At 41.7% G+C, this 230,686-nt stretch carries 223 protein-coding genes, 1 pseudogene and 4 riboswitches (2 of these 228 only partly in view); of the genes and pseudogenes, 66 read left to right on the top strand and 158 right to left on the bottom strand.

Annotated elements, in window-relative coordinates:
* The 3 genes in view from AMR95_RS12975 to AMR95_RS12965 are tightly spaced (at most 21 nt apart) and all read right to left on the bottom strand, a layout consistent with a single transcriptional unit that may run on beyond the window.
* Nucleotides 1-599 carry the 5' portion of a DegT/DnrJ/EryC1/StrS family aminotransferase gene (locus tag AMR95_RS12975; protein WP_058838497.1) on the bottom strand. It extends 580 nt beyond the left edge of the window, so 599 of the gene's 1,179 nt are visible here — the first part of the coding sequence; the start codon lies at nt 597-599; its stop codon lies off the left edge, out of view.
* Nucleotides 600-620: 21 nt separating this feature from the next.
* Complete coding sequence (locus AMR95_RS12970) at nt 621-2,033, bottom strand: capsular polysaccharide export protein, LipB/KpsS family (RefSeq protein ID WP_058838496.1); 1,413 nt, start codon at nt 2,031-2,033, stop codon at nt 621-623.
* Between the two features lie 6 nt (nt 2,034-2,039).
* Complete coding sequence (locus tag AMR95_RS12965; RefSeq protein ID WP_058838495.1) at nt 2,040-2,810, bottom strand: glycosyltransferase family 2 protein; 771 nt, start codon at nt 2,808-2,810, stop codon at nt 2,040-2,042.
* Between the two features lie 184 nt (nt 2,811-2,994).
* Between AMR95_RS12965 and AMR95_RS12960 the strand changes: the two genes are divergently transcribed.
* From AMR95_RS12960 to AMR95_RS12950, 3 genes are all read left to right on the top strand, one after another.
* Nucleotides 2,995-3,660, top strand: a complete 666-nt coding sequence (locus tag AMR95_RS12960; RefSeq protein ID WP_231746892.1) for a YIP1 family protein — start codon at nt 2,995-2,997, stop codon at nt 3,658-3,660.
* Nucleotides 3,661-3,853: 193 nt separating this feature from the next.
* The gene (gene gerQ, locus AMR95_RS12955) at nt 3,854-4,396 is read left to right on the top strand and encodes a spore coat protein GerQ (protein ID WP_034660388.1); all 543 of its coding nucleotides are present in this window, start codon (nt 3,854-3,856) and stop codon (nt 4,394-4,396) included.
* Nucleotides 4,397-4,525: 129 nt separating this feature from the next.
* Nucleotides 4,526-5,143, top strand: a complete 618-nt coding sequence (locus AMR95_RS12950) for a cupin domain-containing protein (protein ID WP_039182316.1) — start codon at nt 4,526-4,528, stop codon at nt 5,141-5,143.
* A gap of 41 nt (nt 5,144-5,184) precedes the next feature.
* Here AMR95_RS12950 and AMR95_RS12945 read toward each other — a convergent pair whose 3' ends face one another.
* The 3 genes from AMR95_RS12945 to AMR95_RS12935 form a co-directional block, all read right to left on the bottom strand.
* A complete protein-coding gene (locus AMR95_RS12945; protein ID WP_058838493.1) occupies nt 5,185-5,556 on the bottom strand; it encodes a DUF423 domain-containing protein in 372 nt (123 codons plus the stop codon).
* 70 nt (nt 5,557-5,626) lie between these two features.
* Nucleotides 5,627-6,934: a purine/pyrimidine permease gene (locus AMR95_RS12940; RefSeq protein ID WP_041087711.1), complete on the bottom strand. Its 1,308-nt coding sequence runs from the start codon at nt 6,932-6,934 to the stop codon at nt 5,627-5,629.
* A gap of 33 nt (nt 6,935-6,967) precedes the next feature.
* The gene (locus AMR95_RS12935) at nt 6,968-7,300 is read right to left on the bottom strand and encodes a YwdI family protein (RefSeq protein WP_058838492.1); all 333 of its coding nucleotides are present in this window, start codon (nt 7,298-7,300) and stop codon (nt 6,968-6,970) included.
* A 170-nt stretch (nt 7,301-7,470) separates the two neighbouring features.
* Here AMR95_RS12935 and AMR95_RS12930 point away from each other — a divergent pair, with 170 nt between their 5' ends.
* A complete protein-coding gene (locus tag AMR95_RS12930; protein WP_058838491.1) occupies nt 7,471-8,829 on the top strand; it encodes an aldehyde dehydrogenase in 1,359 nt (452 codons plus the stop codon).
* Nucleotides 8,830-8,862: 33 nt separating this feature from the next.
* Here the strand turns inward: AMR95_RS12930 and AMR95_RS12925 are convergent, their stop codons facing one another.
* Together AMR95_RS12925 and AMR95_RS12920 are read right to left on the bottom strand one after the other, a co-directional pair.
* Nucleotides 8,863-9,543 carry a uracil-DNA glycosylase gene (locus AMR95_RS12925; protein WP_039182328.1) on the bottom strand — a complete coding sequence of 227 codons (681 nt, stop codon included), beginning with the start codon at nt 9,541-9,543 and terminating at the stop codon, nt 8,863-8,865.
* A complete protein-coding gene (locus AMR95_RS12920; RefSeq protein WP_041087706.1) occupies nt 9,540-10,367 on the bottom strand; it encodes a glycosyltransferase family 2 protein in 828 nt (275 codons plus the stop codon). Before AMR95_RS12920 ends, AMR95_RS12925 begins: the two co-directional genes overlap by 4 nt.
* A 128-nt stretch (nt 10,368-10,495) precedes the next feature.
* Between AMR95_RS12920 and AMR95_RS12915 the strand changes: the two genes are divergently transcribed.
* On the top strand, nt 10,496-10,810 hold the full coding sequence (locus AMR95_RS12915; RefSeq protein ID WP_058838490.1) for a general stress protein: 315 nt from the start codon (nt 10,496-10,498) through the stop codon (nt 10,808-10,810).
* 125 nt (nt 10,811-10,935) lie between these two features.
* Complete coding sequence (locus tag AMR95_RS12910; protein ID WP_024426411.1) at nt 10,936-11,745, top strand: bifunctional hydroxymethylpyrimidine kinase/phosphomethylpyrimidine kinase; 810 nt, start codon at nt 10,936-10,938, stop codon at nt 11,743-11,745.
* Between the two features lie 45 nt (nt 11,746-11,790).
* Here AMR95_RS12910 and AMR95_RS12905 read toward each other — a convergent pair whose 3' ends face one another.
* From AMR95_RS12905 to AMR95_RS12870, 8 genes are all read right to left on the bottom strand, one after another.
* Nucleotides 11,791-12,864, bottom strand: coding sequence for a chitobiase/beta-hexosaminidase C-terminal domain-containing protein (locus AMR95_RS12905; protein ID WP_058838489.1), 1,074 nt, complete (start codon nt 12,862-12,864; stop codon nt 11,791-11,793).
* 154 nt (nt 12,865-13,018) lie between these two features.
* Nucleotides 13,019-13,273, bottom strand: coding sequence for a hypothetical protein (locus AMR95_RS12900; RefSeq protein ID WP_024423823.1), 255 nt, complete (start codon nt 13,271-13,273; stop codon nt 13,019-13,021).
* Nucleotides 13,274-13,490: 217 nt separating this feature from the next.
* Nucleotides 13,491-14,831, bottom strand: coding sequence for an MFS transporter (locus AMR95_RS12895; protein ID WP_058838488.1), 1,341 nt, complete (start codon nt 14,829-14,831; stop codon nt 13,491-13,493).
* 163 nt (nt 14,832-14,994) lie between these two features.
* Nucleotides 14,995-16,083, bottom strand: a complete 1,089-nt coding sequence (locus tag AMR95_RS12890; protein WP_058838487.1) for an amidohydrolase family protein — start codon at nt 16,081-16,083, stop codon at nt 14,995-14,997.
* A 730-nt stretch (nt 16,084-16,813) separates the two neighbouring features.
* Entirely contained in the window at nt 16,814-18,271 is a 1,458-nt protein-coding gene (locus tag AMR95_RS12885; RefSeq protein ID WP_058838486.1) for a sucrose-6-phosphate hydrolase, read from the bottom strand.
* Nucleotides 18,272-18,290: 19 nt separating this feature from the next.
* Nucleotides 18,291-19,679 (bottom strand): sucrose-specific PTS transporter subunit IIBC, encoded by a 1,389-nt coding sequence (locus tag AMR95_RS12880; protein WP_039182351.1) that lies wholly within the window; start codon nt 19,677-19,679, stop codon nt 18,291-18,293.
* A gap of 256 nt (nt 19,680-19,935) precedes the next feature.
* Complete coding sequence (locus AMR95_RS12875) at nt 19,936-20,769, bottom strand: PRD domain-containing protein (protein WP_058838485.1); 834 nt, start codon at nt 20,767-20,769, stop codon at nt 19,936-19,938.
* 52 nt (nt 20,770-20,821) lie between these two features.
* Nucleotides 20,822-21,100: a hypothetical protein gene (locus tag AMR95_RS12870; RefSeq protein ID WP_058838484.1), complete on the bottom strand. Its 279-nt coding sequence runs from the start codon at nt 21,098-21,100 to the stop codon at nt 20,822-20,824.
* A 500-nt stretch (nt 21,101-21,600) separates the two neighbouring features.
* On the opposite strand from AMR95_RS12870, the gene AMR95_RS12865 reads away from it, so the two are divergent.
* Nucleotides 21,601-24,027 (top strand): S8 family peptidase, encoded by a 2,427-nt coding sequence (locus tag AMR95_RS12865; RefSeq protein WP_058838483.1) that lies wholly within the window; start codon nt 21,601-21,603, stop codon nt 24,025-24,027.
* 320 nt (nt 24,028-24,347) lie between these two features.
* On the opposite strand, the gene AMR95_RS12860 is transcribed toward AMR95_RS12865, so the two are convergent.
* From AMR95_RS12860 to AMR95_RS12850, 3 genes are all read right to left on the bottom strand, one after another.
* The gene (locus AMR95_RS12860; RefSeq protein ID WP_058838482.1) at nt 24,348-25,352 is read right to left on the bottom strand and encodes an LLM class flavin-dependent oxidoreductase; all 1,005 of its coding nucleotides are present in this window, start codon (nt 25,350-25,352) and stop codon (nt 24,348-24,350) included.
* Nucleotides 25,353-25,404: 52 nt separating this feature from the next.
* Nucleotides 25,405-26,154 (bottom strand): oxygen-insensitive NADPH nitroreductase, encoded by a 750-nt coding sequence (gene nfsA / locus AMR95_RS12855; protein WP_058838481.1) that lies wholly within the window; start codon nt 26,152-26,154, stop codon nt 25,405-25,407.
* 111 nt (nt 26,155-26,265) lie between these two features.
* Complete coding sequence (locus AMR95_RS12850) at nt 26,266-27,477, bottom strand: FtsW/RodA/SpoVE family cell cycle protein (RefSeq protein ID WP_058838480.1); 1,212 nt, start codon at nt 27,475-27,477, stop codon at nt 26,266-26,268.
* Between the two features lie 475 nt (nt 27,478-27,952).
* Between AMR95_RS12850 and AMR95_RS12845 the strand changes: the two genes are divergently transcribed.
* Nucleotides 27,953-28,216: a spore morphogenesis/germination protein YwcE gene (locus AMR95_RS12845; protein ID WP_008345491.1), complete on the top strand. Its 264-nt coding sequence runs from the start codon at nt 27,953-27,955 to the stop codon at nt 28,214-28,216.
* A gap of 77 nt (nt 28,217-28,293) precedes the next feature.
* On the opposite strand, the gene qoxD is transcribed toward AMR95_RS12845, so the two are convergent.
* The 8 genes from qoxD to AMR95_RS12805 form a co-directional block, all read right to left on the bottom strand.
* Nucleotides 28,294-28,674 carry a cytochrome aa3 quinol oxidase subunit IV gene (qoxD, locus tag AMR95_RS12840; protein ID WP_007497818.1) on the bottom strand — a complete coding sequence of 127 codons (381 nt, stop codon included), beginning with the start codon at nt 28,672-28,674 and terminating at the stop codon, nt 28,294-28,296.
* Between the two features lies 1 nt (nt 28,675).
* Complete coding sequence (gene qoxC, locus AMR95_RS12835; RefSeq protein WP_039182371.1) at nt 28,676-29,293, bottom strand: cytochrome aa3 quinol oxidase subunit III; 618 nt, start codon at nt 29,291-29,293, stop codon at nt 28,676-28,678.
* On the bottom strand, nt 29,293-31,251 hold the full coding sequence (qoxB, locus tag AMR95_RS12830) for a cytochrome aa3 quinol oxidase subunit I (RefSeq protein WP_007497822.1): 1,959 nt from the start codon (nt 31,249-31,251) through the stop codon (nt 29,293-29,295). Before qoxB ends, qoxC begins: the two co-directional genes overlap by 1 nt.
* A gap of 27 nt (nt 31,252-31,278) precedes the next feature.
* Complete coding sequence (qoxA, locus tag AMR95_RS12825; RefSeq protein WP_099663814.1) at nt 31,279-32,235, bottom strand: cytochrome aa3 quinol oxidase subunit II; 957 nt, start codon at nt 32,233-32,235, stop codon at nt 31,279-31,281.
* A gap of 517 nt (nt 32,236-32,752) precedes the next feature.
* Nucleotides 32,753-33,835: a M24 family metallopeptidase gene (locus AMR95_RS12820; RefSeq protein ID WP_058838479.1), complete on the bottom strand. Its 1,083-nt coding sequence runs from the start codon at nt 33,833-33,835 to the stop codon at nt 32,753-32,755.
* 12 nt (nt 33,836-33,847) lie between these two features.
* Complete coding sequence (gene galT / locus AMR95_RS12815; RefSeq protein WP_058838478.1) at nt 33,848-35,359, bottom strand: UDP-glucose--hexose-1-phosphate uridylyltransferase; 1,512 nt, start codon at nt 35,357-35,359, stop codon at nt 33,848-33,850.
* Between the two features lie 35 nt (nt 35,360-35,394).
* The gene (gene galE / locus AMR95_RS12810) at nt 35,395-36,387 is read right to left on the bottom strand and encodes a UDP-glucose 4-epimerase GalE (RefSeq protein WP_058838477.1); all 993 of its coding nucleotides are present in this window, start codon (nt 36,385-36,387) and stop codon (nt 35,395-35,397) included.
* A complete protein-coding gene (locus AMR95_RS12805) occupies nt 36,387-37,568 on the bottom strand; it encodes a galactokinase (protein WP_058838599.1) in 1,182 nt (393 codons plus the stop codon). The genes galE and AMR95_RS12805 overlap by 1 nt, the downstream gene beginning before the upstream one ends.
* 181 nt (nt 37,569-37,749) lie before the next feature.
* On the opposite strand from AMR95_RS12805, the gene AMR95_RS12800 reads away from it, so the two are divergent.
* The gene (locus AMR95_RS12800; RefSeq protein WP_039182386.1) at nt 37,750-38,595 is read left to right on the top strand and encodes an AraC family transcriptional regulator; all 846 of its coding nucleotides are present in this window, start codon (nt 37,750-37,752) and stop codon (nt 38,593-38,595) included.
* Nucleotides 38,596-38,629: 34 nt separating this feature from the next.
* Here AMR95_RS12800 and AMR95_RS12795 read toward each other — a convergent pair whose 3' ends face one another.
* Nucleotides 38,630-38,887, bottom strand: a complete 258-nt coding sequence (locus tag AMR95_RS12795) for a hypothetical protein (protein ID WP_039182389.1) — start codon at nt 38,885-38,887, stop codon at nt 38,630-38,632.
* 27 nt (nt 38,888-38,914) lie between these two features.
* A complete protein-coding gene (locus AMR95_RS12790; protein WP_039182392.1) occupies nt 38,915-39,346 on the bottom strand; it encodes a GtrA family protein in 432 nt (143 codons plus the stop codon).
* A 407-nt stretch (nt 39,347-39,753) separates the two neighbouring features.
* Between AMR95_RS12790 and AMR95_RS12785 the strand changes: the two genes are divergently transcribed.
* The 6 genes from AMR95_RS12785 (at nt 39,754) to AMR95_RS12760 (ending at nt 44,164) form a co-directional block, all read left to right on the top strand.
* Entirely contained in the window at nt 39,754-39,894 is a 141-nt protein-coding gene (locus tag AMR95_RS12785) for an anti-repressor SinI family protein (protein ID WP_008345506.1), read from the top strand.
* Between the two features lie 300 nt (nt 39,895-40,194).
* Entirely contained in the window at nt 40,195-40,884 is a 690-nt protein-coding gene (locus AMR95_RS12780; RefSeq protein WP_058838476.1) for a class I SAM-dependent methyltransferase, read from the top strand.
* Nucleotides 40,877-41,545: a glycosyltransferase family protein gene (locus tag AMR95_RS12775; protein ID WP_058838475.1), complete on the top strand. Its 669-nt coding sequence runs from the start codon at nt 40,877-40,879 to the stop codon at nt 41,543-41,545. Before AMR95_RS12780 ends, AMR95_RS12775 begins: the two co-directional genes overlap by 8 nt.
* Before the next feature lie 107 nt (nt 41,546-41,652).
* On the top strand, nt 41,653-41,967 hold the full coding sequence (locus AMR95_RS12770) for a DUF485 domain-containing protein (RefSeq protein ID WP_024423845.1): 315 nt from the start codon (nt 41,653-41,655) through the stop codon (nt 41,965-41,967).
* Nucleotides 41,964-43,505: a solute symporter family protein gene (locus tag AMR95_RS12765; protein WP_024423846.1), complete on the top strand. Its 1,542-nt coding sequence runs from the start codon at nt 41,964-41,966 to the stop codon at nt 43,503-43,505. Before AMR95_RS12770 ends, AMR95_RS12765 begins: the two co-directional genes overlap by 4 nt.
* A 320-nt stretch (nt 43,506-43,825) precedes the next feature.
* Nucleotides 43,826-44,164, top strand: coding sequence for a DUF4288 domain-containing protein (locus AMR95_RS12760; RefSeq protein WP_058838474.1), 339 nt, complete (start codon nt 43,826-43,828; stop codon nt 44,162-44,164).
* 25 nt (nt 44,165-44,189) lie between these two features.
* Here AMR95_RS12760 and AMR95_RS12755 read toward each other — a convergent pair whose 3' ends face one another.
* From AMR95_RS12755 to cidR, 4 genes are all read right to left on the bottom strand, one after another.
* A complete protein-coding gene (locus tag AMR95_RS12755; protein WP_039182402.1) occupies nt 44,190-44,564 on the bottom strand; it encodes a nuclear transport factor 2 family protein in 375 nt (124 codons plus the stop codon).
* A 133-nt stretch (nt 44,565-44,697) separates the two neighbouring features.
* Nucleotides 44,698-45,366 (bottom strand): thiamine phosphate synthase, encoded by a 669-nt coding sequence (gene thiE / locus AMR95_RS12750; protein ID WP_058838473.1) that lies wholly within the window; start codon nt 45,364-45,366, stop codon nt 44,698-44,700.
* Nucleotides 45,353-46,177 (bottom strand): hydroxyethylthiazole kinase, encoded by an 825-nt coding sequence (thiM, locus tag AMR95_RS12745; RefSeq protein ID WP_058838472.1) that lies wholly within the window; start codon nt 46,175-46,177, stop codon nt 45,353-45,355. Before thiM ends, thiE begins: the two co-directional genes overlap by 14 nt.
* A gap of 17 nt (nt 46,178-46,194) precedes the next feature.
* Nucleotides 46,195-47,082 carry a cidABC operon transcriptional activator CidR gene (cidR, locus tag AMR95_RS12740; protein ID WP_039182411.1) on the bottom strand — a complete coding sequence of 296 codons (888 nt, stop codon included), beginning with the start codon at nt 47,080-47,082 and terminating at the stop codon, nt 46,195-46,197.
* 164 nt (nt 47,083-47,246) lie between these two features.
* Between cidR and AMR95_RS12735 the strand changes: the two genes are divergently transcribed.
* On the top strand, nt 47,247-47,630 hold the full coding sequence (locus AMR95_RS12735) for a CidA/LrgA family holin-like protein (protein WP_080967207.1): 384 nt from the start codon (nt 47,247-47,249) through the stop codon (nt 47,628-47,630).
* Nucleotides 47,624-48,304, top strand: coding sequence for a CidB/LrgB family autolysis modulator (locus tag AMR95_RS12730; protein ID WP_039182414.1), 681 nt, complete (start codon nt 47,624-47,626; stop codon nt 48,302-48,304). Before AMR95_RS12735 ends, AMR95_RS12730 begins: the two co-directional genes overlap by 7 nt.
* A 34-nt stretch (nt 48,305-48,338) precedes the next feature.
* On the opposite strand, the gene AMR95_RS12725 is transcribed toward AMR95_RS12730, so the two are convergent.
* Nucleotides 48,339-49,520: a class I SAM-dependent rRNA methyltransferase gene (locus tag AMR95_RS12725; RefSeq protein ID WP_058838471.1), complete on the bottom strand. Its 1,182-nt coding sequence runs from the start codon at nt 49,518-49,520 to the stop codon at nt 48,339-48,341.
* A 118-nt stretch (nt 49,521-49,638) separates the two neighbouring features.
* Here AMR95_RS12725 and AMR95_RS12720 point away from each other — a divergent pair, with 118 nt between their 5' ends.
* Nucleotides 49,639-50,022 (top strand): VOC family protein, encoded by a 384-nt coding sequence (locus AMR95_RS12720; protein WP_058838470.1) that lies wholly within the window; start codon nt 49,639-49,641, stop codon nt 50,020-50,022.
* 87 nt (nt 50,023-50,109) lie between these two features.
* On the opposite strand, the gene AMR95_RS12715 is transcribed toward AMR95_RS12720, so the two are convergent.
* From AMR95_RS12715 to AMR95_RS12705, 3 genes are all read right to left on the bottom strand, one after another.
* Nucleotides 50,110-50,838 (bottom strand): amino acid ABC transporter ATP-binding protein, encoded by a 729-nt coding sequence (locus tag AMR95_RS12715; RefSeq protein WP_039182423.1) that lies wholly within the window; start codon nt 50,836-50,838, stop codon nt 50,110-50,112.
* A complete protein-coding gene (locus AMR95_RS12710) occupies nt 50,835-51,479 on the bottom strand; it encodes an amino acid ABC transporter permease (protein WP_024423856.1) in 645 nt (214 codons plus the stop codon). The genes AMR95_RS12715 and AMR95_RS12710 overlap by 4 nt, the downstream gene beginning before the upstream one ends.
* Before the next feature lie 70 nt (nt 51,480-51,549).
* Nucleotides 51,550-52,314 (bottom strand): transporter substrate-binding domain-containing protein, encoded by a 765-nt coding sequence (locus tag AMR95_RS12705; protein ID WP_024423857.1) that lies wholly within the window; start codon nt 52,312-52,314, stop codon nt 51,550-51,552.
* A 518-nt stretch (nt 52,315-52,832) separates the two neighbouring features.
* On the opposite strand from AMR95_RS12705, the gene AMR95_RS12700 reads away from it, so the two are divergent.
* Both AMR95_RS12700 and AMR95_RS19255 read left to right on the top strand, forming a co-directional pair.
* Nucleotides 52,833-53,918 (top strand): Rap family tetratricopeptide repeat protein, encoded by a 1,086-nt coding sequence (locus AMR95_RS12700; protein WP_058838469.1) that lies wholly within the window; start codon nt 52,833-52,835, stop codon nt 53,916-53,918.
* A gap of 19 nt (nt 53,919-53,937) precedes the next feature.
* Entirely contained in the window at nt 53,938-54,078 is a 141-nt protein-coding gene (locus AMR95_RS19255; RefSeq protein ID WP_180272453.1) for a hypothetical protein, read from the top strand.
* A gap of 44 nt (nt 54,079-54,122) precedes the next feature.
* On the opposite strand, the gene AMR95_RS12695 is transcribed toward AMR95_RS19255, so the two are convergent.
* From AMR95_RS12695 to AMR95_RS12675, 5 genes are all read right to left on the bottom strand, one after another.
* A complete protein-coding gene (locus AMR95_RS12695; RefSeq protein WP_039182427.1) occupies nt 54,123-54,755 on the bottom strand; it encodes a GTP pyrophosphokinase in 633 nt (210 codons plus the stop codon).
* 93 nt (nt 54,756-54,848) lie between these two features.
* The gene (locus AMR95_RS12690) at nt 54,849-55,862 is read right to left on the bottom strand and encodes an ABC transporter permease (RefSeq protein ID WP_058838468.1); all 1,014 of its coding nucleotides are present in this window, start codon (nt 55,860-55,862) and stop codon (nt 54,849-54,851) included.
* Nucleotides 55,859-57,355 carry a sugar ABC transporter ATP-binding protein gene (locus AMR95_RS12685; protein ID WP_058838467.1) on the bottom strand — a complete coding sequence of 499 codons (1,497 nt, stop codon included), beginning with the start codon at nt 57,353-57,355 and terminating at the stop codon, nt 55,859-55,861. Before AMR95_RS12685 ends, AMR95_RS12690 begins: the two co-directional genes overlap by 4 nt.
* A 69-nt stretch (nt 57,356-57,424) precedes the next feature.
* Nucleotides 57,425-58,543 carry a sugar ABC transporter substrate-binding protein gene (locus AMR95_RS12680; protein WP_041087658.1) on the bottom strand — a complete coding sequence of 373 codons (1,119 nt, stop codon included), beginning with the start codon at nt 58,541-58,543 and terminating at the stop codon, nt 57,425-57,427.
* Between the two features lie 170 nt (nt 58,544-58,713).
* A riboswitch (SAM riboswitch) is annotated at nt 58,714-58,823 on the bottom strand.
* A gap of 97 nt (nt 58,824-58,920) precedes the next feature.
* On the bottom strand, nt 58,921-60,348 hold the full coding sequence (locus tag AMR95_RS12675) for a DUF1565 domain-containing protein (RefSeq protein WP_058838466.1): 1,428 nt from the start codon (nt 60,346-60,348) through the stop codon (nt 58,921-58,923).
* A gap of 368 nt (nt 60,349-60,716) precedes the next feature.
* Here AMR95_RS12675 and AMR95_RS12670 point away from each other — a divergent pair, with 368 nt between their 5' ends.
* Together AMR95_RS12670 and AMR95_RS12665 are read left to right on the top strand one after the other, a co-directional pair.
* Nucleotides 60,717-61,808, top strand: coding sequence for a branched-chain amino acid aminotransferase (locus AMR95_RS12670; protein ID WP_039182437.1), 1,092 nt, complete (start codon nt 60,717-60,719; stop codon nt 61,806-61,808).
* A 95-nt stretch (nt 61,809-61,903) separates the two neighbouring features.
* Nucleotides 61,904-62,098, top strand: a complete 195-nt coding sequence (locus AMR95_RS12665) for a hypothetical protein (protein WP_058838465.1) — start codon at nt 61,904-61,906, stop codon at nt 62,096-62,098.
* Between the two features lie 19 nt (nt 62,099-62,117).
* Here the strand turns inward: AMR95_RS12665 and AMR95_RS12660 are convergent, their stop codons facing one another.
* The 13 genes from AMR95_RS12660 to sigY all read right to left on the bottom strand — a co-directional run bounded on the left by AMR95_RS12660 (nt 62,118) and on the right by sigY (nt 73,411).
* Entirely contained in the window at nt 62,118-62,516 is a 399-nt protein-coding gene (locus AMR95_RS12660; RefSeq protein ID WP_058838464.1) for a hypothetical protein, read from the bottom strand.
* Between the two features lie 122 nt (nt 62,517-62,638).
* Entirely contained in the window at nt 62,639-63,967 is a 1,329-nt protein-coding gene (locus AMR95_RS12655) for a 6-phospho-beta-glucosidase (RefSeq protein ID WP_058838463.1), read from the bottom strand.
* Complete coding sequence (locus AMR95_RS12650) at nt 63,964-64,290, bottom strand: PTS lactose/cellobiose transporter subunit IIA (protein ID WP_039182451.1); 327 nt, start codon at nt 64,288-64,290, stop codon at nt 63,964-63,966. The genes AMR95_RS12655 and AMR95_RS12650 overlap by 4 nt, the downstream gene beginning before the upstream one ends.
* A 26-nt stretch (nt 64,291-64,316) precedes the next feature.
* On the bottom strand, nt 64,317-65,666 hold the full coding sequence (gene celB / locus AMR95_RS12645) for a PTS cellobiose transporter subunit IIC (protein ID WP_024423868.1): 1,350 nt from the start codon (nt 65,664-65,666) through the stop codon (nt 64,317-64,319).
* Nucleotides 65,667-65,680: 14 nt separating this feature from the next.
* The gene (locus AMR95_RS12640; RefSeq protein ID WP_003214824.1) at nt 65,681-65,986 is read right to left on the bottom strand and encodes a PTS sugar transporter subunit IIB; all 306 of its coding nucleotides are present in this window, start codon (nt 65,984-65,986) and stop codon (nt 65,681-65,683) included.
* Nucleotides 65,987-66,108: 122 nt separating this feature from the next.
* The gene (locus AMR95_RS12635; RefSeq protein WP_058838462.1) at nt 66,109-68,052 is read right to left on the bottom strand and encodes a BglG family transcription antiterminator; all 1,944 of its coding nucleotides are present in this window, start codon (nt 68,050-68,052) and stop codon (nt 66,109-66,111) included.
* Nucleotides 68,053-68,289: 237 nt separating this feature from the next.
* Nucleotides 68,290-68,904 (bottom strand): class F sortase, encoded by a 615-nt coding sequence (locus AMR95_RS12630; RefSeq protein ID WP_058838461.1) that lies wholly within the window; start codon nt 68,902-68,904, stop codon nt 68,290-68,292.
* Between the two features lie 59 nt (nt 68,905-68,963).
* Nucleotides 68,964-70,358, bottom strand: a complete 1,395-nt coding sequence (locus AMR95_RS12625; RefSeq protein WP_058838460.1) for a hypothetical protein — start codon at nt 70,356-70,358, stop codon at nt 68,964-68,966.
* Nucleotides 70,359-70,482: 124 nt separating this feature from the next.
* Nucleotides 70,483-70,596, bottom strand: a complete 114-nt coding sequence (locus AMR95_RS19415) for a hypothetical protein (RefSeq protein WP_223250414.1) — start codon at nt 70,594-70,596, stop codon at nt 70,483-70,485.
* A gap of 82 nt (nt 70,597-70,678) precedes the next feature.
* Nucleotides 70,679-72,049, bottom strand: a complete 1,371-nt coding sequence (gene gdhA, locus AMR95_RS12620) for an NADP-specific glutamate dehydrogenase (protein WP_039182467.1) — start codon at nt 72,047-72,049, stop codon at nt 70,679-70,681.
* 311 nt (nt 72,050-72,360) lie between these two features.
* Nucleotides 72,361-72,573, bottom strand: coding sequence for a hypothetical protein (locus tag AMR95_RS12615; RefSeq protein WP_039182469.1), 213 nt, complete (start codon nt 72,571-72,573; stop codon nt 72,361-72,363).
* Nucleotides 72,570-72,881, bottom strand: coding sequence for a YxlC family protein (locus AMR95_RS12610; RefSeq protein WP_058838459.1), 312 nt, complete (start codon nt 72,879-72,881; stop codon nt 72,570-72,572). The genes AMR95_RS12615 and AMR95_RS12610 overlap by 4 nt, the downstream gene beginning before the upstream one ends.
* On the bottom strand, nt 72,878-73,411 hold the full coding sequence (sigY, locus tag AMR95_RS12605) for an RNA polymerase sigma factor SigY (RefSeq protein WP_058838458.1): 534 nt from the start codon (nt 73,409-73,411) through the stop codon (nt 72,878-72,880). The genes AMR95_RS12610 and sigY overlap by 4 nt, the downstream gene beginning before the upstream one ends.
* A gap of 479 nt (nt 73,412-73,890) precedes the next feature.
* Between sigY and AMR95_RS12600 the strand changes: the two genes are divergently transcribed.
* On the top strand, nt 73,891-74,901 hold the full coding sequence (locus AMR95_RS12600) for a pectate lyase family protein (protein WP_442854365.1): 1,011 nt from the start codon (nt 73,891-73,893) through the stop codon (nt 74,899-74,901).
* Between the two features lie 53 nt (nt 74,902-74,954).
* Here AMR95_RS12600 and cydC read toward each other — a convergent pair whose 3' ends face one another.
* From cydC to AMR95_RS12525, 15 genes are all read right to left on the bottom strand, one after another.
* Nucleotides 74,955-76,688 carry a thiol reductant ABC exporter subunit CydC gene (gene cydC / locus AMR95_RS12595; protein ID WP_058838456.1) on the bottom strand — a complete coding sequence of 578 codons (1,734 nt, stop codon included), beginning with the start codon at nt 76,686-76,688 and terminating at the stop codon, nt 74,955-74,957.
* Nucleotides 76,678-78,414: a thiol reductant ABC exporter subunit CydD gene (gene cydD / locus AMR95_RS12590; RefSeq protein ID WP_058838455.1), complete on the bottom strand. Its 1,737-nt coding sequence runs from the start codon at nt 78,412-78,414 to the stop codon at nt 76,678-76,680. The genes cydC and cydD overlap by 11 nt, the downstream gene beginning before the upstream one ends.
* Complete coding sequence (cydB, locus tag AMR95_RS12585) at nt 78,414-79,430, bottom strand: cytochrome d ubiquinol oxidase subunit II (RefSeq protein WP_041087628.1); 1,017 nt, start codon at nt 79,428-79,430, stop codon at nt 78,414-78,416. Before cydB ends, cydD begins: the two co-directional genes overlap by 1 nt.
* Nucleotides 79,417-80,832, bottom strand: coding sequence for a cytochrome ubiquinol oxidase subunit I (locus AMR95_RS12580; protein ID WP_058838454.1), 1,416 nt, complete (start codon nt 80,830-80,832; stop codon nt 79,417-79,419). The genes cydB and AMR95_RS12580 overlap by 14 nt, the downstream gene beginning before the upstream one ends.
* 323 nt (nt 80,833-81,155) lie before the next feature.
* Nucleotides 81,156-82,271, bottom strand: a complete 1,116-nt coding sequence (gene isdG / locus AMR95_RS19510) for a heme oxygenase (protein ID WP_269199597.1) — start codon at nt 82,269-82,271, stop codon at nt 81,156-81,158.
* A gap of 7 nt (nt 82,272-82,278) precedes the next feature.
* Nucleotides 82,279-83,292 (bottom strand): FecCD family ABC transporter permease, encoded by a 1,014-nt coding sequence (locus AMR95_RS12570; RefSeq protein WP_058838452.1) that lies wholly within the window; start codon nt 83,290-83,292, stop codon nt 82,279-82,281.
* Nucleotides 83,289-84,227: an ABC transporter substrate-binding protein gene (locus tag AMR95_RS12565; protein WP_058838451.1), complete on the bottom strand. Its 939-nt coding sequence runs from the start codon at nt 84,225-84,227 to the stop codon at nt 83,289-83,291. Before AMR95_RS12565 ends, AMR95_RS12570 begins: the two co-directional genes overlap by 4 nt.
* An 18-nt stretch (nt 84,228-84,245) precedes the next feature.
* The gene (gene srtB, locus AMR95_RS12560; RefSeq protein WP_058838450.1) at nt 84,246-84,995 is read right to left on the bottom strand and encodes a class B sortase; all 750 of its coding nucleotides are present in this window, start codon (nt 84,993-84,995) and stop codon (nt 84,246-84,248) included.
* 26 nt (nt 84,996-85,021) lie between these two features.
* On the bottom strand, nt 85,022-85,792 hold the full coding sequence (locus tag AMR95_RS12555; protein ID WP_041087616.1) for an ABC transporter ATP-binding protein: 771 nt from the start codon (nt 85,790-85,792) through the stop codon (nt 85,022-85,024).
* Complete coding sequence (locus tag AMR95_RS12550; protein WP_058838449.1) at nt 85,779-86,765, bottom strand: FecCD family ABC transporter permease; 987 nt, start codon at nt 86,763-86,765, stop codon at nt 85,779-85,781. Before AMR95_RS12550 ends, AMR95_RS12555 begins: the two co-directional genes overlap by 14 nt.
* 34 nt (nt 86,766-86,799) lie before the next feature.
* A complete protein-coding gene (gene isdE / locus AMR95_RS12545) occupies nt 86,800-87,687 on the bottom strand; it encodes a heme ABC transporter substrate-binding protein IsdE (protein WP_058838448.1) in 888 nt (295 codons plus the stop codon).
* A 76-nt stretch (nt 87,688-87,763) separates the two neighbouring features.
* Nucleotides 87,764-89,620, bottom strand: a complete 1,857-nt coding sequence (locus tag AMR95_RS12540) for an NEAT domain-containing protein (RefSeq protein ID WP_058838447.1) — start codon at nt 89,618-89,620, stop codon at nt 87,764-87,766.
* A gap of 19 nt (nt 89,621-89,639) precedes the next feature.
* Nucleotides 89,640-90,296, bottom strand: coding sequence for a heme uptake protein IsdC (isdC, locus tag AMR95_RS12535; protein WP_058838446.1), 657 nt, complete (start codon nt 90,294-90,296; stop codon nt 89,640-89,642).
* A gap of 20 nt (nt 90,297-90,316) precedes the next feature.
* Nucleotides 90,317-90,775 (bottom strand): NEAT domain-containing protein, encoded by a 459-nt coding sequence (locus AMR95_RS12530; protein ID WP_048237822.1) that lies wholly within the window; start codon nt 90,773-90,775, stop codon nt 90,317-90,319.
* 370 nt (nt 90,776-91,145) lie between these two features.
* A complete protein-coding gene (locus tag AMR95_RS12525) occupies nt 91,146-91,478 on the bottom strand; it encodes a winged helix-turn-helix transcriptional regulator (RefSeq protein ID WP_047202942.1) in 333 nt (110 codons plus the stop codon).
* 177 nt (nt 91,479-91,655) lie between these two features.
* Here AMR95_RS12525 and AMR95_RS12520 point away from each other — a divergent pair, with 177 nt between their 5' ends.
* The 4 genes from AMR95_RS12520 (at nt 91,656) to fosB (ending at nt 94,857) form a co-directional block, all read left to right on the top strand.
* The gene (locus AMR95_RS12520; protein ID WP_047202941.1) at nt 91,656-92,510 is read left to right on the top strand and encodes a VOC family protein; all 855 of its coding nucleotides are present in this window, start codon (nt 91,656-91,658) and stop codon (nt 92,508-92,510) included.
* 16 nt (nt 92,511-92,526) lie between these two features.
* On the top strand, nt 92,527-93,288 hold the full coding sequence (locus AMR95_RS12515; protein WP_058838445.1) for a GTP cyclohydrolase II: 762 nt from the start codon (nt 92,527-92,529) through the stop codon (nt 93,286-93,288).
* On the top strand, nt 93,275-94,366 hold the full coding sequence (gene ribD / locus AMR95_RS12510) for a bifunctional diaminohydroxyphosphoribosylaminopyrimidine deaminase/5-amino-6-(5-phosphoribosylamino)uracil reductase RibD (RefSeq protein ID WP_047202940.1): 1,092 nt from the start codon (nt 93,275-93,277) through the stop codon (nt 94,364-94,366). The genes AMR95_RS12515 and ribD overlap by 14 nt, the downstream gene beginning before the upstream one ends.
* Before the next feature lie 65 nt (nt 94,367-94,431).
* Nucleotides 94,432-94,857 carry a metallothiol transferase FosB gene (fosB, locus tag AMR95_RS12505; protein WP_058838444.1) on the top strand — a complete coding sequence of 142 codons (426 nt, stop codon included), beginning with the start codon at nt 94,432-94,434 and terminating at the stop codon, nt 94,855-94,857.
* A gap of 946 nt (nt 94,858-95,803) precedes the next feature.
* Here the strand turns inward: fosB and AMR95_RS12500 are convergent.
* The 6 genes from AMR95_RS12500 to AMR95_RS12475 all read right to left on the bottom strand — a co-directional run bounded on the left by AMR95_RS12500 (nt 95,804) and on the right by AMR95_RS12475 (nt 102,226).
* Nucleotides 95,804-96,652 (bottom strand): polysaccharide deacetylase family protein, encoded by an 849-nt coding sequence (locus AMR95_RS12500; RefSeq protein ID WP_058838443.1) that lies wholly within the window; start codon nt 96,650-96,652, stop codon nt 95,804-95,806.
* 65 nt (nt 96,653-96,717) lie between these two features.
* Nucleotides 96,718-97,047 carry a PTS lactose/cellobiose transporter subunit IIA gene (locus AMR95_RS12495; RefSeq protein ID WP_024423898.1) on the bottom strand — a complete coding sequence of 110 codons (330 nt, stop codon included), beginning with the start codon at nt 97,045-97,047 and terminating at the stop codon, nt 96,718-96,720.
* 19 nt (nt 97,048-97,066) lie between these two features.
* The gene (locus AMR95_RS12490) at nt 97,067-97,390 is read right to left on the bottom strand and encodes a PTS sugar transporter subunit IIB (RefSeq protein ID WP_058838442.1); all 324 of its coding nucleotides are present in this window, start codon (nt 97,388-97,390) and stop codon (nt 97,067-97,069) included.
* 12 nt (nt 97,391-97,402) lie between these two features.
* Nucleotides 97,403-98,836: a glycoside hydrolase family 1 protein gene (locus tag AMR95_RS12485; protein WP_058838441.1), complete on the bottom strand. Its 1,434-nt coding sequence runs from the start codon at nt 98,834-98,836 to the stop codon at nt 97,403-97,405.
* 31 nt (nt 98,837-98,867) lie between these two features.
* Nucleotides 98,868-100,178, bottom strand: a complete 1,311-nt coding sequence (locus AMR95_RS12480) for a PTS sugar transporter subunit IIC (RefSeq protein ID WP_039182533.1) — start codon at nt 100,176-100,178, stop codon at nt 98,868-98,870.
* 89 nt (nt 100,179-100,267) lie between these two features.
* Nucleotides 100,268-102,226 (bottom strand): BglG family transcription antiterminator, encoded by a 1,959-nt coding sequence (locus AMR95_RS12475; protein ID WP_058838440.1) that lies wholly within the window; start codon nt 102,224-102,226, stop codon nt 100,268-100,270.
* A 136-nt stretch (nt 102,227-102,362) separates the two neighbouring features.
* Here AMR95_RS12475 and AMR95_RS12470 point away from each other — a divergent pair, with 136 nt between their 5' ends.
* Complete coding sequence (locus tag AMR95_RS12470) at nt 102,363-102,578, top strand: hypothetical protein (RefSeq protein WP_231746887.1); 216 nt, start codon at nt 102,363-102,365, stop codon at nt 102,576-102,578.
* 48 nt (nt 102,579-102,626) lie between these two features.
* On the opposite strand, the gene AMR95_RS12465 is transcribed toward AMR95_RS12470, so the two are convergent.
* The 6 genes from AMR95_RS12465 to AMR95_RS12440 form a co-directional block, all read right to left on the bottom strand.
* On the bottom strand, nt 102,627-103,052 hold the full coding sequence (locus AMR95_RS12465) for a YwqH-like family protein (protein ID WP_058838439.1): 426 nt from the start codon (nt 103,050-103,052) through the stop codon (nt 102,627-102,629).
* 287 nt (nt 103,053-103,339) lie between these two features.
* A complete protein-coding gene (locus tag AMR95_RS12460) occupies nt 103,340-103,603 on the bottom strand; it encodes a YwqI/YxiC family protein (RefSeq protein WP_024423905.1) in 264 nt (87 codons plus the stop codon).
* Nucleotides 103,604-103,640: 37 nt separating this feature from the next.
* Nucleotides 103,641-104,066 carry a YwqH-like family protein gene (locus tag AMR95_RS12455; protein WP_041118256.1) on the bottom strand — a complete coding sequence of 142 codons (426 nt, stop codon included), beginning with the start codon at nt 104,064-104,066 and terminating at the stop codon, nt 103,641-103,643.
* A gap of 293 nt (nt 104,067-104,359) precedes the next feature.
* Entirely contained in the window at nt 104,360-105,766 is a 1,407-nt protein-coding gene (nhaC, locus tag AMR95_RS12450; protein ID WP_058838438.1) for a Na+/H+ antiporter NhaC, read from the bottom strand.
* A 144-nt stretch (nt 105,767-105,910) separates the two neighbouring features.
* Complete coding sequence (aspA, locus tag AMR95_RS12445) at nt 105,911-107,332, bottom strand: aspartate ammonia-lyase (protein ID WP_039182553.1); 1,422 nt, start codon at nt 107,330-107,332, stop codon at nt 105,911-105,913.
* A gap of 28 nt (nt 107,333-107,360) precedes the next feature.
* Entirely contained in the window at nt 107,361-108,350 is a 990-nt protein-coding gene (locus AMR95_RS12440) for an asparaginase (protein WP_024427527.1), read from the bottom strand.
* A 205-nt stretch (nt 108,351-108,555) separates the two neighbouring features.
* Here AMR95_RS12440 and AMR95_RS12435 point away from each other — a divergent pair, with 205 nt between their 5' ends.
* On the top strand, nt 108,556-108,903 hold the full coding sequence (locus AMR95_RS12435) for a helix-turn-helix domain-containing protein (protein WP_039182556.1): 348 nt from the start codon (nt 108,556-108,558) through the stop codon (nt 108,901-108,903).
* Nucleotides 108,904-108,957: 54 nt separating this feature from the next.
* Here the strand turns inward: AMR95_RS12435 and AMR95_RS12430 are convergent, their stop codons facing one another.
* The 5 genes from AMR95_RS12430 to AMR95_RS12410 all read right to left on the bottom strand — a co-directional run bounded on the left by AMR95_RS12430 (nt 108,958) and on the right by AMR95_RS12410 (nt 112,366).
* Nucleotides 108,958-109,422, bottom strand: a complete 465-nt coding sequence (locus AMR95_RS12430) for a helix-turn-helix domain-containing protein (protein WP_039182560.1) — start codon at nt 109,420-109,422, stop codon at nt 108,958-108,960.
* Between the two features lie 99 nt (nt 109,423-109,521).
* A complete protein-coding gene (locus AMR95_RS12425; protein WP_058838437.1) occupies nt 109,522-110,049 on the bottom strand; it encodes a YfjD family protein in 528 nt (175 codons plus the stop codon).
* 21 nt (nt 110,050-110,070) lie between these two features.
* On the bottom strand, nt 110,071-110,829 hold the full coding sequence (locus AMR95_RS12420) for a hypothetical protein (protein ID WP_058838436.1): 759 nt from the start codon (nt 110,827-110,829) through the stop codon (nt 110,071-110,073).
* 12 nt (nt 110,830-110,841) lie between these two features.
* Complete coding sequence (locus AMR95_RS12415) at nt 110,842-112,038, bottom strand: DUF6861 domain-containing protein (RefSeq protein WP_058838598.1); 1,197 nt, start codon at nt 112,036-112,038, stop codon at nt 110,842-110,844.
* A gap of 4 nt (nt 112,039-112,042) precedes the next feature.
* Nucleotides 112,043-112,366 (bottom strand): WXG100 family type VII secretion target, encoded by a 324-nt coding sequence (locus tag AMR95_RS12410; RefSeq protein WP_024427532.1) that lies wholly within the window; start codon nt 112,364-112,366, stop codon nt 112,043-112,045.
* Nucleotides 112,367-112,592: 226 nt separating this feature from the next.
* Here AMR95_RS12410 and pepT point away from each other — a divergent pair, with 226 nt between their 5' ends.
* The gene (gene pepT / locus AMR95_RS12405) at nt 112,593-113,825 is read left to right on the top strand and encodes a peptidase T (protein ID WP_039182570.1); all 1,233 of its coding nucleotides are present in this window, start codon (nt 112,593-112,595) and stop codon (nt 113,823-113,825) included.
* Nucleotides 113,826-114,113: 288 nt separating this feature from the next.
* Complete coding sequence (locus AMR95_RS12400; RefSeq protein WP_039182574.1) at nt 114,114-114,293, top strand: hypothetical protein; 180 nt, start codon at nt 114,114-114,116, stop codon at nt 114,291-114,293.
* Nucleotides 114,294-114,380: 87 nt separating this feature from the next.
* Here the strand turns inward: AMR95_RS12400 and AMR95_RS12395 are convergent, their stop codons facing one another.
* On the bottom strand, nt 114,381-115,058 hold the full coding sequence (locus AMR95_RS12395; RefSeq protein ID WP_039182576.1) for a DUF3298 and DUF4163 domain-containing protein: 678 nt from the start codon (nt 115,056-115,058) through the stop codon (nt 114,381-114,383).
* A 161-nt stretch (nt 115,059-115,219) separates the two neighbouring features.
* On the opposite strand from AMR95_RS12395, the gene AMR95_RS12390 reads away from it, so the two are divergent.
* From AMR95_RS12390 to AMR95_RS12370, 5 genes are all read left to right on the top strand, one after another.
* On the top strand, nt 115,220-116,077 hold the full coding sequence (locus AMR95_RS12390; protein ID WP_175297110.1) for a MurR/RpiR family transcriptional regulator: 858 nt from the start codon (nt 115,220-115,222) through the stop codon (nt 116,075-116,077).
* Nucleotides 116,078-116,275: 198 nt separating this feature from the next.
* Nucleotides 116,276-117,169, top strand: a complete 894-nt coding sequence (garR, locus tag AMR95_RS12385) for a 2-hydroxy-3-oxopropionate reductase (protein WP_058838435.1) — start codon at nt 116,276-116,278, stop codon at nt 117,167-117,169.
* 7 nt (nt 117,170-117,176) lie between these two features.
* Complete coding sequence (locus tag AMR95_RS12380) at nt 117,177-118,598, top strand: four-carbon acid sugar kinase family protein (RefSeq protein ID WP_058838597.1); 1,422 nt, start codon at nt 117,177-117,179, stop codon at nt 118,596-118,598.
* A gap of 50 nt (nt 118,599-118,648) precedes the next feature.
* Nucleotides 118,649-119,968, top strand: a complete 1,320-nt coding sequence (locus AMR95_RS12375; protein WP_024423918.1) for a gluconate:H+ symporter — start codon at nt 118,649-118,651, stop codon at nt 119,966-119,968.
* Between the two features lie 82 nt (nt 119,969-120,050).
* A riboswitch (SAM riboswitch) is annotated at nt 120,051-120,163 on the top strand.
* Between the two features lie 88 nt (nt 120,164-120,251).
* Nucleotides 120,252-121,376 (top strand): 5-methyltetrahydropteroyltriglutamate--homocysteine S-methyltransferase, encoded by a 1,125-nt coding sequence (locus AMR95_RS12370; RefSeq protein WP_058838434.1) that lies wholly within the window; start codon nt 120,252-120,254, stop codon nt 121,374-121,376.
* Nucleotides 121,377-121,430: 54 nt separating this feature from the next.
* Here the strand turns inward: AMR95_RS12370 and AMR95_RS12365 are convergent, their stop codons facing one another.
* From AMR95_RS12365 to AMR95_RS12315, 11 genes are all read right to left on the bottom strand, one after another.
* Nucleotides 121,431-122,849 (bottom strand): glycoside hydrolase family 1 protein, encoded by a 1,419-nt coding sequence (locus AMR95_RS12365; protein WP_058838433.1) that lies wholly within the window; start codon nt 122,847-122,849, stop codon nt 121,431-121,433.
* Entirely contained in the window at nt 122,821-124,728 is a 1,908-nt protein-coding gene (locus AMR95_RS12360) for a beta-glucoside-specific PTS transporter subunit IIABC (RefSeq protein ID WP_058838432.1), read from the bottom strand. Before AMR95_RS12360 ends, AMR95_RS12365 begins: the two co-directional genes overlap by 29 nt.
* 327 nt (nt 124,729-125,055) lie before the next feature.
* A complete protein-coding gene (licT, locus tag AMR95_RS12355) occupies nt 125,056-125,889 on the bottom strand; it encodes a BglG family transcription antiterminator LicT (protein WP_024423922.1) in 834 nt (277 codons plus the stop codon).
* 234 nt (nt 125,890-126,123) lie between these two features.
* Nucleotides 126,124-126,939, bottom strand: a complete 816-nt coding sequence (locus AMR95_RS12350) for a YwqG family protein (protein WP_058838431.1) — start codon at nt 126,937-126,939, stop codon at nt 126,124-126,126.
* 169 nt (nt 126,940-127,108) lie between these two features.
* Nucleotides 127,109-127,564 carry a methyl-accepting chemotaxis protein gene (locus tag AMR95_RS19590; RefSeq protein ID WP_257218432.1) on the bottom strand — a complete coding sequence of 152 codons (456 nt, stop codon included), beginning with the start codon at nt 127,562-127,564 and terminating at the stop codon, nt 127,109-127,111.
* 534 nt (nt 127,565-128,098) lie between these two features.
* The gene (locus AMR95_RS12340; protein WP_058838430.1) at nt 128,099-128,833 is read right to left on the bottom strand and encodes an energy-coupling factor transporter transmembrane component T family protein; all 735 of its coding nucleotides are present in this window, start codon (nt 128,831-128,833) and stop codon (nt 128,099-128,101) included.
* A complete protein-coding gene (locus AMR95_RS12335) occupies nt 128,823-130,421 on the bottom strand; it encodes an ABC transporter ATP-binding protein (protein WP_058838429.1) in 1,599 nt (532 codons plus the stop codon). The genes AMR95_RS12340 and AMR95_RS12335 overlap by 11 nt, the downstream gene beginning before the upstream one ends.
* Nucleotides 130,396-130,995: an ECF transporter S component gene (locus AMR95_RS12330; protein ID WP_058838428.1), complete on the bottom strand. Its 600-nt coding sequence runs from the start codon at nt 130,993-130,995 to the stop codon at nt 130,396-130,398. The genes AMR95_RS12335 and AMR95_RS12330 overlap by 26 nt, the downstream gene beginning before the upstream one ends.
* Complete coding sequence (gene tenA / locus AMR95_RS12325) at nt 130,992-131,678, bottom strand: thiaminase II (protein ID WP_058838427.1); 687 nt, start codon at nt 131,676-131,678, stop codon at nt 130,992-130,994. The genes AMR95_RS12330 and tenA overlap by 4 nt, the downstream gene beginning before the upstream one ends.
* Nucleotides 131,679-131,765: 87 nt before the next feature.
* Nucleotides 131,766-131,869: riboswitch (TPP riboswitch) on the bottom strand.
* Nucleotides 131,870-131,925: 56 nt separating this feature from the next.
* On the bottom strand, nt 131,926-133,053 hold the full coding sequence (locus tag AMR95_RS12320; RefSeq protein WP_058838426.1) for a hypothetical protein: 1,128 nt from the start codon (nt 133,051-133,053) through the stop codon (nt 131,926-131,928).
* Between the two features lie 140 nt (nt 133,054-133,193).
* Nucleotides 133,194-133,850, bottom strand: a complete 657-nt coding sequence (locus tag AMR95_RS12315; RefSeq protein ID WP_058838425.1) for a type 1 glutamine amidotransferase domain-containing protein — start codon at nt 133,848-133,850, stop codon at nt 133,194-133,196.
* A 258-nt stretch (nt 133,851-134,108) separates the two neighbouring features.
* Between AMR95_RS12315 and AMR95_RS19250 the strand changes: the two genes are divergently transcribed.
* Nucleotides 134,109-134,273 (top strand): hypothetical protein, encoded by a 165-nt coding sequence (locus AMR95_RS19250; RefSeq protein WP_003214630.1) that lies wholly within the window; start codon nt 134,109-134,111, stop codon nt 134,271-134,273.
* 34 nt (nt 134,274-134,307) lie between these two features.
* On the opposite strand, the gene AMR95_RS12310 is transcribed toward AMR95_RS19250, so the two are convergent.
* The 11 genes and pseudogenes from AMR95_RS12310 to AMR95_RS12260 all read right to left on the bottom strand — a co-directional run bounded on the left by AMR95_RS12310 (nt 134,308) and on the right by AMR95_RS12260 (nt 144,623).
* Nucleotides 134,308-134,679, bottom strand: a complete 372-nt coding sequence (locus AMR95_RS12310; protein WP_034281380.1) for a DUF1304 domain-containing protein — start codon at nt 134,677-134,679, stop codon at nt 134,308-134,310.
* A 5-nt stretch (nt 134,680-134,684) separates the two neighbouring features.
* Complete coding sequence (locus AMR95_RS12305) at nt 134,685-134,939, bottom strand: ORF6C domain-containing protein (protein WP_039182618.1); 255 nt, start codon at nt 134,937-134,939, stop codon at nt 134,685-134,687.
* Between the two features lie 205 nt (nt 134,940-135,144).
* Nucleotides 135,145-137,526, bottom strand: coding sequence for an immune inhibitor A domain-containing protein (locus tag AMR95_RS12300; protein ID WP_058838424.1), 2,382 nt, complete (start codon nt 137,524-137,526; stop codon nt 135,145-135,147).
* A 189-nt stretch (nt 137,527-137,715) separates the two neighbouring features.
* Complete coding sequence (locus AMR95_RS12295) at nt 137,716-138,009, bottom strand: putative quinol monooxygenase (protein WP_058838423.1); 294 nt, start codon at nt 138,007-138,009, stop codon at nt 137,716-137,718.
* 25 nt (nt 138,010-138,034) lie between these two features.
* A complete protein-coding gene (locus AMR95_RS12290) occupies nt 138,035-138,673 on the bottom strand; it encodes a nitroreductase family protein (protein ID WP_039182629.1) in 639 nt (212 codons plus the stop codon).
* Nucleotides 138,674-138,686: 13 nt separating this feature from the next.
* A pseudogene (locus AMR95_RS12285) lies at nt 138,687-139,171 on the bottom strand (MarR family winged helix-turn-helix transcriptional regulator).
* Between the two features lie 140 nt (nt 139,172-139,311).
* Nucleotides 139,312-140,613 (bottom strand): pyrimidine-nucleoside phosphorylase, encoded by a 1,302-nt coding sequence (locus AMR95_RS12280; RefSeq protein WP_039182634.1) that lies wholly within the window; start codon nt 140,611-140,613, stop codon nt 139,312-139,314.
* A 25-nt stretch (nt 140,614-140,638) separates the two neighbouring features.
* Entirely contained in the window at nt 140,639-141,820 is a 1,182-nt protein-coding gene (locus AMR95_RS12275) for a NupC/NupG family nucleoside CNT transporter (protein WP_058838422.1), read from the bottom strand.
* 166 nt (nt 141,821-141,986) lie between these two features.
* Nucleotides 141,987-142,658, bottom strand: a complete 672-nt coding sequence (gene deoC / locus AMR95_RS12270) for a deoxyribose-phosphate aldolase (protein WP_058838421.1) — start codon at nt 142,656-142,658, stop codon at nt 141,987-141,989.
* Between the two features lie 84 nt (nt 142,659-142,742).
* Nucleotides 142,743-143,687: a sugar-binding transcriptional regulator gene (locus tag AMR95_RS12265; RefSeq protein ID WP_058838420.1), complete on the bottom strand. Its 945-nt coding sequence runs from the start codon at nt 143,685-143,687 to the stop codon at nt 142,743-142,745.
* A 60-nt stretch (nt 143,688-143,747) separates the two neighbouring features.
* The gene (locus AMR95_RS12260; RefSeq protein ID WP_058838419.1) at nt 143,748-144,623 is read right to left on the bottom strand and encodes an aldose 1-epimerase family protein; all 876 of its coding nucleotides are present in this window, start codon (nt 144,621-144,623) and stop codon (nt 143,748-143,750) included.
* A gap of 239 nt (nt 144,624-144,862) precedes the next feature.
* Here AMR95_RS12260 and AMR95_RS12255 point away from each other — a divergent pair, with 239 nt between their 5' ends.
* A complete protein-coding gene (locus AMR95_RS12255) occupies nt 144,863-146,686 on the top strand; it encodes an acyltransferase family protein (protein ID WP_058838596.1) in 1,824 nt (607 codons plus the stop codon).
* Between the two features lie 148 nt (nt 146,687-146,834).
* On the opposite strand, the gene AMR95_RS12250 is transcribed toward AMR95_RS12255, so the two are convergent.
* The 3 genes from AMR95_RS12250 to AMR95_RS12240 form a co-directional block, all read right to left on the bottom strand.
* The gene (locus AMR95_RS12250; protein ID WP_058838418.1) at nt 146,835-148,106 is read right to left on the bottom strand and encodes an MFS transporter; all 1,272 of its coding nucleotides are present in this window, start codon (nt 148,104-148,106) and stop codon (nt 146,835-146,837) included.
* A gap of 99 nt (nt 148,107-148,205) precedes the next feature.
* The gene (locus AMR95_RS12245; protein ID WP_058838417.1) at nt 148,206-149,303 is read right to left on the bottom strand and encodes a saccharopine dehydrogenase family protein; all 1,098 of its coding nucleotides are present in this window, start codon (nt 149,301-149,303) and stop codon (nt 148,206-148,208) included.
* Nucleotides 149,300-150,007: a class I SAM-dependent methyltransferase gene (locus tag AMR95_RS12240; protein WP_058838416.1), complete on the bottom strand. Its 708-nt coding sequence runs from the start codon at nt 150,005-150,007 to the stop codon at nt 149,300-149,302. Before AMR95_RS12240 ends, AMR95_RS12245 begins: the two co-directional genes overlap by 4 nt.
* A 129-nt stretch (nt 150,008-150,136) precedes the next feature.
* Between AMR95_RS12240 and AMR95_RS12235 the strand changes: the two genes are divergently transcribed.
* Nucleotides 150,137-151,144: a helix-turn-helix transcriptional regulator gene (locus tag AMR95_RS12235; protein ID WP_058838415.1), complete on the top strand. Its 1,008-nt coding sequence runs from the start codon at nt 150,137-150,139 to the stop codon at nt 151,142-151,144.
* A gap of 35 nt (nt 151,145-151,179) precedes the next feature.
* On the opposite strand, the gene yidA is transcribed toward AMR95_RS12235, so the two are convergent.
* Nucleotides 151,180-151,992, bottom strand: coding sequence for a sugar-phosphatase (gene yidA, locus AMR95_RS12230; RefSeq protein ID WP_058838414.1), 813 nt, complete (start codon nt 151,990-151,992; stop codon nt 151,180-151,182).
* 301 nt (nt 151,993-152,293) lie between these two features.
* Between yidA and AMR95_RS12225 the strand changes: the two genes are divergently transcribed.
* Both AMR95_RS12225 and AMR95_RS12220 read left to right on the top strand, forming a co-directional pair.
* Nucleotides 152,294-152,653: a MerR family transcriptional regulator gene (locus AMR95_RS12225; protein ID WP_039182663.1), complete on the top strand. Its 360-nt coding sequence runs from the start codon at nt 152,294-152,296 to the stop codon at nt 152,651-152,653.
* Nucleotides 152,654-152,783: 130 nt separating this feature from the next.
* Entirely contained in the window at nt 152,784-153,767 is a 984-nt protein-coding gene (locus AMR95_RS12220; protein WP_039182665.1) for a Gfo/Idh/MocA family protein, read from the top strand.
* Between the two features lie 39 nt (nt 153,768-153,806).
* Here the strand turns inward: AMR95_RS12220 and AMR95_RS12215 are convergent, their stop codons facing one another.
* Nucleotides 153,807-155,321: a methyl-accepting chemotaxis protein gene (locus tag AMR95_RS12215; RefSeq protein ID WP_058838413.1), complete on the bottom strand. Its 1,515-nt coding sequence runs from the start codon at nt 155,319-155,321 to the stop codon at nt 153,807-153,809.
* A gap of 316 nt (nt 155,322-155,637) precedes the next feature.
* On the opposite strand from AMR95_RS12215, the gene AMR95_RS12210 reads away from it, so the two are divergent.
* Nucleotides 155,638-156,975 carry an amino acid permease gene (locus tag AMR95_RS12210; RefSeq protein ID WP_024423951.1) on the top strand — a complete coding sequence of 446 codons (1,338 nt, stop codon included), beginning with the start codon at nt 155,638-155,640 and terminating at the stop codon, nt 156,973-156,975.
* Between the two features lie 31 nt (nt 156,976-157,006).
* Here AMR95_RS12210 and AMR95_RS12205 read toward each other — a convergent pair whose 3' ends face one another.
* The 8 genes from AMR95_RS12205 to AMR95_RS12170 all read right to left on the bottom strand — a co-directional run bounded on the left by AMR95_RS12205 (nt 157,007) and on the right by AMR95_RS12170 (nt 164,887).
* Complete coding sequence (locus AMR95_RS12205) at nt 157,007-158,095, bottom strand: hypothetical protein (protein WP_058838412.1); 1,089 nt, start codon at nt 158,093-158,095, stop codon at nt 157,007-157,009.
* A gap of 107 nt (nt 158,096-158,202) precedes the next feature.
* The gene (locus AMR95_RS12200; protein ID WP_039182672.1) at nt 158,203-159,531 is read right to left on the bottom strand and encodes a GntP family permease; all 1,329 of its coding nucleotides are present in this window, start codon (nt 159,529-159,531) and stop codon (nt 158,203-158,205) included.
* 24 nt (nt 159,532-159,555) lie between these two features.
* Nucleotides 159,556-161,100 (bottom strand): gluconokinase, encoded by a 1,545-nt coding sequence (gene gntK / locus AMR95_RS12195; protein WP_058838411.1) that lies wholly within the window; start codon nt 161,098-161,100, stop codon nt 159,556-159,558.
* A 184-nt stretch (nt 161,101-161,284) separates the two neighbouring features.
* Complete coding sequence (locus AMR95_RS12190) at nt 161,285-162,142, bottom strand: MurR/RpiR family transcriptional regulator (protein WP_039182677.1); 858 nt, start codon at nt 162,140-162,142, stop codon at nt 161,285-161,287.
* Between the two features lie 92 nt (nt 162,143-162,234).
* Entirely contained in the window at nt 162,235-163,170 is a 936-nt protein-coding gene (locus AMR95_RS12185; RefSeq protein ID WP_058838410.1) for a nucleoside hydrolase, read from the bottom strand.
* A gap of 97 nt (nt 163,171-163,267) precedes the next feature.
* The gene (locus AMR95_RS12180) at nt 163,268-163,759 is read right to left on the bottom strand and encodes a DUF1433 domain-containing protein (protein ID WP_058838409.1); all 492 of its coding nucleotides are present in this window, start codon (nt 163,757-163,759) and stop codon (nt 163,268-163,270) included.
* 63 nt (nt 163,760-163,822) lie between these two features.
* Nucleotides 163,823-164,305: a DUF1433 domain-containing protein gene (locus tag AMR95_RS12175; protein WP_058838408.1), complete on the bottom strand. Its 483-nt coding sequence runs from the start codon at nt 164,303-164,305 to the stop codon at nt 163,823-163,825.
* 81 nt (nt 164,306-164,386) lie between these two features.
* The gene (locus AMR95_RS12170; protein ID WP_058838407.1) at nt 164,387-164,887 is read right to left on the bottom strand and encodes a DUF1433 domain-containing protein; all 501 of its coding nucleotides are present in this window, start codon (nt 164,885-164,887) and stop codon (nt 164,387-164,389) included.
* Between the two features lie 98 nt (nt 164,888-164,985).
* Between AMR95_RS12170 and AMR95_RS12165 the strand changes: the two genes are divergently transcribed.
* From AMR95_RS12165 to AMR95_RS12155, 3 genes are all read left to right on the top strand, one after another.
* Entirely contained in the window at nt 164,986-166,479 is a 1,494-nt protein-coding gene (locus tag AMR95_RS12165) for a lipase family protein (RefSeq protein ID WP_411801716.1), read from the top strand.
* Nucleotides 166,480-166,491: 12 nt separating this feature from the next.
* On the top strand, nt 166,492-166,902 hold the full coding sequence (locus AMR95_RS12160; protein WP_041087490.1) for a hypothetical protein: 411 nt from the start codon (nt 166,492-166,494) through the stop codon (nt 166,900-166,902).
* Between the two features lie 82 nt (nt 166,903-166,984).
* Complete coding sequence (locus tag AMR95_RS12155; RefSeq protein WP_039182688.1) at nt 166,985-168,661, top strand: hypothetical protein; 1,677 nt, start codon at nt 166,985-166,987, stop codon at nt 168,659-168,661.
* A gap of 15 nt (nt 168,662-168,676) precedes the next feature.
* On the opposite strand, the gene AMR95_RS12150 is transcribed toward AMR95_RS12155, so the two are convergent.
* Nucleotides 168,677-169,576, bottom strand: coding sequence for a LysR family transcriptional regulator (locus AMR95_RS12150; protein WP_041087486.1), 900 nt, complete (start codon nt 169,574-169,576; stop codon nt 168,677-168,679).
* A 172-nt stretch (nt 169,577-169,748) separates the two neighbouring features.
* Between AMR95_RS12150 and AMR95_RS12145 the strand changes: the two genes are divergently transcribed.
* The 7 genes from AMR95_RS12145 to AMR95_RS12115 all read left to right on the top strand — a co-directional run bounded on the left by AMR95_RS12145 (nt 169,749) and on the right by AMR95_RS12115 (nt 179,334).
* A complete protein-coding gene (locus AMR95_RS12145) occupies nt 169,749-170,744 on the top strand; it encodes a LacI family DNA-binding transcriptional regulator (RefSeq protein ID WP_039182692.1) in 996 nt (331 codons plus the stop codon).
* A gap of 172 nt (nt 170,745-170,916) precedes the next feature.
* Entirely contained in the window at nt 170,917-172,182 is a 1,266-nt protein-coding gene (locus AMR95_RS12140; RefSeq protein WP_058838405.1) for an extracellular solute-binding protein, read from the top strand.
* Between the two features lie 146 nt (nt 172,183-172,328).
* Nucleotides 172,329-173,567 carry a carbohydrate ABC transporter permease gene (locus AMR95_RS12135; RefSeq protein ID WP_058838404.1) on the top strand — a complete coding sequence of 413 codons (1,239 nt, stop codon included), beginning with the start codon at nt 172,329-172,331 and terminating at the stop codon, nt 173,565-173,567.
* Nucleotide 173,568: 1 nt separating this feature from the next.
* Complete coding sequence (locus tag AMR95_RS12130; protein WP_041087477.1) at nt 173,569-174,411, top strand: sugar ABC transporter permease; 843 nt, start codon at nt 173,569-173,571, stop codon at nt 174,409-174,411.
* A gap of 11 nt (nt 174,412-174,422) precedes the next feature.
* Nucleotides 174,423-175,631, top strand: coding sequence for a glycoside hydrolase family 53 protein (locus AMR95_RS12125; RefSeq protein ID WP_058838403.1), 1,209 nt, complete (start codon nt 174,423-174,425; stop codon nt 175,629-175,631).
* Between the two features lie 23 nt (nt 175,632-175,654).
* Nucleotides 175,655-177,721, top strand: coding sequence for a beta-galactosidase (locus AMR95_RS12120; protein ID WP_058838402.1), 2,067 nt, complete (start codon nt 175,655-175,657; stop codon nt 177,719-177,721).
* Between the two features lie 284 nt (nt 177,722-178,005).
* A complete protein-coding gene (locus AMR95_RS12115; RefSeq protein WP_058838401.1) occupies nt 178,006-179,334 on the top strand; it encodes a CitMHS family transporter in 1,329 nt (442 codons plus the stop codon).
* Between the two features lie 41 nt (nt 179,335-179,375).
* Here AMR95_RS12115 and AMR95_RS12110 read toward each other — a convergent pair whose 3' ends face one another.
* The 7 genes from AMR95_RS12110 to AMR95_RS12080 form a co-directional block, all read right to left on the bottom strand.
* Complete coding sequence (locus AMR95_RS12110) at nt 179,376-179,804, bottom strand: DUF4064 domain-containing protein (protein WP_039182706.1); 429 nt, start codon at nt 179,802-179,804, stop codon at nt 179,376-179,378.
* A 24-nt stretch (nt 179,805-179,828) separates the two neighbouring features.
* Nucleotides 179,829-180,779 carry an ABC transporter permease subunit gene (locus AMR95_RS12105; protein WP_058838400.1) on the bottom strand — a complete coding sequence of 317 codons (951 nt, stop codon included), beginning with the start codon at nt 180,777-180,779 and terminating at the stop codon, nt 179,829-179,831.
* Nucleotides 180,776-181,705 carry an ABC transporter ATP-binding protein gene (locus AMR95_RS12100; protein ID WP_082672235.1) on the bottom strand — a complete coding sequence of 310 codons (930 nt, stop codon included), beginning with the start codon at nt 181,703-181,705 and terminating at the stop codon, nt 180,776-180,778. Before AMR95_RS12100 ends, AMR95_RS12105 begins: the two co-directional genes overlap by 4 nt.
* A 319-nt stretch (nt 181,706-182,024) precedes the next feature.
* Nucleotides 182,025-182,363 (bottom strand): zinc ribbon domain-containing protein YjdM, encoded by a 339-nt coding sequence (locus tag AMR95_RS12095; RefSeq protein ID WP_024423969.1) that lies wholly within the window; start codon nt 182,361-182,363, stop codon nt 182,025-182,027.
* Between the two features lie 93 nt (nt 182,364-182,456).
* Entirely contained in the window at nt 182,457-183,596 is a 1,140-nt protein-coding gene (locus AMR95_RS12090; RefSeq protein ID WP_058838398.1) for a glycerate kinase, read from the bottom strand.
* A gap of 31 nt (nt 183,597-183,627) precedes the next feature.
* On the bottom strand, nt 183,628-184,899 hold the full coding sequence (locus AMR95_RS12085; RefSeq protein ID WP_058838397.1) for a GntP family permease: 1,272 nt from the start codon (nt 184,897-184,899) through the stop codon (nt 183,628-183,630).
* 118 nt (nt 184,900-185,017) lie between these two features.
* On the bottom strand, nt 185,018-186,130 hold the full coding sequence (locus AMR95_RS12080) for a CdaR family transcriptional regulator (protein ID WP_058838396.1): 1,113 nt from the start codon (nt 186,128-186,130) through the stop codon (nt 185,018-185,020).
* Between the two features lie 159 nt (nt 186,131-186,289).
* Here AMR95_RS12080 and AMR95_RS12075 point away from each other — a divergent pair, with 159 nt between their 5' ends.
* From AMR95_RS12075 to AMR95_RS12060, 4 genes are all read left to right on the top strand, one after another.
* The gene (locus tag AMR95_RS12075; protein ID WP_058838395.1) at nt 186,290-186,940 is read left to right on the top strand and encodes a TetR/AcrR family transcriptional regulator; all 651 of its coding nucleotides are present in this window, start codon (nt 186,290-186,292) and stop codon (nt 186,938-186,940) included.
* Nucleotides 186,941-187,009: 69 nt separating this feature from the next.
* Entirely contained in the window at nt 187,010-188,263 is a 1,254-nt protein-coding gene (locus AMR95_RS12070) for an MFS transporter (RefSeq protein WP_058838394.1), read from the top strand.
* Nucleotides 188,260-190,584, top strand: a complete 2,325-nt coding sequence (locus AMR95_RS12065) for an FtsX-like permease family protein (protein WP_058838393.1) — start codon at nt 188,260-188,262, stop codon at nt 190,582-190,584. Before AMR95_RS12070 ends, AMR95_RS12065 begins: the two co-directional genes overlap by 4 nt.
* Before the next feature lie 16 nt (nt 190,585-190,600).
* Entirely contained in the window at nt 190,601-191,362 is a 762-nt protein-coding gene (locus AMR95_RS12060; RefSeq protein ID WP_058838392.1) for an ABC transporter ATP-binding protein, read from the top strand.
* A gap of 32 nt (nt 191,363-191,394) precedes the next feature.
* On the opposite strand, the gene AMR95_RS12055 is transcribed toward AMR95_RS12060, so the two are convergent.
* On the bottom strand, nt 191,395-191,607 hold the full coding sequence (locus AMR95_RS12055; RefSeq protein WP_058838595.1) for a hypothetical protein: 213 nt from the start codon (nt 191,605-191,607) through the stop codon (nt 191,395-191,397).
* Nucleotides 191,608-192,018: 411 nt separating this feature from the next.
* Between AMR95_RS12055 and AMR95_RS12050 the strand changes: the two genes are divergently transcribed.
* Nucleotides 192,019-193,197: a Rap family tetratricopeptide repeat protein gene (locus AMR95_RS12050; protein ID WP_058838391.1), complete on the top strand. Its 1,179-nt coding sequence runs from the start codon at nt 192,019-192,021 to the stop codon at nt 193,195-193,197.
* Nucleotides 193,198-193,291: 94 nt separating this feature from the next.
* Here the strand turns inward: AMR95_RS12050 and AMR95_RS12045 are convergent, their stop codons facing one another.
* The 5 genes from AMR95_RS12045 to AMR95_RS12025 all read right to left on the bottom strand — a co-directional run bounded on the left by AMR95_RS12045 (nt 193,292) and on the right by AMR95_RS12025 (nt 199,900).
* Nucleotides 193,292-194,140 (bottom strand): PRD domain-containing protein, encoded by an 849-nt coding sequence (locus tag AMR95_RS12045; protein ID WP_058838390.1) that lies wholly within the window; start codon nt 194,138-194,140, stop codon nt 193,292-193,294.
* Nucleotides 194,141-194,170: 30 nt separating this feature from the next.
* Complete coding sequence (locus tag AMR95_RS12040; protein ID WP_058838389.1) at nt 194,171-195,637, bottom strand: glycoside hydrolase family 1 protein; 1,467 nt, start codon at nt 195,635-195,637, stop codon at nt 194,171-194,173.
* A gap of 4 nt (nt 195,638-195,641) precedes the next feature.
* On the bottom strand, nt 195,642-197,501 hold the full coding sequence (locus AMR95_RS12035; protein ID WP_039182734.1) for a beta-glucoside-specific PTS transporter subunit IIABC: 1,860 nt from the start codon (nt 197,499-197,501) through the stop codon (nt 195,642-195,644).
* A gap of 341 nt (nt 197,502-197,842) precedes the next feature.
* Nucleotides 197,843-198,796: a hypothetical protein gene (locus tag AMR95_RS12030; RefSeq protein ID WP_058838388.1), complete on the bottom strand. Its 954-nt coding sequence runs from the start codon at nt 198,794-198,796 to the stop codon at nt 197,843-197,845.
* A 210-nt stretch (nt 198,797-199,006) separates the two neighbouring features.
* Nucleotides 199,007-199,900, bottom strand: coding sequence for a hypothetical protein (locus tag AMR95_RS12025; RefSeq protein ID WP_058838387.1), 894 nt, complete (start codon nt 199,898-199,900; stop codon nt 199,007-199,009).
* 154 nt (nt 199,901-200,054) lie between these two features.
* On the opposite strand from AMR95_RS12025, the gene AMR95_RS12020 reads away from it, so the two are divergent.
* Together AMR95_RS12020 and AMR95_RS12015 are read left to right on the top strand one after the other, a co-directional pair.
* Complete coding sequence (locus AMR95_RS12020) at nt 200,055-200,606, top strand: PadR family transcriptional regulator (protein WP_047203745.1); 552 nt, start codon at nt 200,055-200,057, stop codon at nt 200,604-200,606.
* 4 nt (nt 200,607-200,610) lie between these two features.
* Nucleotides 200,611-201,093: a DUF4188 domain-containing protein gene (locus tag AMR95_RS12015; RefSeq protein WP_058838386.1), complete on the top strand. Its 483-nt coding sequence runs from the start codon at nt 200,611-200,613 to the stop codon at nt 201,091-201,093.
* Between the two features lie 11 nt (nt 201,094-201,104).
* Here AMR95_RS12015 and AMR95_RS12010 read toward each other — a convergent pair whose 3' ends face one another.
* Nucleotides 201,105-201,728: an NUDIX hydrolase gene (locus AMR95_RS12010; protein WP_058838594.1), complete on the bottom strand. Its 624-nt coding sequence runs from the start codon at nt 201,726-201,728 to the stop codon at nt 201,105-201,107.
* Nucleotides 201,729-201,899: 171 nt separating this feature from the next.
* Here AMR95_RS12010 and AMR95_RS12005 point away from each other — a divergent pair, with 171 nt between their 5' ends.
* A complete protein-coding gene (locus AMR95_RS12005; protein WP_003215336.1) occupies nt 201,900-202,106 on the top strand; it encodes a helix-turn-helix transcriptional regulator in 207 nt (68 codons plus the stop codon).
* Nucleotides 202,103-202,783, top strand: coding sequence for a DUF3169 family protein (locus AMR95_RS12000; protein WP_058838385.1), 681 nt, complete (start codon nt 202,103-202,105; stop codon nt 202,781-202,783). Before AMR95_RS12005 ends, AMR95_RS12000 begins: the two co-directional genes overlap by 4 nt.
* Before the next feature lie 47 nt (nt 202,784-202,830).
* Here AMR95_RS12000 and AMR95_RS11995 read toward each other — a convergent pair whose 3' ends face one another.
* On the bottom strand, nt 202,831-204,177 hold the full coding sequence (locus AMR95_RS11995; protein ID WP_058838384.1) for an amino acid permease: 1,347 nt from the start codon (nt 204,175-204,177) through the stop codon (nt 202,831-202,833).
* Nucleotides 204,178-204,340: 163 nt separating this feature from the next.
* A riboswitch (glycine riboswitch) is annotated at nt 204,341-204,420 on the bottom strand.
* Between the two features lie 264 nt (nt 204,421-204,684).
* Between AMR95_RS11995 and AMR95_RS11990 the strand changes: the two genes are divergently transcribed.
* The 3 genes from AMR95_RS11990 (at nt 204,685) to AMR95_RS11980 (ending at nt 208,246) form a co-directional block, all read left to right on the top strand.
* Nucleotides 204,685-205,704 carry a LacI family DNA-binding transcriptional regulator gene (locus tag AMR95_RS11990; protein WP_058838383.1) on the top strand — a complete coding sequence of 340 codons (1,020 nt, stop codon included), beginning with the start codon at nt 204,685-204,687 and terminating at the stop codon, nt 205,702-205,704.
* Nucleotides 205,705-206,143: 439 nt separating this feature from the next.
* Nucleotides 206,144-207,325 (top strand): MFS transporter, encoded by a 1,182-nt coding sequence (locus AMR95_RS11985; RefSeq protein WP_058838382.1) that lies wholly within the window; start codon nt 206,144-206,146, stop codon nt 207,323-207,325.
* 18 nt (nt 207,326-207,343) lie between these two features.
* Nucleotides 207,344-208,246 carry a shikimate dehydrogenase gene (locus AMR95_RS11980; RefSeq protein ID WP_058838381.1) on the top strand — a complete coding sequence of 301 codons (903 nt, stop codon included), beginning with the start codon at nt 207,344-207,346 and terminating at the stop codon, nt 208,244-208,246.
* Between the two features lie 41 nt (nt 208,247-208,287).
* Here the strand turns inward: AMR95_RS11980 and AMR95_RS11975 are convergent, their stop codons facing one another.
* The 9 genes from AMR95_RS11975 to AMR95_RS11935 all read right to left on the bottom strand — a co-directional run bounded on the left by AMR95_RS11975 (nt 208,288) and on the right by AMR95_RS11935 (nt 221,603).
* Complete coding sequence (locus tag AMR95_RS11975) at nt 208,288-209,481, bottom strand: MFS transporter (RefSeq protein WP_058838380.1); 1,194 nt, start codon at nt 209,479-209,481, stop codon at nt 208,288-208,290.
* A gap of 306 nt (nt 209,482-209,787) precedes the next feature.
* Complete coding sequence (locus AMR95_RS11970) at nt 209,788-211,263, bottom strand: glycoside hydrolase family 1 protein (protein WP_058838379.1); 1,476 nt, start codon at nt 211,261-211,263, stop codon at nt 209,788-209,790.
* Between the two features lie 18 nt (nt 211,264-211,281).
* A complete protein-coding gene (gene licT / locus AMR95_RS11965; protein ID WP_058838378.1) occupies nt 211,282-212,124 on the bottom strand; it encodes a BglG family transcription antiterminator LicT in 843 nt (280 codons plus the stop codon).
* A 35-nt stretch (nt 212,125-212,159) separates the two neighbouring features.
* Complete coding sequence (locus AMR95_RS11960) at nt 212,160-214,037, bottom strand: beta-glucoside-specific PTS transporter subunit IIABC (protein ID WP_058838377.1); 1,878 nt, start codon at nt 214,035-214,037, stop codon at nt 212,160-212,162.
* A gap of 554 nt (nt 214,038-214,591) precedes the next feature.
* Complete coding sequence (locus AMR95_RS11955; protein WP_058838376.1) at nt 214,592-214,843, bottom strand: hypothetical protein; 252 nt, start codon at nt 214,841-214,843, stop codon at nt 214,592-214,594.
* A 2-nt stretch (nt 214,844-214,845) separates the two neighbouring features.
* Complete coding sequence (locus tag AMR95_RS11950; RefSeq protein ID WP_058838375.1) at nt 214,846-216,450, bottom strand: ribonuclease YeeF family protein; 1,605 nt, start codon at nt 216,448-216,450, stop codon at nt 214,846-214,848.
* A 202-nt stretch (nt 216,451-216,652) separates the two neighbouring features.
* Nucleotides 216,653-217,888: a TerD family protein gene (locus AMR95_RS11945; protein WP_058838374.1), complete on the bottom strand. Its 1,236-nt coding sequence runs from the start codon at nt 217,886-217,888 to the stop codon at nt 216,653-216,655.
* 367 nt (nt 217,889-218,255) lie between these two features.
* Nucleotides 218,256-219,695: a 6-phospho-beta-glucosidase BglA gene (gene bglA, locus AMR95_RS11940; RefSeq protein WP_156414543.1), complete on the bottom strand. Its 1,440-nt coding sequence runs from the start codon at nt 219,693-219,695 to the stop codon at nt 218,256-218,258.
* A gap of 9 nt (nt 219,696-219,704) precedes the next feature.
* Nucleotides 219,705-221,603: a beta-glucoside-specific PTS transporter subunit IIABC gene (locus AMR95_RS11935; protein ID WP_058838372.1), complete on the bottom strand. Its 1,899-nt coding sequence runs from the start codon at nt 221,601-221,603 to the stop codon at nt 219,705-219,707.
* Nucleotides 221,604-221,758: 155 nt separating this feature from the next.
* Here AMR95_RS11935 and AMR95_RS11930 point away from each other — a divergent pair, with 155 nt between their 5' ends.
* Nucleotides 221,759-222,469 carry a GntR family transcriptional regulator gene (locus AMR95_RS11930; RefSeq protein ID WP_039182781.1) on the top strand — a complete coding sequence of 237 codons (711 nt, stop codon included), beginning with the start codon at nt 221,759-221,761 and terminating at the stop codon, nt 222,467-222,469.
* A gap of 45 nt (nt 222,470-222,514) precedes the next feature.
* Here AMR95_RS11930 and AMR95_RS11925 read toward each other — a convergent pair whose 3' ends face one another.
* Nucleotides 222,515-223,048, bottom strand: a complete 534-nt coding sequence (locus AMR95_RS11925) for an Imm64 family immunity protein (RefSeq protein WP_268501884.1) — start codon at nt 223,046-223,048, stop codon at nt 222,515-222,517.
* Nucleotides 223,049-223,278: 230 nt separating this feature from the next.
* Between AMR95_RS11925 and AMR95_RS11920 the strand changes: the two genes are divergently transcribed.
* Nucleotides 223,279-224,175, top strand: coding sequence for a PhzF family phenazine biosynthesis protein (locus AMR95_RS11920; protein ID WP_058838370.1), 897 nt, complete (start codon nt 223,279-223,281; stop codon nt 224,173-224,175).
* A gap of 40 nt (nt 224,176-224,215) precedes the next feature.
* On the opposite strand, the gene AMR95_RS11915 is transcribed toward AMR95_RS11920, so the two are convergent.
* From AMR95_RS11915 to AMR95_RS11875, 9 genes are all read right to left on the bottom strand, one after another.
* The gene (locus tag AMR95_RS11915) at nt 224,216-225,091 is read right to left on the bottom strand and encodes a LysR family transcriptional regulator (RefSeq protein WP_231746884.1); all 876 of its coding nucleotides are present in this window, start codon (nt 225,089-225,091) and stop codon (nt 224,216-224,218) included.
* An 8-nt stretch (nt 225,092-225,099) separates the two neighbouring features.
* Nucleotides 225,100-225,606, bottom strand: coding sequence for an LURP-one-related/scramblase family protein (locus AMR95_RS11910; RefSeq protein WP_058838369.1), 507 nt, complete (start codon nt 225,604-225,606; stop codon nt 225,100-225,102).
* 105 nt (nt 225,607-225,711) lie between these two features.
* Nucleotides 225,712-226,053 (bottom strand): darcynin family protein, encoded by a 342-nt coding sequence (locus AMR95_RS11905; RefSeq protein WP_039183409.1) that lies wholly within the window; start codon nt 226,051-226,053, stop codon nt 225,712-225,714.
* 70 nt (nt 226,054-226,123) lie between these two features.
* Nucleotides 226,124-226,714: a Crp/Fnr family transcriptional regulator gene (locus AMR95_RS11900; protein WP_024424005.1), complete on the bottom strand. Its 591-nt coding sequence runs from the start codon at nt 226,712-226,714 to the stop codon at nt 226,124-226,126.
* Between the two features lie 148 nt (nt 226,715-226,862).
* Nucleotides 226,863-227,711, bottom strand: coding sequence for an MBL fold metallo-hydrolase (locus AMR95_RS11895; protein ID WP_058838368.1), 849 nt, complete (start codon nt 227,709-227,711; stop codon nt 226,863-226,865).
* Between the two features lie 148 nt (nt 227,712-227,859).
* A complete protein-coding gene (locus tag AMR95_RS11890) occupies nt 227,860-229,290 on the bottom strand; it encodes an Eco57I restriction-modification methylase domain-containing protein (protein ID WP_197412155.1) in 1,431 nt (476 codons plus the stop codon).
* A 20-nt stretch (nt 229,291-229,310) separates the two neighbouring features.
* On the bottom strand, nt 229,311-229,958 hold the full coding sequence (locus tag AMR95_RS11885; RefSeq protein WP_058838366.1) for an HNH endonuclease: 648 nt from the start codon (nt 229,956-229,958) through the stop codon (nt 229,311-229,313).
* Nucleotides 229,942-230,577, bottom strand: coding sequence for a hypothetical protein (locus AMR95_RS11880; protein ID WP_058838365.1), 636 nt, complete (start codon nt 230,575-230,577; stop codon nt 229,942-229,944). The genes AMR95_RS11885 and AMR95_RS11880 overlap by 17 nt, the downstream gene beginning before the upstream one ends.
* A 6-nt stretch (nt 230,578-230,583) precedes the next feature.
* Nucleotides 230,584-230,686, bottom strand: the end of a protein-coding gene (locus AMR95_RS11875) for an ATP-binding protein (RefSeq protein ID WP_058838364.1). 2,024 nt of this gene lie beyond the right edge of the window; 103 of the gene's 2,127 nt are visible here — the last part of the coding sequence; the start codon falls outside the window, past its right edge; it ends in the stop codon at nt 230,584-230,586.

Raw genomic sequence — 230,686 nt, 5'->3', positions numbered from 1 at the left:
TTTGTTGTCAGCATGCCGCCTTCACCAGTCGCTAGGTTTTTCGTTGCATAAAAGCTAAAAGCGGTCGCATCCCCAATCGATCCAACGGGCTGACCATGGTACGTTGTGTAAAGAGCATGGGCAGCATCTTCAAGTACAAATAGATCATACTTTTTGGCAATCGCTAAAATCCGGTCCATATCGCACGATTGACCAGCAAAGTGAACAGGGACAATTGCTTTTGTATGTGGTGTTATGGCCGCTTCTATTTTCTCTGCATCCAGATTGAGTGTTGCTGGATCAATATCGACAAATACAGGCGCTGCTCCCGTATGGATGATTGTATTTGCTGTTGCGCAGAATGTCAGAGGTGTTGTAATCACCTCATCCCCAGAACCAATCCCTCTTGCCTTTAACGCTAAAAATAAAGCAGCCGTACATGAATTGACTGCGATCGCATGTTTTGCACCGGTCAGCTGCTGAAATTCTTCTTCAAACTGTCTTACTTTTGGTCCAGTTGACAGCCAGCCGGACTTTAATGTTCCGATGACTTCATCGATTTCTTCCTGTTCAATGAAAGGCAGAGCATAAGGAAGAAATTGTGCTCTCTTTTTTCCCATATCGCTTGCACACCCCTATCTTCATCTCTGAAAATCCACACCAGTTTTTGTTTTGAGCAGAGAAAGCAGAACATCGGTAGATCGCGCATGCGGATAGTGTTGTTTAATGAACTGAGCTCCTTGCTGCTTTGCCAGCTTCATCTCTTGTTCATCCGACAAAATACGAATGGCTTTCTCAGCTAGTTCTACAGGATTTTCCATATGATAGCTGCCAAGCGACTCGTAATATGGGTATCTTCTGCCTTCTGTCATTTTCCCGATCAGCACACTCTTTTCAAAAAGCATGGCTTCAAGACCAACTGTTGATGTGAGCGTAATCACGATATCCACATATGGCAGCAGGTCATACAGGTCAATTTCTTTTTTAATCAATTTCACATGATTTCCCGCTCGTTCAATAGACACATAGTCGTTTAATCGATTTCGAGCAATTTCCCAAGGATGCGGCTTCATGATCAGCTGAATGTCTTTCCGTTTGGCAATCGTTTTAAGAACATCACCATAGAAGGCTTCAGAAAACGGCTGCGTTGCCACAAGCACGGTCTTTTTAGCCGGACTGAAGTTCAATTTACGAAAAATGAGATCCTGTTGAAGCGGTGTTCGCTCCTTCACCAAATCAAACCTCGGATGACCTGTGATTTCCACCTGTTCCGGCTGACAGCCTTTGTCTACATACCAGTCCTTTTCATACTTTCCAAACACCCCATGGCAAGTCGTGAAAATCGGTAAAAAGGCTTCGTCTCCCATAAGCGCGCCGTGCTGAAGACAGATACTCGTCAGCTGGCGTTTCACTGTTTGCAAAGCGAGTACGCGGCTGTAAGCATCCTCCGTCGTTCCAACAATAACAGCTGCAATCGGCTGCATTTGAAACAACACTTCTATCTGGTCAATGACATCAATAAATTGCACAATATCCTTCCGCAATTTTTCTCTAAAAAAGACATTGCCAAAGACAGGGTGGTGAGCGTAAGGTTTAAGGAGAGCATTTGCTTTTTCAATATATTCAGCGTGGGCTTCTTTATTAACCTCTCCGATTAATTCCGGCTTACTGATAACAGGTAATCCGAAATAATCTGCCTTCTTCCAGCGAGCAAGCACCACCGTTTGGTTTGGATGGAACCGCTTGTAATTTTGTTCAGTAAAACGCAGGTGTTCAAAGTGAAGCAATACCTTTCCATTCGCCGGACGATAACTTATACGCTTGATCTGCTGCTTATGCTGATCAAAAAATGGCTGAATCTCTTCCGGTAATGGACAAGCGGTTGTCAGTTCTTGACCAAATGCTTCATCTTCCATGCGTTCCCTCACTTCAGGACTGATATATTGATAAAAATTGCTGATCAACCCAAGAGGAATTTCCTTGTAGGACAAATCTTTCATCAGATTCACATACTCAAAGTACACCTGCCAATAATGATGAATATAGTGCGACATTTCAGGTCACCTCCCATATTTTTGTTTTAATATACTGCGGAGATCCCAGCAGGTAGACTGCTCGGGAAGTGCATGAATAAAGGCACTTTTCTCTTCTGCTGCCAGCTGATAATGAATCGACTGTTCTGTGATGTAATTTGTATCTAATATTTCTTCAAAGGGATAAAACGGATAAAAATGATTTAATCGAAAAAAGAAGCGGGCATCCCCTATTCGATAAAAATGCGGACTCTCGTCCCAGTAGGACCCAAATTCATCATGAATTTTTGATAAGATGGATGCACGATGCACGACAGAGCAATGATCTATGGCGCAGGGAGCATTCCATTGCACTGTTTGCGCCGGCCGAATCATTTCCTTCACTGGCTCTTTTTTGCTATTTAAATAGATAACTTTAGAACTAGAATAGACAATATCTTTATCTGGATGGGCATCTAGATAATGAGTGAGCTTCTCTAAACGGTCCGGGGCATAGACATTGTCATCAGTGGCATAGGAAATATACTCACCCTTTGCCAGTTCTAATGCTTGATTAATCAGCACGGCATAGCGAGTTTTCGCTGTTCTCTCTTCCAATGTTTTGACACCGCTTTGGATAAAGTGAACGCGGGGATCTTTGCGAAACGGTTCAATAGCAGCAAGGGTTTTTTCGTTTGATCCATCATCCATGATAAAAAGTTCAAAGTCTGACAGCGTCTGCTGCAGGACCGCTTCAATCGATCTGCCGACGTAAGCCGCCTTGTTGTAGCTCGTCATAATGACAGTTACTTTTGTCAAAATTATCACCTCGGTCTCTTTCAAACTATGTTTATCATATGTGTCTCCTCTTAAAGAGACTGTAGAGTGACCTATTTTTTATAAAATTGTATTTTTTTATTGATCTTTCTTTGAAAAACGTGAACTTTTTGGTAATATAAGTAATCATTTATGTGTATTAAAGGAGTAAAGAACATTGGAAGCTATGAAGAATGATCACTCCCAAGAAGAGGAAGTAAAAGGATTTTTTCGATTTTTTAAAATTTTCGTCGCGACAAAAACGATTATTCGCTCATATCGACATTCCAATATACCAATTTGGCTGATGATGCTCCTTGCAAGTATCGCCGGTACGGGCTGGATCTACGAAGGGTATTTTAGCGAGTATATGGGCAATCATATTCCATTCCCTTTTATTCTGTTACAAGGAGCGGGATATGGTATTTTGGCAGGCAATATGATTCTATTTTTCGGTGCCCTCATCATCAAATGGTTAGGGCGTCTCTTTTTCGGCTGTCAAACAGAGTATCGAGATATACTAAAGGCCTGCACACTGACGGTCTTTTTCCCTTCTGCTTTATTTGCACTTACTTGGATTTCCACTGTTGGGATGCTCGGTCCGTATACGTTTGTTAAAATCACACCATATTTAGATCAGCATTATGAAGTATGGTATTATATCGATCTTTTAACTCTTACGGATGTATATGCAAAGACGTGGATATTTGGAATGGCTGTTTTAGGCATTGTCGCTGTGATGAAGCTCAGATTATGGCAAGCCTTCATCATTGTGATCACACCGCTCGCCGCGTTTTTTCTCATCGTGACACTTTTATTTGATGTCCAGCACGCTGTAAACTGGATCATGTAAAAAGGACGAGTACCGATAGAAGGCGAAGGTTTGTCTACACACTGAGGAATTGCGCAGCAGTTCCTTTTTTTCGTTCAATGTACATATTCTCCCCTCCTGTCTCATAGTGTGAAAGAGAGAAAGAATGCTATGGAAACAACAGGCGCCTAAACGCCTTCTGTTTAGAACACCATGAGGAAAGAGGAGGAACGTTATGAAATTGAAAAATCAATTTGGGCAAGGTTCGGGTTTCGAAGGTCAAGATTTCCGCCAGCAACAATATGGAGCAAATCCGTATCCTGCGCAGCAGATGGGTTATTCAGTCCCTCCCCAAACGCAGGGTCAAATGCAAGGACAAATGCAGCAGGGGTTTTCACCAATGCCGTCTACCGGCACTTCACAAGGAGGCCAAGGAACGCAAGGCGGCGGTCAGCCATATCAAATTCCTTCTGGACCGATTTATCAGCAAAATGTCACCGGACAGCTGCCTATTGAGCAGTCCTATATTGAAAATATTTTACGATTGAACCGCGGCAAGGTAGCCACGATTTATATGACGTTTGAGGCGAGTAAAGAATGGAATTCGAAGATTTTTAGAGGCGTCATTGAAGCTGCAGGACGTGACCACATTATCATTAGTGATAACAAAACAGGAACACGATACTTACTATTAACAATCTATCTTGATTACATTACGTTTGATGGAGAAATTCAGTACGACTATCCATATTCAATGTCAACATATTCTCCGAGATAACGACATACATGGCAAAAGCAAGGCTCAGGTGCCCTTGCTTTTTTCTTTTGTCTAGGTTTTTGTCACACCTCTGGGGCGCGGCTCATAAGATGCCTAGTAGTTTTTATCAAAAGCCTAGAGGTGACATCAATGACTGTTGAACTGGATTATACATCACCAAATGTGAAATTTTCATACGATCTGAATCAAAGCCCCCTTGTGAAATACGATCAGCATAACCTGATTAATGTGTTAGGAAAAAAACAATTAAACTCATTGGATCAAGTGTCCCTGCTGGATATATATTTGAGTAAAAGCAAAGTCGTAGAGCCTCATTATCATCAAAATGCCGCAGAGCTTGTTTATTGTATAGCCGGTTCTGCTGCCGTATCGATGCTGAATCCATTTACAAAAAAACTGCACACCTACACCATTACACCTGGACAGGTGGCAAACGTGCCTCAAGGCTGGTGGCACTATGAAGTCGCTCTCCAAGACAGAACTCATTTGTTAGCCATTTTTAACGCATCTACACCTGAAGTGATCCTAGGCTCAGACCTTCTCACCCTCACCCCTTCTCACATCATGGCCCATACTTATTGCATGAACGAAACACAATGGAAGCAGGCGACAAAGCCTGTGAAACCAAGCGTGTTTATCGGACCATTTTGCCACCGGGAGGAGGAGTCTCAAACGCACCCTGTCCCTCCTTCTCATTACGTCCCTTATTATCAAGCACCACCCAATTATACTCCTTACTGGAGTTAAGAAAAAAACCGATGCCCCTATGAGAGCATCGGTTTTTTACCTTATAAATTTTTTGCTGCTGCAATGACAAGCATGATCCAAGAGGCGATAAATGCTACTCCGCCAATTGGGGTAATGGCACCTAGAATCTTCACCTGAGTCAATGCCAGCACATAAAGGCTTCCTGAGAAGAAAAGGATGCCTGCAAGCATCACCCAGCCAGCGGCAGGAACCAAGGAGACACCTGACAGCTTATCTGCAAGAAAAGCGATAACAAATAAGCCAATGGCATGGAACATCTGATATTGAACACCTTTATTCCATATTTCTATATATTTTTCAGGGATTTTCCCTTCTAGACCGTGCGCACCGAAGGCTCCAAGGCCTACAGCAAGCATGGCGTTAATGGCACCTAAAATGAAAAATAGTTTCATTCGTCATTCTCCTTATCTCGTCAATTATGTTTATCATAGCGCGGGTGAAGGGCGACATTCAACTTTCCCTTTACGTTGACACGAGATTGTCGGATTTCTTTTTCTTTCGTAACAAGACCTGATCGACAACAATCGCAATGAGCGTGCCTAGAACAAGACCGTTGCTTAATAATGAAATGAGCACAGGATGCATTCCTTTCAAAGCCCCCTGAGGCACAAACATCGCCCCTACTCCTGCTAAAACGGCAATCCCAAGAACAAAGCGAATCCGCGGAATTTCTTCTTTCTCATATTGATCAAACTCCGACATCGCAATCCCAATCATGGAAGAGAAGACCACAAAGTTTACAGCAAGCCCCACAGGTGATGGCAATGCAGAGAAAAAGCTCATGAGCAGTGGAAACAAACTAATGAGAACAACAAGCAGACTTCCTATGAAAAAAGGCTTTCTCGAAGGAATTTTGGTTGTCTGGATAAATCCTGCTGCCCCCGAAATAGGTACAGGCGCAATCGCACCGATCAGCCCGCTTAGTAAATGACCAAATGCTGCGACAAAACCGGCAGGACGTGCTCTCTTCCGCTCACGCAGTTCACCAAATGCCTTCACTGAGCTTTCCACAATTCGGATACTTGCCAGCATGTTCACAATGAGTAAAATCGTTATAAAAAAGGACGTGACAAGCAATCCACTGTCAAAGACCGGCATACCGAATGGAAACAGCTTCGGAAACTCGATGATTTGCTCTGGAATTCGAACTGGCTTCGCCAATCCGAGTAGAGCGAATAACAGCCATCCGCCTGCAAGTGCGAATAACACAGAAAACTGCCTCAAGTAATGCCATTTTGAGCGGCTGATCATGAAGGTGAGGATAATAATCAAGATCGATAAGCAAAAGACAAGCCCGTCTACTTGATTTCCTCGATACCCGATGCCCATCAGCCCTTTCATGATTGGCTGACTTAGCTGCACAACAAGCAGCAGCAGGTAAATGCCTGTGACGACTGGCGTAAATAAAGACGCGAGCCAATTGATGATTTTAAATAGACTAAAAATAAAAAAGAAAATAGCACTAAAAATTAAAGCCCCTTGTAATGCTTGCAAGGTTTCAGGATACGTCGCAAAGATTGTTCCTGTCATGCCGGCATAAAGGGTATACACACCCCACCAAAGCCCTGCTGGACTTTCATTAATCGGCAGCATATGGCCGCATAAACACTGCACCATCGCCACAAGACCAAGTGAAAAGAAAGTACTTTGAATCAGCTCTGCCGATTGTACTTGGTTCAATTCAAATGCTTGTGCAATCGCAATTGGTACGGCAATAGAAGCTGCGATAAAAAATGCCATCCACTGAATGGCGCCCAAAAATAGTTTCAAACCGATCACCTTCCCTTTGTCGTGACAAGACCATTAAAAATCAAAAATAGAGTCGCCGTTCCCGTCCTTCTCTTTTTGACCCTCATCATTTTGCTGAAATTTCTTCGCGCCACTTGTGCCCATGAGTTTCTCCAGCATGGCTTGATCTGAAGACACAGATGGCGCTGATGGTGTATGTATCGATGGAGGTGGTGAGATGACTGGCGACTGCGGCATTTGCACCTGTGATGGTGCGTCGAGAATGACATCACATAGTGAAGAAATGGCCGCCACTTGACGTTTCACCTCTTCATCATTTCCACTTTGTTTTGCTTTTTGAACCGCTTCCTCCATTTTTTGAAGCAGGCTTGATATATGAATATTCAAGGGTAGACCCTCCAATCTAAAAAAATCTCTTTTCAACATTATTTTACCAAATGAACAAACCAAATGGGTTCATTTTTTCAAAGCAGTGCGCTCACGCCTCTCTTAATTGACCCGTCACCTTTATTCACACATAATAAAAGAAACAAAATCGTCTATGAAAGGATTAAATCATGAACAAGCTCACCGCTCTATTTCAGAAACAAAAAGTCTTTCAGAAGCCGGCAGTTAAAGAACGCATCCGCATTCTTCAAGACTTAAAAGCAGCAATCAAACAGTATGAGAAGGATATTTTACAGGCCTTAGCCCATGATTTACATAAATCCGAACAGGAAGCCTATACAACGGAGATCGGGATGGTGTATGAAGAAATCAATCATACCATCAAGCACCTTCACAAATGGGCGAAGCCAACACGCGCGAAAACACCGCTGACTCATATCGGATCGAAAAGCATGATCATCAAGGAGCCCTATGGAAGTGTGCTCATCATTGCTCCTTGGAACTATCCTTTCCAATTGGCCCTTTCTCCATTAGTCGGCGCGATTTCTGCGGGAAATGCCGTGATTTTAAAACCGTCTGAGCTGACCCCGGCAGTCTCACAAGTGATCAGCACTATCATGAAACGTGTATTTCAAGAAGACCATGCGGCTGTCGTAGAGGGCGGTGTCGATGTCAGTACAGAGCTGCTGAAGCTGCCCTTTGATTATATCTTCTTTACTGGAAGTGTGGCAGTCGGCAAAGTCGTCATGGAAGCCGCCGCAAAGCATTTGACCCCTGTCACACTTGAGCTTGGCGGAAAAAGCCCCTGCATCGTCATGCCTGATGCTGACATCAAGCTAGCAGCGAAGCGGATCACCTTTGGAAAATTCACCAATGCAGGGCAAACCTGCATTGCACCAGACTATTTGCTCGTTCATGAATCCATCAAAGAGGAACTTTTGCTAGAAATGACGGCCTGTATCCGTGACTTTTATGGTGAACATCCCGAAACGCATCCGCACTTCGGAAAAAATGTCAGTCAGCGTCATTTTGACAGGCTTTCACAATTTCTCTCAAATGGAACGATCGTCACAGGTGGACAGCGCAATGAACACGAGCTTAAAATCGCTCCGACCATTTTAGACGACATCACTTGGGAGGATCCCGTCATGCAGGAGGAAATTTTCGGGCCGATCCTGCCTGTCATGACCTTTGATTCTCTGCATGAGGCAGCGCATATGATCAAAGCAAGGCCAAAGCCGCTGGCGCTTTACTTATTTACAACAAATAAAGACACAGAATCGTATATTCTAGAAAACCTCTCATTTGGCGGAGGATGTATCAATGACACGCTTATGCATGTCGCTACACCTTACCTGCCATTCGGAGGCGTCGGCGAAAGCGGCATGGGACGATATCACGGGAAGGAAAGCTTCTTTACTTTTACGCATGAAAAAAGCGTCCTGCGTCAAACGAACCGCTTCGATTTTTCCTTCCGTTATCCAAATGCGAAAAACGGACTCGACTTGGTCCGCAAATTTTTAAAATAAACAGGACGAAGGGGCTCTCCCCTCGTCCTATTTTCATTCAATATCCTTGATACACCAATTGATTTCTTCGAATCCCATTTGCTTTAAATACGTGTTTACCTTTGAAAACGGCCGGCTGCCAAAAAAGCCGTTTCTTGCAGAAAAAGGACTTGGATGAGGTGACTCAATGATGTAATGCTTGTTTTGATCAATGCGTTCTTTCTTATTTTGAGCATGTCTTCCCCATAACACAAAAACGACGGGCTGATCACGTTCATTCAGCACATCAATCACGCGGTCTGTCACACGTTCCCAGCCCTTGCCTTTATGCGAATTCGCCTCTCCCTTCCTCACAGTCAGCACAGTGTTTAAGAGCAGCACACCCTGCTCTGCCCAGCTAACAAGTGAGCCGTGGTTTGGAACAGGGCAGCCAAGATCATCCTTTAGCTCTTGAAAAATATTTCTCAAAGATGGCGGGTGTTTGACGCCCGGCTGAACAGAAAAGCTTAATCCATGTGCCTGCCCTGGGCCATGATAAGGGTCTTGTCCTAAAATCACCACTTTGACCTTTTCATATGACGTCAAATGAAGGGCACGATACACGTCATCTGGTTTTGGAAAAACGGTCTGCGTGCGATATTCTTCCTTCATCCATTCTCGTAATTCCTGATAATATGGCTGTTCAAATTCACTTTTCATCACAGCCCACCAGCTATCATTTAAAAATGGCTTCATTGTGGTTTTCCTCCTTCTACTTGCTGCGCTAGTCTGGAGATCATCGGTTTTCCATCCCACACAATCTCACTCTCTGATTCTCGCTTTTTCATCGCTGGTTCTTCTAATAATATAGCAAAGTTCGCTGTTGGCAGGTCGCCTAAATCATGCTTTTCACTTAAATCATCTAGGTAGTTCTTCCTTGTTTCACCAAGATCACTAGACTGATTTCCACCGCCGTCAAAAAACGCATAGATCACGCTGGCAGCCGGTACTCGTTTGACTCGGGCATGCTGTGATACACGCAAAAAGAAGTCCCAGTCCCAATAATGATGCATCGCTGGATCAAAATAGCCAATCTCATCATGTATAGAGCGTTTGTACATACTGCCGGAAGGAACATATGTAGAAAAGACACGCATATCCTCAATGTCCGCTGTATAAGCAAACAAACGTCTCGACAGTGGGAAGCGGGTCGCGCCTTTTTCTTCAAACGACACAATTTCTGCATCAGAAAAGACAAAATCGGCATCTTCCAACGCCTTGCTCATGCGTTCGATATGACAAGGTGTGAAGTAATCATCGTCGTCACTCAGCATGATGACGTCGCCTGTCAGCTCCCGCACCCCCACATTTCTGGCATTCACATGCTGAACATTCTCATCTAAATGAATCAAACGGATCGGAAGCTCAGGGTAAAGTTCCTGTATGATGTCGACTCGCTCTCCTGCATCATTGACGACGACAATTTCAAAAGGCTGTACGGTTTGTCTTGTAATGGATTCAAGCAGCTCACACAGTGCACTGAGCCGGTTATGTGTCACAATTAATAAGGAAATCTTCATATGCAGCTTACTCCTTTAATAGATTCGTCTTTTTCCATTAAAACATAAATTGGCTTTCTTCTCATGATATAAAAGGCGGTTTGATTTGATGAAAAAATGGGAATTTTTGATGAAAAGGAGTGATGATCATGGAATATATCACGGTTGAGAATAGTAAAGAAGCGAAACAGGCCATCGACCACTTTCATTCATCGGGTTCAACAAAGGACGCTGTATTTGTTTTTGCGTACGACCCAGAACGCTCTGATACCGTAACGGAGTATACAGACGCCAAAAGCATGACTGCGGTCGATCAAGGGATTTTGGATCAAGTCGCCAATGTCATTCGCACCCGGGATGATGAACTGATGGCCAAAATGATGTCAGTTGGCGCCGATCAAAAGTTAGCTTTAACCCTTTTAGACGAACTGAAAAAAGGGAAATTGGTGATTTGTAAAAGGTAAGAAAGAAAGGCGTTCCGAAGAGAGGAACGCTTTTTTATGCCGTTTCATTGTGATAAATGGAAAAGCTGATTATAATAAGGGATAGAACAATAACTGTTACACATCACATTGGAGGTTCAGCAACTATGTCTATGAATAAAGCACTCACCATCGCAGGTTCGGATTCAAGCGGCGGTGCAGGTATCCAAGCAGATTTAAAAACGTTTCAAGAAAAAAACGTCTACGGGATGACAGCTTTAACCGTTGTCGTTGCAATGGACCCTCATAATCATTGGGATCATCAGGTGTTTCCAATTGATACGGCGACGATTCGCGCGCAGCTCTCTACCATTGTTGAAGGCATTGGTGTAGATGCTCTGAAAACAGGTATGCTCCCAACCGTCGACGTGATCGAGCTTGCAGCTGACACCATCAAAACATACGACCTAAAAAATGTCGTCATTGATCCTGTTATGGTTTGTAAGGGTGCGAACGAAGTCCTTTACCCAGAGCACGCGGAAGCATTGCGCGAAAAGCTCACGCCACTGGCAACCGTTATTACACCTAACCTTTTCGAAGCAGGTCAATTAAGCGGAATCGGCGAGATCAAAACGATTGAACAAATGGAAGAAGCAGCAAAACGCATTCACGAACTTGGTGCAAAATATGTGGTCATCACTGGAGGCGGTAAGCTAAGCGAGGACAAAGCCATCGATTTGCTTTATGATGGACAAACCTTCGAACGCCTTGAAACAGATAAAATCGACACAGAATACACACACGGCGCAGGCTGCACATTCTCAGCAGCAGTCACAGCTGAACTAGCGAATGGATCAGACGTGAAAGAAGCCATTTATGCAGCAAAAGAATTCATCACTGCTGCCATCAAAGGCTCTTTCCAGCTAAACGAATACATCGGACCAACAAAGCATTCTGCTCATCGTTTTGACAAATAAAACAGAAAAAAACCGATTCGCCGTTTAGGTGAATCGGTTTTTTGTTTATCGAAAGCTGCGTCTCTGTGCAAACAGCCAATCGGTTAAGCCTGGCGTCTCATAAGCAGGCGTCCATGATGCATGATCATATCCATACTTGCTTGCGTACTCCGTATAAAGCGGATTTCCGCCTGCTTTTTGAATAGCTTGAATTGTATTTCTCGCATAGCTGATAGGGATAATGGAATCATCTTCTGCATGAAATGCCCATATCGGCTTGTGTGCTAAAATTCCTGCCTTGCTTGGATCTGCACCCCCCGCAATAGGAATCATCGCTGCAAACAAACGAGGATATGTGATGTTCAACTGGTACGTGCCAAATCCACCTTGTGATAAACCCGTCGCATAAATCCTTTTCTGATCAATCTGATAAGAAGTTAACACATGCTGAAGGACATCATAAGCTTTGTGTAAATCCGGTGAAAATTGAAACACGTTTGTCAGATCGATTTCATTTTGCAAATTTCTTGTTAATGCAAAGCCTCCATCCACAGCATTTCGCGCCTGAGGGGCTAATACGTACGAAGGATGTTTCTTTTGGACTTCAGGGGAAGCCCATAAAACTGCACCATCATTCGCAAGTAACTGCTTTTGATTGTCTGTTCCCCTCTCACCGCCTCCATGTAAGAACAGGACGAGAGGATAGGCTTTACCCCTCTTACGATTTTTTGGAATATACAGCCGATAAGGCATTCCTTTGTATTCGAAAGATAAAAAAGATGATGCAATGTCCTCTCGTGTGACAAACCGATAATTGTATGTAGACGTGGAAAGGCGGTGGTTTTTCTTGTAAACGCTTACTTTTAAAGTCGTATCTTTTTCGATATGTATGGGCTTTTTGTACAACTGACTTTGAGTTGTCGGCTGGCTGCCATCTGTTGTGTAATAAAGAGAAGCTTTTTGAACGTGAGAATGCAGTGCTACCTCTTGTGAACGATAATATTGACCAGACGGGACTGAAGCAGTTGATGCAGCATACGACGTATGATTTCGGGCAGAAGAAATGGAAGGAAAAAGAAAACTCATAGAAAATAGGACAATCATAAAGGTGATCAGGCATTTCTTGGTTGTATGGTTCATATCGTTCCTCCTGTACATGCTCAGATGAATTTTTATTTATTATTTATCATGACAATAAAAATGTCAACGCTTTCATTTAAATTTCTGAATAATCTGACCGAAACAAAAAAGCATACCCGCAGCCGAGTACACTCTTTTATCCATACTTGAATGCCTATTTTTGCTGATCGGACTCTTTCGCCATTTTTCGAATAAAGGCCTCGATGGATTCAACAAATAAAGCATATTCTTTCATTTGTTTATACGTATCTGACAGCTTCTCTTTCACTTCTTCCTGCTCTAAAGAAGGTTCACCGAGAATAGATTGAACTTGAATGAGCAATTCTTTATATTCTTCACGTTTATCTTCAACATGATCTGCCATTGTCTCCAAGCGTTTTCTAGTCGTCGGCTGCTGTTTTGAATTCAAGTAAACAACCCCTTTTTTGTCCTACCGCATTTGGATAAACGTCAGCCTCAGCTGTATATATTTTAAAATGATACCATAATTCCACCTGTTATCATATATGTAAAACGTCATCAAACCGCTTTAGGCCAACCTTGTATATACACGATATAGACCTTAAGATACAGGCTGATTTCACTAGAAAAAAGCAGACCATTGATCTGCTCAGATTGTAGACAAATTATTTTTCAAGCCGGATTTCCCCTATTTCCTTCTGACTCTTGAAGGCAGTTCTTTTTTGCTCAAATTTCATAGCTAATACTAATATGAAAGCTATTATTAAAATAATACTTAAGAAAATCAAACCGGCTTGCATTTTTCCTGTAGCATCTTTTAACCATCCAACTGCATAAGGGCCAACAAAACCTCCTAGACTTCCAATTGAATTAATGACTGCAATTCCAACAGCTACTGTGGCTGGACTCAATATCATAGTGGGTAATGACCAAAAAGGACCTTTAAAACAATACATGGCTGCCAATGATATGGTGATGAAAATCATTGCAATAAATGGATTGGATACCATTCCTACACTGAGTAACGTTAAACCAGCTACGAGTAACGGTAAAGCTGTGTGCATACGTCTTTCACCAGTGCGATCTGAGCGTCTTGACCAGTAATTCATGACGATTGAAGCAATAATGTAAGGGATTGTAGCAATGAAGCCGATCTGGGTGTTTGATAAATAGCCAGATAATCCTTTAATAATTTGGGGCATCCAATATCCAACGCCCAGTGTACCTGCAGTATATACAAAGTAAATTAAGGCGAGGTACCACAGTTTAGGATCAGTCAAGGCCGTCTTATGACTAGTTGTTTGTTGGCCTTTCTTTTCTCGTAGCTCCTCGTCCTTTCTTAATTCTGAAATCAACCAATTTTTTTCTTCGGCTGTTAGCCACTTTGCTTGTTCTGGCCGGTCTGTTAAGTAGAAATATGTAACAAACCCTAAAATAACAGCAGGGGCGCCTTCGATAATAAACATCCAACGCCATCCAGGCACATTCATCCAATGAATATGATCAATAATTAAAGTAGAAACGGGAGCCCCTATAATATAAGAAACGGCGATTGCTGTCATAAACATCGCAATTGTACTTGCTCTTTCTTTAGCTCGGAACCAATAAGTAAGGTATAGAATAATACCTGGAAATAGACCTGCCTCTGCTATTCCAAGAAGGAATCTAATGATATAGAGCTGGGTAGCATTCTGAGCAAACCCAGTTGCCATAGAAATAATTCCCCAAGTAAAGAGTATCCTAGTAATCCAAACTCTTGCCCCAAATTTTTGCATTAAAATATTACTTGGTACTTCAAAGAGAAAATAACCAATAAAAAAAATACCTGTCACAAGACCAAACATTTTACTTGTTAGTCCTAGTGCTTCATTCATTTCCAATGCAGCATATCCCACATTTGCCCTGTCTAGATAAGAAATAATATAGAGTAAAAATAGTAACGGGATAATTCTTCGTGTCACCTTTCGAATCGTCTTCTTTTCGAAATTCAATTGAGAATTTTCCAATCAAATTCCTCCTTTTAAAAAGAAATTTTGACAACGCTTACATTTATCTAAAAAATAAAGAGATACTCTTACGCTTCTGTAAGATGTCTAAGAGTATCTCCATTTACCCTTCTGTTGTTTCCTCAAGACAGCGAACAAAATGAAATATATCTGTCAAAAATGTTTATTTCCAACTAGAAACGCTCTCAATATCTGGTATACCGTTAAATATTAAGTGTTTCGGTTGATAATTAATGTTACCTAACACGGTTTCTCCATCTACATCAGGAAAAGCAGTCTCAGTAGAAGTAGAATCCAGAACCACAAGGTTATTTGGAGTAAAAGTAAAATCGTCAATTCCTAACAATTTAGGAGCTGTTACCAGAACGGTTCTAAAAGCTTCATCTAGAGACAGTCCACCTACAATCATTTTAGAAATGATGTAGCTCATGTTATAAACAGGGTATTTTCTCCATGACGCGCTTGTTAAATCTGAACTGATCGTATCTGGTTTAATTCCCTCAGCTAAGCATTTATAAAAAACATTCCAATTAAAGTGTTTTCTACCGTGACCGATATCTAATACTATCCCTCTTTCTACTGCATCTAGAAATTCTTTTTTTACCTTCCCGGCAGTATTTAACACGTTTCCATCCCTTCCTTGAAATGGATGAGTGAGAATGTCCCCTTTATTAAAATATTGTGTTACCTCTTCAATATCTAGTTTAGTTTCAGTTAAATGAACCATCATTCGTAAATCAGTTCGATCGGCTGCTTCTCTTGCTAAGCGTAATAAAGACCGGTCAGTCGTTATATCCACCTGACCTAAGCGAATCTTAATTCCTAATAAACGATCATCAGCTAAAGATGCAACTTCAACTATTCGATCCAACGAAATACTTTCTGGCTTGGTTGGGTTAGGGTTGGGATGATTGGTTAGCCCTTCTGGTAAGGCTGATAACCAAGAACGAACTGTTAATGGGCTCTTTTCCCAATAACGATTTGCTTCCTCCCATCCGTCATAGCCAAAAGTACCTGCGTCCCCAACTGTCGTTACTCCTGAGGAGAGATATTGTTTATCTGTCACACCAATCTCCGCTCCAGGTGCCCATAAATGACAATGAAAATCGACTAGTCCTGGTACAATTATGCTAGATTCAGATAAATGAATCTCCCTATCATCCTCATGAGTAACTGTTATTCTTGTAGACTTATTTGGAATGAATCCCTTTTCTGACCAAATAGAACCGCCTTTAAAATTCCATACTCCCATGCAAATACACCCCTTAACTTCATATTGATATAATAGATTCGTTTATTTAATTATTGACAATAGCATCTTCTTTACATGCCTTGATAACATCCAACCACTGTGCTAAATCACTGACCAACATACACTTCTCTTCTTTTTGGATAGTGGAACAATCAACTAAGTGGTTCATTTCCATACACAAACAAATAAGACAGCGCTTTCAAAAATAAAATGAATGACGCAACCCCTATCCCCAAAGGATTATCACGCACCTCAAAAAAATTTTTATGATTTATCCTATGTAATAAAAATTACTATTTTTTATATAAGAGTAATGTTTATTACCAATAATTTAAATGTATGTTATCACTCATGCTTAATAAAGTAAACCTTTTTTATAAAGAACAGCAGATAAAGTAAAACGAACAGTGAAGCAAATGGGAAACGATCGTTTTCCGGAAAATATAATGGAATTGATGGCGAGGGATATATAGACGTTGTGATTACCATTGGTCCAAAAGCAAAAAAACAATGAAAATAAAAATTCCACTTATGACAGTGGAATAAAATGAGGATGCGGTATTGGGGTACCCAATTTTCCGCACCTCGCTTATCTGATAGAGAAATGTATTCTACTTGCACCTTTCTATCAATCGTGCAGACGGCTCTGAATCTCCCTTTTTTATATGACGTGCTGTTTTTGGTTACTTTTAATTTCACATCATATTAATCATCACATGTAGGGTTCGGATCAACGACCTACTTCTTTTTGTAAATGCCATGTCTTCAATGTCAGCTTTGTTTCATTTCTTCCACTGATGGAGATTGATTTATTTCCCGGGGAAGGAAAGTAACGTGCAGTAAAAACTTCTCGGCCTCCGTTTACAAAAATCTCAATCGACGATGCATCAATAAAGATATGCAGGTCGTGTAATTCCTCTATGACCGCTTCACGAACTTCCTTTGATCGATCTTCAAATCGATCCCGTTCTAATGTCAGCTTCCCTTCCTCTTTATCATAGATGATCCGTGCAGCTGCACGGATACAGCATTCAAACCCTTTCTGTGTGTCAATTTGATCAATGAATACCTCTGCGCTAGTAATATCATCTACAGGGATAGAATGAACAGAACGTTTAATATGAAAAACATACTCTTGTTCATTGGTCCGCATGGATTGAAGTTCACTTACTGGTTTTTGAATGAGATGTCCGTCATCATCTAAACGGAGCTCTCTCGGGATCGTGAGGCAGTGTATCCATTGATAAGAAATCGTCGGATGATGCTCTTCTCCTTGATCAGGCACCCCCATCCACCCGATTAAAAGACGTCTGCCTGATTCGTCTAGAAAGGTTTGCTGCGCGTAGAAGTCAAAGCCGCGATCCAGCTCCTCAAACGCTCCATGCGTATATTGATAAGTATGATCATCCAATCTCCCAACAAAATAACCTGATTGATGGGTATTGTGATATTTTAAACCATCCGGCTTGAGCCCTTGCGGTGACACAATCAATACATCCCGGCCGCCTAATTCAAACAGGTCTGGACATTCCCACATATAGCCGAAATTGTCTAAACCATTCTTTCCACTGCCTGCAATCGTGCCTTGAAACGTCCACTTCTCTAATGTATCAGAGGTAAACAAAACAAGGTGTCCTTTCAGGTCTAAGCTTTGTGCACCAAGAACCATGTACCACTGACCATTCCTCTTCCATACCTTTGGATCTCTAAAATGGGCAGTGAAACCTTCCGGCAGCGTTGCCACGACACCTTTTTTCTGAAAGTGAATGCCATCCTCTGAAACAGCTAAACATTGATACGTCTCACGGTTCCCTTGTTCATCCCGAACGTTTCCAGTGTACATCACGTACATCTGCCCATCGTCTATAAATGCACTGCCAGAATAACAGCCGTTTTGATCAAACCAATCACTTGGGGCAAGAGCGGCTTCTTCGTGATGCCAATTCACTAGATCTGTCGACGTATAATGACCCCAGAATTTTGCACCATGTCCCGTTTTGAATGGCTGCCACTGATAAAAAACGTGATAAATTCCTTTCCACTGAATCAGCCCATTCGGATCATTTAAAAGACCGACTGGCGGCATTAAATGAAATTGCTGCCGGTACACATCCTTTTTAACCAAATGCTCATAGTTTCGAATACGTTCTGCTATCTTTTGACGAAGTGCTGCGTCAGTTGTTGTCATGACTGTGACCACCCCTTGATTATTTTTCGACTTCTTTTACTTTAAAAATGATGGTGAGAATAAATGAAACAGCAACAGCGATTAACATACCAATCACATAATTGACCACATTTTGAACACCGAATGGTGCTGCAATCGCAATCATCGGAATGCCTGTTAAACCATAAGCATTGGCGGCTACCTTCGTGAAAACGACAAATGCCCCGCCCAATGCGCCCCCGATCATCGCCGCAATAAATGGTTTACGGTAGCGAAGGTTTACACCGAATATAACAGGCTCGGTAATTCCTAAAAAAGCAGAGAAGGCAGCAGGAAGGGCAATTTCTTTTGTTTTTGCACGCTTGGCTAAGAAAAAGACAGCCAATCCTGCCCCGCCTTGCGCGACATTGGACATTGCCCAAATTGGCAGCAAATAGTTACGTCCAATATCATTCAGCAATCCTGCCTCAATCGCATGGAAGCTATGGTGAACCCCTGTGAGCACAATTAAAGAGTATGCACCGCCGAAAATGAGTCCTGCTAAGAACCCTGCATGGTCATAAATAAACGTCAGCGCATTCGAAATTCCTGTACCAAGCATTCTTCCAAGCGGGCCAACTGCAATAAACGTCACAAATCCAGTTACAATCACCGTCACAAATGGGGTCACAAGTAAATCAATACTGTTCGGAACGACCTTTCTTAAATTCTTCTCAACAAGACACATGATATATACGGTCAATAACACTGGAATAACCGTCCCTTGGTAACCAAGAAGAGCAATATCAACATTGAATAAATGCATATATTCTGGTTTTGCTTCCGTCAAACCCCACGGATTAAGCAGATTCGGGTGAATCATAATTCCCCCAATGACGGCTCCTAAATACGGATTTCCGCCAAACTCTTTCGCTGCACTGACCCCAATTAAAATCGGCAAAATGATAAAGGCTGCACTTGAGAACATATCAAGCATTTGGAAGACCGCAGAGCTTGGGTCAGCCCATTTGAAGGCTTTCATCATTCCTAAGAGACCCATTAATAAACCGCTTGCCACAATTGCTGGAATGATCGGTACAAAAATATTCGATAACGTCTTTGCAAAACGCGCAAGTGGATTCATTTTTTGTTTCACTGCTTCATCATGGCTGACAGGCTTTTGTTTCTCGTCGCCTGTCTCGAGACCAGTCTCACGAGCAAATGGTTCATACACTTTGTTGACAGATCCAGTTCCAAAAATCACCTGAAATTGCCCTGAACTTGAGAAAGCCCCCTTCACTCCTTCAAGTTCTTCAATAGCCTCTTTGTCAATCAAATCCTCATTTTTCACCACCAATCTGAGTCTTGTTGCACAATGTGTGGCACTGATGACATTTTCCTTGCCGCCTAACAGACTTGTTAATTCTTTGGCTGTTTTTTGATAATCCATGATGTCTCCTCCTTTTTTAAAGCAAAAAAGACCTAAAATTCACCAACGAGCAAAGGACATACACGTCCCCTCGTTACGCAAATTTTAGGTCTTGCCTGCCTGACAGTCACAATCCCGCGATATCAAATTTTGATGACGCTTTCATCATAGTATAAGACTGTGACATGCGTCAACCTCTTTTTTCAAATCCAATGACCCATATACACTAATAAGAGTAGTGTGCATAAAAAAAAGCCTGCATGCAGGCACGATCATTTTAAACCAATTCGGCTTCCTGCAGACGCTGGACATGCAGCGTGATGTAGCCGATCTCCGATTCAGGGAGATGAAGTCCATATTCATCTTTTAACAAATCAGCGAGTCCAAGTGCACACTGGTAAGCCGTATCATACTTTGTTTGGATAAAAATCAGCATGTCATCGTCCATGATTTGAAATGCCTCATTCGATTCCAACCTGCCTAATGCATACCTCAAATGTGTCACAAGCCGCTGATAGGAAATACTATCCTCATCAATTGAATGCTGAAAATAGCTTTCAATATGCTCGATCATTTCTTTGATCATCGTTGTATATTTTACGGTCTTTTTCATGGACTCCGTATTCATTTTGGCCGTATGAATATGAAGTGCCACATATCCTGCCTCATCGTCCGGCAGTTCGACCCCAAGCCGCTCCTTTACATAACGAATGGCATACTTTCCAATCTCATATTCCTGCTTATATAAGACTTTGATCTCACCAAGCAATTTATTATATAACACAATGCCTTTTTGAAGGCGTTCAATGGCGAAGGACAAATGATCAGTCAGTGATATGTGGATGTGATCACTGAGCGGCATCATGAGTTTACCTTCTGCATAACTGATGATATGCTCTGCCACTTCAATATGCGCTTCTGGCAATGTGGCAAGAATTTGTTTGAATTTCTCATTTTCTTCACGCACAACAAAGATTTTCTCTATTTTTTGAAGAGGAACGACGTCATTTTTCCCCTTCTGAAAAGCAATTCCGGGACCCATCACAATTTTCTCCTGATCGCCCTCCTTTACAACCACTGCGTTGTTATTCAATATTTTATATATCTTCAAGGGGTATCCTCTCCCAGCAGATAACATTTCTTATGTGGGATTTTACCCTGTTTCACTTTTTCTGTAAAGGTAAGAGCGGACCAGCACGCGCCTCTCGCATCGTCTTCTCTTCAAGCATCATCAGACTTTGAGTCATCCGCTTCTCTGTCCTGCGTTTCTTCTTATGTTCTTCTGCCAGCTTTTCCAGCTCTCTCTCTTTCACTACTTGAAAAAATCCGGCATCCGCCGCGGCCGCCTGAAACCCTTGCTGCTTCATCATCACACTAGGGTTCACAAGCACATTCATCATGAAACCAAACCATACGCTCAACCAGCTTTTTAATTTCTTCACTGAACATCCCTCCGCTTTTCTTAGAATCTAGCAACTCTATCAAAACAACTGCTCCTATCATATCCCGAGAAAAAAGAGAGGTTTGTCACAATCTGGGTGAAAAAACAAACTAGTTTTCAGAAGTTTTGTTGAAAAGTGCAGAAGATCATCATGTGCCTAGATGTTTCATTGAAAATTTTATGCACACGCTATCCCAAAGATAAGCACACCTTATCAACAGGGTTTATCCACATATCAACACCCTCTCACTAGATTTTGTGTATGTAAATTTTTTATTTTCCATATATGTATCTTAATAATCGAGTTATCAACAGACATTTGTGAATAAGTGCGACTTTATAAACAAAATAGTTCTTTGTAACTATGTAAAATAAGACCATTTTAGTAAAGGAATTGTTTTCAACATATTGAATACTTAATAACGGGCAGTGAATCTTTCCTATTTATCCACAAAAAGAAAGGCTATCTCCCTAAAAACACAGCTAGAAAGGGGAAAATTAATGAAAAAGGTCATATCTCGTTCTTCTGTTCTATTGTTCTCCACTATTTTTATTTTATCCACATTCTTTACCGGTCAACAGGCTGCTGCTGCTCCATCTAACAAAAAGGTGGAACTAGAAAAAGCAGAAATCTTCGGTGAAATCAATGTCAACTCGAAAAAACAAACCACTGTCATTGTTGAATTAAAGGAAAAATCCTTAGTTGAAGCTAAGCAAGACGGCGAAGCACAAACAAAAGCCTCCCTCAAAAAATCTCGAACAAAAGTAAAGAACGCAGCACTCAAAGAGGTAGATAAAGCGAGTGTTCGTCAAGAATATGAAAAAGTCTTCTCTGGTTTCTCTATGAAACTTCCTGCAAACGAAATCCCGAAGCTGCTCGCAGTTGATGGAGTAAAAGCTGTTTATCCGGATGTTACATATAAAACCGATGAAGTGAAAAAGGAAAGCATCCAGCTTCCAAACGAAGATGTCTCCCCGCTTATGGATAAGAGCGCTCCATTTATCGGTGCACCAAAAGCATGGGATGCCGGCTATTCTGGAAAAGGGGTCAAAGTCGCAGTCATTGATACTGGAGTAGACTATACCCACCCTGATTTAAAAGGAAACTTCGGTTTATACAAAGGCTATGATTTTGTTGATAATGATTATTCTCCGCAAGAGACACCTAAAGGAGATCCTAGAGGTGAATCCACAGATCACGGCACACACGTCGCAGGAACGATCGCGGCAAATGGACAAATTAAAGGTGTCGCAAAGGATGCCACACTTCTTGCATACCGTGTACTTGGACCAGGTGGATCTGGAACAACTGAGAACGTTCTTGCAGGCATCGACCGGGCGGTTACTGACGGAGCAGATGTCATGAACCTCTCTCTTGGAAACAGTGTCAATAACCCTGATTATGCAACGAGCATCGCTCTCGATTGGGCCATGTCTGAAGACGTTGTCGCTGTTACATCCAATGGAAACAGCGGTCCGAACAACTGGACAGTCGGTTCACCTGGCACATCAAGAGATGCCATTTCTGTCGGAGCAACTCAGCTTCCGTACAGCCTTTACAATGTGAAATTCCCGAACTATTCCACTGCAAAAGTCATGGGCTACTACCAAGAGAGTGATTTAAAAGCGCTTGACCAAAAACAAGTCACACTCGTCCAAGCTGGAATCGGTGACGAAAAGGCCTTTGAAGACATCGATGTTAAAGGAAAGGTGGCCGTGATTGAACGTGGTGCCATTGCTTTTGTGGATAAAGTCGACAATGCAAAAGCAGCTGGTGCAATCGGCGTTGTGATGTATAACAATACCGATGGAGAAATCCCAGTCGATGTACCAGGTCTCGCACTTCCTACAATTAAGCTGTCAAAAGCTGAAGGAACAGCGCTTGTGAAAGCCATTGAGGCTGGAAACAATACAACGGCTTTCTCCATTCAATTTGTCAAAGAACTTAGTGAGCAAGTCGCTGACTTCTCGTCCCGCGGACCTGTTGTGGATACGTGGATGATTAAGCCTGATCTATCAGCACCCGGCGTCAGCATTGTGAGTACGATCCCAACGCATGATCCTTCTCAGCCTTACGGATACGGTTCTAAGCAAGGAACAAGTATGGCATCTCCACATGTGGCAGGAGTTGCAGCGATCATCAAACAAGCAAAACCATCGTACTCAACTGGACAAATCAAAGCATTACTGATGAATACAGCAGAAAAACTGTTTGACGCAAATGGCAGCCCATTCCCTCATAACACACAAGGAACAGGCAGCGTTCGAATCATGGAATCACTTCAAGCGTCTTCTATCGTTTCTGATGCGAGCTATTCTTACGGCACTTTCTTAAAGGAAAAAGGCGTTCAAATCAAAACGAAGAAATTCAAGGTAGAAAACCTTTCAAAAGCACCGAAAACGTATACCATTGATTACAAATTCAATGGCAGCGGCATTAGTACAAACGGAACGAAAAAAATCACCGTCAAAGGGAATTCCACTGGATCCTTTACTTCCGCAGTGCAGGTGAATTACGGAAAAACCAAAAAAGGGACGTACCAAGGCAGCATAACCATTCGCGAAAATGGCAGAAAGGTCACGGAAATCCCTACTTTATTGATTGTGAAAGAGCCAGATTATCCGCGCGTCACTTCTGTTTCCGTAGAGCCTGACAACCGTGCTGGAAGCTATGTCATCAGCAGCTACCTGCCTGGCGGTGCTGAGAACCTTGCATTCCTTGTCTACTCGACAGATGGAGAGTATTTAGGTGAAGCTGGTGTTTATCAACATGTTGATAAAGGAGAGCATCGCGTAAAATGGAATGGTACGATCAATCAAGGCCAGAAGCTTGAAGCTGGTGAGTATACAATGCTTGCGTATGCAAGTTTGAAAGGAAAATCAGATACCGTACAAACGAAGGAACCTTTCGAAATTTACCCTGAATAAATGTGAATCACAAGAAAAGCCTTGTATGAGCGGATAAGCTCATCAAGGCTTTTCGATCATATATGGAGGAAAGAGAAACTCATGTTGATATGGCTATGGATCTTTTCTTTTTTTACTGCTTTTTTTCTGACGATCACCTTGGTTTATTTACTAACTTTTTTACATACGAAGCAGCCTCGTCCTTTTCATCAAGCATGCGAGCTGACTGTTTATGCTTCCTGTATCTACCCGCTCAGCCTGCTGGTGTCAGCCGCCTTCTTCCTCACTCTGATGCTGCTTTTCCCCTTTTACTGGCTGCGTGGACGATAAATATACATACGTTATGCATCAAAGGCTTCTTTTAATAAACGATACGATGTGAGCCGGTCTTGCATGTGATGTGTGATGGTCACAGCAATCAATTCATCTGTCCGATAAGCCTTGGCGAGAGTGGTCAGCTGCTTTTTCACAGATGCTGGTGTTCCAACAACCATCCTTTGACGATTGGCAGCCACTCGTTTTTGTTCATATGGACTGTAAGAATACGCCTGTGCCTCTTCAAATGAAGGAAAACCCTCAAGCTTCAGCCCCTGTTCATTGGCAAGTAAAGATAAATCTAAGCTGACAGCCAGTTTTTCTGCCTGCTCCTCTGTTTCAGCACATAAAACAAAGACTGCCAGACTGACACGCGGCTTATCACCGAATACTGAAGGTTCAAACCGATTGATATATTGCTCTACAGAATCTTCTCCGCCTTCACCATTAATAAAAAGAGCAAACGTGTAGCCTGCACCTGCTTTCGCCGCAAGCCTTGCACTCCCTCCAGAGGAACCGAGCATCCAAACTTCTGGCGCGGTCTCGACCTTCGGAGAAGCAGTCAAATGAGGCAGCGGGTAAAATTCATCCGCTAGATCGTGTAAATACACCTTCAACTCTTCTACTTGCTCAGGATATTGATCACCTAAACGCTTTCGCTCCCCATGATGAAGGGCAATAGATGAAATGGGCATACCACCAGGGGCACGTCCAATCCCAAGATCAATTCTGCCAGGAGCCAGCGCTTCGAGAACCCTGAAGTTCTCTGCTACTTTATAGGCGCTATAGTGGGGAAGCATGACGCCGCCCGAGCCAATGCGTATATGCGACGTAACGGCTGATAAATGGCCGAGAAGCACCTCTGGACTTGATCCTGCAAGCCGATTTGAAAAATGATGCTCTGATACCCAAAAACGGTGATAACCCCACTTTTCCGCCTGCTTCGCCAGTTCAACCGTCTGCTTCAAAGCCTCAGCAGGCGTAGCACCTCCTATCAAAGGAGATTGATCCAGTATACTTAATTTCATCATGCTGCACCTCTTACAGAAATCCCCCTCTCTCAAGCGAAAGGGGATGTCTTATTTATTTTCGATTAAAGCCCTTCTCTTTCACAAATTCTCCAAGGAAGGCACGCTTTGGCTGGCTAAAGCCTCGCAGCATCTGCTCAGACCAAGTATCTTTTCTCTCGCCGTTTGTTCTTGCTTCATAATATGCGGAAATACGATCGTCGTATTCTTTTAAATAACGATCCACATGCGCTTCATCTTGCTGATATGAATTTTCATGATATATGAGTTCAACTGGCAGCCGTTCCTTTTGAGACGACTGATTAGCTGGATGGCCAACAGCCAGACCGAATAACGGCAGCACATAAGATGGTGTTTCAAGCACTTCAGAGACTTCTCTCAGCTGGTTACGCAGTCCCCCAATATAGCAGATTCCAAGTCCCATTGATTCTGCAGCAACACTGACATTTTGTGCAGCCAATGCCGCATCAATGACGCTAATGAGAAAGGCTTCTGTATTCTCAAGCGCCTCCTGATGATTCTTCCCTGCTTTTTTTGCAATATGATCATGGCGTTTCAAGTCTGCACAGAAGACAAAGAAATGCCCATTCTTCTCAACGTAAGGCTGACTCCCAGCCAGTTCAGCAAGCTTGGCCTTCTTCTCCTGATCTGTTACACCAATAATACTATACGCCTGTACGTAGCTTGATGTTGAAGCAGCCTGTGCACTTTTGATCAGTGTCAGCACCTCTTCTTCTGTCAAACGCTCGTCTGTAAACGAACGAATGGATCGATGATTTAATATGGTTTCTATCGTTTTGTTCAACTCGAAGACCTCCTTGACTTCTTCTATCATAAAACAAAGACATAGGGCTTTTCAAAAATTAAAACTCGCAATAAAAAAAGACAGCCTATACTTAGACTGCCCTTACCCGTTTTATTTAAATAAATAACTTTGATATTTCGTCAATTGAACGCTTGCGTTATAGGCGATCCCGAATCCAATGAGAACGGACAAGACAGAGCTTCCTCCAAAGCTGATAAATAAGAGCGGAATCCCTGTTACAGGCATCACGCCTATATTCATTCCAATGTTCTGGAACGTATGGATCACAATCAAGGCTGTATATCCGACGCAGAAGAATGACGCAAATCGGCTATAAGGATGTATTCGGTCAATCAGTACGACAAGCCGGTAGATCAAGAAGAAGTACATGATCACGACAAACGCACAGCCGATAAAGCCAAAGGCTTCACCTATAATGGAGAAAATCATATCCGTTTGTGCTTCTGGGACATAGACCTTTAAGTTTTTAATACCATTTCCAAAAATCTGCCCTGCACCAATGGCCATAATCGCCTGCTCTACTTGATATTTATCAGATCCAGATGCATCCTGCGTCTGTGCTTGGTTGGCTGTCGAAGAACTATCAGGCAGCCAAGCGGTAATCCGGTTGATCTGGTACTGCTGAATGCCTATTGTTTTCGCAAAATCAGGGAATAAGATAATCACGGCTAAAACAGAGGCAACTAAAAGTACAACCACTGAGCCAATGAGAGAGATCAGTTTCCAATTGACCCCTGATAAAAATACCATCACCACAACAATAAACATACAAACAGCCGCAGTCCCTGCATCCTGCAAGAAGATCAGTCCAACTGGTACAGCCGCCACCCCGGCAATTTTTAATAGAAGGAAAATATCATCCTCTAATGTACGCTTTCCTCTAGGTGTAGACTTTCCAATGACAGATGCGAGCATCATAATCAAACCAATTTTCATGAACTCTGAAGGCTGAAATGTCCCTATTCCTGGCAACACAAACCAGCTTTTTGCACCATTTTTGATTGGAGCAAAATCATGACCCCCGATTTGTGCAGGAGCGACTTTAAGAAGAATTAACAGCATAATGCCGCCTATAAATATATATAAGCTCAGTTTCTCTAATTGCTCTAAGTCAAAATAATTAATAGCAACAATACATATAACTCCGACCATATAGTATATGATCTGCCTCGTCCATGCATTAGATCCATACTGCCCAAATTGACCCGCAGCATAAATCGCAATGACACTGATGGCAAAGAAGGCTAAAAATATAAAAATCAAATCTCCTTGATAGTAAGGAGATGTATTCTGCTTGTTCATGAACTAACCACCCTTATTACAAAACATAAAAGCCCTTATTTATATTAGATTGAAATTTTCACAAAATCAACTCACCTTAAATATGACGGAAGATACATCCGAAAGGTTCCATTCAATTTTCAAAAAATGAAATACTTTTCATCCTAACAATAGGAAAAAATTCCTCTATACACTTTTCATTCAACCGATCTCAAGTCCTTTAAAAAGTTTATTTTACAGATTTTAAGGGGAAAATTCAATGACCTATGTGGCGATATGACAAGTAAACATCAGATGAGATAGCTGCACTGAGGAATGAGGAATAAAACCATTTTGTATGGAATAAGGCCCATTTTCCAATTATTACGTTTACTTCAAAGTCAATTGTGGTATAATACCTGTAACAAAATGTTCACAATATCTCCTAAAAACAGACACAATTGCATCCTGACCTCTCATTTGATTTGAACATCAACTTACAAAGGAGTTGGATACGATGGATATGTTCTTTGCGTACCTATGTATTGCAACGGCTACACCCCTGTTTTTATGGCTGGAAAACAGAAAGATTGCATTAGCATCTATTCCACCCATTATGATTATGTGGATTTTCTTCGGTCTTTACATGACAAGCAGTTTATCTCCAGCAGGACATACCTTCATGATCGCATTCTTTGCCATTAACGTGATTTTGGCTCACATTGCAGCGTTCCTCATCTACGGACTTCCATTCATTCGCAAAAGATTCAGCAGCAGATAGATATCGCCCAACTATTGGAAGCGTTATCACCATTATGATAAAAACCACTCACCTTTAAGAGATGAGTGGTTTTTTTATTATTTCTCTGAATGCTCAGACTGCTTTGGTGCAGACGGTGAATAACCGTCTTTACTGTTCTCTCCGTGGCTGTAGTGAGCCGCAAAGATCCAAACAGATCCGATAACGAAGATAATCGCACAGAACAGACCAAACAAAGTATTTCCGACTTGAACAGTTCCGTTCTCGCTCTCTGTCATGTGCATAAACATGAACAGCTGCAAGAATGCTTGAATGAACGCAAAACCAAAGATAATCCATAGTTTTGCGGAACTGCCAATTTCAGCTCCAATGGCAATCCAGAATGCTAAAATTGTCAGCACAATGGATAGAATGAAGCCAACTACGTGTTTCCAAGGGAAGTGTTCGTGCTCTGCTGAGGAATGTGTTTTTCCAGCCATATCACAAAAGCCCCCCTAATCCGATCAAGTAAACAGCTGTGAAGATGAAAATCCATACAACATCAAGGAAATGCCAGTATAGACTTGAGATGAAAATCTTCGCTGCTGTTTGTGGAGTTAATCCACGTTTTTTAATTTGGAACAAGATTCCGGTAATCCAGAAGATACCGATCGATACGTGTAGTCCGTGAGTTCCTAAGAGTACAAAGAATGCAGACCAGTACGCACTTGTATGGATGCTCGCACCCTCATGTACATAATGGAAGAACTCAAAAATCTCAAATCCAACGAAGCCTGCACCTAGAAGCAGTGTGAGAATCGTCCAGATGACAACCCCTTTTGTACTTCCACGGCGCATTTCATGAACGGCAATCCCACATGTAAATGAACTAACCAATAGCAGGAATGTCATGATCAATACAAGTTTCATATCAAACAGCTCAGCTGGTAAAACGCCACCAGCTGTTCTGCCATGTAGAACAAAGTAGGTCGCAAAAAGTGTTGAGAATAACACGATTTCCGCGCCAAGGAATATCCAGAAACCAAGGATGTTTAAACGTCCGGTTTCAGAGCGATATTCAAGCGGTGCATTTGCATAGCTGCTATCATTATGTCCCATTACTTCTGCGCCTCCTTATTCTTTTTCTCTGTTTCGATTACTTCTTCAACAGGAATATAGTAGCCATCGTCATATTCGAATGAACGTAAAATCATCGTTGCGAATACACCGATTAAGCCAATAACGCCAATCCAGTACCATTCAAATACAAGACCGAATGCACCAAGTCCAAAGAATGCAGACATGATCAACGGTCTGCCTGAATTGTGCGGCATGTGAATTTTCTTAAATTCTTTTTCAGGATGAACGTCTACATTGTTTTGCTTCCAATGATGGAATGCATCTGGTGTTGTCACTTCTGGAAGTGCTGCAAAGTTATAATGCGGCGGAATTGCAGAAGATGTCGCCCAGTCAAGTGTACGCCCTTCTCCCCAGCTGTCTCCAGACACTTCACGTTTTGCGTGTCTCCAGCTGTAGTAAATGTTGTAGCAAAGGATGATGAATCCGATACCCATCATAAATGCACCAATTGTTGAAATAAAGTTTAGTGCAGTCCAGCCATCTTCTGGTCCATACGTATAAATACGTCTTGGCATTCCTTGCAGTCCTAAGAAGTACTGCGGGAAGAAACAGATGTTAAATCCGATCATGAATACCCAGAAGAACCATTTGCCGATTCTTTCGTTTAACTTGTAACCAAACATTTTTGGATACCAGAAAACAAGACCAGCAAAACAAGCAAATACAGTACCTGCGATTAATACATAGTGGAAGTGGGATACAAGGAAGTACGTGTTATGGTACTGGTAATCCGCAGCTGCCATCGCAAGCATAACCCCAGTTACACCACCGATTACGAAGTTCGGGATGAAACCAAGTGCCCAAAGCATTGGTGATGTAAAGCTGATACGGCCTCGATACATCGTAAAGAGCCAGTTAAAGATTTTCACACCTGTTGGTACAGAAATCGCCATTGTTGTAATCGAGAAGAATGAGTTAACCGCTGCACTGTTCCCCATTGTAAAGAAGTGGTGAACCCACACAAGGAAACTAAGAACAGAGATTGCCACAATCGAGACAACCATCGCTTTGTAACCAAACAACTGCTTTCTTGAGAACGTCGCAAAAATTTCTGAGAAAATACCGAAAGCCGGCAGGATAACAATATATACCTCAGGATGTCCCCAAATCCAGAATAGGTTCGCCCAAAGCATCGGCATACCGCCTGCTTCGAGTGTAAAGAATGCAGAACCGAATAAACGATCAAATGTCATAAGTGCTAAAGCAACTGTTAGTACAGGGAATGCAAAAACGATGATGACAGACGTAATCAATGTTGTCCATGTAAACATTGGCATACGCATAAGTGTCATACCTTTTGTACGCATTTTTAAGATGGTCACCATGAAGTTAATACCTGTCATAAGTGTACCAATACCTGCAATTTGGAGCCCGAGCAAGTAGTAGTTCTGTCCAGGTCCTGGTGAGAAATCATTTCCGGCGAGCGGCATGTAACTCGTCCAGCCTGCACTTGGTGATCCTCCAATAACGAAGGAAATGTTGAACAGCATTGCTCCGACCATGAATGTCCAGAAGCTAAGGTTGTTCAAATAAGGGAATGCAACGTCACGTGCACCAATTTGAAGAGGAACAACGACGTTGATTAAACCAATTAAAAATGGCATCGCCATGAATAGAATCATGATCGTACCATGCGTTGTAAAGATTTCATTATAGTGGTTTGAATCTAAAAACGTATTATTAGGAAGCGCCAGCTGCGCGCGCATCATCAGTCCGTCTACCCCACCGCGGAAGAACATAATCACAGCAGCAAGGATATACATGATACCAAGCTTTTTATGATCAACTGATGTCAGCCATTCTTTCCAGAGCCATTTCCACTTTTTAAAGTAGGTTAAAACAAACACGATGGCAATGGAGGTAAGAGCGATAGAAATTTGCGCACCAAGAATTAATGGGTCTCCAGTTACAAAAAACTCATCCCATTTTAAATGCATAACGGCCTCCTCCTTTCCTTAGTCAGTTTATTCTGTTTCTAATTTTCTTTTATAGTTCTTCACATTCTCGAAAGGATCTGTCTTGGAATGCGGAGAAACTGCTTGGTAACCTAAACGTTTGCGTGCTTGGAGTGCATATTCAGAATCCTCTCCGTGCTTCGCAAAGGATAAATGTGTTGATGAGAATGTCTGCACATCTGCAGCATCAGGAAGCATCAAGTAGTCATACGTTTTCTTCGTTAACTTCGGTGCTTCTTTCTTTGTTTTATTTACCCATTTATCATAGTCAGACTGCGTCATCGCATTGACTTTGAATTTTTGCTGAGCAAAGCCCTCGCCTGTGAAGTTGGCATTTCTTCCTTGATATGTGCCAACTTGATCAGCTTGAAGGTATTGTTCCATCTCCATTCCAGCCATCGCATACTTCTCCCCGCCTAGCTGAGGAATCCATAGTGATGCCATTGTATCAGCGGAAGTGATTTTGAATAAAACCGGCTGATCTTTTGGAATGTTTAAGTAGTTCACTGTCTCAATATTTTCCTCTGGATAGCTAAAGATCCATTTCCAATCAACAGCTGTCGCATAAACGACAAGAGGATCTTTATGGCTTGTTGCTTGAGGTGCCTCTTCCAAAGAGTAAATTGTTTTTACAGTTGGAACTGAAAGGGCAGCAACGATTAATATTGGGATCACTGTCCAGACAACTTCTAGAAGCGTGTTCCCGTGTAGTTCTGGGTTATAAGAGGCGTTTCCAACGTCCTTACGCTCACGGTATTTAACCAAAATGATAGTAAACATTACAAATACCGCACCAACGATAAAGAGCATAAATCCGATGGATAAAAGGATTAAGTCTTTTTGTTGTGCTGCGACTGGTCCTTTAGGATCTAAAACAGCGATATTGCTGCAACCTCCTAATACAAAAACACTCACGAGCATCGCTAATAAAAGCATAGGTTTAATGGCTCTGAACAAGAAGATCACCATCCTTCCTTAGATAATGTATAAATTGCTGAATAATTGTGAAAAGCCATCTGCCTTCGAAAACTTTTCTTCCCTTTGTAATGCTATCAAAATCTGTTAGAGTTAGCTTCCCTTTTTTCAAAAGTTCATTTATTTTTCAACAGATTTCTTTTAAAATGTCATAAATTCGACATAAATTTATATTATTGCACACACAATAAATTTCTAGGATTTTGAAAAGTTGAGAGTTGAAGGCAAAGGACAAACAATCAAGAACTTTGTCAAATTTAGGTTTACCACAATAAAAAAGTTTGGTCAAATTTCAATTTAACTTAATGAAATTTTATCTAGGTAAACAATTTCAAAATAGGTATCCCCACATTTAACAAAAACCTTACTTATTTTAACGCAAGTTGATAAGAAAAGAAAGTATCGATCCTCTGACTATACGCTGTAAGAATTGGTAATCATGTTGAATATGTGGAATCCCACTTAATGACTTCCAGCAAAAAACCGGCTTAGCGCCGGCATTCTGCAATTATTCATCTCTTACTAAAATATCAGGGCGCCTATAGATGTCCCCTTCATGTTCAACGTCAATGTATGTCCACTTGCCTGTATAGGTTAAAAAGCGGTTCCCCTCTTTCTCTACGACCATCGTATCCTCTGATTTCAATCCAGGCAATGAAGGGTTCCATGTAAACACTTGCTGCAGCTGAATTTCTTCCTTAGATGAAGGAACTGCTATAATTTCTCTAGATACAAAGCCCGTTTTTCCTCCTTGATGAAGCTTTTTCCAGCTATCAGGGAAGCCTTCTTTTTCATACTGAGCGATACCTGCTTTCATCACGTCTCCCAAAGTCTTACCGGGGCGCGTAGCGGCATTCATGACCGTGTCAATTCGTGCCAGCCGCTCTTTGTTCTCTTCAAGCTCCTGTGGAAGCTGACCGAAGTAAACAGACCTTGTGACATTGGCCACGAGTCCATGCCGTTCAGCGCAAAGGACAACAAGCGCATGCTTTTGAAGTTTTTTGTCTGTTGGAATTGGATGACGGTATTGATGAATCCGGTCATCTGTTGCTACAAGCAGCACTTCAATCGTCATTCCCTGCGCGATCGCTTTTTGAGCCGCAAGCGAAGCGATTTCGTACTCCGTCTGTCCTGGAACGATTTCTTTACAGACACTCTCTACAATGACCGCTGTTTCATGACAAAGCGTTTCATACTGGCGGAGCTGTGATGCAGAAAGAATGGATCGAACTTGCGACAAATCCGGCTCAACCGATTCGAATCCATCCATTTGAATGTCTGATCCGATTCGTTTGTCTTTTGTGAGTGTTTGAATGTGTGCCGTATCATCCTCAAACCAATCCATCGTCACCACTTGAAATGGGTGATCGATATACGCCATCTCTTCTTCAATGATCCGCTTTTCTTCCATTTGATTCACAATGAGGACGATGTCGTCTTTTAACACAAGCAGCTTGCACACGCCCTCTGGTGTATTTAACACGATATGATTTCTTCTTCCTCCTGTCAGCCAGGAGAAGTTATTTCGCTTTTGAATTAAGACACCGTCGAGCTGTTTTTCTTCCATTATTGTTCTTACTTGTTCAATCATCTAATCACCTGCCTATATGAGTGTATGAATGAAACGTTTAAAAGCTGTTTTCCCTTGCTTGGTTCTTTTAAACACACCCGCCTGTGAGAGAATTCGAGAAAAAATGATGCCGACTTCTTTTTGTAAAATGGCTTCTGTATTCTCCTCTGTAAAGGTGTTCTCTTCAAGCAGACGCTTTGCCCATGCTTCGTGTTTCGTGATAGTAGGACGGGCTTTGATTTCTTCAAGGGGGTTTGGGGATAACAGCGCTTCTTTTAATTGGCTTAATTCCTCTGCTAATCTACCAGGAAGAACTGCAAGACCCATCACTTCAATTAATCCGATATTCTCTTTTTTAATATGATGGACTTCTTCGTGCGGATGGAAAATTCCGTCCGGGTGCTGCTTGTTTGTACGATTATTACGCAGCACTAGATCTAATTCATAGTCATCTCCATGTCGGCGTGCAATTGGTGTAATGGTATTATGCGGCGTCTCTCCTGTATGAGCTAGCAGCTCCACTTCTTCATCTGAATACATTTTCCACTCGTTTAAGATAAAGTCAGCGGCGTCTGCAAGCGTCTGCCTATCGCTGCTTCGAAGGCGGATCACAGACATCGGCCATTTCACAATCCCGGCCCTCACATTCGGAAAGGCACTCAGAGTAAAAACATCTTCAAGCTTCGCTTTCGCCATCGGAAATTCATGCGCACCGCCCTGAAAATGGTCATGACTTAATATACTGCCCCCGACAATCGGAAGGTCAGCGTTCGATCCGATGAAATAATGCGGGTATATATATATGAAAGAAAGCAATCGTTCAAAGGTCTTTTTGGTGATACTCATCGGCTCATGTTCGCCTTTGAACACAATGCAGTGCTCGTTGTAGTACACATAAGGTGAAAATTGTAGAAACCAAGATTCATCTGTGAGTGTCACAGGAATAATCCGGTGATTCTGTCTCGCTGGATGGTTGATCCGTCCCCCAAACCCAACGTTTTCTTTACAAAGCAGACAAAGAGGATATTGCTTTTGACTAAGTTTTTTGGCTTCAGCGATTGCTTTTGGGTCCTTTTCCGGCTTCGATAGATTAATTGTGATCTCCAGCTCGCCATCATCTGTTGGTGTAAACCACTGCACATTTTTGGCGATTCTGCCAGTATGAATATAGTGTGCGTGCTGCTGCATTTCATAGAACCAGCTTGTAGCCGCCTCTGGCCCTTCATGCTGGCGTTTCTCTTCAAACTTCGCGTAGATGACACTTGGAGGCGCCACCAAGCATCCCATGATTTTCGCATCTAGTAAATCGCGATACGTATCCGTCCCCTCAGGGATATTGCCAGTCTCTACTGCCCAATCCAGTATTGGCATTAAGATGTCTTCAAGTTCCGCATCCCCTGAGACTGTTCTTGCCTCAGCTTCATCCAGCCCAAGCACCTCAAGCAGCCGATTTCTCGTATAATCGATATCTAGTGGTGTAATCAGCTCTTGATTAACTCCGTATTGAATCAGCTGTTCCAGTTTTTCAAAAATATCTACCGCCATTCTCTCTGTCCCCTCTCTTGCCTGCCTGTTACGCGTTATTTACTCTGGTAACCGTCTGGATGCTTCTGAAACCAATCCCACGCACTTTGAATAATGGTGTGAAGGTCAGCATATTGAGGTGTCCACCCTAATTCTTGCAGCGCTTTTTCAGAAGAAGCAATCAGCTTTGCTGGATCTCCCGCGCGTCTGTTAGCCACCTGTGCTGGAATCGCATGCCCCGTGACGTTTCTTACAGCATCTACTACCTGCTTCACGGAGAAACCTGTGCCATTCCCTAAGTTATATGTTGCACTTCCTTTTCCAGCACGCAGACGATCAACTGCTAAGATGTGCGCCTCTACTAAATCCATGACATGAATGTAATCTCTAATACACGTGCCGTCCTCTGTCTCATAATCATCACCGTAAATCATGATCTGATCTCGTTTTCCTAAAGCCACTTGCAGAATGATCGGAATGAGGTGTGTCTCAGGCTGATGATCCTCTCCGACAAGTCCTTCTGTATGAGCACCAGCTACATTAAAGTAGCGAAGCACGACGTATTTCATTCCATATGCCTGCTCAGACCACTTCAGCATTTTTTCAATCGCAAGTTTTGTTTCTCCATAAGGATTGGTTGGGTTCGTCTCATCCGTTTCAACGATCGGCACACGCTTTGGTTCACCATACGCAGCTGCGGTTGAAGAGAAAACGATGTGTTTCACATCAAATTCATTCATCACCTGAAGTAAAGCTGTTGCTCCCCCAACGTTGTTGTCATAGTACTTTAGCGGGTTTGTTACACTCTCACCTACAAGTGAATCTGCGGCAAAGTGCATAACCGCTTCTATTTGATGCGTTTTGAAAACCTGTCTTAAAAAATCTTGATCTCGTAAATCTCCCTCTTCTAAAACAGCTCCCTCCAAAACAGCTTCTTTGTGGCCTGTCTGCAAATTATCTACTACTACTACTTGTTCACCTTTCGCTAAAAGAGCCGCTACAGCATGACTGCCAATGTACCCTGCTCCCCCGCACACTAAAATCGTCATTACACTTCCTCCTTCGTGAGTTCTCTTGCGCCGCCTCCAATTCCAGCTGTGTAAAAAGAGGCTTCAATACCTGTCTTCTCTTGATAAATCGCACCCGTTTCTTCTATAAATGATGCCAGCTGCTCCTCTTTCACAATACTGATCGTGCAACCGCCAAAACCCGCGCCCGTCATACGGGAGCCAATCGTTCCAGGATGGAGCCAAGCGGCTTCTGCCAGAGTATCCAGTTCAAATCCAGTCACTTCATAATCATTCTTTAAAGAGAGATGAGATGCCTTCATAAGCGCACCTATTTCTTCCATTTTATCATCTTTCAGAAATTTGACTGCTTTTATGGTTCGGTCGTTTTCTGTCACCACGTGCCTTGCACGTTTGCGGCATGTTTCATCCTGAATCAAGTGGGCATGCTCGGCAAATTCATCAGCCGTGAGCTCACATAAGTGGACAAGATCGATTTCTTTTCGCAAATCGTTTAAGGCTGATTGACACTCTGACCGGCGTTCATTGTATTTGGAGTCTGCCAGTGTCCGCTTTTTGTTTGTATTGGCAATGACAAGCGCCAGCCCCTCTTGCCGAAACGGACTGTATTCAAAATCAAGGGTATCGCAATTGAGCAAGATGGCGTGATCTTCTTTTCCAAGAGCGATTGAAAACTGATCCATAATGCCGCAATTGACGCCAATAAATTCATTTTCTGCACGCTGCGAAAGGAGGGCAAGACGGGCATTTGAAACGCCGAATGAATGCCATTCATTGATAAAGACAGCGGTGACAAGCTCGATGGAGGCAGAGGAAGACAAGCCTGCACCATTGGGAATATTGCCGCCGTATACTATGTCAAAGCCTTCTTCTATCTTCATTCCTGCTTCGATAAACTGATGGAACACGCCCTTCGGATAATTTGCCCAGCCGTCTGACTCCAAGTAAGCGATTTCAAAAAGGTCGAATTCTTTCACACCATCGCCATCAAAGTTCAAGGAATACATTCTCACGCGGCCATCTGACCGCTTGGCACATGCTGCATATGTACCGAGAGTGAGCGCACAAGGGAATACATGACCTCCATTGTAATCTGTATGTTCACCAATCAGGTTCACTCTTCCCGGGGCAAAAAAATAGCGAAGTTCTTCTTCTCTATCCCCAAATTGCTGGTGAAATGCCGTGCGTAACATATCGATCATATCCATTCCCCTTTTCTCTTCTGATACTCTTATTTTAGTTGCCTGAACTGCGTAAGTTCAATGGTAAAAAAATCGTTAAAAAATACCCTTTTTTTGCTGTGAATGGTACGATGTGATATGAGGTGTACCATGATTCAAAATAGAAAAAGGTTGTTTTTTGCTGTGAAGGAGGTTTTCCAATTTGAAGAAGGAAGCATTTGCATTTCGTTTTCACCATTCTGATGTTACATTGCCGGCACAAATATGGTCTGTTGGCTGGGAGGTTCAATCATCTTCGTTATACAGCTGGAATGGCGTGGAGCGGAAGGATCAGGGCAAGTGCATCTTTCAGCTCACACTGTCTGGACACGGCATGATTGAAATCGGACAGAAGCGGTTCAAAGTCTTGCCAGGGCAGGCCTTTCTTGTGAAAAGCCCAAGTGCCTATCAATATTATTTTCCAGAAGACAGTGAGCATTGGGAATTTCTCTATTTGACGCTTTATGGGGACGCCTGCGATCTTTGCTTTGACCAATTTATAGATCAAGGAAAGCAGGTCATGCGTTTTCATCCTAATTCCAAACCGATCCGCCTGCTGAAGAAAATTTATGATGAAGCCAGTGAAAGACGGATTACCAATCCATTTGAGGGGTCTAGCCTTGCTTATCAATTTGTCATGGAACTGTATTCATATTTGCCAAAGCTTGAGGGACAAATGGAGAAATGGCCTGAGCCCATCGTTCAAGCGGCCTTGTTTGCCAGCCATCATTTTCACGAGGAAATTGGCCCAGACGATATGGCAGCTGCGGCACGTTTATCCAAAAGTCATTTTACGAGGGAATTCAAAAAGGCCACTGGCTTCACACCTATTCACTACTTAACCAATATCCGGTTAGAGAAGGCGGAAACATTACTAAAAACAACGAAATACTCGATTGAAGAAATTGCCATACAGTGCGGCTACCGAAATGCGAATTACTTGAATAAAGTCTTTCGAAAGAAAATTGGCATGTCTCCAAAGCAAATGCGGGAAACAAGCGATGCATAATAAAAAGCAGCCGCTTTATCATTGGCTGCTTCTTTTACGCTTTTGACAGGTCAACATGAATTCTCCCTTGTCTTAAAACAATGGTCATTTGCGTATCAGGGGTCATTAAGTTTTCTAAAATGTCCGTTGCCGTTTGAAGCGCAATGTCCATTCGGTTGATCTTTTCCTTTTCTTGTTCCGAAAACGCTTCAGGATGTGCGGTCATTTCTTTGACTAGCCTCAGCACTTGTTCATGCTGCTTTTCTGTTTGTTGATATATGGCATCATATAAGTCGTCTGACCTGCTGCTCATTTCACATCACCTATCTTTTTTTATGTGTTAAATCGCATCTTCTTTTGTTTTCTTGAAGACGAACCATTTACTGGCGACATAATTGACCACCACAATCACAAAGTTGACGAGAATTTTTGCGACGGTTTCATTGAGCGCCATTTGGCTCACAAATAAAATCATCAGCCCCAGATCTACACCTAGAGACATGAGACGAACACTAAAAAATGAAGAAAGCTCACGCATGAGGCTTTTTGTGTCACGAGCCTTTTGCTTGAAGACATACTTCTTATTGGTGATATAAGCAAAGAGAACAGCAAATACCCATGAAACAACCGTAGCTGTTTTGTAATCCATGGAAAACATCTCAACGAATAAATAGAAGCTGACGATATTGACAATGGTTGTACACACACCCATCACAAGATACATGACAACTTCTCGATACTTTTGAAAAAGGCTATACATGTCTTTCTTCATTCCTTCTTGGTGGTTTCTGTTTCTTTTAGAATACCATCTTAAGAAGAACTTCCCAAACGAACAATATGTACGTCCTGCAAAGATGAAATTTGTTCTACTCGATGGCAAATGTCAATACAATTGGTTTATATGAGTCAAATGTTTTAGGTCTTTTTCATTATTTTAATTTATAATCTTTCAACTGACATAACAATTGTTTATTATTAGAAGTAAGATTTCAATATTTATGGGTTTTTTAGTCATTTTTTTAGGGACGTGGTAGGTGATAGATTTTACAAAATAGGTTAAATGTCATCATTTTTCGACAAAATTTATTTTGTGCTGTTTTCAACCACACGTACAGTTACTAGACGGTTTGTTCAAGTCATTGGTTGCAGTGAATATGTCTTATTGAACTGGAGGATATTATGGATACGCAAGTGAAAAGAAGAGTTGACGAAGAGTGGGTTTATTTGATTCAGGAAGCGAAAAAAATTGGACTAGGCATCGAAGAAATACAAGCTTTTTTAACATCCAACGGTGATCAGAAGATGATAAACAAACCGTAAATCAACGCCGTTATCCTTTGTCTTTCAGACTGCTTTGGCTAAAAGTTCTGACCTGTCAATTGACCTTTTGAAAATCCTTTCATGACGATACGCTACAATAATTGAACACCTCTCCATACCAATCCCTTCACTCAATGGGGTTCTGTCTTTCTATATTAGGAGGACAGTCCACTTCCCGTTCTCTATATGATCCCTTTTTAGTTGCATTCATGAAAATTGTCCTTCTCTCGTTATAAAACCAAGCTGCCCACCCATATATTAACCATGAAAACAACGAGAAAGCAGAAAGGTGGGTAGAGCGTGAGTTCAGATTCCCTTTCGTATTATCACCAAAAAAAGGATCAGTATTATCATGGGGTAAACCCGGTCATCGTCAGTCGTATTCGCGCGGAATGGACGTCTTTATTGGATATCGGATGCGGCACAGGCAAGCTTGGAAAAGTCCTGAAACAAAAGGGCCGAACCATCTATGGCATTGAGTCATTTGAGGACGCAGCAAAAGAGGCTGAGCAAGAGCTGGATCATGTTCTCTGCGGAAATATTGAACAGATGGCTCTCCCTTATGAACATGAACAATTTGACTGCATTATTTTCGGAGATGTCCTCGAGCACTTATTGGACCCTTGGGCCGTTTTAAAAAAGGTGAAACCCTTCCTTAAAAAAGAGGGTGCCATCTTGTCATCTATTCCAAATATCGGCCACATTTCAACGGTTTTAGAATTACTAGCAGGCAGATTTACTTATACAGATGCAGGGTTAATGGATCAAACCCATTTACGCTTCTTCACGCTTCACGAAATACATGCACTCTTTCATTCAGCGGGTTTTCGCATTCGCGAATTCGAGGCTATTCGCGTACAGCATCCTTCCTATGCAGGCGTGTTGAATGACCTACATGAATTACTCATGAAACACGGCATTCGTTCTGATTTTCACGAGGCCGCTACAGCCTATCAATATGTGGTCGAGGCGGTTCCATTTCATGAGTAATCCGACCATCCTGTTTGTTTTATGTGTAAATGATGAATCGATGTTTCAGGCTTGCTTCCGGCAGCTCGCTTCGCTTCCGGCTCCTCATGGATACCATGTGGAGGTCTTACCAATCAGACAGGCATCAAGTATGACCTCTGCCTACAATGAAGCCATCACTCATCCAGCTCAGTTTAAAATTTACCTTCATCAGGATACCTTGATTGTCAAACAGCATATGCTGCTTGAGCTCATCCCCCTTTTTTTACAAAATCCATCACTTGGCATGATTGGCGTGATTGGAGCAGAAAGCGTGCCTGACAATGGAATTTGGTGGGAGAGTGCTGATTGCAGGGGAAAAGTCATTGAATATCGCCACGACACCTATCAGCTGCTTTCGTTTGAAAAAGGCCGTCAGCAGCCCGAAGTGCAAGATTATATCAAAGCTTCGGCTATTGATGGTCTATTCATGGCAACACAATACGATGTAAGATGGCGTGAGGACCTCTTTGACGGCTTTCATTTTTATGATGTCTCGCAGTCCTTCGAATTCACTCAGCAGGGCTATGAAGTTGGAATTGCAAAACAAGAAGAGCCTTGGTGTATTCATAAATGCGGAGATCATTTTGACGCAGAAGCATATGAAAAAGCGAGAGAACAATTTCTTGCAAATTATCGATAGAAAGCACCCTTTTCGGGTGCCTTTTTTATGATATACTGTCATAAACAGCCAGATCGTCTCATATGCATTGGAGTACCTTGTCCCTAATTCGTACAAAGGAGGAAACAATGGCAGACAAAAAAGTTCATTATAAGAAGGTTGCCGCTTCAGAGGATTTTCGAAAACTTCTTGAGGAAAAACGCAGATTTATCGTACCGATGACGATTTTCTTTTTTCTCTTTTACTTTTCACTTCCGGTCGCTACATCCTACTTCACCTTTTTGAACACGCCAGCAATTGGCGCGATCTCATGGGCTTGGTTATTCGCCCTCACACAATTTGTCATGACCTGGGTTTTATGTGGACTTTATGCAAAAAAAGCAGCTAAGTTCGACAATTATGTAAGCGCTTTAAAAACTGAATCAAGAGGTGATGACGAATGAGCATGACCGCGTTTATTTTGTTCGTAGCGATCGTAGGTCTCACATTGGTCATCACATATTTTGCTGCGAAAAAAACAAGCAATGCGAGTGATTTTTACACAGCAGGCGGAGGTTTGACCGGGTTTCAAAACGGCCTTGCCATTGCTGGCGACTATATGTCTGCTGCATCCTTTTTAGGGATTGCTGGAATGATCGCGTTAAACGGATTTGACGGCTTTTTCTATAGCATTGGTTTTCTAGTAGCGTATCTTGTCGTTCTTTACGTTGTGGCTGAACCGCTACGAAATCTAGGGAAATATACGATGGCAGACATGATCGCTGCACGATTTAAGCGCCCTGCCATTCGAGGGGTTGCCGCCTTTAATACCATTACAGTCTCTACTTTTTATATGATTGCACAGCTTGTTGGAGCAGGTGCGTTAATCAAGCTGCTTCTTGGCATTGATTACTGGATCGCAGTGCTGATCGTGGGTGTCCTGATGACCATTTATGTCGTGTTTGGCGGCATGATTGCGACCAGCTGGGTACAGATCACCAAGGCTGTGCTTCTCATGCTTGGGACGCTCATTATTTCTCTGCTTGTGTTTGCAAAGTTTGATTTTAGTCTGCTAAAGATGTTTGAACAGATGAAAACTGCAACCCCGCTTGGTGAATCGTTTCTTCACCCGGGAAATAAATATGATGTGCCTTTAGAAACCTTGTCTCTTAACCTCGCCTTAGTGCTTGGGACAGCAGGTCTGCCGCACATTTTGATTCGTTTTTATACAGTAAAGGATGCGATTTCTGCGCGAAAATCGGTTCTTTCTGCTACTTGGATCATCGGGATTTTTTATTTAATGACGGTTTTCCTTGGCTTTGGTGCTGCTGCCTTTGTTGGAACAGAAGCGATAACAGCAGCAGATGCAGCCGGAAATATGGCCGCACCTCTTCTGGCACAAGCCCTTGGAGGAGATTTATTATTTGCCTTTGTTTCCGCTATCGCCTTTGCGACCATATTGGCAGTGGTGACTGGTCTTGTTTTATCCGCCGCGTCAGCTTTTGCCCATGACTTTTATAGTCAGATTATCCGCAAAGGAAAAGCGAGTGAGCGGGAGCAGGTGAAGGCAGCACGCTTTGCTTCAATCGGCGTGGCGATCCTCTCCATCATTCTTGCATTATTTGCCCAGTCCTTAAACGTCGCTTTTCTTGTGTCTCTTGCCTTCGCAGTCGCAGCGAGTGCGAATTTACCTTTGATTATCTTCACTGTTTTTTGGAAACGATTTAACTCTACGGGTGCCATCGCCGGAAGCTTAACAGGCCTTCTGAGCGCACTGATTATCGTCTCGCTCAGCCCAAGCGTCTGGGACCCATCAGGAGCAGCCATCTTCACAGGAGAGCCGCTCATCCCGCTGTCGAACCCTGGGATTATCTCGATTCCACTCGGATTCCTTGCCGCATACTTAGGCACGATATTCTCGTCTGAAAAAGCAGATGAAGACACCTTTACGGAAATTCAAGTAAAGGCACATACAGGCATGCATATGGATACTGATTCATAAGGAAAAGCCGGCTGCTCAGCCGGCTTTTTTTGTGTTCTTCTGTTCAAATCTCAGTAAGGTATAAATTGGCTTTTCAACTTATTTTTATACTTCTCTAATCTGGCAACCCTTCTAAACGTGATGAGAGAGCAGCATGTAATGAGGGTTAACAGAATTTCATGAACTTCCCCTCTGTTATCAACCACATTCTTCATCTCTATCCCTCCTCGTAATGAATCTATTTATCGTTATGAATTCCCTGCAAGATGTCATTCCTATGTTATCATGTTATACACATACTGGAAATTATTTAAATCGACACGAAAGAAGTGGGATGACGTATGCAAAGGATTTATTCTGCAAAATTATTATTCGAATCCATCTCATCACCAAGCAGTATTCCCGATAAAATCTTTGAAGAACGAATCGTCTTGGTAAAAGCTAAGAACCAACTGCAAGTGAAGGAAATAGTCAAACAAGGCTTCCCAGAGGAAACCTATGATAATGCAGAAGGTGGCCAAACTAACATAAAATTAGCAGCCATTCTAGATATTTTTGAGCTTGTCGATCACTTAGAGCAAAAATCACTACACTTGAGTGAAGTGTACAGCCGCCACCTTATTTTTGATGAAGAAACTTCTGTTCAAGAAGCCATCGAAGCCTATTCTTTAGACAAATAAAAAAGCCGGCTGCTCAGCCGGCTTTTTAATAGCGCTGGAATAACTCTGGGTTTTTCGGAACGTTTTCTAAATAAACGATCTTCCCATGGTCGTCCAGCTCTGCGATATCAATTCCTTCTGCTGTATAGACACGGCCATCTGAAAGCTTTCCGCACACGGCCCAGTTTGTTTCATACTTTCCATCTTCTCTTTTAATCCATCCATCCCACATATGCTTAATGTCATCATGTACGTGGAAAAATGTGTTCAAAAATTGTGTGAATGCTTGGATTCCAGGCCTCCGGGCGCCATTTAAGACAATCATGACATCGTCAGAAAACAATGCCAGCAATTCATCCAGTTGCTCCTGCCCTTTTCCTGCTTCATCGTATCGGCGAAAATACGTATCGAGCACTTCCATGTTCATTCTCCTTTATTTACCTGTCATTTCGAAAACATTCGAACTATATAATTGTACACAATTGTTTCTCGCCTGTCTATTTTCCCCGACATAAGAAAAGACATGAATTGATTAAATCCATGTCTCCCTCAGATCAAAGAGATGCTTTTTCTGCTTCAACAAGTGATTTCAGCTTTTCTGCTGCTTTTTTTGGATCGGCGCTCTGGCTAATAGCACTAATGATGCTTACACCATCTGCTCCAGCTTGTATGACTGGTGCAGCGTTGTCGTATGTGATCCCTCCGATACCCACAATCGGAATTTGAAGGCCATGACGGCGGACTTCAGTAATCAAAGACACCCCCTGGACACTGCGTGTATCCTTTTTCGTTTCCGTTGGATAGACTGGGCCCATCCCGACATAATCTGCTCCGTCTTTCATGGCTTGTTTCACTTCATCTAGGTTATGCGTCGACACGCCTAATATTTTATTCCCGATCCTTTGTCTGACGTCTTGTGCGTTTGCGTCTTCCTGTCCAACATGAACGCCATCTGCATCAAGATCAATCGCTAGCTGTACATCATCATTCACAATAAAAGGAACATTTGCTTCTTGGCAAAGCGCTTGAATTTGACGAGCCAATTGTTTCTTCTCTTCAGCCTGCAAGGCGTTTTCACCCTTTTCACGAAATTGAAACATGGTGATTCCGCCTTGAATGGCCTCGTTCACAACATCAAGCGGCTGTCTCGTTGAATTTGCTGTTCCCATAATAAAATAAACCGATAATTGCTGTTTGATTTGCTCTTGATCAGCCTTTGTCATGTGAAACTCCCCCTAATTTCCCTAATGTCAGCACATCATCGCCGGTTGTGTGTGATAGTGCGTTTAACAATTCCATTTGAAAGGTCCCCGGTCCTTTATCCTTTGTTTGCAGAGCTGCCTTTTCAGCTGCCACACCATAAAACAGCAATGCAGCGGCCGACGCATGAAGCGGCCTTTCACCTGCTGCACAAAATGCTCCAATGATAGATGTCAGCAAACAGCCGGTTCCTGTCACCTTGGTGAGCCATTCATGTCCATTATGAATGGACAGCACCTCATTTCCATCTGACACCACATCGACTTTTCCTGTGATCACCACTATTGTCTGAAGTACAATGGACGCTTGTTTGGCTAATGCCGATACATCTCCATTCGCCGCTTTCGCATCAACGCCTTTTGACTCCCAGCCATCCACTCCAAGTAAATGAGCCACCTCAGCAGCATTCCCCCGGACAACGGTCATTTTTACTTTCTCTAACAGCTGTTTAGCCGCATTCGCTCGAAACGTTGTCGCACCGACGCCGACAGGATCTAACAAAACAGGTACACCTTTTTCATTGGCGGCTTGTCCAGCGAGAATCATGGCTTCCACCGTCTCATTGGTCAGTGTGCCAATATTAAGCACAAGTGCATCCGCTAATTGTGCCATTTCAGCCACTTCTTCTTTGGCGTTTGCCATGACTGGCGAAGCACCTAAAGCAAGCAGTCCATTCGCTGTGAAATTCGTCACGACTTGATTCGTGATATTATGAACGAGTGGATTTTCCTCTCGAACCTTCTCCAATAAATGAGACGCGCGGCTTGTTTTCATCTGTATCATCCTCCCTTTTACTCTGCATCCCACACGTAAGATTTCGTATGCTTTAACCATTCTCTTGCCGCAAACGACAAATAACGGTCTTTTCGCCAAATGACACCTAAATGCCACGGGATCGATGGGTTTAGGGAAATGACCTTTACCTTTTCAGGATCAAGATCACGGCAGATTCGTTCTGGCAGAAGTCCAATCCCTAAGTTTTCAGCTACCATTTCACTAATGAAATCCCACTGAGACGTTTCATAAATGACATTTGGCCGGAATCCCGCATTCATGCATTCATTTAAAATCCGGCTGTGCAGAACAAAATCTTCTCTAAAGAAAATAAACGACTCTTCCCTTAAATCAGCTAAATGTACCTCCTCACGACCGGCCATCGGATGGGATGGATGCGTCACGAGCTTCATGTTCTCTTTAATAATGGTGTACGTATGAAAAATTTTATCATTTGCAGGCAGAACAATGACACCAATATCTAACGACCCATCCTCGACCCCTTCCTCTACTTTAATGGAGCCGTGCTCGACCAATTGAAATGTGACATCTGGATATTGCTGGCGGAATTCTCCCATGACATTCGGGAAGAAACTTGACCCAATCATCGGGGGCAGTCCGATTCGGATATGCCCTTTTTTCACATTCATTAAATCATTTAATTCGCTCGTTAAATTCTGAAATGACTGCGTGATTTCACTCGCCTGTGTATACATGGTTTGGCCGGCATCTGTCATTTCAACCTGCCGTCCATTTCGGTAAAACAACTGCACCCCCAGCTCATCCTCCAGGTTTTTGACCATCTTGGAAATGGTCGGCTGTGATACGTAAAGGGACTGCGATGCTTTCGTGAAGCTCTTTAACCTTGCCACTTCTAAGAAATATGTTAAATGTCTAATGTCCACATGCTTCATCCTCCTATAGACAAAAGGAATAATTACTATTCGATATATGTATTTTACCTATAACTAAACGTGCTGTACACTTTAAAGTAAGCTCATCAATTGGAACGTTGTCATGTTTTTGTGAAATAGTGAACAATTTATATAGAAAAAGGAGTGAACAGAAAGTGAAATTGCTCAAAAAGCCGCTGATTGCTGCCCTTCAGATTATGGTCTTGTTTATTTTTGCGAAATTCATGAATGTGCTGGCGGCCTTTTTGCATTTAAGAATCCCGGGCACGATCTTAGGCATTCTTGTCATTTTCTTATTACTTCATTTTAAGATCATTCAATTAAAATGGATAGAACTTGGCGCCGTATGGCTGCTCGGAGAACTGCTGCTTTTCTTTATTCCATCAGCAGTTGGTGTCATTGATTATGGAAAACTGCTTTCTCAATCTGGCACAAGTATTGTCCTTGTCGTCTTAATTAGTACGTTTGTGGTCATGCTCTCAACTGGTATCATGACGCAAATGATTGCGAAACGAAAGGAGCGAAAAAAGCTATGTTAGTTGGCGGACTATTTCTGATCTTAACAGTTCTTTTATATCTCGGATCAAAAGCGGTGTACAAACGGCATCCAAAGGTTTATGTCTCACCATTACTTGTCACTCCGCTTGTTCTTGTCGTCTTGCTGTTAATCGTCAACATTCCTTACGATGCTTACAATCAAGGCGGGAAATGGCTCACGAATATGCTGCAGCCTGCGACTGTTGCTTTTGCCATTCCTTTATATAAGTATTTTCATATCCTGAAGAAGCATGCAGTGGAAATTCTTTTGAATGTGGCTTGCGGATCTATCATTGCGATTTTATCAACGGCATTTATCGCCAAGTTATTTCATCTGGACACAGGCCTTATTGAGAGCCTTGTCCCAAGATCGGTCACAACACCTGTAGCAATGAGTGTGTCAGAAATGATCGGCGGCATGCCGTCCGTTACGGCTGTGTTTGTCATTTTAACCGCACTGTTTGGATCGATTATCGGTCCAATGGTGATCCGTTACTTCCGCATCGATAATGACATTGCCATGGGCGTCCTGCTTGGAACAGGTGCACACGGTGCAGGAACATCGAAAGCCTTTGAAATGAGCTCCGTCTCAGGGACGATCTCAAGTGTATCGATGATTATTTCAGCCATTATTACATTATGTGCAGCGCCGATCCTCATGTCGTTTGCCTTATAGAAAAAAGCCATTCCTTATCGGAAATGGCTTTTTCTTATGTTTGTATGAAGACAACCTTTAAATAGTTTCCTTCGGGATAATTCTTCGTTGTACGAAAATCCTCAGGAAGTGTATATTCTTCAAGAATCCGATAGGTTTTCCCTGATTCTTTAAAGGCCTGCGCAATAAATCCTTTGAACTTCTTCATGCCAAATGCACTGCTATTCGTTGATGCCACAATGACGCCATTCTCAGCTGTGATTTGGATGGCTTCTTTTAATAGCTTCTTATAATCCTTCGCCGCACTGAATGTGTGCTTTTTCGTTCGTGCAAAGGAAGGCGGATCTAAAATGACGAGATCATAGGTCCAGCCTTTTTTCGCTGCAAACGGAAAATATTTAAAGACATCCATGACTTTGATATCCTGCCCGTCCACATCAATATCATTGACTTCAAACTGCTCAGATGTTTTTTTCAAGCTACGGTTTGCAACATCCACACTTGTCGTACGGCTCGCTCCACCAAGCGCAGCTGCTACTGAGAAAGCGCCTGTGTAGGAAAACGTATTGAGCACAGTCTTTCCCTCTGCATAACGATCTCGAATCGCTTTTCTCACATGACGCTGATCAAGGAAAATGCCCGTCATCGCACCATCATTTAAGTAAACTGCTACGTTCATGCCGTTTTCTTTCACGATGAGAGGAAATTCACCTTTCTCTCCCTTCACAAAATCATCATCTTCAATATACTGTCCAGACGTATCAAATCGTTTCTTCTCATAAATACCTTTATAGTCTGGATAGACGTGCTCAAGTGCAGCCAATACTTCTGCCTTTAATGTATAGACTCCTTCGCTATACCATTGGATGAGGTAGAATCCGTCGTAATGATCAATCGTGACGCCGCCAATTCCATCCCCTTCTCCGTTGAACACACGAAAAGCAGTCGTCTGTGCATCACGAAATAAATGCGTTCTGCTTTTTGCTGCCTGCTCAAGCCTAGAGACAAAAAAAGCTTGATCTATTTTTTCGTTTGCATCAAAGGTTAGTACCCAGCCAATTCCTTTGTTTTGCACACCATAATACCCTTTTCCTAAAAAAGCGCCCCGCTCATCCACCCATTCAATGAGCTCGCCTTCCCGTACACCGTTCACATTCGATACTGCATCTTTGGAAATGAGCGGATATCCCTTTTTCACTTGTTCCGCAAATGTTTGTTTTAATGAGATTTTTTTCATTTGTGTCATCCTTATCCTAAATTGACTCTCTCTATCCTACCATATGAATGTATACGTTACTTCTATTATGATAAGATGAGGAGAAAAATATCAACATGACATAGAGGAGGCACTTCTTTTGACGACATTACGCTTAGATCATACAGGTATTATGGTTTCGAATATTGATCATTCGATTGATTTTTATGAAAAAGTGGTGGGGATGAAATTAAAGGACCGCATCACTCATACAAATGGAGTGATTGAGCTTGCATTTCTCGGTTTTAAAGATGAAGCAGAAACGGAAATTGAGCTCATCCAAGGCTACAGCAGTGACCTGCCATCTGAAGGGAAGGTCCATCATCTCGCCTTCACAACAGACAATATTCATGCTGAATTCAATCGAATTCAAAAGCTGCAAATTGAATTAATCGATGAAGAAATCACAACATTACCAAATGGATATTGCTACTTCTTTTTCAGAGGACCAGATCAAGAATGGATCGAATTCTTCCAGCGCTAATATTTCCTAGGAAATCGTGCCGCTAAATCTATCTTCAATTTATTCATAAAGAAAAGAGTAAGAGCATATACATGCCCTTACTCTTTTTTATAACACCTTACTAAGAAATGATTTTGTACGCTCATGCTGTGGGTTTCCAAAGAGAGCTTCCGGTTTGTCTTCCTCGACAATATATCCGCCATCCATAAAGATGACACGGTCTCCTACCTCTCTTGCAAAGCCCATTTCATGTGTCACCACAATCATGGTCATGCCTTCGACAGCTAATTGTTTCATTACAGCTAATACATCACCCACAACTTCAGGATCAAGAGCTGATGTCGGCTCATCGAATAATAGTACTTTCGGGTCCATTGCCAAGGCTCTTGCAATGGCAACACGCTGTTTTTGTCCACCGGATAATTGGTTAGGGTAGCTTTGGGCTTTGTCTTTTAAGCCGACTTTTTCAAGCAAGTCTAGCGCTTTTTCGGCCGCTGCCTTCTTTTCAATGCCTTTTACCTTTATCGGTGCGATCGTAATGTTTTCTAAAACAGTTTTATGAGGAAATAAATTAAAGTGCTGAAACACCATGCCTACTTCTTGTCGTACTTTATTGATATTCACCTTTGGGTCTGTAATCGTGTGTCCGTGGACAACGACTTCTCCAGCAGTGATATCTTCTAATTTATTGAGGCATCTTAGAAACGTGCTTTTCCCTGATCCAGAAGGACCAATGACACACACTACTTCCTTTTCCTCGATGACTGCATTAATATCCTTTAAGACTTCGTGATCGCCAAAGGATTTCTTTAAGTTTTTCACCGTAATCATACTCATTTGATATCAAATCTCCTTTCTGCGTAGCTAGCCAGTAGAGAAAGTAAATAAATGATCACGAAATAAATGACACCGACAATGAGCCAGACATTCAATGGATCAAATGTAGCCGATGCTTGAACTTGTCCTCGCTGCATAATATCGGCAATCCCGATAATAGATAAGAGAGATGTATCCTTCAAGCTGATGATGGCCTGGTTTGTAATCGCTGGAAGCATGCGGCGGAAGGCTTGCGGAAGGACGATAAAGCGCATGTTTTGTCCCCCTGTAAAGCCTAATGAGCGCGCAGCTTCTGTTTGCCCTTTATCAATGGACTGAATCCCTGCACGAATAATTTCTGAGAAATAAGCCCCTGCATTAATTGCTACTGTTATAATCCCTGCGGGCACTCGATCAAGCGAAATGAATTCCAGTGTATTCAAACCAAAATAAATGAAGAATAGCTGTACGATAAATGGTGTGCCTCGAATGGCATTCACAAAGACGAGTGCGATGAAATTTAAGATTTTAAATGGTGACAGACGGAATAATGCCACAATTAACCCGATGATAAATCCTAAAATGATGGCAACAACAAAGATATATAAAGTGGTTTGCAAACCATCCATTAAATACGGAAATGCATTAATAATTGTATCCATGTTTCTCCCTCCCTAATTCACATACGGCTGACACATAAAGAAAGCGCGCTCGGAGCGCGCCTCGCTTGTGTTATGACTTCAAATATTTATCAATAATTTTGTCATACTCACCGTTTTTCTTTAGGTTCTCCAGACCTTTATTGATTTTCTTCAATAGGTCTTGATTTTTCCCCTTCATGACAGAGATACCATACTGGTCTCCATTCAAGCGGTCTCCAACTGTTTTCAATTTTAAATCTTGTTGTGCGATCGCATACGTAATGACAGGATAATCCTCAATTAAGGCATCTGCATTTCCGTTTGATACTTCCTGGAACATAGATGGGCTGTCATTAAATTGAACGACTTCATACCCATATTTATCTGCGTTATCAGAAGCGAACTTTGCACCAGTCGTCCCGTTTTTAACAGCTAGCTTTTTCCCCTTTAAATCATTAATTGATTTGATGCTGCTGTCCTTTTTCACAACAACTGTCAGCCCAGCGTCGAAGTAAGGATCTGAGAAATCTACTTTCTTCTTACGCTCATCTGTAATACTCATCCCGCCCATTCCAACATCAAGCTGTCCTGCCTGCATTGCTGGAATGATACCTGAGAAGTCCATAGCTTCCAGCTTCACTTTGAAACCTTGATCTTTCGCGATTGCATTAATTAAATCAACGTCTATGCCTTCATATTTACCGCCCTTTTCAAATTCAAATGGCGGATACGTTGTATCTATCCCAATTTTATATGTGCCTTTGCCTTCTCCCGAACCACTGTCCGACTTTGATCCACAGGCTGCCATGACAAGCACAACAATTAGTCCCATGATCAATAACATCGATTTCTTCATAAAACACGACCCCCATTGTCAGTTTTGTCTAAATATTCGCAATAACAATAATACTATAACACGCTAAAGCTATAGTGTGTGATGTTTTTTATCAATACCAAAGATCCATACAATTCTAGATCAATAGTCTCTTTAAATTTTACTTTTTTGCGAATAACTCATTTTATTCTAAAAGAAGAGTCATTCACAATTATAATGTAAGATAATCTTACAAAAAAATGAGGCAACACCTTGATTAATGATGTTTCTTTCTAGTATACGAAAGCAAACTCAATAACCGGCTTCCTCTCTTTATTGATATTGTAGTATATTTTTTTCAAAACCCTCTTTTTACCTAAAAATATGTAAGCGTATACAAAATGTCGATTCTCCCTATTTCTTTCACTACTGGTTGAATTTACATCAAAAAACATGTTTTACAAACTGCATGAGAGAGCTTAAAATATAAGAAGATACTGGAATATGGAAAGTTGATTCAAAAGAACGGATTTTGATAGATGAAGAAAGGAGGATATGAATTGGCAGAAGCAGGTGTTTTGTCGTCCGTTGATGTAGCAAATATGCTCAATGATTGGTATGTCATGATGAAAAAAAGAGAGATACAAGGTGCCATCCAGTTAAAAGAAGACATTCTTCAGGCGTTTGATCGAATGGAAGAAAATCAAGACGTCTTACTTTACTATCAACTGCTAGAGTACCGTTTTAAAGATCTAATAGAAGATACAGCTTCGTTAGATCATAGTCTTTTTGTTGATGAAAATGCCATCCGTACGGATGATATGCTCAGCTATTATTTCTATTTCTTTAAAGGGATGTATGAAATGCGCAGAGGCAATCAGGATACGGCATTTCACCATTTAAAATTGGCCGAGGATAAATTAGATCTCGTGCATGATGACATTGAAAAAGCCGAATTTCATTATAAAACAGGGTGTCTTTACTATAATATCAGGTCCACGCTTCTCTCCATCCACCACTTAAAGAAGGCTTCATCTATTTACGACGCAGATCCATGTTATGTGAAAAAATCAATCAGCTGTCAAATGATGCTTGCTTTGAATTATGCGGATCAGTCGAAATATGATGAGGCAGAATCGTTGTTCAAAGAAGTGATTCATTCACTAGAACAGATGGAAGATCCAGATTTGCTTGGACACGCCTATTGTAATGCAGCCTTTATTAAAAGTCTAAGAAATGAATACAGTGAAGCTGTGCCACTCCTAGAAAAGGCTTTAATGATAGAAACATTCGAAACTTCTTCTCCAGGCGGCTATTTACTTGCCATGTACGCCTACACAAAAGCACTATTTAAGCTAAAAAAGCCAGGTTTGTTCCACTATTATGTACAGCTTTCACTTCAAAAAGCAGAAAATTTAAAACAACGAAACATTTCACTTAAATTATCCATTTTAGAAACACTTATGATTCAGCCAGACAACATGATTGAGCAAATCAAGTCTTATTGTGATCAATTAGAATCGATGAATTTCCTTGTTGATCTTGAAGCTATTTGTCAGGATGCAGCTGCTTACTTAATGGATCTTGGACTTCATGAAGAATCCTCTTATTTTAGAAACAAGGCGTTGTCCTTAAAAACTTGTTAAGAATATGGAGTGATGTATGATGAAGAAATGGCTTATCACAAGTGCGATTTTTACCCTCTTGATAACAGGTGTTTCTATTGGTGCTTCCGTTCAAAAAGACAGCAAATCTGCACAATCTCAAGATATCATTCAAAAGAGGGATCGTGGAACCAACCCTTAATATGAAAAAAGCAGCTGTGATCAAAACAGCTGCTTTTTTATGTGTTAATCAATTTCTCGTTTGATATTTTGCATTTTTTCATCTAAGTAATGGGCAATATCTGCGGCTTCCTTCAGTTCATCAGTCAGTTGATGAGGAACATCGTTTTGCAGTTTATAATAGATTTTATGCTCTAGACTCGCCCAAAAATCCATCGCTATGGTCCGTACCTGAATCTCAACCTTCACATACTCCACACGATTCGTTAAGTAGACAGGAATCTCAACAATTAAGTGAAGGCTTCTGTAGCCATTTGGTTTCGGATGTTGAATGTAGTCCTTCACTTCAAGGATCTTTAAATCCTCTCTTTGCCTCAATACATCCATAATGTTATAGATATCTTGAATAAAAGAACAGATGATGCGGACACCTGCGATATCATGGATATGCTCCTTGGCACATTGTGTCGTGATGTCGCATCCTTTTCTTGCTAGTTTATTCACGATGCTTTCAAAGGATTTGATCCGTGATTTTGTATGCTCTATAGGGTTATGTCCATGGATTAAATTATACTCCTGACTGATAATCGAAAACTTTGTATCCATTTCATCTAATGCAAATTTATATACTAATAGTTCATTTTTCCAGTCTTCCATGACATTTTTCAAATCTTCAACATGAGTTGCTGACATATTCATTTTCTTTGTCATCTCCTTTTGGGAAACGGCAGCTGTACCGCTTTCCGTTTACTAGACGGAGAGAGGACTCGAATGGTTTTAAAAAATACGCAGTTAGCCTCTTTGTTTGTAATATGTCAGCGCCAGTGCAAGAGCCAGCACAGAACCTTTCACAATATCCATTGCATAATAAGGAACAGACATCATCACAAGCCCATTTTGTAAGATTCCGATGAGTACAGCCCCGATAAAAGTACCAAATGCGTTTGGCTTACCTGCTCCCATGACGGAAAAGCCGATAAAAGCAGCCGCTACTCCATCCATTAAATATGGTGCCCCAGCATTAATTTCTGCTGTCATTACCCTTGATGCCAGCACGATACCTCCGATCGCTGCAAATAACGCAGAAAGCAGATAGGCCGCAATTTTGTATTTGTTCACATGAATGCCAGACAATCGAGCCGCTTCTTTATTCCCACCGATGATGTACATGAATCTGCCATGCTTTGTGTAGGTCATGAAAACATGCGCAAATAGAACAATGGCAGCCATAATGAGAATGATATATGGCACCTGTCCGATTTTGCTGAAAAAGGCAGGGATCGTTCCTGTTGAAAACGTACCATCAGGCAGCACCATATTTTCAGAAATGGTCGCCCCTTTCGTATACGTTTGAGCCAGCCCTTGAATGATAAACATCATGGCTAATGTCATGAGCATATCTGGAATTTTCATTTTGACGATCATCCATGCATTTAACAATCCAACAATGATAGAAGCCGCTAGTGCAGAAAGGATGGCAATCAGTGGGTTTTGCGAGAACCATACGAACATCGAAATGACAATAGCATTTGACAGCGTAGCGACTGATCCAACTGATAAATCAAAACCGTTTACTGCTAATGAGATGGTTAAGCCCACCGCAATGATGGTCACAATTGAGATAGACCGTAAAATATTGATGATATTTCCCGATTGCAAAAACGCTGGATTCGCTGCCGCAAATACCACAATCAACACGACAATGGTTAAAATCGTCCCATATCGATAAAAGAAATCAAACAGATGAAAGGATTGCCGCTGTTTTTTGATTTGCTGCACAGGGGCTGGAATTTGTTGTTCGCTCATGATTGTCCTCCTGTTGAATGATATAAAAGCTCCTCTTCAGTCGTCGGTGCAGTCATTTCCCGGGCAATGCTGCCATCATATAACACGTATACTCGGTCAGCGATACCTGCAATCTCTGACAGCTCACTCGACGCATAAATGACAGATTTTCCGCGGGCGGCAAGCTCTGCGATTAAAGTGAAAATATCTTTTTTCGCTCCAACGTCTACACCTTTAGTTGGTTCATCAAAGAGATACACATCTGCCTCAGCCAGCAGCCATTTTCCGATGGCAACCTTTTGCTGATTTCCACCAGAAAGGTGCTTCACCTTTGCTTCAAGAGACGGCGTTTTGACACCAAGCCGTTTGACGATGTCGCCTGCTCCCTGCTTTTCCTTCGAACGATGTAAGAAGCTGAATATCCGTGAAAATGAATGAAGACTTGCAGCCGTTAAGTTCCACCCCACGCTCTCTTCGGTCAGAACCCCTTCTTTTCTCCGCTCTTCCGGCACAAGGGCTATTCCAGCTCTCACAGCTTGATGAGGCGATGTGATGTGAATGGTTTGACCATGCAGCTGCACAGTCCCCGTCTTTTTTTCTGAGGCACCGAAAAGGGTTTTGCACAATTCTGTTTTTCCAGCACCGACAAGTCCTGCGATTCCGAGAATTTCTCCTTTTTTGACATAAAAGTGAATGTTGTTTAATTTGTTTTGATCGTTTAGCTCTTTCACTTCAAGCACAATAGGTGCATCTTTCAAAGGTTTGCGAGACGGGAATTGTTCCTCTAATGGCGCACCTAGCATTTCTTCAATGACTTGCTGCGGATTTGTGTCTTTGACAAGGTGGGCTGCAACATCCGTTCCATTTCGCATCACTGTCAGTTCATCACAGATGGTGAAAATTTCGGGCATGCGATGGGAGATAAACACGATCCCTGTCCCATGCTGTTTCAGCCGATCAATCATGGAGAATAATTTGCTTGTTTCTGCATGACTAAGCGGAGCTGTTGGTTCATCTAAGATTAAAATGCTGCATTGAATGGAAACGGCCTTAGCAATGAGCACCATCTGTTTTTCAGCAAGGGTCAGATCGCTGACAAGTCGTTTTGTGGAGATGTCGATGTCCATTTCTTTTAATAGCTGAGCCGCCTTGCGATGCAGCTCTTTCCAGCTGACAAATGTTTTTTTCTCAATCTCATGCATCATCATATTCTCGCCAACACTTAAGTAGGGAACAAGAGCCGTATCCACTTCTTGATGGACCGTCTGCACACCATATGAGGATGCATCCTTTGGGGTTTGAATAGTTGCCGCCTGGCCATTGATGTGGATGGTTCCGTCGAAGTGGGAATGAGCGCCAGAAAGAACCTTCATTAACGTAGACTTCCCTGCACCATTTGCTCCAATTAGTGCATGGACCGTCCCTTTTTTTAATGTGAAATTCACTTGATCTAAAGCTTTGACCCCTGGGAATTCAATTGAAATATTTTTCATACGAACAAGCGGCGCTGTCATGGGTGTCCTCCTTCTCTTGATATCATCTGAAAAACGAAACACCCTCTATGGAAAGAGAGTGCACGTCGCTTATTTTGTATAATGCTTCTTCAAGGTCTTCATCCAATCTTCCTCAAAAGCAGTCGATGAACCGAATCCCTTCACTTCGTCTGCAAGATTGACCATGTTAATGGCTTTTCCTGCTTGTTGAAGCTGCTTTTGCGAGATGAGAGAGGCCTCAAGGTCATAGGAAGATGGTGTTTTCTCACCAGCTATTTTCTTCGCAAGAATCCTCACGTCGACTGCGCCGATGAGCTTCGGATCAACCGCTGCTGTGTACTTCCATGGACTGTCCTTCGCTGTCATTTCTTGAAGATCAGCATTTGACACATCAATCCCATAAATCTTCACTTCTGTTCTTCCTGCTTCCTTTAACGCTCTTGCTGCCCCAATGGCAAAGGCATCCCATGTGGCAAAAATAGCGTCCAGTTTGCCCTTTGGATACTTATTCAGCATGGCTGCTACTGCATTTTGCGTTTGAACAGACGTATCAGAAGAGGCTACACCAAAGCGGTCAAGCTCCTTGATCCCTGAATGTTGTTTAAGCGTTTCTTGATAGACCTTGTTTCGTCTCACCATTGGCGGGAATCCATCTACCCACAGGTACGCAATATTTGCTTTTCCTTTAAAATCAGACACGAGCGCGTCTAATGATTTTTTCGCTAATTGTTCGTCATCTTGAGACGTCACTGTGACTCCTTTGATGTCCTTTAGCTTAGGATTTGAATCAAATGCTACAACTGGAATGCCTTTCGCTGTGATCTTTTTCACATCAGCGACTGTCGCCTCGTCGTCCCCGTGAGAGATGATAAAGCCATCATAATTTTCCTCCAGCGCCTGAGAGATGGCATCATGGAATTTTGCTGTATCACCATTTGCGGTGTAGACATCTACCGTAAAGCCGAGTGCTTCACCTTCTGCCTTCGTTCCAGCTAAAAATTGAGCTGTATGATCGTCTCCTCCAATTTTGCGGATCACTTTAATTTTTGCCCCCTGTCCCTTTGCAAATCGCTTCGGTACATTGTCAAAAGAGACTTTTTCGTTTGCATTTGCCTTTGAGCCTGCACTTGATCCAGTGCCGCAGCCAGATAATAGGACGGTTAATGCCGTTAATAAGACAAGAAATGATGTAAAATGCTTACGCTTCATTGCTGTTCCTCCTCAAGTTGTTTTTATTTTTCACATCGGAAAACTAGGTAAAAATGTGGTAATACGCCTGTAAAAACAGGCATTTTATTCGAAAAAGAGACGAAAAAAGCCTCTCTTGGAAAGAGAGGCTTGATCACCGTTGCATGAAACATGTATCGGGAAGTCTTCCTCTCTTATCTGTCAAAGCTGTAACAGCTTTGCAGGAATTAGCACCAATTTCTACAATAGAAACGGTTGCTGGGCGTCATAGGGCCAGTCCCTCTGCCTCTCTTGATAAGAGATCCGTTATGAAATTTGTTTTCGTTGAAATGTCTTCTTTACTTTAATGTGATGTCACATCAATGTCAATGACTTTTTTGAAAATTTCTAAAATATCATCAGCTTCCGATGATTTTCTTAGCAGGTGATGATTTCTTCAGACGGAAATCATATTTTTTCTCATTCACAAATTGTGGGTTGAGATGGGCTGATCCTTTATCTTGACCGCTTTTAGAGAGATAGGTATTGTAGCCTTCCATCCATTTCCCACGCCAAATCCACTGTGATGCTTTCGCACCTTTGCGGTCATCATAAACGTTCTTCTGGAAGGTATTCTTTTGGTTCACTTGATAAAGATTCACGACTAAGTAATGCGAGGCGCTAGCCGTCATGATATTATTCGTGATTCGATTGTTCACTGCTTGATACTGCATCAGCAATTGGCCGCCTTCTAAGCCGGCTGTGTCATTTTTGTACAAAATATTATGTGAAATCGTCGTATTGGTTGTACCGCCACGCTTCTTATCATAGCCGCCAATAGAAATGCCTGTATAACGGTTTAAATATACTTGATTGTGTTCGATGCGGATGCGATCTGCCATTTTTCCTTTATGTTCGCTTGTGACTTCAATCCCCAGGTCATTGTGATGTGAGATGTTATGATCGATCACAATGTCTTTTCCGCCATCAACATAAATTCCGCCAGCGGAGATGTCGCTTCCATAGGCTGGGTTCCCTGCACTCGTAATCTCATATACTTTGTTTCTAGAGACGACTCCATTTCTAACTTGATCATACTTTTTAGAGGGTGCTACGTTCTCAAAACCAATTAAATCAATGCCAATATTATCAGTGTGCCGGACCGTGTTATGTGTCACACGGAACTTTTTGACGTTTCCATTTAGCACGAGCGCTTCACTGAAGCCCAGTTTTAATTTTTCAACGGTATTTCCTTTGATTTCAATGTCTTCTATTGCTGCAGGAGCTTTTGTCCCATAGACAGCAATTCCATGTGCATTTCCATTTTCATGTTTCGTCTGAATGTCATACACTCGGTTATTGAGCAGTTTTACGCCTTTACCGCTTCCTTTGATGAAAATACCAACTGGTGTTAAATCTTCTTTATTCGTCTTAAGATGTCCTACAGTGAGGCCTTTGAGGGTGATGTAGCTCTTTTGATCGATCGTGACAAGACCTCCATCGGCTTGATTTCCTTTAAGGGAAGCCCCGCTAATCACAGGCTTTTCTTTTCCGTAAGCTTGAAAGACAACGGGTGCTTTCTTTGTTCCGGAATGGCGGACAATCAATTTCTCTTTGTATGTACCGCCTCTCATGTAAATGGTTGTCCCAGCCTTCGCCATACTTGCTGCTTTTTTCAGCGTGCGGAAAGGTTTTTGCTTTGTTCCCGGGTTTTTGTCGTTTCCGTTTACCGCTACGTAATAAGCTGTGCTTTGCTTAGCACCAGCTTCCTCTGTCATCGCCTGACAGCCAAAACTGATCATGGACATGAATACAATGAGTAAAATGCTTGGTATCACTCGTTTCATCTTGTTGTTTGCTCCTTTCCCTTCTCTTCTTCCTTTATCGGTTAAAAAAAAGAGGATTAAAATATGACAATGTCCCTTGCAATGTACTAGTCAAAAGGTGTATGGTTGAAAGAATATCTTACAGGAAAACCATTCGTTTTTAAATTGTCAGATTAATCAGTTAATAATGTATTTGGATTTTATTTCTTTTTTAAAAAGGGGGGACTTGAGCCAAACTGACAGCAGAGAGAAGGAAAGCGCTTTAACAGATTTTTCTTGTCTGAATTCCAGAAAACCTATTGCTAATATTTTGTGAAGGTATAGAATAGAATCATAATTATTTCATATTATTAGAATTTTCAAATAATCAAACAGCAAGGAGATTTACAATGCCAAAACAACCCATCCGCGTTGAACTTAGTTCAACAAAAAAACCAAAACCTCAATCTGATCAACTTGAATTCGGAAAAATCTTCACAGATCACATGTTTGTGATGGATTATTCAATTGATAAAGGCTGGTATGATCCAAGAATTATTCCTTATCAGGCTATTCCAATGGACCCAGCTTCGATGGTCTACCATTATGGTCAATCTGTTTTTGAAGGCTTAAAGGCTTATGTTTCTGAGGATCAAAAAATTCTCTTATTCCGTCCGGAAAAGAACATGGAACGCTTAAACAGATCCAATGACCGCCTGTGTATTCCGCAAATTGATTCAGAAACAGTATTAGAGGGCTTAAATGAACTCATTCGCATTGATAAGGATTGGGTACCTGATGCAGAGGGCACTTCCTTGTATATTCGTCCATTCATTATTTCCACTGAGCCGTATTTAGGCGTTGCACCGTCTAGCACGTATAAGCTGATCATTATCTTATCTCCAGTGGGATCATACTATAAAGAAGGCATTCATCCGGTCAAAATTGCCGTTGAAAATGAGTTTGTCCGTGCCGTTAAGGGTGGAACAGGAAATGCCAAAACAGCTGGAAACTATGCATCAAGCCTTAAAGCACAGCAAGTGGCTGAAACGAAAGGATTTTCACAAGTTCTTTGGCTTGATGGGGTCGAGAAAAAATACATTGAAGAAGTCGGCAGCATGAATATCTTCTTTAAAATCAACGGAGAAATCGTGACGCCTGAATTGAACGGCAGCATTTTAGAAGGCATCACACGTAACTCTGTACTTGAGCTGTTAAAGCATTGGGGAATTCCAGTCACAGAGCGCAAAATTTCAATTGATGAGTTAATTGAAGCACATCAATCTGGCGAGCTTGAAGAAATCTTTGGGACTGGAACGGCGGCCGTGATCTCTCCTGTTGGGGAATTAATTTATCATGATCAGCCATATGTGATCCAAAATGGTCAAACAGGCGAAGTATCCAAGAAATTGTATGAAGCCATTACTGGCATCCAAAAAGGAACACAGCCAGACATCTTCGGCTGGACAGTTGAAGTTGACTCGGTCGTCAAGCAAGCATAAGCATGTAAAAGAACCTTTCATTCACGAAGGGTTCTTTTTTGTTTATTAACCTCTCCAATATACCTTATAATGGTAATAAATTAAGGAGGGATGGTATGTTTTTTACTTATCTATTAGCGTTCATTGGGATCTGTATCGGATCGATGATCGTCGCTACTGGTTTCGACGATTCACCGTTCCTCACCCGATTTCTATTTAAGGCGTTTGGGATTTCTATCCTTGCTCTTTCCATCTCTTTTGTAAAGGTTAGACGAAAGAAGTTACAGAAACAAAAGGCGAAAAAGACTTAGTTGACTCGTCTGCTTCCCATCAAATCGTGCACCAAAACAAGACCGATACCGCAACAATTGCCCCGACGTATATCCACTGTTTCCCCTTGATGCTCCGCTTTCTATCGATCAGTAAAAAAATCTCTGGCAAAAAGATGATTATGATTTCTAGGATAAAGACAAGATAGTAAACAAGCGGCATCGGCTGGAAATCAAACTTTCTTGCATCTCCTCCAATCGTTGCGAAATACATCAACAGATTGGTCACTGGAATGGTGAAACAAACAAGCAGGCGGAGAACATAAATCCACACATAGTCCTTATGCCGAATGAGACCAACAAATGAAGCAATAAGGCCATACAAAAACAAGATCACTGTGCCATAACTCATGACAGGCTGTACGACAAATCCGTAAAGCATTAAACCAATTGCAACCATATTCCAACAGTCCTTTCTTTGAAGCCATACATGCTGTTTTTTCTATCATACACTTCTTTCTCCAGTTTCCATATGAAGAAATCATAAAAAATGACCCCATAAAAGGGGTCACTCATTATGTGTTAAGCTTTGACTGATTTGAAGAATTGCGGTAAATACTCACGGTGCGCTTCAAGCATTTCATCTAAAATTTGCTTTGCAATCTCGTCTGAAGGGACGAGCGGGTTGATCGTCATCGCAACAAGAGCCGTCTCGTAATCTCCAGTTACAGCCGCTTCAGCTGCCACACGCTCGAATGATTTGATTTGTTGAACGAGCCCTCTGACAGCTACAGGCAGATCACCTGTCGCGATTGGCTTTGGTCCGTCCTTCGTAATGATACAGTTTACTTCAACAGCTGATTCAGCCGGAATGCTGGCAATCGCCCCTCTGTTCACTGTATTAACTGGTTGAATGTCGTGCTTATCATTATAGATGGAGCTGATTAAGTTACAAGCCGCATCGCTGTAATAAGCCCCGCCTCTTTTTTCGAGCTGCGGTGGTTTAATCGACAAATCAGGATCTTTATAGAGCTCAAATAGTTCCTTCTCGACCTGCTGTACAACCTCCGCTCGTGTTCCTTTTTCTTGAGCCGCCTTTTGTTCTTCTTCCAGCATATCTTTCGTTTTATAGTAATAGCGGTGATACGGACATGGGATGACCCCTAATCCTTTCACAAAAGAAGGCTCCCAGTTTTTCGCTTCAATGTTTTTCATGGACCACTGGCTGTTTGGATTTCCTAGTTCATCAAGCACTTGATCCATAATGCTGACCCCGTCTAAATATACGTCTAATCCATAGACCATGTGATTGAGACCGGCAAACTGTACCTCAATGCGTTCTACATCCACTTCAAGCGCCTTAGCGATTCCCATTTTGATCCCAATCGGCACATTGCATAGACCGACGACTTTTTTGAGATTCGTGTAGCGTAAAACAGCTTCTGTGACCATGCCGGCTGGATTCGTAAAGTTCACAAGCCATGCGTCTGGGCAAAGCTCTTCCATATCCTTCACAATGTCTAAAATGACCGGGATGGTCCGAAGGCCTTTAAATAAACCGCCTGGTCCATTCGTTTCCTGACCGATGACGCCATATTTAAGCGGTATTCTTTCATCCTTTGCCCGTGCTTCCAGCAGTCCTACACGAAATTGTGTCGTCACAAAATCTGCGTCCTTCAAGGCTTCCCGTCGGTCAAGAGTCAGGTGTACCTCAATCGGCAGACCTGCTTTTTCGACCATACGTTTCGCCAGAGCGCCCACGATGTTTAACTTTTCCTGACCCGCTTCAATATCCACAAGCCATAATTCCTTTACAGGCAATTCATGATATCGTTTAATAAACCCTTCGACGAGCTCAGGCGTATAGCTCGATCCACCGCCTATTGTGACAATTTTGATTCCTTCTTTCATGAATTGACACCTCCGAGTTGCTTCATTTTTTCATGGAGCTCAATGATTTCTGCTGCGAGCTCCTTAACGGTCATTGCGTTCATGAGATGATCCTGCGCATGAATCATGAGGAGGCTAATATCCGTCTTTTCGCCTCTGATTTCTCCTTGGATCAGCTCTGTCTGTGCGTGATGCGCCTCATTTAACGCGTCTTGTGCTTCCTGCATTTTTTGCTTCGCCTCATCAAAATTACCTTGCTTTGCACACGTAATGGCTTCCATCGCTGAGCTTCTGCCATTTCCGCCGTGCAGGATGAGTTGAAACACAATTTGTTCCATTTCCATCGGCCGCATCCCCCTTGTTCCCTCTATTACATGCTGACAACATTTTCATCAGTTGATGCTTTTGTTTCTAGTTCACTTTCTTCTTTCAATTTCTGCTTATCCCACATTCTAAAGAATGGGTAGTATAGAGCAAATGACAACGCAAGGTTAATCAGCTGCATGACAGCACCAGAGATTTTGCCTCCTGTGGCGAGATAGCCTGAAATGATTGGCGGCATGGTCCATGGAACAGCAATCCCTGCAGGTTTTGCCACAAGCCCTGTGCTCATTCCGATATATGTGGTGATGATCATCATGATTGGCGTAAGGATAAATGGAATGAGAAGCATTGGGTTCATCACAATCGGCATTCCAAAAATGATCGGTTCGTTGATGTTAAAGATGGCTGGCCCAATGGCAAGGCGGCCAAGCTGTTTCATTTGTTTACTTCTGGCACGTAAGATCATGGTCAGCACCAAAGCTAGCGTTGCACCGCTTCCGCCGACGTTGATGAAGATTTCAAAGAACTGCGCTGTGAAAATATTCGGCAGCACTTCTCCTGCTTGAAATGCAAGACGGTTCTCATCCATTGCACCGAGCCAAATTGGCCCCATGACGCCCCCGACAATGGTTGCTCCGTGAATACCACATGCCCATAGGAGCATTTGCACACCCATCGCAACGATACTGCCGCCTAAGCTGCCACCAAGAATGGAAAGCGGTGTACCAATTAAGACCGTGATGATATTATGAATACTCTCAAAAGGTGTCATCTCAATCACAAGTCTAGCGACCCAGATCAGCGTGATGACCACAAAACCTGGAATAAGTGCAATAAACGATTTACTGACTGCTGGCGGTACACCATCAGGCATTTTGATGACGATATTCCGCTGTACAATAAAGCGGTAAATTTCGGTTGAAAGCATGGCAATAATCATGGCAACGAATAAGCCTTTACTGCCCATCAGTGTGACAGGAATGCCCCCGCCTACTAGGATAGCTTCTGTTGAGCCTTCAGGTGTGAAAGGTACTTGATATGGAGTAGCCAAAAGGAAAGCCGCAACAGCGATCGCACCAGATGATAGTGCATCAACGGCATACTTTTCAGCCAGCCTGTAAGCAATCCCGAAGGTTGCAACAAGTGCCATAATGTCAAAGGTTGCATTAACAGGATAGGATAGTTTCGTGGCCCATTCTGCTCCGAAGATACTTGCCATAAAATCGCTGTATCCTGGGATCGGAAGGTTGGCTAAAATGAGAAACAGTGAACCGACAATAATGAGAGGCATCGTTAAAACAATACCGTCACGCAATGCTTGTAAATGTCTTTGAGCGGCAATCTTCCCTGCAAACGGCATGACCTTCTCTTCTAGAAATCGGTTGAATCCATTCATCCCCTCCGCCCCCTTTATCCGTTCACTAGCTGTTCAGCAGATTTTAAAACCTCGGCGCCATTACATACGCCATAATGCACGGTATTAATTACGTCTACTGGTATTCCTTTTTCTTCTCCGAGCTTTTTCATTTGCGGTAATAAATATCGAACCTGAGGTCCTAATAAAAGCACATCGGCTTGATCAATATGATTTTTCGCAGAATCTCCAGATACTGCCCAAATACGATAATCTTTTCCTTGTTCTTGTGCGCTTTTCTCCATTTTTGTGACAAGTAAGCTTGTAGACATACCTGCTGCGCAAACCAATAAGATATTCATGTGTAAACGCCCCCTTTTCAAAGTGTGAAGCTATTCTTTACACATTCATCATATTATGAAACCGCTTTCATAAACACCCATACTTTTTCCTTTAGGAAGCGGAAAAAGTTAATATCACACAGTTAGTTCTTGTACGAAGGAGCCTTTTTATACATGATATCAAGCATGTCTTCAAATGTATCACAGGCGATCAGGTGCTGAATGAATTTCACATTATGCACAAGCTCCCCCAGCAGGCGGTACATGCCTTTTAAATCTTTGGCATTCTCTTTTTCGACACAAAGCAGGCAGACAAATTGAACCTTTTTCTCTCCCCAAATGATTGGTTTTTCTAATGTACATATCGCCCAAAACGTCTCATCTGTCAGCGGTGTCATCGGGTGCGGAATCGCCGTATAATGTCCGAAAGAGGTAGGAGCAGCCTCTTCTCTTTCCATGACAGATGGTGTGAGCTCAGCTGGCGCTAATCCCATATCGATGACTTTTTGCGTTAAAAAGGTGATGACCTCTTCTTTTGTGTGAAAGGCGCGTTTTGTAAAAACCAATTCCTTTTTCATATATTGCGAGGCCAATGTCACCCTTGTTTCACTCGTCAGGGCTTCTTCAATTTTTAAAAAATCGCCGCCTCCCAAAATGGTGTTCACTTGAATGACTGGAACCGGTAATTCCATATGAATTGGAATGGTTGTAATAATTAAATCCAGTGCATGTAAAGAGACATGCGGAAGCGAATATAGCTCTGCTGTTCCTAAAATGGTCAGTTTTGATCCAAATTGTGAACGCAAACGATCCTGCAGCAGCCTTGCACTCCCTGCACCAGACGCACAGACAATGAGACACCGCTTCGGCGGGATCTCCATTTTCCTCCGCTCTAAAGCCGCACCAAAATGAAGCGCCATATATCCGATTTCATTCTCATGAATACTCAGCCCCTCCTCTTCTTCAAGGACCCTGCTGGCGATAATCCCCGCTTCAAAGGCAAGTGGATACCCCGCTTTTATTTCATCAAGCATCGGATTTCTTAAGTTCATTCCATATTTACATCGGTTGATGGCAGGCTTTAAGTGCAGACTCAATCCAATCATTAGTTCCGTATCGCCGGCTAAATCAAGCTGCAATTTTTGATCAATGGCCTTCAGCATGAGCTGTACAAGCCGACTCGTGTCATCATCGACAATTTGTTTTTGACCGCTCGAGGAAAAGGACTGTACCATTTTGGCTGTTCCTAGTAAATGAATGGTGATATAGACGATTTCCTCTTGTGGAAATGAGACATCCAGCAGCCCTTCAAGACGCTCCACCATTTTTTTAGCGACCTTGTATTCTTTTGCCCGCGGAATTTCGCTGATTTCCTCTGGAAGAACAGATACATAGTTTCCGTGTCTAATTCGTTTGCAGGCAATAGCAACATGAACGATTAAATTATTCATGCAGATGTCTGATAGATTCATGCCTTCCTCATTGATATAATCTATCATTGTTTTCTGAAGCAATTCGAGTTCATGCTTTGGCAAAATGGTGACCGCTGTATTCAGCATCGTTTGATAAGAACGACGTTCATTGAATAAATATTCTGACATGCAATAACGAATTTTCATCTCTGATCCCTTGATCCGGCAGCCTTTGCTCGGCTTCGCTTCCAGCTTCAGATCAAAGGGCTCCAGCTTACGTTTGACCGATTTCACATCGTTGCTCATCGTCGATTTACTAATAAACAGCTGCTCCTGTAAATCCTCCAGCTTCACATAGGATTCTGCCAAAAGAAGCCTTTTTAAAATAAACCGAACTCGCTCCTCTGGCAGCACAGCAAGCGGCTCTTCCTGCTCAACCTCCTCCTTCATAAAACGGCGAAAGGCATTCTCATCGTTGATCAACAGCTCATAGCCAGCTCCTCTTACAGCTGTTACAGCTGCTTGATAAGGGGCAAGACGGTCGTTCAGTTCCTTTATGTCTGTACGAATGGTGCGGCTTGTCACTTGTAAACTGGCAGATAGTGCAGCGCTTGTGAGCGGGGTCTCAGCTGCCATGAGCTGACTTAAGATGTGCGCCAGTCTTTTACTCAGCATCAGATCGGCCTCCTTATGTAGGGGTGGAGAATCTGCCTTGTCTGGACAGGTTGTATACGCTTGCAGTTCTCTTCATTACTCATATTCTACTGAAAAGAAATAAAAATTGCCAACTCATTTATATGACAAATGCCCCTATTTATACAACTAACCATATCTAATGTCCTATGAATCTTTTTGAAAGATACTTGCGAAAACCACGAAAAAAAGGCGTACACCATCGTGTATCCGCCTTCTTTATGAAGAGATCATCTGGGTAAAGACAACCAATCTTTTTTCATGCGTGCCTGCTGCATGATCAAATGTCCCTGTACAAGTGATTAAATTGAGATTCCGTGTAAAGGCGTATCCAAAAAACGCATTGGGCTTCTCCTCACGCGGATAGCTTCTTACTTTTATGACTTCAAAGGTTCGCCTTTTTCCCGATGAGGACGTGACGATCACCTTGTCACCCTTTTTTAGCTCCTTTAATCGATAAAATACCGATGGCCCCCATTTATTATCTACATGGCCATTCATGACGGCATTCCCTTTATCCCCCGGTTTTGGACCATCTTCAAACCAAGCCGTGTTGTCTGTATAATGAGGGACACCCATACTGCCATCCTTTAATAAAGCTGTTTTCTCCACTTTTGCTTTGACATCAATAGCGGGAATGGCGATTTCAGTTGGTACTATACCAGATGGCTCGTCTTTAAATGTTTCGTGTGAGTGGTTCTGTTTCTCAGCTTGATGTGTGGTCATTTCCTTAGAAGCTGATATGTTTTTTGAGGATGACGATTCATCCATTGACTGTGATGAACAGCCTGTGATGATGAGAAATGAAAGAATGCTGAGCAGCCAATTCTTCATCTAAGCCGGCCTCCTTTTGAAGAAAGGAACGGCACGATTGTGCACGTTCCCGTCTGTCTTTATGAGTTAGAATTTGATGCCTTACGGCGATTAAGGAAGAATGCACCTGCCACGCCGCCTGCGAGGATCAAACTTGCGATCATTCCCGCAAATGCTTCATAGGACATGCCTAAAGGACCGGCTGTGCCCCCCATACCTGTTTTCGGCATTTCATTAGGCATGTTCGATTTGAACAGCTCAGGATGCTGATCAACAATCGCTGCTGCGACATCCTGACCAACCATGAACATATGACCATAAGCCTCTCTCACTGTCGGGTAAAGCTGATCATATTCGCCATTATGGTAAGACGTATACGTTTTGATCAGCTCATCAATATGTGTTTTCAAACCAGCTTCTAAATCTGCTGCCTTCAAACGTCCATCTGTCGCTTGATCTAGGAATTTCGCTTGCTTCATTCGATACGCATCTAAATCTTTGACAGCCTTTTCTTTTGCTTGATGATCCCCTGATGCATCCGCTTTGACATAATCAACTAAGTAACCGATATGGCTTGACCAAATGTCTTTGAATTGTTTGCCTGCATCCTTACCATAAACAGATGCAATTGCAGCAGATAAATCATTTGTGTTTTCATTTAAAGCCGCGGCTGCTTGCTTAAAGTCTTTACTGCCATCATTTCCTTTTTGCATGGCAACTACTGCAAGTGCCAAATGCTCTGAGAACAAGTAGTTTAAATCTTCACGAAGATCCGCTGCTGGTGTATCCACTGACTTTTGATCAAATTTCCCAGGAAATTGATCTGTGATGGCCCATGACACGCCTTTTCCTACCTCAAACATATGATGAATGGATTTTCTCACCGTTTCATAGGTCGTATCAAAATCCTCTTCAGTGTAGCTGTCAAACGCTTTTAGCAGTTCATTCACATGCATCTTCAAGCCCTCTTCAAGCTCACTTGCTTTAAGTCTGCCGTCTGTTGCTTGATCGAGCATATCGGCTTGTTTCATTCGATATTGGTCAAGCTGCTTGATCGCTTTCTTTTTACCTGCATCATCTTTTTTCGCTGTGGCTTGTACATAGTCAACAAAGTAGCCGATATGACTTGACCAAATGTCTTTGAATTGTTTGCCTGCTTTTTTACCATACACAGAGGCTATTGCATCTGATAAGTCATTCGTGTTGTCATTTAAAGCCGCCGCTGCTTGATCGAAGTCTTTACTGCCGTCAATTCCTTTTTGCATCGTGATCACCGCTAAATAGGCATGCTCTGAAAACAGCTGATCTAGTGCTGCTCGAAGATCTGTTGCTTTATTTGAAACCTCCTCTTGTGACGAAGACGTCTTCTTCGCCTCCCCATGCATATGTCCTTCATGTGCACTTGCGCTATGAGCCGCTGGGAATAGTAACGCTGCGCTCAGTGGAATGGTTAACATTGCTTTCTTCATGTTCATCTTTTATTTCCTCCTCTTTCCGTTTGTTATGTACTTAACGGAGAGAGGGATGAAATGGATCATTCGATTCTATTATTTTTTTTACAACACAGGATCTGTATGTTTGCATAAAAAAAAAGCCGGATTATCCGGCTGATACGTTACGACGTTTAGATGCTTTTCGCTCTTTATATATTTTCCTCACCACTGGATAAATCACAGGTGCCCATTTGACAATTTGTTTCAGCCATTTTTTCATTTCTCCCGCGCCTCCTTATTGTCATTCTTAAAGGACGATTCCCCATCTTGTCATGAAATAAACAGGTGCGGGAGAGCAGGAGTTAAATCACGCCTTGTGCAATCATGGCATCTGCCACCTTACGAAATCCTGCAATATTTGCTCCAACCATGATGTTCCCTGAGTGTCCATATTCGTCCGCTGTCTCTGTACACTGACGATAAATAGACTGCATCATTTGTTTCAGCTGATCATCTACTTCTTCAAATGTCCAAGACATTCTTGCACTGTTTTGCGCCATTTCCAGTGCTGAGACACCTACTCCGCCAGCATTCGCCGCTTTTGCCGGCGCAAACAAAATACGATTCTCTTCAAATACTTTGACCGCCTTAAGAGTGGACGGCATATTGGCTCCTTCTCCAACAGCGATGACACCATTTGCCACAAGCTGCTGTGCATGCGCCTCTGATATTTCATTTTGTGTTGCACATGGCAGCGCAATATCACAAGGAACGGACCAAATTTGTTCACAATCTTCAATTAATTCAGCATGCGGGTGAATGTCTATGTATGCCCCAATCCGCTGATTCTCGACTTCCTTCAGCTGCTTAATGGTCTCAAGTGATATCCCTTGAGGATCATATATTGCTCCGCTTGAATCACTGCAAGCCACAACCTTACCGCCTAATTCCATTACCTTTTCCATTGCATAAATAGACACATTTCCTGAGCCCGACACAACAACTGAACGCCCTTCAAATTGGAGCCCATGTGCTTTCAGCATTTCCTCCATGAAGTACACCAGTCCGTAGCCTGTCGCCTCTTTTCTCGCTAAGCTGCCTCCGAATCCAGGGCTTTTCCCCGTGAGTACACCCGCTTCATAAGCACCGCGCATTTTCTTATACTGTCCGAACATATAGCCAATTTCGCGTGCTCCTACACCAATATCACCTGCTGGCACATCTTGATCAGGTCCAATATATCGGCCGAGTTCACTCATAAAGCTTTGAACGAAACGCATGATTTCTCCATCAGATTTTCCTTTAGGGTCAAAATCCGATCCGCCTTTCCCTCCACCGATCGGCATACCAGTCAGTGCGTTTTTAAAGATTTGTTCAAACCCTAAAAACTTGATAATGCTTGCATTGACGGTTGGATGGAAACGAATTCCTCCTTTATAAGGACCGATGGCACTATTGAATTGAACCCTAAACCCTCGATTGACTTGTACTTTGCCCTCATCGTCTACCCATGGCACTCGAAATATCACAAGCCGCTCAGGTTCAATGAGCCGTTCTAAAATGCCCTGTTTTTCATACTCTGGATGCTTCGCAAAAACTGGGACGAGTGATTCCAGAATTTCTTTTACCGCTTGCTGGAATTCCTCCTCGCCGGGATTTCGTTTTTCCACCTCTTCTAACACACGGTGGATGTAGCTTTGTGCTGTTTGTGCTGCTCGATCTAAGGTCAACATGTCGCATCTGCCTCCTTGTAGATATCTCCACACTTTTAATTGTTAGATTTTCTAACGCATATTGAGATTAATTTAACACCAATTGTAAAATCTGATCAATATTGATAACAGATGAAAATGATGCCGAATTGAGATAGATCAAGCAGCCGCAGCAATTGACTTTAAAAATAAGCGCTCAAGGAATGACTAATGTGCTAGAAACGAACAAGCGGATGTTTCTCATCCCGTTTTCTTTGACAAATACATGAATCATGATGAATTTCTAGCTTGTTTTCCAACGAAAAAAGGGTCAAAAGTTTGATCGGATGCACTCAATCTTTTCGGAGCTTCCCGCCTCTTTTTCGATCAGGTAGCACGACACAAAGCCAATATAAAATAGAAGACGATGGAAAGTTAATGAGACCGACAATACCCCAGAACCACTTGTAACGCCCTCTTTTCTTTGCATCCATAAATAAAAGAAAGCCCTGTGCAAACAATAACGGCAAGACGCACAATAAGATGATCATTTCTGTCTGACTCATAAGGAAGACCCTCCTTTGATATGTTGATATTCCTTGTAGCCAACAATAAAGCAGATGGGTACGCTCACTATTTGGAGAAGAATGAAGATGATAGGCAAATGGGTAATGGCAGCTGCAAAGAGTGCCAGAATGGTCAAACTGATCAAAACGTATGCCAGCACTTCTTGTTTAAAACGCCTTTTCTCTTGTTCCTTCGCCTGTTTCAACATCATCATGACAGCCTGCTCACTTGGCTGTTTCACTTCAATTTGTTCATCTAGCTGCTGCAGCTCTTCTTTTAAACGTTCGGTCAAACGATCTTCCTTCATACATCCCACTCCTTTCGAATTTTCTTTAATCCATGATGAACCCTCGATTTCACAGTGCCTTCTCTCATTCCGAGCATTGAAGCCATTTCTGGGTAGGTAAAGCCATAATAATAGTGCAGAATAATGGGTGCTCGCTCCTGAGCCTTTAATTCATTTAAAGCATCCCACATGTCATGCCATGTGTTCCCCTTTTGCTGAACGTTCCATTTGAAACGGCGTATGGCCTCCTGATTCGCTTTTCCTTCTCTCAATTGTTCACGTTTTCTTTTCTTCTGGTGATCTAAAAATTGCCTAGATGCAATCGAAATGAGCCAGGTTGAAAATAAGGCATCTCCTCTAAATGAAGAAAGTTTCATATACGCTTTCAGCATCGTTTCTTGCATGATTTCCTCTGCCAGCTCTTGTTGAAGGGTCAGCTTCAACATATATCGGTAAAGAAAGGAATAATGATGCCGATAAAGGGCTGTAAACGCAGCATCATCGCCCTGTTTTGCCCGCTGAATCAATAATGTCTCTTCTGTCTGCTCCAAACACGTCCCTCCTTTCTTTTCTTCTCTTACTCATGAGACGACACGAATGACAATACCGTTTAAAATAGACCTTATTTTTTAGCATAACTTCTATGAAACCCATTTTATATGCCATTTTTTCTTATGTAATGATTATGGCATTCCTTCTTCTCTAACAAAATGATGCGTTTTGATTTTCTAGCAAATGGAGAGCCTCCTCTCCATAATCATGATGTCATCCACATACCTATCGACAATGGTCCTTATCTCATGAAGATGAAATAAAATAATCATTGGCTTAGCTTCCTAGAAAATCATGGGATACGCTGCGCCTATCCTTAGCCGATGATACCTTTTTGCATGCTATGCTCTTCCTACATTCCAAATGAGGCGATGCTTGTGAAGGAAGGAGGATTGGGTGAATCACAGCTTATTTTGGAAACGTTTTCATTAAAACAAAATAGAGAATGGAGATGTTGACTTTGAAGAGAAAAGTTCCAATGTTAGCCGGTGTATTAGCTGTTGGTCTCGTCACTTCATTATTTGCACCAAACGGGGAGGCAAAGGCAGCAAACAAATACCCAGAAAGCCCTTCTATTATGGCCAACTTTAATCAACAAGGCTTCTCCACATTAAATGGCGGCACAACAGGCGGTGAAGGTGGTAAAACCGTCACAGTCAAAACTGGAAATGAATTATTGGCTGCCCTCAAAAATAAAGGAACAAACGAAAAATTAAAAATTGTAGTAGACGGGACGATTACCCCTTCTAATACATCAGCCAATAAAATCGATGTGAAAGATACAAATAATGTTTCGATCGTCGGTAAAGGGACGAACGGTGAATTTAATGGGATTGGCATTAAAGTATGGCGTGCCAATAACATCATCATCCGCAACTTGAAAATCCACCACAGCAAAATCGGTGACAAAGATGCAATCGGGATCGAAGGCGGTTCTAAAAACATATGGGTCGACCATAATGAACTGTACAACACATTGAATTCTGGGAAGGATGACTACGATGGTTTATTTGATGTCAAAAATGACTCTGACTATATTACCTTCTCGTGGAACTATGTACATGACAGCTGGAAAACAATGCTCATGGGCAGCTCCGATAACGATAACTATAATCGAAAAATTACGTTCCACAACAACCGTTTTGAAAACCTGAACTCTCGTGTACCGTCTATGCGCTTCGGGGAAGGCCATGTCTATAACAACTATTATAAAGGCATCTTGGCAACAGCGATTAACTCACGTATGGGCGCAAAGATGAGAATAGAACACAACGTATTTGAAAACACCAATAATGCCATTGGAAGCTGGGACAGCCGTCAAGTTGGAACATGGCATGTCATCAACAACTCTTATATTAACAGCACAGGCAGTCTGCCAACATCTTCAACAGGTACGTATAACCCTCCTTATAACTACTCTTTGCTTAACGTGAACAATGTGAAATCAGAAGTGATCTCAAATACAGGTGTTGGTAAAGTAAACCCTTAAACCACAAAACGTTCGGGCAGAGATTTCCTGTCCGAACGTTCTTGTCATTTCATTTATATTGTAGAAAAAGGACGATCCATTTCATACAGCTTTTGATAACGCTTGTTTTCTTTTAGTAAAACCTGATGCTGACCCTGCATCTCAATGCGTCCGTCTTCAATAAACATGATGCGGTCACACGCCTCACAGCCAGTCAGATGATGGGTTATCCAAATAACTGTTTTCCCTTTTAACACACGGAAGATGGTTTCAAGCAATTCACGCTCTGTCCGTGGATCAAGCCCGACGGTCGGTTCATCTAATACAACAACCGGCGTATCCTGCAGCAAAATCCGAGCTAATGCCATACGCTGTCTTTCTCCACCTGAAAATCGAACCCCTGTCTCCTGAACACCTGTGTGATAACCTTCTGGCAAAGACTCGATGTAATCATGCAGCTGCACTTGTCTAGCTGCTTCTTTTACCTGCTCTTCTGTCGCCTCTGGAGATCCTAAACGAATATTGTTTAAAACAGTCGTATCAAATAAATAAGGCTGTTGATTGAGCACAGACACATAGGCAGACACATTCTCTTGAATGCTTTGAACCGGTTTTCCTTGAATACTGACAGCTCCTTGATTTGGAACGACTGCCCCTTCTAACAATTTTAAAATGGTCGATTTGCCTGCACCGCTTTTTCCTAATAGTGCGAGTGATTCCCCTTGCTTCAGAGAAAAGGACAGGTCTTGAAGTACATATTGATGCGTGTCATACCGAAAGGACACTTGATCGAAACAGACAGCTTCATCGTGAGAAAGGATTGACTGATCCATTGCCTCGCTCTCAGTTTCTCCTTCATATGACTGCTTTTCATAATGATGTAATCTGCTGACAGCATGCTGATAGACAGGGATATCACCTGCCGCATCTGACAGCGGAAGAAAGGCTTCTGTTAACGGAAACAGCACAAGCACAAAGGCTGCAATCAGGGTGTGTGACATGGATCCTGACTGAACGACCGAGCCGCTCCAATACACGACTAGTACGACAGCTCCTCCAATCAAGAGCTGTGCAAAAAATTGGCGCAGGCGGATAAACCGGTGCTTGGCTGATTCAAACGCTAACAGCTGCGCTTCTTTTTGTTCATAACCATCAACAAAATCTTTCTGCCTGCCGCTGAACAGCCAGTCACTAACGCCCATAACTGCATCTGTTAAATGGCTGTACAGTTCATTTCTGCCTTTTTTCATTTGAATTTGTCTTGCCCGGTTCACAAGCACTGTGACGTATGGGAAGACGAAGACGAGAAGTGCCATATAAAGCAGCATCAGTCCAGCAAAAGGCCATGAGAAAAGGCCAAGTGCTCCAATGGATGCGGCATATAAAAGCAGTGCACCGATGGATGGAAAGATGGTTTTTAAATAGGCATCCTGCAGTCTCTCCACATCATCTGACAAGAGGCCAAGCATTTCACCTGTCCCCAGCTTTGTCTGTTTGGCACTTCGTTCAGCCATGTCATACAGACGCACACGCATTTTTTCAATCATTGTCAAAATGAGTTGATGGCTCGCCAGCCTTTCTGCATAGCGGGCAGCAGAGCGCGAAATACCAAAGGTACGTACAGCCACGATTGGGACGTAGACCATGAGTATATTCTCAGGTCTTGTCGCGGCTTTTGAAATGAGAAAGCCCGACGTGTACATCAGCATAGAAGCAGAGAATACCGCAATGGCTCCTAAAAATAAAACCAAGGCAAACAGCTTTCGATTCTCCTTGATATAAGGTATAAACCAGCCTTTACTGATCATGTGTGACCGCCCCCATTTGCTCCTGTACCAATTGATAATACACGCCTTTTCTTTGCATTAATGATTCATGTGTCCCCATTTCTGCGACGGTTCCTTGATCCATGACAATGATTTCATCCATGTCCGGCATCCAATGGAGTCTGTGTGTCGCTAAGAACACAAGTTTATGTTCAAACAGTGGAAGCATTGTTTTCTTCAATTCGTACTCTGTTTCAATATCGAGATGCGCCGTTGGTTCATCTAGCAGTATAATCGACCGCTGGCCCAGCACAGTTCGAGCAAGGGCAATTCTTTGCGCCTGTCCGCCGCTTAGCCCTCTTCCCTGTTCTCCAATGACCTCATCCAGACCATTTGGCAGCTGCGTGACAAGCTGAGTTAAACCAGCCTCATGCACAGCTCTTTCCACTTCTTCATCTGTTGCATTCGGTTCATAAAAACGAATGTTTTCTCTTAATGTCATGTGAAATAAATAGGGATGCTGCGGCATATAGACAACTTCCTTTTGCCATTCCTTCATCTGTAAATGAACAAGCGGCTGGCCGTTTAGCGTGATTTCACCCGAAGACGGTTCAACAAAGCCGCCAAGGACATCGGTTAACGTCGATTTCCCTGAACCACTGGCACCAATAATGCCGATTTTTTTCTTCCCTTTGACAGTGAGATCTACATCCTGAATGGAATAAGGGGCATGTTCATCATGCTGGACACAAACATCTTGCAGCGTGAGCACGGATTGTGCATCCCACTTGTCCAGCTGCACAAATTGTGTCTCCTGCGTGCGAAAGCCCTTTTCTTCTAAAATGACCTGCATAGCTTCATTCGCTTCTTTTCCATTTAACGTCGCATGATAATCATTTCCTACTTCACGTACCGGCAGGAAATACTCTGGCGCCAGCATAAGCGCCGTCAAAGCCGGCAATAAGAGAAGCTCTCCTTCAATTAATCGCAAGCCAAGAAAAACAGCGACGGTTGCAATTGATAGCATGGAAAAGAAATCGAGCGCAAACGATGACAGAAAGGCGACCTTCAGTGTGCTCATGGTCGCTTTTCGATATCGCTTTGACACCTCCGCAATATTACGGGAGTGTTTTTTGCTGATACCTAAGTACCGAAGCGTCTCAAGGCCGCGGAGAGAGTCAGTAAAATGATTGGATAATTTCTCATACGATCTCCATTGTTTAGCCGCTTTACGCTGAGCAACAAGGCCTAGCAAAATCATAAAAATAATTAAAATAGGCAGCGTCACAATTAAAATGACGGCCGATGTTTCATCTAATGTCCACACATAGATAAGGACCATTGCCGGAATCACTGCCATGTTCACCATTTTCGGCAAAAACAGCTGTAAATACTGACGGTATTGAGCAATTCCTTCCATTGCTAATGTGACAAGCTTACCTGTCCCCTTTTTCTTTGCGAAGGCAGGCCCTAATCGAAAAAGTTGGTCTAGCAGCTGCTTTCTGACGTCTGCTCCAATTCGGGAAGAGTACGTAAACATAACCTTCTCCCGAATCAAGGTGAGACCGTGCCGCACAAGAAAGGCAGCAAGAAACAGCAGGACATATGGCGTTGCCTGCGAGAGGCTTTTCCCGTCAAACAGCGTTGTAATGGCATGTGCCAGCCACTGTGCTTGGAAAATAATACTTGCTCCTTGGATGAGTGACACAATACCTAAGAGGGCAAGAAGCCCTCTCATTCCTTTTAGTTGAAGCAAACGTTTATCCATTAGTAGGTCATTGGCTCCTTACCGCTTACACGTTTACGGAAGACGTAATAGCTCCAAATTTGATACCCAAGCACAAAGGGCAGCAAAGAAATGGCTACAATCGTCATGACCGTCAGTGAATAAGATCCAGATGCAGCGTTTTGAATCGTGAGATCAAATGAATGGCTGATTGAACTAATCATGACGCGCGGGAACAATGCAGTGAACAGCATGGACACCGTCACCATGATGCCTGCGCCTGTGAATAAGAATGTCCAGCCATCACGTTCTTTTCTCATCAAAACAAGAGCAGCTATATAACAAGCCACAATCAGCACAGTTAACGGAATGGTGATGATCGGGCGTACGGTATAAATATCTGTTTCAATGATGGACACACCGACAAAGATGACAAGAACAGGGAGTGCAATGAGCAGGACACGCTGACCTAGTTTTCTTGCACGATCTCTTAAGTCACCCTCTGTACGAAGTGTGACGAAAATCAAGCCATGCAGCAGGCAAAGAACTGTCACAGCTACCCCGCCGATCACTGAATAAAGATTCACAAAGTCCGTAAAACCAGCGTACATGTTCATGTCTTGATCAATTGGCATCCCGCGTAAAATACTCGTGAATAATACACCTAGCAAAAATGGCGGAAGCAGACTGCCAAAGAAGATGACCCAGTCCCACACCTTGATCCAAGAGGCTTTCTCAACCTTCCCTCGGAATTCAAAGGCGACCCCGCGCCCAATGAGCGCTAAGAGGAGAACCGCAAACGGAATATAGTATCCGCTGAACATCGTGGCATACCAGTGAGGAAATGCAGCGAAAATAGCGCCGCCGGCTGTAATCAGCCAGACCTCATTCGCATCCCAGAAAGGACCAATCGTATTGATTAAAATACGGCGCTCGTGCGCGTCCTTTCCAAGCAGCTGCATGGACATCCCGACACCAAAATCAAATCCTTCTAAGAAGAAAAATCCAACAAACAATACTGCGACAAGAATAAACCAAATCTCGTTAAGATATGCCATGATATGCGCCTCCATCAAATGGATCTGTAGACAGGTCCGTTTCATCCTTTTGATCTGTATCTTCTTCAGAATGTGCACCTTTTTTAATTTCTCGAATGAATAAGTAAGCGAGCACAATAGCAAGAATCAGATACATCGCCGTAAAGCTAATGACTGAGAATAACAGCATGCCATACGATACGTTCGGTGAAATCGATTGAGCCGTCGTCATCATACCAAAGACGGTCCACGGCTGACGCCCGATCTCAGTCATGATCCAGCCGGCTGAGTTCGCAATAAACGGGAACGCAATCATCCATACCATGAAGCGTAAATACCATTTGTTTGTTTCGAGTTTCCTTCTAAAGCTTAAGTACAAGCCAATCATACTAGCAAAAATCATCAGCATGCCGGCACCAACCATGATTCTAAAGCTCCAGAATGTTGTTTTCACTGGTGGAATGTAGTCTCCAGGGCCAAACTTGGCTTCATATTCTTTTTGAAGTGTCAGCATACCTGGAACATCCCCGCTGAACTTCGAATAAGCCAAATAACTTAAGGCAAACGGAATATTGATCTCCGCAGAGTTTTCTTTTTTATCTGTGTCAATGTTGGCAAATAGTGTCCAAGCCGCTGGATCTCCACTATCCTTCCAAAGGGCTTCACTTGCTGCCATTTTCATTGGCTGTGATTTCATTAAATGCTTCGCTTGATCATGTCCAGAGAACGCCACACCTAAGCCAGAAATTAAAGCGAGGACCATCGCAATCTGGAATGACTTTTTGAAAAAGGCGATTTCTTGTTTTTTAATCATTTTATAGGCACTAACTCCTGCAATAAAGAAAGCTCCTGTTGCCAGTGCACCAAACAGAACGTGCGGGAACTCAACCCAAAGCTGCGGGTTCGTCACAAGAGCGCCAAAATCATTCATTTCTGCACGACCATTTTTAATGGCAAATCCAACTGGCTCCTGCATAAATGAGTTGGCGAGTAAAATCCAAAACGCCGAAAAGATCGTACCAAGGGAAACAAGCCAAATGCACAATAAATGAATTTTCTTCGGCAGACGATCCCAGCCGAATATCCAAAGTCCAATAAATGTAGATTCAAGGAAAAAGGCCAAAAGCGCTTCAATGGCAAGCGGTGCACCAAAGACATCACCGACAAACCTTGAATAATCTGACCAGTTCATCCCAAACTGGAATTCCTGCAGAATCCCTGTCACCACACCTACTGCAAAGTTAAGTAAGAACAGGTGACCCCAAAACTTCGCCATCTTTTTATAGATGTCTTTTTTCTTGACGACATAAAGGGTCTGCATCAATGCGACGATAAACACCAAACCTATTGACATAGGAACAAAAATAAAATGAAATAATGTCGTTGAAGCAAATTGAAATCTTGCTAAAAACAGCTCACTCACAGCCTTACATCCTCCCTTACTTTCACATGCCGAATGATTCATGCTCACCATTTCACAAAATGTTCACTATTTGTTCAATGATTCACAAATAAAAGTCCATTTGAAATGGTTCACTCGGTGAAATTTTACTCTTGATTTTCATTCGGTTAGTTATTTATACCTGTACTTTACACCCATACGCTTCAAAAATAAAGTAAATTTTACCTAAAAATTGGATGGTATTGTGTCAGTTATTTGAATACTTTGTCAACAATATGTGACGGAAAATAAAAAACCGCAAAAAAAAGAGCGCTGCATGTGGACCGCAGCGCTGTGTTTCTTTTTTAGGCTTTTTTCTGTAATGCAGGTCTTGTGACTTGCACTTCATAATACGTAATTTTGTTTTTTAATAGTCCTTCAGGTTTCGCTTTTCCATGAGCGTGTGCATCTCCAAATGCCTGAGATTTTGTCCAGTTCACAAAATCTTCTTTTCGATTCCAGCGGGTATGAATAGTCACTTCATCGTAATCGGTTGTCTGCTGTGTGACCCAGACTTCCATGCCTAAAAATCCTTCCATGAATTCTACTTGTCCCTGCTTGTTAAAACGCTTGACAAGGTGGTCTGCACTGCCTTTTTCTACTCTAACCTGGTTGTTTACAATGATCATGTTTGATTCATCTCCCTTTTGTTGTTGGATCGAAGCGATTGGGATAATGAGCGGATGCTCTCCATCTAAGTGAACCTCTGCCTGAATCCCAAAGACTTCTTTGAAAAAGTTTTCTGTTAATACTTCGTTTGGTGTCCCTATTTGGTAAACCTGACCACGCTTCATCGCAATCAGGCGGTCACAATATTTTGCTGCCTGCTGCAGGTCATGAAGAACCATTAAAATGGTGATCCCATGCGTTTCATTCAGCTGTTTGAGCAGCTCTAGTAAATCAAGCTGGTGCGCAATATCTAAGTAAGTGGTAGGCTCATCCAGAATAATCGTCTCTGTCTTCTGAGCCAGTGCCATTGCAATATATGCCTTCTGCCTTTCTCCGCCTGACAATGTATGCAGCATCCTGTTTTCATTTACGCGGCTATTTGTCACATCAAGCGCCCACTCTATCGCTTCCTGATCTGTCTGCGAGCTCTTTTTCCAGATCGAACGATGCGGACTGCGTCCAAGTGCAACCAGCTCACGTACTGTCATCGATGGGATGGCAGTTCTCGTCTGCATTAGAACGGCGATTTCCTGTGCAATCTCCTGTGCTGTCATTTCTTTTTGCGGGATATCGTGAATATAAATCATGCCGCTTTCGATCGACGTAAGGCGTGCGGCCGCTTTAATAAACGTCGACTTCCCTGACCCATTCGGTCCAATAATTCCTGTTACACTCCCTTTAGGCACAGCTGCTGAAATAGACGACAGCCGAAAGCCTCCTTGACTGAGGCTCACGTCATCCATCGCAATCACATCCAACTTAACCCCTCCCTTTCTTTTTTAATAAATAGAGGAAGAAAGGTGCACCAATACAGGCAAGCAGAATACCAACAGGCAGTTCAACCGGTGTAAACCATACCCGTGCTGCTGTATCAGCAAAGACCACAAGTACGCCGCCGCCAAGCATTGAGATCGGAAGCAGGTACCGGTAGTCATCTCCAATTAAAAGGCGGATAAAATGAGGGACGACAAGACCGACAAATCCAATTAAACCGCTCACGCTTACCGCTGCACCCGCCAAAAGCGCTGCCAGTGCAATTAAGAAAAAACGGGTTCGCTCGACTCTGAGGCCAAGCAGCTGCGCTGACTCATCACCAAGTAAAAGAAGATTTGCGGGCTTGATCGCAAAAAAACAAAGACACAAACCGGCAAGCGCATAGGGTGATACAAAGCTCAGATGATGCCAGCTCCGTCCATTTAATCCTCCTGATAAAAAAGGCAGAACAGACTGCACACGCTCACTATAAAGCACCATCAACCCATTCATGACCGCACCAAGCAGGGCATTGACTGCCACTCCCGCCAGAATCAATTTCAGTGGCGAAACCCCTTGGTCAAACGACAGGATATACACAACGAGTGCCGCTAATAAAGCGCCAAGGAAGGCAGCCGCTGGAAGCAGATACGTGAATTGTGGAAACACAATCATGCTGAGTACAGCCGCTAATCCACCGCCGGCGGTCACTCCGATGATGCCAGGGTCAGCGAGTGGATTTCGGACGACTCCTTGTAAAATCGCTCCTGATGCTGCGAGACAGGCCCCGACGATGAAGCCTATGAGAACGCGCGGCAGGCGTAAATCCATGACGATCTTTTCATGGACAGGCTGGCCTGATCCCGTCAAAGCAGCGATCAAATCTGGCAGCGATAATTGAACCGAACCTAATGCAAGCCCTAGACATATGCCCACACCTAGCGAAAGAAGCAGTCCTGGTATCAGCCACCTTCGTCTCGACTGTCTTTTTTGAAAATCTAACTCTGCATTCACCTTCATGATGACAATCGCTTCAATCTCTTTTCTAGTTCATCAATCGCCTTGATGACGTCTGCGCCTGGATTCGTCCCGAATAAATTACTAGGCAGAATCTCCACGCGGCCATTTTTGACAGCTGATACGTCGTGCCATGCTGCATTCTGTTTCATTTCACTCATAAAACCCGCTTTCACATCTTCAGGATTGCTGTGTGTCATGAGCAGAATGAGATCAGGATCGGCTTGTATCACCTTTTCAGCATTGATTTGGGCGTATTGAGGGAATTTTTCGAGTGCCGGTTCATTCTCAGCGATGTTTGCACCCCCGGCGATATGCAATAAATCTCCGCTTAAGGATTGAGGAAGCGCCGCCATATATGTGCCGGGTGCACCGTACACAACGAGTGTTTTTACTTTTTTCTTAGGCAGCTTGACCTGCTTTTTCCGCTCATCAATTTGATCATTGAGTGCTTTAGCCTTTTGCTGCTTCCCAAGCAACTCCCCAAATAACGAAATTTGGCGCTGGATGTCCTTCACTGAATTGGCGCTTGTCAAAAGAAGCTGTGAACCAATTCCTTCTATTGTCGAGATGTCCTTGCTGTTTAATTGTTCATTTCCAAGCACAACATCAGGTTGTAGGCTTGTGATCAGCTCTACATCAAATTGATGCGTTGTGCCAATCGTTTGTACGGACTTTGCCTTTTGTAAGCTGTCTGGTAACTCGGCAGTTGGCCTGCCGACCGCCTCACCGCCTAAAGCATATAGAATGCTCAAGTCCCCGGTCGATAAGGCGACAATACGCTGAGGGGATTCATCAAATGACAGCGTTCTTCCGGTAAAATCCTTTATCTTCAGCGCTCCTGCCGCGCTTTCTTTCTCTACAGGTGCTGCCTGACTGCATCCGCCGAGGAGAAGCATCAAGACGAGTCCCGCCAAGATCACATGTGAAAATTTCAACCGTCTGTCTCTCCTTTTCTAGTAAACTTTCTTTAGCTTTGCCTGTACCACGAGACGCCCGTTTTTAGGTGCAAGCACATGATCACAGGTCGATAAGGTGAGGATGAGGTCATCTGTGGACACGTCTGTCTTCGTTTGATAGATTGATTTCTTCCGCACAGCTTGCAAGTAATGGGCATATTCGCCAAGATCCTGAAAATCGGTTTGAATATAATCGAAGTCAACCGTCGTTTCATACACGGCAAAAATCTCCGCTTCATAGCTTTGATACAGCGTATCGTACTGAAATGTCCGGTGCTCATTAAAGAAATCTTTTTTTAGATAGTTTGTGAGTCCAGCAAACATGGATCCATCCCTCATCCGATGGCCGTACACCACTGTATTTGGGCTTTCATGCAGGACATCATTACGATAATCCATAAAGATACTGCCTGCCCGGGTGTCGTTTTTTAAATAATTACGAGTTAAGTAGAACGCATTATCGCGAGATTGAACGATCGGATACTGAATCATCGTATCCTCCATATTGATCCAGCCGACAATGTCCTCATTCACCTTCCGCAGCTCATCAAATGACGAACGGATCTTTCCCGACTCCCGTTTTTCATTCATTTCTTCATGTCCATACATCGTCTGGGCCTTTGCAAGCACCTGTCGATTTTGATAATAACCGAAAAGTTCGAAGCCGATGGCTGTTCCGCTATAAATCAATACTCCTAAACAAACGATCGTCAGCATCCGTTGCCAAAGCCGTTTTCCTCGTTTCACACTGTCTCACCTGCTTTTTGCCCAGCTTATATACCAACAGGCACGATGTACATCCCTGTTTCTGCATCCTGTCGAATCGTGACGGACACATCATAAATGTGCCGTACGTTCTCTTCTGTTAACACATCGTTTGGCTGTCCTTCGCTGATAATCTGTCCATCCTTCATCGCTATGATGATATCGCTGTAGCGGACAGCCTGATTCATATCGTGGAGCACCATGACAATGGTTAATCCGTGCATGGCATTCAGCTCACGAATCAGCTCAAGAATGTCAAATTGATAGTAGATATCCAAATAAGTTGTCGGTTCATCTAAGAAAAGGATCGGTGTTTTTTGCGCAAGTGCCATCGCAATCCATACACGCTGACGCTCTCCACCTGACAGTGAGGCGAGCGGCACCTTTCGTTTGTCCGTTAGCTTTGTACTGGACAGTGCCCACTCTATCGCTCTCTCATCCTCTTCCTTGTCTCCTCCGCGCATTGTCTGGTACGGCGTTCTGCCGAATGCCACGACCCGTTCGATCGTTAAATCAAGAGGTGCTTCATTTTGCTGATGGACGACAGCCAGCTTTTTTGCCAGCTCCTTTGGCTTGAACGCATTCAGCGCTTGCCCGTCTAAGTGAATCTGCCCTTTATTTGGACAATGATTATTTGCCATTAAGGAAAGCAGTGTGGATTTTCCCGATCCATTTGGACCGATAATGGTTGTGATTTTCCCCTTTTCAATCTGTGTTGTGACCGATTGAACGATGTCCTTCTGCTGGTCATATGAGAATGACACCTCACGAATGTCCATGGAGACGGTCCCCCCTTCTTAATAAAAAGATCAGAAACGGCCCGCCAATCACGGCCATGATCGTAGAAGCAGGAATCTCATTTGGCGCCACAAGCGTCCTACCAAGCGTATCAGCCGTCAAAATAAGCAAAGCCCCGCTTAACGCAGAAAATGGAATCAGTACTCGGTGATCCGAGCCGACAAGCCTTCTTGAAATGTGCGGAATGAGCAAGCCGACAAAGGCTATTACGCCCGCTACTGCTGCTGTCACTGCCGCAAGTAAAACGGCTGTGATGGAAATCAAAAGGCGCATTCTGGTCACACGCAAGCCTAAGTTTTTCGCTGTCTTGTCTTGAAGGGCCAGGAGATTGCACCATCTGCTGAAGAAGAGTGCAACGACAAGACCGACGACACCATAGACACCGATTAAACGGACATCTCCCCACGTTTTCATCGTGAGATTCGACTGTCCTGACTGATTAATTGTGATATTGAAATAGCTGCAAATGGTCACAAATGCTTCAGCCATTCCAGTAAACATGGCATTGATGGCGATCCCAACTAAGATCATGCGGATCGGGCTTAAACCACCCTTCCAAGATAGAACGTATACGAGGAAACACGCAATCGCCCCGCCTAATACCGAAAATAAAGGTGAGTAGAAATAAAATTGAGGAAGCGCTGTAATCGCCATTAATGAAAAGAAGCTGGCTCCTGATGAAATCCCAATGACGCCGGCATCAGCTAACGGATTCCTCATGACCGACTGCAGCAGTACACCGGAGACAGATAAGGCGGCCCCTGTAAACATCGCGATGAGCACGCGGGGGATTCTCAAATCTTTAATGATTTCTACCTGTGCATGTTGACCGGTGATGAGCCCTTCTATTAATTCAATGGGGGTGACATGAATGCTCCCAGTAATGGCTGAATAAATAAACACGCAGACCAGTAAGAGACTGACTATCAGAAATAAAAATCCTGTTTTTTTCATCTTGAACGTCCTTTTATCATTAAGATTCGCAAACTTATGACGGATACAACATACGAGTCAATTCATCTAATGCCTCTGCTGCCTTTAAATTACCTGTTGTCCCGAATAAGCTTTCTTCGAGGTCATACACCCGGTCTTGTTTGACCGCATTAAAATGTTTCCAGATGTCATTTGTTTTAAATTCTTGATCAAACATTTTGACGACTTCATCCGGCATCCCATGTGCGGCTCGGAGTATGATATCTGGATTCGCTTTTTGTAAATACTCCGTATTGGATTCCAAATACTCCATTTTCTCGCCTTCCACAATGTTCTTTCCTCCTGCGATACGTACAAGATCACCAATATATGAATTTTCTGTCGCCACCAAATAACTTCCTGGCACACCAAGCAAAATCAGAACGGACGGCTTGCGTTTTCCTTTTGTCTTCTCTTGTATGTCTTTCTTTTTTTGCTCAAACGCAGACACAATGCGCTCAGCCTGCTTCTTCCTGTCATACTTATCCCCAAGCTTCGTGATGGCCTTCTCCATGTTGGCCATACTCTCGAGATTTAAGTATGTGGCAGGGACACCTGCTTGCTGAAAGGGTTTCTCTAAATCATATTGAAGGGTTGTGACAGACAGGACATCTGTCGGTTGAAGTGATTGGATGATTTCCATGTCCGGGCTCATGGGATTGCCGACTTCCGGCAGTCCTTTGTAACGAGCTGGCAAGGATTTTTGACTTGTTGGCACCCCGACAAGATCAACCTCTAAAGCATCCATGATCTCCGCGGCTGCTACAGTCGTTGCTACAATACGCTCACTTGATTCAGCGCTTTTTTTGCCTTTTGCTGAGCTTTCAGCTGACTGTGAGCAGCCCGATATGATCATGCACACACTGAAGGCAGCGATCAAGGTACATAACATTCGATGCTTCAAAAACAGAAGCCTCCTTTCGAAAAAAGAGAGTGGATGCGCCGAGGTAAAAGGCGCATCTCACTTAAAATAAAACGAACTATCTTGTCCGTGTTTGATATTTTCTGACGAGTACGAATAACGAACCGCCGAATAAAAGAATATACACCCAAAGAAGAGAGGCATCTCCCGTTTTCGGATTCAGCTGTCCAGACTCAGATTTGGTTTGGTCATCTGATGGCGTAAATGTCATCTGCTCCGCACCCGTTTCCTCTGGTGCTACATTCTCAAGTTGAGTTGTTTGAGAATCGTGATCATTTGGATTTTTGACAAATCCGATACTCTCATCGTCTCCAATGACTGTTGAAATGCCGCTTCCCTCACCGAGAGCGATTCCTTTTGTGTCATAGACAAGTTTGACATCGTACTGCTCATGATAGTTCGCAGCTGGAATATCAATTTTTACGCGTGCAGCCTGAGCACTGCTTAAACTTTTTGCTTCATATTGAATGACACGTGTATCTGCTTTTTGATCTGTTTTCGCGACAAGTGTCTCTTCAAACTTTCCGCCTGTTCCTACTTGGAATGACGTGATGGCTGAGCTGTTTTTCACTTTATATGAAACGAAATGGCGGCCATTTTTCACAACCAGTGTCGCAGGGCTCACGACGTAATCGTTCATGCGGGAAAGCTCATCCTTGTCTGCTTTCTTCATTGAGAAAGGAAGCTTGTATACACCATCTTTTAGCTGAGTAGTCTCTTGATCAGCTCCGCTGTTATTTGTTTCTGGTGATGGTGTATTTGGTTTTGGCGTTTCTGGTGTAGCTGGTGTTTCTTCCTCTACCACCTGTCCATCCTTCACTGGAGCGATACTCTTTGAATCAAATTGAAAACGAATATCGTAGGTTTGGTCATAGTTAGCGGCTGCTACTACAATGTGCACTTTTCCTTTCACCGCTTTTTTCAAATCAGCAGCATCGAATGAAACCACTCTTGTATTCTTCGCTTCATCTGTGCTCACTATCTTTGCTTCTTGATAAGAACCGTTTTTCTCTGTTTTCAAAGAAGCGACAGACTTATGATCCTTCACCGTAAAGGAAATGGTCTGCTTTCCATTTTTGACGGTTAAGGATGCGGGATGTGAGAAGTATTGATTCATTCGAGATGCTTCATCCGTATCCCCTTTTAACACACTGTAATTGATACGATATACGCCATCTTTTAATTGATTTTGCGCAGAATCATCTGGCTTTGTGCCATTGTTATTGCCTGGTGTTGTCGGTTGATCGTCTGGTTTTGTGCCATTCTGGTCATCCGGTTTAGTTTCATTGTCGTCTGGCTTTGTACCGTTTTGATCATCCGGCTTTGTTTCGTTATCGTCTGGCTTTGTACCGTTTTGGTCATCCGGTTTAGTTTCATTGTCGTCTGGCTTTGTACCGTTTTGATCATCTGGTTTTGTTTCGTTATCGTCTGGTTTTGCAGGCGTAACGAGTGTTAAGCTGCTTTGATCGAATGCAAGCTGTACGTCATATGCTTCGTCATAAATAAAGCCGCCTAAATCCCAGTAAATTTTCACCCAGCCGTTTAATTTCGCTGATAAGTCGGCGACATCAAATTTGATCACACGTGTATTGGCTGTTTCGTCCTCACTGACCGTTTCAGTGGTAACGAGAGCACCATTTTGTTCAACCTTGAAATCTGTTATTTCTTTGCTTTGCTTCAGTGTGACATAAGCTGTTGTCTTGCCATTTTCCATAATCAGCTTAGCTGGCTTTTCTGTATAGGTATCCATCATAGACGCTTCTGAGGTACCATCTTTTAAAATGGTGAATCCGACTGTGTATTCCCCATCAACGAATGATGCCGCTTGAGCTGTTCCTTGAGGAATCTGAAACGCAGTCAACAAACTGAATAAAACAAGCAGAATGGCTGCCTTTAGATGAAAAAGACGTTTCAAATGGTGACACTTCCTTCCGTTAATGCTTGATGATCCACTTTCTTGCTAAAAACCCGCCAGAACATAAGACAAACACAAGGAGCCATCCTATCTGGCTTGTATCACCAGTTTGAGGGTTGTCTTCTTGTTGTTTCGTTGTGGATGTATCAGCTTTGTTTGTTGATTCTTTTGATGGCTGCTGACTTTCTTGTGCACCCGTTGATTTATTTTCACTGGTAGACGATAGCGATTTCATACTGCTTTCATCAAATTTCAGCTGAATGGTGTAATCATGATCATAATCAGCAGATTTCACAGTGACATGAATTTTGGACTTGATCGGTTTAGACAAGCTTTGAGCTTGGAACTGAACGAGCCTTGTATTGGCTTTTTTATTTGTTGAGAGAACGGTTGTATCGACATAGCCGCCATTTCCCGGCACTTTAAATTCCGTTACCCAGCTGCTATTTTTAATCGTCATTTGTACTGTCAGGTTCCCATTTTTCGCTATCACTTTTGCTGGCTTCAGCCAGTAATCATTTGCCATTGAGACCGCATTTCCTTCAGCTTTTAGCACTGTATAATTGACGGAGTATGTACCATCCTTTAATGCGGCAGCCTGTGCGTTTGAAAAAGGCAGCATAAGTGCCAGTAAAAAAACCGCCATGAAGACTGACAGCTTCATTCTTTTTTTCATCAAGCGAATTTCCTCCCTTTCTATTGAACAGATGGCGCATCAAACTTGAGGCGAATGTCGTAATTGCCTGTATATCCGATGGCTGGTACAGTCACACTCACTTTTGCTGGTACAACCTCAGTCAGGCTGTTCACATTGAATTCTACTGTTCTCTTATTCGCAGCTGTATTTGTACTGATCACCTTCGCATCTTTGTAGACACCTTGATCGAGCGTTTTAAAGCTTGTGATCCAAGAGCTGTTCGTTAACGTGACTTGTGCTTTGATTTTTCCATCCTTTACGACAAGCTTGGCTGGTTTTTCAAAATACGTATTCGCTGTTGAAGTCGAATCGCTATCTGCCTTCCATACCACATATTGCGCTGAATATTGACCATCTGCTAAGCCAGCTGCTGAGGCCGAGCTAACAGGTGCTAGAGCAAATAATAGAACAAAACTAAGGAATAATAATACGGGTGATGTTGAACGAATGACTTTCATGTGAACCCTCCTAAATGATATTGATAATTATTCTCAATAGATAATAAAAAAAATAACCTTCACAAGTGCTGGAACACACTTATAGATGATTATGATAATCATTATCAATTGAGTTAAAAAAATAAATCTTTGCTTCCTAAAAGTCAAAGATGTCTGCTTCTAAATGATGGATTGATACGAGTTTTAGGCAATCTGTCCCATTTATAATACCATGGCATAACCTCCATTCCATTACAGGGAAAAGAACCCTCTTCTCCTTGATATTATATAATGCATGAAATGATTGTCAACATCATTTTTCATACTATTGTCTTAGTTTTCTGGAAAATCACACAAAAAAATTTCGATCAGACACACTGATCGAAATGGATTAAGATGAAACATGTTCCTCTATTTTGCTGTGTTTACGATCTAAAGACCAAGCATACATTTCACGAATAATCGGTTCAATTTTCTTCCCTTGAACTGTTAATTCGTATTCAATCCGTACTGGAATATCGGGGTATACTTTTTTCTCAACAAGTCCCTCAGCTTCTAAATCCTTCAGCCTTTCTGATAGTAATCTTCCGCTGATGTTCATTTCATTTTCAAGCTGACAAAAACGCTTAGGCCCTGTCAGAAGCTGATTGATGATGAGAATGACCCACTTCTTGCCTAGAATCTCCATGGCATCTGTAATTGGACAGCCATCTACTTGAGCCATATCTTACTCCCTCCTGCTTTTTTCTCTTTTTTTTATTATAACACAATTAATTACTTGAAATAAGTCACTAACTATTATATAGTTTAGTTACTAAAAGTAACAAGGTATTCATTTTTTATAGATTTTCAAAAACATTTGAACATGCCGATGCATATATCATGAAGGAGATGACCGAGCTTGAAGACAATTGAGCAGCTAAGGCTGGGTGTAACAGAATTACATGTGTCCAGCTTTGATCGTTCTTTACCTTTTTATACAGACATTTTAGGATTTTCTATATTAGAAAAGACAGATTCCACGGTGACACTTGGCAGCAATGCAAAGGAACCGATTCTTTTGTTAAAAGAAGATGCACAACTGAAAGAAAAGCCTGATCATGAGCCAGGACTTTATCATTTTGCTGTTTTATTACCTACCAGAAAAAACCTGGGCACATGGCTGGCACATGTAATCAAAAAAGGCTATCCTTTAATTGGAGCAAGCGATCACTTTTTCAGTGAAGCCATTTATTTAAGTGATCCTGACGGCATTGGCGTAGAAATTTATGCTGACCGTCCTCAGGACATTTGGGTCGGTGAGCATGGAGAACTGAAAGGTGGCGGAAATGCACCGCTTGATGGAGATGGACTCCTGCAAGAAGCAGCTGATACCACATGGGAAGGACTCCCTGCCGGTACAGTGATGGGACACTTGCATTTCCATCTCAACCCAGAAGAAGCGGATTCCTTTTATGTCAATACGCTCGGTTTTCATATCCGAATGGCTCCACCAGCAAGCGTATTTATCGCCGCTGGTGTGTACCACCACCACCTTGCCTTTAATGCATGGGGACGCGGACGAAAAGGAGCCATTGATCCACGTTTTTCAGGAATTAGAAGCTATACACTGGTTTTCCCAGAAGAAGCAGACAGACAATCCGTCGTCGAACGTCTGACAAAAGCGGGCACTCAAGTCAACACGACAGGAAAAAGCAGCGAATTTGTTGATCCATTTGGCGTTCTCGTTCGTTTACAGATTGAAGAAACAGACTAAAAAGAAGGTGCAGAATATGGACAAACACACAGAGCTTAAAACAGCCATATTAAAAGATAAAATCAAACGAGTACAGCAAGAAGACGGGTATATCTATATCACTGGACCCATTAAACTGCCAGTGAATTTAGACGGCAGAACCGTGATGTTCAACTGGTATTCATGGTTAAAAGACGATGGAAAAGAGCCACTGTCAGATGAAGCTTTAATTGAAAGCCTTTCGTCCCGCCAGCTGGCTGATCATCAGCAGTCAAGCGTTCTTGTGTATGGGGATTTCGAGCACGCTGACGAAGCTCTTATCCGTATGCATTCCATTTGCCACACTGGCGATATTTTCGGAAGCAAGCGCTGCGACTGTGGATTCCAATTGAAGCAGTCTATGCGAATGATTGAGGACAATGGAGCAGGAGCCCTGTTTTACTTAGCCAATCATGAAGGCCGCGGCATTGGTCTTTTCAGTAAAGCCATGGCTTATATTCTTCAAGAAAACGGCTATGATACAGTAGAAGCGAACGAAGCACTTGGTTTTGAAGATGACACACGTCAATACGAAGAAGCCATTGCTGTTCTTCAAACACTTCGTACAAAACCGGTCAGACTCATTACCAATAACCCGAAAAAGACAGATGCGATCAGCCATGCAGGTTTATCTCTTTCTGGACGCATTCCGCTTTGGGGAGATATCTCTGAATTTAACGAAAAATACTTGCAAACAAAAATCAACCGCTCAGGTCACATGAAGGCGGAGCAAGAGGTGCGTACGATTGCCACATCATGAGCGATATATGAAGCTAGCCCTTGATAATGCACGGGCAATGAAAGGTCAGACATCTCCGAATCCGCTCGTCGGGGCTGTGATTGTGCGAGAGAATGAGATTGTTGGAGTCGGCGCTCATATGAAAGCCGGTGAACCGCATGCTGAAATTCATGCACTTAACATGGCTGGAGACAAGGCAAAAGGAGCCACGATTTATGTGACCCTTGAGCCTTGTTCCCACCATGGGCGCACAGGCCCTTGTGCCGAAGCACTTGTGAAAGCCGGCGTCGAAACCGTTGTCGTCGCGGCACTTGATCCGAATCCACTTGTCGCTGGCCGCGGGATTGCCATTTTACAAGATGCGGGCATCCAAGTTATCACGGGCGTACTTGAACAAGAATCCATACTGATGAATGAAGTATTTAATCACTTTATTACGAAAAAAACACCTTTCGTGACGCTCAAAGCGGGCATTACCTTAGATGGGAAAATCGCCTCTGCCACATCTGACAGCAAGTGGATCACATCTGAGACATCCCGTTATGATGCTCACCATATCCGCAGTATCAATGATGCGATTTTGGTCGGTGCTCAAACCGTCATTCACGATGATCCTTCATTAACTGCGCGGATTCCAAATGGAAACAATCCGATTCGAATTGTCTTAGACTCTAAGCTGTCAACACCACTGACAGCAAAGATCGTCACAGATCAGATGGCACCTACATGGATTTTTACAACAAAGCAAGCCGATGAGGAAAAACGAGCGGCTTTAGAAGAAGCTGGCGTCCGTGTCTTTATGACTGACAGCGACACGCGGGTTCCCCTGCAGGAAGTGCTTCAAGTGCTGGGAGAAAAAAATATCTCCTCCCTCATGATTGAAGGCGGCGGCCAGATTAACGCCTCTTTCTTAGAACAGCAGCTTGTAGATAAATTGGTCATCTATATGGCGCCTAAACTCATTGGCGGACGACTTTCCCCTTCCTTTTTCGGAGGCGAAGGCATACGCCTCATGAGTGATGCCATTGAACTGGATCAACTCACCGTGGAACCACTCGGAAAAGATATCAAAATGACGGGCTATCCCGTTTATCAATAAACAAAAAAAGGTTGTAGATCGACATCTACAACCTTTTTCTCATCATTTATTATGAGGTGATTAATTTGAAAGTAAAAGGAATAAACCATCTGTTATTTTCTGTTTCAGATTTAGAGGCATCTATTGATTTTTACACAAAGATCTTTGATGCTACATTGTTAGCAAAGGGACGAACGACAGCTTACTTCGATTTGAACGGACTATGGCTTGCCCTCAATGTAGAAAAGGATATTCCTCGCCAAGATATTCATGAATCATACACACACATCGCTTTTTCAATTGATGAAGAGGATATAAATTACATGTACAACAAACTAAAAAATTTGAACGTCAACTTATTGCAAGGCCGTCCAAGAGATGAAAAGGATCGTCAATCTATCTACTTTACGGACCCTGATGGACATAAATTCGAATTTCATACTGGAACACTAAAAAATCGATTGGAGTATTATAAGCAAGAGAAAACCCATATAGAATTTTTTGACAAATGATGAAAGAATGCGAGGAAAAACCAAAGTGCTATTCGTCATTTAATAGAAGTAATGGTAAAATATACATAGAAACGTGTAGCAATCGATAGTCCTCCCCCCTTCTATACTAAAGGTGTTTTTATGCCGAGAAAGGAGGGGTCAGTTTGGGAACAAAACTTGTGCGTTCACGCGTTGAAAGACGCAAGAACAAAAAGAAAGAAGCTTGTACCTGCAAGTACAAGCTTTGGTTTCTTATCTTAAATTTAATACGAACTCTAGTCCAGTTCATAGCATGGATGATAGATAAGAGACCGTTCTGAAATAACCCTTAAAATGATAATGAAAAATAAAGTGGCACCTTCATTACCTCTAGTCAAGGTAATGCTGGTTCTATCTCGTTTCTGTTTTTTGGAGGGCTGCTTTATTTTTTCTATATTACTTCAGTATATTCATCACATTTTAAATTTATACATAGAAAAAGCACACGGTAGTCAGCCGAGTGCTCAAATTAAATTTCTTTTCAGTTATATGGTGACGTTCAAGAAATTCACCTTGAAGCTCTCGTGCTTCAGTTTGAAAACTAGTTCAACTTAGTCCGAGTTGAACAAAAAACTTGTGCAATTACATGTTACCATAAGTAACAAATTGTTACCATAGATAAGCATACTTTTTAAAGCTTAATGTGTAAAAAACTATAAGAGCTTTAGTTACAGTAATTTAAAATTAGAGTTTGCTCAATTGATCAAATAACTTGTTCAACAATCTTATAAATTAGAAGTCTGAGTACTTTTCTTCTATGCCCCCTACTTTATATTGGCAACTGTATGACCTAGTTTAACTAAATAAAAAAGAATCAGTATATTAAAAACTGATTCCTTATATTGCATGAATCTCTTTAAATCCAAAACAAGTTTTATTCCGGTATCGCGAAACTTGTCGTAAAATGTTTCATGTGAAACATTGATCGTTACTTCGCTTCAACCAGCCTGCCAAAGCTTTCTGGTGAAAGTCCCGGTGAAATGCGGATGCGGTGCAAGGACATCATGCCTTGTTCCTTCTTCGCATGTCCTGGTTCAGTGGTAACAGCCATTTGGTATCCGGCTTCCTTCGTCAGCTTCAACGTCTCTTCATTATAGCGCCCGACAGGATAGCTCACCATTCTCGTACGCTGAGAAAATCGCTGATCAAAGAATGTCTTTGATCCTTTTAACTCCTCTTCCTGCTGCTGCTTTGATAATTGATTGAGCTCTAAATGATGAATCGTATGACTCTCAATCGAGATCCCATGTGCCATCATCTCATCCATTTGCTCATCCGTTAAGTGATTCGGACGGCCAATGGATTGCTCAATCATGAAAATCGTTGCTTTCATTCCATGCTGTTTTAAAATCGGAAATGCCTTTGTATAGTTATCCGTATATCCATCATCAAATGTAATGAGGACACTCTTCTTACTTGGCATCGAATTTGTTGTGAAAACGCGGTACGCCTCTTCTGGCGACAGTGTGACATAGTCGTTGTCCTTCAGCCATTTCATATGAGATGCAAATTCGCTCTTTGGCACACGTAACGAGTTACCGCTTGAGATGCTGTGATACATCAAAATTGGAAGCTCGACCGGCTCCTTTTGCTTCATCCAGTTTTGTGTCTCTATCACTGCCGTTTCTTTTTTCTGCTGCATATCTTTTGTTTGTAATGGACCCTTTTCCTCTTTGACGACTTGCTGGCTTCCTTCCGCCTGCTCCTTCATTCCCATACAGCCCGAAATGAGCAGCAGCATAAGACCAACCGTCATCAGCATACATGTTTTCTTCATTCACCAATCCTGCTTTCTCTTTATCTACCGAATGATTATAACAGAAATTGGTTATTCATTGATATCTATTTTGACAGGGTATTCATTTTTTTACACATTTCGATCATCTCGATGGCGAGCAGATGAATGGTCTCTGTTGTGAGCATTTGATCTTCTGCGTGTATCAGCAGTAAAGAAAACGGAAGCTGTTCACCTGCCGCTTCTTTTTGAATCAGCGACAAGTGCAGGTTGTGGATGCTTCGAAACGCTTCCTCCCCTTTTTCGATCAACTGCTGCGCTTTTTCAAAATCATCAGCTCTTGCTAGACGAATCGCTTCTACATAATGACTTCTTGCCTCGCCTGCATGGGCAATGATTTGAAAGGCTGCTCCCTGCATTTCCTCTAATACCGTCATCTGCTTCTCCTCCAATTACTCAAGATTCATTTGCTAGTTTCAGTGCATGATCTAGGATTTTTTCTCCGTTTGCTGTTCCGTATAATCTCACATTGACGACATCGACAGGGATTTGATAAGGTGCCGCTGTTTTTTCTGCTGCTTTTTTCATAAAACTTACTTGCGGTCCAAGTAAAATCGCCTTTACATCCTCTCCATGCTCTTCTAGTTCATCCGCAATGGCTCCTTCAGGTATAGCATAAATATAGTATTCCAGCCCTTTAGCTTCTGCGGCGGCCTTCATTTTCGACACCACAATGGACGTCGACATTCCTGCTGCACAAGCGAGAATGATTCGTTTCATATCCCATCACTCCTATTGATAAATGACTTCTGTTTCAACTGTCAGTTCCCTAGTTTTGATTAATGTCTGGTACCAATACGCAGATGCTTTCAGCTGTCGATTTCGTTCATTTTCCAGCTGGATTTCGACTAAGCCATAGCGGTTTTTAAAGGCATTCATCGGTGAGACATTGTCTGTAAATGCCCAAAGCATATAGCCCGTGCAATTTGATCCTTCTGCTTTCGCTTGAAGTGCCCGCTTCAAATGCTGGCTGATAAATGAAATGCGATACTGGTCATCAATGATTCCATCTTCTTTTTTAAACCGTTCTTCCTTTTCTACACCCATGCCATTTTCGGCCACAAACCACTCAATATTTCCGTATTCTTCTTTTATCCTCATCCCCATATCGTAGACAATCTTCGGGTAGATTTCCCAGCCTCTAAAAAGATTCATTTTTCTCCCTGGAAGCTCAAACATATCGTAATAATAGGATGGGTGAAAAGGCGTCCCTTCGTTCCAAGCCTTACTCGGCGCCTTGACACGATGCGGATAGTACAAGTTAAGTCCGACGACATCTACCGTATGATTCTTGATGATTTGAAGCTCTTCCTCTGTGGAATCGAAAAGAATATCATGCTTTTTCAACACATCGATCAGTTCCTCTGGATACTCCCCTTTGATGGAAGGATCTAAGAACACTCGATTAAAAAACAAATCATACATACGTGCCGCTTCTTGGTCATGCGGAGCAGACGATCTTGCATACGTCACTTCTGGATTGAGAATCACCCCGATTTTGGCTCCTGTCGATTCCTTCAAACCCATCTCCTGAAACAGCTTCACCACTTTTGCTGTTGCCAGTGCTTTATGATAGTTCCACTGCATCCATTTCTTCGTATTTTGCTCATACGGATATCGGATAGCATCTAGATAAACGCGTGTCTGGACAACAATCGGTTCATTAAAACTAAACCAATGCTTGACCCGGTCTCCGTAGCGCTCAAACACTTTTTCTGCATAGAGAACAAACAGATCAACGACATGCTTTGATGACCATCCGCCGTACTTCTCAAGCAAAACGGCAGGAAGCTCATAATGCTCTAAGCAAAACATCGGTTCTACACCTGCTGCGATTAATTCATTGATCAGATCATCAATGTAACGAGCGTAGGCCTCATCCACTATCCCATTCTCGTAATCTATGAGAAATCTCGACCAATTGATCGATGTCCTGTAATGTGTCAGCCCAATCTCTTTCATTAAGGCTACATCCTCAGGATAGCGCTCGTAAAAATTCGTTGCACCAGCCGGCCCATAGCCTTCGTGCCATACGTGATACCCTTCCTTATACCATAAATCGATGTACGAGTCCTGATGCGCCCGCTTTCCCTTCCAGCCCTCCGTCTGCCATGCAGAAGCCGCAGCACCTAGGATAAAATCTCTTGGAATCTCAATGCTGTTCATATCTCCGCCTCCCTTTTCTTCGTCTGAATGTTTATTCTGAATCTGGTGCTGCTTCTGGCTTGCGGTTAGACAAGAGAACAAACGGTAAATAGATGAAAACAGCAACCACAATGCAGATAAGCTGTGTGATGACGGCTCCCATGCTGCCAGCGGTTGACAGCCATGCATTCACAAGCGGCGGTGTCGTCCACGGCACCATCACAACCGCTTTTCCAGCGAATCCTGTAGCCGTCGCAATATAACCAATCGTACCTGTCACAAGCGGTGTGACGATAAATGGGATCGCCATCACAGGGTTTAGCATGACGGGTAATCCAAAAATAACAGGTTCATTGATGTTGAATAGTCCGGGTCCTGATGAGAGCTTGGCAATGCTTCGCATCTCTTCCCTTCTCCCAGCAATGAAAATTGCAATCAAAAGTCCAATGGTCACACCTGAACCACCGATGCTCATATACACATCCCAAAACGGCATCGTGATAATATTCGGGATCTCTTTTCCCTCTTGAAATGCTGTCATATTCACTGCAATCGATCCTAATAAGAGCGGCTCCCGGATCGGCTTAATCATCTGGTTGCCATGGATGCCGATCACCCAGAAAAATTGTGCCACAAACATCAACGTTAAAATTCCTGGCAGCCCCTGTACAACACTTTCTAGCGGACGCTGCACCACGTTATATACTGCTTCATGCAAATAAATGCCTGTCACACGATGAAATGCAAACCCGAATGAACTAATGATCGTAATTGTAATGATAGAAGGAAAAAGTGATGAAAAAGACGTTGCCACATTCGACGGAACCGAATCTGGCATCTTGATTTGCAGCCATTTCACCTCAGTCAGCTTACAAAAGATTTCCACAGATACGATCGCAATGATCATCCCTAAAAATAAGCTTTTTGGATCGGAAAATTGTCTTGCCAACACGTCTACAACCTCACGCATCGATCCATCAACTTCAAGAAGAAGTGTCGTTGGAATAACGGATATAAATGAAATCAACGCCATCAATCCTGGGAACAGCGACTTGTGCCCGTTGATTTTCCCAAGCTCAATCCCAATGAGGAACACAGCCCCAATGGTTAAAAAGTTCAGCGTGGCATAATTGATTGCCTTCATAATAGGCTGAAGCTCTGCTAAAAACCTGAATATCTCAAAATGAGCAAGCCCTGTTTCCGGGCTCATGATCATATTCGCCACCAGTACAGCAAAAGCTCCTGTAATGATGATCGGCATCAGTGTGACAAATGCCTGTTTAATCGCCATAATATATTTCTGATTGGTGATGCGATAAGCCACATGCCCCATGACATCTGCCGCTTTCTCCTTGAAGCTCATGATCCGTCTCCCCCTTTGCACAAACTCGTGATCATCCTCCTTTTTGATATTATTTTAAAAGCGCTTTCATTAACATCTAATCTTTTTCCTCACAGATGCGGAAATGGATGTCGCGTTTTTTCATTTGGCTGCTCCAATACTTGAAGTGCTGCTGTCAGCTCTTCAAATGAAGAGGCTTTGATGAGCTGCTCCACCACTTCCTTCCGTTCTGTCAGCCGCACAAGAAATTGATAAAGCGACTGTAATTCTTTTTGATACGTCTTCTGGATGCTTAACAAGCAAACGACTTGTACTCGATCTTCTCCCCACAGCACTGGCTTTTTTAACGTACAGATTGCACAAAACGTATCGTCTGTTGCCGGCTTAATTGGATGAGGAATCGCAACCAAATGACCGAAAGAGGTGGGTGACACTTGCTCTCTTTCTAGCAATAATTGTTCAAACTCGTCTGAGATTCGATGCTGCTCCTTTAACACGTTCACGAAAAATTGAAGAACCTCTTCCCTTGATTGAAGGTCTTGCTGAAAAAATGTCAGCGCCGGACTCACATACCGTAAAACACCTGTATCCTGTGAATTTTGCACAAATCGTTTCAGCCGGACAATATCATCATCACTTAGAATCGTATGTACATCAATTACTGGTACCGGCAATGTATTCTGTAGCGGAATGGTACTAATAATAAAATCAATGCTTCTCAAATCATATGAAGGAAGTTCCCCGACACTTGCAGTTCCAGCGATCTCCAGTCTTCCGCTAAAAGCCGCCGTGAGCTTATGAAGAAGAAGCTGACTGCTGGCGACACCCGTCGCACACACAATAAGACATGTCTTTCTCACATGCTGTGATTTTGTCCGCTCGATTGCAGCTCCAATATGAAGTGCCAAATATCCGATTTCATCCTCAGGAATCTCAACACCCTCTTTTTCCTTCAGCCACCTGCCCATATAAACACCCGCCTCAAACGCAATGGGATAGTGCCTTTTAATGTCTGGTAAATAGGGATTTCGAATATTCATATCGTATCTAAAACGATGAATGGCGGAACGCAAATGAAGACTTAAACCAACGATCAGCTCCTTATCAAACTGAATATCAAGTGACATATGCTCCTCCACATAAGCAAGCAATTGGTGAGTGAAACAAAAATGATCTTCGTCCAGCAGATGAAATAGCGTATGGCCAGCCTCTCCATATGCCATCATCTTTGCCCCCATTAAGTGAATTGCGATGTACGCCATTTCAGATAACGGAAAATCAATCGCTAATACGCGGCGAATATCTTCTGTCATTTGTTGAGCTATTTGGAAAACTGGCTGCACTTGAATTTCTCTCAATTCCGCTTCTGGCATCTGAACCAGCTTTTTTTCTTCTATTCGTTTGCATGCGATGGCAATATGGGTCACTAAATTACTTAAACCGATTTCTGATAAATGAAGCCCGGTGGCTTTTGTACGTGAACGCACGATGTCCTGAATCAGTTGATACGTTTCTTCAGGTAACAGTGTAGAGTGCGCTTGATCCTGCTGAAATACATGCTCTGCCATACAATATCTTAATTTCATTTCATCGCCTGTCAGACGCAGTCCATATTTAGGGCGGTGCGATATAGAAAGTCCATGCAATGAAAACAAATGCCTGACAGCTTTTAAATCATTTTTCACTGTGGATTCACTCACAAATAATTCCTCTGCCAATCCCTCTAATTTGATATATTCTTCTGACAGAAGCAGCCTTTTCAATAGATAAGCCACGCGGTCCTCAGGCTGATTGGGAATGGACTGTTCCTTTTTCTCATTTCTTTCTCTCAGTGATTTTTTCAAAAATGTACGAAATGCCCCATAATCTTCAACGCTCAATGTATAGCCTGCCCCGCGTTTAATATGTAGTGCGGCACCATGTTCTTCTAAGATCACTTTAAGCGCTTTCATATCTGTGCGGATGGTTCGTGATGTGACTCCGATCACACGGGCAATTTCTTCACTTGTCAGTTCCTGCTCCGCTTGCATCAATCTTTTCAGAAGCTCCTCCTGACGTAGAGATAGCATGGGCTCTCCTCCCTTGGCATTTACTTTTGCCTATCATCATAAACGAAAATAGAACTCTTTGCCCAGTTTTTCTTTCAAACCGGGAACCTGGATATGGCTCATTCGTATGAATATGAAACTAGAGGAGGGATGCATTATGGGTACTTTTATGTTTGTTGTCATTATCATATTAGCTTTTTTAGGAGCCATCATTGCCAGCTTGTTCACACCAAAGGATAAACGTGCATCTGCTAAGCGTTCTGCACATCATAATTCAACGACAAGTACATATACTGATTCGTATACCCATCACGCTTCTGACGCCTCCTGCGGGAGTGATTCAGGTGATAGCGGCGGTGGTGGATGTGACTAAACAAAAAAACAGCCGCCCTTTTATGAGACGGCTGTTTCGTTTATGGTTTTAAAGAGCTTTCCAGCCCCGTTCAATCAAATGTTTAACGTCCTTTGCAAAATCCTCGCCCTTTTCCATCACGTCCTGAGCTCTTCCTGCAAAATTACTGGCAACGGCCAGCTCCATTTTTTTCAATTCAAAGTGTAAGATTTTTTGGTCAATCTCTGTTATATATTTTTCATATTCATCGTTGACGATGTTGTGCATCACCCTGTAAGCGTCTTTCCGGTGGCGATGAAAGTCGGTTCCTCTCTCGCCTTTCCATGACGAATCTAGAGCAGGCTTCTTGATTTCTTTGATATCTGACTGGGCAAGATCTTGTTCTGTTCGAATATTGCTTTTGGCTGTCTTTAACCGAGAGATCATTTCGTCAAATTCTGCACGTTTGTTCTCAATTCCCATATGCAGATGGTGCAGCATCTCGGATAAACTCATGTCATCCACCTCTATCTGACCTCATACGAAAGCACGGCGTGAGCACCTTTGGAAACCATCGACTCACTTGATTTTTCCAATCCTGACATTTCTATCGTTCTGCTTTCATTAAGTATAGTATAAGGTGAAAAGCCTCAGGCTTAAATAGGGAAAAGGTGTCCTTTTAGTGACGTGTTTGGAAGAAAAACGGAATAATACAAGGTCTTACACCCCGAATTTTATATGAGTCTTTATAACTACAATTACTTCATGTAAATGATATCCATAAATAAAAGCGATTGTGCTGATTATTTTGCAGCAATCGCTTCGTCTTGTTCTTTTAATGTTTTCACGTTAGAACGTGTATCCTGAACGTTTTTGATTAGGGCTTCTTTAAAGCTTGAAACCATTTCGCTTACCTCTGCTTCACGTGCCGTCCACTTGGTTACAAATTCAAGGCTGTTTTCACCCGCTTTATCTGCTGCCTTTTTCATCGCTAAAGCTTCGACTGCTTGGGAGACTTCATCTAGTTTATCCATGACTGTTTGGTAGTTTAACTTAATTTGTCCCATTGTGATATCCTCCAGATTTGTTCAGCATGAATCTTGTTTACAAGCTGCTCCATGCTTTTGAGATCAAGCGTTTTGCGTCCTCTACTGCGTCTTCTCCTTTTTCAGCAAGGCGTGCGGCGTCTCCAGCTAAGGAACTGGCAAAGGATAACGCAGCTTGTTCTGCTTCTAATGTACTGATTTTGAATTCGATACGGCTCACATAGCGTGGGTATTTATCGTTCACGATCGTTTGCAGCGCATCATGTGCTTCATTTCGGTCTGTTTTGAAATCCTGGCTTCGCTCACCTTTCCAAGAGGTCCCAAGCTTTGGCTGCTTGATTTGCTTTAAATCTGTTTCTGCCGCATCTTGTTCACGTTCAACCTTGCTTTTCGCCTTTTTGAGCCGAGCGATTTTCTCTTCAATTTCTGCTTTTTTATTTGAAATGCCACCGTTAAGGGCAGACAGCATATCCGATAAGCTCATATGGGTTCCTCCTCCTGTCAAAATAAAAACGCTGCTTAGAGTCCCTCTAAACGAGCGTAAGGTGAATAGCACTTTTTCCAATATTGTTATTATAAGGTTCAAAGACTCATGTTTGAATAGGGATTTGTGCCCTTTTTATGGGATAAATATGCTTTCACTCTGCTTCACACTCCCCCTTTCGACCTCTTTTATAGGAGGTCTAAATTCCTGTTCGTTTGCTATATGTCACATATAGTCTCTCGGTCCTAGGACAAACAAAGCCGCCCCGTGCAGGAGCGGCTTTTGGAAACGGCTTATGAGGCCGATTCTTCTCTTTCTTGTTGATCTTTCACGTACCAAATGAATTTGCCCGTATATCCGTAAATGATCGCAAGACCAATGGCGACAAAGCTCAACCACATAAATGGTAAATAAGAGAATGTCGATACGCCAAGAATTCCTGCCATGTAAATACCGTTATCTGACCATGGAACCATACCAGAAGTAAGCGTACCACCGACCTCAGAGTTTCTGGATAAAACTCGTCTGTCTAACTTTAATTTATCGTAGCTCTTTTCCATAATTTTTGGTGTAAGGATTAACGATACATACATCGCACAGCCAAAGATATTGGCGAAGAACGCAACAACGAGTGTAGACAGCGTTACATTCCCTGCATTATGTAATTTTTTCTCAAATGTCGCAACGATGACTTTTAATACGCCTAAATATTCTAATACTCCACCGAAACCAAGTCCGAGAATAATGACCACTAAAGATCCAAGCATATTCACAATACCGCCACGGTTTAACAGCGTATTTAAGAATTCTACATCTGAATTAATAGAGAAACCATTATAAGCTGTACCAAGTGCATCGGCTGGATTCATCCCTTGGAATGCCATTGCCCAAACTGCGCCAAGAAGCGCACCAATCGCAATAACAGGCATTGAAGGTTTTTTCAAGACAAGTAATAGCACAACAATAAGCGCCGGAATGATCATCCAAATATTAATCGTGAATGTATCTTGCAATGCTTGTTTCAAAAACTCTACTTTTCCTTGATCAATATTTTTTCCGCCATACATAAACCCGGTAATGGTAAACATAATGGCAGTTATGACAAAGGCAGGTATGGATAAGACCATCATCGCTCGAACATGTGCGAGCACGTCCACTTTTGAAAGTGAGGAAGCAAGGACAGTACTATCAGATAATGGAGATAATTTATCACCAAAATAGGCTCCAGATAAAACAGCACCAGCCACGATAGGTAATGGAATTCCCAAACCTTCACCAATCGCAATCATGGCAATACCTGCGGTTCCAACTGTACCCCATGATGTTCCTGTAGCAACAGACATAATGGAACAGATAATCAGTGTAGCTAGTAAGAATATATTAGGATGAATAAATTCCAGTCCATAGTAAATTAACGTTGGTACAACTCCACCAGCAATCCATGTTCCTACAAGTGCACCTACTGCAATTAAAATTAAAACAGCTTCTAAACCATTCGATATCCCTTTTGTAATGGCGTTTTGAAGATCCTTATAAGAATGCCCCAATCGAATACCCAACGCAATAACCATAAACCATGAGATAAACAATGCGAGTTGAATATCTAATTTGAAGTAAAGAGTAAATGATAAAACAATTGCTAAAAACAAGCCAAGTACAGCTACGACTTCTAAAATAGATGGTAGACGTGGTGTTTTCATTGTGTTTCCTCCCTTTGTGCGTGCGTTAAGCGTTTTCAAAATATTGTGAAAAAAGTGTGTCAATTCGAAAGAAAGTGAATTGCCTGTTTTTTCTCTTTTTCACAGGCAATTCCACATATTAATAAAATAAAATTTTTGATAATATTATCGCTCTAGGAGCTCTGCACCCGCAATGCCAGGCTTTGTCATCTCAAATGGATTTAAGATAATATCAAGTTCTTCTTCCGTTAAAACATCGTTCTGCAAGCAAAGATCTCTGATCGATTGACCTGTTAAAATGGCTTCTCTTGCAATTCTAGCAGCTGCTTCATAGCCTAAGTGAGGGTTCACGGCAGTGATTACGCCTGCACTTTTTTCTACATATTCTTTCAAACGTATTTCATTTGCTTCAATGTCCACTAAGCAATGATCTGTGAATGAGCGGAATCCGTTATTCATTATACTAATAGACTGAAGCAAGTTAAAGACCAGAACAGGCTCCATCACATTTAACTCAAGCTGGCCTGCTTCAGAAGCAAGACAGATCGTGTGGTCATTCCCAATGACCTGGAATGCGATTTGGTTAATGAGCTCTGCCATGACTGGATTGACTTTCCCAGGCATAATGGATGATCCAGGCTGACGAGCTGGCAATGCAATTTCAGCAAGACCTGCACGCGGACCAGAAGCCATTAAGCGAAGGTCATTGGCAATCTTAGACATGTTCATCATACATACTTTTAAAGCGGCGGATACTTCTGTGTAAGCATCTGTATTTTGCGTTGCATCCACGAGATGCTCTGCGCCTACAAGAGGAAGACCAGAAATATCAGCGAGCTTTTTCACCACGATCTCAATATAACGAGGATCTGCGTTTAAGCCCGTCCCAACAGCTGTCGCACCCATATTGACTTCATATAAATGCTGCTTCGATTGGTTGATCCGCTTAATATCACGGCTCAGCACACGGCTGTAAGCTTCAAACTCCTGTCCCAAACGGATTGGAACAGCATCCTGCAAGTGCGTACGACCCATTTTGATCACATGATCGAATTCTTTTGCTTTCTTTTTGAAGACGTCCTGCATGGCTTGCATCGTTTCAAGCAGAATGTCTAACTGCTTGAGCACAGCAATATGAATCGCCGTTGGGAATGAGTCATTCGTTGATTGCGACATATTCACATGTGTGTTTGGGCTTAAATGGATGTATTCACCCTTTTGATGTCCCATGATTTCTAGCGCTCTGTTTCCAATCACTTCATTGGCATTCATATTCATGGACGTTCCTGCGCCGCCTTGAATTGGATCGACAATAAAGTACTCGTGAAGCTTGCCTTCAATGACTTCGTCAGACGCTTGAACGATGGCATTTCCAATTCCTTCATATAAACGTCCGACTTCCATATTGGCTTGAGCTGCTGCTTTTTTCACGATGGCAAAGGCTCTGATTAGTTCCTCGTGCATCCGATATCCTGTAATCGGGAAATTCTCTTTCGCACGAAGGGTTTGAACCCCATAATACACGTCTGCTGGAATTTCTTTTTCACCAAGAAAATCCTTCTCATAGCGATAAGTTGCTTGAACCATCTCTTATGACCTGCTTTCTATAGAATAGTTAAATCACTAAATCTTCTGCGATTGGCGTTTCCATAATCTTTTTGACTTCTCTTGGATCTGTTGTTTTGCCTAGTGCCCACATCAGTTTCGGCACGATAGCTTCTGTATTCATATTTCTTGAACGTGCCACCAATTCTTGATTGATCTTGCGTCCTACCTCATACACACTCATGTCTTCGCCTTCTTCAAGACACTGAGTGGTGATGACAACAGAAATGCCTTCTTCCAGCAATTCGTTGATCTTTTCTAAAAGGTTTCTTCCTTCGAAAGGAATTCCGCCGCTGCCGTAGCTTTCAATGACAACGCCTTTGTACATGCTTTTGACTGCATCTAAAAACTCAGGCTTAAGGCCTGGGTGCAATTTTAACAGACACACATCTGTGTTCAAGGATGCATCTAATTTAAGCGGTTTCATTGGTGTTCTTTTTACTTTGCTATTGTATTCAATTTGATGGTTTTCAATTGATGCAATATATGGGTAGTTAATGCTTTCAAATGCATCATAGCTTTTCGTTCTTAGTTTGATCGCACGTGTTCCTTGGATGACTCTGCCATCAAACACGACATATACGCCGCCAACACCGTCACATGCAAAACGAATCGCATCTGTGATGTTTTTCTTCGCATCTGTTTTCTTAAAAGTAATCGGAATTTGTGAACCTGTAATCACGATCGGCTTATCAGGATTTTGCAGCATATAAGACAGCGCTGCTGATGTATAGGCCATTGTATCGGTTCCGTGAGTCACAACAAACCCATCATACTGATCATAATTCTCATAAATGGCTGTTGCGATATCAACCCAGTATTCAGGCTGCATATTTGTACTATCTATACTCATTAGGGACTTTGTGTCCATTGTATATTCTGCATTAATTTCGTTTAAATAGCTCAAAAGATCCTCAGCTTTAACACCTGGAGCTAATCCATTTTCACTCTCTACAGATGCTATCGTCCCACCAGTCGTTAAAAGCAATAATTTCTTCAACAGGTCCACCTCTTTCGTAAAATTACTTCGTTTGTCACACATATTATAAGCTAGCTTGTGCTATTCTATAATATACGCTTTACGCGTACCTTCATTGCCATTATAGTCACATAACGCGAATTAATCAAGAAATTGTTACGCATAACGCGTACATTCTATGCCAAAATATGATATACTGTTGTTGTAAATAAAGGAGCGTTCATGTATGATACTCGATCGTTTAACCACTCTTAGAAAAAAGAAAAAATGGTCTCTCCAGCATACGGCAGATCGCCTAGGTATCGCCAAAAGCACCTATGCCGGTTACGAATCTGGGTACCGACGACCTTCGCTTGAAGCAGTGAAGCTGCTGGCTGATTTGTATGATACGTCCATTGATTTTTTACTTGGTAGAACGGACGAGCCAGAGATACAACGCAAAATCTCTGATATCAAAATTGAACTGACGGAAGCAAAAGAAGGAACCATTCATGTAGACGGTGTTCCCCTAAATGATGAAGAAATCAAACAGCTTGTTGCCTTTATTCGGGCGAAAAACACTCTAAAAGTATAAACACAGAAAAGAGAGGCACCTATCAAACAGGTGCCTCTCTTTCCTTTTCCAATCTCAATATGGAGAAGACAGCTGGCTTAATTCCTCTAGCCGCCGCTTCGCTTCTTCTTTATTAAAAGAACTATAATAGCGATAATTCTCCTCATCTAAGATGCGGTAGTGCTGACTAAGTACATTTTGCTGAAGGCGAAACGTGCCTTTTTTGACAGCCGTCCTCCACCAAACCTTTCCGCCAATCGTACGCTCAACTGATAGATGTAATTCATCATGTGCCACAACTTCCAAAATCTCAAGCGGGTCATCCCCTAGTGTCCCTTTCAGAATGTCACTATCTCTGAATAATGCACATACGGCCGCGGATTGCGTCCAATTGAGACGCAGCCTGTTTTTTTCAACCTGCTGTAAATGCCGTTTCGATAGACCAAGTACCTCCGCCATGCGATCCTGCGTATAATCCTTTTCTTTTCGAATCCGTGCCATTTGTTCTGTGACGAGGTCGATTACCATCTCTTTATCCATATCTCATCACCTCTTTCGAGTGTTCAGTCTTTACTGACATCATACACGATTTTTTCGAAAAAGTGGCGCCTCATCCTATAGAATTCTGACAAAAACAGCTTAGTCGGTCTTCTCTTCTCCCTGGCCATGCTGCTGTCTCCAATTTTCTTGGGCTGCCTGATGTAAATATGGATAGATCTCCTGTTTGACGGTCTGTTCAAATACTTCTTCATCTAAAATGCTGTACGCCGGAATTCTGATCAATTTTCCATCTACTTTCCGAATGAGCACATCCATAAAAAGAAATCCTCTTATGCTGTACCGATGCCTGCGCATGTCGATTGATTGAATATCTTGAAAAGGAATCGTTCGCTCCCTGTGCAGCACAGCGCCATTCTCTCCACGCTGAATCCGAAAAATCACATTTCCCCTCTTCGTAAAAGCAGGCAAAATCATCAAAAAGGAGATCCAGCCATAGACAATACCTAATAGTCCGCCTAAAAATAAAAACAATGTATAGTTCGATTCAAATGTAAGAGCTTCTGAAAATAACCAAATACCGATGATACCGAAGCCGCCCGTTGCTAAGAATGCCCATACTCTTAAAAAAGGTCTGCTCCTTACTTCTATTACTTCACTTGGATTCAAGCGTCATTCTCCTTTTCTCCATTAGAATATAGAACGGAACCCGTCTCGATGAGCCGTCTCAATGCGAAATTGATTTTCTTTTACTCCTGATACAAGCCACGATTGGTTCTCACCTGGAATGACAAATATCATCGACTCCACATCAGGCGTATTATTTTTGTCATAGACGACCTTCATGAGGGAATCCATCTTTCCTTTTCTCGTCTGTACATCAGAAACAAATGCCTTCACGAGCTCTTGATTCTCTGCTTGATTCAGAAAGGATGGCCACTCATTTTTTGCTTCGCTTGCTTGCTCTAACAGCATTTCAAATTCCTCCGCCTGGAGACTGATGACAGGTTCAGGGTGATCATTCATCTGTATGTTGAAAAAGGCTGTCACTTGCTCTTCTGCCTGCTGATCGCCGCTCAGTTTACGAATCTGATGCACTTGTTGATCATAAAGCGTATGATGCGCATATACACCCGCCTGAGTTGTGTGAAAGGAGGTGCTGATTTCTTCATCTAAATCTCCAAATCTAGACGCCTTGACGGTGTAAGAGGCATCATTCATCGCCTGGATGAAATGACGGTATTCCGCTTTATAACGGTATTGTCTGTTTCGAAATTCCAGTACACCTTTTGCGAGCAAAGAACGGCACGCAATTTCAAATAAAAACCCAAGGCGCTCATCCTCAACATCAGGATAATACGCTTCCTTTAAGGACATGCCTTGTTCAAAATAGCCTTCACTGTAAAAACTAAAGATGAGTTCCTCAATACTTAGACTTAGCTGATCCAACTTGATCTCTCCTTATCCAAAAGAAAATGCACCCTTAAAGAAATCGCCTGCACCCTTTATGAGCGAATCTGCGGTTTCTTTTGTTTTCTCTATCCCTTTATGTATCACCTGATTTGCCTGATCAATGGTATCATTGACAGCTTTCACACCTTGACCCGCCAGTTCGAATGCTTTTTTCCCTTTATCCACGACCGCATGAATCGGGTCCTTTAATTTCACTGCCATCTGTTCAGCAAAACCGGATGTCAGCTTGGCGACTTTTTCTCCAATAAATCCACCTACCGCTGAACCAATGGCTCCGCCAACAACGGTACCAATCGGGCCTGCAAAGCTTCCTAGAGCGCCGCCGACAACGGCACCTGCGACAGAACCGCCAGCGATAAAGACCGTATTGTTCACTGCATTTCCAACAGCCTTTGCATTTTCACGCTTAAGAACTTCTGGCTGATCACCGAATTCTGCATAGTTCTCGGCAATTTTCAATCCACAGCCCACTGTTTCTGTTGCACCAGTGACAACTGTTGCAATGATGGCATTCCCTTTCGCAAACCTTGCACCATTTTTCAGAACAGACTTGATCGCAGCTGTGTCCTTCCAATTAATACTTCCTTTTGTAAAATCACGGACACTGTTTGTGAACGCAACTGTATCGTCAGGATAAAATTTTGTGAATTTCTTATGGACCAAGTCAGCCATCGGCCAGTTCGATCGTTTTAATAATTCTTTTTTACTCAGCCAAATCCTTGCTAACCTGTCAAATCTCGTTCCTTCTACCCGGCTGGTCAGATCAAGCAGCAGCTTCGAATGCTGCGCTGCATATCGGCCATTTTCTTTAATGAAGGTCGTCATTCCAAGCCCGTAATATTTCGCCTGCATCATCACGATACCTGCTAAGCTCGTGAGTGTACCATATTGATCATAGATGCTGTACAATTTCCGCAATATATCATCTGCTTCGACCATTTTATCTGTTGCATGACGAATGGCAATATCATCGCTGCTCAATTTGCTGATTAACGCTTGTCCTGCTCCCCATGCATCCCCGACACCAGAAAAACAGCTTCTATACCGAGGATCGCAGCCTAAAATCAGCCCGTCCAGTTCACTATGTAAATCGCGGTGCTTCGTTTCAATGGCTGACAGCTCGCCTACAAAATCATTCGCCAACCCTGTCAGCTGATCTGTATCAACCACAATGTCACGTGCCATCACATCATCTCCCTTCTCTGTTTCTTTCTCTCCGTTCTTCTCGTCTCTTTCGCTCAAGCTCTTCCATTCTGGCAATTTCAGCTTTACGCTCCTCAATTTTGACCGCTGCATCACGCAGTTCCTGACTTGTTTCAAGCAAATCCTTTTCAAATTGATCATAGCGTGCCGTTGTTTCTTCAAAGCTTTGATCAAATTTATCTCTTGCTTCTCCCTGCCAGCCTGATCCTACTGCCTTCAGCCGATTTTCCAGCAGCTGCTTTGACTGCCGAATCTCATCAGCCGCTTCCTGAAACTTTTGAGCGAGTGCCAGCGTTTGACTAGAATCCAACTTTCGCACCCCTTTCTCCCAATTTAACGTACAAATGGATGATTTTATATGTCCTCATTATAAATAAAAAGACACCCAAAAAAATCACCCTAAAGAACCATTCAGCACATCACCTAATGAAAGTAGGCCTTTTTCCTCTCTAATTGCCAGAGAAAGCCTTTCTTGTTATGAAGCGCATTCAAGACGTGATAAAATGGACGTATTCTACAAAAGGAGTGACGTATAGATGAAAGAGGAAATGATTCAGCGTTTCACAAGCTATGTGAAGGTAGATACGCAGTCAGATGCAGAAAAGGAAAGCTGCCCATCTACTGAAGGACAATTGAACCTGGCGAGACAGCTTGTTGAAGAAATGAAATCCATCGGGATTCAAGAAGTGACAATGGATGAAAACGGCTATGTCATGGGAACGATTCCGTCTAACACAAACAAAGACGTGCCGACCATTGGCTTTTTGGCTCATATCGACACAGCCACTGACTTCACCGGCAAAAATGTAAAACCGCAGCTTCATGAGAACTATCAAGGCGGCGACATTACCTTAAATGAAGATCTACATATCGTTTTATCTCCACAACAGTTTCCAAATTTACAAAAGTACCAAGGACATACGCTGATCACAACAGATGGCACTACCCTGCTTGGTGCAGATAACAAAGCTGGTATCGCAGAAATTATGACAGCTATGCATTACCTAATTGAACACCCAGACATTAAGCATGGAAAAATCCGCGTCGCTTTTACGCCAGATGAAGAGATTGGCAGAGGGCCGCACAAGTTTGATGTTGATGCCTTTGGCGCTTCCTATGCTTACACAATTGACGGCGGACCGCTTGGCGAGCTGCAATATGAAAGCTTTAACGCAGCAGGTGCGAAAGTATCCATTAAAGGAAACAACGTCCACCCAGGAACAGCTAAGGACAAAATGGTCAGCGCTGCGAAAATCGGGATGCTCTTTCATAACAAACTTCCTTCTGACGAATCTCCGGAGTATACAGAAGGCTACGAAGGCTTTTTCCACCTGACGAAATTTGTAGGAGAAGTAGAAGAGGCGGAGCTGCAATATATTATCCGTGATTTTGATAAAGAGAAATTCAACAATCGCAAGGCATTGTTTGAAAAAATAGCAAATGACTTAAAAGCCACCTACGGAGAAAACAGCATCACCCTCAGCATTCAGGATCAATATTATAATATGAGAGAAAAAATTGAGCCGGTGAAACATATTGTGGACATAGCTCATGAAGCTATGGAAAATCGCTCAGTCACACCGGTCATTGAACCAATCCGCGGCGGCACAGATGGCTCCCAGCTTTCATATAAAGGTCTACCAACGCCAAACATCTTTACTGGCGGAGAAAACTTCCACGGTAAATATGAATTTATTTCCGTTGAAAACATGGTGAAAGCAACCGAAGTTATCGTTGAAATTGCCCGTTTATTTGAAGAAAAAGCATAGACATGTTTACAACCGTTCCTGTTCGGGAACGGTTTTTTAATAAAAGTTTACAATTTTCTGAAACTTTTATGACACTTATTCGTACTAATAGAGACAACCCCAGAAAAATTCTTCTTGACGAGTGAAATAACTGGAAATATAATAGTTAAAAACAACCAGTATTTTAGACCTAAAATAGCAGATCAAATGAACCTTAAGAACTAAACCGATTCTGCTGCTTATTTTCAGTTATAAACATCACTCACCCTGTCTACACTTAAAGAATAGGATGAATTGGAGGAATGTCATATGATGATTTTATTGATTATCGCTTCACTTTGCTGCTACTTACTATTCTCTTTCAAAAAAGATAACCGCACCCAAAAAAGAAAAAGCGCAGAGCTTTCGGAGTTTGAAATCTTTCGTATGCGCCGCCACTACAACGGAAAACGCCGTCACCCACTAAACGAAGCACCTAAACAAGTATAAATCCAAATAAAAGAGCCTCATGAGGGGCTCTTTTTTGTGTTGGCATAGATAGCAAAAAACGACCAGATTCAGTGGTCGTTTTTCTTTTTATTTATATACCTTCGCAGGAACTTGAATCATAGGAATTCCAACATAATAAGGTGAAATTTCATATGGCTGGAAGACAACAGCAATTCCCTTTTTCGTGAAGTAATACTGTGTGTTGTAGTTGATTTCAATGTCACTTTTTTTCAGGTTCGCATAGAATTTGCTTTTATGTTTCTTTGTGTAGTTATAAATATAATCTCTTACTTTCGTACGCTTTTTCTTTGTTTTCACAACGTCAGTCAAGAACAGCTGCTTTGTTTTTTTCTTTGTTAACACATAGTTCATGCTGGAAACCATTGTGTCCCCGTGCATGCTGCCATCATTCATGTAGTCATAGTTTAAGATACTTAGTTTCTTCCCATTGTTAAATTTCGTTTTAAACGATCTCTCGTACGTGATCTTCCCAAAGCCTTCCTTTTTCGCTTCATCCTTTAAGAACAAGTAAGTAGAATAAGAGAAAGCAATATCTTCTTTTAAATCACGATTGATGGTTTTCATATGCGCCTTGCTTAGGTTTTTCACCTGTGCATATTTGAACGTTTTTTTCTTTTTATAATAATGTGTGCTTACTTTTGCTTTTTTTGCTTGTTTGGCATCCGCAGATCCAACTGGCGCAAACAAGGAAACAATCAGTGAGAAAATAAGCAGGCTGATCGTTAGGCCTTTTTTCATTGTCATAGTAAAAACCCCCATTTTTGTCTATTACCAGATGAGTATACCATGACAAAAGAACCAAAAGAAGTATTTTTTCCATATTATTCTTCATTTTTCCACATCTGGTTTGTTTACCGTTTTCATAAGTTCCTGTATGCTTAATGTAGAATGCTAGATGAAGTGTGGTGTTTATCATAGAAGAGAATATTTTTAGTCACATTCGGACGACGTTTCATAGTTTGTCCCCAACCCAGAAAAAGATTGCCAATTACATCTTACAAAACCCTCAGAAAGTTGTGCTTCATTCTATCAGTGCACTCGCTGCTGAATGCAGCACAAGTGAAACGACGATCTTTCGTTTTCTAAGAAAAATTGGCTATGAATCGTATCAAGTGTTTCGTGTCCATGTCGCACAGGATATCGCGACCAATACGCCTCAATCCATATACGGCGAGATCGAGGCATCCGATAGTGTAGCTGACATTAAGCATAAGGTCATAGAGTTAACAACAAACTCTATCCAAGATATGAAACATATTTTAGAGGATCATGCCGTCACACAATTCATTGAACACATGAAACAGGCACATAAAACCGTCTTTTTTGGAGCAGGTGCGTCCAGCTTTATTGCTGGTGATGCTTATCATAAGTTCCTGCAGCTTGGTTTTGAAGTGAGCCTCTGCAGTGATCCGCATATGATGAATATGATTGCAACACACGCCACGGAACACGATTTTATCGTCGCAATCTCCCATTCAGGAGAAAGCAGAGAAATTCTTGACGCTGTACAGTTTGCAAAAGAAAAAGGGGCAAGGGTTGCTTCTATTACCAGCTATCCGAAATCTGAGCTCGCAAAACGGTCTGATTTTCATCTGCTTAGCTCTTCCAGAGAGACAACCTATCGATCGGACTCCATGATCTCCCGTATCAACCAGCTTGTGATCATTGATGTACTATACGTCGCCGCTGTTTTAGAGCTAGGATCAAATGCCATTGAAAACGTGAAACGATCTAGATTAGCCGTAGCTAAAAATAAAACATGAACACAAAAGACCGGAGCTGATTCCGGTCTTTTTTTGTGACTTTTTTCATATTTTCCGTTGACACGTTCCTATCACGTCATGTACATTAAATGAACAATAGTTTATTTACTACTATTAAATTTAAAAGATAGTATATATACTAACATAAAGAAAAGAAAGCGCTTTTTGTAAGGGTTTTCTATATAGGAGGCGGTCAACGTGACAAAGAAGATTGGATTTATTGGACTAGGTATTATGGGAAAACCGATGGCACTCAATCTATTAAAAGCCGGTCATACTTTAACGGTTTTTGACCTAAATGAGGAAGCGATTCGATCGTTACAGAAAGCCGGAGCAAAAGGTGCTGTTTCAGCAGCTGAGGCAGCTTCTGAAAGCGATATCATCATCACAATGCTTCCTAAAGGAGAGCATGTAGAGGCAGTCGTTTCAGGTGATCATGGCATTTTAACGACAGCCGCACCTGGCACTGTCATCGTAGATATGAGCTCAATTTCTCCTGTAACCTCCAGGGCTTTAGCTGCTCTTGCCAAACAGCAGCAGGTGGAATTTATTGATGCACCTGTCAGCGGCGGAGAACCGAAGGCAATAGACGGAACACTAGCCATCATGGCTGGCGGCGAAGAATCGATCTTTGAGCAAGTGAAGGATGTCCTGCTTGCGATGGGCACTGAGGTCGTATTAGTTGGGGCAAATGGGAGCGGCACAACAGCGAAGCTAGCCAATCAAATCATCGTCAATTTAAATATTGCGGCCATGTCCGAGGCGCTCGTTCTAGCCGCTAAATCAGGCATTGCCATTGATAAGATGTATGAAGCCATCCGCGGCGGACTGGCAGGAAGTGCCGTTCTCGATGCAAAAGTTCCTCTCATCTTAGAACGAAATTTTGAACCTGGCGGACGCATCGACATCAACTTGAAGGATTTAACCAATGTCATGGAAACTGCTCATGATATCGGTGTTCCTCTTCCCCTTTCTAGCCAGCTGCTTGAAATCTTCCACGCCCTCAAAGCGGACGGAAAATCCGGGCTTGATCATGGCGGCATCGTTCAATATTACGAAAAAATGGCTCATGTCGAAGTAAAGAAAGGATGAGATGATCATGAAGCAAAGCACTGACATACTGAATGCCATTCCGAAAGCAGATTCAAAGGCCATTCAATCAGCATACGAACAAGCACTGAGCAGCTTTCAGCATAAAGTCATTGTATTAGACGATGATCCAACAGGGATTCAAACCGTACATGGCGTCTCTGTTTTCACCGATTGGTCAGAAGAAAGCATTGAGGCTGGTTTTCTTGAAGACAGCCGCATGTTCTTTATACTGACCAATTCTCGCAGTATGACAGAGAAAGAAACTGCCGCTGCGCACGAAACCATTGCTGCAACCATTGTAAAGGTGGCTGAACGGCTTAATCAGGAATTCATCATTGTCAGCCGAGGAGATTCTACTCTTCGCGGACACTTTCCGCTTGAAACTGAAGTACTCAAAACGACCATTGAACAGCAAAGCTCCCGCCAGTTCGATGGGGAAATCCTTTTTCCTTTTTTCCAAGAAGGCGGACGCTTTACGATCGACAATATTCATTACGTACAGGAAGGACACGAATTAATTCCTGCTGGTGATACAGAATTTGCAAGAGACCGTACATTCGGCTTTCAATCCTCTCATCTAGGAGAATGGATTGAAGAAAAGTCAGAGGGATTGTTCACAAAAGAGAACACGACCTACATTTCGTTAGCTGATCTGCGGGCTTTACGCATCGATCAAATCAAACAACAGCTCATGGGTGTGAAGGATTTCAAAAAGGTGGTTGTAAACGCAGTGGACTATGACGATGTCAAAGTCTTTGTCACCGCTCTCATTGAAGCCATTCAAGCAGGACAGCAGCTGATGTTCAGAAGTGCAGCGGCGCTCACAAAAGTACTTGGCGGTATAGGGGATCACGCCTTATTAACAAGAGATGACTTGATACAAGAAGAAAGCCCTCATGGTGGTCTCATTATGATCGGTTCTCATGTGAAAAAAACAACAGAACAATTAAAAGCGCTTGAGCAACATAAAGAGATGGCTTTTATTGAATTTAATACCCACCTCGTGTTAGAGCCTGATGCCTTTCGCAAAGAAATTGACCGTGTCATTCAGCAAACTGAAGCACTGTTGGCAGCAGGTCAATCTGTGGCTGTTTATACAAGAAGAGAACGGCTTGATCTTGGGGATGATCGCCAAGAGGAAGAATTAAAGCTCTCTGTACAGATTAGTGATGCTGTGACAAGTATTGTCCAGCGCCTCACCATTCGTCCTAAGTATCTCATTGCCAAAGGCGGAATTACTTCCAGCGATATTGGGACAAGAGGTCTTAGCGTGAGACGTGCGACCGTGGCAGGTCAAATCAAACCAGGGATCCCTGTTTGGCAAACAGGAGAAGAAAGTAAATTCCCTTTCATGTCTTATGTGATTTTCCCGGGAAATGTTGGGTCAAAGGATACGTTAAAAGAAGCTGTAGACATACTTGAAGGATAAGACATAGGGGGTGTTTGCGCCCCCTTATGCACCACAAAGGAGGAAAGATCATGTCGTTAGTGTTTATTGGACTTGGCGTTTTGTTATTGCTTTTACTCATGGTTGTCTTTAAGTTAAACGCTTTCATTTCTTTGATTATTGTCTCTTTAATTGTTGCTGTGTTAGAAGGGATGACACCACTAGAAGCGATTGCTTCCGTCGAAAAAGGACTTGGCAGTACGCTCGGACACCTGGCACTCGTTCTCGGTTTTGGAGCGATGCTTGGGAAATTGATGGCTGATTCTGGCGGTGCTCAGCGTATCGCGATGACACTCATTGACCGATTTGGCATCGGAAAAATCCAATGGGCAACGATGCTGACTGGATTTGTGATTGGAATTGCTCTATTTTATGAAACCGGATTCATTATTTTAATTCCATTAGTCTTTACGATCGCTCAGGCTGCAAGACTTCCTGTGCTGTATGTGGGCATGCCGCTTGTCGCTGCTCTCATCACCACACATGGCTTCCTCCCTCCTCACCCAGGGCCGACTGCCATTGCGAATGTCTTTCAAGCAAACATGGGACAAACCTTATTGGTTGGGATTATTTTAGCGATTCCTGCTGTTTTAGTAGGTGGACTTCTGTTTACAAAACTATTTAAAAAAGACCAGTTGCACGCACATATTCCAAAGAACTTATTTAATCCAAAGGAATTCACAGAAGAAGAAATGCCTAGCTTCGGCATTAGCATTTTCACCGCTGTTTTGCCTGTATTGCTTATGACTTTCAGAGCATTTCTAGAAATTTTCTTCCCTTCCTCCCCATTGCTGCCTACCGCTGAGTTTTTAGGCGAACCGGCGATTGCACTATTAATCTCAGTGCTGCTTGCCATCTACACGTTTGGGCTTGGAAGAGGAAAGAGCATGCAGGACGTGATGAAGTCCATCACGGATTCTATCGGCTCCATTGCTATGATTTTATTAATTATTGCGGGCGGAGGCGCCTTTAAACAGGTGCTCATTGATAGCGGCGTCGATCAATATATTGCAGGTATTATGCAAGGAAGCACACTTTCTCCCCTGCTTCTGACTTGGCTCATTGCTGCTGTCCTTCGTGTCTCTTTAGGATCAGCGACTGTCGCCGGTCTCACGGCGGCTGGCATTTCTGCACCACTGATTGGCCTGACGGGTGTCAGCCCTGAATTAATGGTGATCGCAACAGGTGCCGGCAGTATCACGTTCTCTCATGTGAATGATGCGGGTTTCTGGATTTATAAAGAATACTTTAACCTATCAATGGCTCAAACCTTTAAAACGTGGACATTGATGGTCACCGTGCTTTCACTTGTCGGACTTGCTGGTGTTCTTGTTGCTGATTTGTTCATGTAGGAAATTAAATTGTAAAAACCATTGACTTTTCCCTGAAAAGGTTGAATAATTGTGTTTATTAAGAAAATTGAATCAAAAGGTAACCTTATTAAGAGTGGTGGAGGGACTGGCCCTGTGAAACCCGGCAACCGCTGTTCCTAGGAACAGAATGGTGCTAATTCCTTAAGCAAGCAGATGCTTGTTTGAAGATAAGGCAGAGTTCTCACAGTATATGATGCTCTTCCTTATCCAAGGAAGAGCTTTTTTATTTGATTTTTTAACCTGAAGAAAGAAGGGATTCAGCATGACACAAGTACAAACCATTGGAAAGAAAACAACGAAACCGCCATACCGCGCAGATCAAGTAGGAAGCTTACTTCGTTCAGAACGCATCAAGGAAGCACGCAAGCAAAAGGCAGACGGTACGCTGACAGCAGAGCAGCTTCGACAAATTGAAAACGAAGAAATTACACGTATTGTAGAGAAGCAAAAAGAAATTGGGTTAGAGGTTGTCACAGATGGTGAGTTCAGACGTGCATGGTGGCATTTTGACTTTCTGGAAGGACTCGATGGGGTTGAAGGATTTGAAGCAGATCAGGGCATTCAATTTCATAACACAACGACAAAAGCAAGAGGGATCAAGGTAACAGACAAGATCGATTTTACAGATCATCCAATGTTGGAGGATTATCGTTTCCTTCACAGCATCGCTGGTGATCATTCGGCTAAAATGACGATTCCAAGTCCGAATATGCTCTTTTTCCGTGGAAAGCTTGAAGAAGGAGTGTATGACAGCTTAGAGGAATTCCACCATGATGTGGCACAGGCGTATAAGAAAGCCATCCGTGCTTTTTATGATGCAGGCTGCCGCTACTTGCAGCTGGATGATACGGCATGGGCCGTGTTCTTTTCTGAAAAAGGTCACGAGCAAATCAAAGCCTTTGGCCGTGAAGAAGATGAACTTCGTGAGTCGTTTGCGAAGACAATCAATGAAGCTGTTGCTGATCGCCCAGAGGATTTGGTGATTACTATGCACATTTGCCGCGGTAACTTTAAATCAACTTGGGCAGCTGAAGGTGGTTACGAAGCAGCGGCAGAAACAATTTTCGCCGGCTTAGATCTTGATGGTCTCTTTTTAGAATTCGACGACGATCGTTCTGGCGGATTTGAGCCCCTTCGATATGTGAAGAACCCAAACCTTCAAATCGTACTAGGCCTTGTCACTTCAAAATACGGTGAGCTTGAGCCAGTTGAACAGATTAAAAAACGCATTGAGGAAGCGGCTCAATATGTGGACATTAACCAAATTTGTTTGAGTCCACAATGTGGATTCGCCTCAACAGAGGAAGGCAACCTGTTAACAGAAGAACAGCAATGGGAAAAACTGCGTCATGTGATTGAGATTGCAGATCAAGTGTGGACTTCGTAGTCCCTCAAAGGACAAAAAAGACAAACCGCAGTATGAGCGGTTTGTCTTTTTCTTTTATGCATCCAAATGTTCACCATTCGTCGCAATCACTTGTTTATACCAATCGAAGCTTTTCTTTTTCTTTCTATCTAATGTACCGTTTCCTTCGTTATCACGGTCGACATAAATGAAGCCATAGCGTTTTTTCATTTCAGCCGTTGATGCGCTGACTAGGTCAATTGGGCCCCAGCTTGTATAACCGATCAGGTCTACTCCGTCTGCGATGGCTTCTCTCGCCTCTAGCAAATGGCTTCTGAGGTAATCAATTCGGTAATCGTCTTGAATTGATCCGTCTTCTTCTACTTGATCGACAGCACCCAATCCATTTTCTACGATAAACAAAGGCTTTTGGTAGCGGTCATACAGCTGATTCAGTGTTGTACGAAGTCCTTTCGGATCAATTTGCCAGCCCCAATCACTTGCTTCTAGATAAGGGTTTTTCACACCTTCAAATAGGTTACCGCCAGTAACTTGTTCAAGGACCTTTGGATCTGTACTCGTTACAAAACTCATATAATAACTGAAGCCAATATAGTCAACTGTATGGTTTCTTAAAATGTCTTCGTCCCCGTCTTGGAACTCAATGTTGATGTCATTTTCAAGGAAATAACGTTTCATGTAACCTGGGTAATAGCCTCTTGCCTGTACATCTGAGAAGAACAATGTTTTACGGTCTTGCTCAATTGCAGCAAACATATCCTCTGGTCTTGAGCTGTACGGATATGTGGTCATCGCTGCAATCATACAGCCAATTTTTGCATCTGGAATGATTTCATGTCCTGCTTTAACAGCCAGAGCACTTGCAACAAATTGGTGATGCGCTGCTTGATATTGAATGCTTTTCTCGTCTTCCCCTTCTTCAAATACAAGCCCGCCGCCAGTGAAAGGTGCATGTAACACGACATTGATTTCATTGAAAGTCATCCAATATTTCACTTTATCTTTAAAGCGAGTGAACAATGTTTTAGCGTATGTTTCATAAAGATCCACAAGCTTACGGTTTCTCCATCCACCGTAGTTTTTCACAAGTGCAAGCGGCATTTCATAGTGAGAGATCGTAACAACTGGCTCAATTCCATGCTTATGAAGTTCATCAAATACTTTTTCATAAAAAGCGAGACCTGCTTCATTCGGTTCCGCATCGTCGCCATTTGGGAAAATACGCGGCCAAGAAATGGATAGTCTGAAGCTCTTGAATCCCATTTCTGCAAAGAGTGCAATATCTTCTTTATAGCGATGGTAGAAATCGATGGCATCATGATATAAGTTAAGGTCTTTCATTGATTCATCGAATGGGTGCATAATACCATTTGGCGATACATCAGCTGTCGATAAGCCTTTTCCATCTTTATTATATGCGCCTTCAACTTGGTTGGCTGCAACAGCGCCGCCCCATAAGAAACCTTTAGGAAATGTTTTTTCTAACTTGTTCATGTTGAATGCCCTCCTCTTTTTCTTCTACACTGACTGTAAGCAGTGTCTCTTTCACTGTAATTGCTCCATCTGTTTTCGCATCAACTTGAGCATAATCATTTGTGTTGGTAACAATAACAGGTGTGGTCACATCATAGCCTTCTTGCTGAATACCCTTGATATCAAATTCAACAAGCAAATCTCCTGCTTTAACAAGATCACCGGACTGCACATGACTTGTGAAATACTTTCCGTCAAGTTTTACCGTGTCAATCCCGACATGAATAAGAAGTTCTGTGCCTTGGTCACTCTTCAAGCCAATGGCATGTTTTGTGTGAAAAATGGTTTCAACCTTGCCGTTGAACGGTGCAACAACGCGTCCAACAGTTGGTACAATGGCTGTACCTTTGCCCATGATTTCATTAGAGAATGTTGCATCATTTACTTGATTGAGCGGCTTTAATTGACCTTCAAGCGGGCTTTGTACCACTTCATTTTGAAGCGCTGCTGTGTCTTTTTTTTCTTCTGGTTTGTCTGCTTTTTTATCATCTTTCACTGGTACATCTTTGAATCCTAGAACAAGTGTCATGATTGATGCTACGACAAAGGCGATGATTAAGCCGATGATAGAGTAGATAAATGTTGGTCCAATGAATGTTGGGAGACCTGGGAGGCCTGCTGATCCAGATACCACATATGATTTTACTTTAAAGATCGACATGAACACGCCGCCTGTTGCTGCACCAATGAGGGCTGCAAAGAACGGTTTTTTCAATCGCATGTTCACACCATACATAGCAGGTTCAGTAATACCCATTAAAGCTGTAATACTTGTAGACATCGCCAATGATTTGAATGTTTTGTTTTTTGATCTTAAGAAGACACCGAATGCTGCGCCTGCTTGTGCCATATTCGCTACAAACATCATTGGAAGAATAAAGTCAAAACCGTTTAATGTAATGTTGTTAATCATGATTGGAAGCAGTGCATAGTGCATGCCCGTAATGATCAATGGTGACATGAACCCGCCAATCAAGAGCCCTGCCAAAATACCTGCATGTTTAAACAATAAATCAATTCCACCTGAAAGGCCATTACCGATAATTCCACCAAGTGGTCCAACCGCGATGAGCATAACCGGTACAACGACAAGAAGTGTAACTGTTGGAACAAGGATGATCTTTAATGATTTTGGACTATATTTTTCTGCGAATCTTTCAACATATGAGCCGAGCCAAATGGTAAGGAGAATTGGAATTACCGATGAAGAGTACACAACGGCAACCACTGGCAAGCCGAGAAATTCTGTATTTCCCGCACCCAGTAAAGCGGTTAACTGCGGGTGCAGTGCTGCTGCTGCAATGGCAGCTGCGATATACTGATTTGTACCAATTTTTTTGGCTACGCTTACAGCAAGTAGAATCGGTAAGAAGTAAAAGGCTCCATCTCCGATAGCTGTTAAAATCGCATACGTGCTGCTTTTATCTGATATCCACTGAAATGTGAGCATCAGTGCCAAAATCCCTTTGATCATACCGGCTCCAGCGATGGCTGGGAGAATCGGTGTGAAGACACCAGAGATAAAATCGAAAAGCTTTGATATCACATTTTGTTTTGATGCTTCTTCTGTACCGCTTGATTTTACATCTGTTGATAACCCAGAGTCAGCAATCATCGCTTGATAGACATTTGAGACATCATTGCCGATAATGACATGATATTGACCTCCGCTTTGATTCACGCCCATGACGCCGTCTGTTGATTGCAGCTTTTCTTTATCTGCCTTGCTTTCATCGTATAAGTTGAAGCGAAGTCTTGTCATACAATGTGTGACTTGCTTAACATTTTTTTCACCGCCGACAAGTTCTAGCACTTCTTTTGCTGTTTGTTTGTGGTTCATTGTGTTACCCTCCAATCGTTGATTTCATCTTGATATAGAAAAAACCTAAACATCCATTAATGTCCGAGAAATAGCGATTCAGACATTAATCGATATTTAGGTTTTGCCTGCTTAACCAGTAACAATCCTTCATAGCGATTGATCGTTATTTAATTTTTATAAGTCTTTAGATATAAAAAAACCTAAATCATGCCTTATCAAAGATAGGGACAATGATTTAGGTTTTGCCTGCTTGACCAGTAACAATCCTAAAAGATTGTGGGTTATTTAGTTTATAGTTATAAATTATCATGTTAATTTTGTGATGTCAACGCTTTCTTTTTGAATTTATTTTCTTTTTATTACTCTGTCTATATGCAAAGTTAAATATAACATTTCATCTTCTATGAGACTTCGGTTGTATTCTTTTTGAACATACTCGTTAATTTTTTCTGCGCATTGAAAAGCTGCAGTGTTTTTCTCTTTTACCACTTCATACAGAAACTCATTTTGATTTTCCATTTGAGTTTCGTTAAACAGACGCTGTCCGAAAAACTTCAAATGCGTCACAAATCGGAAATAATTTAATGATTCCTCGTCTAAATCAATTTGAAAGTGATACTTTACGATGTTTAAAATATCTTGAATGAGCTTGGTGATTTGAATCACGTTTGGCATTTCCTCATTGAGCTCTGCATTGACAATATGCATGGCAATAAAGCCGGCTTCATCCTCAGGAAGATGGATGCTCAGCTTGTCCTCAATGATCCGAATAGCTTCTAAACCACATCTGAACTCATCTTTATACAGCCGTTTGATTTCCCAGAGCAAGGCATTTTTGATGTCCATTCCTTTTTGATGACGTTCTATGGCAAAGGTGATATGATCCGTCAGCGTCACATAGATGCTGTCATTTAGATTTTTGTTAAGGGTTGTTCTCGCATGCTCAATAATCGCCTCGCACACTTGCATATACTCGATTGGAATATCATAAAGCAGGGTTTTGAATTTTTCTGATATATCTTTATTTTGAATAGAAAATACCTTCTCGATTCGTTCTTCGTCAATCGGGTCTCCGCTTTTCTTTTGAAACGCGATCCCTCTGCCCATAATGACCAGCTCATGCTGCTCGTCATCATACGCACTGACAACATTATTATTGATTACTTTCGAAATGATCAATTGATACCCCCCAGTACATTCCGCTTTTTCGAGCATTTATCGTTGATTGATATGTCATTTTATTATTATTTTCAAAAAAGAGGACTTTAAGATGATTTTACATTTTTTTTTGATCCGGTCAACTAGTAAGAATGACATATTGCCTCTCAGAAATGACGAAATAGGGGCAAAAAAGTCTAAAAACATACACAAAAACACTCTATAAAGAGTGTTTAAAGTGTGTTTTTTACAAAATCAGGAGCAGTCCCAATTATAGACAACATTCTCGAAATTTTTTCGTTTGAGATCTTCTGGTTTGATAAAGAAGTTGGCAATACCGCAATCTCCCCACATCAAATCTACTTCGTCATCTGAGTCAATTTGTAATAACAAAACGGTATGTTCTTGATCTACATAGGTACGCGGGTCTTCTTGTGTAAACCCTGGGTACCCGCCCAATTTGTGACCAAAGCCACTCGCTGTTTCATAAAATTCATCCAGCAGGGCATCTGCTTCATCGCCATTAACACCATCTGCATCTTCGAATAGGTCCCAGCTGTTCTTTCCTGTGACTTTTTCAAAGCGGAAATCTCCTACACTAATCGTTTCGCTTGCTAATTCACCTGTAATTGCGCCTTCCTTCGTTACAGGAAAATAAAAATCGTCTGGAATTTTCACAAAAGAAAAATCAGTCAATAACTCTTCTTCTGCCAAGAAAGGTTCCTCAATAAATTTAATTCGAAAATCTTTTTGCTCTGTTTTATGGTCAATATTCATTCCATAAAGATCATCATGCACAGAAATAAAGACTTGCAAAATCCCTGTTTCTGGATAATCCTTCAGCTTTGGCAGCTGGCCGAAATTAATTTGCGCCAAAAGTTTCATAGGATGTCCTTCGCCGTCAACAGGATATTCGTCGTTTTTGGGGAAGTAAGGATCTCCAGCTATTTTGCTGTCGTATGGTCCTGTTTTTCCTTGTTTCATCTGTAATTGAATCATTGGTTTTTCCGTTTTATCTAACAACGGACGGTAGGGTGCAAGTATTTCTTTCAGCTTCGCTGATTGTGTCACGATGATCTTCCTCCTTATGAATAGGTCTAATGACAAAACTAGTCTCTCTTTTTCTATCATACAGAAGTGTATCCTGCCTGTCAGCGATAAAACGGTCATAATTCTAACAAGTTTCTCACCTTGAAATGATAAAAAAACCTCCAATTCAGCTGGAGGTTTTGTCGTTCTTTTATTTCACTTGATAGTTCACTAAGTCGTTTGCCAATGATTTCATTGTTTCGTTTGTTTCATGAAGGCCTTCAATAATTTTTGTAAAAGTGCCAACAAGTTCTGCCTGATGCTCAGAGGAAGCGACAATTTGCGCAATTTCTTCTTCCATTCCTTTGATCGATCCCTGCACATCTTTTAGGGCTGTTTCAATATCAGTTGTCGCCTGTTTCGCGTGAGTTGACAGCTTTCTCACTTCTGTTGCGACCACTCCAAAGCCTGCTCCTGCTTCCCCTACTCTTGCAGCTTCTATTGATGCGTTAAGTCCAAGTAAGTTCGTTTGATCAGAGATACCTTTAATGAGATTAGACACTTGATTGATTTTAGAGGAATTTTCGACAGTGGTTTTCGTATTTTGTAGAATTTGTTCACTTGTCGCTTGTAGTTCCTCTGAATGTGCGGCAACCTGCTGTACCATTGCGACTAGTTTTTCGGAAGCCTCGTTGCTCTCCGTCATGATGTGCTCTAATCGTTGTTGATTCGTTTGGTCATAGGCCACACAGAAGGCAGCAACCACTTGACCTGATTCATCAGTAATTGGAACGGCTACGATATCCATTGGAATCCCGTATACTTCTTTCGGAATTTGGATAAACGATGGTTCTCTCCCATTTTTCAGCATCGCAAAGTTTTGGAATCCAGGATCTACTGTATCACCAGCTTTAAATCCTAAATCAATATTCCCATGTTGCTGATAATAAAGAACCTTCTCTTTCCCTAAAACAGAAAAAGTTAGCTGTTCTCTCATAGCAAGTCCAATGATTGGTAAAGCGTCTATTATGTTATCAATTCTCTGTGACATTCGCTTACGTTCATCCTCTCTTTTTCTCAGTACACCTTCTTTATCGGTTCGTTATATGATCTATTACAGCCTGTAATGTGTACTAATATCAATCAAATGACCTAAGGCATATAAAAAGCCCACATTCTATCTAGTGAATGTGGGTGTTTTTTAAAAAAAGTAAATGCACATAAAGACACTGATACCGATGAGAAAAAGATACATGTAGTCAATCCATGAGGTGCTGATGATATGATAATACGTTCGCTCTCTCGTCCCTGTGAAGCCCCTGGCTTCCATCGCAATCGCTAAGCGCTCTGATTTTCGTACACCTTGTGTAAAAAGGGGTAATGCATAACGCATAAAGGCTTTCCAGCTGTTTTTTTGCTTGTAGCCTCTGATTTTATGTGCAGCTTTCATTTGTTTTAATTCACTTTGAAATAACGGAATAAACCGGAAGCCGGCAAGCATTCCATACGCCCATTTTGGGGACATTCGGCATTGATGAATCAAACTCATCATAAATGCCGTCAAATCTGTTGTGGACGTAAAAAGGAGACCAAATGTTACAAATCCAAGCATTCTGAAAGCGATGGTGAGACCATTTCTTAAACTCTCCTCCGTGATATGAAACCACGCCCACTTCCAAACAGTATGATCCCCCTTGCCGAATGCCGCCATCATCCAAAAGACGAGAATAAAAAAGAGCAGATAAGGGACAAGCCTTGTGATGAGATACTTCATATTCCATCCACCTAAAACAAGTCCAATGCCAAGAGCAAACAGCCAGATGATAAAGGTTGTTTTAGGATCAGATATCGCCATGAGGCAGCCCATCGCAAGCAGGTGAGCGAGTAATTTCATGACTGGATTCACAGTAGAAAGAAAGGAATGATTACTTTGCAATCGTCAGCACATCCTTTCTTTCTGCCACATAGCGATAATGTAAAGGAGCTCTCAGCTGATAAGCATCGACAAGTTCCTGATTTGAAAATAAATCATAAGGGGTGCCATCATATACATGCTTGCCTTGATGAAAAAGAAGCACTTGATCGGCACATTCATCGACAAGCTCCATATCATGTGTAACCATCACAATGGTCGTGCCTTGGCGCTGCCGCTCTTTTAAACGCCTCATTAATTCCTTCGCCGTTTTTTCATCCTGCCCGAAAGTCGGTTCATCTAACAGCAATACATCTTGATCAAAAAGGAGCATCGTGGCAACACTCAATCTTCTTTTTTGCCCTAAACTTAAGGTGAAGGGATGTGCTTTTGCATGCTTCTCTAAACCGAACTCTTTCAGCAGCTGGGCCGTTTTTTCTTGTACGACTGATTCTGGCCAGTTTCGCTGTCTGCCGCCAAAGGCGATTTCATCGAATACTGTGTCTTGTATAAATTGAAGCTCCGGATTTTGAAACACAAAGCCTGCTTTTTCATAGAGTAGTCGGTCAGACCATTTTTTAAGGTCTGTTTCTTTTAAGAAAATATGACCTTTTTTAGCTGGCTCTAAGCGGATCAAATGTTTGAGAAACGTACTTTTTCCACTTCCATTTTCTCCAATAATCGCCACCCAATCTCCTGCTTTGATATCCAGCTGAAGGTTACTCATAATCCTTTTTTTCCCGTAGCTTAATTGAAGATTTTCTGTACGAATCATTGTCTCTCGTTCGATTGACGGCACTTTTTCATGCTGCTCTTTTCTTGCTTCATAGGTTTGCATAAAGGTTTGACTCAGTGGATGAAATGGATCTTGAATAATCGTGGACCATTTCTCGGGAAATAATTTTGGCCGCCAAATTCCTGCCTCTATCATTTCTTCCTCATATGTCACGAGCACATCTTTTGGAGCTCCATCTGCTAAAATGCTGCCTTGATCATCTAATAAAATCACCCGATCCATCCATTCGATGACTCCGTCAAGCACATGCTCTACAAAAATCATGGTTTGCTGCTGATCGGCTGCAAGCTGCTGCAGCAGTTGAAATATGTCCATTCTACCTGCCGGGTCAAGCTGTGCGGTTGGTTCATCAAAGAATAGAACATCCGGCTGTAATGCTAGTAAACAAGCAAGTGCCAATCGCTGCTTCATGCCGCCAGATAAAGTGTGAATCTCTGTATGCGGATCGACATCCAGTTGGACTTTTTGCATGAGCTGCTGAATGATGTCATCCATCTCTTCACGTGGGACGGAACGATTCTCTAAGCTAAAGGCAATTTCTTCATTGACGCGGTGCATACAAAACTGAGAGTCTGGATCTTGAAACATGACGCCTGTATGTCTTTGTAACACCACTTCGCCCTGCATGTCTGCTTCCACATGCTCTGGAATGATTCCAGCCAGAACCGAAATGAGCGTGGATTTCCCGCTTCCGCTCGGTCCTAAAATAAGCACCTTTTCCCCTTTTTGAATCGTCAGGGAGATTTGATTTAAAACAGGCTTAGGCTGTTCATAAAAACGGACAGTCAGATCATTGCACGCGAGAAATGAATTCATGCTGTTCACCTTTGTTTCGTTTTTCTTTCATGATGGCATATTGATTCAGTACACCTGTTTTGGATAGTGCGTCCACCACCACTTTCGCAAGGCAGCCGCCAAGTATCATTCCACTAATAATTTGAGTCACAAGGGTCATAAGTAAAACTTGAGGCGTGTAATAACCAAAGCCATTTGCCACGAGACTGTACGCCATCGCTCCGATAGCTGCAAAGGCACCAGACAGCATCAGTGTCCACATGCGGTATCGTCTATACCCAAAAAAAGCGAAGGCGATTTCTGCCCCAAGCCCTTGGCATACACCAATCAGCAAAGCTGAAAGTCCGAAGTGGCTGCCTGTCAATAATTCCACAGCCGCGGCAGCTGTTTCCGCAATCAGGGCAGCCCCCGGCTTTTGAATGATATACGCAACGATTGGACTGGCAATGACCCATATTCCAAACATGATATTGCCTCCTGCTGGGCCAACAAGTGCTGTAATCGGTAAGTAAAGTGTGGACCATCCTAAATAGATCACACCGCACGCAACGGATAAAATCACAGCAAGGACGACTTCTTTCATCTTCCATGTCATGATGAATGCACCTCCAGTTGAACTGGCCACTGTTCAACAGTGAAGGCCATTTCCCAAAACTTGTACTCGAGCTGGCAGCTTAAGATAAAATGGTGTTTCATTCTTTCCTTTTCATTCTCACTTGCTGCTTCCGCCAATTGATCGAGCCGCTTGCAAAGCTCACCTGTGACAGAATCGGTTAATCCTCCATAAAACGTGATCCATTCATAAAACGGATGTGACGGGTCTGGCTGCACATCTGTGAGCATTCGTTTCCCTATTTCCCAATATGTCCAAGGACATGGAAGCAGGACAGCGATGATTTCACCAAGCGTACCTTCCTGTGCGACTTGCAGCATGTGATGAATATAGTGATGAGCACTCGGAGCCAAAGAAGCACCTTGGAGCTCATCATATGATACGCCTGCCACTCGGCAAAGGTTTTGATGAGGGTGCGTTTCACTATCTAGTACAAATGCAATCTGCTGATGAAAAAACGCAATATCCTCTCTGTCTGTACATCTGCTGAGCGCTGCTGCATAAATTTTAATGAATGCTTGTAAGTATTCTGCATCCTGTTTGACATAATGAATGATCTGTTCCTTTTCCAGCTTTCCTGCTGCCAGGCCTCTGACGAACGGATGCTGATAAATGGCTTCAAATAACGGTTCTGCTTCTTTCCTTAATTGTGTAGAAAATGTCATAAAAAAAGCCTCCTCTTCTTCAGTTGAATAAATGAAAAAGCCACCCCAAATGGAGCGGCCTTCTTATCGATTCAATCATGAATAAGACAAGGTCCAGCTCCACTTCCCTCCGCTAGTACGAACTAGATCAGGTTCAAAGGGTCCAAGATTTTCTCTTGTCTCAGTCATACATGACTCCCCTAGTGGACTTTTGTCATTTAATTATCTTTACTCTACACATGTGGCGATTTGATGTCAACCGCCTTTCTTAATTCAACGTGCTGATTGTTGGCAGTTTCTCGATCCCTGCAGCATAGTAGAAATTCAACACACTGAAGAAATCGATCGGCTTTCCTGTTTTTAAATCTACAGCTAAAATATGATCACCGTAATTTGTCATATCATCAATATCTAAGCGTCTTGGTGTCGTCTTCCCAAGTGTATCAACAAAGCTACTATGGTAGTACTGCCCGCTAGCAAACGATGATTCATGATACATAAATAAAGTCTCCACATCTAAATAGACGAGAATGGCCTCTGAGGAACTTGCGTATGGAGCAGAGTACGACACTGGTGCCGAAATACTTTTCACCTTCACACTGTCAACAGAATGAGTTCTCTGTTCATATTTTCCATCATATGAGAAGTAAAACACACGCTCCCATTTATAATCGGCGGTCTTAGATTGTTTGTTATACACTTTTGTACCATTTGCGAAAACATCCCCATTGGCATACGTAGCGACAAAGTATTGCAATGTTGATGACAGGGATTCAGCACCTGTGAAATTTGGTGGGTTTTTTGCATTCACCTGTAATGTATATGAGTCTCCAAAGTCTCCACCGCTGGTAATACCAAACGCATAATCACCCGCTGGTAAATTGCTTAACGCGAGCAGACTGCCTGCCGGTTGAATAAGATCCGTTGGGTAGGCTTGTCCTGTTTCATAATCAACAACAAACAATTGAACGAAATAATCAGGGTTTGAAGAGGTAATCCGGCTGATGAGTGCCTGAGGTGAAGATGTGCTTAAAAACCATAAATCAACTGGGTCGTCCTCTGTTAAGACAGCCGATTGATTTATGGCTAGTCCATCAATGGAGCGAACGGCAGACGTGCGCATTTTGCCATCTTTAGCAGCTTTTCGTTTGATACTGATTCCTTTCTTCTTATTCACTTTAAATGATTTTTTCACTTGCTTCTGTTGGATAGCGGTTCCTTCATCCTGCTTTAAAAACGACTCTTGCACTTGCTGAATCGCTTTTTCTGTCAGTGGTGATCGTTTCCCACTTGATTTTGGTGCTCCTTCTGCTTTTAATGCTGGTGAAAACAGACCTGTTGCGACGAGTAAAACAGACAGTAAAGCTGCAGTGATTTTGACATAAAATGCTCTCACAGGAACATCCCCTTTTCCTCATTTGGGTTTTTTACCCTGTGATAATTTTACCATTATTCCAATCATTGTTTTGGTCTTTTTTGGGACATTTTTATAACAAAAAAACCAGCCGCATGAGTAACGGCTGGTTTTTGAACGTTTTATGCAATAGTTTTGACAAACAAACGTGCTGTTTCTGCACTTGATCCGGGGTTTTGTCCAGTAATGATTTGTCCGTCAACGACAGCAAATGACGCAAAGGCATCTCCTTTTTCAAACGCTGCCCCCTGCTCACGAAGTTTTGTTTCCAATAAAAATGGAACCTTTGATGTCAGCTGCACGGCTTCCTCTTCTTCGTTGGTAAAGCCTGTGATTTTTTTGCCTTCGATAAATGATTTGCCATTTTTGTCCTTCACATCAACGAATGCTGAAACACCATGACAAACGGCTCCGATCGCACCATTTTTATCTGAAACCGCTAAGATCGCATCCGCTACCAATTGATTAGACGCAAAGTCGATCATAGGGCCGTGTCCCCCAGCAAAGAAAATGCCGTCATAATCAGCTGGATTCACATCTGTAAGCGCCTTTGTGTCTTGAAGTCGTTCATACACATCTTGATATTGCGCTGGGACACCTTCAGGAATTGAATTTTTGTCAATTGGTACAGTGCCACCTTGAATAGAGACAATTTGTACTTCTAGTTCATTTTCTTTAAAAATATGAAATGGCTCTGCTAACTCTTCTAACCATAAGCCTGTTGGATGTCCATTCATTTCTGGGCTGCTTGTCGATACTAATAACACTTTCTTACTCATCTTGATCATCCTTTCGATTTATCCTGTGGTTATTTTATATTTTGCACAATTAAATATCAAGCAATATGACTTTGGGTCAATTCTTTATGTTATACCCGATTTTCTAAAAAATATGGTATGACTCAAAATCTAATCAATATGTCACATTCTATTGGTAGGGAATTTCATGTAAAATTGTCATTGAGTGATATAATATGAGGAAAGATTGACAGATCTCTCGTGTCACATGAGGGGATTTTTAAAGGAGTGGAAAAAGAGATGAAAACCTATTCGATTGTGATGATCATCATCACGCTCTGTATTATATTGGCCGTCTTTTTAATGAACCTAACAGGGGTCATGTACGGAAAAATCATTTTGGCCGTTGCTGTTGCCCTTTGTCTGACATCCATTATTCGTTTGATGGGACTTCGAAAAAGATAAAAGCCGCCCTTTCTAGGGGCGGCTTTATTTAAGATTAGATCGCCAGCATCAGTGCAATTAATGCAAGAAGCGCTGGTACTCCTTGTTTGATGATAATTGATTTATTGGATGTTACACCGCCAAATACTGCTGCGATGATGACACAAAGAATGAAAAATAGCTGAATCATATATCCAACGGTATTCGATCCAAGAATGAGTCCCCAAATGAGTCCTGCTGCTAAAAACCCGTTATAAAGCCCCTGATTAGCAAACATCACTTTGACATTTGGATCTTTTTGCAAGTGTTCTGGCAGCTTAAAAGATCTCTTCGCCATCTTTGATTCCATAAAAAACATTTCTAATAACATGATGACAATGTGTTCTAATGCGACAATTCCTACTAAAATCATTGCTAAAATATTCAATTTAGTTAATTCCTTTCTGATAGACGGTCACGAATCTCTATTTTGTCCGTGTATAAATCGAAGTCTTGTATTAATTCTAGCGCTTCTGTAAAGCGACTTTGTGGAATGTCTTTCATTTTTCTCACGCCGAATTCCTTTTTAATAAAAGCCATGATGGTATTGATATGAAGCTTACCATGACCATCATACTCCAAATGGCTGCAAAAAGTCTGCATCGTCCCTCGAATCACCTTTAATTGCTTGGCAGTGACATAACTCATTGGTAACGCTCATCCTTTCCTTTGTTTTAACAGCTAAAAGAATCATGGTTGAAAGAAAAACCTTCCAGGCTCTATTATATAATGGTTTCATTCGGATATCAAAATAAAAAAGAACAGACATTCGATTAAAAACCAAATCGTGTCCTTATAATCCTTTTCTCACATATCAAAAAGCCGAATTCAATAGTAGAATCCGGCTTTCTATTTAGTTACTTTTCGAAATTAACACCTTTCCAACAGAACGATCCTTACTTTGTCCAACGACTTTAAAGGATAATCCATAGTTCGGTACATCGCGTCCTGCATCTGGGTTATTTGGATTCACATAGTTCTTTTTATCACTAAATGTACGAGTCGGGCGAATGTAGCGATCTTGCAAAGTTAAGCCCGTTGTTGCTGTATAATCGATATTCAGCTTCGTACTTGGATTCAAAGAGAATGCTGCATCATGTACTTGGAAGCCTGTGGCGGCAATGGAACCGTCACTCCATTTTAATACTTGCTGATCTGCATCTACTACGCCAAGGAAGCCGTTCCCCGGATGCTTTCCAACCCAGTTATCACTGTATGATTGATCGACTAACCACACGACCAAACCGTTATTATAGCTCATCAGACTTGCACCACGTTTAATATGCTTTAAGCCTTTATCGACATCAGCATAAGAGCGCCACTCTAGTAAATAGTATTGTGCTGCATATTGTTTTCCATTAGATTTTGAGAATCCATTAAAGGTAAAAGTAGATGTATCCTCGGCATCATCTGACCATACGTTCGTTCCATCTGCTTTGACGTTCAGATCATCTACAAATAAACCTGGAAGTGAATAGCCTGCATCGGTTGTGTAACGGAATTGCAGGTCGATTTTCTTCCCTGCATAAGCAGACAGGTCAAAGGATGCATCTACCCAGCCGTCTGATTTTCCATCGATGCCATTGCCTTCGTTTGCACCTGCTTCATTTCGATCATTCGTGATGTTACCCGCGATGGTCTTCCATTGATCAGTCCCTGTTTCACGCACTTCGACATACGCATAATCATAATCTTCTTCAATATCGTACCATGCTTTAAATGTCAGCTCTGCTTTGCTTCCTTTTGACAAATCAATACCTGTTGTCGTCATGGTTGCATTCAAATTGTCACCCGTTCCGCTGAAGTACGAATATTTTCCTTGAGCAGGTGTCGTAACGACAATCTCTTTATCTGGTAAATCGACTCGAACGGCGTCATGGTTCGTTCCTTTTGTTGCTGCTTCATCAATTAAGACGGTTTTGCTTTTCTTTAATGTTTTACCATCGATGGTTTGTCCAGAAAGCCAGTTGCCCCCATGCAGATTTTGAAGCATTTCTTTCGCATATGGGCTAAAGCCTGTTGGTTCCGTGCCAGGCACTTTACCTGCCCAGCTTCCGCTTGACATGATCGACCAGTAAGAAACGGGCTCTCCGTTGCCTGTGTACTGTGTATCGTACTCGTCAGGAAGACCAAGATCATGTCCGAATTCATGTGTAAACACACCTGCTGCGCCATCTTCAGGCTCAATGGTGTAATCCAATGCGCCTATTTTCCCGCCTTGTCCGACTTCAGATTCAGTATCCGGAATTTCAAATACATCACCAAGTGACCAGCGGTGTGACCAAATCGCATCAGCGCCAAGTTGTCCGCCGCCTGCTTCTTCACCTACACCCGCGTGAACGACCATCAGATGGTCAATGATGCCGTCTGGCTCGTTATAAACACCGTCGCCATCAATATCATAGCGGTCCCATTGATCATACTCGCCGAGATCAACATTTGGATCTTTTGCTGCTGCTTCGAGTGCTTCTTTTACCAATTCGCGCGGTCTGCCGTCACTGCCTGAATCGTCAGGTACGTTCCCGCCGTAATAAGCTGCTTCATGCTTCGCTGTATACCATCCTGCAACTGTTCCACTGACTGTGTAACTGCCGCCGGACTGCTTTTCATAATATTGCTTCATGGATACTTTTCGTTTCCCATCTGGACCGATGTAGCCATTTTTTCCGAAAAGCATATCTTGATAATGCTGTTGATCAAACTTGTCATAATACATATCAGTCTCTTCTTTTTTGATACTATTATGCTTATAATCTTTAAAATCTACTAATAAAACCAATACCTTATCATTGCGGACGTCACCTTTATACTTTTCCTTTTTGACCGGTTTTACTTGATTGCCTTCTTTTCCTTTATGCTTCTTTAACTTTTTCTTTTTGGCAAGTTTGTTATGTACCTCTTGTTTGTATTCTTTGAGGAATTCAGGCTCTTCTGTTAAAGTGCTGGCACTTTGTTTCATTGCCGATTCTTCTTTTTTCTTTAGATAGTTCTTTAATGCTTTTTGGGTTTCTGCCTCATTGGCATTCTTTTTGATCTTTCCTTGTTTTTTCAAGGCTTTGACGAGACGGTCTTCATTTACGACGCTTGAGTCAAATGGAATACCTGAATAGTGACCGCCGTCAGAGGATGTTGATTTTTCTGTGGTGTGGGCAGATAGAGGGGTGCTGAAAGCTGTCAATGTGCCTAAACTTAGCACAGCGGTTAGTGCAATTTTCGTCCATTTCCCTTGTTTCATATTGGTTCCTCCCTATTTTGGTAATAAATAATATCTAATTCTAGCATATTCCAATATAGTTAAGTCGAAAAACATTTTATTTTCAGAAATTTTGTGGAAAATGCACAATACGTGAATGAAATGGGTGGAACCATATGTCGAAAATAAAAGGACCCTAGGCGATAACCGCCTAGGGTGTTTGTTGTTTTTCTATGAAAGCTGCTGGCCTTGAAAGGCAACCACGTCAAGTGGAGCGGCTAAGAATTCTTTTGCCTTCGCTACGAACGCTTGGAAATGAGCACTTGCATTATGGCTTTGAACCGCTGCGTCATCTTTCCACACTTCTACCATTAAAAAGTTATTTTCCTTATCTGTATCCTTGAACAGCTTGTAGGAAACATTGCCTTCTTCAGCCTGTGAAGCTTTCATTAATTCATTGATTTCTTCTAAAAATACGTTTTCTTTTTCTGGATGAATGGTCATCCCTGCATGAATAATAATCATTTGATCGTCTCCTTTTGAAAAGATATTATTTCCACTCAGCAATACGATCAACCGGTAAACGGTAAGATGCATAGCCTTCGTCAGCTGCTTTCCCAATTGATAGCAGCATGACTGGTACATAACGTTCTTTATCCCAGCCAAATGTTTCAGCGATTACTTCTTTATCATATCCGCCAATTGGATTTGTATCATAACCGTGTGCACGTGCAGCAAGCATAAGCTGCATAGACACAATCCCACCGTCAATTAAAATTGTTTCGCGATTCACTTGCTCTGGAAGAACTTCAAAGTGTGCAGTTAATGCAGCAATTTGTCTTTCTTTCACTTCTTGCGGCATGTAGCCATGCTCTACTGCTTTTGAGTAAATTTCTTCTAAGTATTCATCGCTTTTCATATCTGCAAATACTGCAATGACAGCTGCTGATGTTGACACTTGTGTTTGGTTGAATTTTGCAAGTGGTGCAAGCTTTTCTTTCCCTTCTGGGCTGTCAATCACCATGAAGCGCCAAGGCTGTGCATTCACTGATGATGGTGCAGTTGTTGCTTCTTCTAAAATCTCTGTCATTTCTTCTTTGCTGATTTTCACAGATGGATCATAGTTACGAATAGAGCGGCGCCCTTTCATAATTTCCATAAAATCGTTTGTTTTTAATGTTGTAGCCATGTGTAACACTCCTTTAGGTTGTTTGAATCTTTTCGATGTTTTGTTGTATACGGATGAGCACATCAGTGAGAAGCCTTCGTTCTTCTTCACTTACGTTTTCAAGCATTTCTGAGATAAATCGTTCTTTTTCTATTTTAGAAGCTTCGATTCTTGTTCTGCCTTCGTCTGTTAAGCGAACAAGTGTGACTCGATTGTCTTCTGGTTTTCTTCTGCGTGTGACCATTCCTTTTGTTTCTAACTGTTTCAAGTGACGCGTCACAGCTGCACTATCAATATTTACTTTTTTCTGCAAATCTGATTGGCTGATTTCATCGGCTTGGAATAACAGCGATAACAACTCAAGTCTTGATTGGCTGATGCCCGTGCATGCTTCGAACTTCACGCCCATCATACGGTTCACGCACTGCAAACGATATAATACCTCTGCCTCTTCAGAGCAAAATGCAGTCAATGCCATCCCCTCTTTTCTATTCAGAAATCAATTACTTGATATATCAATCATTGACTCGTCAATTAATATACACCCATTATTTGATGATTGCAAGAGGTTTGTTTCATAAAGTGAATTTTTTTATTTCAATAGAAAATGACGAGCATAAAAAAAGACAAAAGCGACGAATCACTTTTGTCCTTTTTCTTTATTCAGTAATGACCGTGTGGATCAAAGTTGGTGCATCGGCATGATCAGCGATGCGGATGTTGTCATAAATTTTCTCCATGACATTTGCAACATCTTCTCGATTCGCATGCAGAGTCACAAGTGAATCTCCTTTTTCAACACGATCGCCCACTTTTTTGTTCAGCATGATGCCGACAGATAGGTCGATATCATCCTCTTTTGTTGCGCGTCCTGCTCCAAGGATCATCGCTGCAACACCGATTTCATCCGCGACGATTTCAGCTACGACACCTGATTCTTTTGCAGGTACTTCGATTTTGTAAGGTGCTTGCGGCAGTTTTTCAGGCTGATCCACAATGGAGCTGTCTCCACCTTGGTTTTCTAAGAATTCCTTGAATTTCTCAAGTGCTTTGCCGTTTTTCATCACTTCAATCAGCTTTTCTCTTGCTTCATCAAGTGTGTCTGCTTTTTTCGCAAGAACGACCATTTGACTTCCTAATGTGAGCACAAGCTCGTTTAAGTCTTCAGGACCTTCGCCTCGAAGCGTATCAATCGCTTCTTTCACTTCAAGGGAATTTCCAATCGCTAATCCTAGCGGCTGGGACATGTCAGAGATGACCGCCATCGTTTGTCTGCCTACGTTATTTCCGATGCGCACCATGGCTTTTGCAAGCTTCTCTGAGTCTTCTGGTGTTTTCATGAAAGCACCTGCGCCTGTTTTCACATCGAGTACAATCGCATCTGCACCAGCAGCAATTTTCTTACTCATAATGGAGCTTGCAATAAGCGGAATTGAGTTAACAGTTCCTGTCACATCACGAAGAGCATACAGCTTTTTATCAGCTGGTGTCAGGTTGCCTGATTGACCAATAACCGCTACTTTATGACGGTTCACGAGCTCGATGAATTCGTCTTTTGTAATTTCTACGTGGAAGCCTTTGACCGCTTCAAGCTTGTCCACTGTACCGCCTGTATGCCCAAGGCCGCGCCCAGACATTTTCGCAACAGGTACATCTAGTGCCGCAACAAGAGGAGCGAGTACAAGCGTAGTTGTATCACCTACACCGCCTGTTGAGTGCTTGTCTACTTTAATACCCTCAATAGCAGACAGGTCAATTGTATCTCCTGAGTTCGCCATAGCGAGTGTTAAATCTGCACGTTCTTGATCCGTCATATCTTGGAAGAAAATTGCCATAGCCAAGGCACTTGCTTGGTAGTCAGGAATTGTTCCGTCCGTATAACCTTTGACAAAGAAAGAAATTTCCTCTGAAGATAATTCTTTTCCGTCACGTTTTTTCGCAATGATATCTACCATTCTCATTGTTTTCACCATTCCTTTTTTTAAATTAGTAAATCAAACCGACAACGCCTGCTGTTAAGAAGCTGACAAGAGTTGCACCGAATAACAGCTTTAATCCAAAGCGTGCGACAACGTTCCCTTGCTTTTCGTTTAAGCCTTTGACTGCTCCTGCAATGATACCGATAGAAGAGAAGTTAGCGAATGATACAAGGAATACAGAAATGATCGCTTCTGTACGAGCACTGAATTGGAAAGCATCACCGGATAGAATTTGCATTGCCACAAATTCGTTAGATACCATTTTGGTCGCCATAATGCTTCCTGCTTGTACCGCTTCGCTCCAAGGAACACCAACAATGAACGCAAATGGAGCAAAGACATATCCAAGTACATCTTGGAAAGAAACACCGATGGCAGCTGTAAAGATACCGTTAATCATCGCAATTAATGCAACGAATCCAATTAACATTGCAGCAACAACAATCGCTACTTTGAAACCATCCATAATATATTCGCCAAGCATTTCGAAGAAGGATTGTCTTTCTTCCTCAACGACTTCAAGCATATCTTCGTCCTTAGATACTTCATATGGATTGATGATCGATGCGATAATAAATCCACCAAATAGGTTCAGCACAAGTGCTGTAACCACGTACTCTGGTTTAATCATTTGCATGTACGCACCAACAATCGACATCGAAACCGTCGACATTGCAGATGCACATAATGTATAAAGACGCTGCTGTGGTAATAATCCAAGTTGTTTCTTAATAGAAATAAAGACTTCTGATTGACCTAAAATCGCAGACGCTACTGCGTTGTAAGATTCTAGTTTTCCCATACCGTTTACTTTACTAAGCAAATATCCGATTCCACGTACGATAAGCGGAAGAATACGCCAATGCTGCAGGATACCGATTAACGCCGAGATAAAGACGATCGGCAGTAAAACATTGATGAAGAACGTAGACGCTTTATCATTCATTAACCCGCCAAATACAAAGTTGATTCCTTCGCCGGCATAGCCTAGAAGCATTTGGAATCCTTTTGCAAAGCCTCCGACTAGGAAGTTTCCAACACCTGTATTGAGCAGGATATAACCTAAAATAAATTGCAGTACAATCATGACAATTACTGGACGGAATTTCACTCGTTTTTTCCCATTACTAGCCAGCCATGCAATGGCGAGAATCACTAGCAAACCGATGATACCAATCACGTATTTCATGTTTTTCCTCCTTGAATGAATTCGTTTACATTAATGCGCTTGTATGGAACAAACCCTATTTCGTAAACAAAACGCGGAAGGAATTCCCAGAAGAGAGGTCCTTCCGCATATGACTTTTTCATCATTTATGAGTCATGAATGTTATCCTACCATAGGATCGTATGAATTAATAGTCTTTCGAAGGAGATGATTGATCCCCTTTGATAATGGAAACGCCTGCACTTGCGCCAATACGGGTAGCACCTGCAGCTGTCATTGCCTCAACGTCTTCTTTTGTTCTCACGCCGCCTGATGCTTTCACACCGATGTCAGGTCCTACTGTTTTACGCATTAATGCGATGTCCTCAGCTGTTGCACCGCCTGTACTAAATCCAGTCGATGTTTTCACAAAATCAGCGCCCGCTTTCACTGAAAGCTCACAAGCTTTGACTTTTTCTTCATCAGTAAGTAAACATGTTTCAATGATAACTTTCACTAATGCTTTGCCTTTTGCTGCGTCTACAACTGCACGAATATCTTGTTCAACCATATCATATTCGCCGTCTTTCAATGCCGCAACATTGATGACCATGTCCACTTCTGTTGCACCGTTTTCAATCGCATCCTTTGTTTCGAATGCTTTCACCGCTGTTGTGTTTGCGCCTAACGGGAAACCGATGACTGTACATACATCAACACCTGTTCCTGCTAGTTCTTTCGACGCAAGAGATACCCAAGTTGGGTTCACGCAAACAGATGCAAATTGATGAGTCTTTGCTTCTTCAAGTAACTGCATAATTGCAGCTCTAGATGTATCTGGTTTTAGTGCTGTATGATCAATGAGCTTTGCTATCGTCATGCTTCACACTTCCTTTTAATTATGATACTTTCATCATATATGACATATGAACAATTGTAAACATGGTTATGAAATTTTGTTCATCTATTTTGTGACATTTAAAAGAGCCCTCGCTGTGTGCTGATCGATGATCAATACATTCGCATATTTTCCTCTTAGTGCGCCGTGTATAGAAGCCACCTTTCGATGACCGCCAGCGACAAGAATGGATCGTTCTTTTGTCCTTAAATCATCTAGCTCCACACCAATTGTGCGATTGTTAATGGCTTTACTGCAAATGCGTCCATCTTGATCATAAAAACGCGAGCAAATGTCTCCGACACTGGATGCCTTGAGGAGCGCTTTTTCTTCTTCACGGAAATAACCTAGTCTAAACAAAAGTGCCTCATCTCTTACCGTTCCAACAGTAAACACAGCGATATTCGCCTGCTTGCCCATTTCAATAATTCGCTGAATGTGTCTGTCCTGCTCAACCATTTCCTTGACAGCAGCACTATCAAATACAACAGGAAGCGGCAAATAGCGCGGTGCTGTTTGAAAAGCCTCAGCAAACAACTGAATGGTTTCCGCAGAATATGTATTCACATGAGAATGGCTGATTCCGCCCTTGAGCTGGACAACCTCTACACCTTTTACCTGTTTAGGTTGCATCTTTTGTGCAATTTGATACATAGTCGTTCCCCAGCTCACGCCAACGATATCACCGTCTTTCACCGTTTCTTGCAAGTAATCTGCACCAAATCGGCTCAAATAATCGGTGATGGTTGGATAGTCGTCCTTTGGCGAAAACACCACATGAGCTTCGAGTAGGTCATATTTTTCCTTGAGCAATGAAGAAAGCTCGTTTAAATCCTCGAACGGATCCATCACCGTAATTTGGACGTATCCCTTCTCTTTCGCATATTGAAGCAGCCGAGATACAGTCGGTCTCGACAAGTTGAGCTGCTTGGCAATTTCCTGCTGGCTGTAATCAGACAAATAGTAAAGCCTTGCCGCTTCAATACTCAGCTGTTGTTTCTCTCGATCCATTCATACGCCCCCTTTTTTCTTCTATCATAACAAATCGTTCACCTCATCATGCACAAATGTTCATTTGAAGAAAACGGTATAAGCGGCATGAAAGGTCTCATTCTGTTCTAACGTTTGAATGCCAAACTTCTCTTTATACTGCCCATTCGTCCCTTCCATATCGGCGATGCCATACCACGGCTCAATACAAACAAAAGGAGCCATCGTTCCTTTTTCTTGGTCATAAGGCGACCAAATGCCCACGAACGGAAAACCAGTGAGATCGACCTCAACTCCGTGACCTGCCCCTGAAGTCAATGACACTCGATTGATATGGCTAAAGATCATCGCATCATGCTGAAAAAGCTCTGGCCGAAGCTGGATCGGCTCAATTTCAATGCCTTTTCTTTTCTCTCTGACAAGTGAATTCCGCAGTTCATATTGCACAGGGAGATGTTCAGTGGAAGGTGTCAATGTGAGTGAATAATCTGCTGCTTGCTCACCTTCAACAAGAGGAACACGAAATGCTGGGTGCCCTCCAATGGAGAAATACATCGTATCATCTCCGTCATGATCAATTTCCCAGGAAATCTTCAGTCCATTTTCCAATAGTTCATAACGAATACGTGCTGTAAATTCATACGGGTATTGCTTCACGTGCCGGCCTCTTGATTCATATTGAAAGGTCACCTTATGCTCCGTTTCTTCATATAAATCAAAATTGACATCACGCAAAAATCCATGCTGCGTGAGCTCGAAGGTTTGATCGTCAATATTGTATTGATCATTCATTAATCGCCCAACAATCGGAAACAAGACAGGCGACACCCTGCCCCAATAAGCTGGATCACCAGACCACATATAGTGACGCCCGCTTTTCTTGTCAAGCACCTCCCTGACTTCCGCTCCCTTTTCATGAATCTGAACCAATAACTGATCATTTTCGATCGTTCTCATTCAACACATCCCCTTTCCTTCTACTTTTATTATGACAGGGATTTTGGTTTTGAGTATCAAATTCGACATCTCTTCACCCACCAATTCTTTTTTCGTATGAAAAAAATTTAAAAAAAGACAGAAATTCGCCAACAAAATGTAATGCTGATTCGTCTAATCTTATATAAAATAAAAGAATCGTTGCTCTTTTGAATGAACAACAAAAAGAAGCGTTTGACATTGATGGGGGATTCATTTTCATGAACAGCAAGGAAAATCGTTTTCGTTATATTTTAGGATTAGATGGACTAAGAGCCGTTGCTGTATTGGCAGTCATTGCTTATCACTTACATATCGGACCCGCAAGCGGCGGGTTTCTTGGCGTTGATTTATTTTTTGTCATTTCTGGTTACTTGATTACAACGATCTTGTTACATAAGCAGGATTTAGGCTATCAAGAGCTTTTGCCATTTTGGATGGGACGGATCAGGAGGCTTCTTCCAGCTGCTTACATCATGATTTTTATTACCGTCAGCTGGTGCGCGATTGCTGGTTCAAACGCATTATTGTCCATTCGTGGCGATGCCATATCGTCCTTTTTTTATGTCAGTAACTGGTGGTATATTTTTCACGAGCTTTCATATTTTGATAGCTTCAATGCTCTATCTCCACTGAAAAACTTGTGGTCTTTGGCAATTGAAGAGCAATTTTATATCATTTGGCCGGTCCTGTTGATTGCAGGGCTGAAATGGGTAAAAAACAGATCTCATCTGCCTATGATCACCTTTGGCCTAGCACTTGTCTCCGCCCTATGGATGGCGATTCTTTATTCACCAGATACCGATCCAAGCAGGGTTTATTATGGAACAGATACTCGTGCATTTGCGCTCCTGATTGGGTGCAGTCTGGCATTTGTGTGGCCTATGCAAAGACTATCCAGCAAGAAATTACTTCCTGTTGGCAGACGTATTTTACATATTGCCGGGTTCGGTTCGTTTGCGATTTTCCTTCTTTGTGTTTATGCAGTGGACGATTTTGATGCCTTTCTCTATCAGGGCGGCATGCTTTTATTCTGTCTGAATGCGGCCATCTTAATTGCGTGCGTCTGCCACCCTGCAAGTCTTATCGGGAAATGGCTGTCCTTTCAGCCGCTCGTCTGGCTTGGTAAGCGGTCTTATGGTATTTACCTATGGCATTATCCCATTATCGTACTGACCACACCGGTCATTGAAATTGGACAGCCTTCCATCGCGCGTGTCACATTGCAGCTCATCGCCATTTTACTAGTTGCTGAGGCTTCCTATCGCTTCATCGAACAGCCAATCCGCCAGCATGGCTTCAGACAATATTTTGCCTCTTGGTCTATTTGGAAAAAAGGCATCAAACAATGGTCTACATCTAATAAGGTGTTCCTGGGAATCACCGCAGCTCTTTTGATCTTATTTATCATTGGCATGTCTAACTCGTCCACTTCCTCCCCACATGTGAAGGAAGTGACGCAAATTAAGACAGCACCGAAAAAAACAGCCGAACCTTCTGAATCAAAAGCGAAAAAAAAGAAAGAAAAGCACGAGAAAAAAGCAGCTGATCAAAAACAATTTCACCAAATTCTTGCCATTGGTGATTCTGTCATGTTAGACATTGCGCCGAATCTTGAAAAAGCATATAAACAAATCACCATCGATGGGAAGGTTGGCAGACAGATGAACGAAGCCATCAGCATCGCCCCTCAATACAAATCATTTAATCAATCTGATGCCGCTGTTATCATTGAACTTGGCACAAATGGTTATTTTACTGAGGACACGCTGACAGCATTCATTCAAAACTTTTCAAAGGCACATATTTTCCTAGTGAATACGAGGGTCCCGAGGTCATGGGAAAATGATGTGAATGCGGTAATTCAGCGAGTGGCAGATCAAGAACAAAATGTCACCTTGGTTGATTGGCATTCAGCCGCTAGTGGACAGCCATCCTATTTCCAGCCTGATGGTGTTCACCTTTCAAAAAAAGGTTCTGACACATTGACACAGCTCATCACAGCGAGCATCAAGAAAAAAGGGGATGTGTCGACATCATCATAAAAAGACTAGCATCTGGATTGTCAATGTGAAGAAATTTGTGCAGGTGCTCTACTATGAAGCAAAACGTATTTTTATGGAAGATGGAAAAAGACATGCTCTCCCATGATGGGGCGTCATGTCTTTTTTTGTGATGGGGCACGGAGCTGCATTATGTTTTACTTTTAAAGGACCAAACTATTACAGGTATGAGAAATAAAGATAAAATTCCTCCGCTTAAAGATAATGTAGCATAACTCGTATTCGCAGCTACCATTCCTGAAAGAGCACCGCCAGCAGCACCTGCTAACGCAATAAAAACATCGAGTGTTCCTTGGATTTTGGCCCGGATTGATGGTTCTGTAGAATCAACTATTTGAGCCGTACCACTAATTAAACCAAAGTTCCATCCCAATCCAAGTAAAGACAGAGCAATGATTAATAAAATCATTGAATCACTTGGTGCGAATGCTGCTATTAAACCAGCAAGTAACAATGTTATGCCCGACGCTATGCTCATAGTTGTTCGTCCTAATTTATCTACAAGTACACCCGTGATAGGTGAAGGAAGATACATTGCACCTATATGAAAACCAATAACAATTCCCACTTCGGCTAATCCATAACCATGATGCTGCATATGTACCGGTGTCATGGTCATGAGTGCAACCATGACAATTTGAGTTAAGATCATAACCGTGGCACCTACTGTAATCCCTTTTTTATCTATTTTTTTATCAACAGCATCTGGTTGATTTCCATGCTCATGTTTTGCTTTGTAAGCTGCTATTCTTTGAGCAATAACTAACGGATCAGGACGCAGCAGAATAAAAAGGACAAGACCTGCTACAATAAATGCTGCGGCTGATAAAATAAAGGGACCCGCAAGTGATGGAACACCAATTGATACGGCGAATTTACCCATCATTTCAACTAAATTCGGACCTGCTACAGCTCCAAATGTCGTCATGACCATTGTCATACTAATGGCCGTTGCACGTTGTTTAGAATTCGCTAAGTCAGTCCCAGCATAACGAGCTTGTAAATTTGTGGCTGTTCCCGCACCGTAAATGAAGAGCGATGCAAATAATAAAATGACACTATTCATCATAGCTGCAATCACAACGCCAATTGCTCCGATCCCTCCAACAACAAAACCTGTCGATAAACCGATGCGTCGTCCATAACGTTGTGAAAGTTTTCCTACAATGAAAGCTGCCAAAGCCGACCCCAAAGTAAATAAAGCCATTGGAACTCCTGCATAGGCTTCAGTTCCAAGCATTTGTTGAGCTAAAAGGGCACCTACCGTAATCCCTGCGGCTAGTCCAGCCCCTCCAAATATTTGCGATAAACTAACTACGAACAATACTCGTTTATATAATTTTTTCAATTTTTGGGGTGAATCTATATAATTCTTAATGATATCTTGTTCTGTATTTAACACTTGTAAACACCCACTTGAAATTTATTTGCAAAACGTAACCTTTTTATCAAACCCGTCGTCTACAACCCTCCATTTTAATCACCCTATGTTCGTATTCTTTTATGCCGTTAAAAGGCTGGCTTTCAGCGCTAACACACGCTTTCCCTTCGTTTTTTGATCCACCAACGCAAATTCTCCATTCTCATACGCTAATGAAAATAATTGTTCGATATGAAACACACCTGTCTGAAACCGCCTGCTCAATAAATGTAGTGCTGCAGCAGAGGCGACTTGAGCTGTGGCTTGAGACTCATCATGCCCTTTTATCCCAAGCGCTGCTTGATGAATCTTGTTCCTCTCCATTCCTGTCGCCTCCACTTTCACTGCATATTGATCTGTTCCCATTTTAGCCGATTGTATCATGGAAATGGCTCTTTCCTTGATTTTCGGAACAGTGAGAAGTGACGTCATTCCAAGGCTCCTTGTGAAGGCAAATGCCAGCGTTGCCGCGCGAGAATCAAAACAAAGCCTTGTCGTCACAGAAGGCACGCTGAGTGTCAAAGGCAATGTCTGCTGATCGGAAAAGGGGAACTGATAGGCTTTCCTCTTTCCAAGTTTCACCCCAAAATCTATACGCTTGCCTCCAGTAAAGCTTTTGACGCTTTTACGTTGATGATGCTCAGTAAGGACATAGTCAGTATGGACATTGTCAAGCGTCCATTCAATGGCGGCTTTTCCATGCTGATCACCCAATCCAAGCATAATCCCTATATCTATTTGATTCACTGATGAGAGCATAGATGATGCTTTTGCTGCCAATAAATTCGTAAGGCCAGGCGCAAGCCCAACACTGAGTAAAGCCGTTGCACCGATGTACTGCTGATCCAGCTTTGCCACCTGTTCCATGTACGCCCCTTTCGCAGAGATATCTATATAATCAATACCTGACTGCAGAACTGTTTCAGCAAATGACGTGTCTTCTTGATCGAGACACATGATCACCAGCTTTGTGTGATCCACCCAGTCCGAAAATAACGGCTCACTGACATCAAGTTGATAGGGAAGAACCTTCCCTTTTGTCTGGCGTGAAAATTTCTCTGCCTTCTCATAGCTTCTGCCTGCTGCAACAACTTGACCGGGATACACTTCACTTAGCTGAAGACATATTTGCTGTCCAACATGTCCATAGCCGCCTATCACCATCACCTGTGTTCTCATTTCTCATCCGCCTCTCTACGATTCCGCTTGCAAACAAGCCCTTTGATCATTCCTGCCTGAAAATAAGGTCTGATGTCTTCAAATCCTGCTTTGATTAATTGCGCTTTTATTTCTTCCTCGGGAACAGGGTGTGTCGTCTGTCCCAGCCTGTTTTTAAAGGACGTAAACACCTCTTTTTCTAGGCCTTGCCGCTGCATGAAAAGAGAGAGCATGTGAAGCTCCTGTTGAAATGCATGGGACTTCATCTCGCCTTGTATAAATGCCAACATAAACGGTGCTTCTGGTTGAATCCTGCGGGCAACCTCGTTTAAAAAGAGCTGGCGCTTTTCTATAAAATGAATGACAAGCAAGCTCACTGCTGCATCGTAAACAGGTTCAGCTGAAACCTTATCTAATGAGACCTCATGCCATGTGACACGCGCCTCCATTTCTAGCTGTGCAACTCGTTGTTTCGCCATGTCCAGCATAGAAGGTGACGGATCGACCCCTGTGATGAGCCAGTCTTCTTTTCTTTGTAACATGTTGATGATCTCTTCGCCCCCACCTGCTCCGACAGTTAGAATACGAGAGCCCGCTTTCTTTATTTCAGTTTCTAATACATCTACTGTTAACTCATGCAAAAGGTGATAGCCGGGTACTTTATGTGAAATCGTCGCTGCATATGACTCAGCAACAGGATCGTGCCAATGCTGGTTTTCTTTCATGTCCTTCTCCTCCAGTTCCTTTCCGCTTTCCATCGTTTCCTGTACACTAACGATATGACATCTTTATTGTAAAAAGAGACACCAGAAAACACGATCCCTAAAAGTGGGGATTTTTGAGGAGGAGATCATGTGACCAATCCAGCCACTCATTTTCAGCAGCTGAGACAACACATTCGGGACGAACTTGCTGCCGTCCTTGATTTTGATGCCGCCTGTATCACGACCATTGATCCAGCCACTCTCCTCTCGACAGGTTCCTTCACAGATGAACCGATTGAAGAAATTCATGACCAGCTGTTTCAAAATGAGTTTTTAAAAAGGGACGTACATCAGCATGAGTTTCTAGCCAAAGGCCCAGTTCATGCTGCGAGCCTAGTCCAAAGCGGAGAATACCTTAGCAGTGAGCGCTACCAAAACATTTTGTTACCTAAAGGATGGTCTGATGAATTGCGGGCAGCTCTTGTAATTCAGGGGGAATGCTGGGGGATTGCCAGCCTCTATCGTCTAAAGGACAAGGAACCTTTTCAAGAAAAAGATATCCAAGCGGTCATCGAACAAACGCCCAGACTCGCAGCCAAGCTAAGAGATGAACTTTTCAAGAAAAGAGATACTGAAGAAGACGCGGCGGCGGAGCAACAAGGCTTCCTTATTCTTTCGCACGATTACAACCTTCTTTATGGAAATGAGACAGGTCTTCATTGGCTTCAGACGTTTCAAGCCTTTGAACAAATCCATGACAGGGCGGTCATGCCACGCCCGTTTAGAGCATTAGGGGCAAAACTTTTATACGGCGGTATTGAGCAAACAACGGCAAGCATGACGAGATTGCCTACGGGGTTGTTCCTCTCCCTTCAAGCCTTTCGATTAGCGCAGGCTGACAGGCAGGAGGAGGCTGTCATGATTCACATCAAACGAGCCCAAACAAATGATATTCTTCCTTATGCGGCGAAAACGTACAGACTGACAGAAAGAGAAATGAACGTCCTCGACTGCTTATTAAAGGGCCAGTCGACAAAGGAAATTGCGAGCACGTTATTTATTTCACCCCATACCGTTCATGATCATGTGAAAGCGATGCTGCAAAAGACGAATTTAAGCAGCAGACGTATGCTTGTTTACTTTTTCTCCAATATATAAAAAAGCGGCTACCGCACTGGTAGACCGCTCTGTTCTTATTTTCCTAAAACCAGCTCATGCAGCACATGTGCTACTCCGGCTTCATTATTAGATTTTGTTACAACATCTGCTACAGCTTTGACATCATCAATGGCATTTCCCATAGCGACGCCGCAGCCTGCAAACTCTACCATTGATATGTCGTTCCCGTTGTCACCAATGGCCATGACTTCTTCACGAGGAATTCCCAGCTCCTTCGCTAGAAGCTTCACAGCATTTCCCTTACTCACATCAGGATGCAGGATTTCAAGGAAGAAATCTGTACTTTTCACCATCATATACTTTTCCTTCACTTCAGACGGGATGGCTTGTATCGTTTTTTCCAAACGTTCTGGCTGATCAATATACATCATTTTCGGAAGTCTCATCGATGAATCTGCCTCTTCAACAGGCATATATTTCAGCGGCAGCTTTGTTAAATAGGCTTCATGCACTGTGTATTCACTAATATCGCGATTCGGTGTGTATAAATTGACCGAATCGAAATAATGCATCGGTGTATCCAGCTGACGGCTCAATTCATATAAAGAAGTTAAGTCATCATAGGATAATGTCAGCTCTGACACCACTTCATTTGTATGGCTGTTTTGAACAAGCGCTCCATTATAGGCGATCACATAATCTCCCTCTTGATCAAGCTGAAGATCAGCTAAATAGCGATTTACCCCGCCAATTGGCCGACCTGTACATAAGACAATTTTAATTCCTTCTGCCTTTGCCTGTTGAATGGCTTCAAACACTTCATCCGGCACCATATGTTGATCATTTAATAACGTACCATCCATATCAATTGCGACTAATTTATACATTCACTGGTCCCCTTTTCTCAGCAAAAACGTGCTGTCACTATTTTGAGCCACCACTCCCATGATGACAGGTTATTTCATTACTATTTACCTATTTTAGCCTATCGTTTTTTCTTCACGCTGTCTACTTGTTCATATCTGTAACAAATATCACATGAGTCTACTCTATTATAACGTATTCTTTTCATCGTGCTGATCCCCCATTTACAACAAGTAAAATAGACCAATTGTTCACCACTATAGAATGTTTTGAAACTAGCAAATCTAATTGTATGATGGATAGCAAAGAAAGGAGGTGCAGGGAATGATTACGTTTACGAGAGGTAAATTGTCAAAGATGTCTGGAGTACATATTGAAACCATTCGTTTTTACGAAAATGAAGGGGTGCTCCCAGAGCCCAAAAGAGCGCATAACGGCTATCGTCTATATGATAAAAAATATGTACTCATGCTATCATTTATCACCGAAGCGAGAAAGCTAGATTTCTCCCTAAAAGAAATTCGTGAAATTATCAAATCACTTTTCGAAAAACAGTCAAAAACAGAAGCTGAACAGCTGCTCGAGCAAAAAGTCGAAGATATTCAACACTCTATTCAAGAGTTAAAAAAAAGGAAGGCAGCTATTCAATTGTTAACAAAGCAAACATTAGCAAACATCAGCTGATTGTAAGGGCTACCAAAGGTGTGCCGGTCTTGGTCACTGGCACACCTTCGCTCAGGTATCTCATTACACGTCCAATGAGAACATCGGTTATACTAGAGACAGCTTAAACGAGTGGAAGGGGTTTTGGAGAATGAACATCGCAACCATTGGATCAGGTATCATTGTGGAAGGCTTCCTGCAAGCCATTGACCAGCTCGAAGGTGCTTCTTGCCACGCTGTCTATTCAAGAAAGGAAGAAACGGCAAAGAAGCTCGCAGACAAATTTGGGGTGCAGACAACTTATACGGATCTTACCGCTATGCTAGAAGATCCTCACGTAGAAGCCGTTTATATCGCGTCACCGAATCGTTTACATAGCGAGCATGCAACGGCTGCATTGAAACACGGAAAACATGTGATATGCGAAAAGCCTTTCACCTCAAATGTTAAAGAGCTGGAAGCCTTAATCGCTCTCGCAAAGGAAAAGCAGCTTCTCCTATTTGAAGCCATTACGACCGTTCATATGCCAAACTATCATTTAATCAAAAAGCATCTTCATCAATTAGGTAAAATCAAACTGGTTCAATGCAATTATAGTCAATATTCAAGCAAATATAATCAGCTGCTAGCCGGCGAAACGCCAAATGTCTTTAACCCTGCGTTCTCTGGAGGAGCGCTGATGGATATTAATATCTATAATGTCCATTTCATCATGAATCTCTTTGGATCACCAGAGCAGGTCCGATATCAGGCAAACCACCATCCAAACGGTATTGACACATCTGGTGTTTTGACGTTCACTTACAATGATTTTATTGCGACAAGTGTGGGCAGTAAGGATACAAGCAGCATGAACTTTGCATTGATTCAAGGAGAAAAAGGCTTCATTCATGTGAAAAATGGGGCGAATGGATGTGAGGAAGTGCTGCTGCATGTTGATGACAGGGTCGTCTCACTCAATGCACAAACGAATCCAAACCGTCTGTTTTATGAGGCTGAAGCTTTCCAGCATATTATTGAAACAGAAAATCACGAACAATGCTATGCATGGCTTGATGAAAGTCTCTCCGTGATGAAAGTCCTTGACGCTGCAAGAAAAGATGCAGGTATTGTTTTCCCAGCAGATCAATTTTAATGAAAAAACCGCCTTCGACGAGAGGGCGGTTTTTGACGATTAAATACTCTTTGAATACGCCACAAGACGCTGAGACATGTGATTCACTTCATCGACTGCAGCGTTCACCTGCTCTGTTAAAGCAGCCTGAGTTTGCGTAAGAGCTGTCATATTCGAGATATTTTCAAGAATTTCATCAATTTGTGTTTTCATATCCGTTAAACTAGATTCGATATTTTCCGTTGCATTGGCACTATGCAGCGCCAGCTTTCGCACTTCATCTGCAACGACAGAGAATCCACGTCCCTGTTCACCAGCTCTAGCTGCTTCAATCGCAGCATTTAGACCAAGCAGGTTCGTTTGGTTCGCCACTTCTTTGATTAAGTCAGAAATATTTTTCGTCTCATCTGCACTATTTTTTGCTAAGTGGGCGGCAGACGTTGACTGCTCTTGAGCAACAGCAAGCTCCTGTGCTTGATTTGTCACAGAGCTAATGCCCGATACCATCTCGCTAATAGAACTTGAAAGCTGTTCTACTTGTGAAGCCATTTCATCCGCTGTTTTCTCTTTGTTTTTTTCTAACGTGATGTCACGAATAGTTCCTGCCACACGAAGAGGAACACCTTTTTCATCACGAATGGTTTCACCACCCGCATGATACCAGCGGTACTCACCATTTTTACTCTGTAATCTGTAATCAATGTCGAATGGTGTACGGCCAGAGTGGTCATTTAAATGATCTGCAAAAGCTTGGAGTGCCATTTCTTGATCCTCAGGATGCAGACGATCGCTCCAGCTGCTCAGAACATTCGGGAAATCTTTTTCATCCTTAAAGCCAAGAGTTGATCTGAACTGCGGAGACCACCAGAATTCGTTATTTGGATTGACTGGATCACCGGCCTCTACCACCATGTCCCAAGGAGCTTCAACAAGCGCACGGTTGATTAAGTCATATCTTGTGACGAATGCTTTCAGCTCTTCTTCTTTCAATTTCTGATCATGAATATCAAAAAGAGCTCCCGCCACACGAAGAGGGACACCATTTCGATCACGAACGGTCGTTCCAGTTGCTTTGAACCAGCGATAATCTCCGTTTTTTAACTTTAAGCGATATTCGATATCATACGGCGTACGCCCCGAATGGTCCAATAAATGCGAAGCAAATGCATCTAATGTATATTCTTGTTCATCCGGATGAATTCGAGATGCCCAGCTGTCTAATAGATTTGGAAAATCGTGCTCATTTTGAAAGCCGAGCATTTTGCGGAATTCATCCGTCCATGTAAATTCATTTTTTGGATTGACCGGGTCTCCAGCGATGACGACCATATCCCATAAGCCAACTTTAATGGCTTTTGTCACTAATTCCACCCTCATTTGAATATTTTCATTTGCTTCTTGCATCTTTTGCAAAGCTTCATTAATTTGCGCTACCGCTTCTATCGTTTGGCTTGAAGAGAATGCAGCAGTGTCTAGTCTTGCTGAAAGGTCTCCTTTTTCGATTTTTTCTATTAATTGGCTGCTTTCACTCAGAAGGATTCCAGACGATGAGTCATTTCCTTTTCTCTTAAACATCTTTCATAACTCCTTTCAACTCTTGCGTTTTTGAAATATTTTACAGTTATAAACAATTCTTTATTAGGACTTTAGTAATACAAAAGATATATCGACAAAAACAGACAATTGTTTATGTCATAATGAAGGCAAATGTTTATTTTTTCATGGGATTTCATATGTTGGATTTGGATGAAGGAAGTGTTTTATGGAGTTATGTGGGTAAAATGATAGAATCAACCTCTGTTTTTGTCTGAAAAATCTCTTTTTTTATATTGACACTGGCGTCTTGAAAAAAGAAAATGGAACATAAGCATTTTTAAAAAAGGAGAACGTCATGAGCGCGAATCAGGAGCAACAAGAATTAAAAAAGCTTTTATCACCGCGTCACATTCGCATGATTGCGATGGGCGGGGTCATTGGTACAGGAATCTTTAAAGGAAGTGCCGATACAATTGGTTTAGCAGGTCCTGGGGTGATCTTTTCCTATGTATTTGCCGGATTGCTGCTCCTCATTGTGATGGCAGCATTAGCCGAAATGGCCATTGTGTACCCGGGAAATAATCTACGCGACCTTATACAAATTGCGCTTGGTCAACGTTTTTCATTTGTCGTCGGCTGGGTTTACTGTTTTATGTGGCTCACTGTATGTGTCATTGAGATTATTGCAGCTGGCAGTCTGCTTCAATACTGGCTGCCGAACGTACCGCTATGGTCACTATGTTTACTTTGCTCACTCTTAGTCATCGGAATTAACTTAAATAATGTAAAATACTTTGGTGAAATTGAATTTTGGTTCGCTGGAATGAAGATTTTCGTTATTATTGTCTTTATTATTCTCGGTGCAGCATTATTATTTGGGATCATTCCAAACGAACAAAGCACACCAGCGCTTACCAACTATCAAAACTTCGTCCCGAACGGATGGGGAGCGATCTTTGCATCACTTTTAGTGGTTATTTTCTCTTATGGAGGCTCTGAATTGATCGGGCTGACCATTACTGAAACAAAGGATGCGGAGAAGGTCTTGCCTGGAGTAGTCAAAAGTATGATGTGGCGGATTATCTTATTCTACACATTGCCGATTTTGATCATCTGCGGACTCATTCCTTGGAATCAAATTGACCCAAATAACAGTCCTTTTGTCCAAGTCTTCTCTGCTGCTGGTATGCAAGGCGCCTCTCACTTCATTAATTTCGTCTTGATTACAGCCGTTCTATCTGCGGCGAATTCTGGAATTTATGGAACGACGAGAATGATTCATTCTCTTTCTAAATCAGATGGCGGGCCGAAAAAGCTGGCACAGGTCAACAAAAGAGGCGTACCCATTTTGAGTTTATGGGTCACCGTTCTATTTCTTCTCATTGGAACATTCTTTGCTTACTTATATCCGGACCAAATTTTCAGCTATATGCTGGCTATTCCTGGTTTTGCGGTTTCACTCATTTGGATCAGCATTTGTATGGCACATCTAAAGCTGCGTCCAAAATATCCACAGGAGCCGTATTTCAAAGTGTGGCTGTTTCCGTATTTGACTTTATTTGCAGGTCTTGTACTCAGCTTGAGCTTTGTTTTGTTCCTATTCAGACAAGAAAACCTGCCTAGCTCCATTATCAGCATCGGCTTCTTAGTCGCTGCCATCATCGCTTCATTCTTAATGAAAAAGAAGGCTTAAACGCCAAAACCCGCCGAAATGGCGGGTTTTTTCATGAGCTGCTATCTTCTGTTACTTCAAAATCAACCGACGCTTTTGGAATGCCGTTGATGATAATCGTTAAAGTATGGATTCCCTCATAGTGCTTTCTCGTCGTCATATTTTGAAAGGACTGTGACCTGACGAATTCTCTATGTAACGCTGCACTTGTTTCAAACTCTGTGATTTTAAATACCTTTTGGTTGCGGGTACCCCGAGCTTTGACATAGTCTATGGCATACTCTACACGCAACTTTAGTGGCTTAGCAGCTTGAAGTGTAAATTGAAAGATCATTTTCTCTCCAATATGAATTGGATTTTGCACTACCTTCAAATCCGTTACTTGAACAGATGGATCGTCCCCATAACCAAACAAAGCCATGATATCTGGATCGCCTTTTTTTAGTAAGGTACGGGATGCATGTTTGATGATCCAGTTCGTATGTTCATTCGTTCCATACCAGCTTTTAGCCGTCTTCTTCATCAGATCAGGCTGAATTGCAGAAATATCATTTAAGTTGTTCGCTACACTTTTTTGCACATACCGCGCTGGGTCCGACTTCAAGTTTTCTAATATAGGGAACGTAACCGAAGGGTCTTTTTTAAGTGCAGGGACAGTTAATCCCCATGGCAAACGTGGTCTGCATCCTTCACTAGCAAGCCGCCGGATATGCTCGTTTTGATTCTGTGACCATACGAGCATTTGCGCCAGCATTTTGTCTTGATCCTGAATTAGAAAAGGCCGAACAGCAAATTCAGAAGTGGAAAAAGGCGTAAAGAATTCGAGCGCCTTGATCGAGATATCCCAATGTGTTAGACCGTACGTTTCGACGTAGTCTGGAAATACAAGCGCACTAAGTCCTGAAAAATGCGGGGCTGTCTGACGCAGCACCTCAATTGCCTGCTCATAATCCTTAGGTAGACAGGCATGCATTGATTCAGTGACTCTTCTCATTCTGCCTTTTAACTCCAGCTGCTCCCAATCCTTTTGGAGCACAAGCCGTTGGAATTCTTCAGCATCAAATCCAGTCGACGCTTGTGCAAGTTTCTCGGCTAATTCTGCAATAAATAATTCATGATAAACGTGTTTTAATGGTTCGATCTTGTCCGCCTCCCACTTCTCAATATCTTCATTTTACCCCAATCTGAAAAAGGTGGTATGGCTAAAAGCAAAAACAGCCCAATTCCGAAGAATCAGGCTGCGTTTCGCTATATAAACATATTAATGATCATAATAAATGCAATAGCACTAACAGAAATAATTGTCTCCATAGCCGTCCATGTCAAAAACGTTTCTTTAATGGTCATACCAAAATACTCTTTAATCAGCCAAAAACCAGAATCATTGACGTGAGACAAAATCAACGAACCCGCCCCTGTAGCTAACACTAGAAGCTCTCTGCTCACATCCGGCATAGATGCAGCAATCGGTGCGACAATACCAGCTGCGGTCATCATGGAGACCGTAGCAGATCCTGTTGCCACACGAATAACCGCAGCAATCAGCCAGCTAAGCAAAATTGGCGAGATCGGCGAGTGTTTGGCTAAATCTGCAATATAATCACCGACACCTGAATCGATAAGCACATTATTGAAAGCCCCGCCTGCTCCAATGACAAGCAGAATGGAAGCGATCGGACCTAAGCACTCATTACTAAAGGAAAGCACCCGGTCACGGCTCATCCCTTGCACAAAGCCAAGACTGAAGAAAGAATACACGGTTGCAATCAGCAGTGCTGTAATTGGATCTCCAATGTACTTGAATATCTGAAACCATAAACTGTCCTCTGGTAAAATAATATCTGCCAGTGTGGCAAGAAGCATTAGAATCACTGGCACCAAAATCGTAAACATCGTATTTGCAAAACCGGGAAGTTTTCGATCTTCATTGCGTTCAGTAAATTGCTTTCTCAGCAGCTCCGGAACGGGTTTATGAATCCGTTTTCCAATCCACTTTCCATACAGCGGCCCAGCAATAATAGCTGTCGGTAAACCGACAATAATGGAAAAGAAAATGGTTTTCCCCACGTTGGCATGATAGATGCCGACAGCCGCCATGGCAGCTGGATGAGGCGGCACAAGACCATGAACGACAGACAAGCCAGCAATAAGCGAAATCCCAATTGTCACGAGCGAAATGCCCGTTTCAATCGCAATCGTAAACAATAAAGGAATGAGAAGAACGAATCCGACCTGGAAAAAGACAGGTATCCCCACAATAAAGGCGACAAACATCATTGCCCAATGCACATTTTTTGTCCCAAACCGGCCGATTAATGTGTGAGCGATCCGCTCAGCTCCACCTGATTCAGCCATCATTTTCCCAAGCATGGTGCCAAGCGCTAGAACTATGGCCAATAATGATAACGTATTGCCTAACCCCGTTTTAATGGATTGAATGATTTCCTGCAGGTCCATCCCTGTGGCAAAGCCGACTAACATAGAAGTAATAATTAAACTCACAAACGGATTCAACTTAGCAACTGTTATGAGGATGAGTAAAAGGACAATTGCTGCAATCACGATGAATAAAAGCATGCTCTCCCACCTTTTCCCTGATGTTTAATGATTTTGTTTTAATTGCAGCGCACTGATGACATCAAATTCATCCTTCAGTTTGTCATAGAGGCGCTCATATAAGTAAAACAATTCTATGTATGTTTCATTGTTCTCCATATTTGGTTCATGACGGGCAGAGATTCGAATCCAATCTTGAACCTCTTCTATCTCTTCCATATAACCTAAACTATGAAGTGCGAGGACAGCCGCCCCAAGTGCTGATGCCTCGTAGCTTTCTGGGACAAGTACTTCCCTGCCCATTGTATCCGCTAAAATTTGCCGCCACAGCGGAGATCGCGCAAATCCGCCCGACGCCCTGACATCCTTTGCAGAACCGGTTAAATCCCTTAAGGCAACACCGATTGAGAAAACACTCATAATGACGCCTTCTAACACAGCTCTTATAAAATGCTCCCGCTTATGCTGAAGACCGATCCCAAAGAAAGTACCTCTCGCATTTGGATTCCAATAAGGTGCACGTTCACCTGTTAAAAATGGCAGAAACAGCAGCCCCTCTGAGCCGGCTGGAACTTTTTTCGCAATATCAATCATCAGGTCATAAGGATCCACTCCAAGGCGCTTTGCTACCTCCACCTCCGAGGATCCAAATTCATCCTTCAGCCATCTCAGCATGATTCCGCCATTATTCGTCGGTCCTCCAACCACCCAATGCTTATCAGTCAGCGCATAGCAGAACGTTCTTGATTGTTCATCTGTGATTGGTTTGTCCACGACCGTACGGACTGCACCGCTTGTCCCAATCGTGACAGCCACCTCACCTTTTCCAATTGCCCCCACACCTAAATTCGCGAGAACCCCATCATTCGCACCAACCACAAAGGGTGTATCTTCCGCAATACCCATTCGCAGGGCGATCTCTGACTGAAGACCTCTCAGCTGATGCGTCGTCGGAACAAGTTCAGACAATTGATTGGCTTTAATTCCAGTAATACGAAGCGCCTCTTCATCCCATTGAAGCGTTTCCAATCGGAACAGCCCTGTTGCTGAAGCAATTGAATAATCGACCACATACTGGCCAAAGAAATGATAAAGAATATATTCTTTGATGGAAATAAATTTCGCTGCCTTCTTGAAGACATCAGGTGCCATTTCCTTGAACCACCTTATTTTTGAAAGCGGTGACATTGGATGGATCGGTGTACCGGTTCTTTTATACACTTGGAAGCCATCCATGTCCGAAATGATTCGCTTCGCTTGTTCTGCACTTCTGTTATCTGCCCAAATGATACTGTTCGTTAACGCCTTGCCATCCTTATCCATCACAATCAAGGAATGCATCGCTGTACTAATTCCGATGCCTATGAGACGTTTTGCATCAAATGCTGCTTTCGTCAACACACCTCTTACACTTGCAATGACAGCTTCTAATATATGTTCAGGGTCCTGTTCAACCCATGCTGGCTGGGGCTGAATCAGATCGTAAGGAACCGAATGCTTTGCTATCAATTTCCCCTGTGGTCCAAATAGAACCGCCTTTGTACTTGTTGTTCCAATATCCAAACCAATTACCGCCTGGTTTCCCTTCATCTGTATCACGCCCAATCATTGATTTGAAATCATATTTATTGTTTTGATATACCTGTTAAATCCCATTATAGGAATAATTTTTTCGACATTCAACGACTGAAAAGAAAATTTTTTTCACTTAAAAGCTCACAATCGTTACCACAACAGCATTTTTCATTAATAGAAAAATTTATTTTTGAAACCATTACACCCTTTTTTGTGAAATGGTTTCTCTCATTTGTTTTAAATTCGATAAAGTTTCCTGCTGCCTTAAGTGAGCAAGTGCAAAGTATAGTACGTCAATGACAGTGAGCTGAGCAAGTCTTGCAGACATCGCCTCTGTTCGAAAGGCCGTTTCCTGCGTCGATGTATACAATGTAACATCAGCAAGCTGGCTTAATGGAGAGCGCTGATAGCTTGTAATACCGATGGTTTTCGCGCCTTTTTCCTTTGCTGTTTTCATAGCATCGAGTAAATCTTTATTCCGGCCAGAATGAGATATACCGATCACTGTACTGTGCTGGTCGAGAAGACCGGCAGACATCGCTTGAAAATGAGAATCGGTGTGAACAATACAGTTGATGCCTGTCCTCATAAATTTATGAAAAGCGTCTGTTGCAATGAGGCCAGACCCGCCACTCCCATAAAACTCTAAGCGCTTTGCTTCATGAATGAGTTGTATGGCTTTTTCTACATCTTCTGGATTCAACAATTGAAAGCTATCCTTTAATGCGGATATATTCGCCTGAAAAACCTTTTGCATAAAAACGGCCGTATCATCATCAAGACTCATTTCTTCGTCTACATAATCAGGCTTTGTTTGATCTATTTCCTGGGCAATTGCAATCTTCAAATCTTGAAAGCCCTCAAATCCAAGCCTTTTACAAAGACGAAAAATCGTTGCCTCTGAGCTCGCTGTCTTTTTGGCAAGCTCGACAATAGATAAATGAATAATGTCGCCAGGTTCACTCGTAATATGTTCTGCTATTCCTTTCAGCTTTGGCGGCAATCCTCTGCTTGCTGCTCGTATTTTTTCAATACTACTTAAACTGACAGAAGCCAATTGACTTCACTCCTTCCTTAATCATGTGAACGCATACATTTCCTCATGTTCCCATCTTATAAAAAAGAAGCCTGTTTGCACAGACTTCTTTTTTATGAATTCATCGTTTTGATCAATAAATCAAAAAAAGCTTCAGCATCTACATCCATACACACTTGGACATTGCGCTCTTTTTCCCATTGGTGCTGAAAATCACAGATCATTTGACCGTCACAAAACTCACTCTTCGTCTCCACTTCTACATGAAAAGCCTGTGTGCTTACAAGCTCCTTGTTAATGGCAAGACTGACAGCAAGCGGATCATGCATGGCACACGCCCACACACCATTGCGCTCAAAATAGCGCTGGCGGTAAATGCTTGTACTCTCTCTGATGTAAGCTGCCAACGTTTCATTTTGAATGGCATCGATTCTCTCATCCGTTAACAAGACCTGTCTCGTGACATCCAGCCCTACTTGAGTCAATGAAGGGAATCCAGCCTCCAGCACCAATTTTGCCGCTTCTGGATCTGCATATGTATTAAATTCCGCAACCGGTGTGACATTCCCCTGTCCCTGCACGACTCCCCCCATAAAAATGACCTCTTTCACATGATGAATCAGCTCAGGGCATTTTTTTACCGCAAGGGCTAAATTCGTTAAGGGCCCTGTCAACACAAGCGTGACCTGCTTCGAATACTGCAGCACTTGTTCAATGATAAAATCAGGCGCAAAACCAGCATCTGCGGTCTTCTTAGGACGGGCGTCCTTTAAAGCGCCGCCAATTCCATCCTCACCGTGTACCCGATGTTCATAATGAGGTGCTCTTAAAAGAGGGGTTGCTGAACCTTTGATGACAGGAATGTTATCTGCCTCAACCAGCTCAAGCACTTTACACGTATTCAAAGTAGCGGTATCGACAGACACATTCCCGCACACCGTTGTAATCCCCAACATATCAAACTGCTTACTTTTCACTGCCAGCAAAATCCCAATCGCATCATCGATTCCAGTATCTACATCCAAGATCAATTTCTTTGTATTTACCATGGGTGAAATCTCTCCCTTGTTTGTAAGTGTTGTTAGGTGAATGATAGCATATGCCTTGTCAATTATTTAGGGTTAATCGGAAATTACTTACTTGTTATTACTCTTTTTCTCCAATGTCTTTAAGATATTGTTCGCGTTCTTTTTTGGATAGACTCTTTAAAAAATCTTCTTTTAATTCCGGTTCATCTTTATATTTTTCCCAGTCCCTGAAGCGAATTGATAACTCGTAAGAATAACTCATCGAACCTATTTTTTTAGCTCTATACTGTAAGGATGCTGAAAAATCGTACTTCTCCGGCTCATCATTCACATATCCATCAATATTAATATCTCCCATGGGGTTAATGGTCACATCTTTTTCAAACGTTATGGTTTTAATAAAGTGATGAATGTCTCTTTTATGTAAATGCTCTTCAATCTTAGGTTTCATCTCCTCTGCAAGCTCTTCTGCTTTTTCTTGGTCGCTTTTTTCTTTTACCTCTACATTTACATTTGTTTGACTTTGCTTATTGTGCTGAACGATTAACGAAATCACTGAGACAAGAATGATCACAACTAATACAGCAACAAGTTTTATTGTATTTTTCATATCTAGCACTTCCACCTTTTTTATGAATGAAACATAAAAAAAACAGGTACATAAATACCTGTTTTACTTTTTTTCTCCAATGTCTCTCAGATACTGTTCACGTTCCTCCTTAGTAAAACTTTTAAGGTAATTTTCTTTCACTTCCGGCTCATCTTTATATTCTTCCCAATCTATAAAGCGGTCTGATAAATCAGGGTCATAACTCATTGAATCAACCTTACCAGATTCATATCTCAACAATGCTTCGAAACTAAATCTCTCGGGTTCATCATTGATATATCCTCTAATAATGATGTGCCCCATCGGATTGATCGTTACTTGATTTTTGAAGGTGATTTTTTTTATAAATCCGTGAATATCAGACTCACGTAAATCCTCTTCAATTTTTGGCTTCATCTTCTTTGCATACTCTTCTGCTCTTTCTTGGTCGCTTTTCTCTTCCACTACTTCATCTGATAGACTCTTATTAATGTACTCTACAATGAACGCAGTTACTGAGATAATGACGGCCACAATTATAATAGTAAGTTTCATAATATTTCTCATAAAACACAAAACTCCTTAATGAACATTAATCAGCCGACTATTGAATTTGACAAAATAAAAACAGGTAAGCTAGTACCTGTTTTACTCTTTTTCTCCAATATCCTTTAGATATTGCTCTCGTTCTTTTTCAGAAAGTCTATTAAGGTAGTTTTCTTTTATATCAGGCTCATCTTTATACTTATCCCAGTCTTTAAACCTATAAGACAACTCTGGAGAATAGCTCATTGAACCAATTTCGTTAGATTTATGTATTAATGATGCTGAGAAATAAAATTTTTCAGCATCATCATTTATATAACCATCAACTGTTACATATCCCATTGGACTTATGACTACCTTTTTTTTGAATGTAATTTTCTCTATAAAATGATGGATATCTTTTTTATGTAATCTTTCTTCTATTTTTGGTTTCATTTTCTCTGCGAATTCTTCTGCTTTTTCTTGATCGCTTTTCTCTTTCACAACAGTTTCCCCCCCTGAATTATTCGATTTTTCTTTCTTATCTTGTTGGAGAATAAGAGAAATTATTAAAATAATAACGATAGTAAACAATATAAGCACAACTTTTATTGTGTTTTTCATTCGATAATCCACCTTTATTAATCTTGAGGATTTAAATCCTCTTTTTATAGATATCATTCATACTATATATTATAATAAATAAGATAAATATTACAGGAGTGACAATTTTGCCTAAAAGCCCATCTCGAAAAGAACTTTCCGCCAAAGACTATAATCTTATTTCAAACGCATCTTATAATATAGATTACTATAGAATTTCTAGTGAGATAGAAATTAGTAAAAATAAGACTATGTATGTGGTTGATTATAAAGAAACAAATAAAGGACTTAATACACTAACTATCGTTTCCGAAGAAGATTTTGATCGTTCTAATGGCGGCAAAGACCTCACCAAAATCAAAAACGCAGTCATCGCCTACCGTGGCTCAGAACCTATTGGTGCAGACCAATATAAAGATACCATTAAAAAACATGGAAAAAAAGAGTCAGATGATCTTCTTTCTACCATTTTGACGAAGCTGCCTCCTTTTAGTCGGTCGAAGGGTTCACAGGAAGTGACGACTAAGTTGACAACAGGCACAACCGCCTATACAAATGAAATTGTTCAAGATTGGATGGTTTCGGATACAAAGTATCTGATTAAAAATATCCCATTTGAGCATGGTGCAGAGAATCAAATGGTTCAAGCGGATCGGTATGCGAAAGAAATCCATAAGAAAATGCCGAATGCGAAGATGTATGTGACAGGGCATTCGCTTGGCGGGTCAAATGCTTCCTATGTTCTTGTCAAAAATGATTTTATTCAAGGCGGGGTCACCTTTGAGAATCCGAATATTTACCCAAATCTATCGGATGGTCTACAAGCTAAAGCATTAAAAGGTGATTACCGCAGTAGATTAACAGAATATATCAATCTCAATGACGGGCTTTCTCTTTTAAATCGGCATACGACAGAAATCGGTCGAGTGAAAGTGATGTATGATGCCGCTCTCCCTGAAGGCGTCGATTACTCCGAGGACTCCTCAAAAGCCGTCCAATTCATAAAAGACCTCCTCAATCGGGCAATGAGTGTGAATCCTTCACTGGATGCGAATTTATTTCTTGAAGCCCTCGCTGGCAGCCATGGATTAGATCGTTATACCTTTTCGCCAGATGGCTCCGTTCAAACCATTGATGATATGTTGAAAAAAAATCCTTCTCTTACTACGGCCATGTTACAACAGTTGGGTCAATCTAATGTTGATCCGCATAGTGTAGTGGCGATTTTAATTAAGTCCCACGTTCTCATGAACACAGGGCGTAAATTCTCGACATATGCCGATCACCATATGCAGCAAATCATTCGCAAAATTGAGAAACTCGATGACAAAGTAGATCAATCGGTAGAACGAGTTCGTTCGAGATACAAACAAATTGTCGGTTTCGGTTCGTATGATCAGCTGACGGCTTCAGATGTAGATGCCGTGATTCGCCACTTAAAAACAGAGGGTCTTGAAAATGAGTTCTATTCGGTCAAAAAGTATGATACAGCGATTGATAGCGCTATGAATATGAAAAGGTGGATGGACTCACTATCAGATGATATGAGCGATCTTGGAAAACAATACCACGATGCAGATATAGCCCTGGCGAAGAACATGGGTATTTCTTAAGGAGTACGATAAATGGAATTTTCAAAGAAACAACCAACAGATGCAGATCGTTTTTTGCAAAGAATGACAGATACGCATACATCAAGCTCCATCTTCTCAAAAGCAAACTTTGACACGGAAGACATGACACCAGCAGAGCTGGCAGCTTTGAAAGCAAAGATCAAAGAAGAACAGAAAACAGCACTTATCAGAGCCATCCGACATCAGCTTCAAAATGAGTTTGCAGATGACCGTCAAGAAGCGGAAAAAATTTTAGATCTAATCGATGAACTTCAGATCAAAGTGTATACACATCAAAATCGCATCCAAACACATATGTCAGGTCAAGCCATTGATGCCTTAATAGAAAAAATTGAACAAAGACTCAAGTTTTACGAACTGAAAGAAGATGTTCGTTCCGCCATCAACTCGATTGGCATTTAGATGAACCTTCCATCCGATGAATCTTTTCCCCGCCTCACTCGTATATACTAAAAGAGTGATTGATTTGAAAGGAGATCTGTTTGTGGGATATATTCTGTTATTTTCGGTTGTGATCGGTCTTGTCCTGACCCTTTTGCTCACACCAATTAGGTTGATTATAAGAAAGAAAGGAACAGAACAGCAGGTGCCGTTCATGTGGATTGCTGGCCTTGCTTTACTGTTTATGATCGGTATTTTTGTTTTCTATTACATCACCAATTTAGATCGGAACCCTTCCTCCCTATGGCTGATTGGTCTTGTTGTGACAGCAGCAGGCGCCTTTTTGTCAGTTGGATTGGAGCGTAAAATCAAAGGCGTGCTGTTCCTTATTCTATTACTGCTCGGTGTTTATATGGCGACAGCTTTTCTATTCAATGCGAATGAGAAATTCGATGTCTCCAAAATGGAGCAAAAAGTAGAAATCAAAGCGTTTGAAGAGACAGAAACACCTGCGAGTGTACCGCCTCAATTTGCTCGTAATAAAATGAAGAAATCGTTCGGACAGGTTCCAAATACAAGCTACTATGAGCTTGGCAGCTTGCAAATTCAGAAGGTCAACGGTGAGTATGTTTACATCGCTCCGGTGGAATTCTCGGACTTCTTTAAATGGATTCGTGCAGGCAGCACGCCGGGTTACTTTACATTAAGCGCGACTGACTCATCTGCTAATCCAAAGTTCGTGAAGACGGAGATGGTTTATACGCCTTCCTCCTATTTCAACAAAGAAATTGAGCGGCATATCCGTCTCCAGTACCCAGATTTGATTTTCTACGGCGATACACAGCTGGAAATCAATGATGACGGCAAGCCTTATTACATTCAAACGTATGGCGATTTCATCTCTGCACGAAACGGCTTTAAAGCTTCCGGTGTGGTCGTTGTTGATGCCAAAACGGGTGCCACGAAGAAATATGCTCTAGATCAAGTACCTGCCTTTATCGACGGTGCTGTTTCACCAGAGGCGGTCAGCCTGCAAAACAGCTATTTCGGAAACTATATTCACGGGTTCTGGAACAGTATGTTTGGGAAGTCAGATGTAAAGCTGCCTTCCGATGAAGGAACGGAAGCCAATGTGAGCCCAGTGTTTGATTCAAAAGGAGATATGTATTACTTCACAGATTTCACAAGTCCGAAAGAGGGCGTTGATTCCATGCTCGGATATGCCCTCACAAATGCCCGGACAGGAAAAGCGACTTATTATACCGGAAATCTTGAAGAATCCTATATGGATTCTCAGGGCGCTCTGCAAATTATTGAGAAACGATTCATCGAGAAGAAATGGAAAGGGCGCATGCCGATTCTCTATAATTTCTATGGTGAAGCCAGCTGGCTCACACCGGTTCTCGATTCAAATGGATTCCTGCAAAACTACTTTATCGTTTCTGCAGCCAATCCAGAAATCGCTGCGTACGCTTCTACACCAAACGAAGCACTGAGAGCCTATAAAACAGCTCTGCAAAAAGGCGGCGGTACCGTTAACAGTTCCTCTAAGCAAGAAAAGAAAGAAGCAGCAGGAAAGGTCAAACGAGTCTACAAAGAAAAGACCGGTGATTATACAACCGTCACCTTCCTGCTAGACGATGGAAAAAGCTACACTATGTCATCTGAAAAAGAACCTCTCGTCATCTATTTAAAAGAGGGCGATCAGGTCACCATGAAATATACAGATACAGGTGAAATCTTCCTTCCAGTCGATGAAATTAAAATCAAAGGGTTATAAAAAAAGAAGCTTCTCCTATTGTGGAGAAGCTCCTTTTTTCTCTTTCCTTAACAATTCAACGAGCAATTCCTTATTTTTATTTCCCCCAGTCATCGGTGACTCGACATAGGAGAATTTTCGTTTGAAATCCATGCCTCTCACAGAAATAACAGCCAATTCACCGCCAATGCTGCCTCGCTGGAGGACATATTTAGATAAAACAGAAAGACCCATTCCGTGGATCACAGCTTCTTTAATGGCTTGATTGCTGCTAAAGGTCACAAAGGTTCGTGCTTTCAGTCCATTTGATTTCAGGACATGCTGTAAATATTCTCCTGTCCCTGATCCCTCTTCTCTCGTGATCCATGTTTCGTTTTGTAATTGATCAATGGTGACATCTTTTTTCTTGGCAAAAGGATGATCTAATGGCGCCACAATATACAGCTCGTCCTCTAGAAAAGTTTCTACAGAAAGCTCTTTGTCATTGGTTTGTCCTTCGATCAAACCGATATCGACATGGAATAAACGGACGTGTCCGGCGATCGCCTCTGTATTATCAATGACCACCTCAATATCAACATGCGGATAGAGCTGATGAAACTCCGCCAATATTTGCGGCAGCACATACTCACCAATTGTGAAGCTCGCCCCGATGGTCAGCTTTCCTCTTGCCAAATGATGATGCTCATAAATGTCCTGCTTCGCCTGTTCATAGAGACGAATGATTTGTTTTGATCGATGGTACAGCATATCCCCAGTTGGTGTAACGGTTAATTGCTTTGGCGAACGATTCAGCAGAACGGTCTGGAATTCCTGCTCCAAGTTCTTAATATGAAGACTAACACTCGGCTGAGAAATCCGCAGCTTTTGGGCTGCTTTTGTAAAGTTCTTCTCCTCCACCACTGTTACAAATGTCTTCAGTGCATCGTAATACATCGGTCCCTCTCCTATCAGAAATCTTAATCCAACACCTTACATATATATATCTTACTAATTCCTTTCCAGCACGTAAAGAACCGCCTAAACGAAAACAATTTAATAAAAATATTTACTAATTTTTTTAAAGACTCTATACTAAGAGGAGATATTTTCTATAGGAGGTGCTGATTTGGCAGCTAAAATAAAGGACATTGCAGAAAAAGCAGGCTTATCCATTGCAACGGTATCTCGCGTACTGAACCAAGATCCCAACCTATCTGTCACCGATCAAACACGCGAAAAAGTATATGCCGCCGCAGAAGCTTTGTCCTACCAAAAGAAGACATTCAAACATTCATTAAAAAAAATCGCCTTTCTCTATTGGATGACCGAAAAGGAAGAGCTTGAAGATATTTATTTTAAATCCATTCGACTCGGCATTGAGGAACTCACCAATACTCGGAGCTTAAATGTCACCGCTTACAATCCTTCTGATGGGCTTCATTCCATTGATCCTGCTACAGAAGGGATCATCGCCATCGGCCGATTTAAAACGTCAGAGCTTGACCAATTATATGCGGTCACTCCGCACATTGTCTTTATTGATACGACACCGGATGAAGATCGTTTTGATTCTGTAAAGCCGAACCTGAAACGAATTGTTGAAAAGATCGTCGATTCTTTTATCGAAAAAGAACACTCATCCATTGGATTCATTGGCGGCACAGATCTTGATCTCAATACGAATGTGCACATTCCAGATATTCGTGAAACGACTTTCCGTGAATACATGCTTGCCCGCCATATGCTTGATGAGCGATTGGTCTATATCGGCCACCATTTCTCAGTCGATGAAGGCTATGCGCTCATGATGAAGGCGATTGATGAGCTTGGTGATGATCTGCCCACCGCTTTTTGTGTCGCTAGTGACCCTCTTGCCATTGGCTGCTTACAAGCATTAAATGAGCGCGGATTTTCTCTGCCGAATCGCGTCAGCGTTTTTAGTATCAACGATATTCATGTATCTCAATATGTGTCGCCGCCGCTCACCACGTATCATATCCATACGTCATTACTTTGTGAGACAGCGATCGATTTACTTTTAGAAAGACTTGTGGACGGCAGAACATTGCCTAAAACTGTTCTGATTGCCTCAGAGCCTGTTTTTCGAAAAAGCACCATATAATCAACTGGAAGCCCCTCCTAATATGGAGGGCTTCTTTTCTCTCTATATGAGTAAAAAATTTTACTTAATAAATTTAATAAAATATGTTTACTTTTTTTACTTAAGTTGATATTCTCACATTAAGAAAGCGTTTTCTTATCATCTGTGAAAAAAGAACGAGAGGGGATTACCAATGAAAAAGGGAAAATGGGCGACATTATCAGCAGTCGTTGGTACTGCTGTGCTTCTGCTTTCAGCATGCGGGCCAGGAGATGACAATTCAAGCGGGAGTCAGCCAGCATCTACAGGTACAAAGACCTTGCTAGTATGGGAGGATGTCAAAAAGTCTGATGGGATTCAAGACGCTGTAAAAGAATTCGAAAAACAAAACAATGTGAAAATCAAAGTGGTCGAAAAAGCGTATGCTGACCAAATCGAAGCTCTCCGCCTTGATGGAGCAGCCGGGACAGGCCCAGACGTCATCACAATGCCTCACGATCAAATTGGATCAGCTGTCACTGAGGGGCTGTTACAGGAAATCAAGCCTGATCAAAAAGTAATCGATTCCTTTACAGACGAATCCATTCAATCACAAACGGTAGACGGCAAGCTGTATGGCCTTCCGAAATCCGTTGAAACGACTGTGCTTTTCTATAACAAAGACCTTGTCAAAAAGGCACCAACTACACTTGATGACTGGTATGACCTTTCGAAAAAGCTGACAAAAGACGGGAAATACGGTTTTGTTGCGAAATGGGATGAAATTTACTATGCACAAAGTGTGTTAGGCGGATCAGGGGGCTATATTTTCAAACAGAAAAGCGATGGCTCCTATGATGTGAATGATATTGGCCTGAACAACAATGGCGCCATCGAAGGCGGAAAATACATTCAAAAATTCTTTAGCGAAGGACTTTTCCCGAAAGGTATCATTGGTGAACAAGGAATCAATGTCCTCAACTCCTTATTCACAGAGAAAAAGGCGGCAGCTGTCATTTCTGGTCCATGGTCATTTGGTCCATATAAAGAAGCTGGAATTGACTATGGCGTAACAGAGCTGCCAACACTCCCGAACGGAAAGCATATGAGTTCATTCTTAGGTGTAAAGAGCTACAACGTCTCCTCTTATTCTAAAAATAAAGACCTTGCTGAGAAATTTGTTGAGTTTATCACGAATGAAAAAAATTCGAAGAAGCGATTTGAAGTAACAGAGGAAATTCCACCAGTGAAAAAGCTGATGAAGGATCCAATTATTACTGAAAACGTCAATGCGGATGCTGTTTCAAAACAAACGAAATATGCCACACTGACACCGAATACCCCTGAAATGGCAGAGGTGTGGAAGCCGATTGACAGCGCATTAGGCCTCATTGCAACCGGACGAACAGATGTGAAAAAGGCATTTGATGATGCGGTCAATCAAATCGACTCTCAAATCAAAGCAAATCACTCCAAATAATTATCAAACACGGGTAGCCTTTAAGTCTATCAAGCTGCCCGTATTTGATCTAATTTCATATGAAGTAGGTGTTAGACGTGACGGGTAACCTTGAACTAGACCGCACACACATAGTGGAATCAAAGACACACCGGAGACGGGCGCTAATGTTCTCCCTTATACCCGGGATGGGGCAGATATACAATAAACAGTACGGCAAAGGGGCACTTTTTTTCCTATTCGGCGTCTCTTTTATCATCGTATTTTATGATTTATTTAATATTGGCTTCTGGGGGCTGTTCACACTAGGTACGATGCTGCCTCGTGACAACTCTGTTTTTCTTTTGGCAAAAGGGATTATTGCACTGTTAACAGCTGGTTTTGGTATCGGCTTTTACGTACTCATGATGCGTGACGCTTTTATAAACGGAAAAAAACGTGATCAAGGGGATCCGCTTCATTCCATCCGAGCTCAATATCATCAGCTTATCGACCAAGGCTTTCCTTACTTAATGAGCACTCCTGCTTTCTTTTTACTTCTATTCTCTGTTGTCTTTCCTATTATGTTCAGCTTTGCGCTGGCTTTTACGAACTACGATCTATACCACTCGCCTCCTGCCAATCTGATTGATTGGGTAGGGATTAAGAACTTTCAAAATATCTTTTCAATTGATATTTGGAGAGACACTTTCATTGATGTACTTGGCTGGACCGTCGTATGGACGTTGGCTGCGTCGACCCTTCAATGTGCCATTGGCATCTTTCTAGCGGTTCTGCTCAACCAGAAGGATTTAAAGGGAAAACGTTTTTTTAGAACGATTTTGATTCTTCCTTGGGCTGTTCCAGGTTTTGTGACCATTTTGGTGTTTGCCGGACTGTTCAACGATACATTTGGAGCCATTAACAACACACTTTTTGCATCGATTGGGATTGATCCAAAACCATGGCTAACAGATCCATTTTGGAGCAAAATCGCCCTCATCGCGATGCAGTCTTGGCTTGGATTCCCTTTTGTTTTCATTATGACAACCGGTGTTTTACAGGCGATTCCAGAGGATCTATACGAAGCTGCGACCATTGATGGGGCAAACTTCTTTCAGAAATTCCGGTCCATCACGTTACCGCTTGTCCTTTATTCCATTGCGCCTATATTAATCACGCAATATACGTTTAACTTTAACAACTTTAATATCATCTACTTATTTAATGGTGGAGGACCGCCTGTGGCTGGCTCAACTGCTGGGGGAACGGACATCTTGGTTTCTTGGATTTACAAACTCACGATGCAGTCTTCTCAATATGCACTTGCTGCCGCAGTCACGATCTTACTTTCAATCTTTGTCATCGCCATTGCACTCTGGCAGTTTAAGAGAACGAATTCATTCAAAGAGGAGGACATGATGTGATATGGGATCAAAACAAAATAAGCTCATTCGCCTGAGCATCACTTATTTTATCCTTTTCATTGCCTCCATTTGTATTCTATATCCACTGCTTTGGACGATCGGTGCTTCCTTTAATCCTGGGAACAGCCTGATGAGTACCAGTATGTTTCCGAAGAATCCAACGTTCAGCCATTTCACCGAGCTGTTCTTCGGTCAGGGGGCACTTTATGCAAAATGGTATTGGAACTCAATGAAGATCAGTATTGCCACTATGGTTTTAACGCTGATTCTTGTTAGTTTTACAGGCTATGCCTTTTCCAGATTCCGCTTCAAAGGACGGAAAAATGGGCTGATGCTCTTTTTGCTGCTGCAAATGATTCCTCAATTTTCAGCGCTGATTGCGATTTTTGTTCTTGCTCAAATGCTTGGACTCATTAATAGCCACCTTGCCCTGATTTTGATTTATGCAGGTGGACAAATTCCGATGAATACGTATTTAATGAAAGGCTATCTTGATGCGATTCCGAAGGATCTCGATGAATCAGCCAGAATGGATGGCGCAGGGCATTTCCGGATTTTTATCCAAATTATTATGCCGCTCGCTAAGCCCATCTTAGCTGTTGTCGCGATCAACTCATTTACAGGACCACTGGGTGATTTCATCATCTCCAGTGTCATTGTCCGCTCACCCGAAATGTATACGCTCCCAATCGGTCTGTACAATCTTGTGTCAGATAAAATGGGTGCCAGCTACACGACCTTTGCAGCCGGGGCTTTACTCATTGCGATTCCAGTCGCTTTATTGTTCCTTGTTTTACAAAAACAATTTGTGTCCGGCCTCACACAAGGCGGGACAAAAGGATAAGGGGAGATTTGATGAAGAAATGGTTGCTTGTCACTGTTGCCTTTTTCTTTCTGATAGGGTTAGGTGTTTTGCCTGAAGCTAAGGCAGATGCGATTTCTGTTCAGCCGATCAATGGATTGCAAGGTGATTTCATCAAAGGAGCCGATATCTCTATGCTTGCAGAAGTAGAGAAAAGCGGTGGCAGATACTACAACCAGAACGGACAGCAGGTTGATCCGCTCAAGCTATTAAAGGATAAAGGCGTCAACTATGTGCGTATCAGACTGTGGAACCATCCATATGACAATCAAGACCGTGCCTATAACGGCGGGACAAATGATCTCAATACAGCCATCGCTTTATCGAAACGTGCAAAAGCACAAAATATGAAAGTGCTGCTTGATTTTCACTATAGTGATTTCTGGACGGATCCGGGTAAACAATTCAAACCGAAAGCGTGGGCGTCCCTCTCACAAAGTGATTTAGAAAAAGCAGTCGGCACTTACACAGGCGATGTGCTCAAAGCGATGAGAGCGCAAAATGCCTTGCCGAATATGGTTCAGGTCGGGAATGAGTTGAACTCAGGTATGCTGTGGCCAAACGGAAAAAGCTGGGGTGAAGGCGGTGGTGAATTTGATCGGCTCGCTGCTTTGCTAAAAGCTGGCACAAATGCCGTCCGCTCTGTCGATTCAAACATCAAAATCATGCTTCACCTTGCACATGGCGGAGACAATGGTGCATCCCGCTGGTGGTTTGATGAAATCACAAAACGAGGCGTCTCATTCGATACAATCGGTTTATCTTATTACCCGTATTGGGACGGCGGCTTTAGCGGTCTTACGTCCAATATGAATGATATTAGTGCCCGCTATAACAAAGACGTCATCGTGGTGGAAACTGCTTACGGCTTTACGACAGCAAACGGTGACAACCTAGATAACTCATTTAATCAAGACTCTGTCAACACAGCCGGCTATCCAGCCTCACCTCAAGGCCAGGCATCTTTTATACGAGATCTATCCGAAAAGATTTCAAAAGTAAACAACAACCGCGGAAAAGGATTCTTTTATTGGGAGCCGCTTTGGATTCCAGCGAAAGGTGCTCCGTGGTCTAGTCAATACGGGCTCGCTTATATTCAAACCACCGGTACTGTCGGAAATGCGTGGGAAAATCAAGCGATGTTTGATTTCAACGGAAAAGCACTACCTTCTCTTGATGTATTTAAACAAATGACACCGTAACTAAAAGGATAGGACGTGACAAAATGGGAAAGCGTTACCCACTCGTTCACCCAAATGTGAAAGGCTTTTTGCATGGTGGCGATTACAATCCAGATCAATGGCTCCATATGCCAGAGATCATTGACGAAGATTTTCGATTAATGAAGCTTGCACACTGTCAAACATTCTCCATCAACATATTCGCATGGAGTAAGCTAGAGCCAAAAGAAGGTCAATATGACTTTGCTTGGCTGGATGACATTATGGACCGCTTGGCAGCGCAGGGGGCACACGCCATTCTCGCTACGCCAAGCGGGGCAAGACCTGCTTGGCTGTCGCAAACATATCCAGAAGTATTGCGCGTCGAAGCGAATCGTCAGCGTAACTTACATGGACTGCGCCATAATCATTGCTTCACCTCTCCGGTTTATCGAGAGAAAACGAACACACTCAACCGGCTGCTTGCGGAACGCTACAAGGATCATCCAGCACTGATCATGTGGCACATTTCAAATGAGTACGGCGGCGAGTGTCATTGCGATCTTTGCCAGGAAGCATTTCGAGACTATTTGAAGGACAAATACAATCATGATCTTGAGGCTTTGAATCAAGCATGGTGGACAGGATTTTGGAGCCACACGTATAGTGATTGGTCACAAATCGAGTCTCCCGCACCACACGGGGAGCACATGATTCACGGCATGAACCTGGATTGGAAACGCTTTGTCACAGCGCAAACGATTAATTTTTATCAAAATGAAATTGAACCGCTGCGGGAATTGACGCCTCATATCCCAGTAACCACGAACTTTATGGGTGACTATCCACATATGCGTCCATTCCTTGGGCTGGATTATCATCAATTTGCTAAAGAGGTCGATGTGATCTCATGGGATAGCTATCCTGCTTGGCATAGCGGCAGAGAAACAACGGCCGAATTAGCATCAAACGTCGCCTTTGTACATGATTTGTATCGTTCATTAAAGGACGGACAGCCGTTTCTCGTCATGGAGAGTACGCCGAGCCTTGTGAACTGGCATGAAGTCAACAAGGTCAAACATCAAGGCATGGCACACCTTTCTGCCATGCAGGCCATTGCCCACGGATCAGACTCCGTGCTTTATTTCCAGTGGCGGCAAGGTCGAGGCGCCTCTGAGAAATTCCACGGTGCCGTTGTCGATCATTCTGGCCATGAACATACGCGCGTGTTTCAAGAGGTAGCTGATCTAGGAAAACAACTGGAGCAGTTGCAGCCAATTGCGGGCACATCCGTTCAGCCAGAGGTTGCCATCATTTACGATTGGGAAAACCACTGGGCCATTGATGATGCGCAAGGCTTAAATAATACAAACAAACGATATGTAGAGGCTTGTCAAACTCACTATCGAAGCTTTTGGAAAAAAGGCATCCCTGTTGACATTGTCGGGATGGAAAAGGATTTCTCATCCTATCGTGTGCTCATTGGGCCAATGCTCTATATGATCAAACCAGGCGTTGCAGAAAAAATTGAAGCCTTTGTCAAAGAGGGCGGCATTTTTATCGCGACTTACTGGAGCGGCATGGTCGATGAAAATGATCTCTGTTTCCTCGGCGGTTTCCCTGGTCCTCTCCGCCATGTACTTGGCATTTGGGCAGAGGAAATCAACACTTTGATGCCAGATGAACATGTGTTAATGACGACAGGGAATGGACGCACCTATCATGTCGGACAATATTGCGAATCCATACATCCTGAAACGGCCTCTGTGCTAGGGCATTTTGAGAATGGCTGCTACGAAGGACAGCCAGCCCTGACTGTCCGTTCATTAGAAAAAGGGAAGGCATACTATATGGCCTCAGAAAATGAACAGGCTTTTTATGATGAGTTTTACGAAGACCTTATCGCAGGCATTGGCATACAGCCCGTCCTATCCACTGCAATTCCAGAAGGAGTCAGTGTACAAAAACGAACAGACGGTACGCAGGACTATGTGTTTTTGATGAATTTTTCAGAAGAGCAGCAGAACATGTCACTAGATTCAGAGGCAAGCTATGAGAATATACTGACTGGCCAACAAGTGCCTGAGCAGCTTCAACTTGATCCTTACGAGTACGTCATCCTGAAAAAATAATTGAAAGAAGCGTCCATTTATTGGGCGCTTTTTGATTTTAATGAGTATATATACCCATATTTATCGCTGTGAATTTATTAGTTATTTTTTATCTAAATTTTTTTGCAATATTTGATGCCGCATTACGACTGGTCTCTCCATCCTTTTTTACCATTGTATAGGTATGAAAGCGGTTGCTTCATACTCATAAATTTGATAATCTTTTTTTTCAATGCACCTATGGGAGTGCATTGGATGAAAAGAATAGATAAATGTAAACGGTTTATTTGCAGGGGGAGGGGCTTATGTTAACGTTTGTTGGATTGTTGATTATTTTAACGATTGTTGTGCTGCTGATTTGGGGGAAAGCAAGTCCAATTGTCGCCATGGTCATGGTGCCTTTAATAGGGGCACTCATCGCGGGATTTGGGATCAATGACATTCAAACCTTCTTTGAGGAAGGGATTATCAAAGTATTGCCGGTGGCGACCATGTTTATCTTCGCCATTTTATTTTTTGGCATTTTGCAAGATACAGGGTTCTTTGAACCTGTAATTAAAGCTTTAATCAAGCTGACAAAAGGAAATGTTGTCACAGTTGCAATGGGAACTGCTTTAATTGGGGTTATCGCACACTTAGACGGAGCAGGGGCTACGACCTTTTTATTAACTGTACCTGCACTGCTTCCGCTTTATAAAAAATTACATATGAGTCCTTATTTGCTGCTGTTATTAATCGGGACGAGTGCCGGATTAACCAATATGATTCCATGGGCCGGACCGACTGGACGGGCAGCAAGTGTCCTAAATATGGATCCCTCTGAACTGTGGGTGCCACTCATTCCAATTCAGCTCATTGGCGTTGTGCTCGTATTAGGGATGGCATTCATTTTAGGAAAAAGGGAAGAAAAACGAATTCGGGTGAAAATTGCTGCAAATGAAATAGCTGCGGTTCAACTAGAAGGTGCAGATTGGGATCGTGCCATTCAGTCTATTAGTGAAACGGGAGACGCCTCTTTAAAGCGTTATCATCTCATCTGGGTCAACCTCATCCTATTTGTATCTGTTGTCGTGCTTCTCGTGTTGAACGTGATTCCTGCTAGTTTTATGTTTATGATTGGCCTGTCACTGGCACTATTGATTAACTTTCCGAATGTGAATCTGCAAATGGAAAGAATTAAGGCACACGCACCTAGTGCGCTGATGATGGCGGCTGTCATTTTCTCCGCAGGGTCATTTTTAGGAATTCTTGAAGGCACGGGGATGCTGAAAGCCATTGCTGTGGACAGTATTCACATTTTACCAGCCTTCTTGCTGCCATTTTTACATATCATTGTTGGGCTGCTTGGGGTGCCGCTGGATATGCTGACAAGTACAGATGCCTATTATTACGCCCTTCTGCCAATTGTTGAATCCATTACATCTGAAGTTGGCGTACCAGGCACTTCTGCGGCATATGCCATGATGATTGGGAACATCATCGGAACCTTTGTCAGCCCGCTTGCTCCCGCTGTTTGGCTCGCTGTAGGTCTTGCAGGGGTTGATATGGGGAAACACATCCGCTACTCTTTCTTTTGGATGTGGGGATTCAGTATTATCCTTCTGTTCGTGGCGATGCTGATTGGCATCATTTAAAAAGAAAGACATGCGCGGATATGCGCATGTCTTTTCTATCATTATGAAGGATATTCACTTGTGTGAATGTCTGTATTCGGCTTTCTAATAAGAGACATTAATCCAATGATAAACAATAGAACCATTGGAACGAATGCAAGGCCAACTGTTCCAATTAAAAGAGTCACAGCAGAAACCAAGAAAAGAATACCTGATAGCACGGCACGGCGGTCAGTTTTCAAGAAAATCACACCAACAATCGACAGCACAGCCGCAATTGCGGAAACGACCATGAACTGAGTACCAAATGCATGAACCGAAGCCTGAAGCGTTTCGATCGGCAATGTTTCTCCTTCCTCTTTTAACACTTCATTGATTTCATCATAAAAAGATGGACCCACAGAAAGGATTAATGCCCCAAACCCAACACCAATGGCATTGAGGACAATACTAATAATCCCCATAATTTTTTCACCTTTACGTTTCATCATGTGTAAACCTCCTAAAAAGTTAAATTAACCTGTTTTCACTTCTCGCTTTTGGAAGACGATTAAGGCAATGGCTAAGAAAATAGCCCAATAGATGACTAGGACGATTAATGAGAATCCTAGAGACATACCTTCAATAAAAGTAGGTGTGTCCGCGAAATATTGTGCAGGATCGTTGGCAAACAATAAGTATTTCGCCCAATCAAAGAAGAACATCAAAATGCTTGTGATGGATGCTCCAACAATATAAGCTAACACACTAATCGCAATAGAAAGGGCCTCACTTCTAAATACCGTTGAAATGGCAAAAGAAAGTGTTCCTAGTACAACAAACATAGCACAATGTGCCAAATAATATGACACCATATTTGTAAGCTGAGATTGTTCAATGACTTTACCATTTTGATAGGACAAGTACACATAATCATGATTAAGTCCAAAGAAGATCGCACCTAGAATAAATGACAGGATAAATAGGACCGCGATCAGAAATAGAGAGTAAAGTTGAACGGTAAAGTATTTAGATAAAAGAATTTTCATTCTTGATGGTGGACGGATGAGTAATAATTTAATTGTACCATGCTTATATTCAGCCGAGACAATCGTCGCTGCAATGATAATCACAAATACACCGACCAGCTGAAGCAAATCAGCATTGATCTTCACATAAGTCCATGCATTTTTACCGAATTGATCTACAGGAGGTAAATTATGCTTGATTCGATACTCATTGATTGCTATTTCGCTTTCAAGGGATCTCTTATAAAATCCTATATTATCCTCTTTCAATTCTTCCTTGTTTGCTTTATTGATCGCTTGCAGTTCAGTCTTCCAATCACCTGAAGCTTGATCTTTGTCATTTGTTTTCACTGCAAAGATCAGCGTGGCAACCATACCTAATACAAGAAGCCCAACCATAATCCAAGTACCAATACGATAACTGATCTTCATCCACTCGTTTTGAATGAGGCGAATCATACGTCTGCCTCCTTTTTACCTGTTAAGCTTAAGAACTTATCTTCTAAGGTTTGTTTTTCGATTTTAATTTCGTACAAATGAATAGACGCGCTGCTCAAATGACGAATTAATTCTGGCATTTTTTCTTCTAGCATAGAGAAGAATAAGTACTGCTCCTCTTCTCTTACAGTGACGCCTTCCTCAAATGCACCAATAAGCTCCTGTGCTTCTTCAAGCTCCCCGGCTGCTACCTTCATTCGATAATTAACCAAATCATCCTGCTTCGTCTCAGCACGCTGATCCTCAATGGCAACTAGCTTTCCTGTTTGGATAATTGCAAAGCGATCACACATCAATTCCATCTCTGACATGAGGTGACTTGAAACAATAACAGCCAGCCCTTCTTCCTTTGCGAGCCTTCTCAAGTAATCTCGTATCATTCGAATCCCCTCAGGATCAAGTCCATTGGTTGGTTCATCTAAGATTAGCAGTTTCGGTCTATGTATGAGTGCCTGCGCAATGCCCAATCGCTGTTTCATTCCTAATGAAAATGTACTCACACGTTTATGTTTCACATGCTGTAAGCTGACTAGCTCTAACAGCTCATCAATTCGCGCTTCATCCACTTTCCCATTCATTCTGGCAAAGTGAACAAGATTTTGTCTTGCCGTTAAGTGATTATACATTTCTGGGTTTTCAATAATGGCACCGACATCTTGGATGGCATGCTGATAGGAGGTTTGAATACTATGACCATTAATCAGAATGTCACCAGATGTAATGGGAGAAAGACCGACCATCATACGAATGGTTGTTGTTTTCCCTGCACCATTTGGTCCTAAGAAGCCAAAGACTTCGCCCGCTTGGACAGAAAAGCTCAAGTCTTGAACAATCTTTTTCCCGCGAATATGCCTAGATACATTATGCAGTTCTAAAACGTTCGTCACGTTACCTCTCCTTCTTTGTCTAAGTATCATCTATCATTCTATTTCCTGATAAACACCATGATCCGTCAAAAATAGAAATACACTTCCATATGGTACAGCAATGCCCAAAAGTTGTGAAGGGGATTAGCCAAAATTTAGCGAATCATCTGCCTTTTTTAAGGTAGGGTTAAGAAAACTGCGGATTTTTATGTGAAAAGAGGCTTGATTTTTTAAAAAATGAACCTTTTTCAACAGGTATATATGTATGGAATTTTGTTTGAGATTATTCCTTTCACCTATAAATAAAGAAAAGAGGCCTCTTACAGCCTCCTTTCATACATTATATCTTCTTCACAAACTCTGATTTTAATTTCATTGCGCCGAAGCTAGGGATTTTACAATCAATGTTATGATCGCCTTCCACTAAACGAATGCCTTTGACCTTCGTTCCTATTTTCAAAACGGATGAAGAACCTTTTACTTTTAGGTCTTTAATAACAGAGACCGTGTCCCCATCACTTAACAGGTTCCCATTCGCATCTTTGACAACAAGCTGTTCCTCTGCCGCTTGCTCTTGTTCAAGTGACCATTCATGCGCACACTCAGGACAAACCAGCAGACTGCCGTCCTCGTATGTATAAGGTGAGCTGCACGAAGGACAATTCGGTAGATTAGACATTTTTGTTTCCTCCAACTTTCTACATCATTTATATCGATTTTACCACATTTCTCATAGAAGGAATGTGATAGAAAAGGAAACATTTTTCACCTTTTACTTTTTTATTCCAAATTCTAACAAAGCTGCGATATTCCGAGCTGTTCTCTCTACATGAAGATTTGCATCGCGTATCGCCTCAGAAAGAGAGGTAATACCTGGAACAATACTAAAAAGTGCATCAATTCCATGATCATGTACGACTGCACTGTCTTTTGAAAGAGAGCCTGCGATGGCAATCACGGGTAGATTATACTGCTTCGCTGCTTTGGCTACGCCGATTGGCGTTTTTCCATAAATGGTCTGCCGGTCAATTCGGCCTTCTCCCGTAATGACAAGGTCTGCCTCCTTGATGATGTCATCAAAATGAACAGCTTTCAGCACAATATCGATTCCTCTTTGCAAATCGGCTTTTAAAAAGCCTAATAAACTCGCACCAAGTCCTCCAGCCGCTCCTGCCCCTGCTGCATCTTCAAAGGATACATTGAACTGCTTTTCAGCTACTCGTGCAAAATGAGCTAGGTTCTTGTCTAACACTTGAACCATTTCTTCATCTGCTCCCTTTTGAGGGCCGAAAACGGCAGACGCTCCTCTCTCACCTGTTAAAGGATTATCCACATCACAAGCCGCCTCCAGCCGGACGGATTGCAGTCTTGGATCGAGTCCAGATAAATCAATTGAAGCTAATTGATGAAGTGCCCCGCCGCCTGACGTCAGTGCATGTCCTGTTTTATCAAGGAAAGCTGCACCTAATCCTTGCATCATTCCAACACCGCCATCATTTGTTGCACTTCCGCCAAGCCCAATGATCACATGCTTCGCTCCTTTATCCAGCGCTGCAAGTATTAATTCACCAGTTCCTCTCGATGTCGTCCATAACGGATTACGTTTTTCTCGCGGAACAAGGTGTAATCCAGAGGCTGCAGCCATCTCTATGACAGCAGTCTGACTGTCTCCTAACATGCCAAAAAAAGCATCCACAGGCTCACCAAGCGGGCCCGTGACCACTTGATGAACAATGTGCCCGCCCGTCGCATCAACCAACGATTGAACAGTTCCCTCTCCGCCATCTGCCATTGGCAGTTTGATATACTCTGCGTTTAGTAAAATAGAACGAAATCCTCGTTCAATGGCACATGCTGTCTCATAAGCAGACAAACTTTCTTTAAATGAATCTGGTGCGATCACAATTTTCATCCTATCAGCCCCTCATTTCTTATCATGTCCTTTAGCCAAACAGCTGGAAAACGCCAAAAATAATGGTCGATACAACGGTTAACGTCAAACCGATTAACGATTCAAAAGGCATGAGCTTTAAACGCTCTTTAATATCCATTTGAACACTTCCTGCTGTTGCATGGAAAAAGCTCCCGTGCGGCATATGGTCAAGTACTGTTGCGCCAGCATGAATCATGGCTGCCCCTGAAAGAGCAGACACACCAAGCCCAATCAGTGTTCCGCTAAACACACCACTCGCTACCGCCGTGCCAGCTGTTGTCGAAGCAGTAGCGGCTGACATAAATATCCCTGAAGTTGGTGCAAGTAAATATGGAGGTAAACCCGATGCTTCAAGTGCCTGAATAAACACATCTTTTAAGGAAGAATTCGATACGATTCCTGCTAATGTACCTGTCCCTAATAACATAATCGCGACACCTGACATTTTATGAAGCCCCGACATCGCATAATCATTGAGAAATTTCCCTTTTTTCATGAAAAGAGCGCCTACAATCCCTCCAATTGGTAAGGCGATCATTGGATCTATATTGATTTGAAAAAGCGGCCTTAAAGCCAACAATAAAATGGTAACCAGCGGACCAGCCAGTGCTTGAAAAAAAGCAGGTATTTGAACTTTACTTTGCCCGGTTTCCTCTTCAAGAACAGGTGTCCCTTTGTTTGCAAGCTTTTTAGCTAATACATATGTAACCGCCAGCCCGAACACAGCTGGAATGACACCTGCAGCCATCATTGAAGTCAGAGGTACACCAAAAGCATCTGAAGCGGCAATGGCATTCGGATTCGGTGACATGATATTTCCTGCCTTCCCGCCTCCAATCATAGCAAGAAGAATTCCCGTTTTTGAGAGCTTTGCGCGTTTGGCAATGGCTAGTGCAATGGGCGCTACCGTAATAACCGCAACATCTACAAAAACGCCCACTGTTGTTAAAATCATCGTTGCAAGTGCGAGTGCTAATAGTGCCCTCGCCTCACCAAGCCTTCTCACGATGGCCTCAGCGATCGATAACGCTGCACCCGACTCAATGAGAACACCAGCCAGTACACCTGCCGCCATAATTCTAAGGACAGCTGGAATCATGTCTTTAGCACCTTCCATCATGACGTTGACGGTCTGAACAATATCTACACCGCCAACCAAGCCACCTATAAATGCACCTGCCAGCATGCCATAAGCAGGTGATACTTTTTTTAGAATGAGAACAATCGCGATCACAAGCGCCGCCATGGCTCCCAAAGTACTTACCGTTACATCTCCACTCATCCTCAATCCCCCTAAAAATATCTTTCTCCAATTGTAAGCGTTTACCCAAAGGGATTGTGTTGTGAATCTGGATGAACTTTTTTCATTTATCACTCTACTCAATTGTGCATTTGCACAATCAAGATAGTTGATTCATTAGCTGCGCCATATAAAGCTCGATTAACTGTTTTACATGACGAGGGTCTTTTCCGGTCAATTCTTGAATTTTGTCTAAACGATAACGCAATGTATTCCGATGAATAAATAAACGATCAACAATGCTCTGCAAATCACCGCCCTCTTCAATGTAAACCCTTAATGTATGGGCGAGCTCTGCTTCTTGTGTCAGCGGCTTGTAAAAGTCAGTCCATCGACTTTTCTTTTCAGCAATTCCCGCAATCATGAATAAGCTTTCCAGCTGATAAGACTCAAAGAAATACATACTTTCTTCCGGATCAAGAGCTTTCCCTAATCTCAGGGCTTCTCTCGCATGCTGAAAAGAAATTGGCAGCTGGCTGATGTCGTCAGCGACAGTCCCTACCCCCACTAGCACTTGGCCTCCTATTGCTCTTTGCATTGTTCTTTGCAGATGACCTGCCACCTGCTTTAATTGATGTTCAGGTATGGAATGACTTAAAAGAATCAATTCATGACAAAAGGTCATACCAAGTAAATCATCCGCCTTCTTATCATATTGAATCGCATGCATCAATTTATGGACAGCATCCTCTGAGGATGGAACTGGCTGAAAAACAATAGCCCTTCGGCGCTTGTCTAAATCCATTCCCAGCCAAGCAGCTCGATTTTTCAGCTGGTGATCCCCAACATCAGAATATGAAATCAACTGATTGACAATTTCACTCTCTATTCGATGACGCCATTGAACCCGTTCGAGCAGAAAAGATTGCTCTAACACCAGTTCAGCTGCCATCTTCACCAGCTCGGCATGATGCCGAATGTCCTCTGGCTCACCAGTAATCCCAATCACACCAACTATTTGTTCATGAAAGCAAATAGGCAGGTTGATCCCGGGTCTCACTCCTTCTAAGCGCAAGGAGGTCTCCTGGTTAATTTCCACACTGTTCCCGCTTGTCAGAACAAGTCGTGCACCATCATGTTTCTGGCCAATCCTGTTTCTTTCACCAGAACCAATAATGACACCATCTGCATTCATCACATTGATGTTTTTATGTAAAATATGCATCGTACGTTCAACCATTTCTTGAGCCAATTCTCTGGTTAAAAATTGCATGAGTCATCTCTCCTGAAGGTGTTTTCATTCAATGTATCATAGTGTCTTTGAACAATAAATGCAAAGTGTTTAAAACCAGCCATTGACAAAGACACCCTAAAAAGTGTTTAATCAAATCAAAGACCGACCGACAGTCTAGTTAAAAGAAAGGATGCCCTTATGAGAACCGTTAAACATCCTGAGGAACGTAAAAATGACATATTAAACGCAGCAGAAGCGCTTTTTTCAACCAAAGGCTATCAGAAAACAACGATTATTGACATATTAAAAGCCGTTGGCATTGCAAAAGGCACCTTTTATTACTACTTTGCATCCAAAGAAGAAGTAATGGATGCCATTATTGACAGGATCATCAAAGAAGATATCATCGTGGCAAAGCGTATTGCGGCTGATCCAGACCTTCCAGTCGTTGACAAACTATTTCGTATCATCATGGCGCAATCACCTCAGCAAGGAAGCCATAAACAGGGGATGATCGATCAGTTCCATCAGCCTTCTAATGCAGAAATGCATCAAAAAAGCTTAATTAAAGCCATTAAAGAACTATCACCAGTGTTGGCAGATGTCATTCAGCAAGGTGTAGAGGAAGGGACATTCAAAACGAAGTATCCGCAAGAGACGGTTGAATTCCTTCTCGCTTCTGCACAGGTCATATTTGATGATGGCCTGTTCCAATGGACAGCCGAAGAAAGTATACAACGCGCTTTAGCTTTTATCGATATACTTGAATCCTCATTGCATGCAGAAAAGGGTAGCTTTTCCTTCTTGCTGAAGCGATTATCTGGTGAGCAGGATGAAAATAATCAGTGATTGGTCACTTCAATACCAATCCTGCATACATTATAGACTGACGGTCGGTCTAAAAGGAGAGTGATATTTATGAATGGATTATTCAAAAGAGATTCATCTCACTTTATCTACCTCGTTCTCGGACAGATTATTTCCGTTTTCGGATCTTCTCTCATTCGATTTGTTCTATCTTTACATGTGCTGGATATGACACAACGAGTTGATTTATTTGCCTTACTTTTCGCTTTATCCAATATCCCGTTCCTTCTCTCCCCATTAGCTGGTGCAATCGCTGACCGGTTTAACAGAAGGAACTTGATGATTTTATTTGACGTCCTCGCCGGCATCATGATTCTTGCTTTTTATTTCTGGTTATTATCTGGAAATGATTCACTCTACATGATAGGAGCTGTCATGATACTTCTTGGTGTGATGAGTACGTTCTATGCACCTACTGTGATGTCCAGCATTCCACAGCTAGTGAAAGAAGATCAATTAGAACAAGCGAACGGCATCGTCAATGGCGTTCAGGCACTTTCAGGTGTTCTCGCACCTGTTATCGGTGGTGTTCTATACGGAATGATTGGAAGTCAATTCATTATAGGTGCCAGTGCCATCGTATTTTTCCTATCTGCGTGCATGCTCTTACGATTAAAAATACCCTTCTCCTCTAGTCCGCTGACAGATTCTATGGGCAAAGTGCTCATAAAAGATATGAAACAAGGATTTTCTTATATCGGCAGCCAGCCGTTTCTAAAAAGAACCATGCTGCTTGCTGCAATGTTAAATTTCATCCTTACACCATTTTTTATCGTAGGTGGCCCAATCATTTTAAGGGTTACAATGAAAACCAGTGACATCATGTATGGAGTAGGAATGGGCTTGATTGAGTTCGCTGTCATCGCAGGTGCTCTGCTAGTTGGACTCGTAGCGAAGCATTGGCGCATTCCTACTTTATATCGCTGGATGCTTGTCATCGCCATCATCCTACTGCCTGTGGCGTTCTCAACATCGACTATGGCTCTACAATTTGGCACTTATCCAGCTTATTTTCTCTTTTTAGCAGGATGTCTTCCAATTGCTATGCTGCTTACAATGATCTCGGTCGTTGTGATATCACATATTCAAAAGAAAACTCCAAATCAGCAATTAGGAAAAGTGATGGCCAATCTAACAATGGTTTCTCAATGTGCAGTTCCGCTTGGTCAAATGATGTATGGGTTCTTGTTTAATACGTTTTCAGCCAACATGTATGTGACTGTGTTAATCGTCAGTGTTTTCATGTTTGCCCTAGCCTACCTAACAAAAAATATGCTTCAACATGAAGGGGAATCAGCCTCATGAGATTCGCCTTTATAAAGAAAGACTTAACCCGCCACCGTCTTATTTCAATTGGTTTAACTATTTGCATCATGATGACTTCATTTCTCGCAGCAAGTGCCGCTCAAATGACAGTACAGCTGAATGGATCCATTTCTGGCCTGCTCCATTCTGCTAAAGCGCCAGACTTTGTCCAAATGCATGACGGCGACCTAAATGAAAAAGACATTGAAGCATTTTCAAGTAAGCAGTCCATGGTAAAAGCTCATCAAATCGTCCCTATGATACCAATTGAACATGCAAACATCAGGTTCGGACATGAGCCTGCCAAAGCAGGTGTGATGGATCATTTATTTGTGAAGCAAAATCGCAATTTTGATTTTCTTTTAAATCAACAAAACGAGAAGCTCATTGTCAATAAAGGTGAAGTGGCTGTCCCAATTTATTTTCAACAAAAGTATCATCTCAACATAGGTGAAACATTACTGATTGAGAAAGGAGCTAATCAATTCACCTTTCGCATTAAAGCGTTCTTGCGAGATGCACAAATGAACCCCAGTCTAGTCAGTTCAAAAAGATTTCTTCTTCATAACGAGGATTGGGACGCAATAAATCAAGTGTTTCAACAAAAAGAGTACTTAATCGAATTTTTACTGCATGATGCCGCGCAGACAGATGCTTTTCAAGCAATCTATCAATCATCACAGATGCCACAACAAGGCCCAGCTGTCACACTGCCTTTGCTGCGCATGCTGAACGCATTGACAGATGGAATGGTGATTGCCATTCTTTTGCTTGTTTGCCTGCTGCTCATTAGTATAGCCCTTCTCTCACTCCATCTTGCTATGACGGCTTCTATAGAAGAAGATGAACGTGAAATTGGCATACTGAAGGTACTTGGGATTCCTTTAACAAAAATTAAGCAATTATACGTTGGAAAGTATGCCGTGCTTGCTTGTGCAGGATGTATAGCAGGCTATGTGTTAACACTTATATTTGGTGATATGTTTACGGCCAATATTCAGCAATACATGGGGAGTCAGCCTTCTTTTATTCATTTGTTAATTCCGCTTTTTGTTTCTATTGTTACGGCAGTGATCGTCATCTCTTGCAGCTATGCTGTCCTAAGAAAGTTTGGTCAAATATCAGCTGCTCAAGCCCTTCAAGGTGGTATCCATTCATCGAATCATAAGAAAAAAATACCTATGCACCTCAAGAAAAGCAGGTTCATACCGATCCATCTTTGGCTTGGTTTAAAAGACCTGATATCACGAAAGAAGTTGTACACAACGATTACTTGTATTATTGCACTTTGTACATTTTTAATGCTGATGCCTATTCAGCTATGGCATACCTTACAATCACCGAATTTCATCACATACCTTGGCTCTGGTAAAAGTGACCTCCGAATTGATATACGCCAAGGAAATCAACTAACGAAAAATACAAACGAAATAGAATCAATGATTCGTGAAGATCGGAGCATTCAAACAGCAGCCATCTATGAGACTGCTTCTCTTCAGGCGAAATCAAAGGAGAATTCATTAGAAACGCTCTATTTAGAAACAGGTGAGCTCTCAGCATTTCCCCTCACCTATTTAAAAGGGCGACAGCCTTTAAAGAATGATGAAATTGCCTTATCCGTGTTAAATGCAGATTCACTTCAGAAAAAGATAGGAGAAAGAATCACTCTCGTAACTAACGGTCATGAAACCCAAAGAACAGTGACAGGTATTTATCAGGACGTCACCAATGGAGGCAAAACAGCAAAAGCAATATCACAGCCATTTCCTCAATCAGCTCTTTGGAAAACCATTCAAATCCAACTAAAACCAGGAGTAAATATTGCAGAGAAAAAGGCGATATTTGAAAAAAAGGTATCTCCTGCAAAAGTGACAGATATGAAAGAATACGTTCATCAAACGATCGGCAACACAGCAGCTATCGTAAAAGTCGTTGCATTTTTTGCTACATTAGCTGCTTTTGGGACCGCCAGCTTAATGCTGTTCATGTTCTTGCACATGTTAAAAGCGAAAGATTCAAGCCGGAACAACATGTTAAGAACAATTGGGTTTTCTATAACAGATATAACAGCACAATATATAACAAGTTTTATCGTTGTTCTCTCTTTTGGTGCCTTTATTGGAACAATCGCGGTCAATACAATTGGTCCTGCTTTGATGAGTGTCGGTGGAGCTTCATTAGGTGCGTCGAGCCTTCAGTGGCTGTCATCGCAATGGGTGTCGGTTGTGTATCCACTCATACTATTTATTGTCAATTTAGCTTTGATCGCCTGGTTATTGAAGACGTTTTTTTCTAGCCAAACGACAAGGCATACACTTTAATAAGGAGTTGTTTCACATGGAACACTTGATTGAAACGAAGCGATTGTCATTGCATATCAATTCATTAAAAGGACAGAAACAAACGATTCTTAAGGATATACATTTATCGATAAAGCGTGGGGAATTCGTGACCATTATGGGACCCTCTGGATGTGGAAAAACATCCTTACTTTATCAGCTTAGCGGCATAGAAACAGCTTCAACAGGAGAGATCAATTATAAAGGCCGATCACTATCAGAAATGACAGAAAAACAGTTAAGTGCTCTGCGCTTAACTGAGATGGGATTTGTCTTTCAGCACAGCCACTTATTAAAAAATCTTAATCTATTTGACAACATCATTACAGCAGCTTATTTAGCAAAGAAAAAGCCAAGACAAGAAGTGAATGAACGAGCTCAATATTTAATGGAAAAACTTGAAATTGATCATTTGGCAAATAGATATTTGACAGAAGTATCGGGAGGACAGCTTCAAAGAGCCGCTATCTGCCGAGCGCTCATGAATGAACCAGACATACTTTTCGCTGATGAACCAACAGGTGCTCTTAATTCCAGTACAACAAAGGAAGTGATGAATATTTTTTCAAGAATCCACTCTGAAGGAGCAACACTGCTACTTGTTACACATGACCCCAAGGTGGCTCTTCGTTCTGAAAGAATCATGTTTATGAATGACGGAGAAATGGCAGACAGTTTACAATTAGGAAGATATGACCGTTCAACTGTCGAGAAACGAGAAATGAGATTAAATCATTGGCTGCAAGATTTAGGTTTTTAATTTGAGTACAAACAGGCAGGAGACTGCCTGTTCTACTTTTTCTGGCACTCAAACGAGTAATCCATAGACAAACTATTTGTTTCTAAGATGATTTTGCCGCCAGCTTGTTGACAAGATTCTGTCAGCAGCTCAATTTCTTTGCTATAAAAGTATCTCTTTGACATATATAGAGTCACTAAAACAAGTAACAGAGTCGTGATAATGACTGTGATTTGTCTGTTTAAGCTTTGAAATCTTTTTTTCATTTCAACATCCTTTCTAAAAGGTCGGAGTTTGTGTTTAATACTTACTTTTGTCGTCATCTATCAGTTTCTTATCTCATGATCTAGCAACATCATACCTGATTTTCTTTCCTAGATCGACCTTCCATTTTCCCTCTGAAATAGCTAAAATTTCTTTTTTTCAAATATACGAGTGTTATTTTCGTTCATTATCATAAAATCCATTGTATAAATCCCTTTTTTAGATTTCCAAAAAGAGATCTTATTCATTTGTGTTAACAAGCAATCACCCTTACAATATCGTACATCGCATGACCTTAGGTCCTTTTTATTACCTCTTGTCAATCACCTCACCGAAACGATTATATTTTACCAAAAATTGTGATATCGTTTTTTATGAAACAGGTGAAAGGATCTTAACGAGGTGAAATTTCCATGGCTATCATTTCTGCTGAACAGGTGGGGAATCGTTTAAATGATTGGAGAATTGCAATTCGCAAGCACGATGTACACAGTGCAAAAGCAATGTATACAGAAGTAAAGGAATTACTTCAAAAAATGGAAGAGAATCAGGAGGTCTTGACCTATTACTCATTGCTAGAAGGCAAGTATAAGCTCATGTTATATGAACGAAGAGGTACAAAACTAAAGGAACAGACAGAACCAGATTGCCCCTCTAAAACAAACGACTTAATTGAATACTATTTTTACCTATACAAAGCCCTTTACGCGTCATATAAAAGAGACTATGCATCAGCCATTGGACTGTTTAAAATTGCCGAGAAAAAACTACAACACATTCCTGATGAAATAGAAGTAGCAGAATTCCATACGAAAATCGCCAACTTATATATGCTGCTTCGTCAAAGCATAATTTCTCTGCACTACATTCAGAATGCAATTGATATTTTCAAAAGCCATGAAGGATATGAGAGAAGACTAGCTGCAGCCTTTGTCATCGCCGCTGCTAATTATATGGACATTGGCGACTTTATAAGGGCAGAAAATTATTACAAAAAAGCATTACACATCGCAGACAGTCTCAATGATCATTTTCTAACATCACAGCTTTATCATAATATCAGTATTTTGTACGCCGAAGCTGGCGAATCAAAAAAATGTATCGATGCCCTAGAAAAGGCTCTTAGTGACGAAGACTATCTCTCATCGTGTTACTTCCATCACTCCATGTACATGTTAATGAAAGAGCTGCTCTCTATCGATGAAAGGACACAAGCTCTCTATTACTTCGAATTGGTTAACCAAAAACATGAATCAGAGAAATGCCCCATCTATACAGCAAAAATGAATTTGCTGTACCATTTATATTTCACTGAAGATATGGCTCAAAAAGCTCAAGCCTGTTTCGATGAAATCAGCATTCTTAAAAAATTAAAAGACGCTGAAGGAATCTGTGAATTAAGTGCATTAGCAGCAAAACACTTTGAAGAGCAGGGAACAATTCATCAAGCCTATCTCTTTTTAAAGGAAGCTGATCGCATGAAACATCCTATCATTGACTGGGGGAATTCTAATGAAAAAAATGAGTTTATTGATTATCACTTTGACCATCGTTGTTTTAGGACAAACAGGGACTTTCAATTCATTAAATGATGAAAATGGTACAACAGAACGACCTATCGGAACTTAATATAAACATTTTCCAAATAAAGAACCACTCGCCTCATCAAGGCAAGTGGTTCCACATTTATTTTAGTTGCTGATAAGAAATGAGGCGGTGTATATGTACCGCAAGATAAGTCAGCTCATCATTAGGAATGACGATACTATGCACCTGTTTAATATAGTCTTTGATCTTAAAAGCAACATCCATCGCTTGAGGATATAAATGTGCAATTTGTTCAAATAACTCATTTTCCTGATCTGATAATAATTTATCAGCATAAAATCTCTCTACAAAGAATTTCACATGTGTAATGAACCGACTGTAATGAATATTCTCTTGATCCATTTTCATATTCAACGTATAGCGCACAAGATTAACAATACTTCCGATCATCTTGGCGTATTTCATACCATCTTTCGACTCGGACTCTTCACCTAATGCATTAATCAAGTGGAAGGCGATATTGGCAGCTTCTTCTTTTGGTAATTGTATGCCCAATGTGTCATTGACTAACTCAAGTGCGTAATTCCCTACTTCAAATTCTTCTGTATAGTAATTTTTGATTTCCCAATACACACGATTCGTAATATTAATATTCTTTTTATGTCGTTCCACTGCAAAATTCAAATGATCCATTAAGGTAAAATAAACACCTGAATTTAAAGTTGAGCTTAAACGTTTTTCTGCATATTGGACAATTTGCTGAGTTAAATCGATAAACTCCTGAGGCATTGAATCTAACAATTGAAGAAATTCTTTTGCTCTCATGTTATCGACTGACATAAAGACTTGGTCCGCTTTTTTCTCTTCTATCATTTGACCTGGTTTCTGGCCATAGCCAATTCCTCGGCCGAACAAAACCATCTCCTGTTGGTTCTGATCTTCAGCCAGGACCACGCTCGAGTTTAAAACTTTTTTGATTTTAAACATCGTCATCACCTGTTTTCATGATTGTGGTGTTTAATCAAGCGATTCACCATTTGTCTCAATGACTTTTTGGTACCAATAAAATGAATCTTTTCGAGATCTTTTTAATGTCCCGTTCCCGTCATCATCTTGATCTACGTGAATGAAGCCGTACCGTTTTGACATTTGTGATGTACCTGCACTAATAATATCAATCGAGCCCCAGCTCGTATATCCAAAGAGATCGACGCCTTCTTCAATGGCTTCTCTCATTTGACGGAAATGCTCTTTGAAATAGTTAATACGATAGTCGTCATGGATTGAACCATCACTTTCAACTATATCCTTTGCACCCATGCCGTTCTCGACAATGATAAGAGGTTTTTGATAGCGATCATACAATTCGATCAAAGAAATTTTCAGACCAACCGGATCAATTTGCCAGCCCCAATCAGTTGAAGGAAGATAAGGGTTTTTGACTCCACGAATGGTATTCCCTTCTGTCTCTTCTAATCCATCTTGGGCTGATTCCGTTAAAGACATATAGTAGCTAAATGAGATAAAATCTACTGTGTTTTCTTTTAAAATGGTAAGATCATCTGCTTCCATATGAATATGAATATCTTTTCTCTCAAGCATACGCTTGATCAGTGGCGGATACTCGCCAAACACCTGAACATCTGCATAGAAATAGTTTTCTAAGTTTTGTTTCAAAGCTTGTTCTACATCATTCGGGTGGCACGTATGCGGATACGTTGTCAATTTTGTCAGCATACATCCTACCTGGCTGCCTGGAATGATACGATGGCAATCTGCTGTTACGAGAGCAGATGCAACAAATTGATGATGAAGTGCTTGGTACACCGTCTCTTCTACTTTTCCTTCTGGGCAGCGATCAGGAATAATTCCCGCTGTAATGAAAGAGTGGCGGTGAATACTATCAATTTCATTAAAGGTAAGCCAATATTTCACATCATCTTTATAACGTTCGAAACAAACATTGGCGAATTTCACAAAGAGGTCAATTACTTTTCTTTCAACCCAGCCGTTATATTTCACACTAAGGGCTAAAGGCATTTCATAATGAGAGAGAGTCACGATCGGTTCTATGTTGTGTTTTTTCATTTCTGCAAAGACACGATCGTAAAATTGCAGCCCTTTTTCATTCGGTTCCGCTTCTTCTCCAGTAGGGAAGATACGACTCCATGCAATAGAAATTCGAAGTGTTTGAAATCCCATTTCAGCAAAGAGAGCCAAATCCTCTTTATAGTGATGATAGAAATCGACACCTCTGCGTTTTGGGTATTTTTTATCGTCTGGATCTTTCATCGCACGATCTATATTTTCAGTGGTAACTGCAAGATGGCCTTCATAATCTTCTACACTCAAGTTGGAACGGTACATTGCAATATCTGCAACAGACGGTCCCTTTCCATCTATATTCCAGGCGCCTTCTGCCTGGTTAGCAGCAATGGCGCCGCCCCATAAAAATCCTTTTGGAAAACCTTTGATTTTTGTCATATGATTAGCCTCCTAATTGTGTAACAACCATCAATGTATCTTGACGATTGACCTCTTGTAATGGCTGTACCTTAATATCATATTGATCTGTATTTGTGACTACAGCAAGTGTTACTGGATCATATCCTGCTTCCATGATTTTTTCTAGATCAAATTCAATCAATAAATCACCCGCTTGAACACGATCTCCAGCCTGTACTTTTGGATGGAAATACTGCCCTTCCAACTGAACGGTGTCAATGCCGATGTGGAATAATACTTCAACTCCATGGTCCGTTTTCATACCAAGTGCATGGTTTGTTTCGAACAGCAAGGTTACCTCTCCATCTACAGGTGCATAAAGTGCTCCTTTTGAAGGTACAATGGCAATTCCTTCTCCCATGACCTTTGAAGAGAAAATATCATCTTTCACTTCAGATAGAGAGATCATTTGGCCAATCACAGGGCTCTTGAATGTTTCTCCTGCTCCAATTTTTTCAGCAAACCCAGCTTGGTCCTTTGTCTTTTCTTCTACTGTTCGATCTTTACCTAATACAAAAGCAGCGATAAAGGCTACAATAAACGAAATGACCGCTCCAATGATAGCAAACATCAGATTTCGCGGTAGCTCATCTGATATAAACATCGACATGCTTGCTAAACCAGGGCCAACAAGCACAAAGGCTTGTATACCAACTAATCCAATGAAAATTCCGCCAACAAACGAACCAATCATGACACTTCCTAGAACTCGCTTATTTTGCAGTGTCACACCATACAACGCTGGCTCTGTGATGCCAAAAAAGGCTGATATCCCTGCCGAAATGGCTGTTGATCTAAGTACCTTGTCTTTTGTTCGAAGTGCCACAGCGAAACACGCTCCACTTTCCGCAATATTATGCGCAAGTGATGCCGGCAAATAAAGTGCTTCTTTCCCAAGGGTTCCCATCGTTGTGACTGCATAAGGAACCATTGCTTTATGCATGCCTGATGCCACCATGAATGGGAGGACCGCTGCTAAAATGGCGACAGCTACCCAGCCTACCGTATTAAACATCGAAAGAATAATAGATGAAAAACCTTGCCCCGCTGTAAAACCAATCGGTCCTAACAGAAGTAGCGTAACTGGTACAGTAATGACCAATGACATCATCGGAACGAAGAAAATCCGAATTGGTTTTGGTGAAAACCGTGTAAAGAATTTTTCCATTTGCGCGTAAAGCAATACAGAAAGGATTGCCGGAAACACTTGATACGCATAAGCTATATTTTTCACATCAAATGACAGTAATTGTGCACCTTCTGTAAGCATCGCCGTCATGTTCGGCAGAAGAAGCGCACCGACTGCTGATAGTGCGACCAGTGGGTTTACTTTTAGTTTATTCGCCGTCGTTACAGCAACTAGTAAAGGCAGAAAGTAAAGTGGTGCGTCACCTACCATGTTCAGTATTTGATAGGTTTGTCCCTTTGCATCCATCCAGCCTAATAAAGAGAAAAGGAGAAGAAATGATTTTAAAATTCCTCCGCCTGCGATAGCTGGTACAAGCGGCTGAAAGACACCGACAATGAAATCTAACAGAACTGTGCCTGCTTTTCTTTTTTCTTTTGGCTGATTGGATGGCACGTCTTGGCTTGATGAGCTGCTGCCTATTAAATTTGTTACCTTTTGATACACTTCAATGACGTCATTCCCAATGACTACTTGGCATTGTCCTGTCATTCTGACAGCTATGACACCCGGTGTTTTTTCCAGTGCTGGTACATCTGCTTTTTTCTGATCAATGAGTGTGAAGCGAAGTCTTGTTGAACAATGCTCAAGGTGCGCAATGTTTTCTTTGCCACCTACATGCTGTAAAACGTCTTTGGCAACTTGTGTGTAATTCATTTTTTCTCCCCCTTTTCTCATACACGAGACCTATATTTTGGCAATAAAAAAAGGACCTAAAACGACAAATAAAAGAAAAATTCATCGTTTTTAGATCCTGCCTGCATAACCAGTCACATGTCTAATTTATTCATATTGGATTTATTTTTAGTATATACGTATTATATGAAAGCGTCAACATTTATTTTTCTAAAAATTATTAGGGTCTATATACCTAAAATGCTTTTCTCTATTCACTTATAGGAAACCTTCTACTCTTTTGTTCCTTCTATCATCAATCAACAATATTTTTCTCCACAAAAAACCAGATAAGTTGATTCACTCATCTGGTTTAAATTCATCTATTTTTTCTTTTCTTCTACCCTCTTTTTAAATGCTTTCGCTTGTTTTTCATGCTCCTTTTTCGTGACAGCTTTTAACTCTATTGAATCGCCTGTCATGATATATGGTTTAGGGAATTTTTTATATTCCTTCCTCGTAAAAGCTTTTAACTCTACTGTACCGTCTGTCTTTTTAATTGGCAGCTTTACTGATTTTGCATCTCGATCAGTCGAACCTATAATGACACCATCTTCAATTATAGGATCATAGCTCATTTCGAAAAATCCTGCCCCATCAGTAAAGCCCCCGACCTCTATTTTCATTTCTTTATAGGGCTTACAACCTTCTTCAGAAACAGTTGTTATTAAAAAGGAGCCGTCCCATCCATTCTCAACATGCATGCTTTCCACTTGTAAAAATAGTTGTTTATCCTCTGCCGTATATAGAAAACCATATACTTTCGCCACTTTATCCCTGAAGTGTCTCATATTTTCATAATATCTAGTTTCTGATGAATCAACTAGATTTTGATGTCGATTTTGAATCTTTTTTTGATACGTATCTAGCTTTTTTTGATTGATTGCTTTATAAATCGTGCTTTGCTTCTCGCCTTGTTTTTTCACAGAAAGGTTTTTCCCCGAAAAATGAACTTCGTATATGATCGTTTCTTTTCCTTTTTTCATTTGAAATTCATACCCATTTTCTTTTGAATGGCCGGTTATGACATATTGTTTTTTATATAATTGAGGGTCCCACCAAATTTCTTCTATATAGCTTTCATTCAAATGACCTGTTACTTTGCCTTTATTCTCAGATATCTCGAACCAGTTCAGTCTATCCTTAGTTTTATACGCAAATGCATAGGAATGATTCAATGAATTTTTTTGTGCGATTGCTTGATATGCTGTCCAGCCGCCTCCACCCAAGATGAGTATGGCTAGGATAGACACGACCCAGATTTTCAATTTGCACATACGTACCTCCTCTAATATTTAATTTGAGAAATCAACATCAACAATATTTTACCATATATTCAACTAAATTCTTATTTACTTAAAAATAGATACTAGAAAATTTAGATAAGTATTTTAGTAATTATATCTTACATCTATGCAAATAATATCCTTTTTTTCATGGAGAATTCAGATATGTTATTAACCCTTATTCACCTGGTCCAATACGATCTATTTTTTCGTTTCTTCAGCCTGCTTTTTAAATGCTTCCGTTTGCTCTTGATATTCCTCTTTCGTGACAGCTTTAAATTCTATTGTACCGCCTGCCATTTTAAAGGGAAATCTAATTGATGTTGCGTCTCGGTCAGTTTCTCCTAAAATAAAACCCTTTTCAATTGCAGGATAAGTACTCAAATCAAACATTATCCCATCTGAAACACCGCCGGCTGTATGTTTCGTTTCTTTATAAGGTGCTCCACCATCTCCTGGGACCGTTCTCATCAGAAAAGAACCTGCCCATTCAGACTGCATATACATTCGTTTTACTTTTAGAAATAGCTGGTATGAACCATCCTCTGCCGTATACAGATAACCATAAGCGCCCGTTACTTTCTTAATGAAGTTTCTTACATAATCATGAAATCTATTTTCAGTGTCCTCCATCAGTTCTTCATATCGGTCATGAATGTCCTTTTGAACAGCACGTAGTTTTGTTTGATCAACTGCTTTGTATGTGATGCTTTGTTTTTCACCTTGTTTTTTCACAGAAAGATCTTTTTCAGCAAGGTGAACTTCATATGTGACCGTCTTTTTCCCTTGCTTCACTTGAAATTCGTAACCGTTTTCAATCGTTTTGCCGGTTAATTTATATTTGTTGATAAATAGATTAGGATCAAAATGCCTTTTTGGGTTTTCCTCCAAAATGGTTTCATTCAGATGACCTGTTACTTTCCCTTTTTTCTCCGTTACTTTGAACCAGTTCACATGATTCTTGGTCTTATATGCAAAGGCGTAAGATTGATTCAATACACTCTTTTTTGCATTTGCTTGATATGCTATCCAGCTGACAGCACCCATGATTAGTACCGCTAGAATTGCCACGATCCAGATTTTCGATCTATTCATACATACCTCCACCGACAGAATTTCATTTTTTCTATCAATATATGAGTGAGTCACCTCCTTTATCGAATTTATTTTTCAACAACCCCTTGTATCTGCCACTCCCCATCATATATTATATATCTAAATGATATATCTTTTAGATAGGTGTGCTGATATGAAAAAATACAATGATACGACGTATGCGATTTTAGGTATTTTAACGACAGATTGTAAGTCAGGGTACGAAGTGAAGCAATTAATTGATAGGAGCTTGCATCATTTTTGGAAAATCAGTTATGGACAAATTTATCCAGCTTTAAAGCTAATAGTCGAGGAAGGCCTTGCGGAGGTTTCACCTGCTGCTAGCTCTGGTCGCTCAGACAAGCGGGAATATCATTTGACTGAAAAAGGACTGGACACGTTAAGAGAATGGCTGGCGCAGCCGCTCGATCAGTTACCAACAGAGCGGAATGAGGTGTTATTAAAATTATTCTTCGGTCAATATCTTTCGTTTGAGAAAAAACTAGCGCTTTTACAGGATTATGAGAGGCAGCTCCGTATTCGTTATGAGACATATGTTGCGATTGAACAAAACATTCAAGAACTGTACCCAGATGAAGCGGATGCGAAGTATTGGCTGTTTACTTTAGATTATGGGAAAAGAGTGGCTCAAGCTGGAATTGATTGGTGCGTGGAGACATTCCATTCGATGAAGAAGGAAGGGTAAATGAATGAAAAAAGACATACGTGCTGGCAGATTTACAACGGACAATTCTGATTCGATTGTGGTGTTCATTATCGGAATGAGGATCAACAAACGCTGGGCCATTCATCAATGGATGCCTGTGTTCATGTCGATGCCTGGCATGATCAAGGAGCTGTATACCCATCAAGAGGAGCTAGGGTTTCTTGGGACAGAAAATTACTTTGGATTACGCACGACAGCGATGATTCAATATTGGAAATCAACAGATGACCTCCTTGCCTATGCCAAGATGGAGAAGCATTTGGCTGCTTGGAAAAGATTTAACCAAATGGCACGAAATAATGATGCGGTGGGCATCTATCATGAAACATACCAAATTCAAGCCGGCTCGTATGAATCCATCTACGTGAACATGCCTTCCTACGGACTGAGCCAAGCGAGAGCGCCTATTCCAATTGATAAAGGAAAACAAACAGCGAAGGAACGGCTGAATACAACAAATTCCTAGAGAGCGATTCTCTAGGAATTTCTTTTTGCAACAGATACAAAATGCTTTAATATGCGGGCTGTTAATCCCCATATGGTGTAGTTTTCATAATCATAAAACCATTCCTCAATCGACCGGCTCCCCCAGCTGTATTTTTCACCATTCATGATTTTTTCATAAGGGAAGTCCTCTCCTGGTGTTGGCTGAACGGATACATGATGTAGGTACGGCTCATATTGGCTGAGCCATGATAGAGGCACGGTAAAGGTCTCTTCTACTTCTTCTTGATTATAGGAGTGTTTCACTTTTTGCTCATCAATGATACCGACATATGGGTATACGACGAAGGATGGAGAAGCGATATAAGGACTGAGCTGTCCAAGGACATCGACCGATTCTGGCGGAATGCCCAACTCTTCATGTGTTTCTCGCAGTGCAGCCTCCTGTGCTGTTTCGCTGCCGTCGAGCTTGCCCCCAGGAAAACTAATATCACCCGGCTGTTTTCTCATGGTGAACGATCGTACCTCAAATAATATATGCCATTCTCCATTTACTTGTACTAAAGGGATCAGGACTGCTGCTTTGAACGCTGTCTCTTCTCCAATGAACAACGGTTGTGATTGATGTAAGTCATTTTTTAATTGATCAATGAACACGGCCATCACCTGTTTTCTGTTTCTCTTTCCTTTAGCGTATCATGGTTCACCTTTTCAATAAAGATGATCTTTCTGACAATTATTTTTATCAATTTGACAACTTTACTTGTCAAATTGAATATAATGCTTTACAATCAAGGAAAGATTTCAATTAAAACTTGAGGTGACAGAATGAAAAATCGGTTAAAAGAGCTTCGTGCGCGTGATGGTTTAAACCAAACTGAGCTTGCGAAACGTGCAAAGGTCTCTCGTCAAACCATCAGCTTAATGGAACGTGATGAATTAATGCCGTCTCTCTTGCTCGCTGTTAAGCTTTCACGAATTTTTCAGGAACCCATTGAACGTATTTTTCTATTCGAGGAGGATGAACTATCATGAAAACTGTATACAAAATGCTCTTAGGTGCTCTCCTTGGCTTTCTCGGTGCTTACTGTCTGCTGGCAGCCGAATTTGAGATGACACTTATTGATATTGCATTTGAAGCGACTCTTGTCATCAGTGGAGTGACAATTTTATTGATTATTTATTGTTTTTCAGGGATTTCACGTATGAAAAAAAGAGTGTCTCTTTCGGTCTCTGGAGATGAGGAAGATGAACTGGAGGCTAAGCAATATCGGACCTTTACTGATTCGACATTAGCCAATACGGTGAGTACGATTTTGTCCATTATTGCCATCGGTATAACCATCGTCACCGAGCAGCCACTCTGGTTGATTCTGGTCAATGCTGCTTTATTTATCGTCACCATTATCAGTTCTTATGTAGCGATATCCGTTCTTACACTTGTCTATCCTAATCGCAATCTGCCAAGTCCGTCCGACAAAGACTATAGTAAAAAGCTGCTCGCCATTTCAGACGAAGGGGAAAAGCATGTCATGCTTGGCGGACTGTTTCACACGTATCAAATGATGAATATTCTATTGACTAGTGCCATGTTTATTTTGATTGTGTATTCGCTTGGAGCCAATCACTCTCAACTATTCTCGATCGTGGTCATTGGGATTGTTTTGATCATTTTGAATGCAAATTATGTGTTGAGGATTAGAAATCGTTAAATGATAAAAAGCACAGCTCTGTCAAAAGGCTGTGCTTTTTCCGTCCGTTACGATGCACGGCGTTTCTTTCGTGCATAAATCAAAAATAAGAAACCAAACCATACCGGTGTTAATAGCAACGCAGGACGTGTTGCATCTGCGAAGAGCATGATCACGAGAATGGCTGCAAAGAGCGCAAGAACGCAAATATTCACAAAAGGTGTGAACGGTGCTTTAAAGGTAGATGCTGCATGCAGTTCAGGCCGTGTTTTTTTATATTTCAAATGACAAATTAAAATAATACTCCATACCCAAATGAAACAAATGGCACTGATCGTGGTAACAATCCCAAAGGCTTGTTCGGGAATCAGCTTGCTTAAAAGTGCACCGACCGATACTACAATCGTTGAAACGAATAGCGCATTACTCGGGACAGCGTGCTTGTTCAAACGTCCAAAGGAAGCTGGCCCCTGCTTTTGATGACTGAGATTATACAGAATACGGCTTGTCGAGAACATGCCGCTATTACAAGCTGATGCCGCAGACGTCAACACAACAAAATTGATAAGCCCCGCTGCTACTGGTATCCCAATGAGCCCAAAGGTTTTCACAAAAGGACTTTCTGATGCACTGAGCTCAGACCATGGGTTGATACATAGTAAAACAAAGATCGCACCCACATAGAAAAATAGAATTCTTAATGGAATCTTATTAATCGCAGAGGGAATGTTTTTTTGCGGATTAGCTGTTTCTGCTGCGGATACGCCAACCAGTTCAACTCCCACATACGCAAAAATCACCATCTGGAATGACAGCAAGAAGCCTGTGACACCATTCGGGAATAACCCGCCATGAGACCATAAATTCGTTACTGTCACCGGTCCGGCATCGGTTTGAAAACCAATGATTAAAAGAACAATTCCAACACCGATCAGTAATAGAATCGTAATCACTTTAATGAGTGCAAACCAAAATTCCATTTCTCCGAAAAGCTTCACCGTTAATAGATTCAATCCTAGTAAAATCAACAAACAAATGATAGCAGGAATCCATTGCGGGATATCAAACCAATACTGCACATACACTCCGACCGCAATGACATCCGCCATCGCTGTCATAATCCAGCAAAACCAATAGGTCCACCCTGTCACAAAAGATGCCCACGGGCCGAGATAGTCCTCTGCAATATCGGTTAATGACTGATAGCCCGCCTTCGATAAAAGCAATTCTCCAAGTGCCCTCATGACAAAAAAGATGGCCATTCCGACAATTAAATAAGCAAAAATGATTGATGGACCTGCCAATTGAATGGCTTTTCCAGAGCCTAAAAACAGCCCTGTTCCAATGGTTCCGCCAATAGCAATCAATTGTACATGACGGTTTGATAAATCTCGTTTTAATTCTTGTTGTGCCAATGCTAACACCCTCCTACGACACGATCTTATACTGAAATAATGAACTCTTTAAAAAGTCCATAAAAAAAGAGATTGGATGCGCTCCAATCTCACGGTCATAAAAGAATAGCAAAATAGAGAAAAGTAATACACGGCATCATCCATGCATCACAAATACAATATTTCGTACTCTTCTGTCCTTTTGCCTGAGATTGTGAACCCTTCGGCGCCGCACATACATGCGGTCTCTCCAGAAGCTGCTCCTGCTATAGTGTGACCCACAGCAATCATAGCCTTCGTTATTTAATTAAAATGTTGCTATTTCTGAATAATTTTATATTTTACGCCTCAATCAGAAAGCTGTCAATGGTAATCTTTTATGATTTACGGTGATACCCATATGTCTTCACTTCATCAATCCCCCCTAATTCATGTATAATAAACCAAAAGATGTTCGGCTCGTCTGATGGAGAAATCCCTCTTGATCATGAACAAAGTTAGGCAATCCATTGAAGTTGGTGAAGATAAATGAAAAAAATGAACAAACAGCGTGTCACATTACAGGAAGTCGCCAAGCATGCCGGTGTCTCGACTTCAACGGCATCACTCGTTGTTCGAAATAATCCTAGAATTTCTGAAGCCACTCGAAACAAAGTGCTTCAATCCATGGAAGACTTAGGGTACGTATATGACCGCGTAGCTGCCAACATGCGGTCAAAAAGCTCAAATATCGTTGGTGTGATTGTGACGGATATTTCTAACACCTTTATTTCGGAGTTTTTAATTGGCGTGCAAACTACGCTTGAATCACTGGGCTATACTGTTTTACTTGGTACAACCTTTGACAGTGTCGATAAACAGGAGCGGCTCATTTCCACCATGGTAGAGCACCGAGTGGGCGGAATTATTTTAAACCCAGCTTCGAAAAGCTCTGCTCGAACCGTCAAACAATTAAATCAAATTCGCACCCCAAAAGTACTTGCAAATCGTGAGTTATCAGATGTGCAATGTGATTATGTCGGTGTTGATTATGAACAAGGCACTTGGATGGCCATTCATCATCTTCTTCAGAAGGGGCATCGACGTATCGCCTTCTTAGGCGGCATCAAGACCTCATCGACTTGGATTGAGCGGATGAAAGGTTTCAAAAGAGCTCATGACGAAGAAAATGCGGCAATTGATGATTCCCTTATTATTGATATCGTACCTACTCGTGAAGGCGGGAAAGAAGCACTCGCTCAAGTCATGGATCAATCCGAGCCTCCTACCGCTATTTTTTGTTTTAGTGACTTAGTTGCATTTGGAGTCATGCAAGAACTGTCAGCACGGGGCATCCAGCCTGGTGAAGATATTGATGTGGTTGGATTCGATAATGTTCCTGAAGCGGAGATGTACCATCCGCCGCTCACCACTGTTTCTTCCTTCCCCCGATCCATCGGGGCAAAAGCAGCGAACCTTTTATATCATAAAATGCACGAGCAGGATGAAGAGCTGCAGCGATTGATTTTAAAGCCTCAACTTCATATTAGAGAAACCTCTCCATCATGATGAAAAGAGAATTGTGTGCAGCAATTCTCTTTTTTTATTGAACAAGTCAACTATTTCTTTGTTTCATTTTTCTTTTTTTAAATCACAAAGTCATAAACTTGACACATTTAAAATGCAGGAGTATATTTATCTCGTTGCTTCTTTTAGTATATCGTTATACCTATTTCGTTCTATCGTTATTTCTATCAAAAAACAGTTAAAAGTGATTTTTTATGATTCTGATCAAATCATGAAGTTTCACTTCCTAATCAAGGCTGTTATTATTTTTTACATTTTAGTAGAACGATGTACTTGATTGAAGAACAGATGAATATTCATTATTTTTTCATCAATAAGGGGTGTTGTGATGGGCTTCATATTATTCATTTTGAAGGAAACAATAACAAAGGGTATACAACGAATTTGACCTTAAAGGGGTTTCAAATATAGGAGTGGGAACATGAAAAATCCTTATATTAAATCGTCACTTGGCATGTATTTAAACTACTTCATGCTTGGCATGATCAATATTATTGTAGCTTCCAACATGGACAGCTTATCTGAACGCTACCATGTAGATATTCCGAAAATCAGCTTGCTTGTATCGGCGATCGGAATTGGTAAACTCATTGCTCTCTTTTTCTCAGGTCGGTTAGCCGATAGCTGGGGACGTAAGCCTGTCATTATTACAGGAAATTTTCTTTACTTATTATTCTTAATCGGTATTCCAACGACAACGAGTTATACACTGGCATTTATCTTTGCGATTTCAGCAGGTATTGCCAACTCACTGCTTGATTCAGGAACCTACCCTGCTTTGACAGAGTCATTTCCGAAAAAGGCAAGTTCGGCTTCTGTTTTAGTAAAAGCGTCTGTATCCATTGGGGCGACTGTTCTTCCATTTATCTTGGCGTACCTAGTGGCACATGACATCTTCTGGGGCTGGGCGTTCTTTGGACTAGGGCTTCTTTATTTACTTGTAGGAATTTACTTAATCTTTATGCCATTCCCGAACCATAAGCAAGTTTCTTCACAAGCTGCTCTTCCAGTACAAGACCAGCTGAAGGAAGAACCAAAAATGCTTGGCGAAGGCTTAGCTGTTGTACTTATGGGATTCACGTCGACTGCATTGTTTGTCGTATGGCAGACATGGCTTCCACAGCTCGGGTTAAAATTAATCGGACTTGGTACAGAACAAGCTACACAGCTTCTATCTTATTTTAGTATTGGGGCACTCGTATCTGTTCTCTTGCTTTCGATCGTCTTAGATAAATTCATTTCACCGATTATGGTGGCAATCATTTATCCAATTGGGGCGTTCCTTGCAATGCTTTCACTTTTCCAAATCGAAACGTACAGCATTGTCATTGTCAGCACCTTCTTCTTAGGGCTATTTACAGCAGGAATCTTCCAGCTTGCGATGAGTATCATGATGAAATTGTTCCCGACAAACAAAGCAACGGCTTCATCCTATGTCAACATTGCGGCAAGCTCAGCGTTTATTCTCGTGCCGCTCATTACAAGTGGGCTGGTCAGCACGTACGATATTAAAATGACGTTATTCTTCGATATGATCATTGCGGTTATTAGCGTATTACTAGCGGTCTTTGTTCTTGGACGCATGAAAAAATTATTTAGATAACTAAAGGAGATGTCAATCATGACAAACATACATGAACGAAATATTGATGGAAAAACAAAATTAGTCGGTCTTCTTGCTACACCAATCGGACACAGCCTTTCACCACGTATGCATAACCTTGGCTATACACTAACAGGTATCAACTATGCTTACCTCGCATTTGAAGTAGGGAATGATGAACTAGAAGCAGCCGTAAACGGTATGAAAGCAATGGGTGCAGCTGGATTTAACGTCTCTATGCCGAACAAAATGAAAGTACTAGATTACTTAGACGAACTAGATGATTCTGCAAGATATACACGTGCAAGTAACACTGTAGTAAACAAAGATGGTAAGCTCATCGGCTACAACACAGATGGTCTTGGATATGTGAGAAACTTGATTGAGCATGGCGTTGAATTAGCCGGCAAAAAAGTCACACTTGTTGGCTCTGGCGGCGCGGCAACTCCGATTGCGATTCAGCTTGCACAGTCCGGCATTCGTGAAATTAGTATTTTTGCTCGTAATGACCAATACTTCGTTCAAGCAGAAGAAAATGTAAATTACATCAACAACGAAATGAAATCTTTCGGTGTCAAAGCAAACATTTTCCCACTTGAAGACAAAGACGCGTTCCGTCGTGAAGTAGCAGAAAGTGCGATCCTGGCAAACGGGACAAGCCTTGGCATGAAACCACTAGATCAGCTCAGCATTATCGATGATACACTTGATGTACTTCGTAAAGATTTGATCGTGACAGATGTCGTATACAACCCGCAAAAAACAAAGCTTCTTGCACAAGCACAGGAAGCTGGCGCCAAAACGATTAACGGTCTTGGAATGATGTTATGGCAAGGTGCACTTGCTTACAAACTCTTTACTGGTGAAGATATGCCAGTTGATCAAGTAAAACAAATCCTTTTTGAAAATGACCGTTTCTAAAACAAAAGAAAGACGACTTCCTAAGCGGAGGTCGTCTTTTTTTAATCATGTACCATAACTTGACGGTAGCGATACAGGATATACAGTGCGCCGATAATGGCTGCAACAGCCACCACTGCATCGAACATAAAGATTTGTAAAATGGACGCGTGACTCTGAATTAACCCTGTTACGACCGGGATGACGATAGCCGACACGCCGCCCGCTGTGGAGATAATCCCAGTCATCGTCCCTTTGTTTTTCCAGAAGAATTCAGCCATCACAGTTAACGTTAGCTGAAAAACTCCTGCTGTTGAAAACCCTAATACAAAAGCATTGACGGTTCCTATCACTGGGGATTTCACGACCAAGAGCACACAAATAGAAACAAGTGTAATGATTGGATAGATCAACAGCACAGTGACCGGACGGACAAAACGGCGCAACAGAAACGCAAGCATCACAACAGACAGCAGCCCGCCCATGCTATAGTAACTGAGCAGTTTCACAGCACTGCCCGATGCCATCCCCAAGATGGCCTCACCGTACGTAGGAAGCCAAATTTGCGGCAGCGCATACAGCCCATTTGATGTAAAGCTGATTAAAATGAGTGCGATCCCTTCCCTCCAAAATGTAGGCTCTGTCGAGAAGCGCGGAAGTCCATCATGCTCCGTTACCTGGACTTGCTCCACCTTGCGATGATTCGGAAATGGTAAGGTCCACAGCATCAAGACATTTACAAGATAGATCAGAGCAGGAACAAAAAATGAAATTCCATAAAACAAATCATGCTCTGCTAAAAAGAAAATCGCCAGTGGCAAAATGGTTGCCCCAATGGAGATAAAGGCCTTCACCATCACATTCGCAGATCCTGAGTTTTGCGGAAAAGCCTCCATTAACGCAGGATACGTTCCTGCATCCATTGCCGAATTCGCAACCCCTGCCAAAATCGCAAACGCAAACGCGATTTGATAATTCGGAGACAATGGGATTCCGATGAGGAACACCGCCATCAGCACACCAGAAACCAAAATGACCGGCTTTCGCCCAAAACGATCTGACAGTACGCCTGATAAACCATACGTGAGCACCCTGCCAATGCCAAGCGCCGAAATCATATAACTAATTCCCGCACTATTGGTATCTAATTGTTTGATTAAAAATGGCATATTTGAAGCCAAAATAATATTGACCATACCTAATAAAAAGTAATTAATATACAGACTAGAAGCCGTTCTCACATACGGATTCCTCATCCTGACACACCCCTCAACACCATCGCAATGAAGTGACAAATAATGGTTACGCTTACAAAATCTCATATGTGAGGAAGAACAGCTTTGCAGCCTTCACGTTCATACATCTCATCATGTCATGCAGCTCACAGCTTACACGCCCTTCATGTATCAAGCATTTCTTCAATTTTTCACTGCTCTTATTTTATACGAATGAGAAAGGTAAAGATAGTGAATTGCTTAAATTTGAGGGGAATTCATCGATCAAGCGTATGACACCATCGATAGAAAAAAGGAGTGGTTAGCTGCCACTCCTTAACTGATGTCTCATTTCTGTTCATCGTTCATTTTCAACCCATTTTGACGAATGACTTCTTGATACCAGTAAAAGCTTTTTTTAGGTGTTCGATTTAACGTTCCGTTTCCATCGTTATCTTGATCAACATGGATAAACCCATATCGCTTTTCCATTTCAGATGACGAGTAACTAATTAAATCAAGAATTCCCCAGCTGGTGTAACCTATTAATTCGACTCCATCCTCAATGGCTTCCAGCATTTGCTGGAAATGCTGCTCATGATAGCTAATCCGATAATCATCATTTATCTTTCCATCTTCTACCTTGTCGTATGCACCTAATCCATTCTCAACTATAAATAGTGGTAGTTGATAGCGATCGTATAAATCATTTAAAGAGATACGAATTCCAATCGGGTCGATCTGCCAGCCCCATTCACTCACTTCTAAATATGGGTTTTTCACACCACCTATTGTATTGCCGCTGACAGTTTCCATGCCTTCACTATTTTCAGTAGCAACCAAGGAATTGTAGTAACTGAATGAAATAAAATCAACCGTATGCACCTTTAATAATTCGTCATCTCCCAGCTGTTTCTCAATGTGAATGTTTTTTTCTTTAAACAGTCGATTGATAAAACGCGGATACTCACCACGCACCTGTACATCTGTAAAAAACATATTAAACTGATTGTTCTTTGATGCCTTCAGAACATCCTTTGGATTACAAGAATACGGATATGTTGTTAATTTCGTCAGCATACACCCTATTTTTGCCCCTGGGATCATTTCATGACAATATTTAACGGCCAAAGCACTTGCAACAAATTGATGATGCAATGCTTGATAAACTGCCTGTTCTACATTGTCAAAGCGCTCTGAAACGATTCCACCACTTGTAAATGGATGTCGGACAATACTATCAATTTCATTGAAAGTCAGCCAATACTTGACTTTATCTTTATATCGATCAAATACAACTCGACTAAATTTCACAAAGAAATCAACGACAATGCGATGAGACCATCCTCCATATTGATTCACTAAGTATAGCGGCATTTCATAATGAGATAACGTAACGAGTGGTTCAATATCATGTTTCTTCATCTCATCGAATAGGCGGTCGTAAAATAATAATCCCGCTTCATTTGGCTCTTCTTCATCACCGTTTGGAAAAATACGTGTCCATGCAATCGAGACACGTAACGTCTTCAATCCCATTTCTTTGAACAGCGCCATATCTTCAGGATAACGATGATAAAAGTCTACACCTCTTCGTTTCGGATAACCTTCAGCGGTATCTGCACGCATCGCTTGCTGAATTTGTTCTTCATCCACTTTGTTGTGCTTTTTATAATCAGACTTACTGAGACCTTTTTTAAAGATCGCCACATCAGCAGTGGATAGCCCTTTTCCGTCTACATTCCATGCGCCTTCTGCTTGGTTTGCCGCGATGGCGCCTCCCCATAAAAATCCTTCTGGAAATTTCCTGATTTGATTAGACATGTTTCTTCCTCCTCAAGACTATGCGTTATTTCTTTGAACCACTCGATTGACATGAATAATTAAATACATTTTTTCGTCACTGGAAATCGTGTAATCCACACTTGTTTTAATATATTTCTCGATTTTCTCCACACATTTTACTTCTTCAGGATACTTCCTCATGATTTGATCAATTAGATCGTGATCATCTGTTTCAAGCATTTTGTTCTCAAGTAAACGTTGAACAAAGAACTGTAAATGTGTTAAAAACCTGGAGTAATTAATCGTATCTGTCGGAATGTCGATCTTATAATGCATTTTGATAATATTTAAAATGTCTTTGACCATATTGGTCATCATCACGATTTGATTTAAATTATCTTTAGTCTGCTGCGCATTTACTAGATGAAATGCAATATTCGCCGCTTCTTCTTCAGGCAGCTGAATGCCTAACTGTTTTTCAATCAGCTCTAGTGCATGCAGACCAATGCTAAATTCGTCAGGGTAAAATTTCTTCACTTCCCACAGCAGGCGATTTTGTATCGTTAAATTTTCCTTAAAGCGCTTCGTAGCCATGAAAAGGTGATCCGTTAAAGAAATATAAAGATGCTCATTTAGGTGTGTAGATAAACGGCGCTTCGCATAGGATATAATCTCATCTGTCATGATTAAAAATTCCTCTGGGGTCTCCCTCATAAGCTCAGCTAAATCATTAGACGTACTTTGATCTTCTAGCACATAGATCTTTTGAATATCGGACTCTTGAATAAGACTGCCTGGCTTATTTTTAAATCCAATGGCTTTACCCATTACGATGATTTCTTTACCGTCATCTCTTTTAGCGAGAACCACACTGGTATTCAGCACTTTTATAATTTCCATACCATATCACCTTCCTGGATACATTCAAAATCGATTTATAAGACCGTTAAAAGTGGCTGCTGATGACCAGAAACAGGATTCGTTTTTCCCTCTTGAGGTAAAATTTCTAAATAATCAGCTGTATTTGTAATAATGACTGGTGTTGTTGTATCATAGCCAGCCTTTTGTATATTCTGTTGATCAAATTCAATCAGAAGTTGACCTAGTTTCACTGTATCACCTTTTTGAACATGTGAAGTAAAATATTGCCCATTTAAGTTCACGGTATCAATACCAATATGAATCAGAACTTCCACACCAAGGTTGGATTTTAAACCAATGGCATGATTTGTATGGAAAATCATTTCTACTTGTCCATCAAAAGGAGCAAATACTTTCCCTTCACTAGGTTGAATCGCTGCCCCTTTCCCCATCACTTCTTCAGAGAATACTTTATCATTCACTTTTGCTAAAGGAATGATGTCTCCTTTCATTGGTGCATAAATGACTTCACGATTTCTTGTGCTTTCTGATGTGGAAACAGGCTCATTTTTCTTCTCGATGTTTTCAGTTTCTGCATCTTTAAAGCCGATGATGTAAACAGCAATAAACGCGATGACCGCTGCCATGACTGCACCAATAATAGCAAACGTAAAGTTTGAAGTCCCTTTTTCAATAAAGATTGGCATTGTTGCAATACCAGGTGAAACCATGACAAACGCCTTTAGCTTAATCAATCCAACAAAAACACCTGAAACCCCTGCTCCAATCATACATGCGAGTAATGTTTTCTTAAGTTTTAAATGAACGCCGTATAATGCAGGTTCTGTTATACCAAATAAAGCAGAAATTCCTCCGGACATCGCAATTTGTTTTAACTTAGGATCTTTGGTTTTAAATGAAACAGCCAAAGCACCTCCACCTTGCGCAAAGTTCGCCGCTAACATAGCGACCCCAATGAGAGCATCGTATCCAGGCGAAGCAAGAGAGGCGATAACAACTGGATAGAACACCTTCTGCATCCCAAACATGACGATAAAAGGTAAGAAAACGGCTAAAATCGCAACAGCTGCCCATCCCGCAGTTTGCTGGATCCATAAGACCCCTGCAGCTAAGCCTGCACCAAGATACATACCGAGCGGCCCTAAAAACAGTAAACCAATCGGAGCGACAATAATCATCGTAATTAAAGGAACCATAAAGATTTTGACCGGTCCCGGTGATAATTTATCTGCCAGCTTTTCTACATATGACATCAGCCAGACAATGAGTATGATCGGAATAACCGATGCACCATAAGAAACAGCTTTTAGTGGGATGCCCGCAAAGACAACTGGATCACCACTGCTAAACAGGGCTGTTAAGTTCGGATGTAACAATACTCCAGCCAAAGCCATTGATACCATAGGGTTTGTGCCAAATTTCTGTGAGCTTGTATAGGCTAACAAAATAGGTAAGAAGAAGAACGCTGCATCTGAGATGATTTTCAATACCAAATAGGTTTGGCTGTCTTCTTTCATCAAGTTCAGCATCGGCAATAAAATTAATAGAGCCTTCAACATTCCTGCACCAGCGATCGCAGGGATGATCGGTGCAAAAATGCCAGTGATCAAATTGGCAAAACGATTGAAATATCCTTTCAAGCTATGATCTTTATTCTGTACAATCTGTCCGCTTGCTTCCGGATTTTGATCAATCAGTTTTGCAAACTCTTTATAAACATAACCCACATCATTTCCAATAATAATTTGATACTGACCTGCTGTATCTGCTACTTGAATGACGCCATCAAGACGGCTAATTTCTTCAGAGTTTGCGCGTGAAGAATCTTTTAAAGTCAGCCTTAATCTCGTCATACAGTGGATGGCATTTTGAACATTTTCGCTTCCGCCAATATGTTTTAGAATGTCTTGAGCTAAGTCTTTATGATTCATTAAAGTCACCGCTTTCATTTTTGATTATAGGCGCTCAGGGAACAAAAAAAGACCTGGATTGGGTGGGAATATACAAATACAGATATCCCATCCAATCTAGGTCTTGCCTGCCGAACAGTAACACGCCTTATTGAATGTACGCATTATTCTATTTTTAAATTTTCATCGTTTCATGAAACCGCTTTTAACATGTTAATATCTTTATAGTAATTAATTATCTTCACAAAAGCAATGTTTTTCTTACAAATCAAATAATAAATTTATCAAATATAGATCAAAGAGCACTAATATATCATCTAATCGTACCTTTTTAGGATTCATATTGAAGGCGAGAGGTATAGTTTTAACTAGAACAGTCAGGTGTTACATTTTTTCAGAATCCAATAAGATTTACACACTTATATTTTATCTTTTGAAATTTCTTCCTTCCATTATCACACAATCAATTAAAGTACGATCCCTTTTATTTAATTACCCTTGAAACCAAAATGAATTTTTATTTCCTTAATGAAAAAACCTTGAAAGGATATTATCCGTCAAGGTTTTTTGGAGTACTAAGATTCAAAAGCCGTTTTTTCTGGAAATATGCCACCTTCTCTTACAAGGCATACTGCCAACCTTTGAGCCGCTCGATCAAAATAAAACTCATTAGGAATATTTTGATCTGGTAAGCTCTCTAACTCTCTAAACTTCCTAGTTATTTTACTTAACTCTATTTTACCCATTATCTCTTCATTAGGTCCAAATTTGTAAACTACAGTCTCTTCATCCTCATATTCCTTTAATAATAAAACATAAGAAGCCAATTTTATTCCTCCTTTGGTGGATACCAAGGACGCCCAGATTCAACTGTTTTATCATGTGCGGTCCTGTAATCTGTCTTGAATATCCCTTCAAACTTTGATTCAAAAAGTTCGTGATTTAATAAGTCAATATCATTTTTTTTATAAGTACCTTTTTGTAACCTGTCCCAGGCTTGTGCAATTTGATAATCTGAGTCAAAACGCCCAACCCCATGTTCTTTTATATGTTCTTTTATAAATAAATGCTCCTTTATTCTTTGTATCCTGTGTTCGGGCATTCCGGTATTCTTAGATATAGGCTTTATATCAGCTTTTGTCTTTCTAAAAGACTCATACATTTCTTCTGCTTTATCAAGTTGTTTTAGATATGCATCTATTGAAAGTTCCCTACCACCTGTTTGAACTCTATCAGCACTCTTAAATCCTATTTTACCATTAAATCCTTTTGTTCCAAACGGCAAAAGCATTCCAAGTGCCGCGTTCATACTCGCTTCCTGCTGTTCTTTCGAGATCTTATTTCCAAACATATCGCGGCCTGTGATCGCTTCGCTGAAGCCGTTGGTGGCTGCGAGGCCATATAAGCCTTTTTGAGATGTTTTTAAGGCGTCAAAGGATTTTTGTGATGTCTTGTAAATGTCGACTGCCCTGACTGCAGCTGATGTGGCTTGAGTCGTTTTATAGACCGCCTTTCCGCCTTTGAAAATGCGTCCTGCCCAGCCGACGATTGGGATATAGCCTGCTGCTGCCATACCGCCTGCTGCGACTCGCTGACCTGCGGTGAGTTCCTCGCCCGTGATTGGATCAACGCCTGTTGCGGCACGTTTTGCATCGTTCACACCTGTCAGTTCATTGACGATATTTCCACCGTAATCGAGCGCTTTTTCATACCAAGGACGGTTGGCGAGTGCTTCTTGTTCTTTTGCGATCTCTCGGGCTTCTTCTTGTTCTTTTTTGATTTTCAGATATTCAGAAGTTTGCTTTTCAATATCGCTTTTTGCCTTGTAGATTTCGCTATTTTGATACGCTTTCTTGTCAAAATTCATAGGCGAAATCGCTTTTCCGTCATTTGTCGCATTCATCATTTCAGCGTACAATGCCATTGTAGCTTGCTGCTCTGTCTCTGACAAAGCATATTCATCTTTTAAATTTTGATCAAGCTCTCTTAAATCTTTGACTGTTTTTTTTCGTTCATCTTCCGCATCTTCTATTTTTTCATCAAAGGTTTGACTATCAAATACTTCTAGAGAAATCAGATCATCAATGTCTTGAAAAATCGTTTTGAGTGCCTTTTTTTGATCCTTTACAATACTTTTGGCATTCTTGATGCCCATATGTACTGCGTTGTCTAAAAAGTGTTCTTCTACAAAGGTATCGCCGCCAAAGCTCGTATCATCAAGTGTTCCAGAAACACCTTCATGAAAGGCTTTTTGCTTATCAATGAAATTGATAAACATGTCAACATTACCCGCTAGTTCTTTATAAAAGCTTTTAATGTTATCGGCACCTTTCCCAGTAAAATCATCACCGAGGTTGGCAACACCTTGTAATGCCTTTTTTAAATCTACCATTTGTTCGCGGAGTTCCTGATAGTGTTTTGCCCTTGCGTCCATGGCACTGGTTAGTGCTTTTGCATCAAGTATCTTACCCAGAAGAAGTCACTCCCTCCATTATTGATCATAAAGTCTATTTTACCGTGCTCCTCAAAACGGAAAAATAGGCTAAATGACACAAAAAATGGGATAGGCTCTCAATTTAAAGGTCAATAAAATAAGCTAGACAATGCACTTTGCTCTGTCTAGCCATACATTCGTATTATTTATAATCATTGATTGGTCCTTTATCCATTAAAACATCAATTTCATTAGAAGACTTCATTTTTAATTTAGGTCTGCGCTCGGAATTTGGTTTGCTGTAAAGCTCTAGCGGACGGATGATCACACCATCATTTGTATTTTGAAGCATACCCGGCACACAAGAATAAATCCGATCATTATCATTCGCATGTTTGGCATGAATTGTCACAGATGTTCCTTGGTGATTATCGATACTCATAGATACCCTATATCTATAAAAGGAACCTGTTCCGTTTGATTGAGCAGAATAAACAACCGGAACGATAGCAAGAATATCGTCATTTAACCGTAATTTAATGACTTCTGTTTTCATCAATTCACGGTCTCTACCGACATCTCCCATATGCTCTACAGCCCCGTTACCGTAACTTTTGAGAGCAGGAACACCTTTTGCGCCAAACATGGCCACATCTATTTGTTTTCCTGACTTCGTATAGACCAATGCATAAATATCATAATCAGTTCCAGACTCCCAGGATACTGTAGCTGTAATCTCAGGCGTTTTTTCAATGATGATCGGTTTATGACCTTTGTCTAGACTAATTTTACCTTGAACTTTCTCTAAGCTAATTGGTGCAGCGACTTTCTCTTTAGAAGCTGGCTTCATTGGAGCAGGCTCATCAATTAGTTTCTCAGAAGTCATTTGAGGAGGTGTAGAAACATCCTGTTCATCAGGTTCAACCTCTACCCCAAAAAGCTTGCATAGCCCTTCTAATCCAGAATCGAAGCCACGCCAGATGGATCGTGCTTTCGTTTCACCATTTCTGATATATAGCTCTACTACGACAATACCCTTTTCATTTGTAAAGCTTACTGGTGTAAGGTATAGTACCTCATCGCCCGTTTGAATTTCTGCTTGCAGATTCTTCACTTGAGAAAAACCAATTCCTTGATCCTCTGTTAGTGTAATCGCCACCTTTGTGATTCCAGCAGGCACTTTGCTCATATCAAAATTCAATTGATGCCTTTTCAACTGACCTGATATCTCTGCTGGTAAAAGTGTCGCGACACCCGTGGCACTCTCCGGCTGATTGTAAAAAATAATGCCATGATCTCCTTGAACTAGATCTGAATCTGTTAAGAGAAACGCTGTTAAAGAAATATCGATTGCAGATGATACTTCATAACTGATGGATACTTGTCCCTTTGGAGAGTTTAGTACAGTATTGGCACCCATTTGCAGAGTTTGATTCATTTCAACAACTCCTATTCTATATCTACCATTTATCGCTTTTATAGATCAATTATACCAAATGGTTTAGTAGAGCCTATTAATATCTTTTTCAATCTCTGCCATGATATGAGACAATGCCAATTAAAAACAAACTACTCTCGAAAGGAGAATCAATGTGTATAAAAAAATCATTCCTGCTGTTATGGTGATATTCGGTTTTTGGATTCTTCTTCAAATATCCTTGAACATTAAGATCTTTCACAATCCAATGAACTATTTTGTCGCTATTACTCTCTTTTTTCTTTGTATTCAGGCATTAATAAAACATAAACAATGAAAAACCCGAACAAGCATATACCACGCTCGTCCGGGCTTCTATTTTCCTTTATTACACTTCTTCACCGTTCGTTGCGATGACGTTTTGATACCAAGTAAACGAATCTTTTTTGAGGCGCTTCATTGAGCCATTTCCTTCGTTGTCGCGGTCAACGTAGATCATGCCGTAGCGTTTTTTCATTTCGCCTGTTGTGAATGACACGATATCAATGATGCCCCAAGGTGTGTAGCCAATAAGGTCGACACCGTCGTATTCAATGGCTTTTTTCAGTGCTTCGATATGAGAAGCGAGATATTGAATTCTTTCTGGATCGTGAATAGAACCGTCATCTTCCACTTGATCTATTGCACCAAATCCATTCTCTACGATGAATAACGGGATTTGATAGCGATCGTAAAAACGATTCAATGTATATCTTAAGCCTGTCGGGTCAATGGACCAGCCCCAGTCACTTGATTTGATATAAGGGTTTTCTACACCATGCGGCAGGGCTCCGTTGACAATGTCTCCGTTGTGATCAGACACCGTATCACTTTTAACCGTTGTCGACATGTAGTAGCTAAAGCCTAGATAATCCACTTTCCCTTTTCTTAAGCTTTCTTCATCGCCTTCTTCAAATGGAATGTGATAGCCTTCTCGTTCGAATTCTTTTAATGCATAGCTCGGATAGTAGCCGCGCACCTGTACATCTGGGAAGAAATAGCGCTGTCTCATATATTCCTCTGCCAGCATGACATCCTCAGGGTTTGAGGAATATGGATAGATTGGCACGTGTGACACCATCGCTCCAATTTGGAAAGCAGGATTAATTTCTTTTCCTTTGGCTACTGCCCATGCACTTGCAAGTAATTCATGATGTCCTGCTTGATACATGACTTCTTTGGCATTTTCGCCTTCTTTGACTGATACCCCTGAATTTGTCCAAAGGAATAGTGGGTTGTTGACATCCATTTTGTTATTGATTTCATTAAATGTCATCCAGTATGTGACCTTGTCTTTGTATCGATTGAAGCATACTTCTGCGAATTTCGCGAAATACTCAGCAACTTTTCGGCTGCGGAACCCGCCGTACTCTCTTGCTAAGTGGAGCGGCATCTCAAAGTGAGACAGCGTAATCACAGGCTCGATGCCATGCTTGAGCAGTTCATCAAATACATCATCATAGAATTGTAAACCTGCTTCATTCGGTTCTTCTTCATCTCCCTTAGGGAAAATCCGGCTCCAGCCAATCGATGTACGTAAACATTTCAAACCCATTTCGGCAAACATTGCGATATCTTCCTTATAACGATGGTAGAAATCGATCGCTTCATGGTTCGGATAAAATTTATCTTCTTCTATCGTTTCAGTTATTTGTCTCGGTACTCCGTGAGCACCTGCTGTCATCACATCTACAACACTTGGACCTTTTCCTGCTTCATTCCATCCACCTTCAAATTGATGTGCAGCTAATGCTCCGCCCCATAGAAAATCTTTTGGTAATGTCATTATTCATTCCTCCTATTTCACAATTGTGATCATGACGTCTGTTGGCTGACATGTCGATTGTTCTTCTACAATCACATCTTCGTACGCTTGTGTATTGGTGATGATGACTGGTGTGATTGTTTTTAATCCTTTGCTTTCAATGGCTTCTTGATCAAATGTCATCAACAAGTCACCCTTCTTCACCTTGCTGCCTTCTTTGATATGCAGAGTAAATGCTGAGCCATCTAGGGAAACCGTATCAATTCCTACATGAACGAGTAACTCTACCCCGAATTCTGAACGCAGTCCAATTGCATGCTTTGTCGGCGCAAGCATGACGACACTGCCGTCAAACGGTGCATACAGCTTGTTGTCTGTCGGTTCAATCGCAAACCCTTTGCCCATCGCCCCCGAGCTAAATACGGCATCTGGCACTTCAGATAACGGGATCACTTTCCCTGCAAGCGGTGCAGGAATGGTTTCTTCATTATTCATCGAAGCATTCATTTTTTCTCCAACTTGCTCTTTATCAGACGTTGCACCGGCTGTCTGTTCCACTGTATCTTCCCCATAACCAAACATTTGAATAAGCACAACTGGTAAGATCAGCGCAATTGCGACACCAATCAATATGCCGATGATCGATGTTGGATAATCTGAACTAATTCCGTTTACAATCGTCAGTGGACCAGGCAAACCTGCATACGCAAAGTAATAAGGCGTAAAGAAGCTGGCAGCAATGGCACCAACCGCTCCAGATATACATCCGAAAATAAATGGTTTTTTGAAACGCAGGGTAACCCCGTAAATCGCAGGCTCAGTAATTCCAAAGAGACCCGTGATTCCCGCTGAAACCCCGACTTTTCGTGTTTCGCGGTTTCTTGCTTTTAAAATAACCCCTAACACTGCGCCGACCTGAGCGATAACAGCGATGGTTTGATATGCCTGGAAGGAGTCACGTCCATATTGTTCAAAGTTGGCGAGCACCATTGGCGTGATACCCCAATGAACACCGAAAATAACAAGCACTTGCCAGAATCCTCCGATAATAGCACCTGCTAAAGCTGGGACATTTTCCGCTAAGACATTGTATCCGTTTGCAATCCCATTTGCACCGGCTGTCGAAAGAGGACCAATTAATAGAATCGTTAACGGAACCATGACAACCATACAGATAAATGGCACAAATAACGGTTTGACCACTTCGTGAATGCGTTTGTTTAAAAATCTCTCTACATATGAAAGGATCCATACCAAGAATAGCGGCGGCAAAACAGATGACGTATAAACTGTTTCAGATAACGCTATGCCTAAAAAAGTAACGCCTTCCCCTGATGCCACGCGTCCAGCAATCTCCGTCCAAGCTGGACTGACAAGCGCTGCTGTACACGCTACAGCGATATACATATTCGTTTTAAAATGCTTGGCTGCTGTGATGGCGATAAAGATAGGCAAAAACGTAAACGGTGCCCATGAAATAAAGCTAAAGACTTCATACGTTCCCGTTTTCGAGAAGCTTGGAAATAATAAATTAATGAGGATAAGTGCACCTTGTAAAATACCTGCTGCTGCCAAAATATACACAAATGGCGCAAACACAGCAGACATGGTCGCGATGACACGGTTCAGCACCGTTCCCTTGTTTTCATTTGGCTGATCATCATCAGACGGCTGCAGCTGAACAAGGCTTGAAAAATGCTCATATACCTCACCAACATGCTGACCGATAACGACCTGAAATTGACCGCCATTTTCCACCACGGTAATGACGCCAGGCATCGCATTGACTGCTTCCTTTGCCTTTGGATTCGAACGTTTTAAGACCAAACGCAGCCGCGTGGCGCATCTTGCAGCACTCACCACATTTTCTTCTCCGCCAACTGCCTCTAAGATGTCTTCTGCAAGCTTTTGATAGTCCCTCACTTTTGACATATAAAACCCCCCTTTATCACTACTAGTATATGTACATTATAATTATACCGGTACAATTTATCAATACATATATAATTTCAAATAGCATATCAAAGGAAATTTGGTATGTGCTATAATACAAAGACAATAAATCGTGAAAACAAAGAGGAATAGCCATGTTAAAGTATCAACAAATTGCGAGCGATATTGAAAAATATATTGTCACCCATGAGATGCAACAAGGGGATAAGCTCCCTGTACTCGAAACACTCATGAGCCAATTTGCTGTGAGCAAGAGTACCATTATCAAATCGTTAGAATTACTCGAAAAAAAAGGAATTATCTATCAAGTGAGGGGCAGCGGCATCTTTGTTCGAAGACACCGGCGCAAGGGCTACATCAGCCTTTTATCCAACCAAGGGTTTAAAAAAGATTTAGAGGAATTTCAACTGACATCAGAGGTTTTAATGCTAGACACCATCAAGCCGTCCGAAGAAGCTGCACTTAATTTGAACATTGAACAAGATGAAGATGTTTTTTACCTTAAACGCATTCGTTACATCAACGGACAAACCTTATGTTTAGAAGAATCCTATTACCGAAAAACGATCATTCCTTATCTCAACACAGAAATTGCCGCCGATTCTGTTTTTAAATTCGTCAGTGAAGGTTTGGGGCTCAAAGTCGGTTTCTCCGATATGTACTTACAAGTAGGCAAATTGAATGAAACCGAAGCGACGCACCTCGGCCTCAAACAAGACGATCCCGCTCTCCGCGTCGAGACGGTCTTTCACCTCACAAACGGCCAGCCCTTCGACTTTTCGAAAATCACATATAACTACACACAATCCCAATTTTTTATTCAAGCGAATAATTATTATGGGTGATGGATGGAAAAAGCCTCCTGAGAGTATCAGGAGGCTTTTTTACTATTAGCTTTTAACCTTTAAACATTCTATCCTTCTTTCTTGAGAAGAAAGATCATCAATCGCTACATCACCATAATAAATATCTATGTGCTTTCCTTTCCCAATTAGAGCAACTGGAAAAGCATGCTGGCCTTGCAGGCACTTTTCAAACTTATCTGGATGAATCTCGACTTCAATTTCATGTCCAATGAACGCATATTCAAACGTTATCGTATGATAAAGATCCACAAGACAGCGTATGATCTCCTGCTGAAGATGAATGACATCATGAGAAACAACCTCTGTCCACTTTAAACAGATAACGAACCCTACATAACCTGCTTCTTTTTGTATGTTAATGGTCATATCATTTAGCTTCGACCCCGACAATTCAAATTCTATATAATAACCTGAAAAGTCATCATCTTTGATGATATTCTCTTTAACAACGTGTTCAATCCATCTTTCTCCGTCAGGGTCCTGACTAGACTTTACTTTCGTAATAGACATGTCTTTTTGAGCTAGATAATCAATCAATTGACGAAAAGTATTTGGTATATGAATGGTCTCATAAAAAACGAGTCCGATATTGATGTATCCACCAAGAGCTATGTCGCATCCCTCACTTCATTTTTTCTTTCATTATACTTTATTCAGACTATTATTCTGCGAAAACTCCCTCTCTTACATGAACATCTCCGATTTAAAACATCAAAAAGATTCATTTTACGAATGCATCAAACAAACTTATGATAAACGTAACAAAAATGTATAGGAGGGTTCGTCAGATGAGAGACATTAGAGTGTATCATGTTGATGCGTTTACAACTGAGAAATTTGGAGGAAATGCCGCTGGGGTGGTGTTGGATGGTGAGTTTTTAACAGAAGATGACATGCAGAGCATCGCCAAGGAGTTGAATTTACCGGAATCCGTCTTCTTGCTGCCTGCCCATGATAAGGAAGCCGATTATCGGGTCAAATACTTCACGCCGACGGAAGAGGTCAATTTTTGCGGGCATGCGACTGTTGGATTGACTTGGCTTCTGGCGACGGAGCTAGGGCTGGCTAAAGAGAGATCAGGGGTCGTGTTAGAAACAAAGATCGGCAATGTTCCTGTCGTATGGCACGAAGAAAATGGCAAGGTTGTTGATGTGGAAATGACGCAGGTGACACCGAAGACACGAGATTTTGTCATCGATTTAGACGAGCTTAGTGACATGCTTGGTGTGAGCAGTGACCGCATTGATCCATCCCATCCTATCAAATTAGCAAACACCGGTAACTGGCATCTTCTTGTTCCGATGAAGCACCAACAGGACATTGATCAAGCGGCACCAAACTTAGCGGCTTTAGCTAGAATGAATAAAGAGCATGGCATCTCGACAACCCACCTTTATACGTTCCACACCTCAAAAGAATGCGATCTTTATACGAGAGATTTTGCACCTGGGATTGGTATACCCGAAGATCCTGTGACGGGGGCAGCAAACGGGGCATTGGCTGGATATCTTTATTTGGAGGGCATCATTTCTCAGCAAGAAATCACTCACCTGAATATTGCCCAAGGGGATGCCATCGGTAGACCTGGCTTGCTTCGTATCACAGTCATTCCAAATGAATCAAAGCCGGTGATCAAAGTGGCAGGCGCAGCTGTCATCACGATCCGTGGCGTGTTGTCTTTATAAAACACCAGCTTGAATGGGAGACATCCTGTTCAAGCTGATTCTATTTAAAATGACTTTTGACCGTTTCAATCCATCTTTTCGCCGATGGGGAAGCTGCCTTGAACGATTTGAACGCCAGGTTGACCTCACGATAGACGTTCGTCTCCAGTGGAATGACTTTCGTATGAGGTATGTGCGGCGGCAAAACTAATTTTGGAATGATCGTGACTCCCAATCCTTCTTGAACCATAGAAATGAGCGTATTGTTGTCTTCAATTTCAAACAAAACATGAGGCTTCACGCCGCCTCTTTCTTTTAACAGCTTCTTGACGAGTATGTCGCAACCCGCTTTCGGCATGATAAAGGCTTCATCATGTAATGAATCAACTTCGATCACTTTCTTCTTATGAAAGCGATGATTCTCTTGTATGAGCACCACCAATTCATCCTGAAAAAGTGGAACAGTCTCGAATTCCCTCGATGACTGCGTTAAAAAACCAACATCAACCGTGCCTGAAGCGATCCATTCCTCAATCTCCTCATAACCGCCTTCATATAACTCCAGCTTGATATGCGGATAGCATTGCGTAAAACGGTGAATAAGGCGTGGTAGAACATTTGAAGAAAAACTAGGAAATGTCCCAATCTTGATGCTCCCCACTTCCATCCCTTGAATTAGCGCCGCCTCCTGCTCAAGCAATGCCGCATGATGCAAGATTTGCCGGATATGCGGCATCACCCGCTCACCTGCGTCTGTCAATGACAGCCCGTTTCGATTCCGCCGAAGCAGCACAATCCCGAGTTCCGACTCAAGCTTCGCAATATTATGACTCACCCCAGACTGCGTCAGCCCAAGCTTCTCCCCGGCTTTTGTAAAACTGCCGCATTCGACGACTGTTAGAAATACTTTGTATTGGAATGTGATCAGTGTGCTCACCTCACTTATTAATTCGTCGTTGCCGACGACGAAGACCTAGACGCTGCTTCATCAGCTTTCACACAATCAATCGCAACAACGAGCGCAATCATCACAGGCTCCATTTCTTCTTTCAAAATATCAACCTTGTAGCTGTCACCCCAAGTAAACCATTCCTTCTTCACCTGACCGATCACTTCGCCGCTTTGCAGCACTTGGAAATTCATATCCCACCAGTTACCTTGTACTTCAATCCCAGCAGCATCAATTGAATATTTTGCTTTAAAAAACGTAAACTCTTTTTTAATCGTCAATACCTCTTGACCATCAACTTCTACTAAAAACTTCGGTAAAAAGGTAAACATTTTCTTCGTAATCACAGCGATTTCATCTCGTTCTGTATTTAAAATGGTAAACGTCTTCGGCATCTTCATAAAGCTGCCTTCGACCACATACACATCGTTCTCCTGCTGATCCTTTACCGTAAACCTGCCGCTCAGACTAAATACTTTTTGCTTCATGTAAAGCTGTTTCATATGTACCTCCGATTCAGTTCAAAAATTTATCCGTTCTTACATTACCTCTGATTATACCAAAAAATAGAATGTACAAAAAACCACCTGATAACAGGTGGTTTTCGATTACTGATCCATTTTCAGAGATTCTTTTTCATATGTTTGAAAAGCATTTTCCATTCCCATGATGACTTCTTTAATTTTGACATAACCACTTGTGTAAGGAATAGAATCCCTAATCTCTTCCCACATAAAATGATAGAACTTCAGGTCTTCCGTTTCACACATCACAAAATCTGTGTAATCTTTACCTGGAAGAGCTTCAGCATCAAAAAAGCGCACCGTCACATGTTCCTCATATTTCTGCATCAACTCTTGCAGCGAAGCAGCATGGGTTCTTCGCTCCTCTCGTGGCAAAGCAAGCCAAGATGGATAGAACTCTAATAAAACAACCATCATATATTTCATCATCATACCCCCGATTCTTCTATGATGTGATGATTGTACGTCAGATCAAGAGAATGTGCATTAACATAGGTTAATGTTCAGCAGGATGGAGCAGCCTGCTCAACGAAACCGGAGAAATACCAATATATGAGGCAATATGATATTGAGCGATACGTTGATGTAACCCGGGATATTTCAATAAAAACGCCTGATATCGCTCAATTGCCGGCAAATATAGCAGTTCCCTCTCACGCTCTTCCTTTCTCGTATACAGCCTCTCTACACTAACCCGAACAAACCGCTCCCACATATGACTTCTATCCATCAACATTTGAAGCAGATCATACGGAATTTCAATCACGATCGAATCCTCCATCGCTTCAATCGAATAAGGAGAAGGCTGCCCGTTGATCATACTTGCATAAGAAGTAGCAAAATCATCTTCCAACGTAAAAGCCACATTGTACTCCCTTCCATCCGGTAACAAATAGAAGAGACGGAAGAGCCCCGTTATGCAGAAATAAGCATGCTTCACTGGATCGCCAGCCTTGATCATGCATGTACCCGCTTTTAATTGTTTAATCGTTGTTCCATCTTTGAAGGCTTGCCAATGATTTTGTTCGATTGGATATTTGGATATTTTGGTTTTGAAGGTGTCGTAAGGGTCAGTTATTTTGTCCATCTGTAAGTTACCTCCTAATAAGGAAAACTCAAGCCTACTTGGGGATTGTTTTTATGATCAATGCTAAAAATAAGTCTGTCACAATACGTGATGCAAAAAAAGTCTCGTTTGAGGGAAATCACTCAAATGAGACTTTTTTAATGTTTATTTAATACCCATTTACAAAGTAAGCAATGGTTTCTAATTCATCTTCCTTCAGTTCTCTGTTCACGTAATGTTGATATTCTTTCGTGATTTTCTGCTTATCTCCATCACATTGATCAGTGAATTTCGCTATCATCCGAAGTTTGTCTGTTTCCTGACGAAACTCCTCTTTTGTCCACGGTCTTTGGTGTGAAGGAATATACGTATCGGCATCAAAAGCTTCTAACTCATCTAAAAGACGCAATATTTCTTTCACTGTATAATGTACTTTCTCAGCATACATTTTCGGATAAATGCAATCACCAAGAAACAGGATTTTCTCTTCTTTCACATACACGATCACGGAATCTGCCGCATGATCGCCTCCAACATGCTGCACGATGCAAGTGACCCCGCCAAGATCAATCTCTATCCGACGGTCAAACGTGACATCCGGTAAAACCACCTGAATATCTCGATGATTCTTATATTCTTCTTTTATCGCCTTCGCGCAAAACTCAATCTCCGTTCCTTCCCTCACTCGCTCATCAATCGCCTCATCAGACCAAGAAAACGGAAGAAGCTTCTCCATTTCCTTTCTAGTTTTTGAAAAAGCAATTGAAACCGTATCAAGCAGCACAGGCAGACCAAAAATATGATCCCAATGCCAATGCGTGAGGACAACGAGATCGGGCTTGGCGTTCTCGTGTTTTAAGGTTTCTTTGATAAAGTATTTGGCATGATCTTCCGAGTTACCAGCATCGATCATTAAGGTTTTGTTATTGCCTTCGACCATGCCTAGGATGGGGCGGTCGGTGAGTGATACTGGTGTGATGTAGGAGAAGGTTTGGCCTATTTTTTTAATTGTGTGCATGGTGTTCCTGCTTTCTGTATATTTATATCAATTATAAAATTTTATTTTAGAAATAAGTCTTCATAAAATAAGAGGACACAATGCATTATTATATTAAATAGAGTAACTAACAATAAAACGGTTGATAAAAGACATCTTAATTTAATATTTATTTAATAGGATAATTAGAAATATCGTTAACAGAAAAACGAAGGGATTTCCCATTTGCATTAATTCCCCTAATTAATAAATACGAAAAAAATTCTTCAGATTTTAATAGTTTTTCCGCCTCATCCAAGTTTTTTTCTCCAGTTGGAATTATATAAAACCCAGAGTAAGGTATTGTATTTTCATCTAATCTATACGTTCTTACTTCATTAGTGATTACAGATGAAATAAGAAGCTTTTCACGATTCATAAATGAAAGTGCTTGGCTTCTTCCAAATTCAAACCATTTAGCTGAATTATCAGATCTTCTATTATTTAATTTCTCTATATTACTATACAGATACTTATATGCTTCAGGATATTTAAGCCTAAATTCAATCTCACTATACTTCATTAAATTGTTATTTTCATAAAAGTAAGGAAATAGAATATATTCTTCTCTCGCTATTGAATAGCTTCTTGGACTTGCAGCTAACCGAAGAACTTCTTTTTCTATCTTAGAACCATCTTTCATTTCTACATATAAATCATTTTCATTTATTATATCATTCTTACGAATTACAAATATGTCATTTAATAGAGTAGCTACACTATTAGAAACTTTATAATAATCCCCAAATTTTTTACTGCTTTGTGCATTTTCCAAGAAATTTGTGGAGAAAAACCATTTCTTTTTGAGATCACCTTTATTTATCTTTAGTGTTTCAGAATTATCTATATCCTTATAAACTAATGTATTTGTTTTTATTTGCTTATTTATAAGTATAATAGCAGGCGAAGTTAATATATTATTACCGAATATTAAACTTTCCTTAAAATCATATATTTTCTCAATGAAATTAATCATAATTTTTCTAAGTTCTTCACCAAAAACATTTTTGAAAATACTGTTAGGTATTATAAAAGATAGTTTTCCAATTTCGCTAAGTTCTGAAATGCTTTTTTCAATAAAAGCATAACAATAATCAAATTTCCCTTTGGAACAAGAGAAAAAAGTCTCTTTAAGGAAACACCTATTTTCAATACTGAGCTCTTGATACGTAATATATGGTGGGTTACCAACAATATAATCCATTTTGTGTCTATGTCTATGTTTCAAATAATCTTCGTTTTTAATATTCCAATTAACGTTGTGAATTCCTTTCTTATTTGCTAGTTCATTTAATCTATTAATACATATTTCTATAACTCTTTTATCTATTTCAAAACCTATTATATATTTTTCTAAATCTCTTTTTATTCTAGCATCTGAATAATTAAGACTTCGAGCAGAATTAATATATCTATTTGTTATTTCTAATAAAACATTTCCTTCCCCACACGAGTTTTCCAGTATATATTTCCCTATAATTTTTTTCCCTTTATAACCTATAATATCTAACATATTATTGACGTATATCTTAGGAGTAAATACTTGAGATTTATTATGCACTATTATCACCATTTAAATAATCAATAACTTTCTCTTCGTTTTTTCTCAATATTTGAAATAAGATTTAATATAGGATAACTTACTCTCTCTATATCTCCATAAATTTCACAGAAATCTTTCATTTCCATTAATAAAAAATCTAGTCTTCTTAACTGATTATTTAATTTAAGTTTATTATAAAATGTACTGATTGTTTTATTATTTTTATATTCATCTGAAATTACAATTGTATAATCTTCTTTTCGATGAAAAACACTAGGTAAATTGTTGTTATCTGGATTCAAAATTTCAACGTATTTCTCGTCAAAAAAATCTTCTTTACTTCTATTACATAGCCTACAACTGTTAACTAAATTATATATTCCATTAATAAATTCCTTTCTAAGAGAAGCATTATAATTCGTTCTAGATCTAGGAATGAAATGATCCACTTCGAATTCAGAGGAGTTTATAATTTGAGTACTGACCCCACAATATGCACATCTGTTATGATATAATTTTCTGAAGTTAATATTATATTTTTCTCCTCTTTTATTTACATAGCCGTAAACATTCCAAGCCTTAGGAAACTCGTTTTTGAATTCTTTTAAAAATTTGTCTTTTTCATAAATAAATTCAAGTTTATTAAGAGAAGTCAGTCTATAATCTACTTTAATTTTTGTTTTCATAATTCTCTTTTACCTCATTAAAAAGTAGTATAAGCTTATCTAAATCCTCTTTCTCAAATAAAGCTTTATCTTGTATACCTTTTATAGTAGTTTGAATTGTACTTATTAATACTTGATCTATTTCTTTGTCTTCTTCGATTTTGCCTAACACTGCAAACTCTTCAATAGTACTTTTTATGTTCATTTCTAACAACGGACCTAATTCCTTAGCATAAAAATCTTCGGACTCTTCCTCACTATTGTATGAACCTATAGATTGAAATTTCTTAATAGTTAATGATCTTTTATCAGTATCGTTTTGACTAATTACAATTGTTTTTATAAAAGGCAAAACTTGTCTAAGAATTATTTTAAATTCTTCTCCTGTAAATTTACCCAAAGTTGAGTTTTGATTCTCAAACAGCCACGAATCAATAATAATAATGTTCGATTTAGTAACTGTAGTATTTTTGAGCAATGATTTATAATTATCTACCTCACTAAAAGTGTAATCCGAATGAGCTAAATTATACCCATTATCGTTCTCCTTCGAATAAGATTCACAGTATTTATCTAAATATCTACTTAACATACTATCAGGTGTATCATCTATATAACATATATTAATAGTTTTAGTCATAATGTATTATCCTTTCAAATTAAAATTAATTTTAAAACCATCATCACCATCTATATCAATAACTTCTCCTTCATACATATGTACAGTATTATTTATTATCCACATTCCC

The sequence above is a fragment of the Bacillus sp. G1(2015b) genome (assembly GCF_001482475.1).
Classification (GTDB): domain Bacteria; phylum Bacillota; class Bacilli; order Bacillales; family Bacillaceae; genus Bacillus; species Bacillus safensis.
The sequence above is the reverse complement of the archived record's forward strand: the minus strand, read 5'-3'. Positions and strand labels throughout refer to the sequence as shown.

Coding starts and splice junctions, on each gene's coding strand:
- AMR95_RS12970 (WP_058838496.1), bottom strand. CDS start 2,033: ATGTCGCACTATATTCATCATTATTGGCAGGTGTACTTTGAGTATGTG.
- AMR95_RS12960 (WP_231746892.1), top strand. CDS start 2,995: ATGAAGAATGATCACTCCCAAGAAGAGGAAGTAAAAGGATTTTTTCGA.
- gerQ (WP_034660388.1), top strand. CDS start 3,854: ATGAAATTGAAAAATCAATTTGGGCAAGGTTCGGGTTTCGAAGGTCAA.
- AMR95_RS12950 (WP_039182316.1), top strand. CDS start 4,526: ATGACTGTTGAACTGGATTATACATCACCAAATGTGAAATTTTCATAC.
- AMR95_RS12945 (WP_058838493.1), bottom strand. CDS start 5,556: ATGAAACTATTTTTCATTTTAGGTGCCATTAACGCCATGCTTGCTGTA.
- AMR95_RS12930 (WP_058838491.1), top strand. CDS start 7,471: ATGAACAAGCTCACCGCTCTATTTCAGAAACAAAAAGTCTTTCAGAAG.
- AMR95_RS12925 (WP_039182328.1), bottom strand. CDS start 9,543: ATGAAGCCATTTTTAAATGATAGCTGGTGGGCTGTGATGAAAAGTGAA.
- AMR95_RS12920 (WP_041087706.1), bottom strand. CDS start 10,367: ATGAAGATTTCCTTATTAATTGTGACACATAACCGGCTCAGTGCACTG.
- AMR95_RS12915 (WP_058838490.1), top strand. CDS start 10,496: ATGGAATATATCACGGTTGAGAATAGTAAAGAAGCGAAACAGGCCATC.
- AMR95_RS12910 (WP_024426411.1), top strand. CDS start 10,936: ATGTCTATGAATAAAGCACTCACCATCGCAGGTTCGGATTCAAGCGGC.
- AMR95_RS12905 (WP_058838489.1), bottom strand. CDS start 12,864: ATGAACCATACAACCAAGAAATGCCTGATCACCTTTATGATTGTCCTA.
- AMR95_RS12890 (WP_058838487.1), bottom strand. CDS start 16,083: ATGGGAGTATGGAATTTTAAAGGCGGTTCTATTTGGTCAGAAAAGGGA.
- AMR95_RS12885 (WP_058838486.1), bottom strand. CDS start 18,271: ATGACAACAACTGACGCAGCACTTCGTCAAAAGATAGCAGAACGTATT.
- AMR95_RS12880 (WP_039182351.1), bottom strand. CDS start 19,679: ATGGATTATCAAAAAACAGCCAAAGAATTAACAAGTCTGTTAGGCGGC.
- AMR95_RS12865 (WP_058838483.1), top strand. CDS start 21,601: ATGAAAAAGGTCATATCTCGTTCTTCTGTTCTATTGTTCTCCACTATT.
- AMR95_RS12860 (WP_058838482.1), bottom strand. CDS start 25,352: ATGATGAAATTAAGTATACTGGATCAATCTCCTTTGATAGGAGGTGCT.
- AMR95_RS12850 (WP_058838480.1), bottom strand. CDS start 27,477: ATGAACAAGCAGAATACATCTCCTTACTATCAAGGAGATTTGATTTTT.
- AMR95_RS12845 (WP_008345491.1), top strand. CDS start 27,953: ATGGATATGTTCTTTGCGTACCTATGTATTGCAACGGCTACACCCCTG.
- qoxD (WP_007497818.1), bottom strand. CDS start 28,674: ATGGCTGGAAAAACACATTCCTCAGCAGAGCACGAACACTTCCCTTGG.
- qoxC (WP_039182371.1), bottom strand. CDS start 29,293: ATGGGACATAATGATAGCAGCTATGCAAATGCACCGCTTGAATATCGC.
- qoxB (WP_007497822.1), bottom strand. CDS start 31,251: ATGCATTTAAAATGGGATGAGTTTTTTGTAACTGGAGACCCATTAATT.
- AMR95_RS12820 (WP_058838479.1), bottom strand. CDS start 33,835: ATGATTGAACAAGTAAGAACAATAATGGAAGAAAAACAGCTCGACGGT.
- galT (WP_058838478.1), bottom strand. CDS start 35,359: ATGGCGGTAGATATTTTTGAAAAACTGGAACAGCTGATTCAATACGGA.
- galE (WP_058838477.1), bottom strand. CDS start 36,387: ATGACGATTTTAGTGTGCGGGGGAGCAGGGTACATTGGCAGTCATGCT.
- AMR95_RS12805 (WP_058838599.1), bottom strand. CDS start 37,568: ATGATCGATATGTTACGCACGGCATTTCACCAGCAATTTGGGGATAGA.
- AMR95_RS12795 (WP_039182389.1), bottom strand. CDS start 38,887: ATGAGCAGCAGGTCAGACGACTTATATGATGCCATATATCAACAAACA.
- AMR95_RS12790 (WP_039182392.1), bottom strand. CDS start 39,346: ATGAAGAAAGACATGTATAGCCTTTTTCAAAAGTATCGAGAAGTTGTC.
- AMR95_RS12785 (WP_008345506.1), top strand. CDS start 39,754: ATGGATACGCAAGTGAAAAGAAGAGTTGACGAAGAGTGGGTTTATTTG.
- AMR95_RS12775 (WP_058838475.1), top strand. CDS start 40,877: ATGAGTAATCCGACCATCCTGTTTGTTTTATGTGTAAATGATGAATCG.
- AMR95_RS12770 (WP_024423845.1), top strand. CDS start 41,653: ATGGCAGACAAAAAAGTTCATTATAAGAAGGTTGCCGCTTCAGAGGAT.
- AMR95_RS12765 (WP_024423846.1), top strand. CDS start 41,964: ATGAGCATGACCGCGTTTATTTTGTTCGTAGCGATCGTAGGTCTCACA.
- AMR95_RS12760 (WP_058838474.1), top strand. CDS start 43,826: ATGCAAAGGATTTATTCTGCAAAATTATTATTCGAATCCATCTCATCA.
- AMR95_RS12755 (WP_039182402.1), bottom strand. CDS start 44,564: ATGGAAGTGCTCGATACGTATTTTCGCCGATACGATGAAGCAGGAAAA.
- thiE (WP_058838473.1), bottom strand. CDS start 45,366: ATGACAAAGGCTGATCAAGAGCAAATCAAACAGCAATTATCGGTTTAT.
- thiM (WP_058838472.1), bottom strand. CDS start 46,177: ATGAAAACAAGCCGCGCGTCTCATTTATTGGAGAAGGTTCGAGAGGAA.
- AMR95_RS12730 (WP_039182414.1), top strand. CDS start 47,624: ATGTTAGTTGGCGGACTATTTCTGATCTTAACAGTTCTTTTATATCTC.
- AMR95_RS12725 (WP_058838471.1), bottom strand. CDS start 49,520: ATGAAAAAAATCTCATTAAAACAAACATTTGCGGAACAAGTGAAAAAG.
- AMR95_RS12715 (WP_039182423.1), bottom strand. CDS start 50,838: ATGAGTATGATTACGGTGAAAAACTTAAAGAAATCCTTTGGCGATCAC.
- AMR95_RS12710 (WP_024423856.1), bottom strand. CDS start 51,479: ATGGATACAATTATTAATGCATTTCCGTATTTAATGGATGGTTTGCAA.
- AMR95_RS12705 (WP_024423857.1), bottom strand. CDS start 52,314: ATGAAGAAATCGATGTTATTGATCATGGGACTAATTGTTGTGCTTGTC.
- AMR95_RS19255 (WP_180272453.1), top strand. CDS start 53,938: ATGAAGAAATGGCTTATCACAAGTGCGATTTTTACCCTCTTGATAACA.
- AMR95_RS12695 (WP_039182427.1), bottom strand. CDS start 54,755: ATGAATATGTCAGCAACTCATGTTGAAGATTTGAAAAATGTCATGGAA.
- AMR95_RS12690 (WP_058838468.1), bottom strand. CDS start 55,862: ATGAGCGAACAACAAATTCCAGCCCCTGTGCAGCAAATCAAAAAACAG.
- AMR95_RS12685 (WP_058838467.1), bottom strand. CDS start 57,355: ATGACAGCGCCGCTTGTTCGTATGAAAAATATTTCAATTGAATTCCCA.
- AMR95_RS12680 (WP_041087658.1), bottom strand. CDS start 58,543: ATGAAGCGTAAGCATTTTACATCATTTCTTGTCTTATTAACGGCATTA.
- AMR95_RS12675 (WP_058838466.1), bottom strand. CDS start 60,348: ATGAAACGAGTGATACCAAGCATTTTACTCATTGTATTCATGTCCATG.
- AMR95_RS12670 (WP_039182437.1), top strand. CDS start 60,717: ATGCCAAAACAACCCATCCGCGTTGAACTTAGTTCAACAAAAAAACCA.
- AMR95_RS12665 (WP_058838465.1), top strand. CDS start 61,904: ATGTTTTTTACTTATCTATTAGCGTTCATTGGGATCTGTATCGGATCG.
- AMR95_RS12660 (WP_058838464.1), bottom strand. CDS start 62,516: ATGGTTGCAATTGGTTTAATGCTTTACGGATTTGTCGTACAGCCTGTC.
- AMR95_RS12655 (WP_058838463.1), bottom strand. CDS start 63,967: ATGAAAGAAGGAATCAAAATTGTCACAATAGGCGGTGGATCGAGCTAT.
- AMR95_RS12650 (WP_039182451.1), bottom strand. CDS start 64,290: ATGGAAATGGAACAAATTGTGTTTCAACTCATCCTGCACGGCGGAAAT.
- celB (WP_024423868.1), bottom strand. CDS start 65,666: ATGAATGGATTCAACCGATTTCTAGAAGAGAAGGTCATGCCGTTTGCA.
- AMR95_RS12640 (WP_003214824.1), bottom strand. CDS start 65,986: ATGAATATCTTATTGGTTTGCGCAGCAGGTATGTCTACAAGCTTACTT.
- AMR95_RS12635 (WP_058838462.1), bottom strand. CDS start 68,052: ATGCTGAGTAAAAGACTGGCGCACATCTTAAGTCAGCTCATGGCAGCT.
- AMR95_RS12630 (WP_058838461.1), bottom strand. CDS start 68,904: ATGAAGAATTGGCTGCTCAGCATTCTTTCATTTCTCATCATCACAGGC.
- AMR95_RS12625 (WP_058838460.1), bottom strand. CDS start 70,358: ATGAACATGAAGAAAGCAATGTTAACCATTCCACTGAGCGCAGCGTTA.
- AMR95_RS19415 (WP_223250414.1), bottom strand. CDS start 70,596: ATGAAAAAATGGCTGAAACAAATTGTCAAATGGGCACCTGTGATTTAT.
- gdhA (WP_039182467.1), bottom strand. CDS start 72,049: ATGTTGACCTTAGATCGAGCAGCACAAACAGCACAAAGCTACATCCAC.
- AMR95_RS12615 (WP_039182469.1), bottom strand. CDS start 72,573: ATGAGTCAGACAGAAATGATCATCTTATTGTGCGTCTTGCCGTTATTG.
- AMR95_RS12610 (WP_058838459.1), bottom strand. CDS start 72,881: ATGAAGGAAGATCGTTTGACCGAACGTTTAAAAGAAGAGCTGCAGCAG.
- AMR95_RS12600 (WP_442854365.1), top strand. CDS start 73,891: ATGTTAGCCGGTGTATTAGCTGTTGGTCTCGTCACTTCATTATTTGCA.
- cydC (WP_058838456.1), bottom strand. CDS start 76,688: ATGATCAGTAAAGGCTGGTTTATACCTTATATCAAGGAGAATCGAAAG.
- cydD (WP_058838455.1), bottom strand. CDS start 78,414: ATGGATAAACGTTTGCTTCAACTAAAAGGAATGAGAGGGCTTCTTGCC.
- cydB (WP_041087628.1), bottom strand. CDS start 79,430: ATGGCATATCTTAACGAGATTTGGTTTATTCTTGTCGCAGTATTGTTT.
- AMR95_RS12570 (WP_058838452.1), bottom strand. CDS start 83,292: ATGAAGGTGAATGCAGAGTTAGATTTTCAAAAAAGACAGTCGAGACGA.
- AMR95_RS12555 (WP_041087616.1), bottom strand. CDS start 85,792: ATGGACATTCGTGAGGTGTCATTCTCATATGACCAGCAGAAGGACATC.
- AMR95_RS12550 (WP_058838449.1), bottom strand. CDS start 86,765: ATGAAAAAAACAGGATTTTTATTTCTGATAGTCAGTCTCTTACTGGTC.
- isdC (WP_058838446.1), bottom strand. CDS start 90,296: ATGAAAAAAAGAATGAAGCTGTCAGTCTTCATGGCGGTTTTTTTACTG.
- AMR95_RS12530 (WP_048237822.1), bottom strand. CDS start 90,775: ATGAAAGTCATTCGTTCAACATCACCCGTATTATTATTCCTTAGTTTT.
- AMR95_RS12525 (WP_047202942.1), bottom strand. CDS start 91,478: ATGGCTCAAGTAGATGGCTGTCCAATTACAGATGCCATGGAGATTCTA.
- AMR95_RS12515 (WP_058838445.1), top strand. CDS start 92,527: ATGGACAAACACACAGAGCTTAAAACAGCCATATTAAAAGATAAAATC.
- AMR95_RS12500 (WP_058838443.1), bottom strand. CDS start 96,652: ATGAAGAAAACATGTATGCTGATGACGGTTGGTCTTATGCTGCTGCTC.
- AMR95_RS12495 (WP_024423898.1), bottom strand. CDS start 97,047: ATGACGGTATTAGAGGAAATGCAGGGAGCAGCCTTTCAAATCATTGCC.
- AMR95_RS12490 (WP_058838442.1), bottom strand. CDS start 97,390: ATGAAACGAATCATTCTCGCTTGTGCAGCAGGAATGTCGACGTCCATT.
- AMR95_RS12485 (WP_058838441.1), bottom strand. CDS start 98,836: ATGAACAGCATTGAGATTCCAAGAGATTTTATCCTAGGTGCTGCGGCT.
- AMR95_RS12480 (WP_039182533.1), bottom strand. CDS start 100,178: ATGAGCTTCAAGGAGAAAGCGGCAGATGTCATGGGGCATGTGGCTTAT.
- AMR95_RS12475 (WP_058838440.1), bottom strand. CDS start 102,226: ATGCTATCTCTACGTCAGGAGGAGCTTCTGAAAAGATTGATGCAAGCG.
- AMR95_RS12470 (WP_231746887.1), top strand. CDS start 102,363: ATGGGTACTTTTATGTTTGTTGTCATTATCATATTAGCTTTTTTAGGA.
- AMR95_RS12465 (WP_058838439.1), bottom strand. CDS start 103,052: ATGAGTTTATCCGAGATGCTGCACCATCTGCATATGGGAATTGAGAAC.
- AMR95_RS12460 (WP_024423905.1), bottom strand. CDS start 103,603: ATGGGACAAATTAAGTTAAACTACCAAACAGTCATGGATAAACTAGAT.
- AMR95_RS12455 (WP_041118256.1), bottom strand. CDS start 104,066: ATGAGCTTATCGGATATGCTGTCTGCCCTTAACGGTGGCATTTCAAAT.
- nhaC (WP_058838438.1), bottom strand. CDS start 105,766: ATGAAAACACCACGTCTACCATCTATTTTAGAAGTCGTAGCTGTACTT.
- aspA (WP_039182553.1), bottom strand. CDS start 107,332: ATGGTTCAAGCAACTTATCGCTATGAGAAGGATTTTCTTGGTGAAAAA.
- AMR95_RS12435 (WP_039182556.1), top strand. CDS start 108,556: ATGATACTCGATCGTTTAACCACTCTTAGAAAAAAGAAAAAATGGTCT.
- AMR95_RS12430 (WP_039182560.1), bottom strand. CDS start 109,422: ATGGATAAAGAGATGGTAATCGACCTCGTCACAGAACAAATGGCACGG.
- AMR95_RS12415 (WP_058838598.1), bottom strand. CDS start 112,038: ATGGCACGTGACATTGTGGTTGATACAGATCAGCTGACAGGGTTGGCG.
- pepT (WP_039182570.1), top strand. CDS start 112,593: ATGAAAGAGGAAATGATTCAGCGTTTCACAAGCTATGTGAAGGTAGAT.
- AMR95_RS12400 (WP_039182574.1), top strand. CDS start 114,114: ATGATGATTTTATTGATTATCGCTTCACTTTGCTGCTACTTACTATTC.
- AMR95_RS12395 (WP_039182576.1), bottom strand. CDS start 115,058: ATGACAATGAAAAAAGGCCTAACGATCAGCCTGCTTATTTTCTCACTG.
- AMR95_RS12380 (WP_058838597.1), top strand. CDS start 117,177: ATGAAGCAAAGCACTGACATACTGAATGCCATTCCGAAAGCAGATTCA.
- AMR95_RS12375 (WP_024423918.1), top strand. CDS start 118,649: ATGTCGTTAGTGTTTATTGGACTTGGCGTTTTGTTATTGCTTTTACTC.
- AMR95_RS12370 (WP_058838434.1), top strand. CDS start 120,252: ATGACACAAGTACAAACCATTGGAAAGAAAACAACGAAACCGCCATAC.
- AMR95_RS12365 (WP_058838433.1), bottom strand. CDS start 122,849: ATGAACAAGTTAGAAAAAACATTTCCTAAAGGTTTCTTATGGGGCGGC.
- AMR95_RS12360 (WP_058838432.1), bottom strand. CDS start 124,728: ATGAACCACAAACAAACAGCAAAAGAAGTGCTAGAACTTGTCGGCGGT.
- AMR95_RS19590 (WP_257218432.1), bottom strand. CDS start 127,564: ATGGTACAGCAGGTTGCCGCACATTCAGAGGAACTACAAGCGACAAGT.
- AMR95_RS12335 (WP_058838429.1), bottom strand. CDS start 130,421: ATGAATTCATTTCTCGCGTGCAATGATCTGACTGTCCGTTTTTATGAA.
- AMR95_RS12330 (WP_058838428.1), bottom strand. CDS start 130,995: ATGACATGGAAGATGAAAGAAGTCGTCCTTGCTGTGATTTTATCCGTT.
- tenA (WP_058838427.1), bottom strand. CDS start 131,678: ATGACATTTTCTACACAATTAAGGAAAGAAGCAGAACCGTTATTTGAA.
- AMR95_RS12315 (WP_058838425.1), bottom strand. CDS start 133,850: ATGAGTAAGAAAGTGTTATTAGTATCGACAAGCAGCCCAGAAATGAAT.
- AMR95_RS19250 (WP_003214630.1), top strand. CDS start 134,109: ATGAAAACCTATTCGATTGTGATGATCATCATCACGCTCTGTATTATA.
- AMR95_RS12305 (WP_039182618.1), bottom strand. CDS start 134,939: ATGAGTTATGTCACTGCCAAGCAATTAAAGGTGATTCGAGGGACGATG.
- AMR95_RS12300 (WP_058838424.1), bottom strand. CDS start 137,526: ATGAAACAAGGGAAATGGACGAAAATTGCACTAACCGCTGTGCTAAGT.
- AMR95_RS12295 (WP_058838423.1), bottom strand. CDS start 138,009: ATGATTATTATTCATGCAGGGATGACCATTCATCCAGAAAAAGAAAAC.
- AMR95_RS12290 (WP_039182629.1), bottom strand. CDS start 138,673: ATGGCTACAACATTAAAAACAAACGATTTTATGGAAATTATGAAAGGG.
- AMR95_RS12280 (WP_039182634.1), bottom strand. CDS start 140,613: ATGAGAATGGTAGATATCATTGCGAAAAAACGTGACGGAAAAGAATTA.
- AMR95_RS12275 (WP_058838422.1), bottom strand. CDS start 141,820: ATGAAATACGTGATTGGTATCATCGGTTTGCTAGTGATTCTCGCCATT.
- deoC (WP_058838421.1), bottom strand. CDS start 142,658: ATGACGATAGCAAAGCTCATTGATCATACAGCACTAAAACCAGATACA.
- AMR95_RS12265 (WP_058838420.1), bottom strand. CDS start 143,687: ATGGATCGAGAGAAACAACAGCTGAGTATTGAAGCGGCAAGGCTTTAC.
- AMR95_RS12260 (WP_058838419.1), bottom strand. CDS start 144,623: ATGAGAACGATCGAAAATGATCAGTTATTGGTTCAGATTCATGAAAAG.
- AMR95_RS12255 (WP_058838596.1), top strand. CDS start 144,863: ATGAACAGCAAGGAAAATCGTTTTCGTTATATTTTAGGATTAGATGGA.
- AMR95_RS12245 (WP_058838417.1), bottom strand. CDS start 149,303: ATGAGAACACAGGTGATGGTGATAGGCGGCTATGGACATGTTGGACAG.
- AMR95_RS12240 (WP_058838416.1), bottom strand. CDS start 150,007: ATGAAAGAAAACCAGCATTGGCACGATCCTGTTGCTGAGTCATATGCA.
- yidA (WP_058838414.1), bottom strand. CDS start 151,992: ATGTATAAATTAGTCGCAATTGATATGGATGGTACGTTATTAAATGAT.
- AMR95_RS12225 (WP_039182663.1), top strand. CDS start 152,294: ATGATTACGTTTACGAGAGGTAAATTGTCAAAGATGTCTGGAGTACAT.
- AMR95_RS12220 (WP_039182665.1), top strand. CDS start 152,784: ATGAACATCGCAACCATTGGATCAGGTATCATTGTGGAAGGCTTCCTG.
- AMR95_RS12215 (WP_058838413.1), bottom strand. CDS start 155,321: ATGTTTAAGAGAAAAGGAAATGACTCATCGTCTGGAATCCTTCTGAGT.
- AMR95_RS12210 (WP_024423951.1), top strand. CDS start 155,638: ATGAGCGCGAATCAGGAGCAACAAGAATTAAAAAAGCTTTTATCACCG.
- AMR95_RS12200 (WP_039182672.1), bottom strand. CDS start 159,531: ATGCTTTTATTCATCGTGATTGCAGCAATTGTCCTTTTACTCATCCTC.
- gntK (WP_058838411.1), bottom strand. CDS start 161,100: ATGAAGGGAAACCAGGCGGTAATTGGTTTGGATATTGGAACAACAAGT.
- AMR95_RS12185 (WP_058838410.1), bottom strand. CDS start 163,170: ATGGTAAATACAAAGAAATTGATCTTGGATGTAGATACTGGAATCGAT.
- AMR95_RS12180 (WP_058838409.1), bottom strand. CDS start 163,759: ATGAAAAATACAATAAAACTTGTTGCTGTATTAGTTGTGATCATTCTT.
- AMR95_RS12175 (WP_058838408.1), bottom strand. CDS start 164,305: ATGAGAAATATTATGAAACTTACTATTATAATTGTGGCCGTCATTATC.
- AMR95_RS12170 (WP_058838407.1), bottom strand. CDS start 164,887: ATGAAAAACACAATAAAAGTTGTGCTTATATTGTTTACTATCGTTATT.
- AMR95_RS12160 (WP_041087490.1), top strand. CDS start 166,492: ATGGAATTTTCAAAGAAACAACCAACAGATGCAGATCGTTTTTTGCAA.
- AMR95_RS12150 (WP_041087486.1), bottom strand. CDS start 169,576: ATGTATTACGATGCACTGAAGACATTTGTAACAGTGGTGGAGGAGAAG.
- AMR95_RS12140 (WP_058838405.1), top strand. CDS start 170,917: ATGAAAAAGGGAAAATGGGCGACATTATCAGCAGTCGTTGGTACTGCT.
- AMR95_RS12135 (WP_058838404.1), top strand. CDS start 172,329: ATGTTCTCCCTTATACCCGGGATGGGGCAGATATACAATAAACAGTAC.
- AMR95_RS12130 (WP_041087477.1), top strand. CDS start 173,569: ATGGGATCAAAACAAAATAAGCTCATTCGCCTGAGCATCACTTATTTT.
- AMR95_RS12125 (WP_058838403.1), top strand. CDS start 174,423: ATGAAGAAATGGTTGCTTGTCACTGTTGCCTTTTTCTTTCTGATAGGG.
- AMR95_RS12120 (WP_058838402.1), top strand. CDS start 175,655: ATGGGAAAGCGTTACCCACTCGTTCACCCAAATGTGAAAGGCTTTTTG.
- AMR95_RS12115 (WP_058838401.1), top strand. CDS start 178,006: ATGTTAACGTTTGTTGGATTGTTGATTATTTTAACGATTGTTGTGCTG.
- AMR95_RS12110 (WP_039182706.1), bottom strand. CDS start 179,804: ATGATGAAACGTAAAGGTGAAAAAATTATGGGGATTATTAGTATTGTC.
- AMR95_RS12105 (WP_058838400.1), bottom strand. CDS start 180,779: ATGATTCGCCTCATTCAAAACGAGTGGATGAAGATCAGTTATCGTATT.
- AMR95_RS12095 (WP_024423969.1), bottom strand. CDS start 182,363: ATGTCTAATCTACCGAATTGTCCTTCGTGCAGCTCACCTTATACATAC.
- AMR95_RS12090 (WP_058838398.1), bottom strand. CDS start 183,596: ATGAAAATTGTGATCGCACCAGATTCATTTAAAGAAAGTTTGTCTGCT.
- AMR95_RS12085 (WP_058838397.1), bottom strand. CDS start 184,899: ATGAGTGGAGATGTAACGGTAAGTACTTTGGGAGCCATGGCGGCGCTT.
- AMR95_RS12080 (WP_058838396.1), bottom strand. CDS start 186,130: ATGCAATTTTTAACCAGAGAATTGGCTCAAGAAATGGTTGAACGTACG.
- AMR95_RS12075 (WP_058838395.1), top strand. CDS start 186,290: ATGAGAACCGTTAAACATCCTGAGGAACGTAAAAATGACATATTAAAC.
- AMR95_RS12070 (WP_058838394.1), top strand. CDS start 187,010: ATGAATGGATTATTCAAAAGAGATTCATCTCACTTTATCTACCTCGTT.
- AMR95_RS12065 (WP_058838393.1), top strand. CDS start 188,260: ATGAGATTCGCCTTTATAAAGAAAGACTTAACCCGCCACCGTCTTATT.
- AMR95_RS12060 (WP_058838392.1), top strand. CDS start 190,601: ATGGAACACTTGATTGAAACGAAGCGATTGTCATTGCATATCAATTCA.
- AMR95_RS12055 (WP_058838595.1), bottom strand. CDS start 191,607: ATGAAAAAAAGATTTCAAAGCTTAAACAGACAAATCACAGTCATTATC.
- AMR95_RS12050 (WP_058838391.1), top strand. CDS start 192,019: ATGGCTATCATTTCTGCTGAACAGGTGGGGAATCGTTTAAATGATTGG.
- AMR95_RS12045 (WP_058838390.1), bottom strand. CDS start 194,140: ATGTTTAAAATCAAAAAAGTTTTAAACTCGAGCGTGGTCCTGGCTGAA.
- AMR95_RS12040 (WP_058838389.1), bottom strand. CDS start 195,637: ATGACAAAAATCAAAGGTTTTCCAAAAGGATTTTTATGGGGCGGCGCC.
- AMR95_RS12035 (WP_039182734.1), bottom strand. CDS start 197,501: ATGAATTACACACAAGTTGCCAAAGACGTTTTACAGCATGTAGGTGGC.
- AMR95_RS12030 (WP_058838388.1), bottom strand. CDS start 198,796: ATGTGCAAATTGAAAATCTGGGTCGTGTCTATCCTAGCCATACTCATC.
- AMR95_RS12025 (WP_058838387.1), bottom strand. CDS start 199,900: ATGAATAGATCGAAAATCTGGATCGTGGCAATTCTAGCGGTACTAATC.
- AMR95_RS12020 (WP_047203745.1), top strand. CDS start 200,055: ATGAAAAAATACAATGATACGACGTATGCGATTTTAGGTATTTTAACG.
- AMR95_RS12015 (WP_058838386.1), top strand. CDS start 200,611: ATGAAAAAAGACATACGTGCTGGCAGATTTACAACGGACAATTCTGAT.
- AMR95_RS12005 (WP_003215336.1), top strand. CDS start 201,900: ATGAAAAATCGGTTAAAAGAGCTTCGTGCGCGTGATGGTTTAAACCAA.
- AMR95_RS12000 (WP_058838385.1), top strand. CDS start 202,103: ATGAAAACTGTATACAAAATGCTCTTAGGTGCTCTCCTTGGCTTTCTC.
- AMR95_RS11990 (WP_058838383.1), top strand. CDS start 204,685: ATGAAAAAAATGAACAAACAGCGTGTCACATTACAGGAAGTCGCCAAG.
- AMR95_RS11985 (WP_058838382.1), top strand. CDS start 206,144: ATGAAAAATCCTTATATTAAATCGTCACTTGGCATGTATTTAAACTAC.
- AMR95_RS11980 (WP_058838381.1), top strand. CDS start 207,344: ATGACAAACATACATGAACGAAATATTGATGGAAAAACAAAATTAGTC.
- AMR95_RS11975 (WP_058838380.1), bottom strand. CDS start 209,481: ATGAGGAATCCGTATGTGAGAACGGCTTCTAGTCTGTATATTAATTAC.
- AMR95_RS11970 (WP_058838379.1), bottom strand. CDS start 211,263: ATGTCTAATCAAATCAGGAAATTTCCAGAAGGATTTTTATGGGGAGGC.
- licT (WP_058838378.1), bottom strand. CDS start 212,124: ATGGAAATTATAAAAGTGCTGAATACCAGTGTGGTTCTCGCTAAAAGA.
- AMR95_RS11960 (WP_058838377.1), bottom strand. CDS start 214,037: ATGAATCATAAAGACTTAGCTCAAGACATTCTAAAACATATTGGCGGA.
- AMR95_RS11950 (WP_058838375.1), bottom strand. CDS start 216,450: ATGGACGCAAGGGCAAAACACTATCAGGAACTCCGCGAACAAATGGTA.
- AMR95_RS11945 (WP_058838374.1), bottom strand. CDS start 217,888: ATGAATCAAACTCTGCAAATGGGTGCCAATACTGTACTAAACTCTCCA.
- AMR95_RS11935 (WP_058838372.1), bottom strand. CDS start 221,603: ATGTCAAAAGTGAGGGACTATCAAAAGCTTGCAGAAGACATCTTAGAG.
- AMR95_RS11930 (WP_039182781.1), top strand. CDS start 221,759: ATGTTAAAGTATCAACAAATTGCGAGCGATATTGAAAAATATATTGTC.
- AMR95_RS11920 (WP_058838370.1), top strand. CDS start 223,279: ATGAGAGACATTAGAGTGTATCATGTTGATGCGTTTACAACTGAGAAA.
- AMR95_RS11910 (WP_058838369.1), bottom strand. CDS start 225,606: ATGAAACAGCTTTACATGAAGCAAAAAGTATTTAGTCTGAGCGGCAGG.
- AMR95_RS11905 (WP_039183409.1), bottom strand. CDS start 226,053: ATGAAATATATGATGGTTGTTTTATTAGAGTTCTATCCATCTTGGCTT.
- AMR95_RS11900 (WP_024424005.1), bottom strand. CDS start 226,714: ATGGACAAAATAACTGACCCTTACGACACCTTCAAAACCAAAATATCC.
- AMR95_RS11895 (WP_058838368.1), bottom strand. CDS start 227,711: ATGCACACAATTAAAAAAATAGGCCAAACCTTCTCCTACATCACACCA.
- AMR95_RS11885 (WP_058838366.1), bottom strand. CDS start 229,958: ATGAAAACAAAAATTAAAGTAGATTATAGACTGACTTCTCTTAATAAA.
- AMR95_RS11880 (WP_058838365.1), bottom strand. CDS start 230,577: ATGACTAAAACTATTAATATATGTTATATAGATGATACACCTGATAGT.